This is a genomic window from Paenibacillus sp. BAC0078, from assembly GCF_054483875.1.
Genome location: NZ_JBTLRW010000002.1, coordinates 1 through 230,686 on the forward strand (window position 1 = coordinate 1; position 230,686 = coordinate 230,686).

184 protein-coding genes, 3 pseudogenes and 1 riboswitch (1 of these 188 cut by a window edge) are annotated in these 230,686 nt (G+C 50.4%); of the genes and pseudogenes, 135 read left to right on the forward strand and 52 right to left on the reverse strand.

Translation table 11 applies throughout. The annotated features are described in order from the left end of the window. Positions 1 to 398: 398 nt before the first annotated feature. Positions 399 to 767: a VWA domain-containing protein gene (locus tag ACX1DY_RS03555; RefSeq protein ID WP_458962833.1), complete on the forward strand. Its 369-nt coding sequence runs from the start codon at positions 399 to 401 to the stop codon at positions 765 to 767. Positions 768 to 810: 43 nt separating this feature from the next. On the opposite strand, the gene ACX1DY_RS03560 is transcribed toward ACX1DY_RS03555, so the two are convergent. The 4 genes from ACX1DY_RS03560 to ACX1DY_RS03575 all read right to left on the reverse strand — a co-directional run bounded on the left by ACX1DY_RS03560 (position 811) and on the right by ACX1DY_RS03575 (position 4,301). After that, a complete protein-coding gene (locus tag ACX1DY_RS03560) occupies positions 811 to 1,560 on the reverse strand; it encodes a MerR family transcriptional regulator (protein WP_458962834.1) in 750 nt (249 codons plus the stop codon). Between the two features lie 24 nt (positions 1,561 to 1,584). Then, on the reverse strand, positions 1,585 to 2,196 hold the full coding sequence (locus tag ACX1DY_RS03565) for a CPBP family intramembrane glutamic endopeptidase (protein WP_458962835.1): 612 nt from the start codon (positions 2,194 to 2,196) through the stop codon (positions 1,585 to 1,587). A gap of 123 nt (positions 2,197 to 2,319) precedes the next feature. Next, the gene (locus tag ACX1DY_RS03570; protein ID WP_458962836.1) at positions 2,320 to 3,333 is read right to left on the reverse strand and encodes a GtrA family protein; all 1,014 of its coding nucleotides are present in this window, start codon (positions 3,331 to 3,333) and stop codon (positions 2,320 to 2,322) included. Positions 3,334 to 3,341: 8 nt separating this feature from the next. Then, the gene (locus ACX1DY_RS03575) at positions 3,342 to 4,301 is read right to left on the reverse strand and encodes a phosphodiester glycosidase family protein (RefSeq protein WP_458962837.1); all 960 of its coding nucleotides are present in this window, start codon (positions 4,299 to 4,301) and stop codon (positions 3,342 to 3,344) included. 168 nt (positions 4,302 to 4,469) lie between these two features. Between ACX1DY_RS03575 and ACX1DY_RS03580 the strand changes: the two genes are divergently transcribed. From ACX1DY_RS03580 to ACX1DY_RS03615, 8 genes are all read left to right on the forward strand, one after another. After that, positions 4,470 to 5,198 (forward strand): response regulator transcription factor, encoded by a 729-nt coding sequence (locus ACX1DY_RS03580; RefSeq protein ID WP_458962838.1) that lies wholly within the window; start codon positions 4,470 to 4,472, stop codon positions 5,196 to 5,198. After that, positions 5,195 to 6,130, forward strand: coding sequence for a sensor histidine kinase (locus ACX1DY_RS03585; protein WP_458962839.1), 936 nt, complete (start codon positions 5,195 to 5,197; stop codon positions 6,128 to 6,130). Before ACX1DY_RS03580 ends, ACX1DY_RS03585 begins: the two co-directional genes overlap by 4 nt. Before the next feature lie 108 nt (positions 6,131 to 6,238). Then, complete coding sequence (locus ACX1DY_RS03590; RefSeq protein WP_458962840.1) at positions 6,239 to 7,156, forward strand: ABC transporter ATP-binding protein; 918 nt, start codon at positions 6,239 to 6,241, stop codon at positions 7,154 to 7,156. Next, the gene (locus ACX1DY_RS03595; protein ID WP_458962841.1) at positions 7,140 to 7,847 is read left to right on the forward strand and encodes an ABC transporter permease; all 708 of its coding nucleotides are present in this window, start codon (positions 7,140 to 7,142) and stop codon (positions 7,845 to 7,847) included. Before ACX1DY_RS03590 ends, ACX1DY_RS03595 begins: the two co-directional genes overlap by 17 nt. Positions 7,848 to 7,852: 5 nt before the next feature. Continuing rightward, positions 7,853 to 8,554, forward strand: a complete 702-nt coding sequence (locus ACX1DY_RS03600; RefSeq protein ID WP_458963409.1) for an ABC transporter permease — start codon at positions 7,853 to 7,855, stop codon at positions 8,552 to 8,554. A 6-nt stretch (positions 8,555 to 8,560) separates the two neighbouring features. After that, positions 8,561 to 9,262 carry an ABC transporter permease gene (locus ACX1DY_RS03605; RefSeq protein WP_458962842.1) on the forward strand — a complete coding sequence of 234 codons (702 nt, stop codon included), beginning with the start codon at positions 8,561 to 8,563 and terminating at the stop codon, positions 9,260 to 9,262. Between the two features lie 263 nt (positions 9,263 to 9,525). Further along, positions 9,526 to 11,223, forward strand: coding sequence for an ATP-binding protein (locus ACX1DY_RS03610; protein WP_458962843.1), 1,698 nt, complete (start codon positions 9,526 to 9,528; stop codon positions 11,221 to 11,223). 867 nt (positions 11,224 to 12,090) lie between these two features. After that, entirely contained in the window at positions 12,091 to 12,888 is a 798-nt protein-coding gene (locus tag ACX1DY_RS03615; protein WP_458962844.1) for a lipid II flippase Amj family protein, read from the forward strand. Positions 12,889 to 12,971: 83 nt separating this feature from the next. Here ACX1DY_RS03615 and ACX1DY_RS03620 read toward each other — a convergent pair whose 3' ends face one another. The 6 genes from ACX1DY_RS03620 to ACX1DY_RS03645 form a co-directional block, all read right to left on the reverse strand. Then, positions 12,972 to 13,817, reverse strand: coding sequence for a DegV family protein (locus ACX1DY_RS03620; RefSeq protein ID WP_458962845.1), 846 nt, complete (start codon positions 13,815 to 13,817; stop codon positions 12,972 to 12,974). 163 nt (positions 13,818 to 13,980) lie between these two features. Then, positions 13,981 to 14,841, reverse strand: coding sequence for an AraC family transcriptional regulator (locus ACX1DY_RS03625; protein ID WP_458962846.1), 861 nt, complete (start codon positions 14,839 to 14,841; stop codon positions 13,981 to 13,983). A gap of 131 nt (positions 14,842 to 14,972) precedes the next feature. Further along, complete coding sequence (locus ACX1DY_RS03630) at positions 14,973 to 16,661, reverse strand: glycoside hydrolase family 13 protein (protein WP_458962847.1); 1,689 nt, start codon at positions 16,659 to 16,661, stop codon at positions 14,973 to 14,975. Between the two features lie 278 nt (positions 16,662 to 16,939). After that, positions 16,940 to 19,258, reverse strand: coding sequence for a glycoside hydrolase family 65 protein (locus tag ACX1DY_RS03635; RefSeq protein WP_458962848.1), 2,319 nt, complete (start codon positions 19,256 to 19,258; stop codon positions 16,940 to 16,942). A 308-nt stretch (positions 19,259 to 19,566) separates the two neighbouring features. Continuing rightward, positions 19,567 to 20,229: a beta-phosphoglucomutase gene (gene pgmB / locus ACX1DY_RS03640; protein ID WP_458962849.1), complete on the reverse strand. Its 663-nt coding sequence runs from the start codon at positions 20,227 to 20,229 to the stop codon at positions 19,567 to 19,569. A gap of 110 nt (positions 20,230 to 20,339) precedes the next feature. After that, complete coding sequence (locus ACX1DY_RS03645; RefSeq protein ID WP_458962850.1) at positions 20,340 to 21,377, reverse strand: LacI family DNA-binding transcriptional regulator; 1,038 nt, start codon at positions 21,375 to 21,377, stop codon at positions 20,340 to 20,342. Positions 21,378 to 21,981: 604 nt separating this feature from the next. Here ACX1DY_RS03645 and ACX1DY_RS03650 point away from each other — a divergent pair. Continuing rightward, positions 21,982 to 29,628, forward strand: coding sequence for a pullulanase (locus tag ACX1DY_RS03650; protein WP_458962851.1), 7,647 nt, complete (start codon positions 21,982 to 21,984; stop codon positions 29,626 to 29,628). 496 nt (positions 29,629 to 30,124) lie between these two features. Here the strand turns inward: ACX1DY_RS03650 and ACX1DY_RS03655 are convergent, their stop codons facing one another. Beyond that, a complete protein-coding gene (locus tag ACX1DY_RS03655; protein WP_458962852.1) occupies positions 30,125 to 31,870 on the reverse strand; it encodes an alpha-glycosidase in 1,746 nt (581 codons plus the stop codon). Between the two features lie 766 nt (positions 31,871 to 32,636). Between ACX1DY_RS03655 and ACX1DY_RS03660 the strand changes: the two genes are divergently transcribed. The 7 genes from ACX1DY_RS03660 (at position 32,637) to ACX1DY_RS03690 (ending at position 42,189) form a co-directional block, all read left to right on the forward strand. Then, positions 32,637 to 33,980, forward strand: coding sequence for a sugar ABC transporter substrate-binding protein (locus tag ACX1DY_RS03660; protein WP_458962853.1), 1,344 nt, complete (start codon positions 32,637 to 32,639; stop codon positions 33,978 to 33,980). A gap of 110 nt (positions 33,981 to 34,090) precedes the next feature. Then, positions 34,091 to 35,404, forward strand: a complete 1,314-nt coding sequence (locus tag ACX1DY_RS03665; protein WP_458962854.1) for a carbohydrate ABC transporter permease — start codon at positions 34,091 to 34,093, stop codon at positions 35,402 to 35,404. Next, positions 35,401 to 36,249, forward strand: a complete 849-nt coding sequence (locus tag ACX1DY_RS03670) for a sugar ABC transporter permease (protein ID WP_458962855.1) — start codon at positions 35,401 to 35,403, stop codon at positions 36,247 to 36,249. The genes ACX1DY_RS03665 and ACX1DY_RS03670 overlap by 4 nt, the downstream gene beginning before the upstream one ends. A gap of 141 nt (positions 36,250 to 36,390) precedes the next feature. Next, complete coding sequence (locus tag ACX1DY_RS03675) at positions 36,391 to 38,454, forward strand: methyl-accepting chemotaxis protein (RefSeq protein ID WP_458962856.1); 2,064 nt, start codon at positions 36,391 to 36,393, stop codon at positions 38,452 to 38,454. A gap of 188 nt (positions 38,455 to 38,642) precedes the next feature. Further along, positions 38,643 to 39,584 (forward strand): helix-turn-helix transcriptional regulator, encoded by a 942-nt coding sequence (locus tag ACX1DY_RS03680; protein ID WP_458963410.1) that lies wholly within the window; start codon positions 38,643 to 38,645, stop codon positions 39,582 to 39,584. A 108-nt stretch (positions 39,585 to 39,692) separates the two neighbouring features. Next, a complete protein-coding gene (gene melA / locus ACX1DY_RS03685; protein ID WP_458962857.1) occupies positions 39,693 to 41,198 on the forward strand; it encodes an alpha-galactosidase in 1,506 nt (501 codons plus the stop codon). A 94-nt stretch (positions 41,199 to 41,292) separates the two neighbouring features. Then, on the forward strand, positions 41,293 to 42,189 hold the full coding sequence (locus ACX1DY_RS03690; protein ID WP_458962858.1) for a stalk domain-containing protein: 897 nt from the start codon (positions 41,293 to 41,295) through the stop codon (positions 42,187 to 42,189). Positions 42,190 to 42,255: 66 nt separating this feature from the next. Here the strand turns inward: ACX1DY_RS03690 and yhbH are convergent, their stop codons facing one another. The 5 genes from yhbH to ACX1DY_RS03715 all read right to left on the reverse strand — a co-directional run bounded on the left by yhbH (position 42,256) and on the right by ACX1DY_RS03715 (position 53,290). Next, the gene (yhbH, locus tag ACX1DY_RS03695) at positions 42,256 to 43,416 is read right to left on the reverse strand and encodes a sporulation protein YhbH (RefSeq protein ID WP_458963411.1); all 1,161 of its coding nucleotides are present in this window, start codon (positions 43,414 to 43,416) and stop codon (positions 42,256 to 42,258) included. Positions 43,417 to 43,523: 107 nt separating this feature from the next. Continuing rightward, a complete protein-coding gene (locus ACX1DY_RS03700) occupies positions 43,524 to 45,215 on the reverse strand; it encodes a hypothetical protein (protein ID WP_458962859.1) in 1,692 nt (563 codons plus the stop codon). Beyond that, on the reverse strand, positions 45,212 to 51,934 hold the full coding sequence (locus tag ACX1DY_RS03705) for a DUF7507 domain-containing protein (protein ID WP_458962860.1): 6,723 nt from the start codon (positions 51,932 to 51,934) through the stop codon (positions 45,212 to 45,214). The genes ACX1DY_RS03700 and ACX1DY_RS03705 overlap by 4 nt, the downstream gene beginning before the upstream one ends. Before the next feature lie 121 nt (positions 51,935 to 52,055). After that, a complete protein-coding gene (locus ACX1DY_RS03710; protein ID WP_458962861.1) occupies positions 52,056 to 52,709 on the reverse strand; it encodes a class I SAM-dependent methyltransferase in 654 nt (217 codons plus the stop codon). A 215-nt stretch (positions 52,710 to 52,924) separates the two neighbouring features. After that, positions 52,925 to 53,290 (reverse strand): hypothetical protein, encoded by a 366-nt coding sequence (locus tag ACX1DY_RS03715; protein ID WP_458962862.1) that lies wholly within the window; start codon positions 53,288 to 53,290, stop codon positions 52,925 to 52,927. 173 nt (positions 53,291 to 53,463) lie between these two features. Between ACX1DY_RS03715 and ACX1DY_RS03720 the strand changes: the two genes are divergently transcribed. After that, positions 53,464 to 53,841 (forward strand): DUF423 domain-containing protein, encoded by a 378-nt coding sequence (locus ACX1DY_RS03720; RefSeq protein ID WP_458962863.1) that lies wholly within the window; start codon positions 53,464 to 53,466, stop codon positions 53,839 to 53,841. 91 nt (positions 53,842 to 53,932) lie between these two features. Here ACX1DY_RS03720 and ACX1DY_RS03725 read toward each other — a convergent pair whose 3' ends face one another. Further along, on the reverse strand, positions 53,933 to 54,457 hold the full coding sequence (locus ACX1DY_RS03725; protein WP_458962864.1) for a hypothetical protein: 525 nt from the start codon (positions 54,455 to 54,457) through the stop codon (positions 53,933 to 53,935). A gap of 225 nt (positions 54,458 to 54,682) precedes the next feature. On the opposite strand from ACX1DY_RS03725, the gene ACX1DY_RS03730 reads away from it, so the two are divergent. The 10 genes from ACX1DY_RS03730 to ACX1DY_RS03775 all read left to right on the forward strand — a co-directional run bounded on the left by ACX1DY_RS03730 (position 54,683) and on the right by ACX1DY_RS03775 (position 65,926). Beyond that, positions 54,683 to 54,985, forward strand: coding sequence for a YunC family protein (locus tag ACX1DY_RS03730; RefSeq protein ID WP_458962865.1), 303 nt, complete (start codon positions 54,683 to 54,685; stop codon positions 54,983 to 54,985). Between the two features lie 216 nt (positions 54,986 to 55,201). Then, positions 55,202 to 55,663 carry a Dps family protein gene (locus tag ACX1DY_RS03735; RefSeq protein ID WP_458962866.1) on the forward strand — a complete coding sequence of 154 codons (462 nt, stop codon included), beginning with the start codon at positions 55,202 to 55,204 and terminating at the stop codon, positions 55,661 to 55,663. A 280-nt stretch (positions 55,664 to 55,943) separates the two neighbouring features. Next, positions 55,944 to 56,726: a Fe-S cluster assembly ATPase SufC gene (gene sufC / locus ACX1DY_RS03740; protein ID WP_458962867.1), complete on the forward strand. Its 783-nt coding sequence runs from the start codon at positions 55,944 to 55,946 to the stop codon at positions 56,724 to 56,726. 27 nt (positions 56,727 to 56,753) lie between these two features. Next, positions 56,754 to 58,055: a Fe-S cluster assembly protein SufD gene (gene sufD, locus ACX1DY_RS03745; RefSeq protein ID WP_458962868.1), complete on the forward strand. Its 1,302-nt coding sequence runs from the start codon at positions 56,754 to 56,756 to the stop codon at positions 58,053 to 58,055. Continuing rightward, positions 58,052 to 59,278 carry a cysteine desulfurase gene (locus ACX1DY_RS03750; RefSeq protein WP_458962869.1) on the forward strand — a complete coding sequence of 409 codons (1,227 nt, stop codon included), beginning with the start codon at positions 58,052 to 58,054 and terminating at the stop codon, positions 59,276 to 59,278. Before sufD ends, ACX1DY_RS03750 begins: the two co-directional genes overlap by 4 nt. Next, a complete protein-coding gene (gene sufU, locus ACX1DY_RS03755) occupies positions 59,265 to 59,705 on the forward strand; it encodes a Fe-S cluster assembly sulfur transfer protein SufU (protein ID WP_458962870.1) in 441 nt (146 codons plus the stop codon). The genes ACX1DY_RS03750 and sufU overlap by 14 nt, the downstream gene beginning before the upstream one ends. 18 nt (positions 59,706 to 59,723) lie before the next feature. After that, positions 59,724 to 61,121, forward strand: coding sequence for a Fe-S cluster assembly protein SufB (gene sufB / locus ACX1DY_RS03760; RefSeq protein WP_458962871.1), 1,398 nt, complete (start codon positions 59,724 to 59,726; stop codon positions 61,119 to 61,121). A gap of 366 nt (positions 61,122 to 61,487) precedes the next feature. Then, positions 61,488 to 61,865 (forward strand): VOC family protein, encoded by a 378-nt coding sequence (locus ACX1DY_RS03765; RefSeq protein WP_458962872.1) that lies wholly within the window; start codon positions 61,488 to 61,490, stop codon positions 61,863 to 61,865. A gap of 432 nt (positions 61,866 to 62,297) precedes the next feature. Further along, positions 62,298 to 64,067: an ABC transporter ATP-binding protein gene (locus ACX1DY_RS03770; protein ID WP_458962873.1), complete on the forward strand. Its 1,770-nt coding sequence runs from the start codon at positions 62,298 to 62,300 to the stop codon at positions 64,065 to 64,067. Continuing rightward, positions 64,064 to 65,926 carry an ABC transporter ATP-binding protein gene (locus tag ACX1DY_RS03775; protein WP_458962874.1) on the forward strand — a complete coding sequence of 621 codons (1,863 nt, stop codon included), beginning with the start codon at positions 64,064 to 64,066 and terminating at the stop codon, positions 65,924 to 65,926. Before ACX1DY_RS03770 ends, ACX1DY_RS03775 begins: the two co-directional genes overlap by 4 nt. A gap of 336 nt (positions 65,927 to 66,262) precedes the next feature. Here the strand turns inward: ACX1DY_RS03775 and ACX1DY_RS03780 are convergent, their stop codons facing one another. Continuing rightward, the gene (locus tag ACX1DY_RS03780) at positions 66,263 to 66,511 is read right to left on the reverse strand and encodes a DUF7667 family protein (protein WP_458962875.1); all 249 of its coding nucleotides are present in this window, start codon (positions 66,509 to 66,511) and stop codon (positions 66,263 to 66,265) included. A 335-nt stretch (positions 66,512 to 66,846) separates the two neighbouring features. Here ACX1DY_RS03780 and licT point away from each other — a divergent pair, with 335 nt between their 5' ends. From licT to ACX1DY_RS03795, 3 genes are all read left to right on the forward strand, one after another. Next, positions 66,847 to 67,692 carry a BglG family transcription antiterminator LicT gene (gene licT, locus ACX1DY_RS03785; RefSeq protein WP_458962876.1) on the forward strand — a complete coding sequence of 282 codons (846 nt, stop codon included), beginning with the start codon at positions 66,847 to 66,849 and terminating at the stop codon, positions 67,690 to 67,692. Positions 67,693 to 67,905: 213 nt separating this feature from the next. Further along, positions 67,906 to 69,762: a beta-glucoside-specific PTS transporter subunit IIABC gene (locus ACX1DY_RS03790; RefSeq protein ID WP_458962877.1), complete on the forward strand. Its 1,857-nt coding sequence runs from the start codon at positions 67,906 to 67,908 to the stop codon at positions 69,760 to 69,762. 45 nt (positions 69,763 to 69,807) lie between these two features. Beyond that, on the forward strand, positions 69,808 to 71,265 hold the full coding sequence (locus ACX1DY_RS03795) for a glycoside hydrolase family 1 protein (protein WP_458962878.1): 1,458 nt from the start codon (positions 69,808 to 69,810) through the stop codon (positions 71,263 to 71,265). A gap of 710 nt (positions 71,266 to 71,975) precedes the next feature. Here the strand turns inward: ACX1DY_RS03795 and ACX1DY_RS03800 are convergent. Further along, on the reverse strand, positions 71,976 to 73,016 hold the full coding sequence (locus ACX1DY_RS03800) for an HD-GYP domain-containing protein (RefSeq protein ID WP_458962879.1): 1,041 nt from the start codon (positions 73,014 to 73,016) through the stop codon (positions 71,976 to 71,978). Positions 73,017 to 73,104: 88 nt separating this feature from the next. Continuing rightward, positions 73,105 to 73,812 carry a molybdenum cofactor biosynthesis protein gene (locus ACX1DY_RS03805; protein ID WP_458962880.1) on the reverse strand — a complete coding sequence of 236 codons (708 nt, stop codon included), beginning with the start codon at positions 73,810 to 73,812 and terminating at the stop codon, positions 73,105 to 73,107. Between the two features lie 149 nt (positions 73,813 to 73,961). Between ACX1DY_RS03805 and ACX1DY_RS03810 the strand changes: the two genes are divergently transcribed. From ACX1DY_RS03810 to ACX1DY_RS03925, 24 genes and pseudogenes are all read left to right on the forward strand, one after another. Then, positions 73,962 to 75,401, forward strand: coding sequence for a bifunctional metallophosphatase/5'-nucleotidase (locus tag ACX1DY_RS03810; RefSeq protein ID WP_458962881.1), 1,440 nt, complete (start codon positions 73,962 to 73,964; stop codon positions 75,399 to 75,401). A 78-nt stretch (positions 75,402 to 75,479) separates the two neighbouring features. Further along, on the forward strand, positions 75,480 to 76,307 hold the full coding sequence (locus tag ACX1DY_RS03815) for an undecaprenyl-diphosphate phosphatase (RefSeq protein ID WP_458962882.1): 828 nt from the start codon (positions 75,480 to 75,482) through the stop codon (positions 76,305 to 76,307). A gap of 117 nt (positions 76,308 to 76,424) precedes the next feature. After that, a complete protein-coding gene (locus ACX1DY_RS03820) occupies positions 76,425 to 77,528 on the forward strand; it encodes an HD-GYP domain-containing protein (protein WP_458962883.1) in 1,104 nt (367 codons plus the stop codon). A 204-nt stretch (positions 77,529 to 77,732) separates the two neighbouring features. Next, positions 77,733 to 78,869, forward strand: a complete 1,137-nt coding sequence (gene yfkAB, locus ACX1DY_RS03825; protein WP_458962884.1) for a radical SAM/CxCxxxxC motif protein YfkAB — start codon at positions 77,733 to 77,735, stop codon at positions 78,867 to 78,869. 18 nt (positions 78,870 to 78,887) lie between these two features. Further along, positions 78,888 to 80,246 (forward strand): hemolysin family protein, encoded by a 1,359-nt coding sequence (locus ACX1DY_RS03830; RefSeq protein WP_458962885.1) that lies wholly within the window; start codon positions 78,888 to 78,890, stop codon positions 80,244 to 80,246. A 276-nt stretch (positions 80,247 to 80,522) separates the two neighbouring features. Then, positions 80,523 to 81,407, forward strand: a complete 885-nt coding sequence (locus ACX1DY_RS03835) for a carbohydrate ABC transporter permease (protein WP_458962886.1) — start codon at positions 80,523 to 80,525, stop codon at positions 81,405 to 81,407. A gap of 18 nt (positions 81,408 to 81,425) precedes the next feature. Next, entirely contained in the window at positions 81,426 to 82,259 is an 834-nt protein-coding gene (locus tag ACX1DY_RS03840) for a carbohydrate ABC transporter permease (RefSeq protein WP_458962887.1), read from the forward strand. A 6-nt stretch (positions 82,260 to 82,265) separates the two neighbouring features. Next, the gene (locus ACX1DY_RS03845) at positions 82,266 to 84,041 is read left to right on the forward strand and encodes a sensor histidine kinase (RefSeq protein ID WP_458962888.1); all 1,776 of its coding nucleotides are present in this window, start codon (positions 82,266 to 82,268) and stop codon (positions 84,039 to 84,041) included. After that, complete coding sequence (locus tag ACX1DY_RS03850; RefSeq protein WP_458962889.1) at positions 84,038 to 85,633, forward strand: response regulator; 1,596 nt, start codon at positions 84,038 to 84,040, stop codon at positions 85,631 to 85,633. The genes ACX1DY_RS03845 and ACX1DY_RS03850 overlap by 4 nt, the downstream gene beginning before the upstream one ends. Before the next feature lie 115 nt (positions 85,634 to 85,748). After that, a complete protein-coding gene (locus ACX1DY_RS03855; RefSeq protein ID WP_458962890.1) occupies positions 85,749 to 87,149 on the forward strand; it encodes an ABC transporter substrate-binding protein in 1,401 nt (466 codons plus the stop codon). Continuing rightward, positions 87,149 to 89,074 (forward strand): alginate lyase family protein, encoded by a 1,926-nt coding sequence (locus tag ACX1DY_RS03860; RefSeq protein ID WP_458962891.1) that lies wholly within the window; start codon positions 87,149 to 87,151, stop codon positions 89,072 to 89,074. The genes ACX1DY_RS03855 and ACX1DY_RS03860 overlap by 1 nt, the downstream gene beginning before the upstream one ends. A gap of 241 nt (positions 89,075 to 89,315) precedes the next feature. Continuing rightward, positions 89,316 to 89,531 carry a spore coat associated protein CotJA gene (locus ACX1DY_RS03865; RefSeq protein WP_458962892.1) on the forward strand — a complete coding sequence of 72 codons (216 nt, stop codon included), beginning with the start codon at positions 89,316 to 89,318 and terminating at the stop codon, positions 89,529 to 89,531. A gap of 3 nt (positions 89,532 to 89,534) precedes the next feature. Beyond that, positions 89,535 to 89,801 (forward strand): spore coat protein CotJB, encoded by a 267-nt coding sequence (locus tag ACX1DY_RS03870; protein ID WP_458962893.1) that lies wholly within the window; start codon positions 89,535 to 89,537, stop codon positions 89,799 to 89,801. Between the two features lie 57 nt (positions 89,802 to 89,858). Beyond that, positions 89,859 to 90,428, forward strand: coding sequence for a manganese catalase family protein (locus ACX1DY_RS03875; protein ID WP_458962894.1), 570 nt, complete (start codon positions 89,859 to 89,861; stop codon positions 90,426 to 90,428). Between the two features lie 225 nt (positions 90,429 to 90,653). Beyond that, positions 90,654 to 90,989 carry an ArsR/SmtB family transcription factor gene (locus ACX1DY_RS03880; RefSeq protein WP_458963412.1) on the forward strand — a complete coding sequence of 112 codons (336 nt, stop codon included), beginning with the start codon at positions 90,654 to 90,656 and terminating at the stop codon, positions 90,987 to 90,989. A 36-nt stretch (positions 90,990 to 91,025) separates the two neighbouring features. After that, positions 91,026 to 91,445 carry an arsenate reductase (thioredoxin) gene (gene arsC, locus ACX1DY_RS03885; RefSeq protein ID WP_458962895.1) on the forward strand — a complete coding sequence of 140 codons (420 nt, stop codon included), beginning with the start codon at positions 91,026 to 91,028 and terminating at the stop codon, positions 91,443 to 91,445. Positions 91,446 to 91,465: 20 nt separating this feature from the next. Continuing rightward, a pseudogene (locus tag ACX1DY_RS03890) lies at positions 91,466 to 91,630 on the forward strand (manganese catalase family protein); the annotation flags it as partial. 379 nt (positions 91,631 to 92,009) lie between these two features. Next, entirely contained in the window at positions 92,010 to 92,252 is a 243-nt protein-coding gene (locus ACX1DY_RS03895) for a hypothetical protein (protein ID WP_458962896.1), read from the forward strand. Positions 92,253 to 92,538: 286 nt separating this feature from the next. Next, the gene (locus ACX1DY_RS03900; protein ID WP_458962897.1) at positions 92,539 to 94,362 is read left to right on the forward strand and encodes a DUF1611 domain-containing protein; all 1,824 of its coding nucleotides are present in this window, start codon (positions 92,539 to 92,541) and stop codon (positions 94,360 to 94,362) included. Positions 94,363 to 94,377: 15 nt separating this feature from the next. Further along, positions 94,378 to 95,175 carry a hypothetical protein gene (locus ACX1DY_RS03905; protein WP_458962898.1) on the forward strand — a complete coding sequence of 266 codons (798 nt, stop codon included), beginning with the start codon at positions 94,378 to 94,380 and terminating at the stop codon, positions 95,173 to 95,175. A 49-nt stretch (positions 95,176 to 95,224) separates the two neighbouring features. Next, positions 95,225 to 97,027 (forward strand): ABC transporter ATP-binding protein, encoded by a 1,803-nt coding sequence (locus tag ACX1DY_RS03910; protein ID WP_458962899.1) that lies wholly within the window; start codon positions 95,225 to 95,227, stop codon positions 97,025 to 97,027. A 3-nt stretch (positions 97,028 to 97,030) separates the two neighbouring features. After that, positions 97,031 to 98,815: an ABC transporter ATP-binding protein gene (locus ACX1DY_RS03915; RefSeq protein WP_458962900.1), complete on the forward strand. Its 1,785-nt coding sequence runs from the start codon at positions 97,031 to 97,033 to the stop codon at positions 98,813 to 98,815. 42 nt (positions 98,816 to 98,857) lie between these two features. Further along, positions 98,858 to 99,937, forward strand: coding sequence for a hypothetical protein (locus ACX1DY_RS03920; protein ID WP_458962901.1), 1,080 nt, complete (start codon positions 98,858 to 98,860; stop codon positions 99,935 to 99,937). An 85-nt stretch (positions 99,938 to 100,022) separates the two neighbouring features. Continuing rightward, positions 100,023 to 100,838: a serine/threonine protein kinase gene (locus ACX1DY_RS03925; protein ID WP_458962902.1), complete on the forward strand. Its 816-nt coding sequence runs from the start codon at positions 100,023 to 100,025 to the stop codon at positions 100,836 to 100,838. Positions 100,839 to 100,914: 76 nt separating this feature from the next. Here ACX1DY_RS03925 and ACX1DY_RS03930 read toward each other — a convergent pair whose 3' ends face one another. Further along, entirely contained in the window at positions 100,915 to 101,127 is a 213-nt protein-coding gene (locus tag ACX1DY_RS03930; RefSeq protein WP_458962903.1) for a hypothetical protein, read from the reverse strand. A gap of 209 nt (positions 101,128 to 101,336) precedes the next feature. On the opposite strand from ACX1DY_RS03930, the gene ACX1DY_RS03935 reads away from it, so the two are divergent. Both ACX1DY_RS03935 and ACX1DY_RS03940 read left to right on the forward strand, forming a co-directional pair. Continuing rightward, positions 101,337 to 102,014 carry an Lrp/AsnC family transcriptional regulator gene (locus ACX1DY_RS03935; protein ID WP_458962904.1) on the forward strand — a complete coding sequence of 226 codons (678 nt, stop codon included), beginning with the start codon at positions 101,337 to 101,339 and terminating at the stop codon, positions 102,012 to 102,014. A 65-nt stretch (positions 102,015 to 102,079) separates the two neighbouring features. Beyond that, entirely contained in the window at positions 102,080 to 102,898 is an 819-nt protein-coding gene (locus tag ACX1DY_RS03940) for a patatin-like phospholipase family protein (protein ID WP_458962905.1), read from the forward strand. 118 nt (positions 102,899 to 103,016) lie between these two features. Here the strand turns inward: ACX1DY_RS03940 and ACX1DY_RS03945 are convergent, their stop codons facing one another. Then, a complete protein-coding gene (locus tag ACX1DY_RS03945; protein ID WP_458962906.1) occupies positions 103,017 to 104,273 on the reverse strand; it encodes a sugar efflux transporter in 1,257 nt (418 codons plus the stop codon). Beyond that, positions 104,258 to 105,598: a DUF6271 family protein gene (locus ACX1DY_RS03950; RefSeq protein WP_458962907.1), complete on the reverse strand. Its 1,341-nt coding sequence runs from the start codon at positions 105,596 to 105,598 to the stop codon at positions 104,258 to 104,260. The genes ACX1DY_RS03945 and ACX1DY_RS03950 overlap by 16 nt, the downstream gene beginning before the upstream one ends. 330 nt (positions 105,599 to 105,928) lie before the next feature. On the opposite strand from ACX1DY_RS03950, the gene ACX1DY_RS03955 reads away from it, so the two are divergent. Both ACX1DY_RS03955 and ptsP read left to right on the forward strand, forming a co-directional pair. Next, on the forward strand, positions 105,929 to 106,204 hold the full coding sequence (locus tag ACX1DY_RS03955; protein WP_458962908.1) for an HPr family phosphocarrier protein: 276 nt from the start codon (positions 105,929 to 105,931) through the stop codon (positions 106,202 to 106,204). Next, positions 106,197 to 107,903 (forward strand): phosphoenolpyruvate--protein phosphotransferase, encoded by a 1,707-nt coding sequence (gene ptsP, locus ACX1DY_RS03960; protein ID WP_458962909.1) that lies wholly within the window; start codon positions 106,197 to 106,199, stop codon positions 107,901 to 107,903. The genes ACX1DY_RS03955 and ptsP overlap by 8 nt, the downstream gene beginning before the upstream one ends. A 360-nt stretch (positions 107,904 to 108,263) precedes the next feature. Here the strand turns inward: ptsP and ACX1DY_RS03965 are convergent, their stop codons facing one another. Beyond that, on the reverse strand, positions 108,264 to 109,967 hold the full coding sequence (locus ACX1DY_RS03965) for an SGNH/GDSL hydrolase family protein (protein WP_458963413.1): 1,704 nt from the start codon (positions 109,965 to 109,967) through the stop codon (positions 108,264 to 108,266). A gap of 257 nt (positions 109,968 to 110,224) precedes the next feature. Between ACX1DY_RS03965 and ACX1DY_RS03970 the strand changes: the two genes are divergently transcribed. Next, on the forward strand, positions 110,225 to 113,155 hold the full coding sequence (locus ACX1DY_RS03970; protein ID WP_458962910.1) for a glycosyl hydrolase 115 family protein: 2,931 nt from the start codon (positions 110,225 to 110,227) through the stop codon (positions 113,153 to 113,155). A 52-nt stretch (positions 113,156 to 113,207) separates the two neighbouring features. Here the strand turns inward: ACX1DY_RS03970 and ACX1DY_RS03975 are convergent, their stop codons facing one another. After that, entirely contained in the window at positions 113,208 to 113,987 is a 780-nt protein-coding gene (locus ACX1DY_RS03975) for an AraC family transcriptional regulator (RefSeq protein WP_458963414.1), read from the reverse strand. A gap of 135 nt (positions 113,988 to 114,122) precedes the next feature. Between ACX1DY_RS03975 and ACX1DY_RS03980 the strand changes: the two genes are divergently transcribed. The 4 genes from ACX1DY_RS03980 (at position 114,123) to ACX1DY_RS03995 (ending at position 120,250) form a co-directional block, all read left to right on the forward strand. Further along, positions 114,123 to 117,239 (forward strand): hybrid sensor histidine kinase/response regulator, encoded by a 3,117-nt coding sequence (locus ACX1DY_RS03980; RefSeq protein WP_458962911.1) that lies wholly within the window; start codon positions 114,123 to 114,125, stop codon positions 117,237 to 117,239. Positions 117,240 to 117,266: 27 nt separating this feature from the next. After that, complete coding sequence (locus ACX1DY_RS03985; RefSeq protein ID WP_458962912.1) at positions 117,267 to 118,379, forward strand: response regulator; 1,113 nt, start codon at positions 117,267 to 117,269, stop codon at positions 118,377 to 118,379. A gap of 94 nt (positions 118,380 to 118,473) precedes the next feature. Next, positions 118,474 to 119,133, forward strand: coding sequence for a class I SAM-dependent methyltransferase (locus tag ACX1DY_RS03990; RefSeq protein ID WP_458962913.1), 660 nt, complete (start codon positions 118,474 to 118,476; stop codon positions 119,131 to 119,133). 121 nt (positions 119,134 to 119,254) lie between these two features. Then, on the forward strand, positions 119,255 to 120,250 hold the full coding sequence (locus tag ACX1DY_RS03995; RefSeq protein WP_458963415.1) for a CapA family protein: 996 nt from the start codon (positions 119,255 to 119,257) through the stop codon (positions 120,248 to 120,250). A 44-nt stretch (positions 120,251 to 120,294) separates the two neighbouring features. On the opposite strand, the gene ACX1DY_RS04000 is transcribed toward ACX1DY_RS03995, so the two are convergent. Then, on the reverse strand, positions 120,295 to 121,191 hold the full coding sequence (locus tag ACX1DY_RS04000; RefSeq protein ID WP_458962914.1) for an AraC family ligand binding domain-containing protein: 897 nt from the start codon (positions 121,189 to 121,191) through the stop codon (positions 120,295 to 120,297). A gap of 111 nt (positions 121,192 to 121,302) precedes the next feature. On the opposite strand from ACX1DY_RS04000, the gene galA reads away from it, so the two are divergent. The 7 genes from galA to ACX1DY_RS04035 all read left to right on the forward strand — a co-directional run bounded on the left by galA (position 121,303) and on the right by ACX1DY_RS04035 (position 133,337). Next, a complete protein-coding gene (galA, locus tag ACX1DY_RS04005; RefSeq protein WP_458962915.1) occupies positions 121,303 to 123,684 on the forward strand; it encodes a beta-galactosidase GalA in 2,382 nt (793 codons plus the stop codon). A gap of 140 nt (positions 123,685 to 123,824) precedes the next feature. After that, positions 123,825 to 125,549 (forward strand): sensor histidine kinase, encoded by a 1,725-nt coding sequence (locus tag ACX1DY_RS04010; protein ID WP_458962916.1) that lies wholly within the window; start codon positions 123,825 to 123,827, stop codon positions 125,547 to 125,549. 52 nt (positions 125,550 to 125,601) lie between these two features. Continuing rightward, the gene (locus ACX1DY_RS04015; protein WP_458962917.1) at positions 125,602 to 127,170 is read left to right on the forward strand and encodes a response regulator; all 1,569 of its coding nucleotides are present in this window, start codon (positions 125,602 to 125,604) and stop codon (positions 127,168 to 127,170) included. 185 nt (positions 127,171 to 127,355) lie between these two features. Beyond that, the gene (locus ACX1DY_RS04020) at positions 127,356 to 128,282 is read left to right on the forward strand and encodes an ABC transporter permease (protein ID WP_458962918.1); all 927 of its coding nucleotides are present in this window, start codon (positions 127,356 to 127,358) and stop codon (positions 128,280 to 128,282) included. A 17-nt stretch (positions 128,283 to 128,299) separates the two neighbouring features. After that, positions 128,300 to 129,229 (forward strand): carbohydrate ABC transporter permease, encoded by a 930-nt coding sequence (locus ACX1DY_RS04025; protein WP_458962919.1) that lies wholly within the window; start codon positions 128,300 to 128,302, stop codon positions 129,227 to 129,229. 66 nt (positions 129,230 to 129,295) lie between these two features. Next, entirely contained in the window at positions 129,296 to 130,879 is a 1,584-nt protein-coding gene (locus ACX1DY_RS04030) for a DUF3502 domain-containing protein (RefSeq protein WP_458962920.1), read from the forward strand. Positions 130,880 to 130,979: 100 nt separating this feature from the next. Then, positions 130,980 to 133,337: a beta-galactosidase gene (locus ACX1DY_RS04035; protein ID WP_458962921.1), complete on the forward strand. Its 2,358-nt coding sequence runs from the start codon at positions 130,980 to 130,982 to the stop codon at positions 133,335 to 133,337. 322 nt (positions 133,338 to 133,659) lie between these two features. Here the strand turns inward: ACX1DY_RS04035 and ACX1DY_RS04040 are convergent, their stop codons facing one another. Then, positions 133,660 to 134,496, reverse strand: coding sequence for a carbohydrate ABC transporter permease (locus tag ACX1DY_RS04040; protein ID WP_458962922.1), 837 nt, complete (start codon positions 134,494 to 134,496; stop codon positions 133,660 to 133,662). Then, positions 134,496 to 135,386: a carbohydrate ABC transporter permease gene (locus ACX1DY_RS04045; protein WP_458962923.1), complete on the reverse strand. Its 891-nt coding sequence runs from the start codon at positions 135,384 to 135,386 to the stop codon at positions 134,496 to 134,498. The genes ACX1DY_RS04040 and ACX1DY_RS04045 overlap by 1 nt, the downstream gene beginning before the upstream one ends. A gap of 230 nt (positions 135,387 to 135,616) precedes the next feature. Here ACX1DY_RS04045 and ACX1DY_RS04050 point away from each other — a divergent pair, with 230 nt between their 5' ends. From ACX1DY_RS04050 to ACX1DY_RS04095, 10 genes are all read left to right on the forward strand, one after another. Further along, the gene (locus ACX1DY_RS04050; protein ID WP_458962924.1) at positions 135,617 to 137,455 is read left to right on the forward strand and encodes a sensor histidine kinase; all 1,839 of its coding nucleotides are present in this window, start codon (positions 135,617 to 135,619) and stop codon (positions 137,453 to 137,455) included. Then, on the forward strand, positions 137,433 to 139,079 hold the full coding sequence (locus ACX1DY_RS04055; RefSeq protein ID WP_458962925.1) for a response regulator transcription factor: 1,647 nt from the start codon (positions 137,433 to 137,435) through the stop codon (positions 139,077 to 139,079). Before ACX1DY_RS04050 ends, ACX1DY_RS04055 begins: the two co-directional genes overlap by 23 nt. Positions 139,080 to 139,201: 122 nt before the next feature. Continuing rightward, positions 139,202 to 140,533, forward strand: coding sequence for a type 2 periplasmic-binding domain-containing protein (locus ACX1DY_RS04060; RefSeq protein WP_458962926.1), 1,332 nt, complete (start codon positions 139,202 to 139,204; stop codon positions 140,531 to 140,533). Positions 140,534 to 140,916: 383 nt separating this feature from the next. Next, positions 140,917 to 143,016 carry a glycoside hydrolase family 36 protein gene (locus ACX1DY_RS04065; protein WP_458962927.1) on the forward strand — a complete coding sequence of 700 codons (2,100 nt, stop codon included), beginning with the start codon at positions 140,917 to 140,919 and terminating at the stop codon, positions 143,014 to 143,016. Between the two features lie 237 nt (positions 143,017 to 143,253). After that, positions 143,254 to 144,618 carry an ABC transporter substrate-binding protein gene (locus ACX1DY_RS04070; RefSeq protein WP_458963416.1) on the forward strand — a complete coding sequence of 455 codons (1,365 nt, stop codon included), beginning with the start codon at positions 143,254 to 143,256 and terminating at the stop codon, positions 144,616 to 144,618. Between the two features lie 88 nt (positions 144,619 to 144,706). Beyond that, a complete protein-coding gene (locus ACX1DY_RS04075; RefSeq protein WP_458962928.1) occupies positions 144,707 to 145,588 on the forward strand; it encodes a carbohydrate ABC transporter permease in 882 nt (293 codons plus the stop codon). Then, positions 145,588 to 146,412: a carbohydrate ABC transporter permease gene (locus tag ACX1DY_RS04080; RefSeq protein WP_458962929.1), complete on the forward strand. Its 825-nt coding sequence runs from the start codon at positions 145,588 to 145,590 to the stop codon at positions 146,410 to 146,412. The genes ACX1DY_RS04075 and ACX1DY_RS04080 overlap by 1 nt, the downstream gene beginning before the upstream one ends. Before the next feature lie 74 nt (positions 146,413 to 146,486). Continuing rightward, positions 146,487 to 147,476, forward strand: coding sequence for a LacI family DNA-binding transcriptional regulator (locus tag ACX1DY_RS04085; protein WP_458962930.1), 990 nt, complete (start codon positions 146,487 to 146,489; stop codon positions 147,474 to 147,476). Positions 147,477 to 147,615: 139 nt separating this feature from the next. Continuing rightward, entirely contained in the window at positions 147,616 to 148,608 is a 993-nt protein-coding gene (locus ACX1DY_RS04090) for a LacI family DNA-binding transcriptional regulator (RefSeq protein ID WP_458963417.1), read from the forward strand. 36 nt (positions 148,609 to 148,644) lie between these two features. Next, positions 148,645 to 149,574, forward strand: coding sequence for an alpha/beta hydrolase (locus ACX1DY_RS04095; protein WP_458962931.1), 930 nt, complete (start codon positions 148,645 to 148,647; stop codon positions 149,572 to 149,574). Between the two features lie 591 nt (positions 149,575 to 150,165). Here the strand turns inward: ACX1DY_RS04095 and ACX1DY_RS04100 are convergent. Together ACX1DY_RS04100 and ACX1DY_RS04105 are read right to left on the reverse strand one after the other, a co-directional pair. Then, entirely contained in the window at positions 150,166 to 150,816 is a 651-nt protein-coding gene (locus ACX1DY_RS04100) for a hypothetical protein (RefSeq protein WP_458962932.1), read from the reverse strand. 138 nt (positions 150,817 to 150,954) lie between these two features. Further along, positions 150,955 to 151,374, reverse strand: a complete 420-nt coding sequence (locus tag ACX1DY_RS04105) for a MarR family winged helix-turn-helix transcriptional regulator (protein WP_458962933.1) — start codon at positions 151,372 to 151,374, stop codon at positions 150,955 to 150,957. A gap of 298 nt (positions 151,375 to 151,672) precedes the next feature. Between ACX1DY_RS04105 and ACX1DY_RS04110 the strand changes: the two genes are divergently transcribed. Then, positions 151,673 to 151,927, forward strand: coding sequence for an AbrB/MazE/SpoVT family DNA-binding domain-containing protein (locus tag ACX1DY_RS04110; RefSeq protein ID WP_019912087.1), 255 nt, complete (start codon positions 151,673 to 151,675; stop codon positions 151,925 to 151,927). 129 nt (positions 151,928 to 152,056) lie between these two features. Continuing rightward, positions 152,057 to 152,731, forward strand: coding sequence for an HAD family hydrolase (locus ACX1DY_RS04115; protein WP_458962934.1), 675 nt, complete (start codon positions 152,057 to 152,059; stop codon positions 152,729 to 152,731). 15 nt (positions 152,732 to 152,746) lie between these two features. Here the strand turns inward: ACX1DY_RS04115 and ACX1DY_RS04120 are convergent, their stop codons facing one another. The 4 genes from ACX1DY_RS04120 to ACX1DY_RS04135 all read right to left on the reverse strand — a co-directional run bounded on the left by ACX1DY_RS04120 (position 152,747) and on the right by ACX1DY_RS04135 (position 156,819). Then, positions 152,747 to 154,228 (reverse strand): oligosaccharide flippase family protein, encoded by a 1,482-nt coding sequence (locus ACX1DY_RS04120; RefSeq protein WP_458962935.1) that lies wholly within the window; start codon positions 154,226 to 154,228, stop codon positions 152,747 to 152,749. A gap of 477 nt (positions 154,229 to 154,705) precedes the next feature. Beyond that, entirely contained in the window at positions 154,706 to 155,839 is a 1,134-nt protein-coding gene (locus tag ACX1DY_RS04125; protein WP_458962936.1) for an amidase domain-containing protein, read from the reverse strand. Further along, positions 155,839 to 156,321, reverse strand: a complete 483-nt coding sequence (locus ACX1DY_RS04130) for a class F sortase (RefSeq protein ID WP_458962937.1) — start codon at positions 156,319 to 156,321, stop codon at positions 155,839 to 155,841. The genes ACX1DY_RS04125 and ACX1DY_RS04130 overlap by 1 nt, the downstream gene beginning before the upstream one ends. A gap of 216 nt (positions 156,322 to 156,537) precedes the next feature. Next, complete coding sequence (locus ACX1DY_RS04135; protein ID WP_458962938.1) at positions 156,538 to 156,819, reverse strand: hypothetical protein; 282 nt, start codon at positions 156,817 to 156,819, stop codon at positions 156,538 to 156,540. A 209-nt stretch (positions 156,820 to 157,028) separates the two neighbouring features. Here ACX1DY_RS04135 and ACX1DY_RS04140 point away from each other — a divergent pair, with 209 nt between their 5' ends. Further along, positions 157,029 to 158,057, forward strand: a complete 1,029-nt coding sequence (locus ACX1DY_RS04140) for a glycosyltransferase (protein ID WP_458962939.1) — start codon at positions 157,029 to 157,031, stop codon at positions 158,055 to 158,057. 49 nt (positions 158,058 to 158,106) lie between these two features. Here the strand turns inward: ACX1DY_RS04140 and ACX1DY_RS04145 are convergent, their stop codons facing one another. After that, positions 158,107 to 158,682, reverse strand: a complete 576-nt coding sequence (locus ACX1DY_RS04145) for an undecaprenyl-diphosphatase (protein ID WP_458962940.1) — start codon at positions 158,680 to 158,682, stop codon at positions 158,107 to 158,109. Between the two features lie 184 nt (positions 158,683 to 158,866). Here ACX1DY_RS04145 and ACX1DY_RS04150 point away from each other — a divergent pair, with 184 nt between their 5' ends. Both ACX1DY_RS04150 and ACX1DY_RS04155 read left to right on the forward strand, forming a co-directional pair. Further along, positions 158,867 to 159,565, forward strand: coding sequence for a response regulator transcription factor (locus ACX1DY_RS04150; protein ID WP_458962941.1), 699 nt, complete (start codon positions 158,867 to 158,869; stop codon positions 159,563 to 159,565). Beyond that, positions 159,562 to 160,935 carry a sensor histidine kinase gene (locus tag ACX1DY_RS04155; protein WP_458962942.1) on the forward strand — a complete coding sequence of 458 codons (1,374 nt, stop codon included), beginning with the start codon at positions 159,562 to 159,564 and terminating at the stop codon, positions 160,933 to 160,935. The genes ACX1DY_RS04150 and ACX1DY_RS04155 overlap by 4 nt, the downstream gene beginning before the upstream one ends. 62 nt (positions 160,936 to 160,997) lie before the next feature. On the opposite strand, the gene ACX1DY_RS04160 is transcribed toward ACX1DY_RS04155, so the two are convergent. Continuing rightward, positions 160,998 to 161,498, reverse strand: coding sequence for a C40 family peptidase (locus ACX1DY_RS04160; protein ID WP_458962943.1), 501 nt, complete (start codon positions 161,496 to 161,498; stop codon positions 160,998 to 161,000). A gap of 281 nt (positions 161,499 to 161,779) precedes the next feature. On the opposite strand from ACX1DY_RS04160, the gene ACX1DY_RS04165 reads away from it, so the two are divergent. From ACX1DY_RS04165 to bacA, 11 genes are all read left to right on the forward strand, one after another. After that, entirely contained in the window at positions 161,780 to 162,226 is a 447-nt protein-coding gene (locus tag ACX1DY_RS04165) for a divergent PAP2 family protein (RefSeq protein ID WP_458962944.1), read from the forward strand. Between the two features lie 20 nt (positions 162,227 to 162,246). Continuing rightward, on the forward strand, positions 162,247 to 162,861 hold the full coding sequence (locus ACX1DY_RS04170; protein WP_458962945.1) for a DedA family protein: 615 nt from the start codon (positions 162,247 to 162,249) through the stop codon (positions 162,859 to 162,861). Between the two features lie 86 nt (positions 162,862 to 162,947). After that, the gene (locus ACX1DY_RS04175) at positions 162,948 to 164,414 is read left to right on the forward strand and encodes a sensor histidine kinase (RefSeq protein WP_458962946.1); all 1,467 of its coding nucleotides are present in this window, start codon (positions 162,948 to 162,950) and stop codon (positions 164,412 to 164,414) included. Continuing rightward, a complete protein-coding gene (locus ACX1DY_RS04180; protein WP_458962947.1) occupies positions 164,411 to 165,100 on the forward strand; it encodes a response regulator transcription factor in 690 nt (229 codons plus the stop codon). Before ACX1DY_RS04175 ends, ACX1DY_RS04180 begins: the two co-directional genes overlap by 4 nt. Positions 165,101 to 165,278: 178 nt before the next feature. Continuing rightward, positions 165,279 to 166,034 carry an ABC transporter ATP-binding protein gene (locus ACX1DY_RS04185; RefSeq protein ID WP_458962948.1) on the forward strand — a complete coding sequence of 252 codons (756 nt, stop codon included), beginning with the start codon at positions 165,279 to 165,281 and terminating at the stop codon, positions 166,032 to 166,034. Next, on the forward strand, positions 166,009 to 166,758 hold the full coding sequence (locus ACX1DY_RS04190) for an ABC transporter permease subunit (protein WP_458962949.1): 750 nt from the start codon (positions 166,009 to 166,011) through the stop codon (positions 166,756 to 166,758). The genes ACX1DY_RS04185 and ACX1DY_RS04190 overlap by 26 nt, the downstream gene beginning before the upstream one ends. Positions 166,759 to 166,760: 2 nt before the next feature. Further along, the gene (locus ACX1DY_RS04195) at positions 166,761 to 167,516 is read left to right on the forward strand and encodes a COG4705 family protein (RefSeq protein ID WP_458962950.1); all 756 of its coding nucleotides are present in this window, start codon (positions 166,761 to 166,763) and stop codon (positions 167,514 to 167,516) included. A gap of 102 nt (positions 167,517 to 167,618) precedes the next feature. Then, positions 167,619 to 168,803, forward strand: coding sequence for an MGDG synthase family glycosyltransferase (locus ACX1DY_RS04200; RefSeq protein WP_458962951.1), 1,185 nt, complete (start codon positions 167,619 to 167,621; stop codon positions 168,801 to 168,803). Continuing rightward, positions 168,790 to 169,992 (forward strand): MFS transporter, encoded by a 1,203-nt coding sequence (locus ACX1DY_RS04205; RefSeq protein ID WP_458962952.1) that lies wholly within the window; start codon positions 168,790 to 168,792, stop codon positions 169,990 to 169,992. Before ACX1DY_RS04200 ends, ACX1DY_RS04205 begins: the two co-directional genes overlap by 14 nt. Before the next feature lie 107 nt (positions 169,993 to 170,099). Beyond that, a complete protein-coding gene (locus ACX1DY_RS04210; protein WP_458962953.1) occupies positions 170,100 to 171,038 on the forward strand; it encodes a hypothetical protein in 939 nt (312 codons plus the stop codon). Positions 171,039 to 171,145: 107 nt separating this feature from the next. Then, the gene (gene bacA / locus ACX1DY_RS04215) at positions 171,146 to 171,958 is read left to right on the forward strand and encodes an undecaprenyl-diphosphate phosphatase (RefSeq protein ID WP_458962954.1); all 813 of its coding nucleotides are present in this window, start codon (positions 171,146 to 171,148) and stop codon (positions 171,956 to 171,958) included. A gap of 21 nt (positions 171,959 to 171,979) precedes the next feature. Here the strand turns inward: bacA and ACX1DY_RS04220 are convergent, their stop codons facing one another. Further along, the gene (locus ACX1DY_RS04220; protein ID WP_458962955.1) at positions 171,980 to 172,837 is read right to left on the reverse strand and encodes an alkaline phosphatase family protein; all 858 of its coding nucleotides are present in this window, start codon (positions 172,835 to 172,837) and stop codon (positions 171,980 to 171,982) included. Between the two features lie 156 nt (positions 172,838 to 172,993). Here ACX1DY_RS04220 and ACX1DY_RS04225 point away from each other — a divergent pair, with 156 nt between their 5' ends. The 3 genes from ACX1DY_RS04225 to mprF are packed head-to-tail and all read left to right on the forward strand — an operon-like array spanning position 172,994 to position 177,166. After that, positions 172,994 to 173,713: an ABC transporter ATP-binding protein gene (locus tag ACX1DY_RS04225; RefSeq protein ID WP_458962956.1), complete on the forward strand. Its 720-nt coding sequence runs from the start codon at positions 172,994 to 172,996 to the stop codon at positions 173,711 to 173,713. Next, positions 173,710 to 174,471 (forward strand): ABC transporter permease, encoded by a 762-nt coding sequence (locus ACX1DY_RS04230; RefSeq protein WP_458962957.1) that lies wholly within the window; start codon positions 173,710 to 173,712, stop codon positions 174,469 to 174,471. The genes ACX1DY_RS04225 and ACX1DY_RS04230 overlap by 4 nt, the downstream gene beginning before the upstream one ends. A 46-nt stretch (positions 174,472 to 174,517) precedes the next feature. Continuing rightward, positions 174,518 to 177,166: a bifunctional lysylphosphatidylglycerol flippase/synthetase MprF gene (mprF, locus tag ACX1DY_RS04235; protein WP_458962958.1), complete on the forward strand. Its 2,649-nt coding sequence runs from the start codon at positions 174,518 to 174,520 to the stop codon at positions 177,164 to 177,166. A gap of 309 nt (positions 177,167 to 177,475) precedes the next feature. On the opposite strand, the gene ACX1DY_RS04240 is transcribed toward mprF, so the two are convergent. Genes ACX1DY_RS04240 through ACX1DY_RS04265 form a run of 6 tightly spaced genes read right to left on the reverse strand, consistent with a single transcriptional unit; the run spans position 177,476 to position 184,181 of the window. Further along, positions 177,476 to 178,606: a YheC/YheD family endospore coat-associated protein gene (locus ACX1DY_RS04240; RefSeq protein ID WP_458962959.1), complete on the reverse strand. Its 1,131-nt coding sequence runs from the start codon at positions 178,604 to 178,606 to the stop codon at positions 177,476 to 177,478. Further along, complete coding sequence (locus tag ACX1DY_RS04245; protein ID WP_458962960.1) at positions 178,588 to 179,109, reverse strand: GNAT family N-acetyltransferase; 522 nt, start codon at positions 179,107 to 179,109, stop codon at positions 178,588 to 178,590. Before ACX1DY_RS04245 ends, ACX1DY_RS04240 begins: the two co-directional genes overlap by 19 nt. Positions 179,110 to 179,140: 31 nt before the next feature. Beyond that, complete coding sequence (locus ACX1DY_RS04250; RefSeq protein ID WP_458962961.1) at positions 179,141 to 180,253, reverse strand: YheC/YheD family endospore coat-associated protein; 1,113 nt, start codon at positions 180,251 to 180,253, stop codon at positions 179,141 to 179,143. Continuing rightward, a complete protein-coding gene (locus ACX1DY_RS04255; RefSeq protein ID WP_458962962.1) occupies positions 180,250 to 181,623 on the reverse strand; it encodes a YheC/YheD family endospore coat-associated protein in 1,374 nt (457 codons plus the stop codon). The genes ACX1DY_RS04250 and ACX1DY_RS04255 overlap by 4 nt, the downstream gene beginning before the upstream one ends. 13 nt (positions 181,624 to 181,636) lie before the next feature. After that, the gene (locus tag ACX1DY_RS04260; RefSeq protein ID WP_458962963.1) at positions 181,637 to 182,803 is read right to left on the reverse strand and encodes a YheC/YheD family endospore coat-associated protein; all 1,167 of its coding nucleotides are present in this window, start codon (positions 182,801 to 182,803) and stop codon (positions 181,637 to 181,639) included. A gap of 10 nt (positions 182,804 to 182,813) precedes the next feature. Further along, positions 182,814 to 184,181 (reverse strand): YheC/YheD family endospore coat-associated protein, encoded by a 1,368-nt coding sequence (locus ACX1DY_RS04265; protein ID WP_458962964.1) that lies wholly within the window; start codon positions 184,179 to 184,181, stop codon positions 182,814 to 182,816. Positions 184,182 to 184,416: 235 nt separating this feature from the next. Here ACX1DY_RS04265 and ACX1DY_RS04270 point away from each other — a divergent pair, with 235 nt between their 5' ends. Next, positions 184,417 to 184,761, forward strand: a complete 345-nt coding sequence (locus ACX1DY_RS04270) for a YlbF family regulator (protein WP_458962965.1) — start codon at positions 184,417 to 184,419, stop codon at positions 184,759 to 184,761. A gap of 126 nt (positions 184,762 to 184,887) precedes the next feature. Here ACX1DY_RS04270 and ACX1DY_RS04275 read toward each other — a convergent pair whose 3' ends face one another. After that, entirely contained in the window at positions 184,888 to 185,463 is a 576-nt protein-coding gene (locus ACX1DY_RS04275; RefSeq protein WP_458962966.1) for a hypothetical protein, read from the reverse strand. 175 nt (positions 185,464 to 185,638) lie between these two features. On the opposite strand from ACX1DY_RS04275, the gene ACX1DY_RS04280 reads away from it, so the two are divergent. Both ACX1DY_RS04280 and ACX1DY_RS04285 read left to right on the forward strand, forming a co-directional pair. Further along, a complete protein-coding gene (locus tag ACX1DY_RS04280; protein ID WP_458962967.1) occupies positions 185,639 to 185,926 on the forward strand; it encodes a hypothetical protein in 288 nt (95 codons plus the stop codon). 153 nt (positions 185,927 to 186,079) lie between these two features. Continuing rightward, the gene (locus ACX1DY_RS04285; RefSeq protein ID WP_458962968.1) at positions 186,080 to 187,414 is read left to right on the forward strand and encodes a DRTGG domain-containing protein; all 1,335 of its coding nucleotides are present in this window, start codon (positions 186,080 to 186,082) and stop codon (positions 187,412 to 187,414) included. 257 nt (positions 187,415 to 187,671) lie between these two features. Here ACX1DY_RS04285 and ACX1DY_RS04290 read toward each other — a convergent pair whose 3' ends face one another. From ACX1DY_RS04290 to ACX1DY_RS04300, 3 genes are all read right to left on the reverse strand, one after another. Continuing rightward, the gene (locus ACX1DY_RS04290; protein WP_458962969.1) at positions 187,672 to 187,983 is read right to left on the reverse strand and encodes a YtpI family protein; all 312 of its coding nucleotides are present in this window, start codon (positions 187,981 to 187,983) and stop codon (positions 187,672 to 187,674) included. Between the two features lie 69 nt (positions 187,984 to 188,052). Beyond that, positions 188,053 to 188,556, reverse strand: a complete 504-nt coding sequence (locus ACX1DY_RS04295; protein WP_458962970.1) for a hypothetical protein — start codon at positions 188,554 to 188,556, stop codon at positions 188,053 to 188,055. Positions 188,557 to 188,563: 7 nt separating this feature from the next. Beyond that, the gene (locus tag ACX1DY_RS04300) at positions 188,564 to 188,887 is read right to left on the reverse strand and encodes a YtrH family sporulation protein (protein ID WP_019912042.1); all 324 of its coding nucleotides are present in this window, start codon (positions 188,885 to 188,887) and stop codon (positions 188,564 to 188,566) included. 144 nt (positions 188,888 to 189,031) lie between these two features. On the opposite strand from ACX1DY_RS04300, the gene ACX1DY_RS04305 reads away from it, so the two are divergent. The 7 genes from ACX1DY_RS04305 to tnpB all read left to right on the forward strand — a co-directional run bounded on the left by ACX1DY_RS04305 (position 189,032) and on the right by tnpB (position 198,740). After that, positions 189,032 to 192,685, forward strand: a complete 3,654-nt coding sequence (locus tag ACX1DY_RS04305) for a DNA polymerase III subunit alpha (RefSeq protein ID WP_458962971.1) — start codon at positions 189,032 to 189,034, stop codon at positions 192,683 to 192,685. A 74-nt stretch (positions 192,686 to 192,759) separates the two neighbouring features. After that, on the forward strand, positions 192,760 to 193,260 hold the full coding sequence (locus tag ACX1DY_RS04310; RefSeq protein WP_458962972.1) for a phosphatidylglycerophosphatase A family protein: 501 nt from the start codon (positions 192,760 to 192,762) through the stop codon (positions 193,258 to 193,260). Between the two features lie 145 nt (positions 193,261 to 193,405). Beyond that, on the forward strand, positions 193,406 to 193,594 hold the full coding sequence (locus ACX1DY_RS04315; protein ID WP_019912039.1) for a hypothetical protein: 189 nt from the start codon (positions 193,406 to 193,408) through the stop codon (positions 193,592 to 193,594). Positions 193,595 to 193,669: 75 nt separating this feature from the next. Further along, positions 193,670 to 194,563 (forward strand): acetyl-CoA carboxylase, carboxyltransferase subunit beta, encoded by an 894-nt coding sequence (gene accD / locus ACX1DY_RS04320; RefSeq protein ID WP_458962973.1) that lies wholly within the window; start codon positions 193,670 to 193,672, stop codon positions 194,561 to 194,563. A gap of 1 nt (position 194,564) precedes the next feature. Then, a complete protein-coding gene (locus tag ACX1DY_RS04325; protein ID WP_458962974.1) occupies positions 194,565 to 195,581 on the forward strand; it encodes an acetyl-CoA carboxylase carboxyltransferase subunit alpha in 1,017 nt (338 codons plus the stop codon). Between the two features lie 348 nt (positions 195,582 to 195,929). Further along, positions 195,930 to 197,354 (forward strand): pyruvate kinase, encoded by a 1,425-nt coding sequence (gene pyk, locus ACX1DY_RS04330; protein ID WP_458962975.1) that lies wholly within the window; start codon positions 195,930 to 195,932, stop codon positions 197,352 to 197,354. A 306-nt stretch (positions 197,355 to 197,660) separates the two neighbouring features. Further along, positions 197,661 to 198,740: an IS200/IS605 family element RNA-guided endonuclease TnpB gene (tnpB, locus tag ACX1DY_RS04335; protein WP_458962976.1), complete on the forward strand. Its 1,080-nt coding sequence runs from the start codon at positions 197,661 to 197,663 to the stop codon at positions 198,738 to 198,740. 152 nt (positions 198,741 to 198,892) lie between these two features. Here tnpB and ACX1DY_RS04340 read toward each other — a convergent pair whose 3' ends face one another. Then, entirely contained in the window at positions 198,893 to 199,636 is a 744-nt protein-coding gene (locus ACX1DY_RS04340; RefSeq protein ID WP_458962977.1) for a G1 family glutamic endopeptidase, read from the reverse strand. Positions 199,637 to 199,752: 116 nt separating this feature from the next. Between ACX1DY_RS04340 and ACX1DY_RS04345 the strand changes: the two genes are divergently transcribed. The 3 genes from ACX1DY_RS04345 to ACX1DY_RS04355 are packed head-to-tail and all read left to right on the forward strand — an operon-like array spanning position 199,753 to position 201,908. Next, positions 199,753 to 200,934: an MFS transporter gene (locus ACX1DY_RS04345; RefSeq protein WP_458962978.1), complete on the forward strand. Its 1,182-nt coding sequence runs from the start codon at positions 199,753 to 199,755 to the stop codon at positions 200,932 to 200,934. Positions 200,935 to 200,976: 42 nt separating this feature from the next. Continuing rightward, on the forward strand, positions 200,977 to 201,513 hold the full coding sequence (locus tag ACX1DY_RS04350; protein WP_458962979.1) for an acyl-CoA thioesterase: 537 nt from the start codon (positions 200,977 to 200,979) through the stop codon (positions 201,511 to 201,513). Then, complete coding sequence (locus ACX1DY_RS04355; RefSeq protein ID WP_458962980.1) at positions 201,510 to 201,908, forward strand: FxsA family protein; 399 nt, start codon at positions 201,510 to 201,512, stop codon at positions 201,906 to 201,908. The genes ACX1DY_RS04350 and ACX1DY_RS04355 overlap by 4 nt, the downstream gene beginning before the upstream one ends. Before the next feature lie 79 nt (positions 201,909 to 201,987). On the opposite strand, the gene ytvI is transcribed toward ACX1DY_RS04355, so the two are convergent. Continuing rightward, a complete protein-coding gene (gene ytvI / locus ACX1DY_RS04360) occupies positions 201,988 to 203,103 on the reverse strand; it encodes a sporulation integral membrane protein YtvI (protein WP_458962981.1) in 1,116 nt (371 codons plus the stop codon). 379 nt (positions 203,104 to 203,482) lie between these two features. Between ytvI and citZ the strand changes: the two genes are divergently transcribed. From citZ to ACX1DY_RS04420, 12 genes and pseudogenes are all read left to right on the forward strand, one after another. After that, positions 203,483 to 204,595, forward strand: coding sequence for a citrate synthase (gene citZ, locus ACX1DY_RS04365; protein ID WP_458962982.1), 1,113 nt, complete (start codon positions 203,483 to 203,485; stop codon positions 204,593 to 204,595). An 80-nt stretch (positions 204,596 to 204,675) separates the two neighbouring features. Further along, a complete protein-coding gene (gene icd, locus ACX1DY_RS04370) occupies positions 204,676 to 205,971 on the forward strand; it encodes an NADP-dependent isocitrate dehydrogenase (protein WP_458962983.1) in 1,296 nt (431 codons plus the stop codon). A 28-nt stretch (positions 205,972 to 205,999) separates the two neighbouring features. Next, complete coding sequence (gene mdh, locus ACX1DY_RS04375; protein WP_458962984.1) at positions 206,000 to 206,941, forward strand: malate dehydrogenase; 942 nt, start codon at positions 206,000 to 206,002, stop codon at positions 206,939 to 206,941. Between the two features lie 332 nt (positions 206,942 to 207,273). After that, positions 207,274 to 207,699: a hypothetical protein gene (locus ACX1DY_RS04380; protein WP_458962985.1), complete on the forward strand. Its 426-nt coding sequence runs from the start codon at positions 207,274 to 207,276 to the stop codon at positions 207,697 to 207,699. A 168-nt stretch (positions 207,700 to 207,867) separates the two neighbouring features. Next, complete coding sequence (locus ACX1DY_RS04385; protein WP_458963418.1) at positions 207,868 to 208,326, forward strand: S-layer homology domain-containing protein; 459 nt, start codon at positions 207,868 to 207,870, stop codon at positions 208,324 to 208,326. A gap of 96 nt (positions 208,327 to 208,422) precedes the next feature. Then, positions 208,423 to 209,511, forward strand: a pseudogene (locus ACX1DY_RS04390) (Gfo/Idh/MocA family protein). 37 nt (positions 209,512 to 209,548) lie between these two features. Continuing rightward, a complete protein-coding gene (locus ACX1DY_RS04395) occupies positions 209,549 to 210,553 on the forward strand; it encodes a Gfo/Idh/MocA family protein (RefSeq protein ID WP_458962986.1) in 1,005 nt (334 codons plus the stop codon). Positions 210,554 to 210,632: 79 nt separating this feature from the next. Continuing rightward, complete coding sequence (msrA, locus tag ACX1DY_RS04400) at positions 210,633 to 211,145, forward strand: peptide-methionine (S)-S-oxide reductase MsrA (RefSeq protein WP_060863098.1); 513 nt, start codon at positions 210,633 to 210,635, stop codon at positions 211,143 to 211,145. Between the two features lie 243 nt (positions 211,146 to 211,388). After that, complete coding sequence (locus ACX1DY_RS04405; RefSeq protein ID WP_458962987.1) at positions 211,389 to 212,747, forward strand: glycoside hydrolase family 64 protein; 1,359 nt, start codon at positions 211,389 to 211,391, stop codon at positions 212,745 to 212,747. A gap of 238 nt (positions 212,748 to 212,985) precedes the next feature. After that, positions 212,986 to 213,075: pseudogene (locus tag ACX1DY_RS04410) on the forward strand (type A chloramphenicol O-acetyltransferase); the annotation flags it as partial. Between the two features lie 144 nt (positions 213,076 to 213,219). Continuing rightward, complete coding sequence (locus ACX1DY_RS04415; protein ID WP_458962988.1) at positions 213,220 to 215,358, forward strand: S-layer homology domain-containing protein; 2,139 nt, start codon at positions 213,220 to 213,222, stop codon at positions 215,356 to 215,358. 68 nt (positions 215,359 to 215,426) lie between these two features. Then, the gene (locus ACX1DY_RS04420) at positions 215,427 to 218,357 is read left to right on the forward strand and encodes an insulinase family protein (RefSeq protein ID WP_458962989.1); all 2,931 of its coding nucleotides are present in this window, start codon (positions 215,427 to 215,429) and stop codon (positions 218,355 to 218,357) included. A gap of 30 nt (positions 218,358 to 218,387) precedes the next feature. Here the strand turns inward: ACX1DY_RS04420 and ACX1DY_RS04425 are convergent, their stop codons facing one another. Next, positions 218,388 to 219,581, reverse strand: coding sequence for a macrolide family glycosyltransferase (locus tag ACX1DY_RS04425; RefSeq protein WP_458962990.1), 1,194 nt, complete (start codon positions 219,579 to 219,581; stop codon positions 218,388 to 218,390). 180 nt (positions 219,582 to 219,761) lie between these two features. On the opposite strand from ACX1DY_RS04425, the gene ACX1DY_RS04430 reads away from it, so the two are divergent. Together ACX1DY_RS04430 and ACX1DY_RS04435 are read left to right on the forward strand one after the other, a co-directional pair. Then, on the forward strand, positions 219,762 to 220,349 hold the full coding sequence (locus ACX1DY_RS04430) for an acyl carrier protein (RefSeq protein WP_458962991.1): 588 nt from the start codon (positions 219,762 to 219,764) through the stop codon (positions 220,347 to 220,349). A 430-nt stretch (positions 220,350 to 220,779) separates the two neighbouring features. Continuing rightward, positions 220,780 to 221,199, forward strand: coding sequence for a hypothetical protein (locus ACX1DY_RS04435; protein ID WP_458962992.1), 420 nt, complete (start codon positions 220,780 to 220,782; stop codon positions 221,197 to 221,199). Positions 221,200 to 221,271: 72 nt separating this feature from the next. Here the strand turns inward: ACX1DY_RS04435 and ACX1DY_RS04440 are convergent, their stop codons facing one another. Then, positions 221,272 to 221,697 carry an NUDIX hydrolase gene (locus ACX1DY_RS04440; RefSeq protein WP_458962993.1) on the reverse strand — a complete coding sequence of 142 codons (426 nt, stop codon included), beginning with the start codon at positions 221,695 to 221,697 and terminating at the stop codon, positions 221,272 to 221,274. Positions 221,698 to 222,158: 461 nt separating this feature from the next. On the opposite strand from ACX1DY_RS04440, the gene ACX1DY_RS04445 reads away from it, so the two are divergent. The 6 genes from ACX1DY_RS04445 to ACX1DY_RS04470 all read left to right on the forward strand — a co-directional run bounded on the left by ACX1DY_RS04445 (position 222,159) and on the right by ACX1DY_RS04470 (position 226,187). Next, positions 222,159 to 223,025 carry an SDR family oxidoreductase gene (locus ACX1DY_RS04445; RefSeq protein ID WP_458962994.1) on the forward strand — a complete coding sequence of 289 codons (867 nt, stop codon included), beginning with the start codon at positions 222,159 to 222,161 and terminating at the stop codon, positions 223,023 to 223,025. Positions 223,026 to 223,182: 157 nt separating this feature from the next. Further along, a riboswitch (TPP riboswitch) is annotated at positions 223,183 to 223,285 on the forward strand. Between the two features lie 116 nt (positions 223,286 to 223,401). Next, on the forward strand, positions 223,402 to 224,061 hold the full coding sequence (locus tag ACX1DY_RS04450) for a thiamine phosphate synthase (protein WP_458962995.1): 660 nt from the start codon (positions 223,402 to 223,404) through the stop codon (positions 224,059 to 224,061). Then, positions 224,058 to 224,261, forward strand: coding sequence for a sulfur carrier protein ThiS (gene thiS / locus ACX1DY_RS04455; RefSeq protein WP_458962996.1), 204 nt, complete (start codon positions 224,058 to 224,060; stop codon positions 224,259 to 224,261). The genes ACX1DY_RS04450 and thiS overlap by 4 nt, the downstream gene beginning before the upstream one ends. A gap of 38 nt (positions 224,262 to 224,299) precedes the next feature. Then, entirely contained in the window at positions 224,300 to 225,100 is an 801-nt protein-coding gene (locus tag ACX1DY_RS04460; protein WP_458962997.1) for a thiazole synthase, read from the forward strand. Next, a complete protein-coding gene (locus tag ACX1DY_RS04465; RefSeq protein WP_458962998.1) occupies positions 225,087 to 225,536 on the forward strand; it encodes a hypothetical protein in 450 nt (149 codons plus the stop codon). The genes ACX1DY_RS04460 and ACX1DY_RS04465 overlap by 14 nt, the downstream gene beginning before the upstream one ends. Positions 225,537 to 225,605: 69 nt before the next feature. After that, a complete protein-coding gene (locus ACX1DY_RS04470) occupies positions 225,606 to 226,187 on the forward strand; it encodes a hypothetical protein (protein ID WP_458962999.1) in 582 nt (193 codons plus the stop codon). 372 nt (positions 226,188 to 226,559) lie between these two features. Here the strand turns inward: ACX1DY_RS04470 and yfbR are convergent, their stop codons facing one another. Further along, positions 226,560 to 227,195, reverse strand: coding sequence for a 5'-deoxynucleotidase (yfbR, locus tag ACX1DY_RS04475; protein WP_458963000.1), 636 nt, complete (start codon positions 227,193 to 227,195; stop codon positions 226,560 to 226,562). A gap of 104 nt (positions 227,196 to 227,299) precedes the next feature. Here yfbR and ACX1DY_RS04480 point away from each other — a divergent pair, with 104 nt between their 5' ends. Together ACX1DY_RS04480 and ACX1DY_RS04485 are read left to right on the forward strand one after the other, a co-directional pair. Beyond that, entirely contained in the window at positions 227,300 to 228,952 is a 1,653-nt protein-coding gene (locus ACX1DY_RS04480; protein WP_458963001.1) for a fumarate hydratase, read from the forward strand. Positions 228,953 to 229,341: 389 nt separating this feature from the next. After that, positions 229,342 to 230,686, forward strand: the 5' end (the start) of a protein-coding gene (locus ACX1DY_RS04485) for a carbohydrate binding domain-containing protein (RefSeq protein WP_458963002.1). The gene runs 1,637 nt beyond the window's last position; only the first 1,345 of its 2,982 coding nucleotides appear in the window; it begins with the start codon at positions 229,342 to 229,344; the stop codon falls past the right edge of the window.

Sequence of the window (230,686 nt, forward strand, 5' to 3'; positions counted from 1 at the left end):
GTAGGGAGGGTTTGCCCCGAACGGGATGCATACTGCATCGAACGCTTGTGGAGATCATGTAAGACCTTTCTACAAAAAGGCAGCGATCGTCGAAACAAGAAGCCCCCGCCTCTATAGGCGGTGGGAATATTCACAAGACTTCTAAAATGTTAATATAGGATTAGGAAAATTTTCCTATGGTAACAAGAACTCAGTCTTGATGGTCAGCAGGCTGAAGTATACGTAGTCCTGGACATCTCTGGTTCTATGCGGGATTATTTTGAGGATGGAATCGTGCAGGACATCATGACACGCGCAGGTGGCGCTGGGTCTTGGTTTTGACGCTAATAAGCAGATTGACGTGATTACTTTTGAAGTACCCATTCGAGAGCGACACTCATTACTCCAAAGCGATTAAAATGGTCAGTGATAAAGTAGATGACTCCACTAGATCAGGCATCTTTCGCAGAAAATCAGGAGGCCCTATGAAAAATCCTATTTACGTAGCCTTCTTTACAGATGGAGACAATCAGGACAAGGCTGCCACAACCAAGCTGATCACTGAACTTAGCGGACGTGGCATCTTCTTCCAATTCATCGGTATAGGGAATCAAGCATTTGATTATCTGAAAAAGCTGGATGATTTACAAAATCGCATTCTGGACAACGCAGGATTCTTTGCGGCACGCGATGTTGAAGGGCAAGACGACACCGTAATGTACCGTAAAATGATTAAAGAATTTGCTGCATGGATTCCGCAAGCCCGGGCAAAGGGATTCATCGTCTAGTACAGGTGAAGTGCAATTTGAGGGGAAACTCTTGAATCGCACTTCATTTTTCTGGTAGGTGCATCTCATTATTCATAACCTCAAATGCTTCTGCTAAAAAATCCATGGAATGCTTAGGAAGCAGCGACTCATAAGGTTTTACGTTTTTATACAGTTCTTCGTTCTTTACCCCGTCATTGAAAAACAGATGATTTAATGGAGCATCTGCAACTAATTCTTGCAACTGTTGCTGTACGATAGGATGATCTGGCTTAAGATCGTTTACGATGGCTCGATTAACAAGCAATAACAAATTGTATACTTGTCCATCCAAGTAAGTTTGCTTAGAGATGTCCTCCGGGAACACCTTCTCAATAATATCTTTAGAGACATACTTTTGGAGCAGCTTTTTTTGAGCCTCCTCAACACGCATGGAGTTCATAAGCAGCATAAGTATTTCTGTGTTTAATTCATTTAATTGATCTTGTTCAGTTAACAATTTTATTCGTTCAATTAATGCTAAAGAACAATCAATGGCTTCTCTCCTCTGTTTTAGTGATTGTTCTTGAACTCTAATTATTTCGTCAAAAGAATATTGCGGATTTTCCAGACAGACTTTAATTTCATTTAATGAAAGACCCAGACTTTGCAATAATTGGATTTCATGAAACCTTTTAAAATCCTCATTTACATATATATAATGATCATTTTCATTTTTTTGTGAGGGCACTAATATTCCAAGCTGCCGATAATGTCGTAACGTACGAACCGTTGTGTCCGCCAGCTGTGCAAATTTGCTCACCGTCAATCTCATCTAATTTCCCTCTCTTCCAAAAAATCATTTCTTGTATTTTCTAGCCAGAATAATTCCGATAGCAGTATTATAAATCGTATGGGCAAGTATTGGTGGAATTAACGACCCGGTATAATAAAAGAGTAATGCAAAAATCAAGCCATTTACAAACACACCTATAAGGATACCCGTGGCACTTTTATATTGGGGAACATGTATTACCCAAAATAGAAAGGTGCTTATTAGAATGACGAGCCAATCCACTATCAAAGAGTATCCAGTAAATAATCCTATTAGGACACCTCTAAAAAAGAATTCTTCAAAGACACCGCCGCCTATTGCAGCTACAGCTATACCACTTGGTCTGATCATTACTTTTTTAATAATATCTGATCCCTCGGTTTTAGGGAGTTCCGTTTTTGTTTTGGTGAATATTACTAGAACAATAGTAGTTATAAAAAAAGCAGAAACAAGACCAATGATTATTGCGGATAAAATACTAATTTCGTCTGGTATAAATAAGGAAGCTATAAATGGCAACATTTCTCCCCGCTTGAATAATCCAATAATAACCAATCCGATAAAAAGAAATGACGAGAGTGGCAGCGACGCTTTCAACAGTATTTTATACTGTTCCTTTGCATTGATTTCAGTCATAAATATAAACTCCTTTTATCTAACTTTTTTTTCATTGTAGATTGTGACGCAGCGTCCCCCGCAACAGCTTTTTCAAAACCAACTGGAAGTTGACGACTCTATGAAAATTCTAATCTCTGCACATCAATACACAAATCTCCGCTGCGCCCAGTAGCTGAACAGGAAGATCGAGACCTCGGTCAGCAGCTTGGCGGCGGCGAGCGGGATAATGAGCTTTTCATTGTAGAAATAGAGCAGCCCGTAATTGAACAGAAGTACCAGGATCACCAGCGCAAAATATTTGGGCAGCGACTGCTGGATCTTGGAGGTCTTGCCGCCGGTGAAGACGTATCTCCGGTTCATTGAATAGTTGAAGATGGAGCTGCATAATCTTGCGACTGCTACGGAGAGGAACAGGTTGCCGGTGAGGCTCTGGAACAGGAACAGCAGCACAAAGTCGAGCAGGGCCGACACTAGAGAAGAGGTGCTGAACATAAGAATCGGCAGATAAATCCGGAAAGAATCGGCCAGCGGCCGGAAATGAGACGATTTGTTATGGTCCAGATACACCGTATCAATGTATTCCTCTGTAATGGTATAGCCCTCTCTGTGGGCGGTCAGCAGCATGTTCATCTCATATTCGAAGCGATCGCCGGGAATCTGGCACAGCCAATCGAGCATGGAGAGGGGGAAGCCGCGCAGCCCGGTCTGCGTATCATAGATTTTCGTGCCTGTAGTGAGGGCGAAGACCGCCCGGGTGACGGAGTTCCCGAAACGGCTGCGCAGGGGGATAGTCCCGCTGAAACGGCGGCTGCCGAGCACAATCCCGGGGGAAGTCTGGTTCTGGAGCACCCCGACAATTCGTTTGATATCATGGGGCAGATGCTGCCCGTCGCTATCCGCACAGACCACAGGGCCAGATAATCCGGCCTCCTGGATATATCGGAACCCTGTTTTCAGGGCGACCCCTTTTCCGAGGTTAACGCTATGTGTCAGGACCGTACAGCCGAACGCCTCAGCCATCTCGAAAATTCTGCGGTAAGCCGGTCCGCTTCCATCATCTACGAGTACGATAGGTTCAAGCTTGTACCTATGCAGCTCTACAATCAAATCCAGCAGCCGCTCATCCGGTTCATAGGCAGGAATAAGTATAGTCATGTGTGTGGTCACTCCTTGATATAAAGTATGTCGCTGACGCCCCGCTCCTGGTTCTTGCCCTGCGGGTTATTCACGACCCGTCCCATGAAGTACATGGTGGAGGAACCGCCGCCGTCCAGATTGTAGGCTTCCGTGGCTCCAAGGTCTTTCATGAGATCTGCCAGCTCGGCAAGAGTCATTCCGCGGCTGTACCCTTCCTTGCGTCCGTCAACTACGACGAATACATAATGGTTCGGTGCAATCATGCCAATCGCGGTGCGGGGATTTGCATTTTGAATGGAGCGGTTGCCGAAATTGGTGTCAATCTGCACGTTGCTGAAATCACTGGTGATCTTGCCGTCCTGAATCAGAATCGGTCCGAAGGAGAGGGTATTGGTGACCCCTTGTGCCAGCAGCTCGGAGGAAGAAACTTCATCTTCGTTATAGGTCTGCATCGTTCCGTCATTGAACAGTGCCATCGCATCCCGCACGGGATCATCCCGGTACACGGTACCGTTTCGGATTATGACTCCATCGTCGCGGAAGCCGTAGTAATCGCCATTGATGGCAAAAATCGCATTGTTCCCGGAAGCAATCACCGACGTATCCTCCACAATATTCGTGCCGAAGCTGTTGTCGGCAAATGCGGAGCGCAGGCTGCTGGCGTTCTTCAGGACCACATCTGCGACAAAATAAGTGATCTGGTCTGATCCGGTCCCGGTCTGCACCTTGTTAATCCCGATCTGAATATCGTCGCTGCTGTAGTTCCAGTCATCTGAAGTCGCATTAACCTCGGCGGCTGTGACGGCTGAATCGCTTGAGCTGCCTGCTGCGGTTGTATCATCCGCTACGACGACTTCGACATGCTCGATCAGGTAGCGGTCCGCCAGACTATATATCACTGCACCGATACCGAGGAGGACCACGATAACTACAGTCCACAGCTTTTGTCTAAAGCTCAGTCTTTTTTTCTTGCCGTTCTTCATCATTGAAGCATCACCTCGTCATATAAGTTCTTAAGGAGCATGATACGCGGGATACCTTTAGTGAAACTGAAACAAGGAACGAATCATTGAACAAGCTTTTAATGCTGCACAGTCAAGATAAAGCTTGGTATACTTTAAAAAGTGCATTTTAGAGTCCAGGGAGGTTATTTCATGCCACAGCGTGTGCTGCTGATAGAAGATGATGAAGCGATAAGCGAGATGGTGCGTTCCTATTTGATAAAAGAGGGGTATGAGGTTGAGACGGCGTTTGACGGAGAGGCTGCGGAAAAGCTGTTTCGCCGCGGCGGCGCCTACGATCTAGTTCTGCTGGACCTGATGCTCCCGAAACGGAGCGGGACGGATGTGCTGCAGACGATACGGAGCGGGAGCCTGGTGCCTGTGCTGATTATGTCGGCCAAGGACAGTGATGTGGACAAGGCGCTGGGTCTCGGCTTTGGCGCGGATGATTATATAACGAAGCCGTTCTCGATGATCGAGCTGGCGGCACGGGTGAAGGCGGCGATCCGCCGGGCCGGATATGCCGCAGCGGGCAGCAGAGACCAGGAGGCGGCTTCCGCCCGGGAGACAGCCAACGTTATTTCGCTGCGCGGCCTTACAGTGGACCTCGATAATTTCTCGGTGCTCAAGAACGGGGAGGAGGTCAAGCTGACCGCGAAGGAATTCCATATCCTGCGGCTGTTCGCAGGCAGCCCCGGCCGTGTGTATACTAAAGCGCAGATTTACAGCATCGTCTGGGAAGACGAATATTACGGGGACGAGAATGTCATTAATGTACACATGCGCAGATTGCGCGAAAAAATTGAGGATGACCCCTCGAAGCCGGAGTACATCAAAACATTATGGGGCATCGGCTACAAGCTGGGGGATGTGCTGGAATGATCGCTATTTTCATTGCGGTGGTTGCTCTGCTCCTGCTTGTGATTCTGTGGCAATACATACGTTTGCGGGAGCACTCGCGCTCGCTCAATTATGTTCATAACAAGCTGGAGAGCATTATGGACCGGGGCTCGCATGAAAGGCTGCTACTATTCAATAGCGATCCCCATCTGCAGCAGCTGCTTACCGATCTGAACCGGCTGCTGGATTTTAACCACAAGGGAGCGGTGGAGCTGGCCCGGCTGGAAAAGTCGATGCGGAGCATGCTGGCGAATATCTCCCATGATCTCAAGACCCCCCTGACGGTGGTGCTCGGCTATATTGAAACGATTCTCCATGATGAGTCAATAACGGAGGAGGAGCGGGAACGCATTCTGTGGACGATTCACGGAAAGGCGGGAGAAGTGATCGGGCTGATGAACCGCTTCTTTGATCTGGCCAAGCTGGAGTCGGGGGATAAGGAAATCACGCTCTCACGGGTGGAGCTGGGTGAGGTCTGCCGGAGGAACATTTTGTCCTTTTACGATATTCTTAGCGCCAAGGGCAGCGAGGTGGAGATTGAGATCCCGGGTGAGGCGATGTACATCATGGGCAATGAGGAGGCGCTGGACCGGGTGCTGTCCAATCTGCTGTCCAACGCGATCAAGTACGGGGATGCCGGCAAGGTGCTTGGACTTAAGCTGTACAGCAATGGGGGACAAGTGTGCATAGAGGTGTGGGACCGGGGCAAGGGGATTACCGAAGGCCATCAGGACAAGGTTTTTGAGCGGCTCTATACCCTGGAGGATTCGCGCAACCGGGACTATCAGGGCAGCGGCCTGGGTCTGACCATCACCAAAAGACTGACCGAGCAGATGAACGGCAGCATCACCCTGACCAGCAAGCCGTATGTCAAAACGGCATTTACGCTGTCTTTTCGCAGGCTGACCTTCTAAACTTCACAGCTTAAGATTTTCGTAAGATTCAGGTAATAAAAAAGAAAATTCCGCTGTGTACAATAAGTACCAAGAAGACAAACGAAGAAGCCAAAGGGGATAACGGAAATGACCACTATACTGCGGACGCGGGATTTAACGAAAGTATATCAGGGTAAAGAAGCTGTGAAGAACGTGAATATGAATATCAGGCAGGGTGAAATTTACGGGTTCCTGGGACCGAACGGCGCGGGCAAAACGACGGTAATGAAAATGATCACCAATCTGGTAAAGCCGACAGCGGGCGAGATTGAATTTTTCGGCGAGAAAATGACGGATCAGTCCTACGAAATGCTGAAACGCATGGGCTGCATTATTGAATACCCGGTGTTCTATGACAAGCTGACAGCCAGAGAGAATCTGAAGCTGCACGGAGAGTATATGGGCTACTATGATACCAAGGCGATGGAAGAAGCGCTGGAGCTGGTGAAGCTGACAGGAGTGGACAAAAAAGCAGTCAAGCAGTTCTCCCTGGGGATGAAGCAGCGGCTGGGCATTGCCCGGGCGGTGATGACGAAGCCGGAGCTGCTCATTCTGGATGAGCCGATCAACGGGCTGGACCCGCTTGGGATTAAGGAGCTGCGCGAGGTGTTCCGCATGCTGAGCCGGGAATACGGAATGACGCTGCTGATATCCAGCCACATTCTGGGCGAGGTCGAGCAGATCGCCGACACGATTGGCGTCATCCGCGAAGGTATGCTCGTTGAGGAAGTGACGATGGATACGATCCGCAGCCAGAACACGCAATATATCGAGCTGATTAGCAGCGAGTGCAATAAGGTTGTCTATATCCTGGAGCATAAGCTGGGCTTATCCAACTTCAAAGTGCTGGACCCCCGCACGATCCGGATTTACGATGGGATTCAGCAGCTGGAATTGAACAAAGCGCTGGCGGAAGCGGATGTGGAACTGGAAAGTCTAAGCAAGAAGAATCACTCGCTGGAAGATCATTTTATGGAACTGATGGGGGGTGAAGGCATTGCTTAAGCTGATTCAACTGGAAATCCGTAAAAATAAGCTGGCAGGCATGCTCAAAGGCCTGGTGGTTGCCAATGTAGTGATTCTTGCCTTATTGCTGCTGATGACTTACGTTGACACGGGTGATGGAGGTGGTGAATTCAAGTCTTATGCAGAGATGTTCGAAGCCGTCTATGTCTTTGTCAAAGGGACCTTCCTGGTGTTTGCTTCGGTAATGCTGGGCAAGCTGGTGATTGAAGAGTATAAGAACAATACCATTACTTTACTCTTCATGTATCCTATCGCCCGCAAAAAGCTCATGGCTGCCAAAATCATCATCGTGTACGTGTTCACTTTTATCAGTATTTTGGTCTCGGATATTGTGCTTAACGCTGTCCTGATCGGTATTAATTCGTTCACCCATGCGATCCCGGGACAGCTGGACCTTACTGCGATTCTTTCAGAGATGGTCCGGATCGGCGCTGAAGCGGTTTATGCGGCAGGGGTTGGATTGATTCCTTTATACATCGGGATGCGCAAAAAATCCGTACCGGCGACCATCGTCACTGCAGTGCTGCTTGTCACTCTGATTTCCTCCGGCTTCGGCAATGGCAATTTCAGGCTGGGCGATCTGGTAGGAGTCTCGATCTCTCTGGGACTGCTTGGCGCAGGCATTGCCTACCTGTCGATCCGCAACATAGAGCATAAAGATATTGCATAATGGGGGTGAAGGCATTGCTTAAGCTGATTCAACTGGAAATCCGTAAAACCAAGCTGGCAGGCATGCTCAAAAGCTGGACCATTGTTAACCTTGCCATTCTTGCCTTTATGATCCTGGTTACTTTCATTGACCGTAGTGATGGCGGGGGAGAGTTCGACACCTATCTTGAAATGTTTGATGGGGTATATGTTTTTACCAAAGCCGCATTTATTATCTTCGCCTCTGTTCTGTTAGGCAAGCTGGTTATTGACGAGTACAAGAACAACACGATCACCGTTCTCTTTATGTATCCCATCCCGCGCAAGAAGCTGATGATCGCCAAAATTCTCATCGTGTTCGTGTTCACATTAATCAGTGTTCTCCTGTCGGATATCGTACTTAATGCTATTCTGGTAATTATTAATTCCTTCGTCCATGTTGTCCCTGGACAATTACAGATGTCAATGCTCCCTTCCCAGTTGATTCGGATAGGTACGGATGCGATCTACACGGCTGGAATTGCCTTGATTCCTTTGTACTTCGGGATGCGTAAAAAATCCGTGCCTGCTACGATTGTTTCCGCAGTGCTGGTCACAAGTCTGGTCAATTCCGGCTTCGGCGATTTCCGGCTGGGCAACCTGTTTGGGGTCTCCATCTTCCTCAGTCTGCTTGGCATAGGCATGGCCTATCTGGCGATTCACAACATTGAGCATAAGGATATTGCATAAGGGGGGGTGAAGATATTGCTCAAGCTGATTCAACTGGAAATCCGTAAAAATAAGCTGCTAGGCATGCACAAAGCTGTGGCTATTGTTATCCTTTGCATCCTTGCCATAGTGACCCTGGTTATATTCATTGACCGGTCTGAGAACGGGGGTGAATTCAACACCTTTCCAAAGATACTCGAACTGCTATATGTTAGTGTCAAAGCCTCATTTATAATTTTCGCCTCTGTTCTGCTAGGTAAGCTGATCATTGACGAGTACAAGAACAACACGATTACTGTTCTCTTCATGTATCCCATCCCGCGCAAGAAGCTGATGACTGCCAAAATTCTCATTGTGGTCTTGTTCACCATAATCAGCGTTCTCCTGTCGGATATTGTAATTGCCGCTGTTCTGGCAAGTATTAATTCCTTTGTCCATTTCGTCCCGGGACAATTACAGCTGTCGATGATTCCATCTCAGTTGGTTCGGATAGGTACGGATGCAATCTATGCGGCTGGAATCGCCTTGATTCCTTTGTATTTCGGGATGCGCAAAAAATCCGTGTCTGCTACGATTGTAGCCTCAGTGCTGGTTACAAGCCTTGTCTGCTCCGGCTCCGGTAATTTCCAGTTAGGCAATTTGCTTGGAGTTTCCATCTTTCTGAGTCTACTTGGCGTAAGCATTGTCTATCTGGCGATTCGCAATATTGAGACTGAAGATATCGCATAACCTGTAATGTAAATCTCCGCTTTGCTAACCCGGGCCTTCTGTGAGGATCAGGCAAGAATGCAGACAGCATGCTTGCCTTATTCCGCAGGAGCTTTTTTTCGTTCAAAACCGCATTATACCAATGTTTTTTGGCGACCAGCCGCATTTTTTTTGCTATAATAATTAATAGTTCATGAGATTCACAGACTTAAGATACATATGATATAGATTATGCTTGAGGCTTTGGATAGAGTGCAGGGCTGATGCAGTACAGGAGGTGGGCTATGCAAAAAGAATGGGCTTCCATTCTGGGCCGGGTGCTTTCTGAGGAAAGTGCTTACAAAGTGTTATTTGATCATCATCCCGACCTGATTATAGTTCTGGATCGGCAGGGGCGCTACGTGGACAGCAACCGTGCTTTTGGGTCTGCGCCTGATACTGACATCACGAAGAAGCTTACGAAGGACCCCTCGGCTAGAATCCGGCTGTGTATGCCTGGAGAGGAGCATTTTGCTGCTGCACTCGGGGGCATAACCTCCGGATTTGAACTGCAGCCGGAAGTGGGCGAAGACAGCAGCCCTGCTGCTATTACGTATGTGCCGGTAAAAGCTGCAGAAGGAATTGCCGGTGTATATGCTATCATCCGGTATGATGCGGGCCGCTTACTGCCAGTTCCGCTTCAGGATTGGTTTGTCAGACTGCTGACACTTGAAGATAGCGAAGAGACAATTATGGAATGTATGGATGCCGATGCAGCAGGATGGGAGCGGGAACGGGACAAAGCTGAAGCGCAGGAGCTGCAGAAAGCGGAGCTTGTGCTGGAAATGGCGGAAGACAGAAATCTCAGCCTGATTCTGAATTCTGTCTCAACCGGGATTTTCGGACTGGATACGGAGGGCCGGACGATCTTTATCAACCGCGAGGGGGCGGACATGCTCGGTTACACGCCTTCTGAGCTGGCAGGCATAAATCTCATTGATCAGATTCAGTATGTCCGTGCAGACGGATCAAGGTATATGAAGTTTGAATGCCCGATATGGCTAACCCTGAAAGACGGCGTTACCCGCATTAAACGAGAGGAGATTTTCTGGCGGAAGGATGGCACCAGCTTTTTTGTCAGCTACCGGATTGCCCCTCTTCTGGATAAAGGAATCATCTGCGGCGTGGTGGTCTCCTTCAGTGATGTTACGAATGAAAGGGAGATTCTTCAGGCCAAGGAAACAGCCGAGCAGGCGGCTCAGGCCAAGGCAGACTTCCTGGCAATGATGAGCCATGAGATCCGCACACCTATGAACGGAATGATCGGGATGGCGGATCTGCTGCTGGAGACCGAGCTTGAGGAGGAGCAGCGGACCTATGCCGAAATTCTGCGCAGCAGCAGCTACAACCTGCTCAAGATCCTGAATGACATTCTGGATTTCAGCAAAATGGAAGCCGGCAAAATGCAACTGGAATCGGAGAAGTTTGATCTGCGGGAGATGCTGGAGAACATCATTGATTTATTCACCCCCAAGGCGGAAGAGAAGAAGCTGGCCTTGCGGTGGTGGGCGGATACCAGCGTCCCGGCAATTGTAACCACCGATCCCAGCCGCTTGCGGCAGATCATTGTCAATCTTGTCGGCAATGCGCTGAAGTTCACGGAGCGGGGCAGTGTCACCCTGTCGGTGAAGAACATCCTGCTTCCGGCATCCCCGGAATATTTGCTGGAATTTTCGGTTCGTGATACAGGCGTGGGAATCGCTGACAGCAAGCTGAATCTGCTGTTCCAATCCTTCTCCCAGCTCCATCCGCTCATTAACCGCAAATACGGCGGCACGGGGCTGGGCCTTGCGATCTGCAAGCAGCTTGTTGAGCTGATGGGCGGAACGATTTTTGTGGAAAGCGAAGAGGGCCGGGGCTCCACCTTCCGCTTCATGCTGCCTTTTCTCAAGGAAGAGGAGGAGCAAGAGGAAGAGACCGGGGCGGAGATTACTTCGAATTGAACTGTAGACAGCAGCAAGATTCCTATGCCGGAGACTTGCTGTTTTTTTGTTGTTTAGGAAATTATGATTTCTCTTTCTTGTAGATAAGATGTGCATAAAGTTGGGGTAAGTAGATGTGAATTTAGCGAATTCACACAAATGAGTGGAAATCAGTCGGATTCGATCGACTTTTTCCAACTAGCGCTGGCGAAGAAGCAGGTAAGCAGTGCTATATAGATTGTACGTAGGATAACCATAGTGGATTTTTTGCATGACTGCACTTCTTGCAATAGAATACTTATTATTTTGCGTCGAATCGCCTTCTGCTGTATTTCGTGCAGTAGATTTTCGGATATAGAGTTAAAAACAGCTTTTCCAAGGGATTCTAATGTACAGAGTGCAGTAGATTGAATTTTTCGAAGGATTTATGGGTCATCTGCTGTAGAGAATGCAATAGAATGCGAGTTCTGAGCTAGCTACTTTTTTAAGTTCAAGTGATATAGTTGGAAAAAGGGAACTTATTTCTCCCCAAAATCAACCATTGTGAGTTTTAGGTGGAAAAAGGAAACTTAATTGGGTCATATTCCTTCGCAAGAACAAAATGAGCTGAATTAGTTAACCTTTTTCCACTTTACCTGCGGAGAATAGGGTACTTGAGCAAATTAGTGATCCTTTTTCCACTTGGAATTACCGAAGGACTCATAAAGGGTCCTCCAGGCAACGCTAACTGAAATCTAAAGCGGCTACGTTGTCCATGAAGGTCGGCGTAGCCGTTTTGTTCTGCTGCCGAAAACAGGAAATAAAAACAGAATAGCTTCTCTTTTTTTGGGATTTTTTTACCTTTATTATATTACTAATCTATCATCATGAATGTTATGAGGTGTTCAAATGTTAGTGCAAGTATTACTTGTATCTTTATTTACTTTTATCATTCACCTTTCCGAGACGCTTACATATTCACTTCGCTTGGCAGGTGTACGTTTAGGAAAATTAGCGGTTGCCATGTCCTTATCGGGGATTATACTGCTCATTTCAAGAACAGCTAACATGGTTCAGGGCCCACTTACGGGTAAAATCCTAGACTTCGCAAAACATAATGGAGATTATAATTTAATTGATCAGTTTAGGATTATAATCGGCTCCGCTACAGTAGGGACATTTACAGCATTATTACTGTTTCCATCCGCTGTGTTGCTTGCTTCCAGGATCATATCCCATTTGGAGGTGGCAGGGTCGTTGCCCCAAATGATCCGTTCTTCGGTTTCCCTTCAAAAGATAAATAATACACGATATCATTTGCGTTCGCCTAAGTTGTCAATGCTGTCGCAATTGAGGATCGGGGGCATACCCAAAAGGCTAGTGCTTCTTAATTGTCTGGTGACCGCAATTTATACAATCGGTGTGTTAGCCGCTCTACTTGCTTCTACATTAACACAAGAATACTCGATTTCCGCATCACAATCTTCTGGTTTGATCAATGGATTGGCGACTATTTTACTTACTATACTTATTGATCCACAAGTGGGCTTAATTACTGATAAAGTCCTTAGGGGAGAAAAAGAGGTTGCTGCACTTAATAAGGTTTTCGGGTTATTAATGATTTCGCGGCTATTTGGAACTATTCTTGCTCAGATACTACTAGTGCCAGCGGCTTATTGGATTACATGGATCGTATCGGTTCTATAGTTACGGATTGAACGAACATTGGGATGTGCATTAAAAAACGAACCCATCCCCCCGCAGTGCTGGGAGTACGGATTCGCAATCTGCTAGTGAATATACATGAGGCCTACTGTAGCGGGACCGCAGTGGCTTCCGATGACGCAGCCGGCATGAGCGATGGCAATCTCCTCGACAGCGGTTTGCTCGCGCAGTGCCTTCTCCAGAAACTTGGCATCCTCTTCCGCGAGGGTATGGACGACAATGAGCAGCTCCTTGTCCATATGGTCGGCATTGGCCAGGGCATGCTGCAGCATTTGCTCGACAGCCTTCTCCTTCTTGCCGCGAACTTTGCTGACCGGCACAATCGCACCGTCAACCAACCGCAATACAGGCCGGATCTTGAGCAGGCTGCCGATAAAGTTCGTCATACCGGAGCAGCGTCCGCCCATGTACAGGTAGTCGAGCGTGTCCACAACAAATTCCGTCTCCACCCGGTCACGGCACTGCTCAAGCATGGCGGCAATTTCCTTGGCACTTTGGCCTTTCTCTGCCGCACGGACAGCCTTCATCACCAGCAGGGCAATTCCGCAGCACAACGTTTTGGAGTCAACGACCTGCACGCGTCCTTCAGGGAACTCACCCGCAGCCAGCAGGGCATTCTGATATGTAGAGGAAAGGCCAGAGGAGAGGCTGATATAGACGATATCTCCTCCGCTGCTGATCACCGGCTCAAAAGCAGTGATGAAATCCGCTGGCGATGGTGCTGCCGTCTTCGGCAGAGCACCCTTTGCGGCTACCTGGCGGTACACTTCCTCTGGCGTAATGTCCACGCCATCCTTGTACGTAGCGTCTTCGAACACGACATAAAGCGGCACGATGCCGATATCATATGTTTCCTTCCAGCCTTGCGGCAAATCGGAAGTGCTGTCTGAAAAGATTTTTACGATAGACATGGGTTTCTCCTTCACCGATTCTCGGATGACAATATTCCGTTATATAAGTCCTATAATCTGTAATTATACCAAGCCTGCACGGATTCTCAAAACAAAAATAATATAAAACAAGACCAACCGCGCCTGCAGTTGATCTTGTGGACACATCTATTGTTCGCTAAGGTTACTTCTTCACTACCGGAATCCACACTTCGCAGACATAATCATCCGCACCCGGGTCACCAGGAGGATACAACTCGAACTCGGGACCGCCGGCATGCTCATAGCCTGTTGACGGGAACCATTCCTGGAAAATCCGCTGCCAGACCTTTTGAATCGCATGCGGCATCGGGCCAACGGAGGTGAATACAGCCCAGCTTGCTGCCGGAACGACTGCCGTCTCATAGCCCTGCGGGTCCGTCTCGAGCGTGCCTTCTACACCGATCCAGTAGGATAGCAGCTCCTTCTCCATGTTCATGCTCATACAAATGCCGAGCAAATCCTTATCGCCGCCAATCTCTACCAGCTTATCCGAAGTTCCATCGTCATTGCATTCGATCCAAAACTTAGGGATTCTGCGGAAATTCTCCCCGTCCCGGGTAGTAACCTCCATTGATTTGCCGATTACGGTAAAAGCTTCTTTCTCCACGATCTTGTATTCCATTTCCTGATCTCCCTTCAATGATAGATGGAAGGAAAGGCGGGGGAACGCTTTGAGCTGCACCCCGGGCTCACGCGCGGCGGAGGGGGTAAGCCCATGCGCCTTGCGGAATGCTTTGGCGAATGCCTCGGGGGAGTCATATCCGTATTTCAGCGCCACATCCAGCACCCTGATTTTCGAAATGGCCAGCTCTTGGGCCGCCAAGGTCAATCTGCGCTTACGGATATAGTCAGCTACCGTAACTCCGGTCAGCATGCCGAACATACGCTGGAAATGGTAAGGAGAGACATGAGCCACCTTGGCAACATCCTCGATGTGCAGCGGTTCCGTCATCTTGCTTTCCATATAATCCAGCGCATTTTTCATGCGGATCAGCCATTCCAAATTTGCCATCTCCCTTTGAATCCATACTATCATGCCAGTGAGGAGCAGTCCTGTTATTCTGTGCTCATTGAAGACAGGTTTCGGTGCATGCTCTTAACACTCCTATAGTATAGCTCAAGAGGAAAAGAGAGTCAGCCCCCGAGACGGCAGACTCTTGCTTCATAAGGGCGCAGCGTTCCCCGGTCCATCGCCGCCGGCTGTTCCGGATAATTCCCGATGATGGTTTCGGTCACGGCGTTCAGTTCTTCCAGCAGCTCCACCGTTTGCGGCACTTCGCTGAAATTAAGCAGCACCAGCCACTGCTCATTCTCCAGAGTCCGGGTATAAGCGTAAATGTTCTCATGCTCCGGCAGGAGCAGCTTGTATTCTCCGTACACCATAATGAGATGTTCTTTGCGCAGGCGGATCAGCTTCTGATAGTAATAAAAGACTGAATCCGGGTCGGCCAGCGCCTGCTCCACATTGATAGTCTCATAGCTCGGATTAAGCTTCAGCCACGGGGTTCCGCCCGTGAAGCCGGCATTCGGAGAGGCATCCCACTGCATCGGCGTGCGGGCATTGTCCCGGCCTTTGGTATGGATAGCCTGCAGAACGCTCTGATGATCCGCACCGCCTTCGGTTACCTTTTCCCGGTACATATTGTGAATTTCGATATCCTGATAGTCTTCCAGCGCAGGAAATTGCACGTTGATCATGCCGATTTCTTCGCCTTGGTAAATGTACGGCGTGCCTTTGAGCGTATGCAGCAGGGTGGCGAGCATTTTGGCGGAAATCACGCGGTATTCCTGGTCATTGCCGAACCGCGAGACCATCCGGGGCTGATCATGGTTGTTCAGGTACAGGCTGTTCCAGCCGCGGTCTGCCAGGCCAACCTGCCATTTATGCAAGATATCACGCAGCTTGGTCAGATTCCAAGGGGCGACATCCCATTTGCCGCCGGGACCTGCGTCGATATCCATATGCTCGAATTGGAAAACCATCTGCAGCTCATGCCGATCCTCATCCGTGTACAGAATGGCATCCTCTACACTAGCCCCCGGAGTTTCGCCGACCGTCATAATATCATATTTGGAGAGCACCTTGCGGTTCATCTCCTGCAGGTATTCATGGACGCGCGGGCCGTTCATAAAATACTCACCGCCGCTGGCCAGTTCCCCGGGAGCAAGCCCCTCTCTGTGTGCGGAAGGCAACCCTTCGACCTTGGAGATCATGTTGATTACGTCCATCCGCAGTCCGTCCACCCCTTTATCCAGCCAAAAGGCAATCATCTTGTAGAGCGCCTCGCGCAGCTTCGGGTTCTCCCAGTTGAGATCCGGCTGCTTGCGGGAGAACAGATGCAGGTAGTATTCCCCGGTGCTCTCATCCAGCTCCCAGGCCGGTCCGCTGAAGATAGAGCTCCAGTTGTTGGGGGCTTCACCGTTCGGACCGCCGGGACGCCAGATATAGTAATCGCGGTACGGATTATCCTTGGAGGAACGGGACTCTGCGAACCAGGCATGCTCATCCGAGGAATGGTTGATAACAAGGTCCATCATCAGCTTGATCCCGCGTGCATGCAGTCCTTCCAGCAGTTCCTCCCAGTCTTTCAAGGTGCCGAATTCATCCATAATATTCTCATAATCGCTGATATCATACCCGTTATCGTCGTTCGGCGATTTGTAGACCGGTGACAGCCAGACCACATCGACCCCCAGCTTCTGCAAATAGTCGAGGCGCGAGATGATCCCCTGCAGATCCCCGATTCCGTCTCCGTTGCTGTCCTGAAAGCTGCGCGGATAGATTTGATAGACTACGGCTTCTTTCCAAAAGGTTCTGTTCATATGAAACTAGCTCCTTTGAATGGGATTTTATTATAAGGTGGGTTAGAAAATAGAATCAGCAACTAGGTCGGCTCCAGGGAAAGTTTGGAGTTCCGGCCGCTGTTGTTCTCGGATTTCTATATTAAATGTTCAATATTGCGGATGAAATCCGAGAACAAAGGCGGACGCTAACGCTCCTACACTTCCAAATTTCCCCTCCGCCTTTCTTGCTGATTCAATTTTCCAGTGAAACTTATAAAAAATATCCCCGAAGCGGAACTTCGGGGAAACGGCAGCAATTACACTGCAACGGAAGAGCCTGCAGCAGTGATGCTGCTCAGCCCGTTCACAGTATACTCCTTGCCATGAATCGTGATGGACGCCGGGATATCGGTTTCGTTGACAACGGTAACCTGTGCATCGGTAACGTTGACCTGCAGCCGGGAGCCGCGGAACATGATCTTGAACGAATAAGAGGTCCAGTGTCCCGGGTTGGAAGGCTTCAGGATCAGCCGGTCTTCCAGCACGCGGAGCCCGCCGAAGCCGTGCACAATCGACATCCAGGTTCCGGCCATGCTTGTGGTATGGCAGCCGTCTTCCGTATCGTTGTTGTAATTGTCGAGATCGAGTCTCGAAGTACGCAGGTACATTTCATAAGCCTTGTCCTTGTAGCCCAGCTCGCAGGCAAGAATCGCATGAATACAAGGGGAGAGCGAGGACTCATGTACGGTAATCGGCTCGTAGAAGTCGAAGTTGCGTTTTTTGGTATCCAGATCATAGCGGTCGCCGAGGAAATATAATCCCTGCAGCACATCGGCCTGTTTGATGAAGCAGGAACGCAGGATGCGGTCCCAGGACCATTTTTGATTAAGCGGCAGGTTCTCCGGCTGCAGATCCTTGACCTGAATGAGCTCTTTGTCGAGGAAGCCGTCCTGCTGCAGGAAGATGCCGCGTTCTTCATCGGCCGGATAGTACATTTTGGCGATAATCTCATTCCACTGCGCCGTTTCGTTCTTCAGCAGTCCAAGCTTGTCAACAAGCTCCGCATAACGGGCGGACTCATTCTCCTGCAGATATGCCAAAGCTTCCAGCGTATATTCCATCGTCCAGGTGGCAATCCGGTTCGTATACCAGTTATTGTTGACGTTGTTCTCGTATTCGTTCGGACCGGTTACGCCCAGCATGACATATTTATCCTTGTGGGGCACATAGTGGACGCGCTCCTCCCAGAAGCGGGAGATTTCCACCAGCACCTCAAGGCCGTATTGGCCGAGATAGGCTTTGTCTCCGGTGTAGTTCACATAGTTGTAGATCGCATAAGCGATTGCGCCGTTACGGTGGATCTCTTCAAAAGTAATCTCCCACTCATTGTGGCACTCCTCGCCGTTCATCGTGACCATTGGATAGAGAGCGCCTTTCGAGAAGCCGAGCTTGCGGGCGTTTTCCTTGGCTTTTTCCAGATGCTTGTAGCGGTAGATCAGCAGATTGCGGGCAATCGTGGAGTCAGCGGTACTCAAGTAGAACGGCACGCAATACGCTTCAGTATCCCAGTAGGTGCTGCCGCCGTATTTTTCCCCGGTAAAACCCTTCGGTCCAATGTTCAGCCGGTCGTCTTCACCCGTATAAGTCTGATTCAACTGGAAAATATTGAAACGGATTGCCTGCTGTGCGGACACATCGCCTTCAATGATAATGTCGCTTTCCTTCCACTTATCCTTCCAAGCCTCGGCCTGTTCTGTCAAAAGCTCCACAAATCCGGCTTCGCGTGCGCTGTGCAGCAGGGTATGTGCGGCATCGACCAATTGCCCCAGACCATAATTGCGGGAGGTGACATTCGCGGCATATTTATAAATAACGACCTGATCACCGGCCTGTACTGTGAGCTTAGCCTTGCTGCCTACATATTTCTCCTGCTGGATGGCTTCGGCTTCGCCTGCGAATTTTTCACCGTTAACCAGAATGTCGAAGAGGTAGGCCGAGGTTACGTGAAAATCCAGCTTTTTCGTCTTCAGTGTAAGATGTCCGCCGTCCGGATTCGCTTGTTTCTCAACTTCGTTCCAGAATTTCTCGTCATAGTTGGAGTCTTTGTTTTTGATGTCGCCGTCGAGGTATGGGGTAACGGTTATTTCTCCGGCAAAGTTAACCGGGATAATCGAATAGCGGATTGCACCGATCTCGCGGCGGGCCATGCTGACCATACGGATGCTCTCAACCTTGACCTCTTTGCCTTCTACGGTTGTGGCTGTGAAGCTGCGGAAGAGCGTGCCGCCCTTCATGTTCAGCACTCTGCGGAATTCGCTAACGGTGCAAGCCGCCAAGTCGAGCGGAACGCCGTCGATGTCAATGTTGATGCCGATCCAGTTGGTGCTGTTCAGCACTTTGGCAAAATACTCGGGATAACCGTTTTTCCACCAGCCGACCCGTGTTTTGTCCGGGTAGTAGACACCGGCCATGTAGCTGCCTTGCAGGCTTGGGCCGCTGTACTTTTCTTCAAAGTTGGCACGGCCGCCCATATACCCGTTTCCGATGCTAAAGACGCTTTCGGAAATTTCCTGAGTCTGAGGATCAAAGGATTCTTCAATAATGGACCATTCGTCGATTTTTAAATATTGTTTCATGGTTACCGGCTCCTTTTAAATGGGGGATGAGGATATATAATGAATCAAAACAGTTGTATTAGAATTCCGGTGACAGCGGCGCCACTGCGCAGAATGTTTGGACTTCCGGCCGCTGTTATAATCAGATTTCTCTATTTGAGGCCGATTGCAGCGGAAGAAATCTGATTATAAAGGCGGATCATAACGCTCCTCCAGTTCCAAACTTCCGCTCCGTGGCTTCGTCACCAAAACTCTAATAACGTTTTTTAATTCATTTTATAAAGAGTAGGGCAGAAGGGACTCACATTACCTATAACTGTTAATGTTCGTCAAACTGCTGCAAATGATTCCCGCAGGGCTGCAACGCTGATCTGCTCAAGGGAAGGGACGACGAGATTCGCCTGGGCCAGCGTCTCTGGCGAACCGATGCCGACGCTGCTCATGCCGGCGCGGATAGCGGCTGTGATGCCTGCTTCTGCATCCTCGAAGACGACGCAGTGCGCGGGAGCAACTGAGAGGGCCTTGGCTCCAAGCAGGAAGACCTCAGGATCGGGCTTCGCGGCGCTGGTGTGTGTACCGTCAATGATGGCATCGAAATAGGGAGTCAGGCCGGTGTTGTTCAGGATGGTCATTGCGTTTTTGCTGGCGGAGCCGAGAGCAACCTTAATACCCTGGTTGCGGCATTCCTTAAGGAATGCCAGCGCACCCGGCAGAATCTCCGAGCTGTCCATCTTGGAGATGTATTCGACGTAGCGGTTGTTCTTCTGCTCGGCGAGCTGCGCTTTTTTCTCTTCATCCAGTACAAGTCCGCCGATTTCCAGCAGAATATTCAGCGAAGCGGCACGGCTGACGCCCTTGAGGCGTTCATTGTCCTGCTCGGTGAAGACAAAGCCGAGCTGCTCAGCCAGCTCTCTCCAGGCGATAAAATGATATTTGGCGGTGTCGACGAGCACACCGTCCAAGTCGAACAGGCAGGCTTTAATTTCTGACATGTTGAAACCTCCTAAAAAGTTTTATATGTAGCGCAAACGTTTGTACAAAGTTCGAAAAAATAAATGAAGCGTTGATAGCTTCATTTATTTTGCTCTGTGATCCTCTGTGATCATTTCTTCGCTGGAGAAAACATGGAAGACTCTCTTACGATTAAACGGTGGGGAATCACGAACCGGTTCGTATATCCGTCATGGTTATCCGGCTTCTGAATGCTCTGGATCAGCACCTGGGAGGCCGTATAGCCAAGATGATAAATTCCGATGTCGATACTGCTGATCGGCGGGCTGGACAATTCCGAGAGCGGAATGTTGTTAAAGCTGACAATCGCCAGATCATCAGGAACCTTGTATTTCAGTTCATTCAGTCCACGCAGTACGCCGAAAGAGACCATATCATCTACTGCGACCAGTGCTGTAGGGCGGTTCGGGAGATTCATGAAGAATGACATCGCCCGGTATCCGCTGTCCTGCAAAAATTCGCCTTCGACGATCCATTCTTCCCGCATCTCGAGTCCGCTGTCATGCATCGCCCTGCGGTAGCCTTCAAGCCGGTCGCGCGAAACGATGAGGTTCGGCGGCCCGCTGACAAAGCCAATACGTTCATGACCCATAGAAATCAAGTGGTTCGTAGCATCGAATGCAGCCATGATATTATCATTATCCACGGATAAAATATTCTCATAGCGGTCGCTTCGCCCGATCAGAACAAAAGGGTAGCCACCCGATTCCAGAAAATCAATTACCGCATCGTCTTTGCGTGAATACAGCAGAATAACGCCGTCAACACGGCGGCCCTTGAGCAGGCGGGACACGGCTTCAAGCTCTTCCTTTTCGTTTGCTCCGGAGCTGAGCAGCACATCATAGCCGGAACGGCTGGATTGTGTGACAATCCCACGGATCAATTCCATAAAAAACAAATTGGAGAACAGCTCTTCAGCCGGCTTCGGAAGAATGATGCAAATGCTGTTCGTAGTCTTCGAAACCAGACTCTTGGCCATCATATTCGGAGTGTAGCCCATTTCCTCCATAATCACTTTGACCTTACGGGAAGTTTCTAGGCTAATTCTTGGATGGCCTGACAACACCCGGGATACTGTGGAGGGAGAAACTCCCGCTTTCTTAGCCACGTCCTTGATGGTAACTGTCATAGAAACCTCCTAATGGAACCGTTTGCTTTACACAGTAATATTAATCGAAGTGTTCATAATTGTAAATAGTGAAAGTCTTTCGGAAGGCCAGCTTGCGGCAAGATGGAGCGGAAGCGGGGGTTCGGAGTAGCTATTCATCATGCTAACCCCAATAAACTGAATTTCAAAATCAACGCAGAAAGTATTGAAAATGTGCAAAAGTGTGCAATTATCTGCGCCTCATTTGTGCAACACTACATGAAATTCTGCTTCATATGTTTTGTAATTGAAAAGGTTATGGATCGTAAATTGCTAGTTGACAACAGCGGAAGTCCAGCATTAGTATGGTGAACATAATATAAAGCGCTTACAGTATATGGTTTTGAACAGGTGTCTTTTGCACTCCAAATAGATGGATTGCTGAATTGTGCCTGTTGATTATTTTTGCAAACGTTTGCGCATTGAATGGGAGTGTTGCACATGGCTTCATTCATTTTATTGACAGGAGGGGGCTGATCTTAACAGGCCTGAGAAGCCGCAAATAGCCGGAGAAGGCGATTCCTTGATCATCTGCTGCCTGATGCAGCTGCAAGGAAAAATCTATGTTTTGGAGGGATTGAAGCAAATGAGATTGGCATTATGGGGCAAAAAAATATTCGCCGTCAGCATGATCGTTATTCTGGTGTTATCCTCTTTTTCTTTTGGTCCGGTCCATGTGAATGCAGCGGCAACCAAGGCTGTGCTGGCAGGCAATCTTCAATCGGAGCTATCGACGGAAGCTGAGCCGACAGGGGACTGGAATCCTGCTGCCACTGTGACGCAAATGACCTATGTGGACAATGGATTGTACCAGTTTACAGGCAAATTGCCTGCAGGAGTCTATGAATACAAGGTTGCTCTTAACGGCACCTGGGATGAGAGCTACGGATACGGCAGCTATACCAATCCGGGCGGAACTGATAAAGACGGCAATATCCAGCTAACGCTCACAGCCGAAACTAATGTCACCTTTTACTATAACGACATCACCAAAAAAATCGCGGATTCTACGTATTACACACCGATTGCGGAGGGAAAGCTGCCGAGGCTGACCGGAACGCTGCAAACGGAGCTGGGAGATGCCAAGGATTCTTCTCCGGCTGATGCAGGGACCACTTTGTCAGATCCTGATTTGGATGGAATCTATGAGCGGACGGCCCAGCTTCCCAAAGGTGAATATACCTATCGGGTATTTGTTCCCGGAGATTCTTCAGACACGGATATGCTCTATCCCGATAAGGACTTGACCCTGAAGCTTCCTGCTGATCTGAAAGTGACTTTTAAGTATAGTGCAAAGGATCACGGGGTCAGCGCAGCTTTTACAGCTCCGTCCGATCCGGGAAAGGTTGTTCCCGTACCGCAGGACCATATGCGGATTCACTATAACCGGACTGCGGGTGACTACGCCGATCAGGGCTTGTGGCTGTGGGACGATGTGGCCTCACCTTCCGGGAGCTGGCCGACCGGCGCAGCCCCGTTTCCTGAAGGGCAAACTGATACTTATGGCGCTTATGTTGATGTTCCGCTGAAGGCCGGCGCCAAGAAAATCTCGTTCCTCGTTGTCAACCGCAGCACGCAGGACAAGGACGGGGGCGACAAGCTTTTTACGATCAATACACCGCAGACAAATGAAATATGGATCAAGCAGGGTTCGGATACCGTAACGCCTTATGAACCCGTAGTGCTTCCTGCGGATACTGTGCGTGTTCATTACATGAGAACGGACAGCAATCATAGCCAGTACGGCTTGTGGCTATGGGATGAGGTGGCTTCACTGCCGGTAACCTGGCCGGGAGATGCAGTTCCTTTTCAAGCTGAACATACCGACTCCTATGGTGCTTATGTAGACATTCCGCTCAAAGCGAACGCCAAGAAATTGGGCTTTGTCGTTGTGAATCGTGCGAGCGGCGACAAAGATGGAGGAGACAAAACATTCAGCCTGCTGGACCGCTATAATCAGCTCTGGATCAAGCAGGGGGATAATCAAGTATATGTGTCTCCTTTTGGCGAGCAGCCGGTCAGTCTGGCAGCGGCGGAAGTGCTGTCCACCAGCAAAATCCTGCTTACCTTCACATTGACGGACGGTCTGGACGCAGCAGGATTAAAGTCAGCGATTACTGTACAGGACAAGGAAGGTGCTCCAATTGCCGTTACTGCCGTGACCATTAAAAGCAAATCTGCGGTAGAAGTGGATACGGCGGCCTTCGAGCTGGATAAAGCTCCGCTGAATGTAACCTATTCGGGGAAAAGTGTATCCGCTTCCGCAGGCTGGAGAATGCTTGACGAAATGTACAATTACACGGGTGATGATCTGGGAGCCACCTATCATTCGGCGGCCAAGTCCGCGACTCTGAAGCTGTGGGCTCCAATGGCCAGCAGTGTGGTTGCAAATGTGTACAGCAAGACAGATGCAGCCAAGCAGGTAGGCCAGGTCAGCTTAACCCAAGGCGCTAAAGGGGTCTGGTCGGCAGAGCTGAAGCCGTCTGACCTGGACGCTCCGGGCGGAGCCGGGGATGTGCGCGGCTACTACTACCAATACGAGGTGACCAATAACGGAGTAAGCAAGCCGGTGCTTGATCCTTATGCCAAATCAATAGCTGTGTTCACTGTGGACACCACGGGTGCGGCGGGGCCGGATGGCGATACGGTCGGCAAAGCGGCTATTGTTGACTTGAGCGGGACGAATCCGCTGGATTTCCGGGCAGGGGATATTCCTGGCTACGAGAAGCGTGAGGATGCCGTCATTTATGAAGTCCACGTGCGGGATTTCACCTCCGATGTTTCGATTGAAAGCGAGCTGGGCGGCGAACGCTGGGGCTCGTATGCGGCTTTTGAGAAGAAGCTGGATTATATTAAATCCCTGGGTGTGACCCATATTCAGCTCATGCCGGTCATGGCCTGGTATTATGGGGACGAAACGAAGATGGGCAACAGGGAATCGGCCTATTCGACCCAGAACAATGAATACAACTGGGGTTATGATCCGCAGAGCTATTTCTCGCCGGATGGCGCCTATTCGCAGAAGCCTGCCGATCCCGAAGAACGGATCAAGGAGCTGAAGGGCCTTATTGATGCCGTGCATCAAGCGGGAATGGGGGTCATTCTCGATGTCGTGTACACCCATATGGCCAAAAAGGATTTCCTGAATGATATCGTGCCGAATTATTACGCCTTTCAGGATGCGAACGGCAATTTCATTGGCGGGTTCGGCAACAATCTGGCGACCAGCCATAAGATGGCCGAGAAGCTGATGGTGGATTCGGTCAAATACTGGTTCAACGAATATAAAATCGACGGCATGCGCTGGGACATGATGGGCGACGCGACAGCAGACGCTGTTCAAGCGGCCTATGATGCCGCAGAAGCCATCAACCCGAAGGCGCTGTTCATCGGAGAAGGCTGGAAAACCTTCGGCGGGGACGCCTCCGATCCGGCACTGGCCGGCAAAGGCGCAGATCAGGCATGGATGGATAAGACAGACAGCGTCGGCGTATTCTCCGATGAATTCCGCAATGAGCTGAAGTCCGGCTATGGCTCGGAAGGCGAGCCGAGATTCATTACGGGCGGTGCGCGTTCCATCGCTACGATCCTGAACAATATCAAGGGGCAGCCCTCCAACATTCCGGCGGATGATCCAGGTGATGTTGTGCCATACATCGAAGCCCACGACAATCTGACGCTGCATGATGTCATTGCGCAGTCCATCAAGAAGGACCCGAATATTGCAGAGAATGAGCTGGAAATTCAGAAGCGGATCAGGCTCGGCAATCTGCTGGAGCTGACGTCTCAAGGGACAGCTTTCCTGCAGGCAGGCCAGGAGTATGGGCGCACGAAGCAGTGGAAGGCAGCGGGGGTTCCTGAACAGAAGTATACAGAAATGAAGGATGAGAACGGGAAATCGTTTGGTTATTTTATACACGATTCCTACGATTCTTCGGATGCGGTCAACATGTTCGACTGGGCGAAAGCAACGGACAAAGACAAATATCCTGTGCAAAATACAACCAGAGCCTACACCTCGGGACTCATTAAGCTGAGACAATCGACCGATGCCTTCCGGCTTGGCGACAAAAGTCTGGTGGACTCGAATGTCAGCCTGATCACCGCACCGGAGATCAAGGCAACCGATCTGGTGATCGGCTACAAGAATAAAGCAACCGATGGAACCGGGCTTTATTATGTCTTTGTGAACGGGGACAATACTGCAAGAACTCTGACTCTTTCCGAGGATTTGACCGGAGGGCAGGTGCTTGTGGACAACGATGAAGCCGGGAATCAGGCGATTCCTGCGGCGAGCCGGAGCGGCTTCACATTAACCGCGGGTTCCATTACCCTTGAACCTTTGACCGCTGTGGTCATTCGCAAGGATGCCGCCGCTGCTGCCCTGACTTCCCTGTCAGCAGATAGTTCAGGCTATAAGCTGCAAATTGGCAGCACCCGTCAAGCGGCTGTAACGGCCAAATATGATGACGGCAGCTCCAGAACGGTGACGAATACGGCAGCCTATGTCTCGGATAAGCCGGAAATCGCTACAGTGACTAGCAAGGGTCTGATCAAAGGAATCAAGGCTGGAACGGCCACAATTACCGTTTCCTACGGCGGACTCTCGAGCAAAATCACTGTTGAAGTCACCAAGGATGCCGTAGACAACAAGCGTTATGTTCAGCTCACCTATGTCCGTGAAGATAAAGACTATAAGGATTGGAACCTCTGGGTGTGGAATACGGGAGTTAAGAACGATCAGATCGACTTCACTACCTTCAAGGATGGCAAGGCAAGCGTGCTGATTGAGGTGGCGCCGAATGCCACAAGTGTTGGTTTTGTGCTGCGCAAGGGAACGGACTGGAATACCGGGAAGCAGGATTATCCGGACGACCGGAACATTCCGCTGAGTGCTGGCGAAGCTTTTACCAAAGTGATTGTAACCAGTATGGTGAAGGAGCTTGACATCAAGCCGGCCATTAACGGCCCTGTGATGAAAGACGGAACTATTACCTTCCGGTATCGGGATGATGCCCTGTTCCGCAGTGATAATATGGCTGCAATCAGTGAAGCGAAGGTAAAAGTAAACGGCACGGCCTATCCAATGGAATATGATGCAGCCAAGGAGTGGTTCAGCTATCAACTGAAAAATGTGCAGGAAGGCACGTACAAGTACACTTTCCTGATTACTAAGGATGGCGTAACCGAAGAGCTGACGGACCCGAAAAACACGGTGAATGGCGAATCGGCAGCCGTCTATCACATTCCGCAAGTAACCATCGAGGCAGCGGTTCAGCCGAAAGCCGTCACCTCGAATGAAAATGCAGTGATTACAGTGAAGGCTTCTTCTTCGGAAGATGTGTCTTATGTGGACGGCTATATGGATCTGACTGCCCTTGGCGGACCAGGCGCAGTGAAGCTTGATACCACGCTGATGAAACAGACGATTGCTGTCAAGGACAGCGCCCAGGCGGGAATCAAGAATATCCCGATTACCCTGCTTGATCAATATGGGAATACGCATAAAGATACTGCCGCAGTTGAAGTGAAAGCTAGAACGTACACGGATGATAAGCTTGATTTTGACTGGGATGAGGCCCGAATCTACTTTGCGCTTACTGACCGGTTCAAGGATGGGGATGCTTCGAATAACGCCGATGTTGATAAAACACATCTGGAAGCCTACCACGGCGGAGACTTCCGGGGAATGATCGACAATCTGGATTATTTGCAGAAGCTGGGTATCAATACACTTTGGATTACGCCGATTGTGGACAATATTGATTTCAACAAGGGCATTGATTTCGGCGGCAAGCAGTATGCTTATCATGGCTATTGGGCCAAGGATTTCACACAGCTTGACGAGCATCTTGGCGATATGGCAACCTTCAAGGAGCTGATTGAGAAGGCCCATGACAAGGGCATCAAGATTATGGTGGATGTTGTGCTCAATCACGCCGGTTATGGCCTGAAGGCAGGAGACAATTATGCAGGCGTTACGGCTGAGGATAAGGCTCGCTTTGACGGCATGCTGCGCACGGACGGCACATCGGCGGACACTGATCCGGTCAAAGGCGAGTTAGCCGGATTGCCGGACTTTAAGACCGAGGACCCGGCGGTTCGTGAGAAGCTGATTAATTGGCAGACTGCTTGGCTGGATAATGCGCGGACGAAACGCGGCGATACGATTGATTATTTCCGTGTGGATACGGTTAAGCATGTGGAGGATACAACCTGGAAAGCCTTCAAAAATGCGCTGACCGCCATAGATCCAAAGTTCAAGCTGGTCGGTGAATTTTACGGCGGTACACTGGATAATGACGGCGGCAATCTGCAGTCCGGCCAGATGGACAGTCTGCTGGATTTCGGCTTCAAGAATGCTGCCAGGGATTTTGCAAATGGAAAAATCGGCGATGTGGATGCATACCTGCAGGACCGGGAAACGCAAATGGACAATACCAAAATGATGGCCCAGTTCCTGAGCAGCCATGATGAGAACGGCTTCCTGTCCAATTATGTGGACGGAGACAAGGGTAAGCTGAAGATCGCAGCCGCCCTGCAGATCACGGCCAAAGGCCAGCCGGTTATTTACTACGGGGAAGAGCTGGGTCGGTCTGGAGCGAATGCCGGAGATATGTCAAAAGGAGAGTTCAGCGAGAACCGCGGAGATATGCCGTGGGATCAGCTTACGGCGGAGCAGGGACTTCACGATCACTACCAGAAGCTGCTGAACATCCGTGCCAAGTACTCCAAGCTGTATTCCAAAGGTGTGCGCACAAAGCTGGCCGGTTCCGATGAGCTGGGCTATCTGGCTTTTGCGAAGCAATACGGAAACGAGAGCATTGTTACAGTCATTAACACGAAGACGGCGGCTGTATCTGCCAGCATTCCGGTTCCTTTTGCTGCACAGACAGTGGTTGCCGATGAGTACAGCGGCAAAATCTATACGGTATCGCAAGATCAAAAGATTACGGTTGAACTGCCGGGCAGGGATGCCGGAGGAACGGTTATTTTGGCGGCTGTGCCTAAGGTGACACCTACGCCAACGCCTACACCTACGGTGAAACCAACGCCAACGCCTACAGCTACACCAACGCCTGCGCCTGTTTCAACTTCGGCTGCTGCGCCAACGGCGACTCCTGCTGAGGGTGCACAGCTTGTGAGTGCGGACAGTCTGAAGAACGCTAAGGATGGTAAGGTGGAAGTGGAAATTGCAGCAGGCAAACAGGCGGTACTGCTCCCGCTTCAGGCTGCGCAATTGCTGGGAACCAATGATTTGCTGCTTAAAACGGCGGAGCTTTCTGTAACCCTGCCTGCCAAGGCGCTTAGCAAGGTGCAAGGGACAGTGACCGGAGGGGATGCGGACGGTGCTCATATTGAGCTGCGCATGATTCCGCTTCAAGGCAGTGCGGCAAGTCTTCTGCTTGAAGGATTGAACAAGGACAATACGGCGGTGGCGGCTGCCTCTAATGTGTATGAGCTTTCACTCAGCATTGTCCGCAAGGACGGCAGTGTTATTCCGATAACCTCGTTTGCAGAGCCGGTCACACTTGCCTTCAAGCTGAAGGGAAGTCCGGACAAGGCAGTGCTTGGCGTCTACTACCTGGGCGATAACGGCAAATTGGAGTATGTGGGAGGTAGCCTGCAAGGAGATGTACTTACAGCTCAAGTTGCGCATTTTAGCAAGTATGCAGCGCTTGAGGTCAACAAATCCTTTAAGGATGTTCCCGCAGCCTATTGGGCGGCTCCGGCGATCAAATCGCTCAGTGCGAAGCAGATCGTGACCGGGGTTACCGTTTCCGAGTTCAAGCCGAAGAACAACGTCACCCGTGCGGAATTTACCGCGTTGCTTGTGCGCGCACTCGGGTTGAAGGCGGAAGGGCAGGCCGCATTTACTGATGTCAAGCCGGACGCATGGTACTCTTCCTATGTGGCGGCAGCGGTCAGCCAGGGCATTGCTGCCGGACGCAGCAAGGACCTGTTCGCCCCGGATGCTGTGATCAGCCGCGAGGAAATGGCTGTCATGGTCATCCGTGCGCTGGAGGTCAAACAGGGCAAGAAGCTTGACCTGGCGAATGGCAGCGTGCGGTTCGGGGATGCCTCCAACATCAGTAGTTGGGCGGCTTCTTATGTGAGTGCCGCAGCGGAGCTGGGACTGCTGCAGGGCAGAACGGACAACCAATTTGCCCCTAAAGCATGGATGACCCGGGCCGAAAGCGCCCAGGTGATTTACAAGCTGCTCGGCAAATAGGCATGGCTCAGCGAACTTGCTGGCTTCTCGGCAGTACGCATTAGCTATCGAATAACACAAACGGCACTCTTCTTCGCGAAGAGTGCCGTTTGTGCTGTATGACGAAATATAAGTGCTTGCAGAAGCGATTGCTGTGCTCGATGCCCGTAGAACACAGTATGGTTGACAGGGAGCTGACGCTAAGTGGAAAAAGTAAAACTAATTGGCTGAAAATCTAGCCGCAACGGACTTTTAGTGGAATTCGTACACCAAATTTAAGCCGTTTCACCATATCCGGCCGATTTCGGCCGAATTAGTGATACTTTTTCCCACTAAGCGCCCTCCAAAAGCCGGATATTTTGAATTAGTTGTCCTTTTTCCTACTAAGGGCCCTCCATGAGCCAGATGAGTTCGATTAGTGGTACTTATTCCACGAAGGATCCCTCACATGCCGGATACTTGGATTAATGCCGGTACTGTCGCCACATGAGCTGCCGTACCCTTAGTTCTCCTATCCCTACACCAGCGCTTTAAGCACCGCATATCCGTAAGCAGGCAGCTTGAGCGACAGCTTGCCGCGCTCGGCGCGCAGCGGATCGCCGGTGAACAGGTTCTCCCAATTGCGGTCCTCCACGTCGATGCGGAAGGTCTGGGCGGTTTCTTCTGTGTTGACCAGCACCACAATAATGTCATCGCCCAGTCGGCGCTCATAGGCCAGCTTGCTGCCCTGCGGTCCTGCTTCCAGGAAGGTGAAGGCGCCGGTGCGGAGCGCAGGATGATTGCCGCGGATCTCGATCAGCTTGCGGTAGTAGCTGAACAGTTCGCGGTCCTGCTTCTCGGGATTCCACTCCATGCATTTGCGGCAGCCCGGATCGCCTTCGCCGTCCATGCCGATCTCATCCCCGTAATAAATACAAGGCGTGCCCATGAAGGTGAACTGGAACAAGGCAGCGAGCTTCATCTTGTTCTTGTCCCCTTCGGCTACGGTTAACAGCCGAGGAGTGTCATGGCTGTCTAGCAGGTTGAAGGCAACCTCGCTGGCCTGCAGCGGATAACGTGACAACTGCTTGCCGATCGCGTTGGCGAAGCCTTCGGCATCAAGCACGCCGTAGACGAAGAAATCGAGCACAGCATCGGTGAATGGGTAGTTCATCACCGCGTCGAATTTATCGCCTTCCAGCCAAGGGGCCGATTCATGCCAGATTTCACCCAGGATATAGGCCTCGGGATTCGCACGTTTTACAACTTTGCGGAAATCGCGCCAGAATTCATGGTCCACCTCGTTCGCCACATCCAGCCGCCAGCCGTCAATGCCCACCTCGGTGATCCAATACTCGGCCACCTTAAGCAAATACTCCTTCACCTTCGGATTCTCAGTATTCAGCTTCGGCATCAGCGGCTCGAAGGCAAAAGCATCGTAGGTTGGGATGCTGTCCACCACCTGCAGCGGAAACTCGCGGATATGGAACCAGTCCTTGTACTCAGAAGCTTCGCCCTTCTCCAGTACATCCACAAACGGGGCAAAGGTGCGGCCCGAATGGTTGAATACAGCGTCCAGCAGCACGCGGATGCCGCGTTCGTGGCAGGCGGCGACCAGCTTTTTCAGCGTCTGTACGTCACCAAAATGCGGATCAACCGTCATGTAGTCTTCCGTATCATATTTGTGGTTGGTTGTGGCGGTGAAGATCGGCGTGAAATAGATGCCGGTAATGCCAAGCTCGCTTAAATGATCCAGGTGGTCCATGACCCCTTGCAGGTCGCCGCCGAAGAAGTTCACCGGTGTAGGCGTTTCGCCCCAAGGCTGTACATTTGCCGGATTCAGACTAGCATCGCCATTTGCGAACCGTTCAGGGAAAATTTGATAAAAAACAGCGTCCTTCACCCAGGCTGGAGGAGTAAATACGTCCCCGCGGTTTATGTACGGAAATTCAAACAGCCGGTTCGGATTCGCCGGGCGCTCTGTCTGGAAATCACTTTCGGTCATCCAGATCCGTTCATGCCCTTTTTGCAGCAGAAAACCATATTTCAGCCGCCGATACAGAGGCACCGACGAGCATTCCCAATAATCGAACATCGCGTCAGAGGTGAACAGCGTCATCGGGATCAGCTCTTTCGTGGCATCCCAGGCATATTTATCGCCGGCCCAGGCGAAGACCTCGGTCAAATCCCCTTTTTTGGCGCGCAGGCGCAGATGAATCGTATCGTGATCATAGGCATAAGACCAGTTCAAACGCGGGCGGTGGTAGACAGCTTCCAGTAACATAGATGATTCCTCCTAAAAGTTTTGTTAGCGACGCTTCCTGGTATTACATCGAGCAAAACTCGCTTCGGAAGCATTCACTTAGTTTTGTGTGAGCATAAGCAACCTGAACAACATCAAGCAAAACTGGCTTCGGAGGCCTTGCAGGGCGAATCCCTGAGCTGGAACAGCAGGCTCGTTCTGTGTCCATAACAAATAGGCACAACCGCCGCCGGGTAGCTTGTCCGAGGTTGTACCTTTTTTTGAAGTAACATTGCCTTTTAGTTGTTTGTTAATGAAGCAGGCAGGCCGCTTATAATGTTTTGGATTATAGCACGGAATAATTTGGCGTTCAATACTTTAGTTCAAACAATTGCACAAAATGTCGTATGACGGAAAACCGGTTTTCTCTTGAAAGAAAACAGTGAAATGTTATGAAAATCAATCTTTTATGAAATAAAAAATACTAATAAATGGAAATATGGAGATAAATCGCTGTAAATCAAAGAAAGTAAGAGTTTTCCTGCGAAATAGGGAGATATTGGGTTAATAATTCGGAAAAATAACGGATTTTTAGCGAATACACTATGTGCAAACGTTTTTACAATCCGTTTTACTGTTGTATTATGAATTTAGTAATGAAGCGCTTTCCAGAACTTGTTGAAGCGTATACAGGAAGGGTCATTCAGAAAAACATACATTTTTTTTGACTCTGCTGAAATCGTTTGCGCAACTGCTGGAACAGCCGCAGCAACAAAGCGAGATACAATAATTAGGAGGGGTTTATGCAATGAATTTAAAAAAGCTCATGGTTCTCACCGCAGCGTTCTCCATGGTAGCATCCATTACGGCGTGCAGCTCCGGCAACAACAACGGAGGAAATACTGCGGCAACAAACGCGCCAAAGGATAATGCGGCAGCCACAGATAACTCGGCAGCAACAAACGCACCAGCGGGTAATGCTACAGCAGCCGCTGAAATCAAACCGGAAGATGGCGCTTCCCTGCTCGTATGGGAGAGTAAAGAGGAAAGACCTTTTGCTGAAGAAATCGCGAAGCAATTCACAGCCAAATATAATGTTCCAGTGAAAATCGAAGAGGTTGCACCGCCGGATCAGGTGGGCAAGCTGACTCAGGATGGTCCTTCCGGCCTGGCAGCGGACGTAGTCCTGATTCCGCATGACAATCTCGGTAAAGCTGTAAGTGCGAGCTTGCTGCTGCCAAATGATATCTTCGCTGAACAGACCAAAGCTGACAACACAGCAGCTTCCATTGTGGGATCCTCCTTCGGCGGCGAACTGTATGGCTACCCAAGAGCGGCAGAAACCTATGCGCTCTATTACAACAAATCCTTGGTTAAAGAAGCTCCAAAAACCTTCGATGACGTTCTTGCCTTCAGCAAAACGTTCACGGACAAAGCCAAGAACAAATACGGAATTATGTGGGAAGTCGGCAACATGTACTTTGGTTATCCCTTCATTGCCACTACGGGCGGTTACCTGTTCGGCAAAGACGGCACTGACAAAGACGACATTGGCCTGAACAACGAAGGTGCCATTGAAGGTCTGAAAACTTACGTCAAATTGAAGGAAGCACTGCCAATCAAGAGTGGAGATATCAGCGCCGACATTAAACGCAGCTTGTTCAGCTCCGGCGATGTTGCTATGGATATGACCGGTCCTTGGGAGCTTGCAGCCTATAAAGAAGCGCTCGGCGACAAACTGGGTGTTGCTCCGGTTCCTACGATCGACGGCAAAACCGCTATCACTTTCTCAGGTATCAAAATTTTCGGTGTAAATGCCTACTCGCAATATCCGAATGCAGCTAAACTGTATGCTCACTTTGCTTCGACCAAAGAAGCGCAGCTTCTGCTCAATAAATTGATCGGCTCGATTCCTACCAACAATGAAGCGCTGAAGGACCCGCAGATTACAGGCGATCCGTATATCTCCGCTTTTGCAGAGCAGGCCAAGAACTCCCAGCCAATGCCGTCCATTCCTGAAATGGGCAACGTATGGAGCCCTGTAAATGCGGCGCTTCCGGAAATTTGGGATAACAATGCTGATCCTAAAGCGGCTATGGACAAAGCTGTACAGCAGATCAAAGACCTCAATAACGGTGCAACTGCTAAATAACAGCCATCTTCAAACAGCAAACCACTAGCACACAGTGGAGTCAACTCGCCCGCCGCCTCTAGCGGCGGGCGGTTGCCTGAATTCCACGCGGAGAGGAGAACGGAAGGGAAATGCAGCGACACCGCAATAGAGCCGCAATACTGTCGACTATTTTCATGGGATTGGGACAAATATATAACCGCCAATTCATCAAGGGACTTATTTTTATTGCCGTAGAGGCAATGGCTTTGGTCTATTTCATTGCTAATTTGGGAAGGGCTTTTTGGGGCGTTACTACACTCGGGGACACTCCAAGCCATTTGGAAAAGGTAAAGGGAATCGCCAAAATGGTTCCCGGGGACCATTCCATCGTTATTTTGATTGAAAGCTTGATTACCCTGCTGTTCTTCGTGTTATTCCTGATTGCCTGGTATATGAATATTAGGGATGCTTATAAGACCGGAGAAGAACGCGAATCCGGTCGTCCATCGAATACATTCAAACAATCTGTGCGCTACGTTTTGGATTACAAATTTGCCCAGAGCTTTTTGCTTCTGCCGGGGCTGGGCATTCTGTTCTTTACTATCATGCCGATTATTTTTATGATCATGCTGGCTTTTACAAACTACGCCGCACCGGATCATATACCGCCGGCGAAGCTGGTAGATTGGGTCGGTTTTGAAACCTTCCGCAACCTGCTTGTCCTGAAATCCTGGAGCCATACCTTCTACGGGGTACTGACCTGGACGATTATCTGGGCGGTTCTGTCGACCGTAACGACTTACTTTGGCGGGATGCTCGTTGCTCTACTGATCAACCAGAAAGGCATCCGCTTCAAGGGTCTGTGGAGACTGATTCTGATTGTGCCGTATGCCATTCCGCAGATGATTTCCCTGCTGATGATGCGCAATCTGTTCAACGGCCAGTTTGGTCCGATCAACCAGTATCTGGGCTACTTCGGACTGGGCGGTCTGCCGTGGCTGACCGATCCGTTCTGGGCCAAGGTAACGGTTATTGTCGTTAATATGTGGGTAGGGATTCCTGTCTCCATGCTGCTGATTATGGGTGTGCTGACTACAATCCCGCGTGATATGTACGAGGCGGCCGAAGTGGATGGGGCTACCAATTATCAGAAGTTCCGGATTATTACGCTGCCGATGATACTTTTCTCCACTGCGCCTACGCTGATTATGCAATTTGCCGGCAATATCAACAACTTTAATGCGATCTACCTGCTGACGGGAGGTAATCCGGTCAACGGGAATTATCAGTACGCCGGCTCAACGGACTTGCTGGTAACGTGGCTATACAAGCTGACGCTGGATCAGAACAAAAATAATATGGCTTCCGCGATAGGTATCATTCTCTTCATCATTGTAGCCGGGTTCTCCCTGTACAATTACCGCCGGACCAAATCATTCCAAGAGGAGGACATGATTCAATGATGATCGGACGCAAGTTTGCGAACTTTATTCGCTTAAGTCTCAGTTATATCGTTCTGGTTGCTCTGGCGATTGCTGCGATCTATCCGGCACTCTGGATATTTTTGGCATCCTTCCGGCCGGGTAAATCCTTGTACAGCAAAACGCTCATCCCTGAGCATTTCACTCTCGCCCACTACAAAGAGCTGTTTACTTCGCCAATCTATATGTTCGGAACATGGTATGGAAATACGCTCAAGATTGCAGTGTTCTCCATGCTGATCGGGGTAGTGCTGACGCTGCTGACCAGCTATGCCTTATCCAGATTCCGCTTCAAAAGCCGGAAAACAACGATGTCGACCCTGCTCATTCTCGGGATGTTCCCGGGGTTTATGAGCATGATCGCAATCTATCTGCTGCTAAAAGAGTTCCACCTGCTGGATACGCATCTGGCGCTGATTATCGTCTATGCGGCAGGAGCGCCGCTCGGCGGTACGCTGATTGCTAAAGGGTTTCTCGATACAATTCCGCGTTCACTGGATGAAGCGGCGCGTATTGACGGGGCAAGCAATTTCGGGATTTTTGCCCGGATTATTCTTCCGCTCTCCCGTCCGATGATCACCTATATGGCACTGACCCAATTTGTCGGCCCTTGGGTGGATTTCATCTTTGCCAAGCTGATTCTGCGGACGAAGGAGAATTGGACGGTCGCTGTAGGGATGTGGGATATGGTCAATACGATGCAGAACTCCAATTTCACGCTGTTCTCAGCGGGGGCCGTACTGATTTCTGTGCCGATTATGATTCTGTTTGGCTTCCTGCAGCGGCTGCTCGTTGATGGCTTAACCGCGGGCGCCAGCAAAGGATAATTCCGTTCCTGCATCAATGAAAAACAGGGTACAGCCTTTATGTGGTCTACTAAGGGCTGTACCTTTCTATTTCTGGCTGAAACGGTATCGTCTCTTTAAAGGACGGCTAAGCCGTTTCAGCTTAGGTGAGGAGAGAGTGCAATGAAACGGCCGCTACATATAAGCTTTAGATCGGTAGGCGTCAAATTGTTCGTCATTTTATTCTGTACCACCGTACTGCTGTCCTCCGTCCTGGGCCTGACCTCGTATTCTGTCGCCAAAGGAATTATCACAGATAAGGTTGCGGCGGCGTCTTCCCAGTCGATTGTACAGGCGGCGGACAAGCTGGATTTCCTCTTTGCAGAATATGAAGCACTCTCAAGGCAGTTCGCTGTAGATTCTGCATTAAAAGCGGACATGGAAACGGTAAACGGTCCAGGAACCGGGACAGTAGCAAAGGTGGAAGCTGAAGACCGGATTCGGCGCAAACTCGACTCGGTCAAGGGCTCCGATGAGCGCCTGCTCGGCATCCGGCTGGTCTCGCGTAGCCTGGTGGATGCCGAGTCATACAAATCGACAGGCATCAGCGCCGTCCGCAGCGATGAGGGAATCCTCGCGAGAGTGAAGCAGATTGATGCAGCCAAGGGAAAGCCCGTCTGGTTTCCGGTGCGGGCCAAAGGCTTCTTCGATGTGTATAACCAATCCTCACTGACGATGGGCCGGCTGCTGCGGAATATCGAGCATCCCGAAGCGGAGTATTATATGCTGATTGAGATCAGAGGCAAGGCGCTCACAGATGTCCTGTCCAATCTGCATATCGGGCAATCCGGTGAAATCCGTATCCTCGATCCGGCGGGAAGTATTGTATATGGCCCAGACAATGCCCATCTCGGAGAAGCTTCGTACATAAAGCCTGCAGAAGAAAAGTCCGCAGCAGAGCGGAAGCTGTCCTTTACCGCCGGGAACGAGCAGGGGACGCCGCAGCTTGTAGTCTATCAGCCACTTGCTACGGCGAAATGGACCCTGATGGGGTATGCTCCGGTCAGCGATTTCACCAAATCTGCGGACAGGCTGCTGTACATTACATTGCTGGTGGTGCTGGCGGCGGTTGTGATTGCTCTCTTGATCGGCTACATTCTGGTGCGTCTGATCGGCCGTCCGCTCGGCAAGCTCGTTCGGCTAATGGAAGAAGGCGAGCAGGGCAACCTTCAAGTGCGTACGAATTTCAAGGGGCAGGATGAGATTGGACGGCTCGGCCACAGCTTCAACAAAATGATGGAGCAGATTTCCCGGCTGGCCGGCCAGAGCAGCCGCTCGGCGTCAGAGGTTCTGGTCACTTCGGCGCAATTGGTAAGCGCGTCCGGCACGATTTCTGCCCATGCCAGAGAAGTGGCGGCGGCAACCGGCGAGATTGCCGGGGGAGCGGCCAGCCTGGCGGCAGAGGCCGAGAGCAGCAACCGCAGCGTAGAAATGATGAGCCTCCAGATTGGCGAAGTGGCGGAGATCAATACAGTGATGAACACCTCGGCAGAACAGGTGATTGCCGTCAGCGACCAGGGGGCTGAAATGATGAAGACACTGGTTGCCCAGAGCGAATCCACGGTGAAGATGATGGATTTGATCCAGGAGAATTCGGTAAGGCTCAGAGAAAGCACCCAACTGATCCGCAGCATTCTCGCGCCGATGATCGCCGTCAATAAGCAGACGAATATTCTGGCCCTTAATGCTTCGATAGAAGCGGTCAGAGCCGGGGCTGCCGGGAGAGGTTTTATTGTTATCGCCGACGAAATCCGCGGGCTGGCGAATGAGTCCAATGAGTCCATTGCCTCGGTATCGCGGATTACGGAAGAGATCAGCAGCCATATCGAAAAAACGGTTCAGGCCGTAGGCGAGACAGCTCCGCTGTTCCGTGAACAGATTTCCTCTGTCCGGGAATCTTCTATTATATTTGAGAACGTCCGGGCGGAAATGGAGCATTTCATCGGCTATCTGAAGCAGTCGCTGGCTTCCATTACGGAGCTGACGGAGTGCCAGCAGCTTCTCGGGGAATCCATGTCCAGTGTCCAGGCAGTTGTGCAGCAGACGAGCGCTTCCACGCAGGAAGTGGCCTCGATGTCCTCGCAGCAGTTCATTGTGAGCGAGGAACTGGTGGCCTTGTCCGGCAAGCTGGAGGCGCTGGCCGAGGAGCTGAAGCAGTCGATGGTTTCTTTTCATGGGGAAACATAGGTGAAATATAGGTAAACTTGCCCCTGTACTGCCGTGCATCTACGACAGGGCGGGGGTTTTTTGGCGTGGCTGCTTCTTCGTTTCTATGGCCGCTGCTTGTTCCGGAAAGGTTCAAGGGATACACTTGTCGTATACAAAATGAACATGAATATCTTGCTGACAGAGAGGAGGGGACTTCCTTGCCGGAAATGAACGGAAGCCTGTTTCAGCAGGCTTTGCTGGACGGAGAGTATGGTCCGCATTTTTTTGCTTACTATTATAAGCAGTGGAATCAATATACGATGGCCTACCATCAGCACAACTCAACGGAGATTATGTACCTGATCTCAGGGAGCTGTGTGGTCGATGTACGGCAGGGTGCGGATGCGGAGGAGCGCTTCCGCCTGAAGCGGGGAGAACTGATTATGCTTGATGCCAATGTTCCGCACCGGCTGATTGTGGAGGAGGGGGCATCCTGCCGGATGCTGAATGTCGAATTCGGCTTCACGGCATACACGGGCGCGGCCCCCTCCATCGGCAGACTCGCTAGCGAGGAAGCGGACCTTGAAGCGCTGCTGCGGGAACCCTTCTCCAGTCTGGTGTTATCGGACTCGGAAGAGGTGTTTCATGTGCTGAAGTCGCTGGTGCTGGAGCTGGACCGGCATGGCATAGACGGAGACGGACAAGGTGGCGGACATGGCGGAATGATGATCCCGCTGCTGTTCTCCGAGCTGCTGCTGCGCCTTTCCAGGCTGCGGCGCGAACAACTGCAGGCAAGCCAGCAGCCGTCTCAGCTCTATGTGCGGCGGGCGATTGAGTTCCTGCACCAGAACTATGACCGCGGCATTCAGGTCAAGGAGGTTGCTGCCGAGGTGAACCTCCACCCCGGCTATCTGCACCGGATCTTCCGGGCGCATACCGGGCGGACGCTGACCGATTATTTGAATATGCTGCGGATGGAGAAGGCCCGGATGCTGCTTGGACAAAGCGAGATTCCCGTGGCGGAAATCGCCGATTATGTCGGCATCAGCAGCCGGCAGTATTTTCACCTCCTGTTCAAGAAGTATGCCCGCTGCACTCCGGTGGAGTACCGGAATTCGCTGGAGCGCTTTTCTTGGACAGATAATCAGCCGGAACCTGAAGAAAGGTGAGGATTGTTGACAGCTTGCCGCTGAATTGGTCATGATATTGGCTACGCTTACTTCAGCCTCCTTGCTACAATGGACAGGAACAATTCATTCATTGGGAGGCTGAGGACAATGTCTTTTAAAGTAGCTTTTATCGGGGCGGGCAGTATTGGATTTACCAGGGGTTTGCTGCGCGATCTCTTGACTGTACCGGAATTCAAGGAAATCGAAGTCTCGTTCATGGATATTAATTCCCATAACCTGCAGATGGTCACCGAGCTGTGCCAGCGTGATATCAAAGAGAATGGCCTGAAGATTGAGATTCAGCCGACAACGGACCGCAGAGCAGCACTTAAGGATGCCAAGTACGTATTTTGTACTATTCGTATGGGCGGGCTGGAGGCGTTTGCGACCGATGTGGACATTCCGCTGAAGTATGGTGTGGACCAGTGTGTAGGTGATACCTTATGCGCTGGCGGCATCATGTACGGGCAGCGCGGGATTGCGGAGATGATGGAGATTTGCCGGGATATCCGCGAGGTAGCTGCGCCGGATGTCCTGCTGCTCAATTACTCGAATCCGATGGCGATGCTGACCTGGGCCTGCAACAAGTACGGCGGAGTGCGGACGATTGGCTTATGCCACGGGGTACAACATGGGCATCAGCAGATTGCCGAGGTCTACGGGCTGGAGAAATCCAAGGTGGATATTATTTGTGCCGGGATCAATCACCAGACCTGGTATATTTCCGCGAAGCATAACGGCAAGGATCTGACGGCCGGCCTGCTTGAAGCCTTCGAGAAGCACCCGGAATTCAGCCGGACAGAAAAGGTGCGGATTGATATGCTGCGCCGTTTCGGCTATTACAGCACTGAGTCGAACGGCCATCTCAGCGAGTATGTGCCGTGGTACCGCAAGCGCAGCAGCGAGATTATGGACTGGATTGACCTGGGATGCTGGATCAATGGCGAAACAGGCGGCTACTTGCGGATCTGCACGGAGGGCCGCAACTGGTTCGAGACGGATTTTCCCAATTGGATGAAGGACCCTGCGCTGGAATATACATCTGAGAACCGGGGAGAGGAGCATGGCTCCTACATTATTGAAGGTCTGGAGACAGGCCGGCTGTACAGAGGGCATTTCAATGTAGTCAACAACGGGGTTATCTCCAACCTGCCGGATGATGCCGTCATTGAAGCACCGGGTTATGTCGATCATAACGGCATCTCGATGCCGCTCGTTGGTGAGCTGCCGCTTGGCCCCGCCGCCGTGTGCAATGTCAGCATCTCGGTTCAGCGTCTGGCTGTTGAGGCTGCGGTGCATGGTGATGACAAGCTGCTGCGTCAGGCCTTTATGATGGACCCGCTCGTCGGCGCAGTCTGCAATCCGAAGGAAATCTGGCAGATGGTCGATGAGATGCTAGTAGCCGGAGAGCAGTGGCTACCGCAATATGGCGCAGCGATTGCTGAAGCCAAGACGCGTCTTGCTTCCGGTAACCTTGTGCCGACACAGGCTGGTAATGCCGGGGCAGCGCGGCTGAAGGTGAAGACAGTGGACGAGATGATGCTGGACCGCGAAGCGGCTAATAAGAACGCCGGTGAATCCGACAAGGGCAAGGACCGCGAGAAGGCTAATTAGGACTTCAAAGGAATTACATGGAAGTAGCCGATAAATTAGAAAGGGTGATTTTAATTATAATGGGGGTATAAGGTATTTGATGAAGAAATTAAATATGAATAAGATTGCAGTGTTCTTTCTGACCTTCGTTCTGACAGTTATGTCTTTGGGTCCTGCAGCAGCCTCCGCAGCGGCATCAAACGTGAAGCCGATCCGTGTCTTCGTCCAGAGTGAGGAAATCCATCCGAAGGCTGCTCCTATCGTGCAAGGGGGCAGAGTGTACATCGAGTTCCGCAGTGTTGTGCTGGCTTTAGGATTCAAGTTCAACTACGATGCAGCCAAAAAGGTGATCACAGCAGATTCGGGGGATACTTCCTACAAGATTGATCTTAATTCGGGGAAGACCTTTCTTAACGGCCGTGAATTTACCTACAGTAAAGATGCTCCAATGATACTGGGTTCCGGAGCCAATGTACTGGTTATGAATCATTTGTTCAATGCTACCTCCAATATCAGAATGAATTATGATGCCGTTCATAAAAATATTGATGTCTACCAGATCGAAGCAGAGTCTCCCGATTATCTCTCCCTTGCCAATAAGGGAGCGGCCGTTCCGGATGCCGACAAGGCAGCCATCTATACATTGCTTGATAAATATATACAAGCAATGAACGATGAGGATGCAGTGGCGCTGATGGCGGTGGATCGCTCTCCTGAAGCACATTATACCAATCGGAATCTGAGCAAAGATCAGGTCAAGCAGCTGCTGGAATACAATTTTCTCAAACACGAGCTGGAGTATGCCAAGAAGCAGGCGACCGTTGTCTCATATGGACCGAATAAGGCCACAGTCTATTTTGTTTATACTGTCAGTGACAAGGATGATAAAGGTTCAATGATAGAACTATTTTATTATCTTAAATCGGTTGTCAAGGCCTCCGATGGCAAATGGTATCTGGATAACAAGGGGGATACTGTGCTGCATGGTGAGCTTTTATTAAGTGACGAATAACTGTCATATTGTTCAAAAGGATATTGACAGCAAAAGACCTCCACCTTTCCGGGTAGAGGTCTTTTCTTACTGAACGGTGTGCTTTTTGCCAAAAAAGGTCTTCAGCGCCTGATAGACCTCCTTCTTATCCTTGATCACATAATGCATGAACTGCTCCTGCTTTAGGTGGCGGTAGGCGGACATTAAGGTGCTGCTGCGGTTGTATTGATTGACTTCGCCGTAGCCGAACATATTGCTCCGCTTCAGCAGCTCGCCGATCAGCTTCACACAGCGCTCATTGTCCGAGGTAAGATTGTCGCCATCGGAGAAATGGAACGGATAAATGTTGTATTTGGATGGCGGGTAACGGCTGTCGATAATCTCCAGCGCCTTCTGGTAGGCGGAGGAGCAGATGGTTCCCCCGCTCTCGCCGCGGGTGAAGAAATCATGCTCGCTGACCTCCTTCGCCTCCGTATGGTGAGCCAGGAACACAATCTCCACCTTCTCGTATTGGCGGCGCAGAAAGCGGGTCATCCAGAAGAAGAAGCTGCGGGCGCAATATTTTTCAAAAGTGCCCATAGAGCCTGAGGTGTCCATCATCGCAATAATGACCGCATTGGAATGGGGTACGGTGATATCATCCCAGGTTTTGTAGCGCAGATCGTCCGGGCTAATGTGGTGGATGCCGGGATTGCCGTTGCTGGCGTTCCGCCGAAGGTTCTCAAGCAGGGTCCGCTTCTTGTCGATGTTGGACATCATGCCTTTCTTGCGGATATCGTTGAAGACGATGGACTTGACCTCGATTTCTTCTTGTGTTCTGGGGACCAGATGCGGCAGCTCCATATCCTCGAACAAAATATCCTCCAGATCCTCCAGATCCACCTCCGCTTCTATTGTATCCTGGCCCGGCTGATCGCCGGCTTTGTCGCCTTTGCCCGGCTGGGCAGACTGGGAATCACGGCCGAGCACGTCTCCGACCTGGCTGTCGCCGTCCCCTTGGCCAACATGCTTTTGCTTACGGAAGTTGTAGATAATCCGGTACTCATCCAGACTGCGGATCGGCACCTTAACGATTTGCTTGCCGTCAGACATAATAATGTTCTCTTCGGTTACGAGGTCGGGCAGATTATCCTTAATGGCGTCTCTGACTTTCTGCTGGTGACGCTCCTGATCCTGATGGCCTTTGCGGTGAAGGGACCAGTCTTCTTTGGATACGACAAATGCATAATGATCTGATGATTGCGGCAGGATGACCACCTCCCAAGGAATATAAATCGGTACAGGCACAAGCGGCAACTGAAGCGGCAGGTTGTAACTAAAGTATATTCATGGGGATGGGGGATATGTGAACTGACTTATTCACTGATTTCCTCAATGATGAGTTTATAGCTGTTCGAACGGACCTCGCCGGAGTATCTGCGCCCGTCGATGGTGTAGAGATATAACGCGGTTGAGAAACCCTGGAGGACAAGGCCCATAAAGGCCGGATTGATCCTGACGGAGTAGCTGAGCTTAACGGTTTGGCCTGGCTGCATTTCCCCAAGGAGCATTGCACCGCTATATGAAGTGTCAGGTGCAGGTACCGTGCTGATCGTAATGATGTCAGGCTCTAGGGTGCATCTTTGCGGAAGGAGCTGAATTATAGTTACGTCGGCGGGATAATTTCCGCTGTTGGCAACAACGATGCTGAACCTGACGATGTCGCCGTGCTCGATGATTGAAGGCTCGCCCGTCATTTCAACAGAAATGACCGGGGAGAGCAGTAGAGTGGTTGCAGTATTGGAGCGCGCAGTCTCTCTTACATTCCGTCCGTCGGGAAGGGTGAATGTATATTGCACGTTTCCCTGATTTTGAATGGCTGGGGTCTGGGCGATGTCTATAGCGGCAGGGATGGCGACCAGAACATTCACTATGGCCGTAGAGCCGGCTGTTAAAGCACCGAGCTGAATCCCTTCTCCGGGACGGATGTCCTTCCGGGGGGTTCCATTCACATTAACGCTGTCCCAGACAAATAGCGTGCCTGCTGGAATGACATCGGTGAGTACTGCTGTTACGGCCAAATTCCCGCTGTTTCGGATGGTGAACTCATAGCGAAGATTATCGCCTGGAGCTGCACTGTACAGATCGACCTTTAGACTAACGGAAATGCCTGATTGAACAACGGATATTACGACACTATTGCTCTTACTTGTTTCCGTAGAGCTTTCGGCTCCATAGGTGACAAGTGCATGGGTGGCCAGCGCCGGGTCCAATGTGGAAGGCAGCGATGCAATCCGCACGCGGAAGGAAATGTCGGCAGCCGCACCTGCTTTCAAGGCTCCAAGCTGTATTCCCTGCTCAGGATCTGCGTCCGGCAAATAAATGCCGCCAGCGATGACGCTGCCATGGATAAAGACGGCTCCGTCTGGTACTGGAATGTCTGCGAGAATGCCGTAGAGATGGCGGGTTCCCTCATTCCTCAACTGGAGCGTATAGGTTACAGCATCGCCAACAAAAGTAGTAAGCGTGCTTGCCGACAGCAGCAAAGAGAGCTGATATGGGATCAGGGAGACCCGTACATTGTTGGAGGAAATCTCGCCCTGCCCCTCCCTCCCTTCGGGAGTGGCAAATGAATAAGTTGCTCTGGCCTCGTTGCTTAGCTCCAGAGAAGGAGGCAATGAGATGACGATAACCTGAAAGACAATACGAACTTCGGTCTGGGGAAATATAGTTCCCAGCGGAATGCCGAAAGACGGCGATGCCCCGGGCAGGGGCACTCCGTCTCTCAGTACGCTGTTGGAAATAAAGGCTACTCCGGCTGGAAGGACATCTGTGAGGGTAGCCAGTGCAGCCGCATTGCCGTCATTTCTGGTGACGAGGGTGTAAATCAGCGTCTCCCCCAGGGAGACGCTTGATTTATCCGCGCTTTTTAACAAGGAAAGAACAGGGCCAACAACCGGAGTATTGACGGTGTTGGAATAAGATATTGCATCCGTACCCGCAGCCGAGTTGAACAGGACAATGGATTGATTGCTGACTACAGGCTGGAGATATGGGTCTGTGCTCATGACGCAACTACCTTTACCTTGAAGGTTACTGTTGAGAAAGCGCCAGCCGCGATCGTACCGATAACAATGCCTGAGCCCGGGTTCGCATCAGGACGGGCAACTGTATCTACTGTCACACTTCCTGCGACAAACTGGCTGCCGGCCGGAATAGGGTCAACCAGCACTACATTGCTGACGGACTCAATTCCGCTATTGGTAACCACAATGGTATACGTTATGACATCTCCGACTACCGCATCAATAGCAGAAGAGCTCTTGACCGCCGTTACGTCTGGAGAGGATACCGGAATAACCAGAACGTTCGAAAGCGAGGAGCCTGAGAGCAGACGGCCGTCCGGCGGAGTGAAGGTAAAGCTGGAAGAAGCCTGATTGACAAGCTGTTGTGCTGGAGGTAAAGAAGCTACGGTAACCTGAAGACTGATGGATACAGTTACGGTTGCTCCTGGAGCGACCGCGCCAATATTGATTCCGCTTGTCGGGTCGGCTCCCGGCAGGGCTGAACCGTTCACGATTATACTGTTCGGAACAAACACAGCACCTGCTGGTATGGGATCTGTAATCGTGACATTTGCCGCCAGATTACCGGTGTTGGTGACATTCAGGAAGTAAGTGACTGTATCTCCGACAGTTGCGTTGGCAGTATTTGCGCTTTTCACAATGTTAATGAACGGCTGATATACCGGGGTAATGAATGTATTGGAGTAAGAGACCCCTGAGAAAGCGCCGGAGGTGAAGTTTACAGAAGCCTGGTTGCTCAGCGTGGTCGAAGCAGGCAGCGCATTAACCAGAATCTTGAATTGGACAACCAACGAATCGCCCGGTGCAATTGTACCCAGAGCAATACCGTTAGCTGGATTGGCTGCGGGAAGCGGAGTGCTGCCAACAACCACGCTGCCTGCGACAAAGGAGGCTCCTCCCGGAATAGGGTCACTGAGTACGACGTTATTAATGGCCTCTATGCCGTTGTTGGAAACGGTAAGTCTGTAAGTGATGGTATCCCCGATAACGGCATCGGTTGCCGTTGAGCTTTTAACCACCTGGACATTTGGCGAGGATACGGGGATCTGATTGATATTGGAAACAACGGATTGATTAAAAGGACGGTTATCTGGAAGGACATACGAGTAGGAAATCGTAGCTTGGTTGCTTAACTGCTGACTAACCGGCAGTGTAACGATCACGACTGAGAAAACTACAGTCAGACTTGCCCCGGCTGGGATGGAGCCAAGTGCGATTCCGGTAGCGGGATTGGCGCCAGGGGAGGGAAAACTATTAATCTGCACACTGTTTGGAATCAGGGTAGTCCCCGCCGGAATGGTATCGGTTAAAGTTGCTGTAGCTGCATAATTGCCGGTATTGCTGACATTCACAGTATAGGTAATCGTATCTCCGACTGTTGCATTTACGGAGCTTGAGCTTTTGACTGCACTAACAACCGGCTGATAGACCGGTGTTGTTACTGTATTGGAGAAGGCAACACTTGAAAGTGCGCCTGAGGTGAAGCTGGCTGAGGACTGATTGCTTAGCAGCCCGTTTGCAGGAAGCGAGGTTACCGTCACGCTGAAAGCTACCGTTACTGAAGTGCCCGTCGCAATGCTGCCTATGGCGACTCCGGTTGCCGGAGAGGCGCTTGGGCGTGTAATGCCATCCACCTTCACGCTACCGGGAATAAATGCCGTGCCAGCAGGCAGCGCATCTGTAAATACAACGTTGTTGACGGCAGAAATACCGTTATTGGTCAAAGCTACAGAATAAATGATTGTGTCATTCAGAGTGGTTGCTGTTGTTTCAGTGGATTTGAGGACCGCGAGATTAGGATTTGAGACAGGGATCGTAACCGTGTTGGAAATAACCGAACCGCCGAGTGTCCGCCCGTCCGGCAAAGTGAAGCTGTAAGCCACGGTTCCTTTGTTGACGAGCAGCTGCGGTGAAGGCAGCGAGGTGATGACTACGGAGAAAGCAACCGCTACGGTTGCCCCCGGAGCAATAGATCCTGCTGCGATACCGGATGAAGGATCGGCCTGGGGGAGCGGCAGCCCGTTAATCAGCACACTGTTGACCACGAATGTGGTGCCGGCCGGAATGTCATCAGTTACCGTCAAACTAGCTGGATAGTTGCCGGTGTTGCGGACGGTCAGTGTGTACGTTACGGTGTCGCCGACAGTGGCATTCGCTGTACTGGCGCTTTTGGCCGCTGTGATCACAGGCTGGAGATAAGGAATGCTGACTGGATTTGAGAAGGTTGAGCCTGAAAAGGCAACGCCGGATGTATACGTAATGGTAGCCTGATTGTTGATTGAAGCGGTGGCAGGAGCAGAGGTGACCTTTACTTTGTAGATGACTGTGGCATCAGCACCGCCTGCCAGCGTTCCAATGGATACCCCGGTAGCCGGGTTGGCGCTTGGGAAAGAAGTATCGTTCACTGTTACACTGCCAGTTACAAAGGTTGTTCCGGATGGAGTCGGATCACTGAGCAGCACGCTGTTCACAGGCTCCAGGCCCGCATTGGTGATGCTTACGGAATAGGTAATCGTATCCCCTAGAGCCGCCGCTGTAGATAGGGTGCTCTTCACTACGGTAACATTGGGTGCAGAGACCGTTATCGTTACAGTATTCGATACTGCCGTGCCGGACAGCAGACGCCCGTCGGGCGGAGTGAAGGTGTAGGTAGCGGCAGCTTGGTTAACAAGCTGCTGCGGAGAAGGAAGTGAGACAATAATGACGGTGAAGCTAACAGTTACGCTGGCCCCGGGAGCGACGGTGCCTACCTCGATGCCGGTATCCGGTGCAGTTCCCGGGTGTGGGAAACCGCCGACGAGTACACTGTTGGGATCAAAAACAGTGCCTGCCGGGATGTTGTCCGTCACCATGACATCCGCAGCCAGGTTCCCGGTATTGCTGACTACAATCATGTAGACAACAGTATCGCCAACCGATTTGTTGAGATTGTCAGAGCTTTTCACCAAGGATATTTGCGGCTGGGTTACCGGTGTGGTTGTGATGTTGGAAGATGATGAGCCCGAGAAGACACCGGAGGTAAAGCTGACAGTTGACTGGTTGTTAATCTGTGAAGGAATCGGCATGGTTATTCTCACCTCGAATGTTACGGCAACTGAGGCCCCTGGGCCCATATTGCCGATTGGAATGCCGGCAGACGGAACTGATAGCGGCTGGGGGATGCCGCCCACAATTACGGTTCCGGGAATGAAAGCTGCATTCTCAGGCAGAGGATCACTGAGAATGACGTGGCTGACAGCAGCAATGCTGTTGCTCGTGAGCACGGAGGTGAATGTAAGAATGTCGCCGGGAACGGCGTCGATTGCATTCACGCTTTTTACGATGCTGACATTGGGAGCGGAGACAGGGACAGCCAGCACGTTCGATACAGCATTTCCTCCGAGCTGACGGCCGTCCGGCAACGTGTAGCTATAAGCGGCAGCGGCTGTATTCAGAAGCTGCTGGACGGGAGGCAGCCCTGTAACGGTGACAAGAAAAGAAACGGCAGCACTGCCGCCAGGTGCGAGCGGACCGACCGGAATACCGGTTAGAGGGCTGTACCCCGGCAGCGGCGTGCCGCCGATGCTCACACTGTTGGTTTCAAAAGCTGCCTGTGGTGGCAGGGTGTCAGTGAGATTCAAGGTGGCGGCGATATTGCCAGTGTTGCTGACAAGGATCGTGTAGGATAAAGAACTGCCTACAGAGGCCTGTGCGGCATTTGCGCTTTTGACCAGACTGATTACCGGTGTGAAGATCGGGGTAGTCACTGTGTTCGACAAAGCTGTTCCATTGAAAGCTCCTGCTGAAAAAGAAGCGCTGGCCCTGTTATTGAGCACGGCCGGACTCGGTAAGAAAGCGGCGTTCACTTGGAAAACAACAGTAACTGTGGCTCCTTGCGCGATGGTTCCAAGTGCGATACCTGCGCCCGGATTGGCAGAGGAGACAGTGGACCCGTTCACGGTTACACTTCCGGCTACGAATACCCCTCCTGCAGGAATGGGATCGGACAGAACTACATTGCCCACAGCTACACCGCTGGGATTCGAGACCACTGCTGTATAGGTAATATTTTCTCCAACAGCGATGTCTGCCAGATTGGCACTTTTGAGAATTGTGATTCCCGGAGCAGATACCGGAAGGCTGACCGAATTGGACAGACTGCTTCCTGAGAAGGAACGGCCGCTAGGCAATTGGTAAGTGTAGCTGCTGCTGGCCTGATTGTTCAAAACAGCAGGAGAGGGCAGCGACTGAACAGCGGCCAGGAAAGTGACAGGAACTGTTGCTCCGGGAGCCACAGCCCCCAGCGATATTCCGCTTAATGGAGAATCTGCAGGACGAACTACGCCATTTACCGTTACGCTCCCAGCCACAAAAGATGAGCCAGCCGGAATGTTGTCACTCAGCAGGACGGTGGCGGCCAGATTTCCCGAATTTTGCACTTGCAGTGTGTACAGTACATTTGCTCCTACAGTAGCGCTGGCTGTATTTGCACTCTTCACAATGCCAATTACCGGTTGATATACAGGTGTAGCAGTGGTATTGGATTGTGTTATTGCAGTAAAGGCTCCTGAACTGTAAGAGGCTGATGAGCGGTTGCTGAGCTGTGCCGGTGAGGGGACGGAAGTCACAGTTACCTGAAAAATGACCGTTACACTGGTTTCAGCCGCAATAGTCCCTACAGAGATTCCTGTGCCTGGATCGGCAGTGGCCCGCGGTGACCCGCCAACTGTGACGCTTCCTGGCAGAAAGGTGCTCCCGGCGGGAATGGGATCGGACAATATAACATTCGTCACTGGGGCAATTCCGTTATTGCTGATGACTGAGGTATAGAGCAAAGTATCGCCTACGGCAACGTCGGGCAGACTTGCGCTTTTGACTACGGCTACGTTCGGCAGCGTCACAGGAATTGTAAGAGTGCCCGAGACGGCAGATCCTGCTATCGTACGGCCATCCGGGACCAGAAAAGTATATGCTGCAGTTGCCTGATCGACGAGCTGAGGCGGTGAAGGCAGACTGCCCACCAGCACGCGGAATTGGACTGTAGAGCTTCCTCCTGCGGCAATCGTTCCTATAGCTATGCCTGTGGCCGGATTGCCGGCTACCGGAGTTCCATTGACCGTAAAGCTGCCGGCAACATAGGAGCTTCCGCCCGGAATGTTATCCGTTATCGTGGTGGCAGCGGCGATGTTGCCGGTATTGGCAATTTGCAGCGTATAGGTAATTTGATCGCCGACGGTTGCGTTGGTGGTGTTTGCGCTTTTGACAATCCCGAGAATAGGTGAATAGACAGGCAAAGATTTCGTATTGGAGGGGATGACCCCGGTCACAATGGTCCCGCCCGCTACACTTTGAAACGAAAATGCAACGCCCGCTGTATTAGCGACAATCTGCGTACCGGGCAATGAGGTGACCTTGGCTTGATATGTAACAGTCATTGATGTGCCAAAAGCTAAAGTTCCTAAGGGAATGCCTGCAGTTACATCGTATGAAGATTTGACTACACCGGCTACGACGACGCTGCCGGCTACAAAGGTTAAGCCTGACGGCAAGACATCTGACAGGACGGCGCTGGTTGCGCTGGCAGTGCCCGTATTGCTGGTGATTACCGTATAAGTCACGGTATCGCCGACGATTGTTCCGGTTACATTGGAGTTTTTGGTTAAGGTAATTTTGGGAGCATTGATATCAATCTGAAGCGCATTTCCATTGACGACGTAAGCATCGCCCGATGTGGTTAAAGTCAACAGCGCTGAAGACTGGTTGTTCACAAGCCTTGCTGAAACATCGACATTGGTGATATCCCAGCCTTGACGTCCGCCAGTGATGTTGGTGCCGGGGCTGCCGTTGGTCTGGTTGCGTGTTCCAAAGGTCCCGGTGGTGTTCAGCGCTCCGGCGTCATTATTGATTTGTGAAGCGAAAAAATTGGTGGAAAAATTGTTGGGACCCGACAGTGCCGCCTGCGTGGCAGAGGTAGGTCCAAAAAGCGCCTGGTCTCCTGAACGGTTGGCATCGCCTTCCTGGGCGCTGAACAGAATACGTCCGCCCAATACGCCGGATACCGGAGTAGCGAAGCCGGTGATCGTGGTGACAACCGGATCAGAGCTGGCCTGCACCAGCACAGCACCTGCCCGCAACGACATGTTACGGAAGGGTAGAGACGGATTCTGATAGATTACCCCGAGCGTCCAGCCGGCATGGTTGGCGGTGGAATCGCCGCTGATGACAATGGTGCCGACTACGCCTCCGGTCGTATACGTCCCTGCTCCGCCTGCCTGAATAATGCTGGTTACGTTGGCTGAACGGACATAAGCGGAAGCTCCGTTTCCGAGGTCTACCGTATTGCTGGTAGCCGCATCCGGTGTGATGCTGAAGCTGGTTCCCGCAGGATTGATAAAAGTTACAGGATTATTGATCGCCGAAGTGAGATTAACCGAACCGTTGATATAAGAACCGCCCCAGATCAGTTCAGCATAGAGCACTGTGCTTCCTGAGGGAATTGTCAGGATGGCCGCAGAGCTGTTGCTTTGATACAGGCTTGTGGTGCCGGCGGGGTACGTCCCGTATACGGATGCTGTGTTGACTGTCGTGAACCCCCCGATACTGTCCAGTGTGCCCGGAACACCGGCTGTGTCAGAGCGGCTCAGCCCCAGCGTATTGCCTGTGAACGTGATGGCTCCGGTAGCATTGATCGTAGCCCGAACGACAAGAGGAATGATTTTCACCTCCTTGCACAGAAGCTGTGTATATCACGTAAAAAAACAGACCGCCTTATGCATCGGGACGGTGTAGATTTCTGTACTATATTAGCCTATGTTCAGTTCGGCCGGAAATGTTTGACCATGGTTAGTTTATCCGGGGGAAATTGTGTCTGCTCTGCGGCTGATGTCTCCGCTCCAGAATTACCCGGGGCTCGGGGTAACGGCTTCTGCTCATGGCTTCAAGCTCCTCAAGGGTGATCTTGCTCTTGACTACAGCCAAATGGTACATAATCTCGTGAACCACATTGGCTTGAAGGGTCTTTAGAACCTCCAGCTCCTCGGCCTCGTACAGCGTATCGTCAAAAGGATATTGATAGAACAGCTCCATCCGCAGCAGCCGGAAATCAAAGGGCGGCGCGGGCACCGGATAATCGGCAATTTCCGGGGAGCAGAGCCCGAAGGAGGGCTGGGAAAAGCAGCTTGTGAAGTACCGGGGAGTATATTCGTCAAACTTCTGTTTGAACAGAGGATTGGAGGCATGAGGGAAACTGTGGGCATAGGGGGCCAGAATACAAACGACAGCCTTATGGCTGCTGATCCGGTGGATCTCCGCCATTACCGCAAACAAATCGGTTACATACGGCAGCACACGGCTGGCCATGACAAATTCGGCAGTATTGTCCGGCAGCGGAATTCCTTCATTGATATCGCAGACGATGTCCACTCCAGGGCAGTCCGTGCGGTCAATTCCCAGATATCCTGACTCTTTGGCTGACCCGCAGCCGATATCTATTTTCAAAGGGAACCACTCCTTCAAGGGATGTTGTAAACTATGGACTCTCCACCATTGTATTAATGCCAGGGCTCTATGCTTCGGGCAGGTGCCTATCCGCCAGGTAAATGGGAATCAGAGCAGCGATATTAGGAAAATATAAAGGACCGCTTCCGAATGTTACCGGAAACGGTCCTTGTGCTGCACCAGCAATGATGTCCGCGGGGTTATAGTGTTATGCGTTATGCGGAGCCTGCATTTACCAGAACGGTTGCAATCATCAGCATGAACAGCAGGAGGATGACACCATTAATAATAGTGCCGATGATTGCGAATACCTTGCGGCGGCTGCGCAGGCTGAGTCCAATAATGCCGATGACGCCCCCGATTACGTTGACCGCTGCAAGGATAAGCACGGACAATCCAAGGTACATAATCGTCTTTGCGGAATCGGAGACGAACTGGTTGTTCTCATTCAGAATTGAAGAAGCCTGAACGCCTACGGATACAAAGGTGATAATGTAACCGATAATTGTAACCAGGGCAATCACGAATGAAGCAATGCCGGGTCCCGAATGTTTGAGATCATATTTGTTTGGTTCTTCCATTGGCGGCACTCCCTAATAGATTGGATGAATAATTTTACATTATCCACTTTTCCATAAGACAGAGGCAAATGCAAGCGTTTGTTTGCAAAAAGTTCCATAGCGCTCTGCGCTGGAAATAAGCGGTGCCCATAAGTTAAGATAAGGGAAGTCCAATACTAAGGAGCTGTATATCCATGCAACGAAGATTTATAGCCTGGGGAGCCCTGCTGGCCATGCTGTCTGTGGCGATAGGCGCGTTCGGAGCGCATATGCTCAAGCCGGTGATTAGTGAGGATTATCTTCAGGTGTACGAGACCGGCGTGCACTATCATATGATTCATGCGCTAGGCCTGATTCTTATTGGCCTCGTTGCCGGACAATGGGGCGAGAGTTCCCGGCTGCTCTGGGCGGGGCGGCTGCTTGCTCTGGGGATCATTTTGTTCTCCGGCAGTCTGTATGTATTGAGTATCACGGGTATTAAGGTGCTCGGAGCGATCACCCCCCTTGGCGGTGTGTGCTTTATTGCCGGCTGGCTTTGCCTGGCCTTCGAAGCCTTTTCCCGTAAAAATTGAAGACTGGCATGTTGCTAAATAAGAACAAGCACCTCCCAAGGAAAAAGGTCCTGGGCAGGTGCTTGTCTGCTTGTGTATTCTAGCTGTCATTTTACAGAAATTCATCAATTTCATTGAGCTTAAAGGTGTACACGTGCTTCTCGTCCACATGGTAGACGCTTATTGAATTGGCCGCTTCATCGAAGTTCAGGATCCGGCAGGGCATGGATACCTGCTTGCCTTGGCGGTTCGTCCGGAGCCGGACCAGTTGATTGTTCTGGATGTATTGTCTGATTTTTCCGTACACATCCGCAGGGGATTCTCCTGGGGTGCCTGTAGGGGGGCTTTTGGGTGCAGGCAGTTCTGTCTGCTTGTCCGCCTGCTTCACTGGCAATTTAAGTGGAATTTGAGCTGCAGGAGCCGACTCATGATTCAGAGCAAGCTTTGCAGAACGGAGAAGGGTGTCAATCGTTCTTCCGAGCTCAAGTCCTGAGTTAATGTTGAAATCGGTAATTTTGTCGCTGCTGTTCAACATTTCAAGAAGATATTGCAGTGCAAGCGGGTTAGTACGGGCATTAATCAAGATGTCGACGTTAAATAAATAATTGCCGTCCGTGTGTTGTAGTTTCTTGTCCATAGATCCCCCAGCTTTGTCGTTAGACACAATTCAAAACAAATTATTAAAGTATATAAACTATACCATTAATTAACCAATAAGCATATACCTCAACGCTTGAAAAAAGGGACTTTGGGCCCTTCATTTTATTTGGGAAAAAGGCCCATCCTTCACACCCTGACCGGGGCTGAAGCATACAAATAAATCGTGCAGGGAGCGGAATGAGAAAATAGGAGGTACTGCAAAATGGTTACAATTGAGCCTGTTACTGTAGGCGATCATACATTCGTTGGCGTCGAAGTAAAACTTCCCAAAACAACGCTGCTGTCTATCAGCACAAGCCGGGGCTATATCATGTGCGGGGCGCTTGATGTGGGCCTGCTTAATCAGAAGCTTAGCGACCGGCAGATTATTGCCGCCCGTGCGGTTGGTGTACGCACCTTGCCAGAGCTGCTTGCCGCCCCGCTGGAGTCTGTTACCTATGAAGCGGAGAAGCTTGGGATTGTACCGGGAATGACCGGGGCTGAGGCCCTGCTCCTCATGGTGTAGGGAGAGGTCTTGCGTTTGTTCAGATGAAAGTAAAAAGGGGCCATTCATGGCCTCTTTTTAGCATAAGGAATTCTGTCTTGGATCATCCTATGTAAATAGCGCCTGCATAAGGACATTTGTTTCGTCTTGTATGCAAAAGGGTAATTTCAATATAGACAACTGCTGCCGAACCATGACTAGCAGCCGGCTAAATTATGGATAAGGAAGGGATCATTTATGTCTAAAACAACTAAAAAAGCTAGTGCCACTTCGCTGGAACAAGTCCTTAACCGTGAGGTTGCAAATTTGAATGTGCTGTACGTTAAGCTTCATAATTTTCACTGGTATGTGAAAGGGGAGCAATTTTTCACCCTGCATGTGAAATTTGAAGAGCTGTATGATGATATTACACTCAAAATGGACGAGGTGGCTGAACGCCTGCTGAGCATCAAAGGCAGTCCGGCGGCTACCCTGAAAGAATATTTGGAGCTCGCCTCCATTCAGGAAGCTACCGGTAAAGAGGACGCCCGCGGGATGGTCCAGTCGCTGATCGAAGACTTCGCTACCATAGCTGAAGAGCTTACAGAAGGCATTGAACTGGCAGAGCAGGCCAGCGATCACCCAACGGCCGATCTGTTCATCAAAATCCGCAGCGATCTGGAGAAAAGCCAGTGGATGCTGCGTACATTCCTCGGCTGATGGTCCTTTAGCGACAGTAGTAAATGCGAATAGCAGATGAGCCTCCCGCGCGGAGGCTTTATTTTTGTTTGGCCTCTGAAATAGACAGGGAAATGAAAAGAGATGTTTGTAAAAAAATATTCTTTGTAATAAAATTAGTGAGAATCATTGATAATCATTATGATTCAATTTATAATTATTTTAATGTGATATAAAATCTAATTGTGCTGGCAATCAGGGATTTCCTGTTACAATACGACTTTCTGATTTCGCAAATTGATGAGTGGAGGGAATATTAATTATGGCAGCAGAATTTGTCATTGAAGGACTGAAGGCGTCGATTGAAGGAAAGGAAATTTTGAAGGGGATTAACCTTCAGATGAAAGGCGGCGAAATTCACGCCATCATGGGACCGAATGGTACTGGTAAAAGTACACTGGCTTCGGCTCTGATGGGCCACCCGAAGTACGAGGTTACGGAAGGTACTGCCGTGCTGGAAGGCGAAGACCTGCTGGAAATGGCGGTGGATGAACGGGCACGCGCCGGTTTGTTCCTGGCTATGCAGTATCCGAGTGAAATCAGCGGCGTTACGAACTCCGACTTCCTTCGCAGCGCGATTAATGCCCGCCGTGAAGAGGGAAATGAAATTTCCTTGATCCGCTTCATCCGCCTGATGGAAGCCAAGATGAAGGAACTGGATATGAACCCTGAGTTCCTGCACCGCTATTTGAATGAAGGCTTCTCCGGCGGTGAGAAGAAACGCAACGAAATTCTCCAAATGATGATGCTGGACCCCAAAATCGTCATCCTCGACGAAATTGACTCCGGCCTTGATATCGACGCGCTCAAGATTGTCGCCGAAGGCGTCAACTCCATGCGCAGTCCGGAACGCGGCTTCCTGGTAATTACACACTACCAGCGTCTGCTTAACTACATCAAGCCTGATTTCGTTCATGTGATGATGCAGGGCCGGATCGTGAAATCCGGTGGCCCTGAGCTCGCAGAGCGCCTGGAAGCAGAAGGCTATGAATGGGTGAAGGAAGAGCTTGGCATTGAAGACGAGACGGTAGGACAAGAAGCTTAAGAGACGCCAGGAAGGAGGAAATCACTTATGACGACGCAAACCATTCTTCCGGTGGATGCAAAGCTGCTCAGTGAGTTGTCTCTGAGTAGCGGTGAGCCGGAATGGCTGAAGATCAGCCGTTTGAAGGCACTGGAGCTGGCCGCAGGGCTTGCACTGCCGAAACTGGAAAAGACGCGGATTGACCGCTGGAATGTAAACAACTATGGAAGCTACAAGGCAGGCCAAGCCATTACGGCTCTTAGCGAAGCACCAGCTTCCATTGCCGGCTTGATTAAGGGCCAGGAAGAGGGCAGCCTGATTATTCAGCGCAACTCGGGTGCTGCCTATGTCCGGCTCGCGCCTGAGCTTGCTGCACAAGGCGTTATTTTTACCGATTTGCAGACTGCCGCTAAAGAGCATGGCGATTTGGTGCAGCGTTATCTGCACACTGCTGTATTGCCTGACGAGCATTCCATTGCTGCGCTGCATGCGGCACTCTGGAACGGCGGAGTATTCCTCTATGTTCCGAAGAATGTTGTTATTGAGACTCCGCTGCAGGCGGTTCTGCTCACCGATGATGCCGAAGCCGCTTTTGTACCGCATATTCTGATTGTAGCCGAAGCAAACAGCTCAGTTACTTATGTCGACAACTATGTGTCGGACAAAACCGAAGCCGGACTGCATAACGGTGCAGTCGAAGTATTCGTGGGTTCGGGAGCCAAAGTCCGTTATGCAACAGTGCACCAGCTTGGCGAGGACACAACAGACGTAACTTACCGGCGTGCCGTTGTTGATAATGATGGAACCATTGAATGGATTGTCGGCGAGATGAACTACGGCGATACTGCCAGCGACACCAAGTCGGTGCTGAAAGGCAACGGAGCAAGCTCCGATGCCAAAGTGATCGCTGTGGGATCAGGCTCGCAGAAGCTCAGCTATACTACACAGGCCCAGCATTTCGGCAAAAGCACGCCAAGTGATATGATCACCCGTGCGGTTATGCGGGATTCGGCGACTTCCATTATTAACGGAATTACGAAGATCGAGAAAGGCGCAACCCGGGCCGACGGCCAGCAGACGGAAAAGGTTCTGATGCTGAGTCCAAAAGCGCGCGGCGACGCCAATCCGATTCTACTTATTGACGAAGATGATGTAACAGCAGGCCATGCCGCTTCCGTAGGACAGGTCAATTTCGAGCAGGTGTACTACCTGATGTCCCGCGGAATTTCACGGCATGATGCAGAAACTCTGATCATATACGGCTTCCTGGCTCCTGTTGTGTCGCAAATTCCACTGGAGGGACTGCGCAATCAGCTCCAATCTCTTGTGGAAAGGAAGTTAGGCCAATGATTAACAGTGCCATCCGGGAGCAATTCCCTATACTGAACCAGAATATCAACGGGCATCCTTTGGTGTATCTGGATAGCGCAGCGACCTCGCAGAAGCCGCGTTCGGTTATTGAGGCAGTCAAATCCTATTATGAATGGGATAACGCTAACGTGCACCGTGGTGTTCATACTCTGGGCAGCCGGGCAACCGACGCTTATGAAGGAGCCCGCGAGAAGCTGGCCAAATTCCTTCATGCCCGCAGCACAAAGGAGATTATTTTCACGCGGGGTACTACGACGGCTTTGAATCTTGTGGCCGCTTCCTACGGCCCGGCCCATGTGGGTGAAGGCGACGAGATCGTAATTACCCAGATGGAGCATCACAGCAACTTCATTCCTTGGCAGCAGCTTGCGAAGAAGACAGGGGCGACCCTGAAATTCATCCCGCTGCAGCAGGATGGAACCATTACGCTTGAGGACGCAGAGCAGACAATTACGGATAAGACCAAGATCGTTGCCATCGCATATGTCTCCAATGTTATGGGTGTTACCCACCCTGTAAAAGAGCTGGCTGCTATCGCTCACCGCCACGGTGCTGTGATCGTCGTTGACGGGGCGCAGAGCACACCGCATATGAAGGTGGATGTTCAGGATCTGGATTGCGACTTCTACGCATTGTCCGGCCACAAGATGCTTGCGCCTACCGGCATTGGCGCCTTGTACGGCAAGAAGGCTTTGCTTGAAGCGATGGAGCCGGTTGAGTTCGGCGGCGAAATGATTGATGATGTCGGTCTGTATGAATCCACCTGGAAAGAGCTTCCCTGGAAATTCGAAGGCGGCACACCGATTATTGCCGGTGCTGTGGGCCTCGGCGCAGCGATTGATTTCCTGCAGGAGATCGGTATGGACGAAATCCACCGCCATGAGATGAAGCTTGCCGCATATGCGGAGGAGCGTCTCTCGGAGGTTGATGGTCTTACGATTTATGGCCCGCGCAGCCGTCAGGTCGGCGTGGTCACCTTCAATCTTGGGGATGTCCACCCGCATGATGTGGCTACTGTGCTGGATGCGGAGGGCATCGCTGTCCGTGCCGGACACCACTGCTGCCAGCCGCTGATGCGCTGGCTGCAGGTCAGCTCAACAGCCCGGGCCAGCTTCTACCTGTACAATTCCGAACAGGATGTAGATGCGCTGGTCCAAGCTTTAATCAAGGCAAAGGAGTATTTCGCCTATGAACTTGGATGACTTGTATAGACGTGTAATTATGGATCATTATAAAAATCCCCGGAATCGCGGTTCATTTACAGATGACGCGCTGAAAATCGAGCTGAACAACCCTACCTGCGGCGACCGCATTACGCTTCAGCTTAAGGTGGAGGACGGTATCGTCAAGGACGCCCGTTACAGCGGCGAAGGCTGTTCGATCAGCATGTCGTCGGCGTCCATGATGACGGAGGCGGTCAAAGGCCAGACCATCCAGCATGCGCTTGAGCTGGCTGACCGTTTCTCCTCCCTGATGAAGGGCGAAACAGTGGATTTTGAAGAATATGAAGATATCGAAGCCCTTTCCGGTGTTAATAAATTTCCGGCGCGGATCAAATGTGCGACACTCGCATGGAACGCGCTGCGCAAAGGCATAGATGTGGAAGAGGAACACCACCAAGAACATTAAAACAAGGAGGCTGACACCATGGCTAAGAAAGCGCCTGATATGGAGGAATACCAGTTCGGATTCCGTGACGAGCACAAGTCGATATTTCAGTCTGGTAAAGGACTTACGGCCGAAATTGTGAAGGAAATTTCCGCAATCAAAAATGAACCGGAATGGATGCTCAATTTCCGCCTGAAATCTCTGGAGCAATTCCGCAAGATGCCTATGCCTACGTGGGGAGGCAACCTGGACGATCTGGATTTCGACGATATCCAATATTATGTCCGCCCTTCCGAGAAGCAGGGCAAGACTTGGGAGGAAGTGCCTTCCGAGATCAAGGAAACCTTCGACAAGCTGGGGATTCCGGAAGCGGAGCAGAAGTTCCTCGCTGGTGTCTCGGCACAGTATGAATCTGAGGTTGTCTATCACAGCATGCAGAAGACGCTGGAGGATCAAGGCGTAATTTTCACCGATACAGATACTGCGCTGCGTGAGCATCCAGAGCTGTTCAAAAAATATTTTGGCACGATTATTCCTCCGGCAGATAACAAGTTTGCTGCGCTCAACAGTGCAGTCTGGTCGGGCGGCAGCTTCATTTATGTGCCCAAGGGCGTGAAGTGCGAGGTGCCTTTGCAGGCTTACTTCCGCATCAACTCCGAGAATATGGGCCAGTTCGAGCGTACGCTGATCCTGGCTGACGAAGACAGCTTCGTGCATTATGTAGAAGGCTGTACGGCTCCAATCTACAGCACGAACTCGCTGCACAGTGCAGTTGTTGAGATTCTGTGCATGAAGAACGCCCGCGTTCGTTATACTACCATTCAGAACTGGGCGCCGAACATCTACAATCTCGTAACCAAACGTGCGGTAGCCGAAGAAAATGCCACTATGGAATGGGTGGACGGCAACATCGGCTCCAAGCTGACAATGAAATATCCTGCCGTTGTGCTTAAGGGACGCGGAGCCAAAGGTTCGGTGCTGTCCATTGCCGTAGCCGGCAAAGACCAGCATCAGGATGCCGGTGCAAAGATGATCCATCTGGCACCGGACACGACATCCACCATCGTCTCCAAGTCGATCAGCAAGCACGGCGGCAAAGTAACTTACCGCGGTCTTGCCTCCTTCGGCCGTCAGGCAGAGGGTGCGAAGTCGAACATCAAATGCGATACGCTCATTTTGGATAATCAATCCACCTCGGATACGATTCCTTACAATGAGATCATGAACGACAACATCGTGCTTGAGCATGAAGCGACTGTCTCCAAGGTCTCCGAAGAACAGCTCTTCTATCTGATGAGCCGTGGTCTCACGGAAGCCGACGCAACGCAAATGATCATTATGGGCTTCATCGAGCCATTCACCAAAGAGCTGCCGATGGAATACGCGGTGGAGATGAACCGCCTCATCAAGTTCGAGATGGAAGGCTCTATCGGTTAACATTTGAAAAACATTGTAGCAACAAGGATTTGGAATTGAGGTAAAGAGACATCGTGCCGATTTTGTGCCGATTCAAATTTACCTCGTAGTGTAGAAGGCGAACTTTTTGAGTTCGTCTTCTTCTATTTTTTGGACCATCTTCGGATTAATAAAGGAAAAGGGGGCAAATAATATGGGAAACCCAAATACGGCTTCTCGATGAAACGCTAACGTTGAGTGATGAGCCATATATACAGTCACCTAAAATATTTAAAGGGGAGTCAGAATTCAATATTCCTTGACAGGAATATACCTGATTGGGTATATTATAATCGGCAGTTCGGATCTGACCCGATAAATTAATCCATATAAGGAGTGTATAAATTAATGATTAATAAAATTGGCCAAGTTATGTTGTATGTGAATAACCAAGAGGAATCCAGAGATTTCTGGACAGAAAAGCTAGGGTTCGAGGTCATTTCGGATGAAACCAATGGTCCGATGAGATTTATCGAGGTTGCTCCTAAAGGTGCAGCAACCAGCATTGTTCTTCATAATAAAGAGTTCGTTGCCAAAATGAATCCTGAAATGAATCTGGGAACACCTTCTTTAATGTACTTTACGGAGAATCTCGATCAGTTATATCGTGATTTGACGAGCAAAAATGTCACAGTTGGAGAAATTGTAGAGCTTCCCTCTGGCAGAGTGTTTAACTTCGCAGATACTGAAAATAATTACTTTGCTGTAATGGAGAAAAAACAATAAATCGGAATACCAACGAATATAGCGGGCTGTTCCATCGGCAGATAATATAATCTGCGGACGGAGCAGTCCGTTTTCTTTTGATAGACAAAAAAAGAATAACTATACAGAAAATACATAAAAAGTGCATCCTCTGCGAACACGAACATACCCAGAATCTTGGAGAATCTTAATTGAGCAGTATTTCTGAGGAAATGGAAGCAATTAAAGCTGCAGCCGTCCTTTTACCGCTGATTAAGCCTGCTTTTTTCGGAAAAAACCGGAAAAATGGTGATTTCTCCCCTTTGCTGCATTAAAACAGGTTTGATAAACTGCATAAAGTCCCTAAAATGGAAGCGCTAAAAAGATATGCTTACGAAGCGAGCTTTACTTCGTAAAGCTAAGTTTATGCTTACGAAGTGAGCTTTACTTCGTAAAGCTTTAAGGAGGAGAGATATGGACGTTCTCAGGCAACTGCGGGGCTTTTATCGGGAGAAGCTGCATTATTTGATTCTTTCGATTGTCTGCTTGGCTGCCGCAACTGCAGTGGGGCTTATAACCCCAAATTTGTTAAGGCGTTTGATTGATGATGTTATTGTTCCCCTGAAGTTTTCTGAGGTGCCCGTACTCGCTCTCAGTGTACTGGCAGTAGTTTTTGTTAAGGCGTGCCTGCAGTTTGCCCATGGTTTTTACGGAGGGAGACTGGGGAATTTCCTCGCCTACCGGCTGCGCAACGCCTGTTATGAGAAGCTGCAATTTCTGTCCTTCCGTTATTATGACACAGCGAAGACAGGTGACCTGATGTCCCGGCTGACCGGGGATCTTGAGGCAATCCGGCTGTTTATCGGCTTCGGATTCGCCCAATTGCTGAATGTATTTTTTATGGTGCTGTTTGGCTCTATTATGATGTTCACGATCAATTGGCAGCTTACGCTGGTCACTTTGATCACTATGCCGTTTCTGGCTGCGGTCGCCTTCCGGTTTGAATCGAAGATTCACCCGGCCTTTCAGGAGATGCGGCTTGCGCTCAGCTCTCTTACAACGGCCGTTCAGGAGAATGTTACCGGTGTGCGGACCGTCAAATCTTTTGCCAGAGAAGGTTTCGAGGTAGAGAAGTTCTCCCACCGGAATGAACGCTATAAGGACAATCAGATTTTTGCCGCTGAATTGTGGAGCAAGTTTTTTCCCGCCATGGAGTTTTTGGCCTCAGTGAGTGTAGCGATATTGCTGGGGGTTGGCGGAACGCTGGTCATCAAGGATTATATGTCGCTTGGTGAGCTTGTAGCCTTTTTCAGCTTAATTTGGTATATTATCGGCCCTGTATGGGGTCTTGGCTTCCATATCAATAACTATACGCAATCCAAGGCTTCGGGAGAACGTGTACTAGAAGTGCTTAATCAGCAGATTGATGTGAAGGATAAGGACAACGCCCGCGAGCTTGTGCCTGCGGAAGTGAAGGGCGAGGTAGCTTTTAACCATGTGACCTTTGCTTACGGAAACAAAATGCCAGCCGTCAAGGATATCCATTTCGAGGCGAAGCCCGGGGCTGTAATCGGATTCCTTGGGGGAACCGGGTCCGGCAAATCAACGGTGATTCAACTGATGATGCGGGCTTATGACGTGAATGAAGGCAGCATTACGCTTGATGGCGTGGACATTCGTGAGTACCAGGTACGCAGCTTACGGTCGCAGATTGCCACAGTGTTCCAGGAAACTTTTCTGTTCTCCTCCTCAATCCGCAATAATATTGCTTATGGTCTTAAGAACGTCAGCATGGAGGAGATTATCCGTGCCGCCGAGCTTGCGAAGGCGCATGATTTCATCATGGAGATGCCTGAAGGCTATGATACGGTAGTCGGTGAACGGGGGATGGGACTGTCCGGCGGGCAAAAGCAGCGGATTGCAATTGCCAGAGCCCTGCTCAAAAATCCGCGTATCCTTATCCTCGATGATGCAACCAGCGCCGTTGATATGGAGACGGAGCATGAGATTCAGGCAGGCTTCCAGGAGGTTATGCGCGGACGGACCACCCTGATTATCGCACACCGGATTTCCTCCTTGCGGCATGCCGATCAGATTATTGTAATGAATGAAGGGAAAATGGTTCAGCAAGGTACGCACCATGAGCTGATTAAGGTTCCCGGTCCTTACCAGGATGTCTACCGGATTCAATACGCCGATTTTTTGGCCAGGGACAACGGAAGAGGGGCGGGTGATCCGGCATGAAGCTCGAAGTAAACCAAGGGAAAAATGCAACAATAAAGCCAGGCGCAGAAGCAGAGGCACAGACCCTGGAAGAACGGTTCGTGTACAAGGACGATGATGTTATCGACAAGGCTTTTGACTGGAAGCAGTTCACGAGGCTGTTCAGTTATATGAAGCCCTATGCCAAGCAGATGCTGCCTTTGGTATCGGCGCTAATGATTCTTGGCACGATTACGAAGCTGACAGTCCCTTACTTGACGAGTATGGCTATTGATAAAGCGATTGCCCCCAAGGACGGTCATCCCAGCCTGTCGCTGCTGTACACATTAACGGTCACTGTAATTGTACTGTATCTGATTCAGTGGATCGCCGGGGTCTACCGGATCAAATATACGAATGTGATTGGACAACGGGTGATTTATGACCTGCGTTCAGACCTGTTCCGGCATATTCAAAAGCTGTCGTTCAACTTTTTTGACAAACGCCCGGCGGGATCTGTACTGGTGCGGGTGACCAATGATATCAACTCCTTGCAGGACCTTTTCACCAACGGGGTTGTCAATCTGATGATCGACAGCGTGCAGCTAATCGGCATTATGGTAATCTTGCTGCTCATTAACTGGAAGCTGGGGCTTGCGGTGATGATTACCGTACCGATTATGTTCTTCGTATCCACCAAGCTGCGCCAGAAGATTCGGATTGCCTGGCAGGATGTGCGGATGAAGAACTCGCGGATCAATTCCCATCTGAACGAATCCATTCAGGGGATCAGAGTGACTCAGGCCTACACCCAGGAACAGGAAAATATGAATTATTTCGATGCCATGAACAAGGATAACCGTAAATCGTGGAACAGGGCTTCGGCAATGAACCAGGCATTTGGTCCGATTATCGAAATTACCGGCGGCTTCGGAACGATGATTCTGTTCTGGTTCGGGGCTTACCTGATTCAGTCGGGGGAGCTTACGGTCGGTTTTCTGGTTGCGTTCAGCACCTATGTCAGCAACTTCTGGGACCCGATCAACCGTCTGGGCCAGATGTACAACCAGCTGCTGGTGGCGATGGCTTCCTCTGAGCGGATATTTGAATACCTGGATGAGCAGCCTACTGTGCAAGACAAGGCGGATGCGGCCTCGCTGCCGAAGATTGAGGGTGACATCAGGTTCGATAAGGTAGTCTTTGAATATGAAAAAGGCCGTGCGGCGCTCAAAGGCATTGACCTCGACGTCAAAGCCGGCCAATCTATCGCGCTTGTCGGGCACACCGGCTCAGGCAAAAGCACGATCATTAACCTGATCAGCCGGTTCTACGATGTTAAGAGCGGCAGCATCACCATTGACGGCAGGGATGTCCGTGATGTTACCCTGCAAAGCCTGCGGGAGCAGATCGGTATCGTGCTCCAGGATACCTTTATTTTCTCGGGAACGATCCGTGATAATATCCGATTCGGGCGGCTGGATGCTACGGATCAGGAAGTCGAGGATGCCGCGAGGGCAGTAGACGCCCATGATTTCATCAGCAAGCTGCCTGGCGGATATGAGACTGAGGTAGAGGAGCGCGGAAGCGCGCTCTCTATGGGGCAGCGTCAACTGCTGTCCTTCGCCCGGGCGCTGCTGGCTAATCCCCGCATCCTGATCCTGGATGAAGCCACCGCAAGCATTGATACGGAGACAGAGGTCAAGATTCAGGAGGCGCTGAAGATTCTGCTTCAGGGCCGGACGTCCTTCATTGTAGCCCATCGGCTGTCTACAATCCGTCATGCGGACAAGATTGTGGTTCTCGACCACGGAGAGATCAAGGAAGAAGGGACCCACGCCGAGCTTACGGCGCATGAGGGGATTTATAACGGCTTGATAGAAGCGCAGTTCCGCTTCTTGTAAGCAGAAACAGCCCTTTCCGGCACATGTGCGGTGAGGGCTGTTTTATTTTTCAGCCTATAGTGCGTATGCGTCAGAGCAGCTAATTGTATTTGCTGCAATTAAAGTGGCGCTTAAAACCATATTTTTGGTGATAATTGTATTTGGTACACTTAAAAATGGCGGACGGCCCCTTTTTTAGTGAAATGAGTATATTTAAATGTACAAAGTACAACTAACACTGGGATAGCGGGGAAATATTACTTTTTAGTTGTATGAAATGCAGTTAACGATCAACAGGGGGGCTCAGCACAAGCTCATTTCCGGCGATAAAGGGGATTGGAAAAAGAGGCGATGGACTTACTTACTCCGTTTGCCCGCTTTTCCGGTCATCCGCACTTCGAACATCTGCGCGCTGATTTCATGCTGCCACTGAGTGTCTTCAGTGTGTGCCGCGAGATGAGCTTCATTGTTCAGCCGCGCCATTTCCCAGCAATACCTCGCATTGGCCTGCAGACAGTGCTGTTGCTCGGTTTCTTCATCTGCCGTAAGCACCCGCTTACGGCTTATCATATACAGCTCCGCCAGCCGCTCGTGAATGGCAAGCATATTTTACCTCCTTAAAATTTTGCGGGTCTTGGCATCCTTGAACAGCATCAAGCAAAATTCGCTTCGAAAGCATCCGCTTAGTTTTGCATGTTACTAGCCTAACCACGGCACAAGCGCTCCAAACCCGGGCGAATTGCAGAACTTAAGAATTTTCCAAAAATAAATAATAAAAAAATATTGAAATCGCTTTTATTTATGCTACAATAGCAGTAATACAGGATTGTGACCGGTAATGCGGGCAATGCCTAAGCTGATACGAGTATCATTTTGTTAAATGATATTGGGATCAACTTAGGCTTTTTTTGTACAAACTATGTGATGGGGGGTGACTACAGATGATTATTGAAAAGGTGCTCAACAACAACGTGCTGTTAACGAAAAACCAGAAGGGCAAGGAAGTTATCGTAATGGGCAGAGGCATTTCCTTCAATAAGGTGGCGGGGGATTATGTTGATCCGGCGAAGGTGGACAAAATTTTTCTGCTGAACGAAAACGAATTTACGGCGCGGCTAACGGAGCTGTTGAATGATATTCCTGTGGCTCATCTGGAATTGGCCAATGAAATCGTAACGTATGCGAACGGGGTTCTGGGCAAGGAGCTTAACGATAATCTGTACCTGACCCTTACGGATCATATTCATTTTGCTGTCCAGCGTTATGAGAAAGGGATCACACTCAAAAATGCGATGCTGTTCGAGATCAAACGTTTCTATAAGAAGGAATTTTCGATTGGGATGGACGCACTGAAGATTATTGAGAAGGCTACCGGGCTTGCGCTTGGCGAGGATGAGGCTGGATTTATCGCCTTGCATTTGGTGAACGCGAGGATGGACGGGAATGAAATGAAGTCCACCATCAAAATGACGGAAATTGTCCAGAATATTCTGAACATTGTTACCTACCATTACAAGGTGGTGCTGGACGAAAGCTCGCTTAACTATTCGCGGTTTCTGACGCATTTGCAGTATTTTTCCATGCGGGTGCTTAAGAAGGAGACGAGTAACAGCGGGGAGGATTTTCTGTACAATCAAGTGAAGCTGACCTACGTCAAAGCGTTTGAATGCGCGAACAAAATCAATGATTACATCGAAAAAACCTATGGACAGAGCTTGAGCAAAGACGAGTATGTCTACCTCACCATTCATATCCATCGTGTGACTGAACGCAACAGCTTGGAGTAGAATTTAGAGCAGAATAAAATGATCATCTGACAGGGTGTTACTGGTAATGCAGGCAAAACCTGAACTGATGGCAAAATGGGCGCGTGCTGACGTTTCCTTTTTGCTGTGAGTTCAGGTTTTTCTTGTTTGCGGTGGATATGAGGATAACTGCTGGCACATCCTAATCCTAACGCAACGTCCACAATTATTACGATCCAAGAAGGAGCAAACCATATGAGCAACAAAGACTTGTCCAAACAGATTATTACGCTCGTTGGCGGTGAATCCAATGTCAATTCTGTGTTTCACTGCGCAACCCGCTTGAGATTCAAGCTTAAGGATTCCGGTAAAGCGGATAAAGCCGCGCTGGAAAAAACTCCGGGAGTTATTACAGTTGTCGAGAGCAGCGGCCAGTTCCAGGTCGTCATCGGCAACAATGTCGGTCAGGTCTACGATCAGATTATGAAGGAAACCTCCTTGCAGGATGCGGACAGAAACGGCAAAGATGACGAATCCGAGAGCACAGGTGTACTGGGCAAAGCGGTTGACATCATCTCCAGTATCTTTTCCCCTATTCTTGGGGCATTGGCCGGAGCAGGGGTTCTCAAAGGGCTGCTGGCATTGATCCTGTCCTTGAAGTGGATCAGCAACACCAGCGGTACCTACCTGATTCTGAATGCGGCGTCCGATAGTGTGTTTTACTTCCTTCCTGTGTTTCTGGCGATTACGGCGGCACGCAAGTTCAAGGCTAATCAATTTGTATCGGTTGCCATCGCTGGAGCGCTGATTTACCCGGCGGTGATCGCTGCGGTCGGCGCTCCAGACAAGCTGGGCTTTTTGGGAATACCGATTGTGCTGATCAACTATTCCTCCAGCGTCATTCCGATCATTTTGGCGGTGTGGGTGCAGTCTTATATTGAAAAATGGTTCCGTTCCATCATCCATGAATCGGTCCGTAATATCCTGGTACCGATGTTCGCATTACTGATTGTTATTCCGCTTACCTTCCTGGCTTTTGGCCCTGTGGGCTCGCTGATCAGTGAAGGACTCGCTTCCGGTTACACCTGGCTGTACAATCTCAGTCCGCTCGTTGCAGGCGCTATCGCCGGCGCATTCTGGCAGGTGTTCGTTATCTTTGGCGTACACTGGGGTTTTGTTCCGATTATGCTCAGCAATATTGCAACACTCGGCTATGACACCATGCTGCCGATTCTGGCCGCCGCTGTTCTCTCGCAAGCTGGTGCGGTATTCGGCGTGTTCCTAAAGTCAAAGAACTCCCAGCTAAAAGCATTAGCCGGTTCTTCTACACTGTCCGCTGTATTCGGGATCACGGAACCAACCATTTACGGTGTAACGCTGAAGTTCAAGAAGCCGTTCATCTACGCTTGTATTTCCGGGGCGGTTGGCGGTGCAATTATCGCTACTGGAGGCTCCAGAGCTATTGCCTTCGCGTTGCCGGGGCTGCTTGCTCTGCCGACCTATTTCGGTACCGGGTTCGCTTGGACGGCTATCGGAATCGTGGTGGCTTTTGTATTAGCGATGATCCTGGTGTTTGTGCTTGGATTTGACGACCCGGAAGAAGAGGCTGCACAGAAGCCGTCCGAACCGGTTGTGAAGCAGGAAGGCACACGGATTGACAAAGAATTGATTGTTAGCCCGTTATCCGGGAAGCTGCTGCCGCTGGACAGCACACCGGATGAAGCTTTTGCCTCGGGGGCGATGGGAAAAGGGATCGTGATTGAACCGTCTTCCGGTGTGCTGACCTCTCCGGTAAATGGAGTAGTGACAACCGTATTTCCGACAGGGCATGCCATTGGCATCACTTCCGAGGGTGGAGCGGAGCTGCTGATACATGTGGGCGTCAACACGGTGAAGCTGAAGGGCCAGCATTTTAATAAAAAAGTAAAAGAAGGAGAACGAGTGGAGCAGGGACAGCTTCTGCTGGAGTTTGATGTGGAGGCGATCCGCGCGGCCGGGTTCGTCACAGCAACACCGGTTATTGTCACCAACTCCGCCGGCTATCTGGATGTGCTCATGAACACGGGTACGGAAGTCAAGAACGGCGAGACTTTATTTACATTAATCAATTAGACATTACTTGCTGTATCAGCAGAACCCGAGGAGAGGAGTATCATTATGACCACAGTACAAAAAGGATTTCCAGATAACTTCCTATGGGGCGGAGCCACGGCTGCGAACCAATTGGAAGGCGCATTCGATGCCGATGGCAAAGGCTTGTCCAGTGCGGATATGGTAGCTTATGTACCCAAGGCGCAGCGGAGCAATGACCATGCCATTGAAATTACTTCAGAGCGGATCGAGCAAATTCTGTCCGGAGAGTTCACCGCCCGGTTTCCGAAACGCGAAGGGGTGGATTTCTATCACCGCTATAAGGAGGATATCGCCTTATTTGCCGAGATGGGCTTCAAGGTCTTCCGCCTGTCGATCAACTGGGCGCGTATCTTCCCGAACGGTGATGATGCGGAGCCGAATGAAGCGGGCTTGCAGTTCTATGACAATGTATTTGATGAGCTGCATAAATACGGCATCGAGCCGCTGGTTACCCTGGCCCACTACGAGACACCGCTCGGTCTGACGCAGAAATACAACGGCTGGGCCAGCCGCGAAGTGATCTCATGTTTTACCCGCTATGCCGAGACGGTGTTCCGTCGCTACAAAGATAAAGTGAAGTACTGGATTACCTTTAATGAAATCAATATGATGACACTCAGTCCTTTCACTGGGGGCGGCGTGGTCATTGACCGTGTGGAGAACAAGCTGCAGACGATCTATCAGGCGCTTCATCATCAATTCGTAGCAAGCGCGCTTGCAACCAAGCTGGTGCATGAGATTATCCCGGGATCGCAAATGGGCTGTATGCTGGCCCGGATGGAGAGCTATGCCAATACCTGCAACCCTGAGGATGTTCGGCTGGGCCAGCATGAGAACCAGATGAATCTCTTTTTCACGGATGTGCATTCACGCGGAGAATATCCTAAGTACATGGACCGCTTTTTCGCCGAAAACAATGTCGTTCTCCACAAAGAGCCGGGTGACGATGAGATTCTGAAGCTGCACACTGTTGATTATGTGGCATTCAGCTACTATATGACGCTTACCGTATCGAATAGCCCTGAAGGAGAGCGTGCGCAAGGCAACCTGTTCGGCGGCGTGAAGAACCCGTATCTGAAGGCTTCGGAATGGGGCTGGCAGATTGATCCGATCGGGCTGCGGATTATGCTGAATACGATGTATGACCGCTATCAGAAGCCTTTGTTCATCGTGGAAAATGGCCTCGGCGCTTATGACAAGGTGGAAGCCGACGGCTCGATCCATGACAGCTACCGGATTGACTATCTCAGACAGCATATCGCCCAGATGAAGGAAGCGGTTCTGGACGGTGTAGAGCTGATCGGCTACACAAGCTGGGGACCGATTGACCTGGTGAGCATGTCTACCTCCGAGATGTCGAAGCGTTACGGATTCATCTATGTGGACCTGGACGACGACGGCAACGGAACGCTGAACCGTTCGAAGAAGGATTCTTTCCACTGGTACAAAAAAGTCATCGCCAGCAACGGCGAGGAGCTGTGAGACTAGTCTGTAGTTTTGGGCTGCTGTGCTCAGACTTAGACGTGGCAGGCCCTTGCAATTGCAGCTATGTAGGCTGAACTTGAAATTAGCATCGTTCATGTCAGCCTACTCACAGGGCGTTGTTGAATGGTTGCACTTTCTACAGCAGAAATGCTTATTCTTCTGCGGTAAGTTGCAATCTGCTGTATTTCATGCAGTAGATTTCTGTATTTTTTGATCAAAAGCACGTTTCCGCTGAATTCTGCTGCACAGAGTGCAATAGGTTGCGTTTTCCTGCGGATTTAGGCGGCATCTGATGTACGAAGTGCAATTGAATGCGTCTGGACCTGTAGGTGGCACAGCAACGTTGCACGAAAAGAACAGGAGGTTCCCAAGCCGTCTCCGGCGAGGGAACCTCCTGTTTGGCGTGCTGTCTTCATGGTTAGTGTTGCTGTTGGCGATTTGATCACTTGCTTTGGTAATTCGCCCTTAAGCAGGCGGTCCCGCAAACGCTCAGCCCCGTGGAGGAACTCCCGGGGCCAACTGCGCAGTAAAGCTTTGAAGCTCCCGCCCTTTGCGAAGCAAAGCAGGGAGCTTCAAGGCGGGCCAGCACGCCCAGCCTTTCTTCCGTCCGCCACAGTTGCAGATTTCCGCCAAGCTTCCAGGTGTCCAGAGGGTGGAACCCTTGGGGCCCTCCCTTGGCTAAGGGAGGGTTTGGGAGGGATCGAAAATCACTCCATATAAATCTCCAAAATCGTAACTTTACGCTCTTTGGCGAGGTCAAGGAATTTGCCTCCGGTCTGCACAAGCGGACGGAAGACGTCAAGCGGATTGTTCATGATAATGACGCCCATGTCTCCAGTGCTCAGCAGCACATGCTTACCGATAAAGCCCGGCATCAAGTGCTGGATGAAGGCTTGCACCGGCTTACCGTTCAGCTTGCCGAAGCTGAGGGTATTGATCTCGTGCAGCACAGAGATCAGCTCCTGCTTTGACTGATAGATCCGGTGGGAGGTCATTGCGCTGTAAATGTCCGCTACAGCAGCAATCTGGGCATACGGGTGAATATCATCTTTGGTAAGGTGATGGGGATACCCGGAACCATCTTCACGTTCATGATGCTGAAGCGCGACCAGGGCGGTATAGGGGTCATCCATAGAGTTGCGGATAATTTCATAGCCGTAGATCGTATGTAGTTTGACTTCCTCGAATTCCGCCGGAGTCAGCTTGCCCGGCTTGCTCAGAATGTCAGGAGAAATCCGGCATTTGCCGATATCTATTAAATATCCGGCCCGGCCGATCTCGTAGCATTCCTTCTTGGAATATCCAAGCCATGATGCTATGTAGTAAGAGAGCATGCCCACTTGCAGGGAATGGTTATAGGTGTAATTGTCTTCCCTATCAAGCAGCAGAAGTAACGAAACCACATCCTTGTGTTTGTCGAAGGATTGAAGCGAAGGCTGGAGAATATCATCCACAACCGACTGGTTGAAGCTTCCTTTGGTTAACGCTTCCATATATACCGATTCAAAGCCTTCGATCATGGTATCGAAACTGCCGGAAGCTTCCCGGATGATGGAAGATCTGCTGGATAGAGCAGGCTCCTCCTGGACAGCTTCGATATCAACATAATCCACTCCATGCTGCATGAGCTTGGCAATCTCTTCGTATTGGAGCAGTGATCCTTTGGGTAATACATGCAGCCCTGTGGAGCTAAAGGTATCCATTCGCAGATAATTACCCGGTTTAAGATCTGAAACGTGTACTCTCAATGAATATGCCACCTTATCTTAACGATTTTTTCCAGCATAGCAACAAAATCGGAAATATTCAATGATTAAAAATGTTAAGCGGCATGTTCTAAGAAAGGCGGAATTCTTTCGCTTTGGGATCAGCGCCAAGCCACTGCTCACCGGACTCGCTGATGTCCTTTTTCCATACGGGTACTGAGGCTTTCAGCTTCTCGATGGCATATCGGCTGGCCTCATAGCAGATGTCGCGGTGCGCGGCGGATACGGCTATTATGACGCTTGCTTCCTTCAAGCCTACAAGCCCGGTACGGTGGGCAATCGCACAGCGGGCATTCCACCGCTCTTTGGCCTCTCTGCCGATCTCCTGCAGCTTGGCTAGCGCCATTGGGACGTAAGCTTCATAATGCAGCGCTGTCGTGCGCTGGGTGCCGGTCATCTCTCTTGTCGTGCCCACGAAGAGGAGTGTCGCCCCGTGATTGGCATCCAGCACTTTATCCAGAAGGGATTCTCCGTTCAAGGGCTGATCCGTAATACAGAACAGTCCGTCCGGAGTTTCTTCACTTACAGGTTCTCCACCGGATACGGGAGGAATAAGCGCAACCTCGGCAGCTTCGGAGATGACGGAGTCATCCGGCGCATACTCATGGTCGATAGCTACTAATGATACATTAATCTGCGGCGCCGCGTCCGGGTAGGATTCGCAGAGCAGTTCCTTCAATCTTCCGGCAGTCAGCGGGTTCTCAGGGGAGTGAAAAGCCAGCGAGGAGGAGCCGAAAGCATCGGCCAGACCGGCGAACAGACGGATTGTTACATGCATGCTTGATTCACCTCGGAATATGCTTAGTTAATAGACTCAATAATGATTCCAATATACCATATTGGGCCTGAAAATGTTATGCTAGGCACTGTAAGATTACAAGCCTGCCGCTCATAGAAACGGATTTTCAGGTGGGAGGGGACTAGCTCATGGAGCCTGCTGCACAAAAAATCACCATACTTCATACCAATGATATACACAGCCACTTTGAAATGATGAGTCCCATTGCCGCAGAAATGGCCAAGCTGAAGACCGCAGCCGGAGCAGGGCCTGTGCTGCTGATGGATATAGGCGATCATATGGACCGGGCCGCCGTGGAGACCGAAGGCACGATGGGACAGGCAAATATTGATATGATCAACCTGACCGGATATGATGCCGTCACCATCGGCAATAATGAAGGGCTGACCTTCTCCCATGAGATTCTATCGGCACTATATTCGGGCATTCAGTGCCCGGTAGTATGCTGCAACATCCTGGAGAGCTCCACGGGAGAACCTCCCGTCTGGATGAAACGCCACGCTATACTCGACAGGGACGGCATCAGGATTGGCGTTACGGGAGCTACAGCGGCGTTTACTGCCTTTTACGCGTTGCTCGGCTGGGAGACGCTGGACCCGGAAGCTGCGCTTCGTGAGCAATGCGAGCTTCTGGCTCCGCAGGTGGATCTGCTGATTGTGCTTTCCCATCTAGGGCTTCCGGCGGATCGGCAGCTCGCAGAGCGGCTGGAGGGGGTACACGCCATTCTGGGCGGACATACGCATCATATGCTGGAGACGCCGGAGATGATTAACGGAACTGCTGTTTGCGGCGCGGGCAAATTCGGGCGTTATGTCGGAGTCCTGAGATTTGAGCGGGCCGGTGCAGGCGAAGCCTTCAGGCTGGCTGAAGGTGAGTGCCTCGCAGTTGATCCCGGGCTTAGCGAACAGATTATTGCACCTGCAGCAGCGCTGCATTTGGTTCATGGGCGTGAAGTTCTTCAAGAGACCGTTGCAATGACGGGCCGTGAGCTTGCGCTTGATACGGCTGGGGAGTCCCCCTTTGGCAATCTGCTGGCCCAGGCCGTCCGGCAGTTCACAGGCACAAGGCTGTCGCTGGTCAACAGCGGGCAACTGCTTGGACCTCTGCCGGAAGGCAACATTACTTCAGGCATGCTTCATGCACTGTGTCCGTCGCCGGTCAACGCTTGCATTCTCAATCTGAGGGGCAAGGATATCCGCACGGCACTCATGCAGAGCCTGACTGAAGAATTCTACGACAAGGCTATATTCTGCTATGGATTCCGGGGGAAGCTGCTCGGCAGCCTTGCTGTGGATGGATTAAAAATCCTGTACGATCCAGGGGCCATGCCGTATGATAACGATATTGCCATTTTTGTGGGTGGGGAACCGCTGGATGATAATGCTGTTTATCAAGTCGGGACGTTGGACATGTTCACTTTTCGGGCTGGGTATGAGAGTATTGCTAATGGAAGTGAAGCTGTTTTTTTGCTGCCTAACTTTCTGCGGGATCTGCTGCGGATGGAGCTGCAGCGGCCGGGGAGTCTTGATGAATGTATGGCTGTCCGCTGGGAGAGCAGGGTTACCTAATGGTTTTGGTCACACTTTATATGCAATGCAGAGCAATAGCTGCACCAGGTTTCATTTTCTCAAGATCAGGAGGATAAAATGGATACAATTACAGCAATTATACTAGCAATCGTAGAAGGCATAACTGAATTTATCCCGGTATCATCCACGGGACACATGATTTTAACGACCAAGCTTTTGGGATTTGATGAGCAGTCGCCGATCATGAAGACCTATGAAATTGTCATCCAGCTCGGGGCAATCCTCGCTATTGCTCTGGTGTACCGCCAGCGGGTGCTTAATTTGCTGGGTATCGGCCGCAGCCGCACCGCTAGAGGCGGTGTAATGCCTGCCAATAGACTGAATCTGATCCATGTGATTCTCGGGATTGTGCCGGCGCTTGCGGTAGCTTTTTTCGCCCGTGATTTCATTAAGAGTCTCTTCGGAGCGACTACCGTACTCTGGGCGCTTGTCGCCGGCGGGATTCTGATGATCATTGCGGAGTGGGTGAACAAACGCAAAATTCGTATCACTGCGCATGAGCTTGATGATTTATCTTACGGGCAGGCGCTTGCCATCGGCATCTATCAGATCATTTCCGTGCTGTGGCCAGGGTTCTCCCGTTCCGGCTCCACGATTTCAGGGGGGATGCTGAGCGGGGTCAGCTATAAGGCTTCGGCGGACTTTTCGTTCCTGATTGCGATTCCGATCATGTGTGCGGCTTCAGGGTATGAGCTGCTTGATTCCTTTCAATATTTTACAAAAGATACGATTTGGGATTTCGCCATTGGCTTCGTGATTTCGTTTGTTGTCGCCTATCTTGTCGTGGTGGCGTTCATGAAGCTGATCCAAAAGATCAGACCGACCCATTTCGCGATTTACCGTTTTATCCTGGCCGCTGTGTTCTGGCTGTTCATTATGCGTTAATAATATCTTCCCCTTAGCTCTTGACTGAACGCTCATGGTAACGGTATATACACAGAGTAACACCCGGGGATCAATAGCAGAATAGCATTTTACCGTTAAAGGCAGGAGTGAGCCAAGTTGCGTCTAGTATCCGTGAACCGGCTTCAGGCGGGTATGAAGCTGGGTAAAAAAATATATAATGATGAAGGTCTGGTTCTGCTCGCAGATGGAGTGGAGCTTACTGATGCCCTGATTAAGCGGCTGGCTAACATCGGCATCGGTTATATCTATATAGAGGATTCCATCACGGAGGATGTCGTTATTGCCGGTATGCTGCAGGATGAGACGCGCAATCAGGCGCTGAAGGTCATCAGGAATGAGTTCCAGCAGATGTCCGGCGCTTCCGGCATTACCAAGGGCTTCTATCATCTGGACAAGAAATTCTCCAAGGTGATGAACTCCATTCTGGATGATTTGGCTACCCAGGAAGATCCGATGATCATGCTGATGGACATGCACACGGCGGACAACTATCTGTATGCTCACTCTCTGAATGTTTGCCTGTATACACTGGTGCTTGGAATAGCCTACGGGTACAGCAGAGAGGAGCTTCAGGTTATCGGCCTGGGGTCGCTGCTGCATGACATCGGCAAAACGCAGATTCCCCTCAAAATCATCCAAAAGCCCGGCATGCTCAGCGATGAGGAATTCCGCCATATGCAGGCCCATACCGAAATCGGCTACCGGATTCTCAAGGAGGAGCCGAATATTCCTCTGCTTGCGGCGCATTGCGCCTTGCAGCATCACGAACGCATCGACGGCTCGGGCTATCCGCGCGGGCTGACCGGTCCGCAAATCCATGAGTATGCCAAATGGCTGGGAGTAGCGGATTCGTATGATGCCATGACATCGAACCGGGTCTACAAAAAAGCCATGCTTCCGCATCAGGCGGTAGAAGCGCTTTATGTAGGTTCAGGAACGCTGTATGAGCAGAAGCAGCTTGAGCTGTTCAGAGACCGTGTAGCGATCTATCCGCTCGGTCTGAGTGTAAAGCTCAGCACGGGGGAGAGCGGCGTGGTGGTCAAGATTGATCCCTCTACGCCCCACAGGCCGGTTGTGCGTGTGCTGAATGGTCCTGAGGGAGAGCCTGTTGTTCCCTTTGAGCGTGACCTTGGCAGTGTGCTTTCAGTAGTGATTGTGGATGTGAATGATGAGGATGGGGCTGTGGTACAATCCACCTGATTCACCGTCAGGCAGCGAGGAAAGAAAACGGGGAACCGCATGGCTGCGGAAGCACCGTTTTCAGCCCCGCTTTTTTTTGCGTTAAAATCAGAGGCTGAAATGGGGTTTTTTGCCCAATCGTGGTATGATATAGGGTAAGTTACCGTTCTTTTTACATTATTTTGGGTTAATACTAAGGAATATGCATCGAAGGAGCATCAGGAAATGAGTCTATTAGAACCATCATCAACAACAATGAAGGAGCTGTCGCCGAGCTTTGATCCTTGGGACCCGATCACATCACTTCGCAAGCATGGACGGCATGTGCTGACCAGTGTGGAGATGACGGTTACCAATCTGTGTAATATGCGCTGCGAGCACTGCGCGGTTGGCGACAGCCTGACGGCTAGAGAAGGAGAAATGCTGCCGCTTAAGCAGATGCTGGACCGTCTGGAGGAGGTAGAACATCTGCAAACGATCAGCATAACGGGCGGTGAGCCGATGTTCCGCGCCTCCACAGTGGAGAATATCATTGTGCCGCTGCTGAAATATGCCCGGGAGCGCGGAGTGAGATCGCAGATCAACTCCAATCTCACCATGCCTTATGCGCGTTACGAACAATTGCTTCCGTATCTGGATGTCATGCATATCTCTTTCAATTATGTGAATGGGGATGACTTCCATGAGGTCGGTTTTGCGAACAGCGGCCATCCGGTCTCCAAAGAAGCCGCGTACCGGCTCTATGATACTATGCTTGACAATTCCCGGCGACTCAGCAGCGACGGCATGCTGATTTCCGCGGAGACCATGATCAATTACCGGACGCATAAAAAGCTACCGGAAATCCATAAGCTCATTGGCGATATGGGGGCAAGACGCCATGAGGTGCACCCGATGTATGCTTCCAGCTTTGCTTCCTCGCTTCCGGTGCTGTCACTGAAGGAAATGAGGGAGGCGATTTATTCCCTGCTTGAGGAGCGTGATCCTGAAATGTGGATGCTGTTCGGCACACTTCCATTCTTCGCCTGCAGCTTTTTGGAGGAAGACCAGAAGCTTCTGCGCAGACTGCGCGGCGAGAAGAACGTCACTCTGCGCAATGATCCGGACGGAAGAAACCGGGTGAATGTCAATCTGTTCACAGGCGATGTGTTTGTGACGGATTTTGCCGATATCTCCGCCTTCGGCAACATTGGCAGCGCCAAGCTGGATGATATCTTTGCCGAATGGCAGATGAAGCATCCGCTGAATCAGAAGGTGAATTGCCACTGTGATGAAGCCAGCTGCTGCGGACCGAATCTTCTCGTCGCCGATATGTATTATCCAAAGGTCGATTTCAAATCCAGAAAAGCGATCACTTTGTAGAAATGGGGCGTTGTTATTGTGCATACGGAATTTGAAGTAGGGAGATTGCTGCTCAATCTTTTGCTGGTTCTGGTGCTCGTATTAATGAACGGCATTTTTGTTGCAGCGGAATTCTCGCTTGTGAAGGTGAGGCAGTCGCGCCTGACGCAGCTCGTCTCCGAAGGCAACAAGATGGCCGGATATGCGCTGAAGGTCAACAAGAAGCTGGATGCGTATCTGTCAGCTACCCAGTTCGGGATTACGCTCGCCTCGCTGGGGCTCGGATGGGTCGGGGAACCGGCCATCTCCGAGCTGCTGGTAGAACCGCTGATGTCCCAGCTTGGTGTTACCGATCACACGCTGATTTCCACCGTATCCGTAGTTGTAGGTTTTTCGATCATAACTTTCTTACATATTGTGCTGGGCGAGCTTGCGCCAAAGTCCCTGGCCATTCAAAAAACTGAAGGCTCCGCGCTGCTGCTGTCTGCGCCGCTGATGTTCTTCTATAATCTGTTCCTGCCTTTTATCTGGGTGCTGAATGCATCGGCCAATGCATTGCTGCGGATGGTGGGTGTAGAGCCGGCAAGTGAAGCCGAGGCCGCCCACTCGGAAGAAGAAATCCGTATCCTTATGAACCAGAGCGCCAAAAGCGGGGTCATTGATAAGGATGAGATGAAGCTGATGGACAACATCTTTGAATTCTCCGATCTGCTGGCCCGCGAAGTGATGCTTCCGCGTACAGATATGGATGTGTTATACAGCAATCTTTCACTGGAAGAGAATATGCGGATTATTACAGAGACGAAGCATTCCCGCTATCCGGTGGCTTTTGAGGATAAGGACCGGATTATCGGCTTCATTCATATTACGGATCTGCTGTTCGCGCCGCCGGAGCAGCAGAATGACTTGGCCTCGCTGGTCCGTCCGATCCTGAATGTGCCAGAATCCATAGAGATCAGCCATGCGCTGCGGATCATGCAGAAGAATAAAGCGCAGCTTACATTAGTTGTGGATGAATACGGCGGAACCGCAGGTCTCCTGACCGCAGAGGAAATCCTTGAGGAAATTGTCGGCGATCTGCACGATGAGTTCGAGGATGAACGTCCGAGCGTGGAACGCAATGGCGAATACATCTCTGTAGAAGGCCGCATGCTGATTGAGGATGTGAATGATCTGACCGGCGTAGTCATTGAAGATGAAGAAGTCGATTCTATCGGCGGCTGGCTGTTCAAGGAGCTGGAAGGCAATCCGTCTAAAGGCAAGCGGGTAGTGCTGGACAATGTTGTATTTGAAGTAGAAGAAGCTACCCGCCTGCGGATCACAAGAATCAAAATCCACCGGGAACCGCCTCCAGAGCCTGTAGAGGAAGAGTCTGCGGGGGATCAGGACAGCGAATAACGCGAACGGCTGAGTGAAGCCGGTTCGCCGGACATAGAATTTCCTATAGCCCCACCTTGCGCAAGAGCTGAATGCATTTGCGCGGGTGGGGCTTTTTTGCTGAAAATCACCTGATGTTAGGTTTCGTGACATATTTTACAAAACCCTCAATTTTAAAAGCGCTTACTCCAAAAATCAAAGTAATATTATCCTACATCATAAAGTTGATACGCCTATCTCGCCACCTTTTCTCTCTCTTATATACTTTTCTCAAGTGAAAAAGAGGGGGTTTGAAGGATGAGCAAAAGGACAGCGTATATGTTTATTTTTCCAAGCTTGTTACTGACGTTGGTGTTAGGCGTCTATCCACTTCTCTGGGCTCTCCGATATATGTTCTACAACTATCAAGGGTATGGGGAGCCTGTGTTTATCGGCCTTAACAACTTCTCCCGTCTGATGCGGGATGATGAATTCTGGAATTCGGTGCTGAACACGGGGATTTATGCGGTGGGAAAACTGGTGATCACGATTCCGCTGTCGCTGATCTTCGCATTTATTCTGAACCGGAAGATCAGAGGGCGCACGCTGCTCCGGGGGATTTACTATCTGCCTACAGTTTTCAGCGCATCGGTAATGTCCATTGTATTCTTCATTATCTTTAATTCGTACAACGGCGTGCTGAACCAGTTCCTGATGAAATATCACCTGGTGAGCGAGCCGGTGAGCTGGCTGGGGCCTAAGTATGCGATGCTGACCACAATCATGATTGCCATCTGGGGAGCTGTTGGGAACTATATGCTGCTCTTCCTCGCTGGACTGCAGGGCATACCGGAGGATCTGTATGAAGCTGCATCCATAGACGGGGCGACCGAAGCCAGAAAGCTGTGGAGCATTACGATTCCGCTGCTGGGACCGGTTATGCAGATGATCATTATGCTCGCGATTACGATTTCCCTGAAGGGCTACGAGAGCATTATGGTCTTGACCCAAGGGGGGCCTTATAACAAGACTGAGGTTATGTATCTGTATCTGTTCAAGCTGCTGTTCCCGATTTCGCCGGAAGTGCAGACGCAGCAGCAATTGGGCTACGGCAGTGCGGTCGGTTTTGTAACAGCGCTTATTGTAGGCGTGGTAACGATGATCTACTTCTATTTTTCCAAAAAGATGAGCAATATATATTAAGCCGGGGAGGATTAATCTATGGTACAGAAATTGCTGGGAAAAACCATTCTGTGGATTTTCCTTCTTGTCAGTGCCGCCATCACCTTGTTTCCCATTATTGTCGTGATCTTTGGCTCGCTGAAGACGAATCTGGAGCTGACAACAGGCGCGAAGATTCTGCCAACCACCTGGGAGTTTGGAAACTACGCCACAGCCTGGAAGACCGCGAACTTCTCACGGTTTACCTGGAACAGCATGTTCGTCAGCACAATGACAACTATAGGCTCGCTGCTCGTGTCGGCAATGGCGGCGTATGCCGTGGACCGCGCTTCTTTTCCGGGGAAAAAAATATTTACCGGCCTTTTGGCGAGCACGCTGTTCATCTCAATTGGTGCGGTGGTGCTGCGTCCGCAATTTGATTTAATGATTCTGATAGGCTTGCAAAAATCGCTCTGGGGCGTCATTCTTATTCTAATAAGTGCCCATGCGGCTACTTATTTTATGATGATCGGCTTTCTGAAGAATATCCCGCGTGAACTGGATGAGGCGGCATGGATTGACGGCTGCAGGCCTTCGGCAGTGTTTTGGAGAATTATACTGCCTTTGCTTCGCCCGGCGCTGGCGGTTGCGGGTCTCAGCGTGTTCCAGAATTCATGGAATGAATATATATTGCCGCTGGTGTTCACACTGAGCAATCCGGCGCTGCAGACACTGCCTGTAGGGCTGGCGAACCTGAGATACGGCATCGGCGCGGCCTCCGAATCCCAACTGATGCTTGCAGGCGCCTGCATCTCCATTCTGCCGCTTCTGGCCGTCTATCTTTTTGCCAACAAATCATTCATGCAGGTTACACTCGGTGCCGTAAAAGGATGATGAAGGATGAAGTGGAGCTTCTACAAGCTGTCGCTCAAGAACCGCATACAGATCCTGTACATTCTGCTAACTTTTCTGTGCATCAGCGCGACCGGATTATTCTCGTATAATTTTGCCGCGCGTGTTATCCAGGAGAATTCGCTGAAGCTGAAGCAGACGATGCTGAACAAATCGGTACAGGCTCTGGATGAAAGCATGCGGCATATGATTGTTTCGCCTTATTCAATGATGATGAGTGAAAGCTACAGCAAGGTTATGTCCGATGTGCGGAGCGGCAGCTTCGAGCACTTTTACCAGAATCTCTCCCTGCTTCAGACGCCCTTCGCACAGCTGAGGCAGGTGGAGCCGGCCGTGGAATCCGCACTGCTTGTTACACCTGTCGGGGAATTCTATGCGACGAAGGATACGGTTCTCAGCAGGGGGAGATTTAATTTGCTGTATCAGCAGGAGCTGAAGGACGAATCCTGGAATGTGCATTGGGTGCCCGGGCACGAGGATACGTTGTTTCAGGGGAAGAAGCGTGTGATCTCCCTTATTCTGCGCCCGCTGCGCAATACGCTCAATAACTATAATCTGCCCGGTGTGTTCCTGATGGTAAATTATAAAGAAGACTATATCCGCAATGTGATTGAGCAGAATTTGATCGATGATCAGATTAGGCTTTTTTTGCTAAAAAGAGATGGTTCACCTGTAATTGGGGCGTCCTTCCCCGCGCTTAACGAATTCACGGATGCGGCCTTTCTGGAGAATATCGGCGATAAGGAGCAGGGGGCCTTCACCTATGCGAACAGTGAGGACGAGCAATTGATCAACTTCTCCGCGCTTAGCACGAATAAGGATTGGGTGCTGGTGAGTGTCCAGACGAAGGGGAATCTGCTGGGACCTATGCGGCAAATCCGCTGGCTGATCCTCATTATTATGATTGTGTGTATGGCCGTGGCGCTGATGTTCTCCAGATTCTTGTCGAAGCTGCTCTTGAAACCGCTCCACAAGCTGTACAATCTGATGCTTCGGGTCGAGAATAATGATCTGGAGGTGCGGTTCGAGAGCAGATATGAGGACGAGGTGGGAGTAATCGGGCATCGCTTCAACCGGATGCTGGCGCAGATCGAGAATCTGATCGAGGAGATCAAGATTTCGGAGGAGGAGAAGCTGAAGTTCGAGATTAAGGCGCTTCAGGCACAGATCAATCCGCATTTTCTGTATAATACGCTTAATACTATTCTGTGGAAAAGCGAGAGCGGACGGAGTGAGCAGGTTGGCGAAATGATTGTCTCGCTGTCCATGCTGTTCCGGCTTGGGCTGAACAATGGGCATGATATGACAACACTCCAGCAAGAGCTGGATCATGTGGAGCAGTATATGCTGCTGCAGCAGCAGTGTTATGATAATCTGTTCACTTATTCTCTTCATGTACCGGATGACCCCGGGCTGCTTCAGGCCCCTATTCTGAAAATTCTGCTGCAGCCGCTGGTCGAGAATTCGATTCTGCACGGCTTCAAGGACATGGACGAGCCGGGACATATCATCATCGAAGCGCTGCGCATCGGGGATAGTCTTGAGCTGCAGGTTAAGGATAACGGCCACGGCTTCGACGCAGGCAAGCTGAATCTGCAGGCGAAGCAGCGGTTCGAAGGACACTCCAGCTATGCCTTGTATAACATTTACAGCAGATTGCAGCTAAATTACGGTGACCTTGCTTCGCTCCGCTTTGCGAGCGTTCCCCATGTGGAGACTATGGTTGCAATTACGATTCCACTACCCAAGGAGGGGTTATCATGAGTGTTCTGACTATGTGTGTGATGGATGATATCCAAATGGTTGTGAGCGGTGTAGCTTATCAGATCCCCTGGGCAGAGCATGGGATTGAAGTTATAGGAACGGCAGGAGACGGCGAGAAGGGGCTCAGAATGATCAGGGAGCTTCGGCCCGATATCGTCCTTACCGACATTTGCATGCCCAAATTGGGAGGCTGCGACATGATCCGCGAGATCGTGAGGGAGGAGCTGCCCACCAAGGTGATCTTTATGAGCGGCTTCAATAATTTTGAATATGCGCAGGAAGCGGTGCGTCTTGGCGCCACCGATTATTTGCTTAAGCCCTTTACGCGTAATCAGGTGGTGCAGAGTGTGCTGAAGGTCCGCAAATCCATAGAGCTGGAGCGGGAGAAGGCGGACAAGCTGCTTCGTCTGGAGCAGGAGGTGCTGAGAAGCAAGCATCATCTCCGCGATGAGTATCTGCGTGGTCTGCTGCACCAGGGTGCTGGCGTAAATTCGTATGAACAATGGCGTGAGCATGGCTTAAGCGAACTGCTGCCTTCCTACCAGGTGCTGGTGCTGGAAGCGGAAGCTTCTCCGAACAAGCCGGGCTGGAAAGAAGCTGACAGGAAACAGATGGAGAGTCTGTTCACAGCGAACGCGCCGTCGATTCTGCTTCAGGAGAACGGGCATCGCCTGGTAGCGCTGGTGCGGAGCACGGCTGACAGTGACGGGGAGCGGCTGCTTAAGCAGTGCGAGGCTTCCTTGAAAAGCATAGGCCTGTACCCTTTCTCTGTGGGGATTAGTCTGGTCAAGAATGAGCCTACCGGTATGCAAGCGGCATACATGGAAGCGCAAAAAGCGCTGGAGTACAGCTTCTACAGCACTGGCGCAAGTAGGCACAGCTACGCCAATCTCGATTTGGAGTGCCCTGTGCCGCGCTACTCCCCCGAGCAGGAGCGGGATCTGCTGTACGCACTCCGCAGCGGCAGCAAGGAGCAGATGCGCGAGCGGCTGGATGAAATTTTCCTGACGTGGGTTCTGCAGGCCGGATCGCCGGACCCGGCGGCAATCATCCAGTTGTTCCAGACCTTGATCTCAGCGGTATACAGAACGATACTAGGGCTGATCAAAGAGGAGCAGCATGCGGAGCTGGAAGCGAAGCTCTCGCAAGTGCAGAGCCAGCAGCGGCAGAATTACTCCGGCTGGATGCAGGCATTGGCGGATTTCTGCGAGTTCTCTTGCGAATTGATGCTGAGCCGGCAGCTTAAGGATCATTCACAGCTCATTAGTCAAGTGAAGCTGTATATTGACCAGCATTTGAATACGAATCTGACGGTAAATAGCTGCGCCAAGGCGGTGCATATCAGCCCAAGCTATCTGGCGAACCTGTTCAAGAAGGAGACGTCAATGACGCTTGCCAGCTATATCGCCAATGTGCGGATCGAGAAGGCGAAGGAATGGCTGATGGAGGGTATTCAGGTGCAGCTCATCTCCGCGCAGCTCGGCTATGAGGACCGTCCCTATTTTAGTGAAATGTTCAAAAAGCACTGCGGAGTTACGCCTTCAACCTTCCGCCAGCAGTATTTTGAGCAGATGAACCTGAAGAAAAGATGAATTCCCCACTCTACCGCAGTTGAAATACCATACTCACATGTCATATAACACCTTGTATCCTATTAGCAAGGGATAGCCGGCAGGCATCTCAAACTAATAACCCGGGGGAATGAAAATGCAAAAGAAATGGTTCGCAGTAGCAGGAAATGCCTTTCTTACATTAGCCTTGGTTGCCTGTTCATCGACGAATAGTGCAAATAAGAGTGAAGATTCCGCAGGCGCATCCGCAGGCCCGTCCGATTCATCAAAGACGAAGGTCGTCTACTGGACGCCTGACCGTCATGACGCAGAATTCATGCAAGCGAAGGTGGATGAGTTCAACAAGACGAATAAAGATAATATTGAAGTTGAAATGAGTGTTATGGGGGATAACTACCCGCAGGCTGTCGATATTGCTTTTGCCAGCAAGCAGGCCCCTGATGTGCTGCAAATTGATGATTTTCAGACCTATGTCAAGAAAGGTTATCTGACTCCGATTAATGATTATATGAGCGACGAGATGAAGAAGACCTTTGAATCGACCTTGATTGACCATAAGAATGAAATCGACGGAAAGATATATACACTGCCTAATACCGGACAGACCTGGCGGCTGATTTACAACAAGGATCTGTTCAAGGAAGCCGGTATTGCGAATCCGCCGACAACGCTGGACGAGCTGGTGGCCGATGCGAAGAAGATTACAGAAATGGGCAAGAGCAAGGGCATCTACGGTTTTGCAAGCCCCTTCAAAGGCTCCAGCGGCTTCTTCCGGCCAGCTAATACTATTGCGCCTGCAAGCACAACTGTAGGTGTGGACGGCTTCAATTATGTTACAGGTGAATATGATTTCAGTATGTATAAGGGTGCGGCCCTTGCGCTGCGTCAGATGATGGAGGACGGCAGCATGCTTCCGGGTGTGGAAAGCCTTGACATTGACCCGCTGCGTGCGCAATTCGCCCAGGGCAAAATCGGCATGTACTTCAATCACTCCGGCGAGCCTGGGGTCTACAAGGAGCAGTTCCCGACAGAGATCGACTGGGCAGCAGCACAGCCGCCAACGGAAGACGGCACGATTAAGGGCGCTGTACAAATCGTCGGCGGGTCGTACATCGGCATCAGCAATGACTCTGCCAATAAGGATGCAGCCTGGAAATTCATGGAGTACGTCTACAGCCTGGATCTTCAGACCGCATACTACGAGAACGGTTATGGCGTATCCCTGATCCCGGCAGTTCTGGAAAAAGGCAAGAAACCGGAAATCAAAGGCATTGAAGGCTTCCTTCCTAAGAAATACGACGCTCTCTACCCTGCAAATCCTACGGTAGCTACAGAGAGCCAGGTGGAAGGCTCCAAATGGGCGGAGGAATTCTCGAAATTCGTTCTTGCCGGCGGAGATGTGGACAAGGTGATCACGGATTTGAACACGCGCTACAACGACGCACTCAAGAAAGCCCGTGAGTCCGGCTTGACGACCATCCAGGCAGACCCAAGCTTCAGCTCAGTCAATCTGCAAGGGAAGCTGTCGAAAGAATAATGAGCACTTATTATCTAACCCATAAAGAGCTGGAGCAGGCTGCCCGGCTATACCGCGAGGAATATCCGGCGCTTGCTGACGCCTCACTGCTCATTGCAGACCGGGCCTGCGGCAATGAGCTGATGATCCCCTACACCAATGATCTTACCACCTGGATATATATGGGGGATGAAATTGACTGGCTGTATAATCCTTCGAATGATCCTGAGTTCATCTGGGGCATCAACCGGCATTGGCATATGCTAGACCTGGGCAAAGCCTATCTGCTCACGAAGGACGAGAAATACGTCCGCACCTATATCCGGCATTTCCGTGGTTGGTGCGCCCAGAATCCGCCTCCGGTGCTCCCTTATGAGGAGGCGGTGTACTTCCAGCAGCCCGGACCGTGGCGGCTGCTGGAAACTGGCCTTCGGGTGCAGTCGTGGATTTCAGCTTATGCCTACATGGAAGCAAGTGAGCTGCTTGACGTTGCCTTCACCTCAGAGCTGCATGCTGCTCTTGAGCAGCATGCTGATTATTTGACCCGCTATCTGGGCGGGACAGAGATCAATCATGCCATCATGCACATGCAGGGCTTGTCCATGATCGCTGAGTTCCATGATCTTCATGAACGGGCACCTTATTGGCGCCAGCTCGCCGTAGAACGTCTGGAGCTGTGCCAGCATTATCAGATTGGCCCGGAAGGGGTACAATCGGAGCTGACCACCCACTATCATGATGCCAGCATCGAAATGTTCGGCACCCCTTATCTGCTGGGGAAGCTTGCCGGACATCCCTTTCCTGAAACATATGGCCGTCAACTGCGGCGGATGGCGTCCTTCTCGCTGGCGATGATCCGCCCGGATCAACGCTCCACAGCGATTGGCGACTCGGACTGGGTCAGCAACGGAAGGGAGCGGGTGGCTTTTCTCGGAGCGATTCTGGAGGATGGGGAGCTAATCGCCCAGGGGGCCGTCAGCTCCGAGTTTCTGTGGCTGTTCGGCGCTGAGCAATACAGACGGGCTGCCGAATTGCAGAAGTCAGTAGAGGTGCAAGCGGTCAGCCAGGCTTTTCCGCAGACCGGATATTACATGCTGAGGGACAATAACCAGTATCTCTTCTTCGATGCGGCGCCGATGGGAGGCGCACATGGCCACGCGGACGCGCTGAATCTGGAATGGTACTGGAAGCGGCAGCTTATCTTCCTTGATCCCGGGAGATACACCTATGAAGAAGGCGAATGGAGACATTATTTCAAAAGCACCGCCGCGCATAATACAATTCTTGTGGACGGGCTGGATCAGACACCGTATGTGTCTACGCAGCAATGGGGTTTGCCCTTGGCAGAATGCCGGACCCACCGCCGGGACAGCACAGCGGACTACGAGTTCATCGACGCTTCGCATAATGGCTATATGCGGCTGGAGCAGCCGGTGATGCACCGCCGGTGGCTGCTGCTGGGCAAAGTTGTGCCGCTGCTGTTGATTATAGACTGGCTGGACGGCGAGGGAAGTCATGAGGTGCAGCAGCGATTCCAGCTTCATCCCGGGGCGGTAATCTGCAGCGTTGCTAATGTAACGCCACATTCGGCGGCAACTATATATTATCCGGAAAGCCTGGTGGGTCTGCGGATGTACTGGACAGCCAGCGAAGGGCATGACCCGCTGCCGGAGGGGCCGCAGATCGAATCCGAGCGGAGCTGGGTATCGGAGATCTACGGCTCCAAGCAAGAGAGCACAGCGATTTCCGCCAAACTGGCGACTGAAGGAAGCTCAGGAATTGCTACGGTTGTTCTTCCGCAGGATATGAACCTCGCGGCTGATGAAGAGGGCTGGCTGATGGAGGGCTTTGAGCTGACGGATCAGGCAGTGAACCTTTCGTTAAGCTGCGGGAGCCGCAGATTGGATATCAGGGTGGATGGAGAACAGATTCTCTGGAATATGTAGCAAGACTAAGACAAAGCTGGATCGAAGCCCAAAAAAGAGATAAATTGATGGAGTGGAGCGTCCCAAGGCCGTATAGGTTCTTGGGGCGTTTTTTTGCTCTGGAGAAGAGTATGCTTGCTGCTGCGGTTTGCGGGGAGATGGGCTTCCATTGGTCTACGGACTGGGCGCAGATCATAGACTTAGTTACAGAGTACTGTGTTCATTCCGTTATGAATCTACAATGATACAAGGAGGAAAAAACATGAATCCTGAGGAACGTGTATGGATACCGTTCAGGGGACCGTTCGACCCATGCCCGCCGGTGCCGTGTAAAACTTTTGTTGTGCCGCCAAATCAGTTCATTAATTTTCAGCCGCCCAATCTGCCGCAGTTTACGTTGCCCGAAGCCTTGAGAGCGGGGACGCTCTGGCCTGCGCTGTTTAGCCCGTATGAATCGAAGAGCAAAGGAGGCAAGTAGTCTATGGAAGCAAAAGCTTGCGAGCCCCGTTACTATGAGATGCTGGAGCAACTGCAAACCCTCGACTTTGCCCTGGTGGAGCTGAACCTGTATTTGAATACTCATCCTGAGGATCTAAAGGCCATAGAGCAGTTCAACCAACTCACGCAAGAGCGCACCCGGCTGGCGAACCAGTTCCAGGAGCTGTATGGTCCACTGCAGAACTTCGGCCGCGCTTACTCCAAATGCCCCTGGGAATGGAACCAGACTCCGTGGCCTTGGCAGGTGTAGACTGCTGAGCTATACATGGAGAGTATGCTGACAAACTTTTAGAAGGGGTGTGCCCGAATGTGGATATATGAGAAAAAGCTGCAATATCCGGTACGTGTCAGCAAATGCGACGTGCGGATGGCGCGCTATCTAATGGAGCAGTACGGCGGCGCGGACGGAGAACTGGCCGCAGCACTGCGCTATATGAACCAGCGGTACGCAATACCAGATAAAGTAATAGGAGTGTTAACGGATATTTCGACAGAGGAATTTGCTCATTTGGAAATGATTGCTACAATGATATATAAATTAACAAAAGACGCCTCGATCAGCGAACTCGAAGCCGCCGGACTCGGCCCGAACTATGCGACGCGGGATCATGCTCTTTTCTACAATAATGCAGCCGGCGTGCCGTTTACTACGACTTATATCGCGGCCAAAGGCGATCCGCTCGCTGACCTGTACGAGGACATTGCCGCCGAAGAAAAGGCCCGGGCTACATACCAGTGGCTGATCGACATGACGGATGACGTGGATCTGCAGGATAGTCTCAAGTTCCTGCGGGAGCGGGAAATTATTCATGCACTGCGGTTTAAGGAGTCGGTACAGATTATTATTGAGGATAGGGATCAGAAGAAGGTGTTCTGAGAGAAAGCAATACGAAGCAATTATATAGCTTGAAGAGAGCCGCAGAATCAATAAATCTGCGGCTCTTTATTCGGTCTTCACCAACCTGCCGGGTGACTGTTGTGACATCTGTACCTAATGTGTCAGCGATCTTGAGGGTTGTCATTCCTAAGCGCCTGCTTTAGTATATAAGTATGTACTTATGTATCTGGGGATGGAGGGACTGGCATGGACGAAACCGATGTTATAGAAGATATGACCGAATTCGCTGATGACCTAAAGCTGTTAGGGGATAGAACACGTCTTTTGATGCTGTCTCTACTAAAGGAACGGGAATGGTGCGTGTGTGAATTTGTTGAGATTTTTGACATCTCACAGCCTGCAATCAGCCAGCATCTGCGGAGATTAAGAAGCAAAGGAATCGTCAAGGAGCAGAAGAAAGGGCAATGGGTCCATTATTCTCTTAACGTTGAGGACAAGCCCCATATCCAGGCCATACTTCAGTTTACGCCGGATACTCCCACGATTCTGGCAATGCTCAATAAAACGCCGGTGACGGTATGCTGCGAAGTATTGCATTAATCCAAGAGTCTTTAATATAAAGGGGATTATGAAAACATGGACAAGAAAACACTATACTTTCTGTGCACAGGTAACTCTTGCCGTAGCCAGATGGCGGAAGGCTGGGCGAAGAAATATCTAAACGATAACTGGAATGTATACAGTGCTGGTATCGAAGCTCATGGCCTGAATCCAAAAGCAGTGCAAGCGATGGCTGAAGTTGATATTGATATCTCAGGACAAACGTCAGATATTATTGACCCGGAGCTTTTGAATAATGCGGACTTAGTTGTGACATTGTGTGGAGATGCTGCGGACAAATGCCCGGTTACACCACCGAAGGTTCAGCGGGAACATTGGGGCTTCGACGATCCGGCCAAAGCGCAGGGTACAGAAGAAGAGAAATGGGCAGTATTCCAGAGGGTACGGGATCAAGTAGGCGAACGGATCAAGCAATTTGCAGAAACTGGGGAATAAAAAAATTATATTGTGGCTTAGAGCAGGCCCAGGCTACATACCAGTGGCTGATCGACATGACAGATGATGTGGATCTGCATGATAGCCTGAAGTTCCTGCGGGAGCGGGAGATAATTCATACGCTACGGTTTAAGGAGTCGGTGCAGATTATTATTGAGGATAGGGAACAGAAGAAGGTGTTCTGAAGGAAAGTGACACGAAACAATTATATAGCTTGATGGAAAAAGAGAGCCGCAGAATTAACAAATCTGCGGTTCTTTATTTGTCGAATGAACATTGTTACATCTGTGCCCAATGGTATTCTCCTACTCTTATTACTCCGGAAGCAGACTGGAATGGGTGAGGGTGATAAGTAGTTGGATAGAATGATGCATGAATCACCAAAAGAGCTCCTATATGTACCTGTTAGTGTTTTATTAGTATCAGTTTATATATCACCTAAAATAATACTATTAAAACTAATTTATTCATATAGTTTCCAAATAATTGTATTGATAAGATATATACAAGAAACGCTCTAATTAGAAAATAATATATTTTAATGAAAATTAAGAGTTATAGGGGGTGGCTAATATTAGAGAGAGGATAATCAGTTGCCTAAACAATATAGGCTGCATTATTAACGAAGATGAAGAAAATTTCACCATCGAAATTGAAGATTCAATAATGCTGATATCTTTCATAGTTGAACTAGAGGTCAATTTTGAAATTGAAATACCTGATGAGCTTCTAACTTCTGGAAGATTTGAGAATTGCAATGATGTAATGGAAATGCTACGGCAACTTGTTGAACAAGTAGATGTTTAATATTGATCGTATAATACACCGAAATAATCATAGTATTTTTTGCGGAAAATCATGGATCTATTAATAATTTTTTGTGAAAGGAGGGAGTGGTTTGAAGCAGAAACTAAAAAAACCTGGAATGAAAAATGTTTGCTCTATAAATCAAGTGTTTGCGTTTGACGAAGGTATCAGTGACAAAGGCATCAGTGGATTTAACTTCTAATTGATTTTTTTTTGAAATAAAAAATAAAATGGTTCATGGAATATTTCGGTGTATTATACGATCAACTTTTAAAGGGGATTTAGAATGAAGAATAAGGTAGTTATCATCGACAGTGGAGTTGATATTACTCATCCTAATTTTCGGAATGTTAATATTACAGCCGGTTTCAACTTTTGCAATGAATCAATGCGAGGAAGTATTGATGATAGATTAGGCCATGGCACAGCAGTTACTAGCATCATACATTCAATTAATAGTAAAGCTGATCTACACATACTAAAAATTTTTGACTACGAGCTAGTAGCTAATGAAGAAGTTTTGTTAGAAGCACTTAAGTATATTTTAAATAAGGATTACAAGGCATCAATTATACATATGAGCTTGGGTGTTAGTTATTTTAATGAAGAATTGTTTGATGTCTGCTACAAGTTACATCTGAATGGAAATGTTATCATATCAGCTTTCGATAACTCTGGAGGTATATCTTACCCCGCCGCCTTTGATTTTGTAATAGGGGTGGAAGCTGCTCAATACTGTGTAAGAGCGAGTGATTTTTTTCTGCCTAAGGATGAAGTGGTTGATGTGTACTCTAAAGGAGGAATACACAGAGTAGCTTGGATAGATAAAAAGACTTCAATTAGACAGGGGAACAGTATATCAGCAGCTTATGTCACAGGTTATCTTTCTCTATACCTAAGGGAGAAATGTGAAATAAGTCAAAGCAAGTCTCTTGCATATTTGCAGCAAGTGACGACACTTCCTTCTTTTGAAGGATACGATGAAGAAGTTCAAAGTGGGGCAATTGAATGTAGTGAATATCAAACCATCAAAAAAGCTGCAGTGTTTCCATATAATAAAGAAATTACAAATCTAATTCACTTTTCTGATCTTTTGCCATTTCAAATAGAGCAAGTGTGTAGTAGCAAATATATAGGAGATTTAGGTAGGAAAATAAAAAGCCTGGATGGGAAGTATGAGTATATTATAGATAATATTGATAATATCCGTTTTGAAAATATAGATACGTTAATTATTGGACACTTGACTGACTTGGAAAACATATCCGGTAAAAAAATAAAAGAAAAATTGCTGAATGACTGTTTATTACACAAAATAAATGTATTTTCATTAGATTCAATTGGTCTAAATAATTTTTATGGGAATTTTAAGCGAGAGGGAATTTCTCTTGGAACTCCAACGGCTTTGGTTAGTAGGAAAAATAAAAATGTTTTGAAAAAAAAGCATGGTAAATTGCATAAAATCAATACACCAATTTTAGGTGTTTTTGGAACTTCAAGTAAGCAAGGGAAATTCACACTACAATTATTTCTTAGAAGTTTATTTTTAAAGAATGGCTATAAAGTTTCCCAACTGTCAACTGAACCGACAGGAATTTTATATGGTATGGATGAAACAATTCCTTTTGGTTTTAATAGTGAGAATCAACTCAATCAATATGAATTTATAAATTTAGTTAATGAATCCTTGAGTAAAATGGACAAGAAAAATCCAGATCTGATTATTGCAGGCTCTCAGTCTGCTACTGTGGCTCGATCTTTCAATCATTTAGGTAATCTTGCGGTAAAACAATTAGATTTTTTAATGGGTTTGCTTCCAGATGGAGTTGTTCTCTGTATCAATCCGAACGATGAACTAGATTATATTAAGAGAACGATTCAGACAATAGAAAACGTAGTACCGACAAAGGTAATTTGCTTAGTGGTTTACCCATTCTTTTACAAGAACGGGTGGAATCACTTCAAGGGAACGCCAAATGAATTGGAATCAGAAGATCTACTTAAAGTTAAGAAATATTATTGTAGCAATTTGAAAATTCCTGTCTTTTCATCGAAGGAGATTAGTGAAATTTCGAGTATTTATGAGTTGATTGTAGAATATTTTACTTAGGCAGGTGGAAGGTCCTTGAGTGATTATTATACGTTAAACTTAAGAGACGATATTTTCTTTGAAACGCCTATCTTTCCAGAAATATATTGGGTGCCGATTAGTGCGCTTGGGAAGACGAGATATACTAAACAGGATATGGAAACTAAATTTTGTAATAAAGATCCTGAAGAAATTGGGGATCTGATTAGTAATCCATATGAACTCATTCAATATATTCAGACTAATTGTTTTACAGAAAATCTTCAAGAACATGTATACAAAATGGTTGGTAACGATGAATGGGAAATTCATGAAACTGGATACAAGGCGCTTAGAGATAACAGTGGGTCTTGCGCATCTTTGGCTTCGATCTTTTATACTATTCTTTCAAATTATTATTCTAATATAGGTAATTTGTGTATTATATCTAATTCTGGTGGGGGCCATGTTATTAACTATATTTACATAAATGAAAATTATTATTTTATAGATTTGTACGCACAGTTAGGTTGCTATGCCCCATTTATCCCGGTTGAGACAGGTGAGAAAAAAGATTTTGTTAGAACAACGTATATTACCGGTGGCTGCTTAAAAACAAGCTCACTTGATTACTTTATTAACTATTTTGATAAGTATACCAAGTTAAGGAAGAAGGAGTTTTTGTACTACACTTATGAGATGCCAGTATGCCCTCCTGCTTCCATAACAGTAGAAAATGACTCTTTAAATTTATTGCTGCCATACGATCAAAATATAAAGATCGTAAACAAGAATGAATTATCTAAAATAAAGGTTTCATTTGTGGAATTTACAGATCCATATGATTCATTGTAATCATTGCTCAATTCGTGAAGATACGTTCAGATAAGGAGAACTTGCCATAATGAGAACAAAATCCGTAACCACTATTTGGCCTAGCATTTGTTACGTTCTCTCCACATCTTGGACTTACAGTAAACGTTCCATTATTTATTATTCTACAGTTATGTTGCTTACTGCTTTGCAGCCCTTCCTTTTAATTCTGTTTCCTAAATTTATTATAGATGAATTGACAGGACAGCAAAGACCTCAGCAGTTTATCTTCTTAATTTCACTGATGTTTATATTATTTACTATCATTGGCTATTTTACTGGCTACCTACAAAACTTAGGTTTAACCCACTTGATGAAAGTCGTTTTTAAACAGATACACGCTCACACTGCACAAAACATGAATGTAGATTTCAAAAAAACGGAGGATCCTTCATATCTTAATCAGATGGAGCAGGCAAAACGTTCTCTACAAAGTGTGCAAAACGGATTTCAGGGACTCTTTCATACACTATTTGCATGTTTGGCAGGATTTCTTTCTTTTACCGGTTATATAGCTGTAATTGGGAGATTAAATATAAGCGTTATTATTTTTATTATTGTTAGCACCGGGTGTTCTTATGGGTTCTCCCTTCGCGCCAAGCGCCATGAGTATGAACATGAACAAAAACTTTCAGAATTGGAGCGGAAGAGAAAGTATTATTCGGATATTATGCAAGACTTTGCTTTTGGTAAGGAGATTCGGATTAATTCTTTTTCCAATACATTGGTTTCCCTGTATAGTACAACTGTTAAAAATAGACTGAAAATACAGTCTGCTATCAGCAAATCTTATCTTCAGAGCGAATCCTTGGATATCTTGATCCGTTTGGTCCGTGAGGGATTTGTATATAGTTATTTAGCTTATAGTTATATTCGCCAGAGTATAACCATAGGTGATTTTGTTATGTACACTACTGCTGTCACTGGGTTTTCAAGCGTTCTTCAGGGAGTTATGAAAGATTTAGCCCATCTGCGTACACAGAATTTATACATAGAGGAACTACGCAATTTTTTAGAAGTACAGCAAGATGAGCAACATGAGGAAGCCACGCTTCCACTCCCAAAAGGCCCCTATACAATAGAATTTAAAGAGGTCTCCTTTGCCTACCCGGGCAGTAGCCAACCAGTGTTTAATAAATTATCCTTCATCATACCTCCTCATCAGCGACTTGCTATCGTGGGTCACAACGGCGCAGGGAAGACAACATTTATCAAGTTGATATGTAGGTTGTACGAACCCGATAGTGGAGAGATTACGTTGAATGGAATCAATATCAAGCGTTTCGCTAAAAAGGAATACTGGAAGTTATGGTCTACGGTATTTCAAGAAATTCGTGTTCTTGCCTTCTCACTGGCAGAGAATATTTCTTTGAAAGAACCAAGGGAGTCAGATTTTTTGAGAATTAATGACAGTCTTGAAAAAGCGGGACTGAGCCATAAGGTTGCCTCACTGAAATCTGGCATTCTCACTCCCATGCAAAAGTTTTTGGATGATGAGGGTGTTGAGTTCTCTGGGGGAGAAAATCAAAGAATGATGTTGGCAAGGGCACTTTATAAGAACGGAGAATTGATTGTACTGGATGAGCCTACTGCAGCCGTTGATGCCCTAGCCGAATTCAGTCTGTATACAAGATTTAATGAAATGATTGGAGACAAAACAGCATTATATATTTCCCATCGGTTATCCAGTACACGGTTCTGTGACCAGATACTGTATATGGAACAAGGGAAAATTGCCGAAGTGGGTACTCATAATGAGTTGATAGAACGAAATGGAAAGTACAATCAAATGTATCATATTCAAGCACAATATTATAAGGGGAGTGAAACTTAACCTATGAATCCATTCCCTGCTTTGAAGAAGGAGTGGAGTGTGACCATTTACTTTTGGAAACTGGTACATTCCATGTCAAAATCGTATATCCCTTTGATGTTTTTAACATCTTTATGTAGCTCGTTACTCCCTTTTTTAAACATCATCGTTCCAAAATATATGATTAATGAATTGACGGGAGCCGGTCGTGAAGCCCAAATTATCCTCTGGATTGGTATACTGGTTGCTGGCAATGCTGCTTTTGGATTCATTCAGAGTTACCTCAATCAAAAGATTGAACTGTCCAACTTGTTGATTTTGGATGGGTTAGAGCTTCACATTGGAAAGCATATTATGAATCTGGATTATGAGAGTTTAGAGAATTCCAAGGTATTGGATCTTAAAGAACAGGCGCTTGCCCCGATTCGGCAGCAGGATGTCATACGTAAAATGTTGGATAGCATGAAATCTTTACTTCAAACAACGTTGTCTCTTTTGGGACTAACAGCCTTAATCTCTACGTTAAACATTGGAATCATCGTGTTGATTATTGCGATGATTATACTTAATACGTTTGTCTTTAAAAAATCACAAAAGGCCCAGTTCGATTTTCATAAACTGTTAGCACCTCTAAACCGTAAATTTGGATATTATTCCAAGTTATCCGTTGATTTTTCAATGGCTAAAGATGTGCGCTTGTTTGAGATGGCTCCTTATTTGTTAAATAAAGTGGATGCATACCATAAGGAGAGTGTTCATGGATTTGGAGGACTATACGAAATGGTAGGTAGATATAAGGGATTAGCAAGTATTAATCTTCAATTGCAAATGGTCATTATCTACGCCTATATGGTTGTGAAAGTAGCTACGGGGAAAATCCAAATTGGTGATTTTGTTATGTATATTTCCGCAGCTAATAGTTTTTCTTCACAATTGTCTATGGCGATGAGTTCCTATGTTGAGTTTCGGCAAATGTGTAAATATATTGAGGTATTCAGACAATTCGAGAGTCTTAAAGCTACGATGAGAAACGGGAAGATGGATATTGGGAAACTAGCGGGTGTAGAGATTGAGTTTCGCAATGTGTTTTTTAAATACTCCGGGAACGAACATTATTCTCTAAAAAATGTGTCGTTGACGATAAAAAACGGTGAAAAATTAGCCGTAGTAGGTCAAAATGGGGCGGGTAAAACGACTTTTATTAAACTGCTCTGCCGTTTGTATGAACCGGATCAAGGTGAAATTCTGCTTAATGGAAGACCAATTCAAACATATCAATATGATGAATACATGAAAACCTTAAGCGTTGTCTTTCAGGATTACAAGTTATTTTCATTTTCTATAAAAGAGAATTTAAATTTGAAGGATACAGGGACATCAGAAAAAGAAATGGATGAAATGCTAAAGCAAGTAGGATTAGAAGAAAAAATGAAAGGGTTGGAAAAAGGACTCAACACACAGGTATTTAAAATATTTGATGAAGAAGGAACTGATTTTTCCGGGGGGGAAAGTCAGAAAATAGCTATCGCCAGAGCCTTACTAAAAAAGTCTCCTATACTTATTCTGGACGAGCCTACGGCTGCATTGGACCCTTTTGCAGAATTTGAAATGTACAGCAACTTTAATTTCCTGACGGCACATCACACTGTTATTTATATTTCTCATCGCTTATCTGCTTGTAAGTTCTGTGATAAAATCGCTGTGTTTAACAATGGAGAATTAGTGGAGTATGGACCTCATCATCAACTGTTGCTGGATCAAAGGGAGTACAGTTCTATGTGGAAAGCCCAAGCTCAATATTATCAATAGCTTTTACGTCAGATAATCTACTAAAAAGTAGGAGGCCATACAATGACAAAATCTATTTTGCCTGTTAATCTCAATGTAGACATGAATATCAACTGTTTTGATTATTATAAATTGAGCATGATTTTATCCGATGAAGCATTAATACCCTGGTTTATTGAACGTTTTATTGGATTACAGGTAGATGAGCATTTTGAATGTAGTTATTATGAATTAGGTTCGTCCAGTCCAACTGAGTACGAATTTGTCTTTGATGAAGTTTTATCAACTACGAGAATTATCCTTGAAGAAAATACAATTTTGGACACTACAATCAAAGCTCTTAAAGATAATAAATATGTATTATTAACACTTAATCAAAAGTTTTTCAAAAAGTATCATAACGAAAGAAAAATAGACTCTGTACATGGAACTTTGTTTGTTGGTTATGATGAAAAAACTGAACTATTATATTTTTTGGAGAATGTAAATAACAAATGGGGTTTGGGAAGTTTAAAATTTTCTGACCTTGAGCAATCGTTTCACACTGCTATAGAAATAATATCAAAAGATAAACATGTGGATTCATGGTTACTTTTTCTGTCTAGGGTAGGCGAACCTGCTTCCACTTTTGAAATTAAAAATAATTACAATAGACAGTTACGGTTAAATATTTTATATGATACCTTTATTCATTATTTGAATGGTGTTGAGAGTATATCTCGTGATTCAAGTTACTATCGTTGGAATGGAATAGCCATCTATAAAGCTTATTACCAAAACCTTACGGATATTCTTGTCAGTAATGATATTCAGGAATATTTCAAGCCATTTAGGATACTTAATATTGAAAAGGGCATGAGAAGGATACTAGAAAACAAACGAGGGCTTATATATCGGGTTAACTACTTAGTAGAATCACTGCTTATAGAATTTGATGAGATGTTTTTAAAAGATTTAAGAGACCTTTACGATTTATTGGAAACTGGAGTTGCATTATATTCAAAGTTTTTTCGAAAACAAGATAAGAAAATAATTGAAAGAGCTAATGTTTATCTAAAAAAAGCTGAGGAGTTAGAGTATAATATCCTTTCGCAATTATCAAAAAGCATTTTAAATTATATGAAGTTAAATTTAGGACATTAAGCACATAGTTACTAGCCTCCTTCCGCTGTTGAATTTCGACATAGCATCCTATACGCTTATGGAGAACGGAGGGGGAGAAAAAGCAATGGCATTTGAAAGGTGGCGCAGGTTCCTGCGGGCCTGGCAGGATTATCCGCTCCCGGAAGGAGCGCGAATCGGCGAACGGTATAAGGTAGAATCCCTGCTCGGGGAAGGGAGCTACGGGCTTACTTACCGGTGCTGCGACTCTAGGGATGGAGCTCTTCTAGCCGTCAAGCAGTCCAGACCTAGCAAGAAGGCGGTAGGCCGGGCTATGCTTGGCAAGGAATGTAATATCTTACGGTCAATGAATCATCCCAACATTCCAACGTGCCGCGATTATTTTGAGTACAAGGGCTCTAACTGGCTGGTAACCGATTATATTGAGGGAAAGACGCTGGAGGATTTGATCTTTGACGAGCACATTGTCTACGGTGAGCGGGAGTGCCTGGCCACGACCTTGAGACTGATGGAACTGGTAGCCCATGTCCATTCGTGCGGATATGTTCACCTTGATCTGCGGATTCCTAATGTGATCCTCCGGAATGAAGACTTGTACTTAATTGATTTCGGCTTGGCGAGGCGGATCGGGGAGGCGGAAACGGTGCTTGAGCGGCGGAAGCCGAAGGCTGAGGAGATACCGGAACGGATGCCGCCTGTTATCGCTTCGGATTTGTATGACATTGGACAATTAATGCTGTTCATGCTGTATTCAAGTTACCGGCCTGAGCCGGAAAAAGCGGAGCGGAGCTGGCGGGAAGAGCTCAATTTGTCGCCTGAAATGCTGCAAATCCTCTCTCGGCTTTTAGGAGAGCAGGAGCCCTATTCAGATACGGCTTTTTTTGTCCATGAGGCTGAGGTTTTATATGAGCGTTTGCGGTGATTTCTGCATAAAAAGGGCGTCTTCAGCCAAAGGCTGAAGGACGCCTTTTACTTCGTGCAGGGTGACCAAGCAAGGATCAGCTTGAGCTGCCGTAGCGATTTTTATAATATTTATGTCCGTTTCCCCCGTGGCGGGAGTCCGAAGACGAGTAGCGCTTGTATCCGTGGCTGCTGCTGGAATGTCTGCTATATACAGGCCTCCCTTTATGGCTGCTTGAATATCTGTGATGCCCTTCATGGCGGGAGTGCTCTACGGAGTGAAGTACTTTGCCGAGAATTTTTTTGAACATCCTGTTTCCTCCTTAGTTAGATTAAGCCGTATTAGCACGGCCTTATTCTTTAATTACCCTTTAGTACGCTATCCATACCTGCGGGTTTCGTGATTTCAGCGGCAGTGTAAGCCCAATTTACCAACCACAGCTTCGGAGCGAGTTGACGGGCGGAAATGCTAATGATAATATATACACAAAAAACCCAAAAACTCTTGAGGTGAACATCAATGGCGCTTACGAAGCGAAGGCTGCAATTGTTGGGACAACTGGTGGAGCTGTATCAGCACACCCGCTTGCCTATTCATTATGAGACATTGGCCCGTTCATTGGGAGTCAGCAAATGGACTGCCTATGACATGCTGAAGGAAATCGAAAAGCTCGGCTTTGTAACACGGAGCTATGAAGTGAATTCCAAGGAAACCGGCCGTTCGCAGGTAGTGTTCTCGCCCACGGTCAAGGCGTCCGAGCTGTTCAAGCAGAACCGGAACGATTCCTTTAATCCGGCGGACTGGGAGCAGACGGTGGCCCATATCCACAAGCTGCTGCAGAGCGTAAAGAGCGGCAGTGTGAACGATCTGATCCGAAGAATGATGAACGAAATCCCTTCCAAGGCATCCAGCATTGAGTTTTGCGGCTATATTCTTGGCCTGCTGCTTGTTTATGTGAAGAAGCTTGGCGGTAAAACTGAAACGTTGATCCGCCTGGTGGTAAGCAAAACACCGAGCAGCGAGAATAGAACCCTGATGTTTGTGGGGACGGTTCTCGGCACTATCATTCAAACGATCAATGACGAGCTTGGCAACGAGTTCACAGAGCTGGTATCCGAATTTCTGCGTATCATGGACCAGTTGTCCAATCAGGAGCAACGATTGTTGTCAAATATGCTGCACGAAGCTTTAGCTTGAGAGAGCTTTTGCTTTTCGTTAGTTTTTGGGTCTTTTGTGTTTAATGAGTGGGAGTGGAGTGGATTATGGGGAAAACAGGACTTGTTCTGGGCGGCGGAGCCGTCAGGGGACTGGCGCATATCGGTGTGTTGAAGGCTATTGAGCGGCATGGAATCCGGATAGACCGCATTGTGGGCACAAGTATGGGCGGGGCTATCGGGGGCTTGTACGCAGCAGGTGTCTCCGCTGGAGATATTGAGCAATTGCTGCTCAGTACACCCAAATACCGGCTGCTCGATGTTGGTATTCGCCACCGCGGCTTGCTTGCCGGCAATGCAGTTCATAATACGATCAACGAATTGCTGCGCAGGCATGGCAAATACGGCTTGCCGATCGAACAATTTCCAATTGAGTTCAGAGCCATCGCGGTTGATCTGATGACAGGAAAGCAGGTGGTGCTGGATCAAGGGGATCTCGGCACTGTCCTCAGAGCCACCACCGCGTTTCCGGGAGTTTTTGCGCCGCTGATGGAGGGAGAACAAATGCTGGTAGACGGTGGGGTATTGAACAATTTGCCAGTGGAGGAAGCGCTGGCCAGGGATACTTGCTTTGTTATTGCCGTGGATGTGGCGAGAGAACATGAGAACAAGCCGCCGCGCAATATGGTCGAAGTGGTGTACCGCTCATACAGCCTGATGACGGCGGAACGTAAGCATGCCAGTCTGAGGCTGGCAGACTTTGTGATCCGGCCCGACGTTGGAACTTTCGCAGCTTTTGACTTTACCAAATCACAGGAATGCATCAAGGCGGGAGAGGAAGCTGCGGAACAAAGCATTGAAGAGCTTGAGCGGCAAATCCGTATAGCAAAAGAAAACCATCTGATTAGAGGAGCGGAGAGAGGCTAAAGGCAGTAGTATACCGGGTTCTTGGGTTTCTTGGGATTAAAAGTTGAATGTAATCTGGGGGTATTGGCAACGAACGTGAACCAGCAGCCACTCACGAGGCTGCTGGCTTTTCAAGAGGTTAGTTATTGGGTAACGTTTCCGCTTTCTTCATAGGAGCTTTCATATTACTTAGGAAGCCTGTGCTGTTAATCAGCGCAAGTCCAAGGCCGGCCAAGGCGGCACAGGCGATAAAGATCGCCCTGTTCCCCATCCACTCCCCAATACTTCCTGCCATTAAACCGCCGAGCATAAGTCCGATGGTTGTAGCATTGGAATACAGCGTTGTCGCGGTTCCAGGGGATTCAGGGATCAGCTCCTGGCAATAGTTAAGCCCGACGCCAAGTATAATGGATACGAAGGCAGCATTCAGAATTTGGCAGGCTGCCAGCGTCCAGGCTGAATCTACGCTTGCCGACAGAACAAAATAAAGAATGCCAAACACGCCTGCTGTTTTCATGATCAACGAATTGCCGTACCGGTTAGCCAATAGGCCGAATCCAAGCATAAACGGGATTTGCAGCAGAGCGTTCAGTCCAACCAGCCAGCCGACGGTTTGATCTGCAGCGTGAAGATTAGCCGTGGTAAGCAAAGGCAAGGCGATTCCTGACATAGCATTACTGGTCTCGAAAATCATGAAGGCCGAGATGGAGATCCACAGCAGCCAGCGTCCCGTTTGATAATTACTCTTTGTCCGTGCCGAAGCGCGGTCGATATCAGTTGCGGCAGGGCGATTATAGCTGGCAAGATACACAAATGCAATTATCGCTATTACAGCATAAAGACCCGCAACAAATAGGAATAACGGGCTATAATCCCGCTTCCTGATCAACAACGGGGCAAGCAGGGGGCCTACTACCCACGACAAGGAAAATAAAGTTCTTTGCAGAGATATTGCGATGGAAGCATCCTTGTTCACCGTTGTGGCTGCATCCCTTACATAGGCGAAGATTTGCGGGAAAACAGAGGTCGCCAGGGCAATGAATGTAATGGATACGATCAGCAGTACGTAATAGTTCTCAAGTATAGCAAAAAGAGAATAGCCAATAATAGCTGCTGCCGATGCTGCCAGTATTATGGTTTTTCGGCTAAGCCGTCTGTCAGATAACCTGCCGATCCAACTGGACACCCCCACCTCGAACATAGACGAGACGGTCAAAAATATTCCCAGCCTCCATGAGCTCATTCCAATTTCCTGCATTCCGAACAAGGGCATGAATGTCATAGTCAATGAGAACCCGACTCCCATAAGAAAAGTGCATGCCAAGGCAGGCAAGTATGCCGGGATGCTCCTCGCTTCCGCCGAATAGTCCAGTATTTTATTCAATACACTTTGCATCTGGATTCGCTTCCCATCCGCTCAGAAAGAAGGATTAACTCTCTCCAGATCTTTTGCAGCTTAATGCTTCTTCTATAATCATCATCCAGCTCATCAATCAGACGGCTTGCACCGCGTTCCAGCTCTTCAGCAACCAAGCGATATTCAGCCAGGCCAGAGGGCAGGAGGATTTTATGTGCGAGGTCGTGAACCAAACCTAATCTTGTTGTTCTGTCTAGGCTCATCAGGCATTCGGATAGCAAATTCACTAGTGCGGAGGGTCCGGTATCCCGGAGAAGGTGAAAACCGTTCGCTTCAGGCGGGGCCAGCCGATGCAAATAGCTGTTGCGGAATTCCGTTATGAACAAATTGTAATCGGCCAGCTTTGCGATGCCTCTCCAATAGTTCAATGTCCCATCCTGCTGCTTGCGGCTGTAATCATGGGCATGAATAATCCGCTTGGTATGATAGACTGCGGGTACTTTTAACAGGGCGCCGAGTATAAAAGTGTGGTAATCGAATCCGATACAGCGGGAGCCGATAAAATTGGGAATCCACTTAAAAATCTCCATCATCGCTATATTTCCGCATTCAGGATAATTGGGGACAATCTCAGGGATATCCGGAAGCTGCTCGCAGGTTATCAGTAACGGGCGTGTACGGAAGAGCAGTTCGTTTTCACTGTATTTTGCGTCAATATAAGCCGGAATCCGGGCGTCGGGAATGCTTAAGAGGGTCAGAAATTCATTTAACGTTTGTGTGTTACGCTGCTGAAGCAGCTCAAGATTCACGTTCCAATCCCCGGTATAATCGCTGCCTGCGATCCAGATTTCTTCGGTTAACAATTCATCGGTAAGGCGCTCGCAGGTATCCGCCATATGAAGCACCTCGGATACTTTTTTACCGATAAACTGATTCTCCCCCCAGACCGGATACAAGCTCTCATCGCCCAGTGGAGTATAGCAATCCGAATCTCTGCGATGAATGACCTTGCGTCCATACCTGGCAGCAGCGAGATAAAGCATATTAAAAACCTTGCCATAATCGACTTCCTCCGGGTGAGGATAGAGCAATCGGATTAATTCAGCAATATCCCATTGCCCATGCTCAGCCAGTTCTCGAATCCACTCTAATTGGTCATTGATATCATGGTGAATGATGCGAATCGGGGTAGTTTTCTGAAGCGCTTCAAGGTCTCTTTTGTTTCTCTCCACCACCTGAGAGGGGCCATTATCAAGAATAATTAACTCTTCCGGATCAATTCCCCGTTTCCGCATGGATGTCATTTCAATGATTACAGATTGGACGGCAGGCAATACCAGGCGATTGGTTGGGATGGCAAACATTAAATGGATCATCTCCTATAAAATAGATAGGTTAGAAACAGGAAGATTATAGCATATATGAAAAAAATACGGAATTGATAGTTTGCCCTGTTAATCCCCCCACTTGATTTGCTAAATCCCAAGAGTTATGTTATAAAATATAAGTGAATATTTTCGGGTTGTTACTGTTAAATCAGGCAAAACCACTACCTTTATTCTTGGGTATGGTTTTGCCTTTTTTGCATTATAACAGTGCCGGAAATGGCTGCACGGAATAGGGAATACTCAGGCTTCCTGCGGCAGAAATTTTATATTATCCCATACCGAACAGAAAGAGAGTGAGAGATTATTATGCAAAAAACTTTCAGAATTATCGACGAAGACGGAATTCATGCACGTCCAGCGACAGCGCTGGTTAATACAGCCACCAAATTCAAGGACACTGAGGCTTTTGCAGAAGCCAAGGGGAAGAAGGTTACTCTGAAGTCCATTCTCGGCGTATTGTCTTTGGGACTGGAAACAGGCGATACTCTGACCCTGATTACTGCAGGCGGCCAGGAAGCCGAAGCGCTTGGCGCACTTGAGGATGTAATGATTAAGGAAGGGCTGGGAGAGCTCCATGAGTAAGATTTCAGGAATCGCGGCTTCCGCAGGCATTGCCGTAGCCCGCGCGTTCATCCTGAAGCATCCGGATTATACTATCACGAAGACCTCCGTGAGTGATGTGGAAGCTGAGGTTGCCAAGCTGGAGCGTGCTCTGGAGACCTCCAAAGGCGAGCTTAAGCTGATTAAAGAACGCACGCTGGCAGAATTGGGCGAGAAGAAGGCGGAGATTTTTGAATCCCATCTGCTGATTCTGGAAGATCCCGAGCTGATCAGTCCGGTGATGGATAAAATCCGTGAGGAAGCGGTAAATGCGGATTATGCCTTGCAGGAGGTCGCCAATCAGTTCATCGCAATGTTCGAGAACATGAAAAACACCTATCTGCAGGAACGCGCCGCCGACATGCGTGATGTGACCAAACGATTGCTGAACCACCTGCTGGGGATTGCTTACGTAAGTCCGGCGGAGATCAGTGAAGAGGTCATTGTGATTGCCGAGGATTTGACTCCATCGGATACGGCGCAGCTCAACCGCAAATATGTAAAGGGCTTCACGACCAACATTGGCGGACGCACCTCGCATTCGGCGATCATGGCCCGTTCCCTGGAAATTCCGGCGGTAGTCGGCACCAAAAATGTGATGTCTGAGGTGAAAGCCGGAGATCTTGTAATTGTAGACGGACTGAGTGGAGACGTTCTCATAAATCCGGGTGAAGCTGAGGTTGCCGAATACACCCGTAAACAGGAGGCTTACAATCTGCAGATCGCTGAATGGCGGAAGCTGCGCGAGGAGCCTACGGTATCCGCTGACGGCAAGCATGTCGAGCTCGCGGCGAATATCGGTACGCCGAATGATGTTACAGGCGTCATCGAGAACGGCGGGGAAGGCGTAGGCCTCTACCGTACCGAGTTCCTTTATATGGGCCGCGATAAGCTGCCGTCTGAGGAAATCCAATATAACGCCTACCGTACAGTGCTTGAGAACATGAACGGCAAACCGGTAGTCGTTCGTACCCTGGATATCGGCGGCGACAAGGAGCTGCCTTATCTGGAGCTTCCGAAGGAAATGAATCCATTTCTCGGCTTCCGTGCCATTCGTCTTTGCCTGGACCGCCAGGATATCTTCCGTACACAGCTTCGCGCCTTGCTGAGAGCCAGTGTTCATGGTGATCTTCGCATTATGTTCCCGATGATTGCCACTCTTGGTGAATTCCGTGCAGCCCGCGATTTGCTGCTGGAAGAGAAGGCGAAGCTGCGTGAAGAAGGCAAGGAGGTATCGGATCAGATTCAGCTCGGGATCATGGTAGAGATTCCTTCTACTGCCGTGCTGGCAGACCAATTTGCGAAGGAAGTTGATTTCTTCAGTATTGGCACGAACGATCTGATTCAATATACGATGGCTGCCGACCGTATGAATGAGCAGGTATCATACTTGTACCAGCCATACAATCCGGCAATCCTGCGTCTAATTAAAAACGTAATTGACGCAGCACACGCAGAGGGCAAGTGGGCCGGAATGTGCGGCGAGATGGCCGGTGACGCCACCGCGATTCCGCTGCTGCTGGGCCTTGGCCTCGACGAATTCAGCATGAGCGCAACCTCCATTCTGCCGGCGCGCAGCCAGATTTCCAAGCTGTCCGCTGCCGATATGAAAGAGCTTGCTGCCAAAGCACTGCAGCTGGGCACTGCTGAGGAAGTAGCTGCGCTGGTGCAAGCGATCTAGTAGTCATTGGGCTGTCATTTTTTTCGTTTGAACTCACTTTTTCCAAATTACTTATATAAGCTGAACTTAAAAATATAAAAGGTAGAAGTGCGGAGGGGAAGTTTGGAACTGGAGGAGCGAATGCGACCGCCTAAGAGCTTTCCGTAGGAAAGCTGGCATCGTAAGCATAAGCTGTCTGCGGATTTCCACCGCGAACAGCGGTATAATTCAAGAAATCTGCAGACGGGCAGCGGCCGGAAGTCCAAACATTCCCCGCAGTTACGTCCAAACCTAATATGAAAAAATCTAAAGTTCAGCTTATATAGCCGACACTCTTCTACGAGGATGCCGGCTTTTTTTGCGCTTCCGCAGAATCGTTAACTAAGCGTTATAGCCAAAACCCAGAATCGTAAAGCATTTGTCCTGATCCTCAGCCGCCATTTTAATTTCTATTACATGCTTCTGACTATGCTTATGCTGGTACAGAATGACCGGGTTGCAGTGTGTCCAGTTGTTCACATGCGGATCAGCGGTGAGCACAAGCTTGCCGTCCACGAAAATATCCGCCTTTCCGAACTCTGGGCTGCCTGAATCCTTGTATACGAGGATGAGGTTTTTGCTTGTTATCGTCAGCTTGAAGCTGATCTGGCCGGACGAAGCTGTATGCAGCCAATTATGTGGAAATTCCGCAGTCCCGAAGGGGTTGGCATCCATTTCAACCATCTGCAATTCCGTATCGGTCTCCGAGAAGCCGCCTGCCTCAATGCTGGCAGTGTCAATTAGACTCTTTCGATCCAGCAAACGGGTGCCGGCAAAATCACTCCCAAGAATTGGCGGTTGATCTAGCGTGATATCTTCGTCGTCCGTTGGCGAATTATAGGTTTCGGAGAACAAGTGGGCGAGACTATCGGCCATTACCTGATGGCCGTCATTTGTCGGATGATAGATATCATAGAAAAATTGCCGTTTCGAGATGATGTTGCCCTCAGATTTGCTCAGCCGGAACTGCTCAGTTACCGCGTCCTTTACGCTGACCATAGGGAGATTGTAGTGTCTGCCTACGGGAGAGAGGCGGTCCTGCAGATTCCAGTCATTCACAAATACGCTGAACAGGAGAATAACGGCCGGGCGGTTCTCGGCGGCAAGGATTTTCAGGATGAGGCTTTCAAAGCAATTGCCCTTCGTTTCATCGCCCTCGTCGTTGACCGCGAATTCCACCACCACGATGTCCGGCGTCACAGCACCGTCCCTGAGAACATCTCTTTCATAGCGGATGACCCCAAGCTCCGACGGCGTTCCGCCTACTCCGGCCTTCACAAAATGAATGTTCTCTCCGCCGTCCTTGCCGAACAGCTCCTTGAATCTTAAATAGGACTGATAGGCATAACATTCGGTATGTATCGGCTTGGCTCCCGCGCCCTGGGTGATGGAACCGCCGATATAGGCGATGGTGACGTCCTCGCCTTTTGCCGCCTTTTCCAGAGAGGCTTTCAGCCTTTTATTATTGCCTGAATGCAGCAAAGACTTCGCGATCATATCCCGGTATTCCTTCGAACCAAACGGGACCGGAGGTTCCACTGTCAGTTCAGGCACAGTGTAGCCGTCATTCAGATAGAAAATAATACTCGCCGTTGCCAGCTCGCCTTCGCGGCTGAACTCAAAGGCAAATTTGCCGGGAGCTTCATCATCCTCGGACCATGCGACATCCTCCAGCTTGAGGATGATTTCGGTTCCATCGCCAGGGCATGGAAGCAGCAGCCGGGTTCCCGTTTCATATTTACTCGTTCTACCCCAGTTCTGGAGAAGAAAAGAGACCTCTGACGCGCTATTCGCCGTCTTCACCGACACCCCGATACTGTGAACCAATCTGCGGAATCCGCTCCAGCTGGAGAGAAGAGCCAGCATCTGCTCATCCGTGACTCCGCCGATATATCTGGCCTTATCTATCAGATAGTTGCCTTCCAGATAGATTTCCTGTGAAGGCCTGCCCTCGGCCCGGGCTGTGGCCTCAATCGCTGTTTCGAACAGCACGAAAAATCCGCTTCTTCTCTCCGCCGGGTCCTTGGGTGCTTTGGGACCTTCCATGTTACCGGTGGCAATGAAGCTGTTATTGTGTTCCACTTCGACCATCCTCGCTTTCTGACGATTGTGAATGCGTTCTCAACTTTTTTATTATAGTCATGGTTCAGGTACAGCTCAACGAGCAAAATGGATTTCCTTTAATTATTACAAAAAGTTTCTAGTTTTCACATGGTGATTGAAATCGCTTTACTTATATAATGTGCCTAAGAATAAATGCACCTAAATATTTGAAATAAAGGATGCCAAGGAGAGAGATTTCAATGACAACGAATCGCGCTGTGGAAGCCGGAGGAGCAGAAGGATCAGACAGCTTGGCGGAGCAGCCTGAGTACCCGGCAGTCAAGGATTTGACGCTGGTGAAGCAGGGGAAGGCAGCCAAGCTGTACCTGGACCCCAAGGGGGAGGATTATGACGGATTGCGCCGGGTAGCGGGGTCGTTCGCTGCGGATGTGCAACTGGTAACCGGGGCTCTGCCTGAACTTTTCACACACATTGAAGCGCTGGATGGAACGGTGATCATCGCCGGGTCCATTGGCAGCAATGAGATTATTGATTCATTAATCGCGGAGGGCGTTTTGGATGTATCCTCCATACAAGGCAAGAGGGAATGCTACCGTATCCAGTTGATTGGGCGTCCGATTGCAGGGGTGGATCAGGCGCTTGTTATAGCGGGCAGTGATAAGCGGGGGACGATCTACGGCATCTATTCGATTTCCGAAATGATCGGAGTCAGTCCATGGGTATATTGGGGAGATGTTACCCCGGAGAAGAAGCCGCTCCTGACCCTTTCCGCAAGCCAGCTCAACATTACCTCCAAAGAACCATCTGTAAAATATAGAGGGATCTTCCTGAACGACGATTGGCCGTCCTTAGGCTCTTGGGTGACCCAGGCGTTCGGCGATTTCAACGAAGAGTTCTACGACAAGGTGTTTGAGCTGATCCTGAGACTGAAGGGGAACTATTTATGGCCAGCCATGTGGAGCGCCGAGTTCAGCCTGAACGGTAAAAGCAGCCCGATTGCCAATGCCCGGCATGCAGAGGAATACGGCATTATCATGGGAACCTCCCATCATGAGCCTTTGTTCCGGGCCGGCAGCGAATGGCAGAAGGTATACCAGCAGTACGGAAGCAGCAATTTGTGGGATTTTGCCCGGAACAAACAAGCCATCACCGCCTTTTGGGAAGACGGAATCAAGCGCAACAAGGACTTTCACAACCTGATTACACTAGGCATGCGTGGGGAGGAAGATTCTGCGCTGGAAGGCTCCCACCGGGAAAATATTGAGCTGCTGAAGGACATCATCCTGACGCAGAAAGAGCTGCTTAAGAAGTACAATCTGGATCAGGCGCCACAAATCTTAGCCGTCTATAAGGAGGTCGAGAAATATTGGTACGGCACAGCCGAGGTGGAGGGGCTCAAGGACTGGGACGTCCTGGATGATGTTACGATTCTGCTGGCAGACGACAACTTCGGCAATCTCCGCAAAATTCCGGCGGGTCGTGAGCAGCAGCGCAGCGCGGGCTGGGGGATGTACTACCATTTTGACTATCACGGCGGCCCCCATTCCTATGAATGGGTGAATACCATTCCACTTGAGAAGATTTGGGAGCAAATGTCCATGGCGTTCGATTACGGTATCCGCGATGTGTGGATCGTCAATGTCGGAGACCTGAAGCCGATGGAATTGCCGATAGCTTACTTTCTGGATTTGGCATATGATTTTGATGCATGGGGAACCGAAGCCATCAACCGGACTGCGGAATATACTAAGCGGTGGGTGAAGCAGCAGTTTGGACCAAGCCTGGAAGCTGAGACGATAGAAGGAATCGCACAATTATTATCGGATTACACCCGGATGAACGGCCGGCGCAAACCGGAAATTATCAGCCCCGCCACCTTCAGCCCGGTCCATGACCATGAGGCGCAGAGAGTCCTGCAGCAAGCGCTCGAAATCGAAAATGCGGCCGATAAATTCTATACGTTGATCCCGGAATCACATAAGGATGCCTACTTCCAGCTCGTCTATTACCCTGCTGTAGCTTCGGCAAATGTGGTCAAAATGCACATCTATGCGGGACTGAGCAGCCTTTACGCCAAACGCGGCAGTGTACTTGCGAACACCTATGCCAAGCTGGAAAACGAAGCCATCGAGCGTGACAAGGAACTGGAACGGGTCTATAACACCGGAATTTCGGGAGGCAAATGGCAGGGTATGATGAGCTCTCCCCACGTAGGGTATGTCAACTGGGATGCGAAAGGGTGGAAATATCCGCAGGCAAGCACAATAATCCCGGCCAAGTGCCCTCAGATGATTATTGCTGTGGAGGGAACGGAGCAAGCGTATGTGTCGGGTACGGCCAGTCTTCCGGTGTTTACCAATCTGCAGCAAGAGACGTATGACATTACGATCAGCAATGGCGGAGCAGCGGGATTTGAGTACCAGGTGGAGTGCAGCGCGGACTGGATCAGGCTCGAAAATACCAAGGGATGGCTTGATACAGGAGAGACAATTCAGGTTACTGTAGATTGGGAAAAAACAGCAGGGACTTCGTCAGGTGAAATTACCTTCTCCGGCGCTGGCGAAACCGTGAAGGTGACGGCAGCCGTGGAGTGGACCGACATTCAGAATGTGCCGCCGATGACATTTATTGAAGCCCATGATGTAGTGTCGATGGAGGCGGAGCATGCGTTATGCCGCGTATCCAAATCCGGGGTCGAGTGGAAAATTATCGGCAACTATGGACGTTCGTTATCTTCGGTCAAAATGTATCCGCACGATGCCTCTTTTGGACAACCGGAGCATGCGCCATATCTGGAGTACCGGATTCTTGTGCATCGGGACGGGGATTACAGCTTGACCGCTTATATTGCGCCAACAAATCATCTGTCGCCGGTCAGCGGCTTGAAGTATGCAGCAGGCTTTGACAGTGAAACGCCGGTGATTGTTGACGCCCTGCCGGCGGATTATGAGGGCGGCAATCATGACAATGAACCGTGGTGCCGCGCAGTTATGGACAATATTCATACCGTGACCACCCGGCATCCTTTGGCAAAAGGCATGCATACCCTCCGCTTTTACGGCCTCGATGCCGGACTTGTTCTGCAAAAGCTTGTGCTGTCCGCACTTCCGCTCCCCTATTCCTACCTGGGGCCACAGGAGAGCTTCTATACCGGACAGCCCGTGCGTTAAGGTCTTAGTCTAGCCGGGGATCGGGAGTCCAGGCTTGCTCCCATACCCTCCGTTATTTCAAGGCGGATGACGGAGGGTACCCTTTTATATGCTTGAAGACATTGCTGAAATAGGCAACATCATGATAACCGCAGTGCTCCGCTACCTCCGTAACATTGAACCCCCCTGCCGAGAGAATCATCTCGGCGTTGTTCACCCGCACCCTGTTCATGAATTCCTTGCAGGTTGATCCGGTGTTCTGCTTGAACAGCTTGCCCAGGTATACGGGATTCAGGCCGACCAAATCGGCCAGGCTGCCAATCGTGACGTCCTCCGAATAGTGGTCCATGATATAGGTCATCGCTTTATGGACCCGCGGATCAAGGAGAGGTGCCTCCTGATGGTGGGCAATGCTGAGCAGACGATACACAATCAGTTGGAATATGGCCCGGGCTTTCATCCTGTAGAAGGGCTGCTTGCCCATCCAGACATGTGAGAATTCTCTGATGTCCTCCACAATCTCTTTTGTCATCCAGTTCTTGGTTACTGTTGCAAAAGGGAGCTGCACGTGATTGTCCGTCCCCTCCCAGAAGAAATTAAAGGCGAAGGAATGCATCGGTGCTTCTTTGGAGGTTACGGCTTCCCGGACGCTGCCGGAAGGAACATAGAGCATGTCGCCGGCCGTGGCCGTGAACTTCTCCCCGTTAATAGAGTAGGTCGATTCTCCTTCGACGATGAACGTAAGATCATGGAAATCAATCCTGCTGCTGACAATCTGCCAGTCCGGAAATGATCTGCGGTCAACGAAGAGGCAAATATTCGGTACAAGATTCTCATATTTACCAATATGCATCAACTTACCTTCCTCCTTCCAATAAATCATAGCATCCCGGATTCGAATGATAAATAGACGGGCGGATTTTGCGAGATTTTTGTGAGCGCTCTGCGGTAAAATAGATAGAGCTATACATAGTGAGAGGGGCCTCGCATGTTGAGAATTGTGAATGTCCGCAGAATTGCGGGGATATGTTCGTTTTTTATCTTTACCTTTTCACTGTTATTGATGCTCTATTCCCAAACCGCTACAAGCCGCAATCTTCCGCAGGCGCAGCAGGGCGTGCTGGACCTGACCTCCTGGGATTTGGAGGAGCAAGGCCGGGTCAATCTGGATGGAGAATGGGAATTCTATGAAAATAAGCTGCTGAGTCCGGCAGATTTTCAGCAAGGAAGCCATCCAAAGGCCGCCTATTTATCCGTCCCTGGCACCTGGAAAGGCAAAAGTGAAGACGGCGGGATGCACCGTAAGGGCTACGGAACCTATCGTCTCCAGGTGAAATTGAAGCAGGCGGATGAGGTGCTCGGCCTGAAAATAAAAAGCATCCGCATGTCCCAGAAGCTGTTCATCAACGGCAGGCAGGCAGGAGAGAGCGGGCTGCCAGCGGAGGACGGCGGCTCCTTTAAGCCGGGGAACACGCCGTATACTGTGTTTTTTCATGCCAATTCCAGGACGGTTGACATTGTGCTTCAAGTGTCCAACTTCAACTTTGTCACCGGAGGGATTGTGAACCCGATTCCTTTTGGCACACAAGAGGATATTACCCGGGTGAACACCATCCAGCTTGGCGTCGATATCGGAATCATTCTGGTCTTGAGTATGTTCGGCGCATACCATTTCAGCTTCTTTTTTGTGGGGCGCAGGGAGAAGGAGTATCTGCTTAGCGGTTTGTATCTGCTGCTGCTTGCCTTACAAAACTCTCTATATGGAGATAAAATATTTCAGCGGCTGCTTCCGGGTTTTCCGTTCGAATTTGCTTACAAGTTGCTGGAGATCAGCCAGTTCCTCGGCGGGTCCGTTATTATTGTGTTCTTCTGTACTGTGGAGCCCGGTCTGATGTCGCCCAAGCGGCTTAGACTGATCCTCTCGCCATTTGTTCTGTATCTCATTGCGGTTCTGATTCTGCCGTATTCTGTACATATCAGTGTGAAATATTTTTTCATGCTGTATCTCGCAGTCGTCGTGGTCGGCATCATCATGAGAATGGTGTATTTATATTTCCGCAGGCAGAGCCATGCGGCGGACCGGGCAGAGCTGCTGCTGTTTATTGGCGGGGCTATCGCGCTGATGATCTCCCTCGTGGACGGAAGCCTGTATTCGGAAAATATTGTGCAGAGCGATTTGGTGGGAAGGTTCGGAATCATTGCTTTTATTATTCTGATCAATACTTTGCTCGCCGTAAGGTTCTCCAATGCCTATGACAAAACAGAGGTTCTGTCCCGGCAACTGCTGGTCTCGAACCAGCTTAAGGATGAGTTCCTGATGAACACCTCGCATGAGATCAAAACGCCGCTGCACGGCATTATGAACATGACTTCATTTTTGCTGGAGGACGGGGAAGAGAATCTGCAGGACAGTCAAAAGCAGAATCTCTGGCTGATCAAGGACACGTCAACGAAGCTGTCGATGCTGATCCAGGATTTGATCGATGTCAGCCGCCTGAAGCATGGGGAGCTGCGCCTGCAGAGAACGGTGGTTGATCTGAGGGTGGCCTCGCAAATCGTCTTTGACGTGCTGCAATTCGAGCTTGCGGGCAAGGAAGTTCATCTGGATAACAGGGTTGAACCGGATATTTGGGTTCTGGCCGATGACAGCCGGCTGCGGCAGGTGATGTATAATCTGGTACACAATGCTATCAAGCATACGGATAGAGGGTCGATTGTCATTGCTGCAAGGACGCTCGGCAACCAGGTCTCGATTACGGTTGAGGACACCGGAACAGGGATACCTGAGGATAAGTATAATGCGATATTTGAATATTTTGAGCAGGTGGATCAGCCGCTGCCGCAGGACGGATATACGGGGATGGGGGTCGGTCTGTACATCAGCAGAAAGCTGGTGGAACGGATGGGCGGAGAAATTCGTGTGGACTGGTCGGAGCTCGGCAAGGGGACGCGGATGATTTTTACACTGCCGTATGTGGAGCAGATCCCGGGTTACCGCGAAACGGCTGCCGCCGGAGCGATGGAAAAGCATGCTTCATATGAGCGTACTTCGCTAGATATAATTGACCGTAGCGGGTATACGATTCTTATTGTCGATGATGAAGCGTCGAACATTCATATACTGCTCAACCTTCTTGGCCGGCATCATTATAATGTGATCACTGCGTTCTCGGCCAAAGAAGCAGTGGTCAAAATGCAGCAGCATCCGAATGTGGATCTGGTCATTCTGGACGTGATGATGCCCGGAACCTCCGGTATTGAGCTTTGCCGGACGCTGCGCAGACATTACTCCATTCTTGACCTGCCGATTCTGTTCGCCACCGTCAAGGACTCGCCGGCGGATATTGCCCTTGGCTTCCGGGCTGGTGCGAATGATTATGTGACCAAGCCTTTTGACGGTGAAACCCTGATCGCCCGGATCCAGACCCTGATTGCCATGAAGACTTCGATACGGGATGCTATACGCCATGAGCAGGCTTTTCACCAGGCCCAGATCAAGCCGCATTTTCTGTATAACGCTATGAGCAGCATCATTTCATTCTGTTATACCGATGGGGAGAAGGCAGCCTATCTGCTGTCCATGCTCAGCCAGTATATCCGTTTTATTCTCGATATGGACCGCTCTACACTGGTTGTTCCTCTGCACCGTGAGCTGGAGCTGATTCAGGCCTATGTGGAGATTGAGCAGGCCCGGTTCGGGGAACGTTTCGATTTTGTGTGCCAGGTGGACGAGGGGCTGGGTTCTGTTGAAATTCCTTCACTGTGCATCCAGCCTTTTGTGGAGAATGCAATCCGGCACGGGCTGTTTGAGAAAGAGGGGCAAGGCTTGGTATCGCTCAAGATTCAAGCGGGTGAAGGTTATATGAAGGTTACGATTGAAGATGATGGCGTGGGCATCCCTAATGACCTGCTGTATCAATTAACCGGAAACGGCCAGCTTGGCGGGAGCATCGGCATTCATAATATCCGCAAGCGGCTGGAGGCCATCTCCGGGGCCAGCTTGACGATTCACTCCGAGCCGGGAGGCGGGACCAAGGTGATGATGTATCTGCCAGCTAACCGCAGTACTGCGGGTGGGGGCGGCGAGAAGGGTCTCTACCGGTAATTGCTTAGGAGAAAGGACGGAGATACGATGTTTCGAGCCGTTATCGTTGAAGACGAGCAGCCGATTCTTGATCTAATGAAGGTGCTCATTGGGCGTAATCCGGATTACGCGATTATCGGAGCCTTCACTAGTCCGCTGGAGGCGCTCGCCAGCCTGCCGGAGCTGAAGCCGGATGTGATCTTCATTGACGTGGAAATGCCGAAGATGAATGGGCTTGAGCTGGCGGGCAGGGTTCACAAGCTCATGGAGTCCACGGAAATCGTATTCACTACAGCCTACAAAAATTATGCGCTGGAAGCCTTCGAGGTGTCCGCACTCGATTATATTCTCAAGCCTGTGACGATGGGTGCGATCAAAAGGGTTACGGAACGTCTGCTCAAGCGGCTGGGAACAGCCGTCCCCCATGAACAGAAGGCTGCGGGTCCAACGATCTGCTGCTTCGGCGGATTTGACGTCCGCAATTCAGCGGGCCAGCCGGTTCACTTCCGGACACGCCGGGCAGAGGAGCTGTTTGCTTATTTCCTGTGCCACCCGGGGCGGTATATCAGCAAATGGAAGCTGACGGATTTGCTGTGGCCGGACATGCAGGATGAGCGGGGATCGTCGAATTTACATAATACACTCTACCTGCTGAAAAAAGTGCTGAAGGAAAATGATTTTGGCATGAGCATTCAGAAGGTGAACGACGGGTACGTGCTGGAGGCCGGAAGCAAGGAATATGATGTGCTGATCTTTCAGCGTCTGCAGAATCTGTCTGCTGAAGGGAGAATAGAAGCGGATCAGGCGGAACAGCTCATTTCCCTGTATCGGGGACCGTTGTTCGAGGGCAAACCCTATTTATGGAAAATATCTCTGGAAGAGGCGTATTTCAAGCAGTATACGGCACTGATTCGCTGGCTGGTTGCCAGAGATCTGGCCTCCCGGAACTCTAGTAAAGCGGAAGAGCGGCTGGATGCGTACCTGGCGCACTATCCGCTGCAGGAGGACATGCTTCAGCTCTTATTCGACATTTACAGCAAGCACGGGAAGAAGGAGAAAATCATCAGACTCTATGAAAACTTCGAAGCGGCATACCGTAAGGAGCTTGGACTGGAGCCCTCCGGGGAGCTGAAAAACAGGGTTGCAGCTTATTTAGGTTAAGCGTATCCCGGCGGCAGATGTAAGGTTATGGCATGAAACGGGGATTCCTGAATATACTCTCACTACCGAATTACCTCTAAAAGGAGTCCTGGCCATGCCCACACATCCGTATGTTTCCCGTTTCTTTGTGTATGACGATGCCCGCCGCGAGCAGCTGATTTATGAACTGCCGGAATCCTGGTGGAGCCGCCCTTATGAATACGAATGGTGTACAAATTTCATTTCGCCGCATGATGCAGTGCTTGATGCTGCGAGCGGTATTGCAGAGCCGCTCAAGTTCTATCTCGCAGGCCGCAGTGCGGAGGTTCACGCCTGTGACATTGATGCGCGGATTCTATCGTGGGATGCGATTATGCAGGAAATTGCTGATGAGATCGGCGAAGAAGCGGTGCAGCTTGCTCAGGCCAGCCGGACGCCCAGGCTCCATCTGGCCCAGACCGACCTTACGGCGCTTCCGTATGCGGATGAGAGCTTTGATACGATCTTTTGCATCTCCGTCCTGGAGCATTTATCACTGGAGGATTCTGTACGAGCCATTCAGGAGTTCCACCGCACGTTGAACGGAGAGGGGCTGCTTGTGCTGACCTTTGAATATCCGACCGTTAATCTGCAGCGGATGAACGATTTACTGCTGCAGGCCGGATTTCAGTATTGGGGCGAGACGGATTTCATGCTTCCGGCAGATGCCGTGCGTTCCGGGGAATCAGGCGGGCTGAGCTGTTTCCGGGCGGTGCTCAAGAAGGAGCAGGCCTAATCTCTGAATCTACCATTTATTTGGATTTTCTCTCTCTATTGTAGTAGAATAGTTGCAGATTTTACAAATAGAGAGGGGTCACAACATTTTGCGCAGATTTGCATTCATTTCGATCCTGTTCATTCTGTTGCTTCCGTCACAGGCTGTGTTCAGCGAGGGAGCTTCAACTAAAGAGAACATCACCCTTGCTTTTGCCGGTGACATTCTGCTGGATGGATTTGTCGGCGATCAGATCGAAAGATACGGCGTCAACTTTCCTTTTGTTAAGGTAGCGCCCGTTCTGAAGCAAGCGGATATTGCCTTTGCCAACCTGGAGACACCGGTATCTGTAAGAGGGAAGGCGGCGGAGAAAACCTTTGCCTTTCGCTCCAAGCCGGCGGCGCTTGCGGGACTGAACTACGCGGGGATTGATGGCGTAACTTTGGCCAATAATCATATTCTGGATTTCGGACAGAACGCCATGCTGGATACGCTCATTCATCTCGACAAATACAAGATTGGGCATACCGGAGCAGGCAAGGACAGCGATGAAGCGTTCAAGCCTTATACCCGGACGGTCAAAGGTAAAAAAATCGCCGTGCTCGGCACGAGCCGCGTGCTCTCAAGTCCTTCCTGGTATGCCGGTAAAAGCCACCCCGGCGCTGCCTCCGCCTATACGCCGGAGCCGCTGCTGGGCGCAATTAAGAAATCGGCGAAGGAGAACGACTACACCATTGTGTACATCCACTGGAATACGGAGTTTAAGGACTACCCCGAGAAATATGCCCGGACACTGGCAAAGCAGATGATCGACAGCGGGGCGGATATGATTCTCGGTGCGCACAGCCATTGTCTGATGGGGATTGAATACTACAAGCACAAGCCAATCTATTATTCGCTGGGCAACTTTGTATTCAACCGTTCCACGCGCGGCGGCGACAAAACGCTGCATTCGATGCTGGTCCAATTTAACATCGCCAATGACGGTGTGACCAGCAGGGTTACTCCGGTCAAGATTATCGGCGGACAGCCTAATTTTATGGGCGATGCCTACAATAAAGACACCATCAAGCGGCTGAATCAGCTCTCGTTCAATGCGAGAATTGCTGCGAATGGAGAGGTAAGCGAGAAGCTTTGAGATGAACTGAAGATGCATTGCACGAGCCCGGGCGATTAGCTGTTCTAATCGCCCGGGCTTTTGTCTATGGAAGGAAAGGGGCTACTGCGGCTGCCGTTGGCGGATTTCCACATCTCCTCCCGGTAGGCCCCCGGCGCTGTTCCATAAGCCTTCTTGAAGGCGCGGATAAAATAATTGGGCTCCAGCCCCAGGCGGCCGGCGATTTCCTTGATGGGCATATCGGGATGCGTCTCCATCCACTTTACAGCCTGATTCAGCCGCAGGCCCTGCAAATACGCATGTGGAGTAATCCCGTAGGCTTCGCGGAAAATCCGCATGAAATGCTGAACCGAATAGCCCACAACATGGGCAATATTGGACATCTGCAGGGTTTCGGTGAAATGCTCCTGCATGTAGCCGGCGGCCCGGCGCAGCGCTTCTTCCGCAGGGCGGCTTCCCGGAAGAGAGACAGGGACGGAGGGAAGCTCTGCCAGCTCCGAGAGCAGCAGGAAAAAGGAATAGAGCTGGCTGGAAATGTGCGAGGCCCGGGATGACTCCGCCTGGTCCGCAAGCTCCCAGAGCAGCTTCAGAGGAGCAAGCAGCGTCCGCGTATCGTTCAGAGGGATCGCTGTGCTGAACGGCAAACCGCAGCCGCGGATGAGCTCTTCGGCAATTCTGCCCTTGAACCCGATGTAGCCAACCATCCACGGGGCTCCAGACAGTGGAAAGTACTCATGCGGCTGACCGGTGGGCAGAATTAGTGCTTGTCCGGCTTCCAGGGTCAGTGTTTTTCCATCCTTGAACCGGACACGGCCTTTGCCCTCGAAAGCAATGAAGCACTGCGGCACTAGATAACCGGATGGCCGGGAGATGGGATGCTGTGCATGGCAGCCGATATTGTACAGAGCCAGCGGCAATCTCGGGTTCTGATCATCAGAGGACAGGCGAAACGGAAGTAGCATGGAGAATCCCTCTCATTCAAATTGTGCTATATCGTACTAGCATTGTGCTAACCATCTATTGATAATCTAATCTACTATATGAATATAGTCCAGTAAGGAGGAGGTAGCAAGGTGAGCTTGGAAGCAGGGAGAAGCAAAAGCTTGTTTGATGAGAATTGGAGCTTTCACAAAGGAGATATTCATATTCCACTTGCCGTCAAGGCGGGCATGACAGGCGGTATTACCGACTTTGTTTCCCATCAGGAGGGTGAATGGCTGGATATTGCTTTTAACGATAAAGGGATGGGTCATCGGCAATTGGAATGGCAGAACGTGAGCCTGCCGCATGACTGGTGTGTGGAGCAGCAATATGTTCAGGATGAGTCGCTGGGTTCAAGAGACGGCAGCCACGGATATTTGGCGGGGGGAGTCGGCTTTTACCGCAAAACCTTCGCGCTTCCGGCAGAGGGAGCCGGTCGCAAGTGGACGGTCCGCTTCGACGGTATGTCGGGTCTAAGCACGGTGTGGGTCAATGGACATTTGATTGGTGAGCATAGGGGTGGATATATCGGATTCGCCTATGATTTGTCGGATGTGCTTCGTTATGGAGAGGAAGGCCAGAATGTCATTCTTGTTAAGGTGGATGCAACAGAATGTGAGGGCTGGTGGTATGAGGGCTGCGGCATATACCGCCATGTCTGGCTGGAACAGACGGACCGTTTGCATGTAGCCGAGTATGGAACGTACATTACGACACCGGAGGTCGCGCAGCAGCAGGCTGTGGTGCATGTTAACACCCGCATCTGCAATGAATATGCCGAGGAACGGTCAGTCTCGCTGCATACAGAGATTTACGATCCTGCCGGAAAGCGGGTCTGCGGCGAAGCGGTGCAAGCGGATGTGGACTGGTATGGCGAGACGGAGCTGGAGCAGATCTTTAAGGTGGAGCAGCCGGCGCTTTGGTCTCCAGACACGCCTTGCTTATATAAGGCGGTATCTATTGTGAGAAATGGCGGGGTCGAGGTCGACCGTTATGAGACGGTGTTCGGGATCCGCAGCATCCGCTTTGATACGGAGGAGGGCTTTTTCCTGAACGGGGAGCCTCATCTCATTAAAGGAACCTGCAACCATCAGGATTTCGCCGGAGTGGGGGTTGCGCTTCCGGACAGTCTGATTGAATACAAGCTGAGGCTGTTGAAGGAAATGGGGTCAAACGCATACCGCAGTGCGCACCATCCTCCGACCCCCGAGCTGCTGGATATCTGCGACCGGATCGGAATGCTGGTGATGGACGAGAACCGCAAGCTTGACAGTAGCCAGAGTGGACTGTCCCAACTGAAGCGGATGCTCTACCGGGACCGCAATCATCCTTCTGTGATCATCTGGAACCTGGAGAATGAGGAGGTGCTCGAAGGAACTATAACGGGCATGCGCCTTCTGAAGACTCTGGCGGAAACGGCAAGAAGAATAGACCCGACGCGGCCGACCTCCGCTGCCATGAATCATGGCTGGAACGAGAATGGCTACAATGATGTTGTTGACATTACAGGCTACAATTATGGACACCGGGACCATCTCGATATCCGTGACCATGAGCGGTATCCGGGACGTGCGATCATCGGCAGCGAATGTGCCAGCTATACCGCAACCCGGGGAATTTACGAGGATGATCCGGTGCGGGGCTACTGCTCCGAATATGGCACGAACATTCCTTCATGGGGCTGCAGTCCGCAGCAGGCCTGGACGGATATGGTGAACAACCGTTTTCTCACCGGGGTTTTCATGTGGACCGGGTTCGATTACCGGGGCGAGCCGACGCCTTATCTGTGGCCGTGTGTGAACTCCCATTTCGGGCTGATGGACACCTGCGGGTTCCCGAAAGACAGCTATTACTACATGCAGGCAGTCTGGAAGGATGAGCCGATGGTTCACTTGCTCCCCCATTGGAACTGGCCGGGATCAGAAGGCAAGCCGGTGGAGGTGCGGGTATTCTCCAATACCGACACTGTAGAGCTGTTCCTGAATGGTACAAGTCTGGGTGAACAGCAGGTGAACCGGACCGGGTATTTGTCGTGGAAGGTTATGTATGAGCCGGGGGAATTAAAAGCAATAGGGAAACGCGGCGGCCAGCCGGTTGCCGAGAAAGCGGTCGTTACAGCAGGACAGCCCTATCAAATCCGTTTGGTCCCGGACCGCTTGGCGGGAAAAGCGGACGGGGCGGACACCATTCCGGTTCGCGTGGCTATTCTGGACAAGCAGGGCAATGTTGTTCCGACGGCCGACAACGAGATCCGGTTTGAAGTGGAGGGGGCAGGGCATCTGCTTGGCGTAGGCAATGGCAATCCCAGCAGTCATGAGCCGGATAAGGCTGCGGTACGGCGGGCTTTTAACGGCTGGTGCCTGGCCCTGATTCAGTCTTCTTCAGAGGCGGGAGCTATTACGGTGCGAGCCGTCTCTACGGGACTTGCGGCTGCGGAAGCTGATCTGCATACAACCTCCGGAGACTCCATTTAATTGAAAATAATCTGAGCGCCGGAAGAAATTCCGGCGCTTGTTGGCGTTCTTCCATTCATCTTCTTGCCGCAGCCTATTTATTTCTGGGTGGGGGAACGATAATATAGACATACCGAATTCATACAGAGGATGTTTCGCTAATGATGCCTAAGCTCAAGAAATACATGCCTTTCACCTACAAAATGATGATTCCCTATCTCCTGCTTGTTCTGCTGACCGACGTGGTCATCGGATACATCTCCTACTCCATGCTCACCGATTCCCGGACGGAGATGGCGGAGTCGAACATAAGAACAGGGATGGAGCAGGCAAGGACCAATATCCGCTATCAGATGGATGAGATTCAGAGAATGTCGGACAACCTGTTCGGGAGCCAGCCCTTTCAACGCGCACTTGAACTTAAGGGGACGCCGTTTGAAATTTATCTGGCTATGCTCGATGAGATTGTTCCTCAGATCACTGCGCCGCTGCAGCTGTTCGGGAACAAGATCCGCTTCATGCTCTATACACCGAACAGCAAGCTCAACATTGTATCCGGGGACAATCTGAATGAGCCGATTATTGACAGCGATTATTATATCCTGCCGCTTCAGGACATCGCCGGAAGCGATTGGTACCGATCCCTCAAGGATTCGAAACGGGATAATCTGTGGCTGCAGATTGATACAGACCAGAAGCTGGATAACATTTCGCATGTCCGCAGGCTGGTCAACTTCAGCGATTACAAAACCGTGATCGGCTATGTGCGCATCACCGTATCTCTGGAGGATCTGTTCGGCGGTTTCGACACCTTCCCTCTGGAGGAGGGGATTACCCTCCGGCTTGTGGACGAGTCCACGGGCGGCATCCTGTTCCAGCGCGGCAAGGCTAATTATGATGATGGAAGCGAGAATTTTCTCAGTCTGCATGAGCAGATTCCCGGCAGCAGCTTTGTTATCGAATCTTTGGTGCCGAGTTCATATCTGACGAAGGATGCCGGCAGGCTGCGACGGGTGATTGTTGCGGTATGCGCGCTCAGCTTCCTGGTGATGACGGTTATCGGATATGCGGTTGCCCGTCTTTCCGGGCGCAAGATGAGCCGAATCGTGGGGCTGGTGCGTGCTTTTCAGGAAGGGAACTTCCAGAAGCGCATCCGCTTCTCCGGCAATGACGAATTTGTGCAGATCGCGGATTCCTTCAATGTCATGGCCACCAATATTCAGGAGCTGATCAACAGCGTCTATGTGCAGGGTATCCAGAAGAAGCAGGCCGAGCTGGAAGCCCTGCAGGCGCAGATTAATCCGCATTTCCTGTATAATACTCTTTCAACCATAAGCAGCCTGGCGAACCTCGGAGAAATCGGCAAGGTCACGGAAATGGTGCAGGGACTCTCGCGTTTTTACCGCCTGACGCTGAACCAGGGCAATGTGTACATTGAACTGGAAAAAGAGCTGGAGCAGGTTGCCACGTATCTTGAAATCCAGCAGGTCAAATATGCGGATGCCTTCTCCGTCTATGTGGATGTGGACGAGGAGATTCTGCAGATGCGGGTGATCAAGCTGGTGCTGCAGCCGTTCGTGGAGAATGTGTTCAAGCATGCATGGTTTGGAGAGACGATTGCGATCCGCTTGACCGGCAGACGGGTCGGCGACAATATTGAGCTGAAGGTCATCGACAACGGAATCGGCATGCGTCCCGAAACGCTCGACCGGATGATGAAGGGGTCAAGTCAGGCCGGAGGCTACGGGGTGAAAAATGTGGACGAGCGGATCAAGCTCAGATACGGGGACGCATATGGCGTCACTATTGCAAGTATTTTTGGAGGCGGCACAACCGTTCGGCTTCTAATGCCCGCCGGGCTTATGGATAACGAGGAGCTCTTATGAAAAGAGTCCCGCAAGCAACATCTTGCATAATTACAGGAGGAAAGTTTCTATTATGAGCATCAATGTATTGCTGGTTGACGATGAAGCGATAGATCTGGAGTGGCTGCGGCGCAGAGTGCTTGCCAGCGGACTTAATATTACGGTAGTGGGTACCGCGAGCAGCGGCTTCAATGCGCTTAAGATCATGGAAGAGGAACGGATTGATATTATTTTGTCGGACATACGGATGCCTATCATGACTGGAACCGAATTCGCGCGCCGGGCGAAGGTGCTGAGTCCGAAGACCAAGATTGTGTTCATCAGCGGCCATGAGGATTTCAGCTATGCCAAAGAAGCGATTGAGATCAATGCCTCCGGCTATTTGCTTAAGCCTGTGCAGGATAAAGATTTGTACGAAATGCTGGGTTCATTATGCGCCAAAATGGAGCAGGAACGGGAGCAGGACCGCTCCTTCAGCGAAGCCCTGTCCCTTGTGAACAAGGAGCTGCTGCTGCGCTGGCTAGATGAGTCTTCTCCCGATCCCGCAGAGCCGCATCTGCGCAGCATCCTGACTCCGCTGCTGCAGAAGGGCGCTGCGGCGGCAATTGTGGAGATTGACGATTTGGAATGGAAGCTGCGTGATCTGTCCGAGGAGGAGGCCCGGAGCATCACGCGGCAAATTGCCGAGCTCATCAAAGCCTTTGCCGAAGACGCGAAGCTGGGTACCTTGATCGCCGTTCACCATACCCGCTTTGTTATTCTGGCGACACTAGTGCAGGAGAGCTTCCTGCCTTTGCTGGAGGAGCTTATCCGCAAGGTGGCGGCGGCGTCTCCCTGCACGGTAACCGTCGGTGTCGGACGTTACGCAACGAAAGAAGATGAGCTGCATGAATCCTACCAGCAGGCGCAGGCTGCGCTGAGTGCCAAATGGCTGCTGGGCAAGAACCGTCTGATCCGCGATACGACAGAATCGTCGCCAAGAGGAACGCCCGGGGCGCAGATTGAAAAGACGGTGGACCTTCTGCTGGAGGCGATTATCCAATATGATCTGGTGGCGATAGATGATCATCTGATGGCGCTGTTCACGAAAGATCTGCCGGCAGGCAAAAAGGATGTTTACGAGCTGATTATCCGTATTACCTCGAAGCTTCACGCCGATCTGCAGCAGCAGAACGAGAATCTGTATGAGCTGCTGCAATGGGAATCGCATCAGCCGGATATCCTGTTCCAATTCGAGACAATTCACGATATCCTGTCCTGGATGCGGCGCAGATTCTTCGAGCTGTCGGAGCTGCTGTACGTGAAGCGCCAACGGCAGAAGCGCAAGCTGATTGATGAAATTATGCGTTACGTAGAAGAGAATCTGGAGAAGAAGATCACCTTGAAAGAGGTTGCCGCCCACTTCGACTTTACACCGAATTATTTAGGATATCTGTTCAAGGAAGAATACGGGGTGCCGTTCAGCGAATACCTCAATGAGCGCAAGACCAGCCGTGTATCTGAGCTGCTGAGCGACCCGACGCTCAAAATCTATGAAATTGCCGAGCGCATGGGCTACAAGAATATCATTTATTTCAACCGGCAGTTCAAGCAGACGACAGGCATGACGCCGGGGGAATTCCGCAAGAAGAACAAAATATAGCGTTCCGATCGTTGCCCCTGCTGCTTGTCATTTGGCCGAGGCAACTTTTGTGAGAACGGCAACCTATATGTTTTCACCGATCGTTGAAAAAGTATTAGTTTTAGTTGATAGGCTTAATCCCCGCCACTTAAACGGTTCTTTATAATAAAGCCATAGAGAAACAGTGAGAGGGAAGGGGATTCGAGATGAAACAGAAACAACATGGATTCTGGGACGATGTCAAGAAGTATAGATCGCTGCTCTTGATGCTAGTTCCTGCGGTATTGTTTTTCCTGTTGTTCGCTTACGTGCCTATGGCGGGTATTGTGCTGGCATTTAAGCAATTTAATTACACAGGCGGCGTTTTCGGCAGCCCATGGAATGGACTGGACAACTTCAAATTTTTCTTTGATTCCGGCGACGCCTGGCGCGTAACGCGGAACACGGCACTTTACAATATAGCTTTTATCGTTGTAAACAACGTGCTTCAGATCTTTGCAGCGATCCTGCTGTTCGAGGTTGCGGGCAAATGGTTCCGGAAGCTGACACAGACGATATTGTTCCTGCCTTACTTCATTTCCTGGGTTGTGGTTGGAGCTATCGCCTATAACCTGTTCAACTTCGATGTAGGTACAATCAACGTATTGCTGAAGGGACTCGGCATGCAGCCGGTCGACATTTACAACACAGCCGCTTACTGGCCGGTTATCCTCGTCGTTGTATCCGCCTGGAAGACGCTGGGCTACGGAACGATCATGTATCTGGCGGCTATCACCAGTATTGATACCGAGATGTATGAGGCGGCTGAAATTGACGGGGCGAATATTTTCCAGCGTATTCTGAAGATTACAGTTCCGAACCTGCTCCCTACAGTCATCATTCTGGTTCTGCTGGCGATCGGCAATATCTTCCGTGGAGATTTCGGGATGTTCTACAACATGGTCGGCAACAACGGGCTGCTGTTCTCATCCACCGACGTCATCGACACCTTCGTATTCCGCTCGCTGACGACTTCAAATGAAATTGGAATGTCCGCTGCGGCTGGCTTCTATCAATCGCTGCTTGGTTTTGCAACGATTATGCTTGCCAACTACGCAGTGCGCAAATACGATAAGGATCGTGCTCTATTCTAGGAAAAGGAGGTAACGCCATGAGTTCAACTACTGCAAATATCCAAACTACGGAGGTACGCCGCGGGCGCGGCAATAAAGACCGGCTGCTGCTGTCAATCATCGGATACACGACACTTTCGGTGCTCGCCATATTCTGTATCTTTCCTTTCATTCTGGTGGTGTCCTCCTCTCTGAGTGAGGAGAGCACAATTATTGAGAAAGGATTCCAGTTAATCCCTTCGAAGTTTTCGACGGAAGCCTACAGCTTGCTGTTCAAATATCCGGCTGAAATGCTCAGAGCTTACGGTGTGACAATCAGCGTTACGGTAATCGGTACTGTGCTCGGCCTGTTCCTAACTTCCATGACAGCATACGTGCTGTCCCGGAGAGATTTCAAATGGCGTGGACGTTTCTCATTCTTCTTCTTCTTCACTACATTGTTCAGCGGCGGCCTTGTGCCTTGGTATCTGATGATCGTCAACTACCTGCATCTCAAAGACACGCTGGTAGTGCTGATTCTGCCTATGATGCTCAATGTCTTCTACATTATCGTTATGAAGTCGTTCATGAGCAGCATCCCGGATGCGATTACGGAATCCGCCAAGATTGACGGAGCGGGCGACTTCCGCATCTTCCTGCAGCTAATTGTTCCGCTGTCCAAGCCTGCACTGGCGACCATCGGGCTGTTCATCGCTCTTGCCTACTGGAATGACTGGTACAACGCACTGCTGTTTGTTTCCAAGTCCGAATTAATGCCGCTGCAATATTATCTCTACAAAATGCTTGGCAATATGGACGGCATGCGTAAGGCAATGATGGCCTCGGGTGCGGTAGTGAACTCTGATCTGCCTACCGAAAGCTTGAAGATGGCGATGACCATCGTGGCTACAGGACCTATCCTGCTTGCTTATCCCTTCATTCAAAAGTATTTTGTACAAGGCTTAACCATCGGTGCAGTTAAAGGATGATCTCAGGGCAACCTGGTTATCAATAGAAATGTAAACCAACTATTCGATTAGGGGGAAACATCGGTCATGACTAACAAAAAGAAGAAACTAACAGCTACGCTGGCGACAGTATTGATGCTTGGCACAGTTCTAAGTGCATGCGGAGGCGGCAACAACAACAACACAGCTGCGGAAGCCACAAACGCAGGAGCAACCGCTACGGAGGGAGCAGCCACGAATTCCGGCGCTCCTGATACCTCCAAGGAAGTCAAACTCAAAATGCTGCTGATTGGCGGCCAGCCTGGCGACTACGATAAGGTATTCGGCGAGCTGAACAAAAAGCTGAAAGAAAAAATCAATGCTACTGTGGATGCAGAATTCCTCGATTGGTCTGACTGGACACAGAAGTATCCACTGAAATTTGCCGCCAATGAGGATTTCGACCTTGTGTACACTGCGAACTGGGCTTTCTATAACGATCAGGCGCTCAAAGGCGGATTCCTGGAGCTGACAGATGACATGCTGTCCAAGTACATGCCGAAAACCTGGGAAGCTATGCCTAAGGTTTCCTGGGAGCAAGCAAAAGTGGATGGCAAGCTCTACATGGTTCCGAACAACAATGTTGAGGTTACCGATAAAGTAGTGCTCTACCGTGAAGACCTGCGCAAGAAATACAATCTGCCGGAAATCAACAGTCCTGAAACCTATGCCAATTACTTGAAAACGGTTGCCAAGAACGAAAAAGGCATTACCGCTTACGGTGCCAAGCCTGCCGATGGCTGGAAATGGCATGAGCTTGACCAGACTTTGCTTGAACAGAACAACAACTTCAACCTGGTAGATCCGAACCTGACGCCGTTGGCCTACAAGCTGGACGATGCATCCGGTAAAATATTTGACATCTATGACACTCCTGAATTCAAGCAATTGCTTACCTACTACAAAGATCTTGCCGACAACGGCGCATGGTCCAAAAACGTAGTCAGCAACAAAAACGATGTATGGCAGGATATCAAAGCAGGCAAAGTCTCCTCTTATGCTCATAACCTTGGAACAGTGGCAGCTAACCTTGCTGAAATGCGCCGCGACAAACCGGATGTAGAACTGGCGATTGCCGACCTTACTCCGGACAAGAAGAAAATCGCTGCCATTTCAACCCAGAACGGTATGGCGGTCCATGCCACTTCCAAGAATGCAGAGCGTTCTTTGATGCTGATTGATCTTCTGCAAAATGACAAGGAAATTCATGATTTGACGATGTACGGCATTGCCGGAAGCAACTACAATCCTGATGGCGATACCAAGTTCACTGCAGGCCCTGCGGCTGCCAATTACACCGGCTTCTCGAACTGGGGCTGGAACTCTTCGCTGAACCGTCAAGATGCTTCGTATCCTGTAGAAGCTGACAATATGTTCAAGAGCTGGCAGTCCAGCATCTACCACTTCCCGCTGGAAACCTTTGTCTTCGACTCCACTAAAGTGAAGAACGAAGTAGCGAACATCGGCAACGTAATGCTGCGTTATGCTATTCCGCTCGAATACGGTTTGATTGATGATATCGACAAAGGTCAAGCCGACCTGATTCAGCAGTTGAAATCCGCTGGCATTGACAAGGTTCAAGCTGAAATGCAGACCCAAATCGACGCCTTCCTCGCTGCTCAAAAAAAATAGCGAATTGAAAGTGAAGCTTATGTAACGGCTTCCGGGCTGCTCCAAGGCATAGCTTTGGGGCAGCCCATTTTTGTTATTCAGAAGAAAAGGAGCTCTGAACATGGAATATAAAATATTGGCCGGGATTTCCCCGAAAGAAATTTATCCATCGACGCTGCGGCTGGGTGGAAGCAATCCGCAGGGCGAGCAAATCAGCTTTACCAATTATTACATGGAGCTGAACGGGAAGCCTTATTTTGCCGTTTGCGGCGAGTTCCATTATTCCCGTTATCCACGGGCCGATTGGGAGACAGAAATCCGTAAAATGAAGATTTCCGGGATTAATATAGTAGCTACCTATATTTTCTGGAACCATCATGAGGAGCTCGAAGGAGCCTTCGAATGGCAGGACAACCGGAATCTGCGGGAATTCATCCGGCTCTGTGCGCGTAACGGGCTGTATGTGATCCTTCGTGTTGGCCCGTTCTGCCACGGGGAGGTCCGCAACGGAGGTTTGCCGGATTGGCTATTCGGACGCGCGTTTGATGTCCGCTCCAATGATGAAGATTACCTGCGCTATGTCCGCCGGCTGTTCCATGAGATCGGGGCTCAGTCCGCAGGGCTGATGTTCAAGGACGGCGGGCCTGTGATCGGCATCCAGCTTGAGAATGAGTTCAATGCCGCTGCTGCCCTGTGGGAGCTGACCGCGAAGCAAGGCGATGAATATCTGAGCGGAGGAATCGGAGGCGAAGCCGGATCTGAGCATATGCGTTTTCTGAAGCAGTATGCAATTGAGGCGGGAATGGATGCACCGGTCTATACCAGCACAGGCTGGGGCGATGCGCCGTTTCTGGAAGATGAGGTGCTTCCGCTGTATGGCGGTTATGCCTATACCCCCTGGAGCATCAGCAAGCAGAATCCTGACCAGAAGCCGACCGGGGAGTATGTATTCATGAATTATCATGACGAGCAGGCGGAGACCGGGGAGTACAATCCGCCGTACCGCAGAACGAAATATCCTTTTGCCTGCTGTGAGATGGGCGGGGGCATGCAGACCTGGTATCTTTCGCGTTTCCAGGTGGAGCCGGAGAGCGTAATGGCGATGAGTCTGATGAAAATTGCCGGAGGCTGCAACTTTGTCGGCTACTACATGTTTCACGGAGGAACGAATCCGGTAGGGAAGACAGGTTATCTGAATGAGAGCACCACACCGCGAATCACCTATGATTTTCAGGCTCCCATCGGTGAATTCGGACAGATCCGGGACTCCAATCATCTGCTGCGTCCGCTGCATTATTTTCTCCGCCAGTTTGCAGAGCGCCTGATGCCTATGGCAACAGTGCTTCCGCAAAATGCGATATCTATTACCCCTGAAGACTCGCATACGCTGCGGTACGCGGTCCGTACAGACGGAAAGGCCGGGTTCCTGTTCGTCAATAACTATCAGGATCATGTGGAGATGGACACGCATGAGGATGTCCGGTTTGAGGTGGAGCTGGCTGAGGAGACGCTTAGCTTCCCAAGAAAAAGTTCGCTTACTGTGCGGAGGAACGCTTCGTTCATCTTCCCGTTCAACTTCACGCTGGATGGGCTGAACCTCCGCTATGCTACGGCCCAGCCGGTAACTGTGGTGGAGTCTGCCGAAGCAGCCACTTATTTCTTCTCCATGCCGGAGGGTGTGGATGGGGAGTTTCTGCTCGATGGGCAGGGAATCACCGGCCTGACAGTCGATCGCGGAGCCGTGGAGCAGGAAGCGGACGGCAGCTGCTCCGTCCTGATCCCCCATGACGGCTCTGCGATGATCCGTATTACTCGGGCCGGGGCCAGAGAGCTTCGCATTTACGTCATGAATGCAAAGGAAGCTTCAACCCTGTGGGAGATGAAGGACGGCCAGTCCACAAGAATTATGTTCTCGGAAATCCCTCTGGTCCAGACGGCGGAAGGTATCGAGTTCTTCAGCACCGGCCAGAGCAGCTTCTCCTTCCGAGAGTACGCGGCAGTTCCGGGGGCCGTGTCTGAATGGAAGACGGCACAAGCAGCCTGCTCCATAGCGCAGCGGAGAGAGGAGTGGTTCTTGAGCTATGATCTGGAGGTTCCTGTGAAGGAGATCGGGCTTGAGACCCGGCAAATCCATGAGCATAAGCTGGCTCTGCACATCGCTTCAGATGCGCTGGCGGGTGTGGAAGATGTGCTTCTCAGCATCGACTATACAGGCAATGTAGGTTACGCCTTCGCTGAAGGCCAATTATTTCATGACCATTTCTACAACGGGCTCCCTTGGGAAATCGGTTTGTCCCGGTTCCGGGATACGATTCAAAGCGGGGAAATCATCCTGGAGACCACGCCGCTGCGCAAAGGGGTGATGACTGTCGTCGCAGGTGCCGCTATGGCGGCCGAGCAACAGTTCACCGGCGAAGCAACGGCGGCTTTCAACAGCGTTACGGCTGTTCCGGTCTACCGGGTGGCGTTGACAGGGTAGGCAATTCGGAGACGGAAATCCAATGTAGGGTTTGCCGGCAGCGCAAGCTTGTAGAGATTTGCAGGTAGTGAAGTGGAATTAGTACACTTAAATGTGCTCAAAACCCTTTCCACAACAGTATTAGTGGGAATTAGTAAACTTAATTGATTCGATTTCACCTATAATGGTGCGAATCGGCCAGATTAGGTGTACTTTTTCCCACAAGCGCTTACTGGAGAGTAGATGGGACGGGTTTAAGTTCACTTTTTCCACTAAAATATTAAAACGGCTGCGCTGTCCAGTTAAGGACGGCGCAGCCGTTTCCATTTGTCTACATATAAGATTAACCCTTCACCGCTCCGGCGACAACGCCCTTCACGATGTACTTTTGCAGGAAGATGAACACGATGATGGAAGGCAGTACAGCCATAACCATTGCGGTCATTGCATATTGCCAGTCGGAGGTATACTGCCCAACGAACGTGTAAGCAGCCAGTGTCAGAGTTTTCGTATCCGGCGAGCCGTTAACCATCAGCAGCGGGAGCAGGAAGTCATTCCAGATCCACATCACGTCGATGATGACGATGGTCGTCGTTACCGATTTGAGCAGCGGGAAGATGACGCTGAAGAACAGCCGGAAGCTGGAAGCCCCGTCAATCGTGGCGCTTTCATCAATTTCTGCCGGAATCCCCTTAACAAAGCCATGATAGATGAATACGGCCAGCGGAGCGCCGAAGCCCCAATACAGCAGTCCCAGTCCCCAGGTGCTCTCAGAGAGATTCAGGTTTTTGGCAGTCTGCAGTACGGTCAGCATGATGGATTGGAAAGGAATCAGCATCGGCATAATGCACAGGAAGTAAATGACACCGCTCAGTCTGGATTTTGTCCGTGCCAGCTTATAGGCCGCAATGGAGGAAATGAACACGATGCCGAGTAGGCCAAGACCGGTAATGACAAAGTTGTTCAGGAACAATCTCGGATAGTTGATGAACTTCCATACATAAGAGTAATTGCTGAGCGCCAGATGCTTCGGCAGGGCGATTACGTCGGTCATGACCTCGCTGAAGCTTTTTAACGAGTTGATAATGGTCAGGAAAAGCGGATACAGAAACACAAGGGAGAGGAGCACCAGAACAACTTCCAGGATGATCCGGCCTGCTTTGCTGTTGTTTGTTTTCATTATGCCTCAACCTCTCTCCGTTTGAAGACTGTAAGCTGGATCACTGTCACGACCAGGACGGCCAGGAACAGAATCAGCGCTTTCGCTGTACCATATCCGTACAGATTGTTCTGGAAGGTATCCCGGTAAATATCATAAGCGATACTGTAGGTAGTTCCGCCCGGACCACCGCCGGTCAGCGACAGAATGACGTCGAACACCTTGATGGAGTTGGTCAGCGCCATAAAGACCGAGATGGTGATGGACGGAGCAAGCAGCGGCAGCGTGATGCTGAAGAATCTCCGCACAGGTCCGGCGCCGTCAACGGTGGCCGCTTCCTTGAGATCGTCCGGCACGGACTGCAGGCCCGCAATATAGATCACCAGATAGAAGCCGATGGACTGCCAGATCGAAACCCCTAATATGGAGATAAAAGCAAGCCCCGGTGTCCCCAGCCAGCTTAAGCCGAAGACTGACCAGCCTGTGCTGGCGCCCAGCGAGTTGAAGCCCTGCATGAAGATGAATTTCCAGATGAAGCCGACGATCACAAGACTGAGGATATAAGGGATAAAGAAGGCCGCTCTCAGCCAGGAGGTGGACTTCAGCTTCATATCGAGCAGTACAGCCAGCAGAATCGCCAGCACATTAACAATCACAATGTAGAGCAGCGCGTATTTGATTGTGAACCACGCCGAATTGGCGAAGTTGCTGTCCCCTGTAAAAATCTGCTGGAAATTATCCAGGCCGACAAATTTGGGATGCTTGGAGATCCCGTTCCACTTTGTCATGGAGTAGCGGATGGTCATCACAAACGGAATGTAGAACGCAATCGCGATACAGATCAGAACGGGGAGTGTGAACAGCCCGAAGTCCAGTTTTTCGCGCCATTTTCTGCCGAGTGTTTTTAACATGGTTGCACCTCTTCTTTGTTTATAGGGTGGTGGGAGTATTGTGCTTGCTTGCCACACATAACCATTCCGGTTAGTCTATATTGTGTATTATAGAGCAGACCCCTATACTCAAAAATGGATTTAAGAGTACACTTAGGGGTAAAAAGGTGAACTGAACCTTGTCCCTCAAAGTTCATGCGAGAAGGAGGTAGGGCGTCATCAAAACAACTCTGTACAAGCTGTTCGAGCCTTTGCTGGAGCGGATTTCACGCCGTCTGGCGAATAAGCTCATACTCCTGTTCACGATCATTATCATCCTGGTCGTAACCTCGCTCACGTTCATTTCCTATGGAATGCTGCGTAAGGAGTCGGTGAACAACAGCATCTCCAGCACGAGCAACAACCTGCTTCTGGTTGGCCGCAATCTGGAGAGCTACCTGGACGGCATCGAGCAATTGTCCCTGCCGCAAATTTCCTATGATGAGTTCACCTATGCGCTCCTGCATGAGTCGGAGGATTACGCGTCCAAAATGTATGTGGAGGATTATTTGAAGAATCTCTATTTTTCCCGCAAAGATCTGGAGGCCATCTACCTGTATGTAATCAAAGAGCATAAATACTATTATGTCACCAAGGAGAACTATAACATTACCGTGCGGGAGGCCGAGCATCCGTCCATCGAGAACCTTTCGTGGTACAAGCGTGCGCTGGCAAGCCCCTTTAACCGTTCGTACCAGTCTTTTGTCAAAGACAGATCGGAGCTGGAAAAAAGTGCGGACTATCCCGTGAATTCAGATAAAAGCTTCATGGGCTATCACCGGCTGCTGCGTTCGATTGTCTCCCGGGAGCCGCAGGCGGTCCTGTCGCTGTATTTCAATTCCAGTGTGACGGATGAGATTATGAAGGATATTCCGTTCAGCACGGGGGAGCATCTGATGTATGTCAGCCCGGATAACGAGCCGTTTGTGGTGGATAACCGGGAATTTTATCAGAACAGTGAGGCTGCGGGGCTGCTTAAGCTGCTTACGCCGGCCCTCGACGGGCGTGTGACGTGGTCCTACAACAAGGAGAAATACCTGGTGATCTATGACATCAGCAAAAAAGAAGGCTGGAAGCTCATCAAGCCGATTCCGTATAAGCAAATCTATGAAGCGGCGACGACTACACGCATGTTAAGCTATTCGATTGGCCTGCTGTTCCTGATTGTGTCCGTTATCCTGGTCAGCTTCACCTCCAACAAAATCACCAGCCCGCTGAAGCATCTGTCCCTGCAGATGAAACGCTTCAGCACCGGCAGCTTCGATGCCGAAGCTGTAGTGGAGGGGAATGACGAGATTGCGTATCTGTCCCGCCACTTCAACAAGATGGTGGAGCGGACAAACGAGCTGATCAACGAACGCTATAAAATGAAAATTGTCGAGAAAAACGCCGTTCTCAAGGCGCTGGAGGCCGAGATCAATCCGCATTTTCTGTACAATGCGCTGCAGGCGATTTCCACTAAGGCGCTCAAGAACAACAATGATGATATCGTCGAAATGGTCGATAATCTGGCCCTCACCCTGAGGTATTGCATCAGCGGAAAAGATGTGGTGCAGGCCAGTGAGGAGCTGAAGCATATTGAACGTTATCTGGCGCTGCAGAAGGCCCGCTTCGGGAACCGCATGCAGGTGGCCTATGACTGGAATGACAGCCTGCTTGCGCTGAGAATTCCCAAGCTGTCGATTCAGACCCTGGTGGAGAACTGCATCAAGCATGCGCTGGAGAAGGTGTCCAGTACGGTCACCATTCGGATCGAGGCCCATATTACGCCCACTCACAGCGTAATCTCCGTGCTGGATGACGGGCCGGGCATCAGCGCAGAGCGGCTTGAGCAGGTGCTCAGCTCGCTGCAGATCCAGTGGGAAGACCGCGAAGGGGACCCACAAGAGAAGGACGACAGCATCGGTCTTAAAAATTTGAACACACGCCTAAAGCTCTTATATGGAGAAGAAGCTGGACTTACGATTGCCAGCGATGAGCAGGGCACACGAATGGATATGCGGTTACCGCGGGGAGGGCTGGGACAACATGTACAAAGTACTGATTATTGATGATGAAGAGCCGCTGCGCGAGGCGATTAATATTCTTGGGGATTGGAAGGGCCTGGGTGTTGAGCAGGTGCTGGAGGCGACGGACGGCAAGATGGGGCTGGAGCTCCTGCGGCAGCACAAGATTGACCTGGCGCTGGTGGATATGAAGATGCCGGAGCTCAGCGGAAGCCAGCTCCTGCAAATCGCCGAACGCGAATTCCCCAATCTGCTGCTGATTGTGATCAGCGGCTACAACGATTTCGAATATACCCGGCAGGCCATCCGCTCCAAGGTGGTGGATTACCTGCTGAAGCCGGTGAACCGGAATGATCTTAACGCCGCATTGCGCAAGGCAGTCGATGTGCTGGAAGCCAAACGCAAGAAGGAGAGCGAGTTCATCAGCCGCAACATTACCTTGAACATGTCTCTTCCGAAGCTGAAGGAGAAGATGTATCTCTCCATCATTGAGCGCAGCTTCAAGAACCAGTCCAATGAAGCCTTTCTGCCGCTGATTGGTGCGGACACGCCGGGCAATCATTTTACCGTAGGCGTGCTGCGGATGCTGAATCTGGAGCAGGTACGCCATGACCGGTTCCATGAGGACCGGGATCTACTGCATTTTGCCGTAACCAATGTCATCAACGAGAACAGCGACGGCCATTTCGAGGCCTTCAGCTTCGCCAGCCCCAGAAGTGAACGGGAGTTCATCGCAATTTTCACCTTGAAGGGGAGCTACGGGGAAGAGGCGGCGTTCCTCTCACTGCATCATATGAAGAAGGCAGTCTCTACATTGAAGGAGCTGTTCGGCATAGTGTGTGCGGGAGGCATTGGGCAGTCCTACAGCGACGTGATGGAGATTGCCCAGTCCTATGAGCATGCCAAAGCCGCGCTGGATGAAATTGATCTGCTGAATCTGAAGGAGAATATAGTCGCAAGCATTGGATCTGCGAAGCCTGCAGCTAAGGACAGCCCTTCCCTGACGGGACGGATGCCGATGATTCTGAATGCCCTGGAGAGCGGAAACGTCAACCACGCGAAGAGCATTCTCAGCGAATTCACGCGGAAGTGGAAGGCCGCGGAGTATTTCAGCCTGGGTGAAGCCGACCGGCGGATTCAGGAATTCATCATTTTGCTGGGGGATATCGCCACTCAGCTTGAGGCGGTTCCAGAGCGGCTGCGCAGCGGCAAAAGCAAGGGGCTTCGCGGGCTTGGCATCAGCAGTGATTTTGCCACGTTCGGAGAGTTCGAGGGTGTGCTGAGCCGCATTCTGGATGTATACGCCGGAGAAATCAGCAGATCGCTGGCCGGAGACCGCAGCGGTGTGCTGGAAAATATTAAAGCGTACATTGATAACCACTATTTCGAGAATATTAAAATATCGCTGTTCACGGATAAATATTTCCTGAGCAGAGAATACTTGATGAAGCTGTTCAAGGGGCAGTACGGGTATGGGATTCATGAGTATGTGCAGAAGGTCAGAATGGACAAGGCCAAGGATTTGCTGTCCGACCCTGCGCTCAAGATTCAGGATATTTCCGAGATGCTGGGCTATAAGGACAAGAACTATTTCAGCAAGGCGTTCCGCAACTACTATGAGTGTTCACCTTCTGAATTTCGGCTGCTGCACTCGGAGGGAGAAAAGTGAAACGGTTACATGAGCACACTTTTTTACCCTCATAAGATCACTTATGTACATTCTCATCCTTTTTCTTTTTATTTAAAATAACACCAAGACCACAAGAAACATGAGGAAAAGGGGGCAACATCATGAAGGGTAAAAGATTTATAGCACTATCCGCAAGTCTGCTGCTTACTGGCGGACTACTGGCTGGCTGCGGTGGCAACAACACCAATAATGCCGCTAACAACGCAGGGGGAACAAATGCAGCGGCGAATACAGCTACAGATACTTCCAAACCTGTCACGATTAATATGTTCACTGCATCTCCAGAGTACACCGATGCCTTCAACGCTTATATTGCCGAATACAAAAAAGTGAAGCCGAATGTAACCATCAATCTGGAAATTATGCAGGCGGACTACAATACGGTGCTCAAATCTAAAATTGCCGCAGGCAGCACACCTGACGTATTCCAGACTACTGCCGGCGGAGATATCGACACCTTTGCCGAATACAGTGCAGATCTGACGAATGAACCGCTGGCAGCAGCAATGACTGATGCGGTCCGCTCCAATATGACCTCCTCGGACGGCAAGGTGCTCGGACTTCCGGTCAAGGGCAACCTGTTCGTCCTGATGTATAACAAAAAGCTGCTGACCGATGCAGGAATCACTGAGGTTCCAAAGACAACCGCACAAATGGATGATGCCATTACCAAGCTGGAAGCCAAGGGCATCACCCCATTCGCCAACGCTTATAAAGAGTGGTGGGTCTGGAAGCACATCTTCCAGCACTTCGTGGATGCGGCTGCTACGGATGCCGGAATTGACGCCAAGACGCTGGTAGGCAACTTTATCGCCGGCAAAACCACGTTCAAGGATCATCCGGTGCTGTACAACAACTTCTTCAACTTCATTGACACTACTGTAAAACACGGAACAGACAAGCCTCTGGAACGCGACAGCAATGCTGAAGTCAGCGACTTTGCCTTGGGCAAAGCAGCATTTATGACCGGTAAAGGCGCATGGGATGAGGAAGCGATCAAGAAAATCACCCCTGACTTTGACCTTGGCATCGCCGGTTATCCTGTCAGCGACAAACCAGAGCAATCCCAGATCATCACCGGTGCGGACCAGGCGCTGCGGATCAATAAGGATTCCCCTGTAGCTAGGGAAACGATTGATTTCTTCAACTGGCTGTACACTTCCGACTACGGCAAGAGCTGGTTCTCCACAGTGGCTAAGGTCATCCCGCCAATCAAGGATGCTCCGATGCCTGACCTGCAAATGCCTAAGGAAATGAACGAAATCCTCAAAACCGAAAAATCCGGCGATCTGTCGGTTAACTATTCGCTGGATACATTCCACCAGAAATTCGGTGAATTGATGCAGGCTTATATCGGCGGCAGCAAAACCAAAGATCAAGCCATCGACGAAATTCAAAAAGCCTGGATTCAATTCGGATCGGCCGGGCAATAAAGCTTAATCAATTATTTTGGGACGGCCTTGAAGGTAAGATTCATTACCGGGGGGCCGTCCTTTCTATGTAACAATGATTTTAAAGCAGATGGCAAGTGAATTGTCGTAGCTGCGGGGAATGTTTGGATTTCCGGCCGCTGTTGTCTGCAGATTTCTTGATTGTTACCGCTCTTCGCGGTGGAAATCCGCAGACAGCCTATGCTTACGATGCTAGCTTTCCTACGGAAAGCTCTTAGGCGGACGCTATCGCTCCTCCAATTCCAAACTTCCCCTCCGCTACTTACTCACTTGTACAACGGCTATAAAAATCTTCAGTTACGAATACAAAGGAAGACCTTATAATCAGGGGAGACACCAACATTTGTCAGGAGGCCGAATTATTTATGGACAGCAAGCTCATCGAGATTGCCGAGAACGGACTTTATCTTACGATTGAAATTACGGAAGAGCAGGATGTGCGGCTCCTGCATTTTGGCGCAGCGCCTTTGGAGGCTGGCTTGATTGCGGACAAGCATAAGCCGGGGTTCCGGCTGCTGGAGCTGCAGCTCTCGGGAGAGGACCGGGATGAATATCACGGCCGCACGCACCGGGCGTCGTATCCGGGGCTGCGGATGGTGTACGGCGGCCATCATGACAGTGTGAATACGTTTGGCCGCAAGCTTGAGATCACGCTGGTTGATCCGGTGACCGGAATCCAAGCAGTGCAGCATCTGCAGTTCTATAACGGCGTGCAGACGGTACGCTGCTGGACGGTGCTGAAGAATGAAGGGACTGCTGAAGCAGCCGTAGAATACCTTTCAACATTTGCGCTTACAGGTGTGGACAAAGAGGGCAGCGGCGACCGCAATGATAAAATCGAGGTTACGCTTGCCCACAGCGGCTGGCAGAGCGAGCTGCAGTGGCGGACCTACCGGCTGCCGGAGCTGGGGATGTCACATCTGGCCGACCGCGGCTCGAAGCGCATCGCTGCCAGCAACACAGGCTCCTGGTCGGCGGCAGAGCTGCTGCCGATGGCAATTCTGCACAACAAGGAGAGCGGGAGCAGCCTGTTCTGGCAGATTGAGCATAATGGCTCGTGGCACTGGGAGCTGACCGACCAGTACGATCAGCTTACGCTGCTGGTCAGCGGCCCGACCGAGCATGACAACCACTGGTGGCTGAAGCTCGCTCCGGGAGGGGAGTTCATCTCCGTCCCGGTCGCCGTCGGAGCTGTCCAGGGGGGCATCCAGGGTGCGGCGGAGCAGCTTACCGCCTACCGCCGGATTATCCGCCGTCCGAATGAGGATAACGAGCTGCTGCGGATCATTTTTAATGACTATATGAATTGTCTGTGGGGAAGTCCGACAACCGAGAAGCTCCTGCCCTTGATTGATGCCGCCGCCGATGTCGGGTGCGAATATTTCTGCATCGACGCGGGCTGGTATGCGCCCGGAGAGTGGTGGGATGGAGTGGGCCAGTGGGAGCCTTCCATTGAGCGGTTCCCGGAAGGGATCAAGGTTGTGCTGGATTACATCCGCAGCAAAGGGCTGATTCCCGGCCTGTGGCTGGAAATGGAGGTTATGGGAATCAACAGTCCGAAGCTGGCCGAGACGGACGATAGCTGGTTCTTCATGCGCCATGGCAAACGGGTCAAGGACCGCAGCCGCTACCAGCTCGATTACCGGAATCCGAAGGTGATTCAGCATGCTGACAGCGTAATTGCAAGACTGGTGGAGGAGTATGGGGTCGGCTACATCAAGATGGACTACAATATCAATGCCGGTATCGGTACAGAGACGGACGCAGACAGCTTCGGCGATGGGCTGCTGCAGCATAACCGTGCTTATCTGGCCTGGCTGGACAGCATTTTTGCCCGTTATCCGAAGCTGGTCATTGAGAATTGCTCCAGCGGCGGTATGCGTATGGACTATGCCATGCTCAGCCGGCACAGCATCCAGTCCACCAGTGACCAGGAGGACTATGTGCAGTACGCGGCGATTGCCGCAGGTTCGCCGATGGCCCTCACACCGGAGCAATCTGCGGTGTGGTCCTATCCGCTGCGCGAGGGTGATGATGAAGAGGTCATCTTCAACATGGTCAACGCGCTGCTGCTTCGTGTACACCAGAGCGGCCATCTGGCGGAGCTTGAGCCCCGGCGGCGGGAGCTGGTGAAGGAAGCGCTGGATTATTACAAATCCATCCGAGCCCACATCCCGCAAGCGACGCCATTCTGGCCGCTGGGCTTGCCGGACAGCGAAGGCCAGTGGGTCAGCTTTGGCCTGCGCCACGGCGATACGCGCTACCTCGCGGTCTGGCGGATTGCCGGAGAGGAAGCTGAGGTGAAGCTGCCCATCGCTGAGCTTAAGGGGCAGGAGGCGGCTGTAAAGTGCACCTATCCGCAGCAGCACCATTCGGAATGGGGCTGGGACAAGACGGAAGGAATACTAACCGTATCTCTTCCATCGGGGAGAACAGCCAGATTATTTGAAGTTCATTCTTCTTAAGGCCGGTCCGGCTGTAAGAGCCGGGTCAGCAATAGCAATCACCCTTCGTGAACGGGCATCAGCCCCCGTAACGAAGGGTGATTTTGTATATAGCAAACCTCCATTGGAACAGGTCAGCAATCACTAAATTTTTAATATGATAATCCATTGACATAAACATGTTAACCGGTTAATATAAAGGTGCATCGCAAATGAATGCGCATTCAAAACAGAATGTAAGGGGAGAGTGAATTGAAAATGAGAAAGGGAGCAAGTTTCACAATCTGTTTGGCTTTGGTGCTGGGTTTGTTGGCCGGATGTTCCAAGAGCAATTCTACAAACAACTCTGCGGCAGCAACCGGGGAGCCGGCAAAGGGAGAAACGCAGACAGAGCAGACTGCCAAGGACGTCAAGCTTACGTTCTTCAATACTTCTGCGGAAGCCAATACGGTGTTCGAGGAGCTATTTAAGACTTATCATGAGCTTAATCCGAATGTGACCATTGAACTCATTCCGACGCCAATTGGAGGAGCACAGCTTGAAAAGTTCCAATCACTGCTGGCCTCGGGAAATCCCGCTACTATTGCCAACCTCGATCCGGGAACCATTCTGCAATATAAGGACAAGTTCCTCGATTTGGAGCCGGATAAGGCCAAATATGAAGGGCTGACCAAACCGGGGGCTGTTGAGGGCGCGTTGCTCGACGGCAAGTTCCTCGGTATTCCTTGGACAGCTCAAGGATACGGCTTGTTGTACAACAAACGGGTGGTAGAAGAAGCCATTGGGGGAACCTTTGATCCCGCAACGGTAAAAACCCGTGACGATTTGGAAGCGCTTTTTAAGAAGATCGAAGCCGCAGGCAAAGCGCCTGTGATGATTCACGGAGCGGACTGGTCTTTAGGGGCTCATTATCTGGGCCTGACCTATTCTTTGCAATCGCAAAAGGTAGATGACAATCGCAAATTTGTAGAAGAACTGAAGAATGGGAAAGTCAATCTTACAGACAATCCGCAATTTACCGGCCTGATGGACACCTTTGATTTGCTGAAGAAGTACAATGCCCGCAAAAGCGATCCGCTTGTAGCAGATTACAATAAAGACAGCGCAGATTTTGCCAAAGGTGCTTCTGCATTCTACTTCATGGGAGACTGGACTTGGTCGGTAATCGGCACACTTGAAGGCCGCGATAAAGATTTCGGTATCATTCCAGTGCCGATCAGCAATAATCCGAGCGATTTTGGCAACTCTCAAGTGGCTTACAGCGAACCGAAGCTTTTCGCGATTGACAATTCGGGATCAACACCTGAGCAGCAGGAAGCAGCAAAAGCGTTTATCGAATGGACGTTAACAAGCCAGCAGGGCCAGGACGCAATCATTACCAAGATGGGACTGTCCATGCCTTACAAAGATCTCAAAGCAAAAGGCAGCAACGTGATTTCAGATGCCGTAAGCAGCTATGTAGATCAAGGGAAGACTGTTAACATCGGTGTAATCAACTACTTGCCGCAGGATTATTGGGCTAAGACCGGTGCCTCCATGCAGAAGTACCTGGTAGGAAAGATTGACCGTCAAGGACTTGCGCAAGAGGTTCAGGATTACTGGAAAACATATGCCGGAAAATAGACATTCGTTTACTTTATTGTTTTGAAATGAACAGATGGGTTGAGATGCAGCCTCAGCCCATCTTTTCTTCAAGAAAGGGGGAAGCATTATGAAGAATAAGTTATCGTTAAAGAACGTAGGAACATTCCTGGTATTCGGCGGTCCCTCCGTATTCGCGTTTGCCGCTGTTGTTGTTATTCCGTTCGTCGTCGGCTTATATTTGACCTTTACGAATTGGGATGTTCGAACTGCCGACAGCAGCTTCATCGGTTTTGCAAACTACTCAGAGGTGTTTCACGATAAAATCTTCCTGGGCCAATTATGGTTTACCCTGAAATTTGTATTTTTCACCGTGCTTATCGCGAATTTATTTGCCTTTTTCATCGCCTTGGCGCTAACCAGAGGAGGAAGAGGGGAGCAATGGCTCCGCACAGGCTTCTTCACCCCCAATCTGGTCGGCGGTATCGTCCTCGGATATTTATGGCAAACATTGTTCTCGCAGGTGCTGCCTTACTTAGGCAATAAATACGGGTGGGAGATGTTCTCCACTTCCTGGCTGACAGATACGCAGACTGCGTTCTGGGCGCTCATCATTGCGACGGCCTGGCAATTGGTCGGTTATCTAATGATCATATATATTGCCGGATTTACGGGTGTTCCCACTGACGTTCTGGAAGCAGCCAGCATTGACGGGGCCAGCCGTTCCTCGGTTATCCGTAAAATCATCCTTCCGCTTACGGTTCCGGCCATCGTAATCTGTATCTTCATTTCGCTGTCCCGTTCATTCCTGACTTATGACATCAACCTTTCCTTAACCAAAGGCGGACCCTTCAATTCGACCGAACTCGCCACTTACCATATAGTTCAAAAGGCCTTCCTGTCCAATCAATATGGCATCGGTCAGGCGGAAGCCGTCGTCTTGTTCGCTGTCGTAGCGATCATAGCGCTAACTCAATCCTATCTGCTCAAGAAATTGGAGGTGGAATCCTAATGAATGCTCAGCGGCTCAGCTCTCGGGTAAAATCGGTGTGTTTGTATCTGTTGTTGCTTGCATTTCTGACTCCCTTCCTGTTGATTGTAATGAACTCCTTCAAAACAACACAGCAATTCTTTGAAAACCCTATGGCGCTTCCTACAACGATTAATTTTGACAACTATGTAAGTGCATTTAAGGACATGGACTTTTTGCAGGGATTCATGAACTCGCTCATCATCACCGTCGTTGCTGTATTCATTATTATTATTTTTTCGGCGATGACAGGATATCTGTTTGTACGTTATAAATGGAAGCTGAATGCCTTCCTGTTCTTCCTCATGCTGGCCTCGATGGCGCTTCCGTTCCAAGTGCTTATGATTCCGCTGGTTATGTTATACGGGAATATGGATCTGCTGAACAATAAAATGACCTTGCTGTTTATGTATTTGGGATTCGGGGTTCCCTTTGGCGTATTTACGTTTCACGGATTCATCAAAGGAATTCCATTTGAGCTGGAGGAATCTGCGTTTATCGAAGGCAGCTCAAGGCTGAGAACGTTTTTTAGTGTCGTGTTGCCTTTGTTAAAGCCGGTTTTTGTAACGCTGCTTGTTCTGGATGTGCTCTGGATATGGAATGACTATTTGCTGCCGAGCCTCGTGCTGCTGTCGTCCGACCAGAAAACGTTGCCGCTGTCAACCTATGCCTTCTTTTCTTCCTATTCCGTTGACTACGCGCCTTTAATGGCCGGGCTCATTATGACGATCATTCCTGTGCTTGTCATTTATCTATTCTTACAGAAACAAATCATAAAAGGTATTACAGAAGGAGCTTTAAAATAAGGGTAATCCACGTTTTCTTGCTGAAATTAATCCAGTTTTAATTTATAATTGGATAAAAAAGCTAGGTGGTCTTTATGCCGAGAATTAAAGACGTCGCAAAACAGGCCGGTCTCTCTGTGAATACGGTTTCTCGTGTACTCAACAATCGGGGTTATATCAGCCAGGAGACTAGGGAAAAAGTGTATCAGGTTATGAAAGAGCTGAATTATCAGCCAAACGAAATGGCCCGGGCCTTATTCAAAAAGAAATCAAATATGATCGGACTGATTATACCTACGGTTGCGCATCCTTTTTTTGCCGAGCTAACCTATTACCTTGAGTATTTCGCGGATCAAAAGGGCTATAAGCTGCTGCTGTGCAACTCTAACCGCAATATCTCCAAGGAAAGCGATTATATTGACATGCTGAAGAAAAATCAGGTGGATGCAATCATCATGGGCAGTGCTGCGCTGGACGTTCAGCATTATCTTCACTTGAAGCTTCCGATTGTCTCCTTTGACCGGGTTTTATCGGAGGATGTTCCTGTCGTTACCTCAGACAATTTTGAAGGCGGCAAACTCGCCACAAAATTATTAATTGATAAAGGCTGCCGCAAACCGGTTTTTATCTATCGTGGAATAGACGGTCCTTATCACCAGGCTATGTTGGCTAGCGAGAGAGGGCTGGGATATGATGCAGAGCTGAAGAACGCAGGAATAGAACCCCTGCACTTTCAATTAGAAGAAGAAGGAATGGATGACAGCGAGAATGACTGTGCCATTGTCCGTTTTTTACAAGAGCATCCAGAAATAGACGGTGTATTCGCCAGTAGCGATGTGATTGCTGCCAAGGTCATTCATGCTTGTCAACAACTTAAGAAAGACATCCCTTCAGAGATCAGAATCGTCGGGTACGATGACGTTCAGCTCGCATCCCTGATTACGCCGCATCTTAGCACGGTCAGACAACCGGTTCGGGAAATGAGCGAATATATGATTCAGTTAGTTGTTAAGCAAATCGAGGGTGAAGAAATTCACATGCAGAGCACGTTTCCGGTTTCTCTTATTGAGCGGGGTACGACATAAGACAAGAGCAGTAGCGGTCTCTCTGCCAGAGGGAGAAACTTCACAGGGTCAGCGCAGAAGAGGCCGGATTCTTCCTGTGAGGCTGTGCCTCTTCTCTTTTATATTAACCGGTTAACATAGTGGATTTAGAGAACTTATTCTGGAAAGGAGGTTATGGATGGGTGTAACGATTAAAGATATTGCAGAGAAAGTGGGAGTATCGGTCACGACAATTTCCCGTGTTCTCAACAACCGGGGATACTTAAGCGAGAGCTTGAAGAAAAGAGTAAGTGAAGCCATGGAGGAGATGAATTACCAGCCGAATGAGCTGGCGCGGTCTTTGCTGCGCAAAAAATCCAATGTCATAGGTCTTATCATTCCTGATATTTCTCATCCGTTCTTTGGAGAAGTAACCAAGTACATTGAATCCTACGCCTACGATCAGGGGTATAAGCTGATGCTGTGCAATTCCTTGCTCCACAAGAAAAAAGAGAAGGAGTATATCGATTTGCTGAGAGCCAGTCAGGTTGATGGAATTATAATGGGCAGCCATACGATGAGAGTGGCGGATTATATGTCAATCAACCTTCCACTAGTAACTTTGGACCGGCAAATTTCAAAATCAATTCCTTTTATTTCCTCTAATAATTATCATGGAGGAGTATTGGCGACCAAGCTGCTATTAAAGAGAAATTGTAAAAAGATAGCATATATTAGCGGAAATTTACGGCTTAACCTGCTGGCCAAGCAGAGGCATGACGCTTTTCTGGAACAAGTGAGCGGAAAAGACGTTGAGTTCATCGTTAAACAAACGGATCTGAACGGCTTTAAATACAAGGAGTACGAGGAACTGGTCTGCCGCTTATTTCAGGAAAATCCCGATATTGACGGTGTATTTGCCAGCAGCGATATGCTGGCCTTGCAAGTGTTGAAGAATTGCAGAAAGATTGGCAAAGCCGTTCCCGATGAAGTAAAGGTGATAGGGTATGATGGAATTTCTTTTGGCAACGTGGATGATTTAACTACCATTAAGCAGCCAATCAAGAAAATGGGAGAACTGGCAGTCACGTACCTGCTTCAGCAGATCGCGGGCGAACAGGTACCGCTTGAGACCATTCTTCCGGTCAGATTGCTCGAGAAGGGAACGACTTGAGCGTTCGGAATACGAAACATAATGGAGGAATTATAGATGGATTTTATGAACAGAGTAGCCCCGGAATTAAAAGAAGGGATATCGCAATTGCCGCCGCTCCATTTGCCCGGAGATCTGGCTTCGGCCCGGCAGTTTGTTCAACCGCCTGCTGAAAAGTCGGAGTTCGTTCGAATTACGGAACGCACTCTGCCGGTAGCCGATTCGAATCAGATATCGGTCAGAATCTATGAACCGGCTCAGCGGGATGGAACCGCGCTGCCAGCGCTGCTCTGGACTCACGGCGGCGGTTATGTACTTGGTTACCCAAGCGGAGATGATGCGTTATGCGAAAGCTTTGTAGAGGCAGCGGGCTGTATCATTGTATCGCCTGATTATCGGCTTGCGCCTGAGTATCCGTTTCCGGCAGCCATTGAGGATAGCTATGCAGCATTGTGCTGGCTGGCTGAACCGGGCAATGGGCTTAATGTAGATTTGTCCCGGCTCGCAGTTGGCGGGGCGAGCGCTGGAGGAGGACTGGCCGCAGCTCTGGCGCTGATGGCCCGGGATAAGGGCGGTCCTTCACTCTGCTTCCAGATGCCGCTGTATCCGATGATCGACGAGCGGAATGTTACGCCTTCCAGCCATGAAATTACCGATCCGGCGGTCTGGAACCGGGCCAACAATCTGGCCGCGTGGGAGATGTATCTTGGAGGACCTGCCGGCGACAATGTATCTCCTTACGCAGCGCCCAGCCGCTCAAATAATTTGACCGGTCTGCCTCCCGCCTATACGTGTATTGGACAGCTTGATCCATTTCGGGATGAGACGATTGAATATGTCGCCAGATTGGCACAGGCCGGTGTCGATGTGGAATTTCATCTGTATCCCGGCGGCTATCATGGCTTTGAACACGTTGTTCCGGACGCTGAGGTTAGCAGGCGCGCCAGAACGGATTATGTCAACGCATTGGCAAGAGCCTTTAGCTGATTCGATTCCGCAATACATGCGAGGTGTAATGAAGACCCTTCGTGAGCGGGAAGAAATTCGACCAATTCACGGAGGGTTTTTTAGCTATATCAGTTGAACCATAGATTTTCATATTGGGGTCTGGTCGTAACTACGGTGAATGTTTGGACTTCCGGCCGCTGTTGTCTCCAAATTTCTTGATTTATACCGCTCTTAGCGGATGAAATCCGGAGACAAAGGCGGTCGCTACCGCTCCTCCAGTTCCAAACTTCCCCTCCGTCACTTCGGCCCTTTTTATTTTTTCTTCAAGTTCAACTGATTTAGCTTTGTATGAACTTCAGGCATATCCGCAACAAGCGTCTTGTGTAATAAAATGATATCCAAAGTACTAAGGCTAGACCTAGACCAAATGGAATGCTGAACATAACCGGCAAGGAGTAACCGGGGGATATCCTCATTCCTATGCCGCTCACCCCCAAGGTTCGCAGCACGCCTGCAATCGGAGCAATAACAGCACAAATTGCACTCCCCGCTAACCAAGTACCGAGAATCGGCACGAAAAATAAGATGACACAGCTTTTTGCGATGAATTTTAGTATATAAGGCCTTGAATTAGAGTAATGTCTCATACCATCCTCCGGTATCATTGATCTGGACGATTTTGTCGACTCGTGATTTGGAATCAACTGTAAGTGATCTGCTATAACGGACTTCTTGAATAATGCATCCGGGTCCAATGATGATATCCTCCCCGCTGACGATGCTGGCTGTCGTCCGATACAACGTAACTGCCGCGCCTTCAATGGTCTCACAGCTTAATCTCCGAAATGGTCTCATCAAAATATTAATCAACCTGGAAGAAGGTGATATGGTAATTTTCTCTCCAGCCGTCATGTGTTTAATCCTGCATCTTGAACCCAGGCGAATATGAATTGTTCTGGCGCAGGACAAGCTGTTGATCCGCACACTGCCGTCCGCTTGAAAGTCTTCTGCGGCCGCTTCTTGTGTTACGGATAAGTATCCTGATGAATTAACCCTTGTTGTCTGAAGGGCCTCAGTACGAAGACTTCCGAGGAGGGCTACTTCATTCACTTGGCAGGAATGTCTGATGGAGCATTCACCTTTTATTTTCAGCTTCTCTGCTTTCAAATCACCTTCAACATGCAAATGTCCAACAACGTTCACCAGAGAAGCCTCCATATTTCCCCGCCGCACCAGAGAACCGCGTACTTTTACCGGAGGTGCTTGGGCTGGATTGAGCATTGTAGGTTCACCCCATTTTCATTTATTTTAGTAACTAAAATATATATTAATCGAAATATATAATCAATATAATAAATTTGAATAGCACACAAAAACACTGCACCTCATGCGGAGAGTGCAGTGCGTTCTATAGAATAATTATTTTACAATGTCGCCCATCAGGTCATTGATCTTCTGCAGCGTGTTGGATATTTTGTCGAGATCAGCCGCCTCAAATGTATCGAATAGGGAGCGGATACGCTGTGTTCCTTGCTCTGTGAGAGCGATTTTGACCACTCTGCGGTCTTCCTTCGTCCGAATTCTTTCGACAAATCGCTGGTCCTCCAGCTTATCGCACATGAACGAAGCGGCTCCAGGCGTAATCATGAATCTTTCAGCAATATCTGTTATATTCAAGCTCCCTGTGAGCTGAAGCTGAAACATTAACATGATCTGGTTCTGGGATAGCGATTCCCGCTTAGATATCAGGTCTACGAAAGCCTGTGATTTCTGCTGCACAATGGCCATATTATCCATGACTCTATAAATGGCTTGTTCTTTCTCTGCTTCTGCGCTCATGGAAACACTCCAATTTAGTATAGTGATTAAAATATATAGAAGGTATAACTTTACTGTCAAGTGGAGAGGTCTATAGAATGACTGCCAAATCAGGCCTAAATTCAGTTTTTGTCGAATGTGCTCAAAATTTTGTCGAATTTTTTGTCGATTAATATCAAAAGATGTAGAAATAAAATTGACAGGAAAGAAATAGCACCTTACAATGCAAATATAAAGTAATCATTTCAACTTTTTAGAAGCATTAAAAGCTTTTAACACCAATGATTATATAAGTGATATTTCAAGGGAGGATGCAAAGATGAAAGCAACAGGTATTGTAAGAAAAGTAGATGAACTGGGACGTATCGTGATTCCGATTGAACTTCGCAGAACGATGGGAATTGACATAAAAGACCCACTTGAAATTTTTGTCGATGGCGAAAAGATCATTCTCAGAAAATATGAGCCTACCTGCATTTTCTCCGGAAGTGCGGAAAATCTGATCAACTTCAAAGGCAAAATGGTCAGCAAAGATGTGCTTGACGAATTGATCGCGAGCTTCGACCGCATATAATCTGATTACCCAACATCCCAAGGCTTATAACAGCGGGGACCGGAACAGCGCCGTAATGGTGCTTGCTTCCGGTCCCTTTTGTCCTATATCATAGGCCTATGCATACATAATGAAAGGGATGGGTCGTTCATGAAACTGAAGAAGCCGGAAGCGATAATCTTTGATATGGATGGAACGCTATTTCAGACGGAGAGCCTGCTATTGCCTGCTTATCATAAAATGTTTGATGCGCTGCGCGAGGAGGGGCTGTACCACGGACCAACTCCGCCTGAAGAGCTGATTCTGAGCAGCCTGGGCATGCTGCTGGCGGATATCTGGAAGAGAGTGATGCCGGATGTCGATGAAGCCGTTCACCGCCGTGCCGATGAGCTGCTGCTGAAGCTGGAGATCGAAGGACTGGAAGCCGGAGGCACATTACTATATCCAAAGGTAACCGAGACTCTTGCGGCGCTGCATGAGCGTGGTGTGAAGCTGTTCGTAGCCAGCAATGGACTGAAGGACTACATTGACAGCATTGTTGTGGTGCATGAGCTGAAGGGGCTGTTCGATGGCCTCTACAGCGCAGGCGGACAAGGCACTGCAACCAAAACCGAGCTGCTGCACATTCTGCTGGACGATAACGGCATCAAGGATGCCTGGATGGTCGGCGACCGCTCATCTGATGTGGAGGCCGGCAAAGGCAACGGGCAAACGGTCATCGGCTGCGCCTATGCGGGTTTCGGACGGCAGGATGAGCTGAAAGGCTCTGACGTAATTATTTCCGCCTTCGATGAACTGATCGCCCTGTACGACAGCGCAGAATAAGGCCTCTGCTTGAAGCTATAGCATCTTTCGTATGGAACGAAAATACATGTACACCCCTGAGATCGTAAAATATAAGAAGCTCATAGACAGAAAATGCCATAAGCTTAAGATTTCCGCGGAGTGGTGGAACAATCGTGTCAGTGCCGATAGAGTGACGAATACAAAGGCAAGATCGTACAGCAGCGGGAGCAGGATTTGCTTCAGGCCTGCCTCACTGTGGTGCAGTACTCTGAAATTCCAGCAGGCAGCAACCACCTCTAGCATGAGTATTCCGGCAGCAGCCCCCTTGTAGCTGAACCCCGGTAGCGCAACTAGAAAATACTGGATAATGATAGCGCAAATGATTCCTGATAAAAGCCCGAAAAATGGATTTTTGCGAATATCCTGTGCCCATAAAATGCTGGTTGAGATTTCCCGAAAGCCAACGATAAGCGGAATGAACGCCAGATAACGGATTACCTGGTTAACGTGTGCGGTATTAAAGATAAAGAAGGACAGTTCATCCGCATATACGAATAAAAACAATCCGCACACCAGTCCCCATAACCAGCAGGCATAAAGCGCCAGGCTTGAAAGGCTGGCCACTCTTTTCTGATTTCCCTGCTGCCAGGCGGCGGCAATATGCATGGATACGGTATGGCTGAGGGCTCCGGTCAGAAGCGTGGGGGAATACACGATAATGACCGCCATTCCGTAGATTACTCCGTATATTGCAGTCGCTTCGGAGGTGCTGTGTCCCGCTGCCAGCAGCCGGTTTGGAATAAGAAGAGCATCAATGAATTCCGAAGCCGGGATAAGCATACGTGTGGCTGAAATAACAAGTGAGGTTTTGATGAACCATATCAGGGGCAGAGGCCGGTGATAAGGCTCGATAAAGGTGATCTTCTTGTTGTTCAGAGAAATATAAACGGTCAGCAGGGTGAACGAGATTACAGCCCCAATCAGAGTGCCATATAGTCCATAGCCTACTGCCCGCTCAATTCCAAGCCACCCCAGTTGCCAGATAATGAGCAGCATGAACAAAAATCTGGATGCCTGCTCGGCAATCTCCGACCATGCAATAATTCCGATTTGCTTCATTCCTTGCAGATATCCTCTTGCCAGGCTTAGCAGCGGAACAGCAAATATGGAAGGGGCCAGACTGCGGACCGCGTATTCCAGGGACGGATTGCCAAGCAAACCGGAGATCACAGATGAATTGCTGTAAATCACCAGACTGATTATTCCTCCTGAAAGTATCATGCATAGCGAGATGGTCTTCAGGAATTTCCAGCCTTGTGAGGGCGTTTTTGCGGTTGCAATGGCAAGTGTCGTGGGTATGCCGCCTGTAAGCATAAGCACGAAGCCATAGAATGAATAAGCAATTTGGTAAAGTCCGATTCCCTCTGCGCCAACCAATCGGGTCAGGACCACACGGCCGGCCAGTCCAATCAATTTTACTAGCAGCATGGCGCCGGCCCTGATTGCGGACTGCTTTAAAAGCCGGGGTATTCTCATATTTCCTCCAGCACAACAGCATAGGTTTATATATCTACTGTATTACGATAAACCTGTGTTATGCTGACAAGCATCAATTTACAGTATATAGCCGAGAAAGCCCAACGTCTTCAGGCATGGGATGAATCGGCTTAGGACAAGGGCTGTCTTTGGACAGCTTAATTGTCCTACATGGTTTGATCTGATATAATCAAAACAGGTGTTCGCTCTTTTGAAAACAGCATAGATATGCGGTTGCTCGGACATAAAGAAGACTTTCCGAGCGTAAAATCTATGAAGTCCGTCATGCCAAAGACGTTAAAACATCTGACCACCCACCTGTGATTGATGGTAACAGTCAATCAGCCTGGATAGCTATAGGCTCTGATCCAGGACGAGCTAATGAGCTAGCTCTTGACTTAGCAGTCTGCACAAAACAGAAATGGCTTGCGTGCGTTAACTAGCTAGGAATCCCACGGCTTTAGCCGTGTTGGAGGCTCAATAATCCCTGATGTGAAACAACTGATACTTGGTGTTCCAGTCCCAGCCCAAATCAAAGGGCACACGGTAGCGGTCTGCTGTGTGGGAATTGACCAGAGGATAGCCGTGATCATCGAAGCCGACAACGACGGAGAAATGGTCCGTATCGTTATGGTGCAGAATATAACCGATAAGATCACCAGGCTGAAGCTCTGAAACCGCACCCTCCGGGTGTTTTTGCGAAGGAGTTACGATATGCTTGTAATCGCCCTTGGCAATAAGCTTGCCATAGCCGGACCTGGTAAGGAAATTACTGAAGGCATCTGTCTGCACCCAGGTTTGTGTACCGCCCGAATTGGCAAAATACCGCCACCCGCCCGCAATCGGTAAACCTCCGCCTTCCTCCTGATCGCCGATGACCTGTGAGGCAAAATTGGTGCAGTCGCCGCCTTTACCTGTGTAATCCAAATACTTTTTGTTATAGTGATGCTTATTTCCCGCACCCCATGCGGCACCGGCATATTTATGGGCATATTGCACGGCACGCTTGCGCTTATATTTTTTACCATCAACCGGTTCGGCGTTTGCTTTGGGTGATGAAGCTGTTCTCTCCGGTCCATCCGCAATTTTACGGGGGTCCTCATCCAGCGGATCAAGATACCATTCCCGTGCAATCTTCCACGTGCCGCCATCTTTCTTTAATGTGAGAAAATGCCTCGTTCCAACACCGAAAACCTGTTCCGGCGTCATCACTTTATTGATGTATACATATCCTACTTTATGTGATTGAACCAGGGAAATTTTGACCATATCGCCAATGATGCTCTGACGGATGATACGAATGCCGGACTCTGAGCTTGTCAGTTTAATGGTTCTTTTTGCTGCCCAGCTATTTACATACTCGGCCCGTAAACGCTCATGCTCCAGCGCCATTTGGCTTAATTTTTCCGGAATATAATACTTGTTAATGACCTCCGACTGAGGGTGGAGCAACACCTCCGCCCTGTCCTTGAAAATTTGGTTCAGCGTTGATTCAATTTCATGCTTATCTGAATCTGCTGCCGCCCTTGGGAGCGGAGAATACATAGCTGCTGCTAATATTATTACAATGGCTGCTGCACGCAGACACCTGTTTTTTCTGAACTGCTTCATCATTTATCACCTATCTTCGCAAAGATGACTAACCTGTGTTCATGTTCCTTTTTCTTTCTGCTGTACCTTCCCGTACAGGTGATAAGATTCAGGCGGTATTCCTCAGTCTTGCCGAATATCCGCTCCACCGGCGCTTGTGCCGGAGCAAAGACCTCTGCCGACTCGACAGTGTAGGCCAGCTTGTGGTTTTTCTTGTCGGAGACAATAATCCGGTCTCCCGGCTTCAGCCTCTTCAATTTATAGAACACCGCCGGACCTGTGTAGCTGTCCACATGCCCGTCGATAATAACGTTTCCCTTTTCCCCGGCTAAAATTCCCGGATACAGAATACCTGCCACATCGGTGTCCTTGGGCACATCCATTTGGCCATTAGCCAGAATAGTAACAGGCTTGATTGCTGCCTTCACTGAGATAGAAGGAATCTCCATCCGGTCCGGCAAAAATTTCACTGGAAGAATCTCGGTCTTTTCGAGTTTCGACATTTTGGGCTTTTCCGTCGGCGCCGCCGAGGGCGGTAAGGACGGCAATGATGGTGAGGATTCGGGAACCAAATCTCCCAGCTGTTCCTTGTTGCCGGATGGGGATTCGAAGCAGCCGGCAAGACTGAGACAAATGAACATCAAAAAAAATACGGATACCCCTTTTTTCATGTGTAGAAAAGAAAGAGGGAGAAGTGAGATTCGCCCTCTTTCATCCTCCTATTCCATTTGCTCGCTGGCACCGCCGAAGCCGGATTTTGGCATTTTGGTTGCTTTGGCTTTAATGCTCTTAGCTTTCATGCTTTTTGCCTTGAGTGATTTGGCATGCGTGTGCATTTTCTTAGCATGCTCTTTGTGCACTTTTGCTTTGTGGACGCTTTCGGCATGTAATTTCTTCTCATGCTTTTGCTCATGTTTTGTTTCAACAGGAGCAGCTTGTACCACAGAAGCGGCGCTCATCATCAAACATACCGACAAGATCGCTACAGACAACTTTTTCATTAAATAAATTCCTCCTCGAAGAGTTTTTCCCCGAAATTAATATTGCCTAAAATCCGATTTTTAGTTAGTCAAATAATGCCACCAGTCAAAATCCCCGGCATTCCTGGATGTCATTCCGGGCGCCCGGTCAAGATTTGTTTTCTTGCATAGCTTAATGTATCCCTGAATCCGCAGGATAAAAACGAAGAGCTGAAGGGAGCCCGGTTGTAATGGAAAAGTCCGTTAAGCTTCCGAAAAATAAAAAATTAACAATTATACAAGTAATTTCAAATTATCCACAAGCCCAGCCCCTACCTTCCGTTAAGGGAGGAACTGAGAAAATTGTTTATGAGCTGACGGAGGAACTGGTCAGACGGGGACATGAGGTCTATCTATTTGCAGCTTCGGGTAGCCGGAGCAAAGCAAAGCTTATTACTTATCCTAAGGGGCTTAGGCACGGAGGCCTCGCAAGATTTGTGCTGAGTAAAATCCCTGAGCGGACGGATATTATCCATGACCATTCGTTCCGTTCCGCGCTTGGCACAGTTTATCCCAGGATTCCTACGGTGTGCACAGTCCACATCCCGGTCAAGCGGCGTGTTAAGTATCCAGTATACGTAAGTAAGCGTGCCCGCCGGATATTGGGGAACAACAAAGGCTTATATGTTTATAATGGGATAAATCCGGGTGAATATGAATTTAGTACAGATAAACATAAATACATGTTGTTTTTAGGCAGGATTATTCGCAACAAGGGGGTTCTGCAGGCCATACAAGTTGCAGAAAAGACGGGGAAGAAGCTGATTATCGCCGGCCCTGTGAAAAACTCCAGGTTTTTTCGCACTGAAGTTATGCCCCGCATCCGGAAAAATCCGAATATCCATTATGCTGGAGCTGTTGGCGGAAAAGTAAAGCAACAGTTAATCAAACATGCGGAATGTGTGCTGTTCACGTCATTATGGGAAGAACCCTTCGGTCTTGTAATGGTTGAAAGCATGGCTTGCGGCACTCCGGTGCTGGCATTCAGAAAAGGTGCAGTACCGGAGGTATTATCCGGATTCCCTTATCTGATCTGCAATTCTGTGAGTGAGATGGCGATTAAGGCAAGGCAGAAGAAATATCCAGCCCCGCACCTCTTAAGAGCGTATGTTCATACACGGTTCACCAATAAGAAGATGACAGACAGTTATTTAAGGATATATCACGAAATTCTTAAGAGGGAATCCGGTAATAAAAATATCCATCCAGTATACGATTAACAAACGGCATGCTCCGATTCAGGGGCCATGCCGTTTGTTTTTTTGCTGTTTATTTATGGGATAATTTAGGCAGCGTGGATATGACTTTGTTGTAGATTCCGATTAACAGGGTTACAACGGGATTCAAGCGGGAGCGCATTGTATAAACCAAAAAGCTGATTAGAGCGGCGAGTACGGCTGATCCTGCAATATCTCCGGGGTAATGTACTCCGACATACACACGGGCAAATCCGGTTATGCATGCCATTGCCAAGGCTAGTAGTCCCCATTTCCGGTCTGCAAACAAGAGGCTGAACGCAAGGGAAAAGGCGAGCGTGGAATGATCGCTTGGAAAAGAAGCATCTGCACTGTGTGGAATCAGCTGGTGCACAACATGGAGTACAAATGGACGAGGCTGATTGACTTCAGGAGATATCCATAAAGCTGCTATTGCCAGAGCGACCGCTGCGGACAGAAGAGCATAGAATGCGTACTGCTGATATTTCTCCTTATGGGTGAACCATAAAATGGCGATCATAGCAATCATCACCCATACAATATCCTGTGCACAAAACTCCATTAAATCATCAATGAAATCCCATTTACCGGCAAAATTATTGACAATTTGAAATAACTGATAGTTCATTAAGGTTCTCATCCTTACTGTTTTTATTTTGAATTATAATCTGCAATTATTAATGATCTCTTAAATTAATCTTAAGAATGAATATGGAAACAGCTGATGAATAAGAAATTACACTGGACAGGATACTACTCCCAAGCGGGTGGTTCCTGTCCATTTTTCAGGTTAAACAAAGGAGGTAGTGAATGTGGAGCAGTCCATCCTGGTTATAGACGATGAAGCAAAAATCTCCCGGCTTCTGGAACTGGAGCTGACCCATGAGGGGTATCATGTGGAAATTGCCGAAACCGGCAAGGAGGGATTAGAGAAAGCACTCAGTCAAGAATGGGAGCTCATTATTCTTGATATCATGCTTCCTGAACTTAACGGAGTGGAAGTCTTAAGAAGATTAAGGAAAGTGGATGCTTTTACTCCTGTGATTTTGGTAACTGCCCGCAATACCACTTCTGAAAAAGTAGCCGGGTTAGATCAGGGGGCTAATGATTACATTACGAAGCCATTTGAAATTGAGGAGCTGCTGGCCAGAATCAGAGCCAATATCAGACTTCGCGGGAGCCTCCCTTCTCCAGTGAAGCCCCCATCCCTTATTCAAATTGAAAATTTAATCATTGACAAAAACACGAGAGATGTGATCCGTGAAGGGCAGAAGATTGAGCTTACCCTCAAGGAGTTCGATCTATTGGTTTATTTGACAGAGAACAAAAACCATGTACTGAGCCGTGAGCAGATTATTAATCATGTTTGGGGTTTTGATTTTGTCGGAGATACCAATGTAGTCGATGTCTATATCCTTTATGTTAGAAAAAAGATTGATTCCGGGTTCAAAAACAAGCTGATCAAAACCATCCGCGGGGTCGGTTATTGCATCAAGGAGGGGGAGGAGTGAAGCTTGGAACCAAAATCACTTTACTGACAACTCTTTTGCTTATTGGCATTTTATTGTGTGTAGATGTCGCAGTGTATTCATTATTTATTAATAATGCCGCCCAAAATGCGGGTGAAATGCTGCTGGGCAAATGGGAGCCTATTGTGGAACAAGCGATATTCTTGAATGAGAAAGCTCAGAATTCATTGCTTAACGATTCATTAACAGAAGATACCGTGATTCGGATAACTGTAGCCGGTTCAACTGCCATACGCAATATCTCGAATGGTGCTGATTATAATCTGGATGGGGTGCCGCTTAACTATAGCTCTACTAAAGGCATCAAGCTTCTACAGAAAGAGGGCAAACGGATACTTGTGGTCTGTATTCCTGTGGTCACCCCTGATGGTAGCTTGACCAGGTTTGAAATCGCAGAGAAACTGGAGGATTTGGAGACTAATATTCGTATTCTGGTTACAACACTGACATTCACCACCTTCGGAGCAGTGCTTCTGGGTATGCTGGGTGGAAGCTTGCTTTCCCGCACGGTCGTGAAGCCCATTTCAAGCAGCATACGGACGATGAAAGAGATCGAACGCAGTCTGACCTTTAAGAAGATTCCCATTAAAGGGCAAAGTGCTGATGAACTTTTTGAAATGACAGAAACGTTTAACCGGATGATGGACAGGCTGGAGGAGAGCTTCTGGAGCCAGCAGCAGTTTGTGTCCGATGCCTCCCATGAGCTCAATACAACACTAATGATCATAGAAGGGTACTCGAATATGCTTAGACGCTGGGGTACTCATGATGAAAAGGTGCAGGAGGAAGCGGTAAGCTCCATTTATGAGGAAACTAAACGCATGAGAGTGATGACACAACAGTTGCTCAATCTGGCTTCCTCCCAGCAAGGCGGACAATTAACGCTCGAAGCTGTGGAGCTAATACAAACCTGTAAGCAAGTGATTGCCCACTTCAGGCAGTTAAGCACGAGGAAAATCATCCTGCATGTAAAGGAAAAGGAGATTGTTATCCAAGCGGATCACAGTAAAATAAAGCAGCTATTGATAATTTTGCTGGACAACGCCTTGAAATACAGCACAGCCCCGGTAGAAATATATATATCTAAACAAGCTGAGTACGTTCAATTCATCGTTAAGGATTATGGAATTGGAATCCCCTTGGGAGAGGTAAAGCATGTATTTGAACGGTTTTACCGTACCGACAGCTCGCGTCACAGAAAAACAGGAGGAACAGGCCTGGGCTTGCCCATTGCCAAGTCGATTGTGGAGGAGCATCACGGATGGATTCAAATTGAGAGCAATGAGGGTACTGGAACCGAGGTTATTGTGAAGCTTCCGGCAGTTCGTCCATCCAGAATGCTTGAACCTTAGGTATAGCTCCAGATAGACAAACAAGCCGTCTCTGTATGTAAACAGAGACGGCTTGTCCTCCCTTAAGGCAAGACTCTGCGCGCTGTTGCGTAGTGGGAGTTCCACCAGCCGGTATTCAGAGAAGTGACCGTGACACCACCTTTTCCGAATGTGTGCAGCAATTTTCCATCGCCCATATAAATGGCGACATGATGAATAGGGGAATAGAAGAATACAAGGTCTCCCGGCTGAAGCTGATCCCTCGGTACGAATGTGCCGACAGTGGACTGCTGTCTGGAAGAGCGCGGAAGAGATATTCCACTCTGTTTAAATACAAACTGTGTAAAAGAGGAGCAGTCGAAAACATCAGTTCTTCCGGACTTAGCTCCGAATTGATAAGGAACCCCTTGATATTTCAGGCCTGTCGAGATGATTTGATCCGCAATAGATGTAGATGTAGCTGTAGCTGCATAAGCCATATTTGTGTTATCCAAAAAACCTGTCCCGGCTGAAAGCAAGGCTATCCCTAAGCTGACTCCAATACCAAACTTGCGGAAACGTCTTTTTTTGTAAGCTGTATTCATATGTTGCCTCCCAGTGTTTTGTTAGGGTGATCACCTGAATAAACTCTATCACACATAAATTCAACAACATTTACCAAGTGCTGATGGATAGCTGAATACGTCTGCTTTTTTTGCCTTTTATTAGAGTACGATGAGAATTTTCTCATCTGCTTCTTATTGACAGGGAATAAGGATCAGGATGAATAAATTAAGAAACGCTTAAGAAACGCTTCACGACCAGTTTATACTTGAGGATTACATTTAACAGACGGACCGAGTTGATTACAGGAGGTTTAACGACGTTGCCTAATATCTACAATTTCCCCCTTGTATCCGCCCTGATCTCAATGATCTTAGCCCAGGGGATCAAGGTGCCCCTGAATTTTTTTCACACCGGAAGCTGGAACCCGTCACTGGCTTTCAGTACGGGAGGAATGCCAAGCTCCCATTCGGCGGCGGCAGCTTCGCTTGCTGCGTCTGTAGGAATTTTAAATGGTTTTGATTCTTCTTTGTTTGCCATTGCTGCGGTTGTATGCACAATTACAATGTACGATGCCGCCGGGATTCGCCGTCATGCAGGGATGCATGCTGCTCTATTAAATCGTATAACCTCTAATTTTTCGCAGATTACGAATGGTGAGAAACCGGCGGCGCCACTTAAGGAGCTTCTTGGACATCGGCCTCTTGAAGTGTTGGCCGGAATGGTACTAGGTATCGCAATCAGCTTTATATTGAATAATATCGTCTAAATGAAACGGAGTGAAAGCTAATGCATCAATTGTTGGCCTGGATATCAGAGACCGCTCTGAGTCTGGTAAATACATTAGGGATCTGGGGAATTTGGATCGGAATGATTCTGGAGAGCGCCTGCATCCCTATTCCCAGCGAGGTAATTATGCTCAGCGGAGGTTTTCTGGTTGCCCAGGGATCACTTTCATTTGTGGAGGTTGTTGTTGCCGGGGTTGTCGGGAACCTCATCGGTTCAATGATTGCCTATTATGTTGGCAGAGCAGGCGGCAGGCGGCTTCTGGATAAATACGGAAAATACATCCTGCTGAATGCGCATCATATGGAGCAGGCGGAGCGCTGGTTTGCGCGTTTTGGAGAAGGGACCGTATTCTTCACACGGATGCTGCCTTTTATACGGACGTTTATCTCCTTACCGGCAGGGATTGCCGGGATGAAGGGCTGGAAGTTTATAGTGTTCACCTCGCTTGGCTGTATCCCCTGGAACATGGCTCTTGTCTATCTGGGATACCGGCTGGGAGGAAACTGGAGTATTGTGGAGCAGTATCTGCGCCCAATCAGCTATGCGGTTTGCGGAGTGGTGGTGCTACTGCTCGGCTGGTGGCTATTGCGCAGAAAAAAAGAACGGGCCGCTTAGATCGCCCTAACTACTCCGGCATGACTTTCGGATGCCGGGTGAAATGTCGTATGATAGGAACTAAAAAGGCAGGGTGATTACCGGATATGTCCATTCGCTTGAAATTTCTCCTGTCCTACGCGGCAATGCTGGTGGTACCGCTGTTTTTGCTTTTTCTGACAGCCATGCTGCTGACCATTGTCTATCACGGGGATGTGCAAACCCTGAAAAGCACGTATGAGAATAGATTTGAAGGCATGGAAGAGAGCGATACCCGCAATCTCATCAAGCATACCTTCATGCAAAATTCAAATTTGCTGACAGATACCTCTTTTCTGGATGAATTATCGGCAGATATGCTCAAGAAGAATACTTCTATATTTATCCGCTCCGGGAGCAAGACGCTGTACGCTTCAGCGGATCTCCTGCAGAAACAAGGGTTAACCGGGGAATTGCCGGACTTTAAGGAAGCCGGATCTTATAACGAACCTTTTCGGCTGAAATATAACAATGACTGGTATCAAATCGCCCAATTTGATTTGTTATCCAAGCAGGCCGAGCCGGTCAGCATTTTTCTGGTGAGCACCATTGATCCTTTGGTTCACTTTGTGAGAACTTTTTTCCCGATTCTGTTTCTGAGCACCGTAGTCGTCCTCCTGCTGACCCATACGCTGCTGACGACCTATATGTCAAGAAAGATTATCCGTCCCTTGCTGGAGCTGCGCAGAGCGGCCCGGCGGGTGAGCGAAGGGGACCTCGATTTCAAGGTAGAGATTGGCGGCAAGGATGAGCTGGGGCAGCTAGGGATGGCTTTTGAGGAGATGAGGTCCAGACTTCAGCAGTCGCTTGTTGTGCAGCAGCAATATGAAACGAACCGCAAAGAGCTGATTACGAATATTTCCCATGATCTAAAGACACCGATTACGGCCATTAAAGGTTATGTTGATGGGATACTCGAAGGCGTGGCGGATTCACCGGAAAAAAATGAAAAATACATGCGTACGATTGCCGCCAAGGCTGGTGAAATGGACCATTTGATTGATGAGCTGTTCCTGTACTCGAAGCTGGACATGCAGAAGCTGCCCTTTTCCTTTGAGTCTGTATTTATCCTGCCTTACCTGAACGACTGGGCTGAGGAGCTGAAGGTGGAGCTGGAAAAACGCGAGGTGGAGCTGCACATTGCCATGAATGGCGGGGAAGCAGCAAGGGTGTCGGTAGACCGCGATTCGTTCAAACGTGTGCTTGGCAACATCATTCAGAACAGTCTGAAGTATATGGATAAGCCCGAGAAAAGAATCACGGTTCAGACCTGGGTAGAGGGAAATCGCTTTACTCTGGCTATTGGTGATAATGGACCGGGGATTCCGCCGGAAGCGGCCGGGCATATCTTTGAACGCTTTTACCGGGCCGAGCAGTCCAGAAATACCAATACCGGCGGCAGCGGCCTGGGCCTTGCCATCGCCAAGCAGATCCTTACGGAGCATGGGGGAGCGATTTATGCGGACAGCCGGGAAGGCGAGGGCACGGTGATCCGCATTGTTTTACCGATTGAAGAAGGAGGCGCAGGACAGTGAAGCGAACGATACTGATAGTAGAAGATGAGCCTTCGATTGCCGAGCTCCAGCGTGATTATCTGGAGATGAACGGATATGAGACTGAAATCGCCGTAAATGGAGAGCAAGGCCTGGAACTGGGTCTGAGCGGAAAATACGAATTAATTGTACTGGATGTCATGCTGCCCAAGCTGAACGGCTTCGAGGTGTGCAAAAAAATCCGCGATGAGCTGGATATTCCCATTCTTATGGTCACCGCCAGACGGGAGGATATTGATGTTGTGCGCGGTCTTGGCCTTGGCGCAGATGATTATATAACCAAGCCCTTCAAGCCTGCGGAGCTGGTGGCCAGAGTCAAAGCCCATTTATCCCGTTATGACCGCCTGAAAGGCCGCGGATCATCCACGAGTGAACTGGAAATCAGGGAGCTCAGGCTGAATCCGGACTCCCGCCGCGCTTTTGTCAGGGATGAGGAGGTTTCGCTGACCACCAAGGAGTTTGACCTGCTCTATTTTCTGGCTCAACATCCCAATCATGTCTTCAGCAAGGATCAGCTCTTTGAGCGGTTATGGGGCGTTGACTCCTTGGGGGATACCCAGACGGTTACCGTGCATATCCGCAAGCTCCGCGAGAAGATTGAAGAGGATTCTGCAAGTCCGCTATACATTGAGACGCTTTGGGGCGCCGGCTACCGGTTCCGCTCCTAATACTGTAACCAGTCAAGCCAGAGCTTACCTTCGGGATGATGCTTTGGCTTTTTTCGTGTGTGCTGGAGTTAAGAATTATTTAAGGGTCTGTTCACAGGCACTTTAGATTTATCCTTTACGCTGATTGTGCGGGAATATTTACGGAATAGGGCTTAAGTTGCGCCAAGGGGGATAAGTTATGGAAAGTATAGCCAAGCTAACAGGGGTAAGCAAAGAGTTCCGGAACGGCAGGGGGATCAGCGGTGTGGATCTGGAGCTGCACAAGGGAGATATTTACGGATTGCTTGGACCGAACGGTGCCGGTAAAACCACGCTTCTCAAAATGCTGACCGGTCTGATCTCTCCGGGCTTTGGGAGCATTTCGTTGTTCGGACAAGATTTGGAGCAATCCTTCTCAGCGAATATGCGGAAGGTAGGCTGCATGATCGAATCGGCTGATTTCTACGATTATGTCACAGCGGGACAATATTTGAAGCTGAATGCGAGCTTTTTTCCAGAGCTTTCACCGCAGCGTATTGATGAAGTGCTTGAGGCCGTGGGGCTTGCCGCTTTTGCCAAGGACAAAATCAGGCACTTCTCCACCGGAATGAAGCAAAAGCTGGCAATGGCCTCGTCTATCCTGCACCACCCGGAATTCGTGATCTGGGATGAGCCGACGAACGGGCTGGATATCGAAGGTGTGGTTCATTTCCGGGCCCTGGTTAAGCAATTATCCGCTGAGCAAGGGATCACCTTCCTGATTTCCAGCCACATGATTCATGAACTGGAGCAGCTCTGCAACAGGGTGGGAATTCTGCATCAAGGCGTGCTGGTTCGTGAAGGCGATGTGCATGAACTGCTTACGGACAATACTTCTCTTGAGCAGTACTACATTTCCGTGCTGGAAAAGAGAAAGGAGCTGATAGATAATGGACGGCCTGACAGCAGGACTTAGAAACGAATTGCAGCTCATGATCTACCGCAAAAAAACGATTTTCTTTCTTCTGGTATCCGTCATTATTCCAATACTGCTGATTGGGCTGTTCCATTCTCTGCAGCCGGTTCTGGGGCTTGTGGCAGTCAGTCCTTCCTATCCCGCTCAAATGCTGGAGATCTATACCCTGTTCGTGATTCCTCTGTTCATGATCGTGGAGATTGCCGATTTGTTTCCGCAGGAAATATCATCACGCACATTGAAGCTGGCGCTGCTGCGGCCAATCACAAGGCTCGGGGCATACACCGCCAAATTTCTTGCCCTCGGCATCGCCATCGGCGCCCTGCTGCTGCTCCTAGGAACGGTAAGCACTCTGTGCAACCTGCTGTTCGGGACTCCCGGTACGGGTGGCCTTAATCTCTTCAGTATGCTGAAAGCCTACGCAGCAGCGTTTCTGTCCATGTGCTCTCTCGCAGCATTGTTTGTGTTTACAGCTCAATTTTTTCGCAGCGCCGGCGGATTTCTGGTCTTTTCCATTCTGTTATACACCGGAGGCAAAACCGTTCCTTACTTCTTAAACGGCTTCTCCTATTTTTCGATCACCTCGTATACAGACTGGTATTCATTATGGTTAAGCCATACCGTTTCCACAGGCAGACTCGCCAACACTTCATTATTTCTGCTGGCCGGGCTGCTGATGTTTGTAACGCTGGGTTATATTCTATTCGAACGCAAGGAGGTATAGCTATGAACGAACGCCAACTATGGAACAAGGTACCGCAGGTTACGATTTTTTTCTGGATCATTAAAATTATGGCTACTACGGTGGGGGAAACAGCAGCAGATTTTCTGAATTTCAATCTCAATTGGGGCTTGACCCTCACAACTCTGGTGATGACCGGTCTGCTGCTAATCTCTCTGTTCTTTCAGATGTCCGCCACGAAATACGTGCCCTCAATATATTGGCTGGCCGTCGTGCTGATCAGTGTGGTAGGAACACTTATTACTGACAACCTTGTGGACAATCTCGGAGTTCCGCTGGAAACGACAACAATATTCTTTTCATTGGCGCTGGCGGTGACTTTTGTGGCTTGGTTTGCCAGCGAGAAGACGCTCTCGATTCACTCCATTACCACCAAAAAGCGGGAGGCCTTTTACTGGCTGGCCATTCTCTTTACTTTTGCGCTGGGGACCGCAGCCGGAGACCTTGTCGCTGAAAGTCTGAACCTCGGTTACTGGGTCTCGGCACTTATTTTTGCCGCACTCATTGGCGTTGTAACGCTGGCGCACTTCCGCTTCAAGCTGAATGCTGTCATAGCTTTCTGGATAGCTTATATATTGACCCGTCCAATGGGGGCATCGCTGGGTGATTATCTGTCGCAGCCCCGCAGCGAAGGCGGACTTGAGCTGGGTACGACCGGAACCAGCATTATCTTTGTCGTAATCATTGTGGGTCTGGTTCTATACTTGACGAAAACAAGGAAAGACCAGCTTTCACTGTAAAAATTTGTTCCCAGAGTTAATACTCCATTAAGAATCCCTTCACTATCCTTTTACGATTAAGGGTTAGAGTTAAAGAAGGCCAAGAGAAAAAAGGAGCTTTCTATGAACTGGAATCCTGTAGTGCTTATTGTGACCTCCAAATTTGGAGATGGTCATGTCAAAGTGGCGGAAGCTATCGAACATTCTTTTAAAGTTAGAGGAATGGACCGGGTGTATACCGTAGACCTGTTCGCTGAAGTTAATCCCCGGCTCAATGAGCTTTCGCGGAGATTCTATTTGAACAGCACCTTTCCTGCTCAAGAGCTCTATGGGCTGCTATATGAAATAACGAGCAGCATGAAGCCGGGACGCGCGATGGGCAAGCTGCTCCACTCCCTGGGGAAACGGAAGGTGCGGCAATTGCTTGAAGGACTACGTCCGGATGTCATTATCCACACCTTTCCGTATCTAGCCGCTGCCCAGCTTGCGGAAGAAACGGACAGCCAGGTTCCGGTATTTACCGTCATGACGGATTACGTCCTGCATGGGAGATGGATGCATCCGCATACCACGAAGTATTTTGTTGCATCCGAGCGGCTGAAGACGGCCTTGCTTGCAGCGGGAGCCGCAGAGGATACGCTCGTTGTCAGCGGTATTCCGGTGCGCCATCCGTTTGAACAAGTTCAGGACCGTGAAGAGCTTCTCGCGAAGCATGGGCTGGATGGCACCCGGCGGTATCTTCTGCTGGCGGCAGGCGCATATGGCGTGCTGTCGAATATCAGCGGTCTGATCCACAGCGTGCTGGCTCAATCCGGCTTCGATGTCATTGTCGTATGCGGGAATAACCATAAGCTCAGAGCAGCTACTGAGAGCATATTCAAGGCTAACGACCGGGTCCATGTTCTGGGCTACACCGACAGGATGCATGAGCTGATGCATATCTCCTCATGCCTGCTGACCAAGGCCGGCGGCATCACGCTGACGGAGGCGCTTTCCCAGCTCCTTCCGGTCATCGTCTATCGTCCGCTCCCCGGTCAGGAGGCAGGCAATGCAGCGGCGCTGGCAAGTGAGCAGATTATTGATGTGGCACTCGATGAAGAACAATTAATCTCACAGCTTCATCAACTTGAAGATCCGGAGTATAGAGAACAAAGAAAACAATTTATGAGAGAATTTGCACGTAAAGCTTCTGCGGAGCGGATTGTCACCGAAGCTTTGGAGGTTATCGAGCAGCGGCAGCCGTTCGCTGAGCAGGCGGCGCAGCAACTCCTTGAAGGGCAGGTGCAGACCATTCATGGGTATCTCTAAAGCAAGGGCAGGACAGATGACGTCTTTTACCTTGCTGGCTGTCATTCTTTTTTTCATAGAGTGGGTTAGAGGGGCTGTTCTGGTCGCTTATTTGCCGGCTTACTCGCTAATGGGCTGGGGACTATCCGCATCCGTTGTCGGAATCGCGATATCCGTTCATTACTTGACCGACAGCCTCATTAAAGGGCTGGTTGGTTATCTGCTGGACAGATTTCCGGGAAGGCTAGTGCTGCATGGCGGATTTCTGCTGGGCTTCATCGGTCTCCTGCTTATGGTAACAACTCACAGCGCGTGGATTCTTATTGGCGCCTCCGCTTGTCTCGGGGCAGGGCTGTCTCCGATCTGGATTATTTGCATGAGCCAGGTCAAGGAAGATAACCGGGCGCAGCGGATGGGAACCCTGTATGTCTATTGGATGGCGGGTCTCGGCCTCGGTCCGGTAACGATGAATCTAATCATCGGCCGGAGCCTGCCGCTGGCGCTTTGGATGATTGTCTTATTCCTTACCGCAGGCTGGGTCATTGCCGCTTTTGTACATCTGGAAAAGACAACTGTAACGCGGATACACGCCTCCTTGGGAGAGCAGTTCGGCGCATTGTGGGCTAAAGTGAAAAAGGGCGGCTTTCTGCTCCCCGGCATGCTGCTGCAGACCACTGCAGGCGGGATGCTTGTGCCCTTCTTAACCAGCTACGCTGTGAAATATTTGGGCCTTTCTCATTCCCAATTGTCCATTGTGCTGTTAACGGGCGGGGCAGGCGTTGTTCTGCTGCTGGTTCCTATGGGCAAATGGTTCGATCATGCAGGCGGAAGATGGTTTTTGGTATTAGGCTTCGGTATTTTTTCAGTAGCCTTGTTCGGCTTGACCGGAGTCAGCTCCTTCGGCGGAGCTATAGGGCTATCGCTGCTGCTTGGATGCGCCTATGCGGCTCTGCTGCCTTCCTGGAATGCTCTAATGGCCCGCTATATCCCTGAAGATGCGGCGGGGATAAGCTGGGGGCTGCTGTTCTCCATAGAAGGGTTAGGCGTGGTTGTGGGTCCATTAATCGGCAGTTGGCTGGCAAGCGTCGGGAATGAATTGCTGCCTTTTCGGGTCAGCGCCATTCTGTTCGGGGTCATCAGTGTCGTCTATCTGCTGTCGCCCGCACGTTTATTTGCCCGTAGGGAGAAGCTGGCTGAAATTAATCCGTAATCCGCTATAATTTAAGATTTATTTAATAGTCTCTTCACTGCGAATTTAGGATTATCGCTTAGGCTTTACTTGCAAGATAAATTCAGCAGTGGAAGGAAGGTTAAGGAATGAAGAAAAAGTGGCTGTTGACCGGAAGCGCGGTTGGGATTAGCGGTGCTATTATGTTAGCCACCGGACTTACGGCATTTGCAGGAACCTCGGGCTATGAGGATTACAAGGCTGCGCTTAAGAATACCGCACAGAATCTCACAAGTGTTACGGTTCAGGCGGATGCTGATCTTAAGGATAATGGTTCTCTGCTTAGCGAGGCCCAGAGCAGCTTGAAGGTAAGCCGGCACAATGAAGCCGTGAGCGGAACCGTCAAGCTCAGCGGGAAAGCAGGCGCACAGACCATCAGCCTTTACAGTCAGCCTAACCGGCAAGTCTGGAAGAGCGATGCTTCGGATGTTTATTATGTGAAGCAGGACAAGGCAGAGAAGGATGACCGGGAGGCCGGGAAGGAGATCAAGGACGAGAAGTGGTTCAGCTCTCAGGAAGAGACGGTCATTGATGCATTGATCGGAAATTTGAAGAATGAGATCACCTCCACTACGGGCAGCAATGGTTCCAAGGATATTTCGCTTCAGCTGGACAGCGCACAAATCCCGGCTGTGGTGCAGGCCCTCGCACCGGTTGCTTTCAAGCATCTGGCGGATCATTCCAAGTGGGAGCATTCCACAGTGAACGGCAATGCAGCGAACCAAGGTGATCCTGAGGAGCTGTTCCGGCAAAATCTGCTTAGCGCCAAGGATATTGCTCTGACTGATGGCGTGCAGATTCAAAACATCAGCTTGCATGCGGTGGTTAGTCCAGCCAATGAAATTCAGCGCCAGCAATTTGCCATCACATTTACCGGACAGGATGCCAAGGGAGCTTCCCATACATTAACTGCAAGCCTGGATGTCCAGTTGTCTGCTATTAACGGTACAACTCCTGATTCCATTGACTTAAGCGGCAAACATGTGCAGCAGGTAAAGGACGATCATGAGGGCAGACACCACGAATAAGCCCGGTTAAGCAGGCTAAACAAAACGCGGATAAGAGCAGTATGTTCTTATCCGCGCTTCTATGGATAGCCCCATCAATAATTACAGCAGAGAGGAGCCAGCTATACATGCATGATTACATCATTGCTATCATTCAAGGCATTGTCGAGGGAATCACAGAATTCCTGCCGGTATCCTCCACAGGCCATCTCATATTAAGTGGAGAGCTCCTTGGATTCACAGGAGAAAAAGCGGATACCTTCGAAATCATCATTCAGCTTGGAGCCATTCTTGCCGTGGCGGTCATTTACTGGCGGCGGATTCTTGGCTTGCTGGGTGTAGTAAAAGTGGATTCCGAGAACGGAAATACGAAGCAGAAATTGAACCTGATCCATGTCATCCTGGCCTGCTTGCCTGCTATGGTGCTGGGACTCGTCCTGCATTCCTTCATCAAAACGTATTTGTTCTCTCCCTATACAGTTCTCGCAGGACTTGTACTGGGAGGCTTGTTCATGCTGCTTGGTCAATACAAACGCACTGCAATACAGGCAGAGAATATTGATCAGCTATCCTACAAGCAAGCGATAACCATCGGTTTGTTCCAGTGCTTGTCCTTGTGGCCGGGCTTCTCCCGTTCGGGAGCGACGATTGCCGGGGGCCTGCTGGCAGGTGCGGGCTACAAAGCGGCAACCAATTTCTCCTTCCTCATTGCCATTCCGATGATGGTTGCCGCAAGCGGTTATGAGCTGCTAAAAAGCTACCATACCTTAACGGCAGCCGATGCCGGATTTTTTATCACCGGATTTGTTGTCGCCTTTGTCGTTGCCCTGCTCGCCGTGATTACCTTCCTGAAGCTGCTTGAACGGCTGAAGCTTGCACCATTTGCTTACTACCGGTTTGTGCTTGCTGCGGTATTCCTGATCTATCTGATCAGCAAATAATTCGAGGCTTGTTCTGCATTCTTACCTTATTTTGATGGGCTGGGCAGCTTTGCTTTTTCCAAGGGTGTTCAGTCCATACATATCTTCAAGGGTGCGGAGCAATGAGTAATGATTTGTTTTTACAGTATAAAAGCCTTTCTTGACGTCAGCGCCAACTATAAAGGTTGGTATTTTGTTGTGCTCGCTCATATCGTCTTCATCCCAGGTAACAATAAGAAGGCTATTGTGGTTAGCGGCCCAGGCGGCATAGGCAGACAGATGACTCTTGAGCCACTGATCCGCTGTCTTAATGCTGCCGTCATGCATATCATTATTTAGATTCGGTATGACAAAAGAAACGGTCGGAAGCTGATTGAAATCCTTGGGGAAGCTGGTTAACGGCATGTTGATGCTGGACGGCAGATTGGAGAAATTAACCCAGGGGTTATGTTTTTTTGCATATTTTGTTCTCAGGTCATAAGGACCGGTATATCCCACCATGGGCAGACCCTCAGAATAGCCGCCAAAGGTATACCCGTGACCAATAAGCTCAGAAGCCAAATTTGCGTGGTTCGTCCGGGGATGGGACAAGTCGTCTGTTACGCCCTGATTGGAGCCGGAGAACAGCTCAATATAATTTGGCTGGCTTGGATGTGTGATGGCATAGTGATTGGTGAGGCTCAATCCTTGTTTGGCTAAGCTGTTCATATATGGAGCTGAGGGGTTGTTCAGAATTTTGTGTGAGGAATGATTTTCTTCGACGACAATGACAATATGATCATACGCGGATTTTGAAGCCGGAGCAGGCTGAGCAGCAGTTGCTGAGCCGGGATGAACGAGGGAACTCGCTCCCAAAGTGCATAAAGCTATTGAAGCCATGATCAATTTCGATTTAAACATATTTCCTCCTCTTTTCTGGGCAGCTTGCTGGAATACTCTTCATATTAAACCGAACATATTAAAATTTTCTTAACTAGCCGAATGCATATGCTGGCCTGAATGCTTATAATATAGAGTGCTGATTATAGAGAGATTTTATGAGAGGGGAGAGGCACAGTGAGTGCTGTATTTGAAATACATAATCTGGCCAAATTTCATTGGGAGGCTGGGGCGCAGGGGAGGGACAGGTATTTGTTCTCGCATATCGCTGCTGAGATCACCAAGCCGGAACGGGTTGCGCTTATCGGCGCTTCAGGACAGGGCAAAAGCACGCTGCTGCGGATATTGGCCTTGCTGGATATACCGGACGAAGGGGATTTGCTGCTGAACGGCACCTCCTATAAAAACTCGAATTCGCGTGAATGGAGAATGGCTGTTGCCTATGTAGCCCAACAAGCGGTAATGCTGCCCGGCAGCATCGAGGATAATTTGCGTACGGTCAGCAGGCTGCATGGACAGCCCTATGATGCTGCACTTGGTGCGCAGCTTATGGAACAGCTCGGACTTGAGCACCTGGACCTTGCCAAAAAAGCGGAGGATTGCTCCGGCGGAGAGAAACAGCGCATCTCATTGATCCGCACGCTGCTGCTTCGGCCTAGCATTCTTTTGCTGGATGAGGCCACAGCCTCACTGGATGTTGACAGCACAAGGAAGGTCGAAGCACTGTTGCTGAACCGGCATAAGGAAGAAGGGACAACCCTGATTTGGGTTACCCATGATCTGGAGCAGGCCCATAGAATCAGCAATCGGACATGGGTTATGGACAAAGGCGGATTGCAGGAATACAGCAGCGCTGCTTTCTTTGATCAGCCCGTAGAAGGAGCCGTGTATCCATGACATTAACCGCATTAAGCTTTACGCTTCTGTTTGTTATGGGAACCATGCTGGTCTCCATCTGGCAAAAGCTCGGCCTGGAAAAAGACATTGCTGTTGGAACCATCCGGTCAGCAGTTCAGCTCCTGGCGGTTGGTTATGTGCTGCAGTTTATTTTCCAGGCGGAGCATATTATTTTTGTCATCTTGATTATAGTCTTTATGATCGGTGTCGCCTCATGGAATGCAGCCAAGCGGGGAAAAGGATTGCCCGGACTGGTCTGGAGAATTGCCGTGGCGATCTCAGCGATGGAGCTTCTGATGATGGGGATATTGCTCGGGCTGCATATTATCAAAGCCACCCCGCAGTATATCATTCCAATCAGCGGAATGACCATCGGCAGCGCAATGGTTGTCTCCGGGCTGTTCATCAACCATCTCAAGCATGAAATGCAGCAGAACAAGGGAGAAATCGAAACCCTGCTGTCGCTTGGAGCCACGGCTCAGCAGGCCATGCAGAAGGTCAGGGCAAGAGCTGTGAAATTCAGTATGATCCCTACGATTGACGGCATGAAAACTGTAGGGCTTGTGCAGCTCCCCGGTATGATGACCGGGATGATTATTGCCGGAGCCGATCCGGTAATAGCCGTTCGTTACCAGATTCTAATTGTATTCTCCTTCACCGCCTCCGCCGCAGTTACGAGTATGCTGCTGAGCGTGCTCATTTACCGGCTGTTCTTCACCGCCGATCTGCGGCTTAAGCTGCCGGGAGCTGTGGATTAAGCACTATGCAAATGGGAACCATAGGTGGAGAAAGCGAGGCGCGCCTATGAAAAGGTTCCGGGAAATTCTTCGACGATTGCAAATTGTACAGCTTTTCTCCGCTCTTTACCGCTATAAGCTGGTTCAGATCATTATTCCTGCAGCGGTGATTCTGTTCATTTACTGGGAAGGGCAGAAGGAATTTCGAAGAATTGACTGGGCTGGCACTCTTCACATTCTTCACCATATGAAGCCGGCGACTGTGCTTCTGCTGTTTGGATTTGCGCTGATCGCAGTTGCGGCGGTTGGTCTATACGATTTTGTTCTCCGGCGTCATTTCCAAATTCCGCTCAGTCCCTGGGAGACCTTCCGCTATGCATGGATCGCTAATACCTCCAATAGTGTCATCGGCTTCTCCGGGATTGCCGGGGCCGCTTTGCGGACATTCCTATACCGGAAGCGGAAAATTCCTGCGCAGACCATTACTGCATCCATTGCTTTCCTCTCCACAATTACAATAACCGGCCTTTCTGTACTCTCATGGGCCGGTATTTTCGGCATACTGCCTATGCAGCCTGTCCTTAAGTCCCATCCCTGGACGATCTATGCGGTATGGGCAGCCGCCTTGTATTTGCCTGGATATTTGATATTGCAGCGTACGTCGTTTTACGCAAAGTGGCTGAACCGGAATCTGCCACGGATGGATGCAGCTACCATCGCAGCCTCTGTCGGCGCTTCCCTTTTGGAGTGGGCCTTTGCGGGAATCTCCTTCTGGCTCATCGGCTCCTGCTTTCTTCCCGCACTTTCTCTTGCACAGGCACTTGGCATCTATACACTCTCAGCGATTACCGGCCTGCTCAGTATGGCTCCTGGCGGTATTGGCGGCTTCGATTTAACCGCTCTGCTGGGCCTCCAACAATTGGGTTACCCATCCGACAAGACGGCAGCCGTCCTTGTTCTATTCCGGTTGCTGTACTACCTTTTCCCCTGGGGGATCGGTCTTGTTCTAGCTGCATTTGATTTTGCCAGGGGGCGTGAAGATGAGGACGGGCGGGACAATGCGGGCTACGAGAGCGTGTTGAACAACTGGCAAAAGATATGGCAATTCCCAACCCGGCTCGGAGTTGTCGGGGAGATCGGGGCCTGGTCGCTGGGCAAGCTTGTATTTGCAAGCGGCATCGTGCTTTTACTCTCTGCAGCTACACCCGGCCTGCTCAATCGGCTGCAATTTGCCGAGGAGCTGCTGTCGGCTCCACTGATGAGGTTGTCCCATCAATTAAGCGTAATCATTGGCCTATTGCTGCTCGTACTTTCCTGGGGAATTTCGCATCGGGTAAAGCGGGCGTACCGGCTGACTCTTTTCTTTCTCTGTGCCGGTGCTCTGTTCACATTTACCAAGGCGTTTGATTTTGAGGAAGCGATCTTCCTGCTCATCGTGGCATTGCTGCTGTGGATATCACGAAACCGATTTTTCAGAGTCGCTACACCCGTTGACCCGGGAAAAGCGGCCCTTTGGGGGCTTGTAACACTTCTGGCTGCCTATGTCTACGATTTGATTGCTACAGGAATTCCTCCTGCGATCCTAAAGCATTGGCCTTCGAATGCGAAGCTAATGTGGCTTATTAATCCGCAACAGCATGCTGCGGCTGCAATTGCAGGTCTGGTATTGGCCTGGCTGCTGATCACACTTTTTTTTATTCTCAGGCCAAACCGGTTAGCCAATAAAGGGGCTTCTGCTGCAGAACTAGCCAGATTGCACAGATTCCTTGAGCACGAACAAGGCAACCTGCTGACCCACGTACTATTTTCCGGCGATAAAAGCTTTTTTTGGGCATGCAACGATCAGGTGTTGATCCCCTATGCTATTGTCCGCAGGGAATTCGTCGTTCTTGGTGATCCCATTGGCAAAGAGAATTTGGTCAGCGAAGCCATTCAGGAAAGTCAGCGCTTTGCAGACCTTTATGATTTGACGGTTGTGTTCTATCAGGTTTCTCCGCAGTACCTTCCAATTTATCATGAGAATGGCTACCGTTTCTTTAAGTTGGGCGAAGAGGCTTTGGTTTCTTTGGAGCACTTTACCCTTAGCGGCAAACCAAACGCAAATCTGCGCAGTGTTACTAACCGGTTCGAACGTGAAGGCTTCCGCTTTGAGGTGGTGCAGCCTCCCCATCCAGATGATTTAATGAAACAGCTGTATGAAATTTCGCAAAAGTGGCTGGATGGGAAAAAGGAAAAGGGATTCTCGCTCGGCTGGTTCGATGAGGACTACCTGCAGCAATCCACGCTCAGTTTATTGTCTAGTCCGGGTGGTGAGATCATTGCGTTTGCCTCTTTGGCACCCGGCTATGATAATGGCAATACACTGTCAGTGGATCTCATGCGCCATCTTCCGGTTACGCCTAATGGAACAATGGATCATTTATTCGTCAGCCTACTAAAATGGGCAAAGGAGCAGGGGTATGCATACTTTAATTTAGGCATGGCCCCGCTATCAAGCGTAGGGCAGACTCAGTCTGCCATCCGGGAAGAGAAGCTTGCCCATTTAGTTTTTAAGCATGGGGGCCATTGGTATGGATTCCTGGGCCTTAGAAAATACAAAGAAAAGTTCTCACCGGTCTGGGAGCCCCGCTATCTCGCGTACCCCTCTTCGGTTTCGCTGCCGGTCCTTCTGCTGGAGCTGGTAAGGCTTATTTCCCGCCGGCCGAGAAAAGAATGATTGGACTGGAAAATGAACATGATAAAAATAAGAGGAAAAAGACCCGCTACTTCGCACGAAATCCTCATTATCCACGAGTTAAGGGGAAATCTTCCCTGTATACTTGTTCAATCTGCCACTTAAAGAGCCACCGGCTAAATATAGGGGAAGGTTTTCCCTCTATTTTCCTAAAGCGCTTGTTCCTGCTCATAATAGAGGGTGATTTTCCCGCTATTTTGATTTCACTTCTAATTGTCAGTCTGGCAAAACCTAAAAGCTGCCTCCGGTATAATATCGGCGGCAGCCTATTTAGGTTCTTAGAGTATTCTTCTATTCCTCAACGGTCTTATCCGAACTCGGCGTGTTCTTGTTCTTATACACCCACATCGCATATTCCAGCGGGCGCTGGAGCGCTTTGCGGTAGGTGGCGCTGTCGCCCGAGCGGGCGAAGACCTCGCGGGCCGGCTTGGGGTTGACCTCCAGCACGTATATTTTGCCCTCGCGGTTAATGGCAAGGTCCAGCGCCAGCTCGCAGAGAACACCGAAGCTCTCTTCCAGGAAGGCGGCTGCATCTATCCCCAGCTTCTCTGCGGTTTTCATGGTTTTGTCAGCCTTCTCCTGACTGCCGAGCCACATCTTCAGCAGCTTCTCCGCACGGATGGCGTGACCGCCGCCATGGAGGTTGGAGGTCACGCTGCGGGCGGCGCCGACTCTGCCGGCGATGCCGGTCAGCTCCCAGGCGCCCTGGCCGTTCTTTTGCACGAGCATGCGGTAGTCATGGTAACGTCCGCTGGGCAGGCGCAGCGGAATGCCCTGCTGCACCAGGAAGCGTCCGGCAAGGCACCACTGGCGCACGATGGAGTCCAGACGGGAGAGCGACACCTTGCGGGGGGCGATGATCTGCCGGTTCTGGCGGCGGCCCTGGATATCGAAGAGGTTCTTGCCATTCTGCTGCCGTTCAATCCGCAGGATGCCGCGTCCGCCGGTGCCGTTAATCGGCTTGACATAGACGACCGGACTGAGTTTCAGCATCCGGTGCAGATCGGCCGAGGATTGATAGAGCAGGGTTTCCGGCAGATGCTGCCGGAAACGGCTGCGCTGCGAGAAGGTCTGGTGAATCGTCCATTTATTGCGCAGCGGCCGGTTGAGAAAGGTCAGGTGGTTATAACGCGCGCGGAAGCGCAGCAGCTGCTGGAACCGCTGGCTGCGCTGAATCCGGCAGCGGTCATAGATCATATTCGGGAAGGAACGCCATTTGCGGGACCAGCTTCCGCTTTTGGGATCGAAGACAAGCGCATGGATCTGCTCTTTGCTGGTATGCACATCGGCAGGGGTGAAGACAAAAACATCCAGGCCCATTCGGCTGCCTTCAATAATCATCCGCCGGTATACGGCCTTTTCTTCGAGCTGCTTGGCTTCATTTAAATACAACGTGAGGATGCCTAAGACGGGCTCTGGCACAGGAGTTCACCTTCTTGTGGAAGATTTGCCTTATGGCTGCCGGATGGCAGCGGTGAACGGAACAGCAGGGTAGGCTTTCCGGTTGGGCCTGTTGTCAGCGCCACTGCAGCAAGCCCGCTATTGAAGCACATCTTCAGGCTGGCGGCGTTATCGCTGGCTACGGCGCACTCCAGGCGGCCGAGCCGTTTGAGCTGCCCGGTTAACAGTGCTGTCCCGGTATGTCTGTTCCGGTATAAGGGATGGACAGCGACAAGGCAGGCTTCCTTGCCGTAGCCGGACACAAAGCTGACGCCAGCGAGCTGGCGTCCGTTCTGGCCGCGCAAAGTGGCGACCAGCAGGGATACGCCGGGCAAAGCGAGCTGCTCCGGCGTCAAACGGGCCAGCACCCTGCATCCGCGAAGCGTGATCCGCTGCTCCCCGTATTCCCTCAAGAACTCCAGCAGACCGGCCAGCCTGGATTTCCACCGTCCCGGGTCACTGTCATAGATGGAGGATATCTGCATGGTGTGTCACTTCCTTTACAGGTTTCTGTCGCTACTTGCTTTGGCGGGAGAGATGCTGGCTAAATTGAAAGATCCGTTCCAGCGACAGCTGGCGGATCGCCGGCTCATCGAACTTCATCGGGCGTGAGTTGGCCTCGAAAAACCACAGTCCGCCTTCCTCATCCACGCCTAGATCCATCGACATCTCTCCGAGCATTGTTTCGGAGGCCCGTTCAATCTGCCGGGCAATCAGCAGCGCGGTCGTGGGGACATTCTTCAGAATCGCTATCGTCCGCTCCTCCCCGAAGGTTGCTTCCAGCATATTCGCGGGCTCCTCGATACTGCCGCCGCGCGGTACATGGGTGGTGATGCTTCGGACTCCGGCCAGCCTCGCGCCGATGCCGGTCACCGCCCAGGCACCTCTGCCATTCTTCTGCAGCAGCGCGCGCAGATCAAAGGGGCGCCCGTGGTATGTGGCGAGTCCGATGGCCTGCTGCACAATATAGCGGGAGGTCCCTTTCTCCTTGCTGATTCGCGCCCAGAGACGGTCAATGGAGGCTGCTTTGTAAGTCACATTTTTTTTGCCGCTCTGAATCTGCAGCCGGTAGGGCATTAGAGTGTCCGAACGGTATTTAAGCCGCATGATTCCTTTACCGGCTTTGCCGCTCTCCGGCTTGAGGTAGAGGCTGTCGTGATTTTTCAGCATGGCAATCAGTGTATTCGCGCTGCGCAGCCGTCTCGTTTTGGGCACATGCTTCGAGGTAGCGCGCGATTCCTTCAGCCATTCGAATAGATGCCATTTATTGAAAAAATTTGGATTATAAAGATGGATATCCGGATGCATCAGGCACTCGGATATTTTGCGGGCGACAAGCGCCTTCTCCTCATCGTCGCGATTCGGGATCCGGTTGTAAATGACCTGCGGCAACGGCATAGGAATGCTGTACCAAAGCTTGCCGCTTGCGGAAGGAACATAGCCGTTCACAACTTTATCCTCCAGCTTCAGATCGCGGACAGTGACGACATACACAAGATAACCCATGTCTTTACCGGTGCGGATGATGTCGCGGAAATTTCTCCGGTTCCCGCGAAATTGCCGCAGTCTGTCGCTGGTGGTCAGGATGGCGATAACAGGTTTGCCGGGGTCCGGGATACGGATGCTCACAGTTCATCCCTCCTGCGGAATTTGCTGAGGTACAGACAATGCTCCAGAATGTGTTCAACGGAAGCTTTGCCTTCAGCACGCAGTGAAGGATGGCGGAAGATTGAGCGTCCCGGCTTGGCGTTAGCCTCGAACATCCAGATATCCTCATCCTGGTCAATGCCAAGATCAAAGCCGATTTCACCGAGCAGATGCCGGTGCTGGATTTCCAGAGATTCAGCCAGTCTTACGGCTGTAGTCTTGGCCCGCTGGAGCACTTCGTCCGCCCTGGTTCCGAAGACGCGGCCCAAGGCCTGCTGCGGGGTGAGCAGTGCTCCGCCGTTCTTAAGATGCGTGGTGACACTGCCCCGGCCGGCTTTTTTGGCACCGATCCCGACCACTACCCATTGGTTGCTGCCGTTCTTGTGCATGTGAAAGCGGAAGTCAATCGGGCAGCTGTCAATTTCAATGAGGCGGATGCCCTGCTGCACCACATAGTTCTGCAGGTGTTGGCCATGCCGGCCGCGTAGCATCCTCATCAGGCTGTCAAAGCTGGCAAAGCGCAGCAGCACATTTTTGCCGCTCCGCCGGTAACGGGCAAAGTAGCCCTTCTTCGGCAGATAGGTCAGACGGTATATTCCGTGTCCCAGACTGCCGGCTGAAGGTTTGTAATACACGAAATGATGCCGGTCGAGCATGTCGCGCATCTGCTCCGCACTCGGGTTGCTGTGCGTTTCAGGCACGTAGCGGCCCGCTGTGCTGTCATTCTCCAATAACTGGTAAACATCTGATTTATTGAAAAAGCTCCAGTTGAAGTATGGAATTCTCTTACGCGCGAACCTCTCGCGGAGTTGGTTGATGTACGGCGAGGTCTCGGCTTTGCGGCTGGGCAGCCGGTTATAGACGACATCCGGCAGAGGGACCTGCTTGCGCTCGAATTTGCCGCTTGCGTTCAGAAAATAGCCGTTCACCCGCTCCTGCTGCCAGTCTATGTCACGCGGTGTGAAGGCGAAGATGTAGCATTTGTTGCTCCCTTCGTGCAGCAGCTGCTTGATGAAGCCGGTCCGGGGGCCAAAAGGCTGTGACGAGGAGGCGGGGCCGTCAGACAACACACCGACAAGCGGCCCAAGCTGAACCTCATCATTCTGCAGATTACGGAGAAAGATGCCGCCTGATTTCGGGATTTTAATTGCGCTCTTTACGCCCGAGGCGAGGAACAGATGCTTCCCGGCGCGTTTGATCGGCTTGATCGTTGCCGGTACCGCATCCTTGCCGAGCCGCAGGCGGATGTTTTTCTTGCCGGACAGTTTCAGGCTTTTCATCAGTTCACCCGAAACATAGACTACTCTTTGGGGCTGCTTGGTGAAATGCACATTGCAAAAAGTGAGACCCATTTATGAATCCTCCTTAGGAACCATTGATATCATTCTCCCGTTTGTAACGGAGCGGTCCGCCGGCAAATCTCTGATTTGCCGCTGACGCAAGAAGCAGATGACGCGCATAGCGCAGCGGGTTCTCGGCGGCGAGCTTAGCAGCCCGGCGGTCGCCCGTCAGCCGGAATACCGTGCGCCCTGGCTTGGAATTGGCTTCAAGCAGATAGATTCTGCCACCGGCATCAAGGCCAAAATCCAGGCCAAGCTCCCCCAGTCTGCCGCAGGCTTCTTCCAGCAGGGGAGGCAGCAGCGCTGCGGCTGCGGCAAGTTCTTGGAGCAACTCATTTCCGTAATTTCCATATTCATCTGTCAGGAAGGGCAGGGGAGACACTGCAGTTCCGCCGCCATGCAGATTCGAGGTGAGCGAGCCGCGGTTTCCGAGACGTACGGCCATACCGGTAAGCATCCAGGCCCCGCGGCCGTTTTTTTGCATGAGCACGCGCACATCGAACGGCTGTCCAAGGCTGCTGGTCAGGTGCAGGTAAGGCTGTATAATATAGCGGCGTGAGCCGATGAAATCATGGACCCAGCCCAGACCTTCACCCAGCGTGCCGAATACATGCTGAAAAAATACGTTTGCTCCGTCCCTTCCGCGTACACGCATTCCCCCGCCACTCTTGTGCGGCAAGCGTACGGCGTGCAGGGTGTGTTTGCCATGCGAGCCGGCTTTGGGCTTCAGGAAAACGCCTTGCTCTCTTTCCGCAAGCATTATGGCGAGCTCCCGGGTCCCCTTGTAGAGCCTGGTCTCAGGCAGCATGGCAGCAGCTTTGCGGCTTTGCCGCAAAATTTCATATACGCGCCATTTATCGGGCAGTCCGCGCGACCAGGGAAGGGAGCTTGAAAGAGCGGCAAGGGCCGTGGCAGCAGCTCTTTTGTCCTTCGGACTTGAATACAAGCAGCGGTTATAGAGCACGTCGGGAGGAGAAGCCAGCGTAGGCTCCCATTGCCCCTCATTCCAGGTATAGCCGCTTATGGATCGCCCGTCCCTGGATACGCCATCCGGGTGAAACACGAGGACCTTGAGATCATACAGCGGGGCCGCCCGGCATAAATGAGTGCAGAACTCCGGCTCCGAGATAGGGGGATTTCCTTGGCGGCGGCCTGTCATGATGCCTAGGAACCCCATTGCTGTTTCCGTCATGATGTCCTCCTTATAACCCGGCCAGATAGCGGCAATATAAAATCATTTGTTTGACGGAAGGTCTGATCTTCTGATCGTTCAGCGGTGTGTTGTCATTCTTGGATGGCTTGGAATTAACCTCCAGCAGCCATATTCTTCCCGATTGATCGAGGGCGAGATCAATTCCAAGCTCTCCGAAATGCGCGGGAATATAGGTTTCGACGCCTCTGGCAATAGCCAGCGCTGCCCGGGGAAGCTGAAGCTGTGTGCTCTCCTTCAGGCCGGCGGGCAGATTGCTTTTGGAGATGGCCTCCCGTACTGTGCTGAGTGTCCCGCCGCGGGCCAGATTCGAAACAAAGTGGTTGCTTCCGGCGGTACGGGCGACAATGGAGGTAACCCCCCATTTGCCGGTGCCGTTCTTCTGCACAAGCGCCCGGAAATCAACCGGACGCCGTCCCAGCTCCATCAAGGGCAGGCCCTGTTGGATCTGGTAGCGGGTGGTTTTCATCTTGGGGGCGATGGTTTGGAACAGCTTTGCCAGAGTGGGAAAGCTGATCTTGCGTGTGCCCAGCGGTGTGGTGGACAGCAGCCGGTAGCCGCCGCCTTCTTCCCTGGAAATGCGCAGAATGCCTTTGCCGAGACTGCCGCGAACAGGCTTGAGAAATACACTGGAATGGCTGTTGCACATCTTCTTCAGGGTGGCGAAGCCTTTCAGGGTATGGGATTCCGGCAAATACCGCTGCAGGGCGGTATCTTGGGCAAGCGCTTCAAAAACCTCTGTCTTGTCAAGGAACTTTTCATTGAAAAAATGTGTGCCATAGCGGGATTTTACATCCGCCAGAAAATGCTGTACGCTAGGTTTGTTCTCAACCTTTCGTGATGTAAGCCGATTGTTGATCACATCGGCTACAGGAAGAGTCAGCTTTCGCCAGCCCTCGTCGTATACCCAGCCCTGGACGGAAGAGCTGCGCGATTCCAGTGCTTCCGGGGTGAAGAAATATACATAGGCGCCCTGTGCATGGCAGGCATTGGTCAGCTCCCGGCAGAACATAGTGATCGGACCGAACAGCCTGTCGGGATTATCCGGATGGTCGCGGCTTACCAGCACTCCAATTAACGGCCCGAGCCGCAGAATGCGGCTTCCCGAGGTGTAGGACACATTAAGCGTAAGCCGTTGTCTGAGTCCAAGCCGCCGCGCCAGTGCCTCACTTATGCGCAGGCTGTCGGCTTTGGGAACCGGAATGACTGTGACCTCCTGCCGGAAAGAGCCGAAGGTGAGCTGGAGTGTCCCGTTTGCCGGAATTTTGAGCCTCTTCATTGATTTGTCGCCAAGCATTACAGTGTTTTCCTGCAGGATGCCCGAGTGGACCGTTTGGACCGGGATCTTGAACTTAGACATCTTGGATCTCCTTCCGGTAGGCAGCATGATGCCGGCAATATGAAGCTTAAGGATTACATATCATTCATCATATGGAGACATCTGACCCTTGGTGATTGACCTATTCTTGAAAAAGCCGTGCCGGGCGGATTAAATCCCTCGTTTGGAAAGAACAAAAGCAGATGCTTCCGAAGTGAATTATGTTCGAAGTGAACCCGGAGAAGTAAATGCTCACAAAATTTTAGGAGGAATAATAATGAACGTAATTGACAAAGCGCATGAATTGGCGCGGGCTATTAAGGACAGCAGCGAGGTAACGGACATCAGAAATGCGATGAAGGTGATTGAGGCGGACCCGGAAAGCAAGCGGATGCTGGATAACTTCCGCCAGAATCAGATTGAGCTGCAGCAGCGGATGATGAACGGAGAAATGCCGCCGCAGGAGGAAATGGAGAAGATGGAGAAGCTGTTCGAGGTGCTGAACCTGAACCTAGGCATCCGCCGTCTGTTCGATGCGGAACGCCGTCTCAGCGTGGTTATTGAGGATGTGAACAAAATTATTACCGATAGCTTATCGGAGATGTATGGCGGCGCACAATAGGCTTCGCCGTCGGTACAGCTGGTACAAGCCGTACGCAAGCAACAGGAGGGTGTCCCTCAGCCATTTGGCTGCTGGAGCACCCTCCTGCTAATGTCAGAGCTGATTCAGATTACGGGCGTCGTCGCCCTAATCCTGCTTGCCCTCCACAGCGCAGAGCAGAATTCCGGCGGCCAGACCGAGGCGGCGGTCGAGCTCCCCTTTGCGGTCCTCGGAGAAGTCGGCGATGATTTTGGTGACGAAGGGATTGAAGTTCTGGCGGAAGGCGGGAATGGTGGTGTTCCCAAGCTCAACATTATATTTCTGCGGAATCAGCGTGATGAGCCGCCGCAGGAGCGCCATCGCTGTACTGTTTTCCTTAATCAATCCGATTTCGGTATCCTTGCTGTCCAGAAGAATCCATTCATCCTTCACGATGGATTTGAGCCCTTTGCGGCGCAGCGAGCCGAGATGCTCACCGGTCTCTGAATCATGCACGTCATACGTAGCGCTGAAATCAATCACATTCCGGGCCTTGATGCGTAGCAGCTCTTTTGTCATGCTCTCATCGGTATAAAGGGCGATATCCTCCTTCAGCTTGAACGCTTTCATCTGCGAATACATCACAAGCTCCTCCGAGCTATTGTAGATATGCAGCTTGGCTCCCATGATAGAGAACACCTTTTTACGGATAATGTACTCTGAGTAATTAAATGCGTTATTCAAATAGAATCCCTCCCTGAAATGCCTACATCATCTCATATCGCAGCCGTTCGTGCTATGCCAAAGCCTGCACTCTCCATATTTTTTCCCGGCTTATCTCATAATTCCGGCAGCCTGTTCATAGAGTAGAGATATAGATTCAATTGAACAACCCTTTAGAAAGAAGGAGCTGTCATCCATGAAAAAAAGAAACAAATTCAAGCATGCCGCCTACATGCTGGCGGCGCTGGTCATGCTTCTCTACGCTTTGCCGCAGCTGTCTTTTCAGAGCGGACCAAGCTGGGCACTGGGCTTCGGTGTGGTCTGGTGCATTTTTGCCTTTCTGGTCATCGCTTCGCACCTGCATTTCATCATTGGAGTGGATGAAGAGAAGCAGAAGCGGCTTGAAGCAGTCCGCAAGCATAAGCTGGAGCAGTGGCAGGGCAAGTGGAATGAAGAACCGGCGAGAGTATCGCAAAAATCTTGAGCCTCTCTTAATAATATGATAGGCTCCCTGGTAAAACCGCCCACGGCGCGCCCCCTGCTCGTCACAATGCTCGGCCAATCTGTTGTGCTTCTGCGTCCCCACCGTGTATAATGGGTACAGAGTAGTACAGATCGGAGCATGGGGGTGTAACAGTTGGAAGGTCAAGGGGATAATATCACAAAACATGAACAACTGCTGCAGCACATCGAAAGCCTGAAGGTAGGGACCAAGATATCCGTCCGCAAGCTGGCGAAGGAAATGGGTGTCAGTGAAGGCACGGCTTACCGTGCGGTGAAGGAGGCGGAGAATCTCGGCATCGTCATTACGAAGGAGCGGATCGGCACAGTCCGGGTGGAGAAGAAACCGCGCAACATTTCCGACCAGCTCACCTTTGGTGATGTAGTCGACATCGTAGAGGGACATGTGCTTGGCGGAGTGAACGGGCTGAACAAGCATCTTCATAAATATGTGATCGGCGCGATGAAGGTTGATGCCATGGTCCGTTATATCGATGCGGACAGCCTGCTGATTGTGGGGAACCGCGATGATGCGCATTCGCTTGCGCTGGAGCAAGGCGCGGGGGTGCTCGTAACCGGGGGCTTTGGGACAAGCCGTGAGGTTAAAGCGCTGGCCGACGAGCTGGATTTGCCCGTAATTTCCTCCCGGCATGATACATTTACCGTAGCTTCGATGATTAACCGGGCGATTTTTGACCGGCTGATCAAGAAGAAAATCATGCTGGTTGAAGATATTGTAGACAGCAAGCCCCGCCTCAATACGCTGAAAATAACCAGCACGGTCGGTGAGCTGCGGCAGCTCTCGCTGGACAGCGGCGAGCAGCGCTTCCCGGTTACCGATGAGTGGAACCGGGTCATTGGCATCGTGGGCCGCCGTGATGTGGAGGAGCTTGCCGAAGGGCAGAGCATCGAGAAGGCCATGGTCCGCAGCCCGATCACCGCGGCACTGCAGACCTCGCTGGCCTCGGCGGCGCAGATCATGATGTGGGAGGGCATCGACTTCCTGCCGATTGTCGACCGCAACCGCAAGCTGGTCGGCTCGCTCACCCGCAGGGAGGTGCTGCAGAGCCTGCGCGATGTCAGCAACCAGCCGCAGCTCGGAGAAACATTCGACCATCTGATCTGGAACGGCTTTGCCGATGAGCGGGATGAGGAAGGCAGACTTTTTTTCCACGGCTTCATTACGCCGCAGATGGCGACGGATCTCGGGACCATTTCCGAAGGCGTACTGTCAACACTGATGACCCTCTCCGCTTTCAGGGCGGCCAAGGATATTACAGGCAACGATTATGTGCTTGACAATATGTCCACCTATTTTATCCGGCCGGTGCAGATTGAGCATTCGGTCATTGTGATGCCGAAGCTGCTGGAAATCAGCCGCCGTACCTGCAAGCTGGAGATAGAAATCAGCCACTTGGATACCTTGGTAGCTAAGGCTGTACTCATGCTGCAGTCGATTGACCATAACTGACGGCGCAGCACATGAACACACAAAGAAGACTATTCCAGGCTGGCTGTCAGCCGGGATAGTCTTTTTTACAATACAATGCCGTAGATTACAAATATACAATACAGCCGTTATCCTCTAATTTGTGCAGCCAATTTGGAACGTTCAGCCCGTGATTCCACCTCAAATCCAAGCGTTCAGATTATTGTGGGACAAATTGAGCTTCACTGCATTTCCTCCTCTTATTGGTTAGCCGGATAAATCCACCTCCATTCCATCCGTTATGCTTGGCTATTGTTCCTCCGGTTCCGGCTGTAAAATCCATAGCTGCGCAGCCCGGAGAAGATGTTGAACGCCCCGATCAGCAGAAAAAGTGCCTCGACAATGATATTGCTTGTGGAGCCGCGGAACATAAACATGCAGATTAGAGAGAGCGATACAAGCATGCCGCCGAGCATGATGTTCATGATAGAGCGTTTTATGCCTTTTTCCAGAGGGTCCTGCGCTCTGCGGGAAGAGAAGCTGTAGACGGCGGCACCAATCATAAAAACCATCATCAGGACAAACAGCAAATACTTGATCAGCAGAATCATGGACAGGCAGCTCCTTTTAGCCAAATGTAAAAAAGCCGTTATCTGTAAGCTATTGTACCACGATTGTCCTTAGCTGCGTTTGTAGGGGCTGATTTCGACCCAAATTTGCAGCACGCCCTCCATGACGAGCATGGTGCGGATTCGGACCGAATATTCCTTCTCGCGCACGGTATAGATTTTGCCGTCCAGCAGCAGCCGGGCCAGCTTGCCATCACTGTCAATGTCGAACATGCTGCGCCCGCGCATAGGCTCCAGGTCGCTGCTCATGCGGCTGATGATTTCCTTCACGGTTACGGGGTCGAGCTCGGCTGCGCCCTCCTTCACCTTGCTGTCCTCCGTGCGGAGCCTGATTTCCCGGATGACGGTAGAGGTGTTGTTGTATTTCTTGAGCGTCTGGATGTCCTTACGGTATTGCTCGATCTGCATGCGCATGTCCAGATTGTTCTGCCACAGCACATTGTAGCCCATATGAAAAATAGCATTGTACATGATGCTGCCCACGACCATCCCTAATACGAATACTGCAGAAATTTGTGAAAATCGGCGGTAATACCGGAACGGTGGAACCCTCATGGCCTGCTCACCCCTTGCCGCACACCCATTTGACCAGCTCGCTGCCCATATGAGCGCCCAGGAAGGCGAAGACCAGGTAGAGGACCTGCTTGATGGCGGGGGAGAGGTTACCGCCCAGCATATTGCTCTCAATGACCCGCATCGGGTCGATGGTTCCGCCGACGGCGGCGGCAAGCGCCCAGATTTTGATCCGGTCGGCCACATCCAGCATGGTTTGTGTCGGCGGCTGCAGCGAGACTACGGCCCCCATGCCGCCCAGCATCGCCCCACCCAGCACAATCCCGAAGGCGATAAAGAAATCGAGAACGGCTTTGCTCAAAAAAACGTTCATTACAAGGCCCCTTTCCGAACAAGGCCGCTCTTGACGCAGCCTGTCCTTGTGCTCTTTCTTCATTCTATGGGCGGCTCCCCCTCTAATATGATAAAATAGTTACATCTTATGCTTTGATTTTGGAACCTGAAGGGATGTGGGGATATGAGCCCTTTCGTGCATTTGCATGTGCACAGCGAATACAGTTTACTGGACGGGGCGGCGCGCATTACGGACCTGGTGCGCCGGGCCGGCGAATACGGCATGACGTCGCTTGCGCTTACGGATCATGGAGTGATGTACGGAGCCATCCCCTTCTATAAAGCGTGCAAGGCCAGCGGCATCAAGCCGATCATCGGCTGTGAAGCCTATTTGACGGCAGGCTCCCGCCGGGAGCGGGGCAGCCGCAAGGATCAGCCCATCTACCATCTGATTCTGCTCGCGAAGAATGAGACCGGATACAAAAACCTGATGCGGCTGGTGTCCATCGGCCATCTGGAGGGACAGCACTACAAGCCGCGCATTGATATGGAAGCCTTGGCCGCGCATGCGGAGGGCATCATCTGCCTCAGCGCCTGTCTCGGCGGCGAGGTGCCGCAGCATCTGCTGCACGGACGGGAAGAAGAGGCGCGCAGGGCGGCGCTGCGGTATAAGGCGATTTTTGGCGAGGACTTCTACCTGGAGCTGCAGGATCACGGAATTCCTGAGCAAAAGCGGGTCAACCCGCAGCTGATCGCGCTCGCCGCCGAATGCGGCATCCCGCTGGTGGTTACGAACGATGTCCATTATCTCGCCAAGGAGGATGCCGAAGTTCAAGACGTGCTGATCTGCATCGGGACCGGCAAGACAGTGGATGATGATGAGCGCCTGAAGATCGGAACGGAGCAGCTGTTCCTCAAGAGCGGAGAGCAAATGGCCGCATTGTTCCCGCATGTGCCTGAGGCGATTAGTAATACAGCGGTGATTGCTGAGAAGTGCAATCTGGAGCTAACCTTCGGCGAGCATATCCTGCCGGCGTATTCTCCGCTGCCGGAGGGAAAGGATGCCGCGACCTACCTCCGCGAGCTGTGCTGGAGCGGGCTGGAAGCCCGCTATGCGGACACGCCGCGCTGGTCCTCCCAGGAAGAGAGGGATGCCGCCGGGGCGAGGCTGGCCTATGAGCTAGGCGTTATTGAGAACATGGGGTTCAGCGATTATTTTCTGATCGTCTGGGATTTTATCGCCTTCTGCCATCGGCAGGGGATTGTTACCGGCCCGGGAAGAGGCTCCTCTGCCGGCAGCTTAACCGCCTATTGTCTGCGGATTACCGATGTGGACCCGCTGAAGTACAATCTGCTCTTTGAGCGGTTCCTCAACCCCGAGCGCATCACGATGCCGGATATCGACATCGACTTCAGCGATGAGCGGCGCGATGAGGTTATCGCTTATGTGGTGGATAAATACGGCAAGGAGCATGTGGCGCAGATTATCACCTTCGGAACGATGGCGGCGAGAGCGGCTGTGCGGGACGTAGGGCGTGTGTTGAATCTGCCCTATAACGAGGTGGACAAGGCAGCGAAGCTGATTCCGGGGTACCTCGGTATCAGCATCACCCGGGCGCTGGAGGATAGCCCGGATCTGAAGGCACTGTATGAAGGCAATCCGAAGATCAGGGACCTGCTTGACATGGCTAAGAAGGTAGAGGGCATGCCCCGCCATGCATCGACCCATGCAGCAGGAGTCGTGATCTCCAAGGGGCCGCTGACCGATAACGTGCCGCTGCAGGCCGGCAACGAGAGTACGGCGCTGACCCAGTATTCGATGGAGCATCTGGAGAGCATCGGGCTGCTGAAGATGGATTTTCTCGGGCTGCGCACCCTGTCGATTATTGAGCGCTGCATGAACTGGATCAGGGAAATGACCGGCAGCGTGCCTGATTTCCGCAGCATTCCCGACCATGATCCGCTGACGTACGAGATGCTGGGAGCAGGTGAAACGACCGGCGTCTTCCAGCTGGAGTCGGCGGGGGTGCGGCGGGTACTGAAGGATATGAAGCCAACGGGCTTCGAGGATATCGTCTCGGTGGTCGCGCTGTACCGTCCCGGCCCAATGGAGTTTATTCCTAAATATATTGCAGGCAAGCATGGGGAGATTGAAGTGGAGTACCCGCATGCCGATCTGAAGCAGATTCTGGATGATACCTACGGCATTATCGTCTATCAGGAGCAGATCATGCAGATTGCCTCGCGGATGGCCGGCTTCTCGCTCGGTGAAGCGGATCTGCTGCGCCGTGCGGTCTCCAAGAAGAAGCGGGAGACGCTGGACAAGGAGCGCGGCCACTTTGTGCAGGGCAGTCTTCAGATGGGCTATACGGAGACGGATGCCAATGCCGTCTATGATATGATCGTGCGCTTCGCGAACTACGGCTTCCCGCGTGCCCACGCAGCAGCCTATGGCGTGCTGGCCTTCCAGACGGCCTACCTCAAGGCCCATTATCCCGTGCAGTTCATGGCGGCGATGCTGACCGCTGTGATGGGCGTCCACCGCAAGGTGGCGGAATATGTGCTGGAATGCCGGCGCAGCGGCATCGGCGTATTGCCGCCGGATGTCAACGAGAGCGGCGTGCTGTTCACTCCCGTTCCGGGCGAAGGCACAGGGCATATCCGCTTTGGACTGGCGGCGGTTAAGAATGTCGGCACACTTGCTGTGGAGAACATCATGGAGGTGCGCAAGGAGCGTCCGTTCGACAGCCTGCTTGACTTCTGCCGCCGTGTGGATCTGCGCGTCTGCAACAAGCGCGTCATAGAGTCTCTGCTGCAGGCCGGGGCTTTCGACCGCCTGCCTGGACACCGGGCGCAGCTGCTCGCGATGCTGGATGAGACGGTAGAAGCTGCAACGAAGTGGCGCAAGGAACGCGACGAGCTGCAGATTCAGCTCTTCGACGATTTGATAGAAACGCCGAACTGGGAGATCCGCTACCCGGATATCCCGAATTTCACGGTCACCCAGCAGTTAGAGCTGGAGCGCGAGCTGCTCGGGCTATACCTCTCCGGGCATCCGCTCGACGATGCTGCGGAGCTGCTGGAGGAGCCGGGGATGCAGCGGCTGATGGATCTGGGCGAAGCGGCGGATGAGAGCCAGGCCGTGACAGCGGGCATGGTCGTGTCCGTCAAGGAAATCACCACGAAGGCCGGCAAGGCGATGGCCTTCGTGGAATGGGAAGACCAGATCGAGCGCTGCGAGGTCGTGCTCTTCCCAGAGGTGTGGAAACGCAGCCGCGCCCTGATCGTGAAGGGCGCGCTGCTGGCCCTGCGCGCCAAGGTGCAGCAGGAGGACGAGGGCTTCAAGCTGCTGGCCGAAGAGGTCGCGCCGCTTGGCGCGGACACGCTCCGCGGCCTGCTGCAGCGCCGCAGCGCAGCTGCCGCCCGGGCCGCAGGCGCGGGCCGGGCGGCCACAGCCGGAGCGCCCGGCGGGGCTCCGGCAGCGCGGACAGGCGCCGGCAGCCCCGGCGCCTCCCGCAGCGGCGCAGCCGGCGGAGCTGCTGCGCCTGCCACTGCGCCTGCGCCCGCGGCGTCCACGTCCGCCGCGTCTGTGCCATCCGCAGCGCAGAGCGGCCAGCGTGTCTTTATCAAGATCACGCAGACCGCTGAGAACCCGGCGCTGCTGTCGCGCCTTCAGGCGCTGCTGCAGCGCCATCCCGGTCCGGCAGCTACTCTGCTGTTCTACGAGCGCGACCAGCGGCTGCTGGCGCTCAGCGACGGCTACCGGATCAAGCCCTCGGAGGAGCTGATCGCGGCTATCGAGACAATGATGGGAGCCGGAACGGTAAGAATAAAATAAGAACATTTCCGCCCCTTTCCGCATACATTAGGAAACCACAGGGCATTGTCCCGTGCGGAAAGGGGAATATTACCATGTCATATCAAATGGCAGCGGAGCTGCTGGAGCGCAGGGGAGTGTCGCTGACGTCCATTGCTGAGATCGTATATATTTTGCAATCGGCCTATTATGCCGAATTAACGAAGGACGAATGTCTGGAAAGTGTCAAATCGGTCCTCGGCAAAAGAGAGGTCCAGTACACGCTCATGACTGGCGTCGCACTCGATGAATTAGCGGAGAAGAAGCTTCTTCCCCAGCCGCTGCAGGCGGTGATGGAGGCGGATGAATCGCTGTATGGCGCGGACGAGACCCTGGCGCTCGGCATCACGGGGGTATACGGAATGATCGGGCTGACGGGCTTCGGTTATCTCGACAAAATAAAGCTTGGAATCATCGGCGAGCTGAATGCGGATAAGGGAGGCATTCACGTGTTTTTGGATGATCTTGTTGCCGGAATCGCAGCGGCGGCATCGGCCAGAATTGCCCACGGGCATGAGGGAGCCAAGGTATATCCTTATAGCGCCGATACGGAATAACCGCCTGGCCTGGAATCGCTGAATGCAGCCTCCTGCCCCTGTTCCTTCACTCCGCTCCTGTTGCGGGAAAAAAGAAAACTGTGTTATCATGATTCCATTATACGGGATACGGCTGGGAATTAAGATTAGGGAGGCTTTGCAAGGCATGTGGACGGTAATTTATATAGCTCCAACCGCCAAAGTGGCGGATATGATTCAGAGCAAGCTTACGGAAGAAGGCTTTCTGATAAAATGCCGTCCGGTCAATATGTCCAAGCAGCAGTTTGAGATTCTGGTTCCTTCGGGTGAGCTTGAGGAAGTGCAGGAAGTCCTTAATCTGATTCTGCATCCCTGAATATACATCAAGTGAGCAGTTATGACAGCGGCAAGCTGCTGAATGCGCAAATAAACGGCTGAAGAGGTGCGATCCTTGTTCAAAGATTTATTTCAGAAAAAACGGAAGTACGCGACTATTCCTTCAGAACGTCTGGAGCGGAGCGGCGGAGCGGCGGAAGGCGAACGCCCCAAACGGGAGATTCCCGAGGGCTTAATGAGCAAATGCAGCAAATGCGGAACGATCCAGTACAGCAAGGAGCTGGAGAAGAACCTGAAGGTATGCCCTTCCTGCGGCTACCATATGCGTCTGAACGCTTCGGAGCGGATCGCAATGACGCTGGACCCGGAAGGGTTTGTTGAGTTTGACAGCGAAATGGCATCCGTAGACCCGTTGCAGTTTCCCGGCTATGCATCTAAGCTGGAGCAGCAGCAGTCCAAAACCGGACAGGTTGATGCTGTAATTACGGGACAAGGCACCATTGGCGGACATCCCGTCATTGTGGCTGTGATGAATTTTGAATTTTTTACCGGCAGTATGGGTTCGGTTGTGGGCGAGAAGATTACCCGCGCGGTTGAAGAAGCCACCGAGAAGCGACTCCCGCTGCTGATCTTTTCGACTTCGGGCGGAGCCCGGATGCAGGAGAGCATTCTGAGCCTGATGCAGATGGCCAAGACAAGTGCGGCGCTCGCCCGGTTTGGCGAGGTGGGCGGACTGTATATCTCGGTGATTACCGATCCGACCACGGGCGGTGTATCCGCGAGCTTTGCCAGTCTTGGTGATATTATCATTGCCGAGCCGGGAGCCGTATTTGGTTTTGCCGGCCGGATTGTCATTGAGCAGACGATCCGCCAGAAGCTTCCTGAGGATTTCCAGACCGCTGAATTTAATCTTCAGCACGGACAGCTTGATCTCGTGGTGCACCGCAAGGAAATGCGCGCCACATTGACCAAGCTGCTGGACCTGCATGACGTGAAAGGGGGATTTTAGGTTGGCGGGAGAGTTGCCTTTTGAAATGCCTCTACTGGAAATGCGCAAGAAAATTGCTGAGCTGAAGCAGTTCGGCGAAGAGAAGGGGATTGATTTCAGCGATGAGGTCGCCCGGCTTGAGGAACGCTACCGCGTGCTAGAGGATGAGATTTATTCCAATATATCGCCTTCGCAGAAGATGCATCTGGCACGGCATCACAGCCGTCCTACCTCGCTTGATCTGATGGGGCTGATTTTTACTGATTATATTGAGCTGCATGGCGACCGTCTGTTCGGTGATGATCTTGCTGTAGTTGGCGGTATCGCCAAGCTGAACGGAGTTCCCGTAACAGTAATCGGCCAGCAGCGCGGCAAGGATACGAAGGACAATATTGCGCGTTTCTTCGGCAGCGCGCATCCTGAAGGGTTCCGCAAATCGCTTCGTTTGATGAAGCAGGCCGAGAAGTTCGGCCGTCCGGTCATTACCTTTATCGACACCAAGGGGGCTTACCCCGGCAATACGGCAGAGGAAAGAGGCCAGTCCGAGGCAATTGCCAGAAACCTGTATGAGATGTCCCAGCTTGCTGTCCCTGTGATCTCTATTGTGATCGGTGAAGGCGGCAGCGGCGGAGCGCTGGCTTTGGCTGTAGGCAACCGTGTACTCATGCTGGAGCATGCGATTTATTCGGTAATCTCCCCGAACGGAGCGGCGTCTATCCTTTGGAAGGATGCCTCTAAGGCGGAGCAGGCCGCAGAAGCCATGAAGATTACGGCAGCCGACCTGCTGGATATGGAAGTTATTGAGGAGATTGTGCCTGAGCCGAGAGGCGGCGCCCACCGTGATTACGAGGCAACGGCGGCGGCAATCAAGGATGCCGTATGGCGTCATTTGCAGGAGCTGTCGGCTATGGACTGTGCTGAACTCAAAGAGGACCGTTATTTGAAATTCCGCAAAATCGGTAAGTTTGCCGAAGGCGGAACAGAGTTCGTTGCCGCAGAAGAAGGAGAAGAGGAAGAAGAAGTGCAGAGCGTGGAGTAGGCCCTGTATTTTACCGGATGCAGGCTTTGTTCGTTTGCACTTTCACACATAAATTCGCTTTTTTAGTCCATAGATGAAACTGGAAGCAGATTACTTTTATTGGCGTGAAAATAATCCCGTGCAATTTGCGGGGTTATTTTATTTTGTGCGCTTTCTTTGAAAATTCGACGTTAATTTACAATGAAAACATGCTTCAACATTGATTTTGTTTCCAAGTTGCAGTAATATTCATAAGGGCGAAGTTAAAGGTTCATGTGATAAAGTTCCTATGCAAATGACAAGCCTTATAGTAGATTTTGTAGTTGGAAAAAGTGAGACAGAGAGAACGAAAAAACGGAGGAAAACCTAATGCGGAAAAGTAAAATTGTATGTACGATTGGTCCTGCAAGCGAATCGTTGGAGAACATCAAAAAATTGATTTTGGCCGGTATGAATGTAGCCCGTCTGAACTTCTCCCACGGCGATTTTGAAGAGCACGGCAGCCGGATCAGAACGATCCGTCAGGCTTCCCAGGAGCTTGGTAAGACTGTTGCTATCCTGCTCGACACCAAAGGACCAGAAATTCGCACAGGCAAGCTGGAAGTAGAACCGATTGAACTGGTTCAGGATGAGTACCTGACATTGACTACGGAAGAAATCCTTGGCAACCAAAACCGTATCTCTGTCACGTACAGCGACCTTCCTAACGATGTTCAAGTAGGATCGACTATCCTCATCGACGATGGTCTTATCGGACTTACCGTTGTTGACATTCAAGGCACAGAAATCAAGACCCGCATTGTTAACGGTGGTACAATCAAGAGCAAAAAAGGCGTTAACGTACCAGGAGTTGCCATCTCCTTGCCGGGCATTACGGAAAAAGACACCAACGATATCATTTTTGGGATCGAACAGGACATCGATTTTATCGCCGCTTCCTTCGTTCGCAAAGCCAGCGACGTTCAGGAAATCCGTGCACTGCTTGAGAAGCACAATGCTTCCCACATCCAAATCATTTCCAAAATCGAAAACCAGCAAGGTGTTGACAACCTTGATGAAATTCTGGCAGCTTCCGACGGCCTGATGGTTGCCCGCGGCGACCTTGGCGTGGAAATCCCTGCTGAAGATGTGCCTTTGGCTCAAAAGCTGATGATTCAAAAATGCAACATCGCCGGCAAACCGGTTATCACAGCTACACAAATGCTGGATTCCATGCAGCGCAACCCGCGTCCTACCCGCGCTGAAGCGAGTGACGTAGCGAACGCTATCTTTGACGGAACAGATGCAATCATGCTGTCCGGTGAAACTGCTGCCGGGAAATATCCGGTAGAATCCGTTCTCACCATGTCCCGCATTGCTGAGAAAGCTGAATCTGCTCTGAACCACCGTGAAATCTTCATGAAGCAGCAGATTGCTCAAGAAACAACAGTAACTGAAGCGATTAGCCAATCCGTAGCGATTTCCGCTCTGGATCTGAATGCTAAAGCTATCATTTCTTCAACTGTAACAGGACACACAGCACGTGTGGTTTCCAAATACCGTCCTAAATCGCCGATCATCGCGGTGACGACTCAAGAAAGAACAATGCGTCAACTGGCTCTCGTATGGGGCGTAACTCCGGTTCACGGTCTTGAAGCCACTTCAACAGACGAACTGCTGGAAACTGCTGTTAAAGGCGGTAAAGCATCCGGTCTGGTTAATGCAGGTGATCTTGTTGTCATTACAGCAGGTATCCCGCTCGGACGCTCCGGCTCCACTAACCTGGTAAAAGTAGACACTATTCCTGCGGGCTAATCTTGGGAAAAATGCTCTTTGCCATATTTGACTGAATTCAAAAAAGCAATGGTGCAAGATGCCATTGCTTTTTTAAATGTTAAGCTGCTCTGTCAATTCTTATGCCAGCCCCATAATCATCTTCTGTGGCGATGCGTCAGTCGGCACCCGGATGGTTTTGCGGGCTGTTTTAACCATCAGAATTTCCCTATTTCTAAAATGGTGGGATGAATGGCAACGGTCTTTCTTATCGAAATTCAGCATCCTTACATACGAACGTTCGTGCTATAATGAACTCGTAAATTCCTGGAAAGGAGTTGCGTGGCATTGTCAGTACTTAAAGCGTATAAATACCGGATCTATCCCACCCATGAGCAACAACGATATCTAGCAAAGGTGTTCGGATGTGTCCGTTTTATCTACAACAAAATGCTTGCGGATAAGATCGAACACTATAAACAAACGGAGAAAATGCTCCATAATACACCTGCTAGGTACAAAAAAGCATTCCCGTGGCTGAAAGAGGTGGACAGCCTTGCATTAGCAAACGTTCAGCTCAACCTTGAGAAAGCCTATAAGAATTTTTTTCGAGATAAGAGCATGGGCTCCCCTAAATTCAAAAGCAAGAAGACGAACAATAATAGCTTCAAAACGAACAATCAAAACGGAACGATAGTCATTAAAGATGGAACGATAAAAATTCCGAAGCTAAAGACAAGAATTCGTATCAAGGTACATCGTCCATTTACGGGGCGAATCAAATCCTGCACGATATCCAAGACACCATCAGGAAAATACTTTGCATCCGTATTGGTAGAAACAGAGATAGCCCCTTTGCCAGAAACAGAAAACAAGATTGGCGTTGATCTAGGATTGAAAGACTTTGCGGTGACTTCGGGTGGTGAAGTGATCGCCAATCCGAAACATCTACGTAAATCTGAACAACGACTAGCCAAGCTGCAAAAGGACTTATCGCGAAAGAAGAAAGGGAGCCATAACCGAGCTAAAGCAAGATTGAAGGTTGCCAAGCTTCATGAAAAAATAGCCAATCAGCGTAAAGACTTCTTGCACAAAACGTCAACTCAAATGATACGCGATAACCAAGTGATCGTGATGGAAGACTTACGTGTAAAGAACATGATGCAGAATCACAAATTAGCTAAAGCCATTTCTGAAGTATCGTGGAGCATGTTTCGAGCGATGCTCGAATATAAAGCAAAGTGGTACGGAAGAACAGTGATGATTGCGCCAAAAAACTATGCAAGCAGCCAATTATGTTCCTGCTGTGGATACAAAAATGCAGAAGTGAAAAACCTTGCTGTCCGTGAATGGACATGTCCGGAATGTAGTTCACAACACGACAGAGATAGGAATGCGGCTGTAAATCTTCTGAAATTAGCAATGTAAATTGCACTGATCGGGATAGGAACTATCCTCTAAGCTTGGATTAACTTGGAGCAGCAGCTCTATTGACCAAGAAGCACCCACCTTTTATGTGGTGTGTAGTTCACATTTCAGAATTGTTATATATTGAATTGAGAGTTTTGGGAACAGTACAATTAGGACCGGACAAAAATAGGGCTTCTGGAGTGAACCAGAGGTTTTCCTTTACGATAGACTCGTTTGACATTAAAAGCATCACCGTTTGCACTGGGACTGGAAGGCACGGCTACCGTAATCTTGTTCTGGACCATGATTCCGCTGTCGGCAGGCGTCAGCCTTGGGCTTTTGCCGTTCACACTGCAGCGGAAGAATCTGGTGGCAGTCATTTTGCTAAGTGCTCCGATCTTGCCTCCCACCTGGGGAGCTTCCATAATCCATTCTGCGGAGGATTGCGGTCCGGTGTAACGCTGGAATGTGCGGAAGGTCCATTGCTTGCTGAGATTGCGGAGGGTGATGAGCCATTTGCCGCTGCTCTCCTTGGTGATGGAAGCCCGCATATGGTCCCCTGGCGAGACAGGCAGCGGGATTACCGTTTCCGCAGCAGGGAGGATTTCCCACCAGGCGTAATAGTGGACTACCCCGTTAATGGATTCATGGCCGGTTCCCGTCTGGATCAGATTGCTGTTCTTGAAGCCGTCGATGCCAATCCAGGCTGAGGAATAAGCAGTTTTGGAAGTGGCTTTGATAAAAGGGACAATCCAATCGCCGGATATTTGTCTGAAGGCGCCCTTTTTGCCGGAGATGGCATATCCGCTCCAGTTGCTGGAGACCCAGCCAAAACCGGTGCTTTGAGCTTTGTTCTTATGGGCTTTAGCCGTGACACAGGGCCGGGTGCGCTTAGAAAGATCAGTTTTGCTCACAGATCCACCGCCTTTACGATATAAGGATTTATAGTTTGCTGCTCTATTAAATGCGGCAGATGGATTTGAAGTATGGGTATTCCGTTAAAAAGGAATAGAGAGGACCTATCGCACAAATGAAAAAAATGCTTAATCTGCGCGGATTTTATCTTTTTTTGGGACTCGCCGGCGGCTCGTTTGGCTCGTATCTTACGCTTCTTTTGAAGCATAATGGACTGGACAGCAGCCAAATTGGTATGCTGATGGCGACGGGCACACTGATTGCGATCTGTATTCAGCCTCTTTGGGGAGTCATTTCCGACCGTTATAATCAGACCCGGCTTGTACTTATTCTGAGTGTGGCAGTGCCGGCGGTGCTGGCAACATTGTACCAATCGGAATATTTCATCGTATTGCTGGTGGTCTACACGGTGGCAACCATCTTCTCATCTACACAAGCTCCTATAGCCGATTCTTACGCCATTGCAGCGGCGAATCAGGCTGGGGCCACTTATGGCAGCATCCGGATGATGATGAGCATAGGAGCGGCCGTAGGCGCCTTTGTGGGGTCGCAGTATGTATCGCATTTTTCCGTGTCCACGATCTGGCTGCCGTATCTGCTACTCAATGGCGTTGCTGTCATTCTTGCGCTCACCCTGCCTAAGGAGGCGGAAGAGAACCGCATGATGAGCCAGTCGTTCTCCAACGGGATCAAAAAGCTGCTGGGCAACAAAATCTTTTTGGCCTTTCTCGGCGGAAGCTTTTTGGTGAACCAGACGATGACGGCTTTTGGCACATACTTTGTACTGGCCTTTCAATCTGTCGGGGGTTCAACAAGCTATGCCGGAATTGCGCTCTTCATCGCTTCCGTAACTAACGTTCCCTCCATGCTGTATGCCTCCAAGATCATCAGAAAGCTGGGCAGGGAGCGCACACTGCTGCTGGGGGCGCTGATCTATGTGCTGCGGTGGGGAATTCAGGTAGCCTTTCCGAGTCCCGTGGTGATGGTTGCTGTGCAGGTGCTGCACGGCTTGTCCTTTGGGCTCTTTTATATCGCTGCGGTCGAATATGTGTCCCAGATTACGTTACCGGAGATGCAGGCTACAGGCCAAAGCGTGTTCAATATTGTGTTCTCCGGCTTTGCGGGGATTCTGGGGAATCTGCTGAACGGAATTTTGCTGGAACAAGGCGGTGTGGGACTGATGAATCTGTCCTGCATGCTTAGCTCATCTGTGGGAGCGCTTTTGCTTTTCTATGTAGCCCGAAGCACGCGGGGCAGCATCCCGCTGCCCGTAGCTTCGAAGGGGACCGGGGCTTAAGTAGTACCGGAGGGCTTTTAATACAGAAAGGGGCATTTACAGATGGAATCACGTAATCCGGTATTGACCAGCCGCTGGCATGGCACTGCCTTTCGTGTACGATATCAGGAAACCGACCAAATGGGTGTGGTGTATCATGCCAATTATTTGAGCTGGTTTGAGACTGGACGCACCGAGATGTTCCGTGAGCTGGGTTTTGCCTACCGAACGCTTGAGAGCATGGGGGTGCTTCTGCCTGTCACGTCCGCAGATTTGCAATTTAAAAGTCCGGCGCGCTATGATGATCTTATCGCCGTATATGCGCGGCTTACGACCTTCTCGGCGTTGAGGGTGGTATACGAATATGAAATCCGGAGGCTGGCAGAGCCGGAAGCGGGCAAGAGTTCAGCTGCTGCTGCGCTTGCGGAGCTTTCTATAGCGACGGGCCTTGAGCAGTTGCCCGGAGAGCTGCTCGTTACCGGCTCAACGAGTCATGTGTGGCTAAATATGGACTGGAGGCCTGTTAGGCTGGACCGGGTGCTGCCGGAATTGTTTTACGCCATAACGATGGCGCTAAGGAAAGAAGGAGGAGCAGAATGATAAGAAGCAAATGGCTGTGGGCTGCATTATTTATTATCCCAGCCGTGGAATTATTCGGGTTTATTTATGTGGCAGGTTTTCTGGGAGCGCCCAAAACGCTGCTGCTCATGCTGGCTTCCTCCGTGATCGGCTTCTTAATGATGAGGTTCGAAGGCAAGAAGGTGCTGCTGGACAGCAAGACGCAGATGCAGGAAGGCCGGGTTCCGGGACGGACCATGCTGGACGGCCTGTGCATATTTTTTGGCGGCCTGCTGCTGATTCTTCCAGGATTCGTGACGGATATCGTCGGCTTTACTCTGGTGTTTCCGCTGACCCGGCCGCTGTACCGGGTTTTTCTGTTGAAGTGGATTGAGAAAAAAATGAAAAACGGCACCTTCACCTTTTACCGCAGATAAGGTGAAAGTGCCGCCGGGCGTTCTACTGCAGATGATGCAGCAGAACGCCTATTTTGCATTGCTTGACAGATGCCGAAAGCTAATGCAGTCTGCCGCTGACGATGTAGCTGCGCAGCGCGCGGAAGACGCCGGCCCGGTTGAAGGCGTCGAGGACGACCAGTATCACCGGACCGAGGAGAAGGCCAAGCATGCCGAATAGCTGCATGCCTGCGTACATGCCGATCAGCATGGCGAGCGGATCAAGGCCAATGCTGCTGGCAAGCACCTTCGGTTCGAGCACCTGGCGGGTGATCAGGATCACGGCATAGAGCACTGACAGCCCGATGCCAAGCGCCAGATTGCCGGTCATGTAGGAGTACACCGCCCAAGGGAGCAGCACAATGCCTACGCCGAGATAAGGGAACAGATCGACCATGCCGATGGTCAGTCCGATGGCGAAGGCGGAATCCACACCCAGCAGCAGCAGGCCGATGATGACAATAACGGCTGTAATGGATATGAGCACGAGCTGCGCCCGCAGGTAGCCGAACAGCGCTTTGCGCAGACCTTCCCAAATATCGGCCACCGGCCTCCGCATAGGCGCGGGCACAAGCGAATTCAGCTTTGCGTTATGCCGCTCCCAGCCGGTGCTGAGAAAAAAAGCGGATAAAACTACGACGACAAGAATAGTGCCTATGCTTGGCAGGGCGGAGACCAGCTTCAGGATCATGTTGAAGAATCCGGTGATGAGCTGTGTCACGGCCTGGCCCACCGTTTCCGTAGTCCGGCTGATATTGCTGTCAATAGTGGCGTGATAATTCGGGTTGTCGTGGTAGAACTGGTTAATTTGGTTAATTATATTTTGAATGCTGGCATTGCGGCTGACGGACAACAGCAGCTCCCGCCACTTATCGGTGTGAAGATCAAAGGTCTGGAGCAGCACGATCAGCTCCTTGACAAGCCTTGTAATCAGCGCGGTTAGCACAAGCAGGGTGCCCCCGATATAGAACAGCAGCGACAAGGATACGGCCAGCCAGTGCGGAAGCTTGAAGCCTCTGAGGATCAGCACCAGCGGATGGATCAGGTAGGCGAGCAGATAGGCGAGCAGCAGCGGGTAGACCAGCGGCAGCAGCACATATACCGCAAGCAGCAGCGACGCGGCGGCGAGGACGACCCACAGGCCGCGCAGCACTCTTTTTAATACCAATGAGTCCATCAATTTATCCCCTCCAGGTAAGGCTGCCAGCGCCCCGAAAAACGGCTCGTCTTATATATATTCATAGCTTGGATATAAAGACTAACAGATGTTGAACGCCGCTCCATATAACCTGAAAGCGCAATCATGAATCAGAATAGCCAGAAGTTTTTTTCTATCTCTCCGATAAAATCATTTAATGCGGTGTAAAGCTTCCACGTTGTTCACATAACCGTCAAAATCCGGTATGATTATGAAAGGTTCAAAGCTAAAATTTCGTTGCATTCTCTGTAGGAGCTCATTTCGATTATTTTTAGAAAGTTATGATACCTTAAAATGTAAATGTTTTCATGAGCTTAAAACGGCTTTTATACTCTTGTTGGCAAAGGAGAGATATACCATGACAGCTACTAAAGGACTGGAAGGCATCGTTGCCGCTACCTCCTCGATCAGTTCGATTGTGGACGGCGTACTCACTTACCGTGGTTACGATATTGATGATCTTGCGGCAAATGCCACCTTCGAAGAGACCGCATATCTGCTGTGGTTCGGCAATCTTCCGACGACTCCCGAGCTGCACGCGCTGCAGCGCGATCTTAGCGCATTTGCCAAGATCCCGGAGCAGGTAATTGCGCAAATGAAGCTGTATCCCAAAGAAGCCAACACGATGGCGGCGCTGCGTACGGCTGTATCCAGCCTTGCTCTGTACGACGAGGCGGCAGACGACATGAGCCGTGAAGCGAATGAAATCAAGGCTGTGAAGCTGCAGGCGCAGATTCCGACGGTGGTCGCAGCACTGTCCCGGATTCGCAAGGGTCTGGAGCCTGTTGCGCCAAGAGATGGTGTCTCGCTTGCCGAGAATTTCCTGTATATGCTGTGGGGCAAACAACCGGATATCATATCCATCAAAGCGCTGGACGCCGCGCTTGTGCTCCATGCTGATCATGAGCTGAACGCTTCCACATTTGCCGGCCGGGTAACTGTAGCCACGCTCTCCGATATTTATTCCGGAGTAACTTCGGCCATCGGCGCGCTTAAGGGACCGCTGCATGGCGGGGCGAATGAGGCCGTGATGAAGATGCTGGAGGAGATCGGCAGTCTGGATAACGTGGAGCCGTATATCCGGGGCAAGCTGGAACGCCGTGAGAAGGTGATGGGCTTCGGACACCGTGTCTACAAGAACGGCGATCCGCGCGCCAAGCATCTTATGAAGATGTCCTACGAGCTGGGAATGATGAAGAATGACACGACGCTGTACGACATGTCGGTCAAGATCGAGGAGCTGATCACAGGGCAGAAGGGACTTAAGCCTAATGTGGATTTTTATTCGGCTTCGGTTTACACGCAGCTTGGCATTGACCGGGAGCTTTTTACGCCGATTTTTGCAATCAGCCGCACTTCGGGATGGACCGCACATATTCTGGAGCAATATGTAGACAACCGCATTATCCGTCCGCGTGCAGAATACACAGGTTTGTCCGAACAAAAGTACATTCCGGTTGACGAGAGATAAAGCGGCCCTTGCGGCCGCTATACCCCTTTAGTAGAATGAAATATAAACCAAACTCAAAACTATTAGGAGGATATCAATAAATGTTGAAACTGGAAAAATACGATCTGCCGACAGAAGGCGAACAAATTACAATCGAAGACGGCAAGCTGCTCGTTCCGGATCATCCGATCATCCCGTTCATTGAGGGTGACGGTACAGGCCGCGACATTTGGAAAGCCTCCAAACGGGTGCTGGATGCTGCAGTAGCCAAGGCTTACGGCGGTGCGAAGCAGATTGCCTGGTACGAAGTATTTGCCGGTGAAAAAGCCTTCAATACATATGGTGAATGGCTGCCGAATGATACGCTGGAGGCGATCCGTGAATATATTGTGGCGATCAAGGGACCGCTGACTACGCCAATCGGCGGAGGCATCCGCTCCTTGAACGTAGCGCTGCGCCAGGAGCTGGATCTGTATGTGTGCCTGCGTCCGGTCCGCTATTTCGACGGCGTTCCTTCGCCGGTGAAGCATCCTGAGCTGGTGGACATGGTTATTTTCCGTGAGAATACGGAGGATATTTATGCCGGCATCGAATATAAGGAAGGCTCTGCCGAAGTGAAGAAAGTGATCGAATTCCTGCAGCAAGAGCTGGGCGTGAACAAAATCCGCTTCCCGGAAACATCCGGTATCGGCATCAAGCCGGTATCCTCGGAAGGCTCCAAGCGTCTGGTTCGCTCTGCGGTTGAATATGCCATTAAGCACGGACGCAAGAGCGTAACGCTGGTTCATAAAGGCAACATCATGAAATTCACAGAAGGCGCGTTTAAGAACTGGGGTTATGAAGTAGCTGAGCAAGAGTTCGGCGAGCATGTCTTCACCTGGAACCAATATGATGCCATCAAGGAACGTGACGGTGAAGCTGCGGCGAATGCGGCTCAGAAGGAAGCGGAAGCGGCCGGCAAAATTATCATCAAGGATGCGATTGCGGACATCGCCCTGCAGCAGGTGCTGACCCGTCCAACCGATTTCGATGTGATTGCTACGCTGAATCTGAACGGCGACTATTTGTCCGACGCGCTAGCTGCGCAAATTGGCGGCATCGGCATCGCTCCGGGAGCGAATATCAACTATGTTACCGGGCACGCTATTTTTGAAGCTACTCATGGTACTGCTCCGAAATATGCCGACAAGGACGTAGTGAATCCGGGTTCGGTGATCCTGTCCGGGGTAATGCTGCTGGAGCATCTGGGCTGGCAGGAAGCGGCTGACCTGATCTATAAAGGCATGAGCACAGCGATCAACAACAAGACGGTTACTTATGATTTTGCCCGCCAAATGGAAGGCGCGACGGAGCTAAAATGCTCGGCGTTTGCCGACGAAATCATCAAGCATCTGTAAGCCGATCAATCTTTCAGGAGGATGACGAGTGGCCATCAAACGCAATAAAATTACTGTCGTGGGCGCCGGTGCTACCGGTGCTACCACGGCGCTTATGATTGCACAGAAGGAGCTCGGCGACGTGGTGCTGCTGGATATTCCCCAGCTTGAGAATCCGACCAAAGGCAAGGCGCTGGACATGCTGGAGGCCGGTCCTGTGCTGAGGTTCAGCAGCCAGATTACGGGAACCTCAAGCTATGAGGATGCGGCGGATTCCGATGTTGTGATTGTCACGGCGGGCGTTGCCCGCAAGCCGGGCATGAGCCGCGATGATCTCGTAAATACGAATGCCTCCATCGTGAAATCAGTCTGTGAGAATGTGAAGCGGGTCGCTCCCGAATCCATTGTCATCATTCTGAGCAACCCGGTAGATGCTATGACTTATGTGGCCTACAAGACGCTGGGCTTTCCTAAGAACCGCGTCATTGGCCAATCCGGCGTGCTGGATACCGCGCGTTATTGTACCTTCATCGCACAGGAGCTTAACGTGTCTGTGGAGGATGTGCGCGGCTTTGTGCTGGGCGGCCACGGGGATGACATGGTTCCGCTGGTCCGTTATTCCAGTGTCAGCGGCATTCCGATTGAGACGCTGATTCCTGCACAGCGGATTGCCGAGATTCTACAGCGCACGCGTGTCGGCGGCGGTGAAATCGTCAGCCTGCTCGGCAACGGCAGCGCCTATTATGCGCCTGCGGCTTCGCTGGTGCAGATGGCAGAAGCGATACTGAAGGACAAGAAACGGATTATTCCTGTGATCGCCCTGCTTGAAGGGGAATACGGCTATGATAGTCTGTTCATGGGAGTTCCGGCGCTGCTGGGTGCGGATGGCATCGGGAAGATTTATGAGCTGGAGCTGACGCCGGAAGAGAAAGCGGCCCTGGATAAGTCTGCCGATTCAATACGTGCGATTACTGCAGTAGTTACAATCTAAGTTCTGGCTATATAAGTTGAACTTTAGATTTTCATATTAGGTACTGGTCGTAACTGCGGTGAATGTTTGGACTTCCGGCCGCTGTTGTCTGCAGATTTCTTGATTTGTACCGCTGTTCGCGGTGGAAATCCGCAGACAAAGGCGGACGCATACGCTCCTACAGTTCCAAACTTCCCCTCCGCACTCCTACCTTTTTATGATTTTTTTAAGTTCAGCTTATATAGAAGCCCTCATTTGCTATTAAGAAATGAGGGCTTTCTTTTCATCTGCTATGTGGTTGGGTATAATAATAATGTAACTTATATCACAGCGAAAAGTGAGGAGAGTATAGTATGGATCGGATTTTCTTTTTCTTACATATGATCGGGACACTGGCACTTGGTTTCTATCTGGTTCTGCCGTTTATTCTGAGCAGCACGGCAAAGCTGTCCGCTCCGGCCAAGGAGGGAACACTGAGTGCAATTGGCGGCTTTAACCGCTTCGCTCAATACGGGCTGGTTGTTCAACTGCTGACTGGCGGTTATATGATCTCGAAGGGGGATTATACCGTAGCCTGGATGGTTGTCGTGGTAGTGCTGCTTCTCGCGATGTTCGCCCTGGGCGGGATTATGGGCAAGCCGCTGCGCCTGGCCGCAGCCGGAATGCGGGAGAACCGTGATGTTACTGCCCACACTGCAAAGCTGCGCACCATGAGCCTGCTGCTGATGGTCGTGCTGATTGTGATGATGTTTTTTATGGTGTACAGACATATTATTTAAGCTAAAGTGTTCAAATGAAATGGCTCTGGCTGCTGCCGGGGCTGTTTTTGTGTTGAAAACATGAAGACATATTCGCAACGATTCCCAATTAATTCTTAATCATATACACTAGAATTGTTTGGAGAAAAATTCAGTACTCGATGCACTTTAGGGGGAATGATTGTGGGAATGAAATTCAGAGGGGTCATGGCCGTGGGATTGGGCCTGAGTCTTGCATTCGGTACACTTGGGAATGTCTCGGCAGCGTATGACGGAAACAGCACGGATTATGAAGGGCACTGGGCCCAGAAGCAGATTGAACGCTGGTTGCAGCATGGATGGCTGAAAGGATTTGAAGACGGCTCGGTAAGGCCAGATCAGGAAATTACGAGAGCGGAATTTATCACGTTTGCTAACCGGATATGGGACATCAGGACGAGCAAACCAGCCACTTTCAGTGATCTGCCGAAGACGGACTGGGCGTATGCTGAGTTCTCCAAAGCAATGTCAGCAGGTTATATTAAAGGCTATGAAGGCAAGATTCGTCCGAATGATCTAATTACACGCCAGGAAGCAGCGGTGATTATCAGCAGGCTGAATCTATATGAGGATGGCTCGCCCGACCGGGGTCGAGTGGTTTGTCGTTGAGCAGGATGTCTGCCGCCACGATCCGTTCGAGAGCCTGAAGATCAGCCTGGACTATCTGCACACACTGCTATAACTGAAGACGGGGGAGGAAGAAGGATGAGCCGCAAAGACGGAATGAATTATGCGCCCAAGCATGAGGCCAAACCGGTGGTTGGGCCGGGTGAATTCGTAATCGCAGCCATCGCGTTGGACCATGGTCACATCTATGGCATGTGCAACGGGCTGGTGGAAGCCGGTGCGCAACTGAAATGGGTATATGATCCTGACCCCGAAAAGGTCAAAGCCTTTATTGCCGCCTATCCGGGGGTCCGGGTGGCCAGATCCGCTGAAGAAGTCCTTGAAGACCCGGAGGTCCGCCTGGTGGCGGCAGCGGCGGTGCCTTCCGAGCGGGGGCCGCTGGGCCTGCGTGTAATGGCCCACGGGAAGGATTATTTTACGGATAAAGCTCCGTTTACCGCGATGGAGCAGCTTGAAGCGGCACGGTTGCAGTCAGAGAAGACCAAACGCAAATATATGTGCTACTTCAGCGAACGGCTGCATGTGGAAAGTGCGGTCTACGCCGGGCAGTTGATCCGTCAGGGCGCTATCGGCCGGGTGCTGCAACTGATCGGGATGGGACCGCACCGTCTAAATGCGCCCAGCCGTCCTGAATGATTCTTCCAGCGCGAGAAGTATGGCGGCATCCTCTGTGATATCGGCAGCCACCAGATTGAGCAGTTCCTCTACTATGGGAACTGCCGCGATGCTAAAGTGCTGCACAGCAAGGTTGCCAACTACAATAACGCGGCTTACCCGGAGCTGGAGGATTTCGGCGATGCGACCTTGGTAGGCGACAATGGGACGACCCAATATTTCCGCGTGGACTGGTTTACCCCGGCGGGGCTGGGCACATGGGGAGATGGCCGGACCATTATCATGGGAACCGAAGGGTACATGGAGCTGCGCAAATACAGCGATATTGCCCGGTCGAACACACCGGATCATGTATTTTGGGTGGATGGGGAAGGCGAGCATTATGAGCAGGTGGACGGGAAGGTAGGTTTTCCTTTCTTTGGAGAACTGATTCTGGACTGCTTGGAGCGAACAGAGCTGGCGATGACCCAGGCCCATGTGTTCAAAGCTGCGGAGCTGTGTCTTACGGCGCAATCCCAGGCGCTGAACCTCACCCCGGATATACTCAGATAGCCGGTCAGAAGACAGATCAAAGCGGAAGGTGAATTGGATGAGCGCAATAGGAGCAGCCATCATCGGGTGCGGGGCAATTGCTCCCTTGCACGCCAAGGCGATTCAATCCATGGAAGGCGCCCGGCTGATGGCCGTTGCCGACACAGATGCTGTAAAGGCAGCCGAAGCAGCCAAAAATTACGGCTGTGAGGCGTTAACAGACTACAAGCAGCTTCTGGGGAGAACGGATATCGGCATTGTCCACCTATGCACGCCGCATCATCTGCATGCACCGATGGCAGCGGAGTTTCTTGAGGCAGGCCATCATGTTCTAACAGAGAAGCCCGTCGCACTGGATGTTCCCTCTGCCCGGCGTATCCAGGAAGTGGTAGCGGCCAGCCAGGGACAGCTGGGCATTGTCTTTCAAAACCGTTACAATAACCCTTCCATCCGGATCAAAGAGACCATTGATTCCGGGATTCTGGGCCGGCTCATCTGCATGAAGGGGATTGTAACCTGGTACCGGAGCGAAGACTATTATACGGAGAGCGGCTGGCGGGGCAAATGGGCTACCGAAGGCGGCGGAGTGCTGATTAATCAGACAATCCATACCCTTGATCTGCTGCAATGGTTCGGGGGCGAGATTGCTTCCGTCACCGGAAGTGTGACCACCGATGTGCTGAATGAAGTCATCGAAGTGGAGGATACGGCACATGCCTGCATTATTTTCAAGAATAATGTCCGGGGACTTTTTTATGGTACGAATGCGTATTGCGTGAATTCTCCGGTAGAAATGGAGTTTGTCTTTGAGCAAGGCACGCTCCTTCTGCGCCGGGACTGCCTGTTTCTCTGGAAAGACGGCCATGAAAAACTGCTGACTGAGCCCGCATCCACGGCGGTTGAAGGCAAATCCTACTGGGGAACCAGCCATCAGCGGTTAATTCTGGACTTCTACAAGCACGTCAGAGAAGGGCGGAAATTCTGGATTGACGCGGGCGAGGGGATCAAGGCGCTGGAGGTTATTGCCGGCATTTATTCATCTGCAGTGAATCCCTCAAATTGACTTTAGTCACATTTAGCCTTATCTTCATAACATACGTTACTAGTATGGCAGATGATAGGCAGGGAGAGGGATACAGGTTATGGAACAGGCAATGTTTGCCGGAGGCTGCTTCTGGTGCATGGTGACACCTTTTGAGGAGCTGCCCGGAATTCATGGGATTGTCTCCGGCTACGCCGGGGGAACGGTAGAGAACCCGACCTATGAGCAGGTCAAAACCGGAACGACAGGTCATTATGAGGTAGTGCAGATCACTTATGATCCGGCCGTGTTCCCATACTCCAGGCTGCTGGAGCTGTTCTGGCCGCAAATCGATCCGACGGATGACGGCGGACAGTTTCAGGATAGAGGCGCCCAATACCGTACAGCGGTATTCTACTATAATGAGGAGCAGCGCCTGGCCGCCTTGGCCTCCCGCGAACAGGTTGCGGCCAGCGGGAGATTTGAGGGTCCGGTGGTGACGGAAATTCTGCCGGCGCCGCGCTTTTACCGGGCGGAAGAATATCATCAGGACTATCACAAAAAGAATCCGAAGCACTATAAAGAGGACCGCGAGCAATCCGGACGCGACACCTTTATTGCGAAGCATTGGTAAAAGTAAAAGTACGATATAAAAGCCTTAAGACTCCTGAGCTCTGGAGAATTAAGGCTTTTTTCTTTTTTTGCAGCAAAAGTTGCGGTAATCCTCTTTATCAAATCGTTTCACCCAAAATGTGGGGACAAAAACCGAAATTCTGATCCTACTAAAAGGGCAGCAGGAATACTATAATCATAGTTGAAAACGCATACATTTATGGTGCGTGATTGAACCTAAACCATTTAATGGAGGTAGATTGCGATGAGAAAAAGATGGCTAATGTCTGTGCTCGCGCTCCTGCTGCTGATCTCCTGTTTCCCGCTGTTCGGCTCCAAGGCTGAGGCCGCCGATTACACGCAAGGTGTCGATTTGTCGGGTACCACGGCAACAATCTGGTTCAAATCCACCGTGAACACAAGTTGGGTGGATGCGCATTACAAGGTGAACAATGGCACACAGCTGAATCTCCGCATGGCGTTCAACAGCAGCAAAGCCCGTTATGAACAAGCGGTGACGGGGGTTGCCAGCGGCACGGCCCTCACCTATTTCTTCACCTACAATAATGGAACGCCTGCGTATGACACGGGCTGGTTCACTTACAATGCAGGGCCTACACCGACCACACCGCCTTCGAATCCTTCCGGTTCGATCTATTCTGTTCCAGCCTCATCCATTCCTGTTGCGCCAAACGGCTCCATCTCCGTAAAAGTAATGAATGGGACCGGCGGGGCATATCCCGACAGCCAGATCTATTGGGGGGTTCTGGGGATTAATCCGGCCAACAAACAATGGAGTTATCTGGATCTGAACGGGAATCTTGTACCGATCTCCACGGCTCTGAACGACGCTTCCGGACATCTGACCAAAAATGGCGTGAATTATGCGAACATTTACCACAAGGTCAGCGAAGCTTCCTGGGTCAACCTGCCCAAAATCACCTCTGGACGAATGTTCCTCAGTGTAGGCACACCACTGTACATCAAGACTTATAACGATGGCTTCGCCGGACCGAACGTCGATAATCCGACCGATCCAAACCGCAATATCTACTTTGATTTTGTGGAATTTACAGTCGATGACGCCGGTTACCACGGTAATACTACCCGCGTTGACGGCTTCGGCTTCCCGATTCAGCACCGGCTGGTGAACATGTCGGGGTCTTTTGACCAAACGGTAGGCGAATTTGAATCGGAAACCCGTGCCGGATTATTTACAAAATATCAGAACGAAGTGCCGTCTGCCTTCAAATCGTTAGCTACGGATCAGGCACCCTACCGGATTCTGGCACCGATACATGGATCTTTTGCTGCTGGCGGAGCCAATGCCAACTATTTCGCCGGTTATTCCAGCTACAACACCCAGGATATTCTCCGCTGCGACGGAGCGCTGACCGATGCCGCAACGGCTGCTGCGATCAACCGCCATGTCTATACAACGAGCAACTGGAATAATGTCGCCAACTATTACAAAGCTGCTCCGGCCAACTATTATGCGAAGTTCTGGCATGACCATAGCATTAACGGGCTGGCCTACGGCTTCCCGTATGATGATGTCAACGGTCAAGCTGCCTACCTGGAGGTAGGCGATCCCAAAGGACTGATTATCCGTGTCGCCTGGTAAAAAGCGTATTCCGCGCTCACCGGCTTAGCATTTATTGATGAATTATACGATGGTTCTTCAGGCGAAATTCAAGCGTTCTTCTGCAGAAGTTCAGCTGTCAGCAGTATCCGCTGGCAGCTGGTTCTTGTTTTTAGGTATATTGAAAAGGTTATAGTATAACTCACAATATAAATATCAGTGTGCTTATGGAGAATTTAAAGAAAAAAACTATAAGTTATACCCAGCGTTAGCTGAATTCTTTCATCATGCGGTCAGTGATGGTTATCATGCCAGTGTTTTCATAAACGCTCTGCAAAGACTAGCCGAAGAAAGTGAAATGTGGCTCTGAGTATAGTATAAAGAACCAGCAAAGCAGCGACTTTCCCTTTACCCGGAGAGCCGCTGCTTTTCGTATTTAAACGGAGGAACAAAATTCCATTGTGCGGCGTCTATACTAGCGAGGTTATTATTAATTGACACTGGAGGAACGAAGATGGTACGAAAGCGATTAGGACATATCCTTACAAAAAGCACGCTTGTGGCATTATGCCTGTTACTTGTGCTGCTGAATGGTACAGTTATGGCTGAGCCGGCAGCGGGCAAGAAGACGACCGCCGTATTCACGGCGGACCTGCAGCGCGCCCTGGAAGGAGTACAGGGCATACTGCTGTCCCGGCAGCCCTTCCCGGATGAGGCTGCTCCGGGCTTCGCCAAGAATGGGGCCAGTCTGCCCAAGGGATATCTGGAGCAGACCGCAGACAAGATTCTGGAGCAGCGGGGCAAGTTCGCGAAGGTGACGGACCTGACCCGTATCGCCCTGGCATACAGCGCTGCAGGCGGCAGCATCAACAATATTGCCGGCATCGATCTGTATCCTTTCCTCATGAACCATTCCGGGATCGATACGGAAGGTGCTGCTGCGGTAGCCGCCGCGTATGTGACATCGAACAATTCTTATTCCGAATCGTTGGAGCGGACCAACCGTTATCCCGATATGCTCTTCAATCAGCTGCTGAAGATGCAGCTGGCGGATGGCAGCTGGCCCTTGGCCGGACAGACGCAGGGAGATCCGTCAGCTACAGCTTGGGTACTCACGGCACTAGCCCCGCAGCTCGGTTCGGAGCAGACGGCGGAACCGGTGCAGTCTGCCTTGCTGTGGCTGAAAGGCAAACAGCAGCCGGATGGCGGTTTCGACGGGAAAACGACGACCACGGCGCAGGTAGTGGTTGCTCTATCCTCACTTGGCATGGATGCAGCAGATTTTGCTGCTGAAGGCGGCACTTCCGTTCTGGACCATCTGCTGTCCCGGATGCTTCCAGATGGAGGATTTGCGCAGACCGCAGGCGGTGGAGCCGACATTCAGGCTGCTGCGCAGGCGTATCTGGCGTTGACCTCATATAAGCTGCTGTCCAAGCAGGCGGGTCAGCTGTACAGCGGACTGCACCAAGCTGATAAAGGCCAGGCTGCCATTTATATCGAAGGGCCGGGAAGCACCCTTGCTGCGGGTTATGTCTCCAGCGGGGACGCTCTGAAGGCGGCAACGGCATTTTTGCAGAAAAAAGGGCTGTCTTATAAGCTGAATACAGATTCGGCCCGGCCGGCCTTCACGGCTATCGAGGGTATTCAGAACGGACGTTACAACGGCAAGGGAGAATGGAGACTGGCTGTATTCAACGGCAGTTCATGGTTATATGCGCATAAGAGCATGGGCAGGCTGACGCTAGGCGACAGAGATCAGCTGCTGGTCTACTATGCGGATCATATGGAGCTTGTTGATGGAATACAGAGCGAATGGAAACTCAAAAATGGCCAGAAGATGAACGGTTTTCCGGCAGCCAATACCCCGTTTGACCTGTACATCAAAAAAGCGGACGGCGAGCTTGGCGGCCTCTCGGCCTGGGGGGTCACTGTGACGCTTCAAGGGATTAGCAAGACAGCCGACAGCGCGGGAAAAGTGTCCTTTACCGGTATGAAGCCCGGCGTTTATCCTGTGGAAATTACGAAATACCGCAAGGATGCGGCTCCGGGCATCGTGAAAAGAACGGTTGCGCTGCATATTGCCGCCCCGGAGCTGGACACTTTTACCGACGCTAAGCAAGTCGCGGTCTGGGCGCGTTCAGATATGGCTGCGGCTCTGAGCAATGGCTACATTCAAGGTGTCAGTGCAAGCGGGAACGTGCTGGCTCCTAAGCAGAAGCTGACCCGGGCCGAATTCCTGACCCTGCTTCTGCGTCTGCTGCGTGAGTTTCCTGAGGACAAGGCGGTATCCGGCTTCCCGGATGTTAAGCCGGGCAAATGGTACAGCGGCACTGTCGCCAAGGCTGTGGAACTGGGCATTGTAAGCCGTTCCTCCGGCAAGTTCGAACCGGACCGCGGCATTACGCGTGAAGAAGCGGCAGTAATGGTGGCCAAGGCCGCGCGCCTATCCACCTACGGAAGTGCCGGCCGCGTGAAGTTTGGTGACACATCGACTTTGTCGCAGGACAGCCGCCTGGCGATTCAGGCGGTGAACGAACATGAGATTATGACCGGAGACGGCGGCAGCTTTCATCCCAAGCAGGTGCTGGTCCGTGAACAGGCCGCGGCAATCCTGGTCAGAGTGCAGAAATTGATACAGGAAGTTCTCTACTGATGGTACAGGTAACCCGGAATATGATAAGCTCATGAAGTCGGGTACAGCCCTAAATAGGAGGGAACACTATGAGCAGCTTAAAAACAGGCCAGATCTATTCCGGATTTCAAGTTGTACATGAGGAATATATCCGGGAAATTGAATCCACCGTATTCACGATGGAGCATCAGCCAAGCGGCGCGAGGCTGCTTTTTGTACAGAATCAAGATAACAACAAAGTGTTCAGCATAAGTTTCCGGACTCCGCCCGGTGACAGTACGGGAGTCTTTCATATTCTAGAGCATTCGGTGTTGTGCGGTTCGGATAAATATCCGGTAAAGGAGCCGTTTGTAGAGCTGCTTAAAGGCTCGATGAAGACGTTTCTGAACGCATTTACGTTTGCCGACAAGACCATGTATCCGGTGGCAAGCCGGAATCACCAGGATTTCTCCAACCTGATGGAGGTTTATCTGGACAGTGTGTTTAAGCCGAATATCTACAGGCAGCAGGAGATTTTTGAACAGGAGGGCTGGCATTACGATTTGCACCATGCGGAGGATGAGCTGATCTACAAAGGCGTGGTATACAACGAGATGAAAGGCTCCTATTCCTCACCGGTTACGGTATTGATTGACCTGATCAAAAAGTCGCTGTACCCGGACACGGTTTACCGGTATTCCTCGGGCGGAGATCCGCAGGATATTCCCGCATTGACCTATGAGCAGTTCCTTGCTGCGCACAGCCAATATTACCACCCGTCCAACAGCTATTTTTATCTGTATGGAGACGTTAATATCGAAGAGCGGCTGGAGTTCATCCACCAGGAATATCTAAAATCGTACAACCGCGATGATTTCGATACAGCCATTCCTCTTCAGCAGCCGACCGGAATGACGGAGCTTACGGCGGAATACCCCATTCTGGAAACCGAAACCGCTGCTGACAAGACCTATCTGAGCATGAACTATGTGATCGGAACAGCCTTGGACCGGGAACTGAATCTTGCCTTTGCTATTTTGAAAAACATGTTGATGGACAGCAACGCGGCTCCGCTAAAAAGGGCGCTGCTCGAAAGCGGTCTGGGCAAAGACGTCTTTGCTTTTTATTCCGACAGCATGATCCAGCCGCTGCTGGGGATTACATTAACCCATTCCAATCCTTCTGCTAAGGATGCTTTTCTGGACCTGATCCGAACTACATTAAGCCGCCTTGCTGCGGACGGGCTGGATGAGAAGCTGGTGCTGGCTGCGGTCAACAGTAAAGAATTTGAACTGCGTGAAGCAGACTTTATCCAATACCCGAAAGGGCTGACCTATAATATTGAGGTTATGAAGTCCTGGCTGTACGATGGCTCACCAGCAACCCATTTGGAGTATGAAGCCGTGTTTGCTTCCATCCGGGAACAATGTGCAGACCGTTATTTTGAGCGGCTGATTGAAACCTATTTGCTGAACAGTGACCACTGCAGTGTAGTAATACTCCAACCATCTGCTGCCCTGGCAGCCGAAAAGGAAACGTCCATCCGCCGGCAGCTTGCCGAATATAAGGCATCCCTGTCCCCGGAACAGCTTTGGCAGCTTGTTCAGCGTACACAGAATCTGCTGGACCGGCAGAGCCGTCCGGATGCGGCCGAGGATTTGCGCAAGCTCCCGAAGCTGTCTCTTCAGGACATTAACCGCAGCGTTCCTCCTCAAGTTCCTACACAGGAGTACATGCTGGAAGGGATAAAGTTGATTCACCATGAGATTCCCACGAACAAAATTGCCTATATTAAGCTATATTGGGACACGGGAGTTCTTGCGGCGGAACAGATTCCTTATCTCGTGCTGCTGGCGAGAGCGCTCGGCCAATTGGAGACCGCCGCTTATAGTATTGAAGAACTCACGGGTGAAATCGGGATCAAAACCGGGGGGATTCGTTTTCAGAATGAGGTGTTTGGAGCGAATAAAAATTCGCATTCAGGCTATCAGCCCAAATTCAGCGCACGCATAAAAGTAATGGAAGGCAGCATCAGCGAATCGCTGACGCTGCTTCATGAGCTGCTCTACGGCAGCAATCTGGATAACTTCACCAAGCTGCAGGAAATCGTCCGCCGGGAAGCTTCGCATATGGAATCGGTCCTGAACCAGAAAGGCAATGAAATCGCAGCCAGCCGTCTGCTGTCCTACTTCTCCGATACGGGAGCATACGAAGAACAGCTCGGCGGAGTGGCTTATTACCGTTTTATCCGGGAACTTGCAGACGGAATAGATCTTCAGGCCGAACAGCTCTCAGACACCCTAAAGGGGATCTGTGCAGCCTTGTTCAATAAGCGGAATTTAACGCTTTCTGTGACTGGAACCTCAGATATCTATGCAGAGTTTGCTGCACATTTGGCCCAACTGGACATCCAGGACCGGCAGGTGGAGCCACAACCTAAGCTTAAGGCGCAGAATCACGCCGGTAACGAAGGATTCATGTCCGCAAGCCAGGTGCAGTATGTGGTTAAGGGGTATGACTTCACCAAGCTTGGTTATGTCTATTCTGGCAAGATGCAGGTTCTCAAAAAAATCCTCAGCCTCACATACCTCTGGAACACGGTGCGGGTAAAAGGCGGGGCTTATGGCGGGAACCTGCTCCTGCGCAGAGATGGGGTGCTTTTGTTCACATCCTACCGGGACCCGAATCTGCAGGAGACGCTGGAGGTCTACGATCAGGCCTACCGTTTTGCTGAAAGCTTTGAAGCGGATGAGGAGGAGATGACCCAGGCGATCATCGGCACCCTGGCGATGTTTGAACAGCCGCTCAGTCCCAGCGCACTCCGGCGGCGGGCGGACCGGCATTATTTTGAACAGATTACCGTAGAAGAGCTGCAGCAGGAGCGGAATGAAATCTTCTCGGCAACAACGGAAGATATCAGGCACTATGCCGGACTGCTGAAGACGGTGACGGAACAGAATTTTTTCAGTGTGGTCGGCAATGACTCCAAGATGAAATCGGCACAAGCCATATTTGGCAGTCTGGAGGAACTGGTGAAATAACCGGTGAAAAAAGGGTTTATACGCCTACGACTATCGCCCCAAGAAGCCGAAAATCTCATCAACAGCCTGGCGATATCCACCAGAACATTGTAAGGATGCCTTCATATTGTCAACTGCTTTTTTGTATGACGGGTGGTTCAGCACTTGCTCTGCCGCTTCACGCAGCCCATTTGCAGTCAAGCTTTGCATTTGCAAGGCAATACCTGCTCCGATGCTGGCGATTCGCCCGGCAACTATCGGCTGATCCGCACTCTGGGGGATTACGACTAGCGGAACCCCGTAATAGAGAGCTTCATGGGTACTGTTCATTCCACCATGTGTAATAAATAATGAGATGTGCTTCAGTAATTCAGTTTGCGGAACATAATTTTGTACAATGAAGTTTTCAGGAATTTCCCCTAAATCAGAAATTGGGGTTTTATTCCCGACTGACATGACAATAGTGTAATCTGTGTTCCCGAATGCCTCAAAACAAAGCTTGTAGAAATCCATGGCCTGGTTAAAAACAGTGCCCAGTGAAATGTAAATAGGTTTTTTTCCCTTGATTGCAGTAAAGTCGAAGTTTGCTTGTGTTAGTCTTGAAGAGAGGGAGGGACCTACAAATTTATAAGTTTGATCGAATGCGTCACCATCAGGCTGAAATTCCCTGGTTGTATAAACAATTGTAAGGGGTGCAGGATTACATAAAACTTCGTAAGGAGAATGAATCTCCACCTTATATTTTTCCTTCAGCATTGCCGTCAGGCTGTGATATCTATCGTATATAGGCTTAGCTATTTCTGCAGGGATTTTCATAGAGGGCTGTTCCAGCATTTTATCAAAGGATGCTTGGGTCTGCGCAAAGGAAGTACAGGAGTTAATTGCAGGAAGCTCAAGAATCTGCGCAAGCATACGTCCACAGCCAAACATGGAATCATGGATGATGTAATCAAAATGCTCGCCAGCAATCTGTTCCAGAACACTTGGTATGACTATATCTGCCGTAAGCAAAAGACCGTTAATTCTTTCGGGCAGATAATTTCTTCCGCCTGACATGAAGGCTTTAATGATTTTTTGATCGTCAATTGTCCGTACTGAAGCTCCTGTCTTCTCTATACGCTCACGGTAAGCTTCAATACAAAAGTATACTACCTCTTCGCCACGCGAAATAAGCTCCTGCACCACACCAATAGTCGGGTTGATATGTCCTTCTGATCCGCCATTAATAAATAACACACGTACCATTTCTACCACTCCTTTGGGTATATTTTTCTCTAAATTGTGTAAGAGCAGGGTGCTATGTTCCGTACGATAACCATAAAAAACAGTGGATTTACGCTCGTAATCCGAACATAAAATCCACTGTATATAATAGCATAAATAATGGAAAATATAATCTATTTTTTCAGCTGGTGCAGGATCTTGATGAGGGTTTCCCGTTTTACCGGAACACATGGTTACGTAGGGCAGGGGAATTGGCAGCAATGGGAGGCAGCAAACATTCTGGAAGGTTACGACTATGTGGAATCATGGCGGATGCTGGTGGAAGGTGAAATTCAAGTTGTAGATGTGCCAAGCGATCATTTCTCTATTTTGGAAGAACCCTCTATTCATATAGTTAAGGAGCATGTACAGCAGATCATCGCTTTACGTGAGGAGAATGAAAAGGATTCAACCCGGGAACTGGTTGCGGACTCGAAGGGACTTTATTCATCGGCTAGTGTGCCTACGGACAATGAATTTACTTTGAATGAGCCCGTAAGAGATGGTGGTAGTGATCTAGATCTAATTATCCTGGCACTTCGGGAGATTGTATCTGAGAAAATCAAGCTCCCTGCCGATGAAATTATGCCCGACGAGGACTTATCTGCTTATGGTGTCGATTCAATTCTTTCTACTTTTATCATGGAAAGGGTCCAGAATCAATATGGCGAAGAGATTTCATTAAACGCGATTATTGAGCATAAAAGTTTACGTGAATTGGCAATACATATTCATGAAACAGCAGTATAGAGCCTGGTAACTCAAATAATTCATCGGCTGAAGTTACTTGTATGGTTAGATTTGAGCGAATAGGGTACTTAACAGCGGTCATTGGCTCAGGAGCTTTTTGACTGCTGTTTTGTTTCCCTAACCAGCTATTTTTCTCATGAATTTTTTGGACAACAGAATAATCCAAAGCCCTGCCAATATAATTGAGATAAATAATGCGAAATAATTTCCTGACTGCATAAATTTTGCCATCCAGAACGAGGGTAAAACCAAGAGAATATATTGAACTTTTCCGATTATAAAATATGGAGCGAACGCTCCCAAACTAAAGAGACTTGTCAGTTTCCCAACCGCCATACCTTCAACTTTATTGGTGGATAAGACGACAATAAGCAGGCGACGATAACGCCCTGAATTTGGCCTCCGGTTTGTGGCTGAAGGCACAACCGCTGTGAAGGCAGTAACAGTGCAGTCCGGCGTCAAACTGGAAGAGAATGGGGCTTCAGGTGTGGGATTCACTGACGTGGAAGTGGCCGAGGACCTCCCTGATGGTGCTGCGGTAGAGCTGAATGGTATCTTTGAGAATGTGAATGTTGAAGCTAAATCATTTGAGCTGCAATTGCAAAAAGGCTCTATAAGCAAACTTGGTGTAGCTGCTGGCGCGGCAGGCCTCAAGGTGAAGCTGAGTGCAGGAACTACTGTAGTCCAGTTGGTTCTGAATGCGGCTGCGAGTATTACGGGAGCTGGGCTAGTGCAGGCGGTGACAGTGAATGATGGTGCCAAAGGCTCCTCTTTCACCGAGAAACCGGCCACAGTTGACGGAAGCCAGAAGGACTCCATTTCAATTGGGGGACCGATCGGATTGCCGTGAGTGCGATTTTAGCTCCAGGTGAAGAAGACCACTTTCATCAGGAAAGCGGTCTTCTTCCGATACAGATGTTTCTCACAGCAGCTCCTCCAGTGCAAACACATTGCTTTTCTCAAATTCCGCCAGAATGCCGGGCGGCAGCAAGGTCTGAACTTCAAGCTTGGTGCACCATTTATAAGCTGTATGTTCTTCCGAGAGCAGCACTGTATCGTCATCTGATTTGCACAGATAGGTGATGATGATAAGCTGTCTGCCCGGATCGCTCAGAAAGGAGGATACATATAAAAGTGCTCCCACTTCTACGGTAAGTCCGGTCTCCTCCCTGATCTCCCGCACCAGCGCGGTCTCCAGGCCTTCTCCGAATTCAATTTTCCCTCCCGGGCATTCCCAGCTCCCCGCTCCTACAGAATCCTCCGCAGCGCGCTGTACAAGCAGAATTTTGCCTTTATGTACAATGACTCCTTTGACGGCAACGACGATGCTCTTTGAATTTCTGCTCATAACTGTGCCTGCCTCCTTAACCTAACCTCGTTGTTCCGTCCAAATCTCCTTGCCTGACAAACACAATGTTCTCTAAATTATATCTGGTGTCTTCACGAAAAACGACTGTATGTGGTAAAGATAATTCAGCTATATAAGCTGAACTAAAGAACTACCAAAAGGCAGAAGTGGCGGAGGGGAAGTTTGGAACTGTAGGAGCGGTAGCGTTCGCCTAAGAGCTTTCCGCAGGAAAGCTGGCTTCGGAAGCATAGGCTATGTTTGGATTTCTACTGTGAATAACAGTTTAAATCAAGAAATCCAAACATAACAGCGGCCGAAAGTCCAAACATTCCCCGCAGTCACGGTTAAAGCCGACTTGATAAATCTAATACAGCACACCAGACGCATAATCCAAGCCCCATAAGCCATCCTAAAACGATGATGCTACTTCCATAGTTGCACAGCGAAAGGAGACAAGGATCATGCCAAACAATCAAGCCACACAAACCTTACCCCCGCAGGAGCAGAAGCAACAGCCCGGGATTGAGAGCCAGATGAAGCCACTGCCGGAATTCGAGACGTCAGCCTATAAGGCGGCAGGCAAGCTGCTGGGCAAGGCGGCGCTTATTACGGGGGGTGACAGCGGCATTGGGCGCGCGGTGGCTGTTCATTTTGCCAAGGAAGGTGCGGATGTCGTTGTTTCTTATCTGAGTGAGCATTCGGATGCCGAGGAGACCAAACGCCAGGTGGAGCAGGAAGGCCGCAAATGTATTTTGATAGCCGGTGATATCGGTGTGGAAGCCTTCTGCCAGGATCTGATTAAAAAGACGGTGGACGGACTGGGCAAGCTGGACATCCTGATCAACAATGCCGCCGAGCAGCATCCGCAGGACAAGATTGAGAATATCACTTCCGAGCAGCTTGAGCGCACGTTCCGCACAAATATTTTTTCAATGTTCTACTTGACCAAGGCGGCAATGCCCCATCTGAAAAAAGGCTCCACGATCATCAATACGACCTCCATCACGGCCTATCGGGGCAGCCCGCAGCTGCTGGACTATTCGTCCACCAAAGGCGCAATTCTCAGCTTCACCCGGTCGCTGTCGATGAATCTGGCGGAGCAGGGTATTCGTGTCAACGCTGTCGCGCCGGGTCCAGTCTGGACTCCGCTTATCCCTTCATCCTTTGATGCTAAGAAGGTCAGCGAGTTCGGCGGCACACAGCCGATGAAACGTCCCGGCCAACCGGAGGAGCTGGCTCCCGCCTATGTCTATCTCGCTTCTGAGGATTCATCCTATGTAAGCGGACAGGTTATACATGTTAACGGCGGCGAGATTATAAACGGCTAATTAGAGCATTGCTGCTCTATAATTCAGGTGTAAGAGCGTACCTCTGCGGTTCGCTCTTTTTGCTGCGTATGCTAAAGCGGTGAAATTCTCATATCATTTGTATAGCTTTTTCGAGGAAAACTATGTTAATATGAACCACGTCAGCAACTGAATATGAATTTGCCACTAGGGGTGCCGCAAGGCTGAGACGAACCTGACCGTTCGGACCCTTTGAACCTGATCTGGTTTATACCAGCGTAGGAAAGTGATGACGAATGACTGCAGCAGGGCTTATTCTTCAGCCCGTATTCCTGTATATATTTCCGACTGCCTCCTATTGCTGGGGGCGGTTTTTTTGTGTTTGGTGTTGCAACAACAATGAATGAAGGTGAACCGCTTGACTGAAATTCATTTGATTTCGGACGGGAAGCTTGGACCGGAGCGGTTTATTGCACTTGCTGCTTCTGTGCATCCACTCATGGATTATATCCATCTCCGGGAAAAGCATTTGTCCGCCCGGGAACTGCTGAGCCTAACGGAGCAACTGATCAGGGCGGGAATCTCTGCGGCCAAGCTGATCATTAATGACCGTCTTGATGTTGCCCTTGCGGCCGGCGCGGGCGGTGTTCAGCTTGCCTGGCACAGTTTGCCGCCTGCTGCTGCCCGCGCCGCTGCTCCAGGCCTTCGGCTGGGGAGGTCGGTGCATTCGGCGGAGGAGGCCGCAGAAGCCGGACGGCAGGGGGCAGATTACTGCCTGTTCGGGCATGTGTTTGCCACAGCTTGCAAGCATGGGCAGCAAGAGCGTGGCCTTGATCTGCTGAGAGCAGCCGTGCGGACCAGCAGCATTCCGCTGATTGCCATCGGCGGGATTGAGCCGGGCAACGCTGGCCGGATTGTCCGGCAGGGCGCTGCAGGGATTGCCGTAATGTCCGGCATTTGTAGCAGCGCAGATCCTGTGGCTGCCGCCAAGGCTTACAGAGCGGCGGTTCAGAATATCTCCGGCGCGGCGGCTGTGAATATCGCTGAATCTTTTGGCGGAGGAGGTGAAAAGGCGTGAAGCTGACCATTAATGGGACAGCCGGGGTGTATGCAGAGGAATGCCGGACCGTGGCTGACCTGCTGTGCCTCCCTGAGTGGAACGGAAGGCTTGTAATTGTGGAGCTGAACGGTGAGATTGTCACCAAAGACAATTACGGGGAGACGCTGCTCAGCGAAGGCGACCGGATAGAGCTGGTGCATTTTGTAGGCGGGGGCTGAGCTGTTGTGAACAAAAATATTGATCAGGAGGCGGGTTCATGTTAGATCCATTGATTATTGGCGGCATTTCACTATCCAGCCGTTTGTTTATTGGTACGGGAAAATACAGCCGGAACACTCTGATTCCCGAGGTCATCGCACGTTCAGGCTCACAGGTGATTACGGTCGCTTTGCGCCGGGTTGATCCGGAGAGCAAAGATAATATTGTCAGCCATATTCCTAGCCATATGACGCTGTTGCCCAATACCTCAGGGGCAAGGACTGCTGAAGAGGCAGTGCGCATTGCAAGACTGGCAAGAGCGGCCGGCCTTGGCAATTGGATCAAGATTGAGGTCATTAACGATCAGAAGTATCTGCTGCCGGATAACCTGGAGACGATTCGGGCTACGGAAATTCTGGCCGCTGACGGCTTCGTAGTGCTTCCGTATATGAGCCCGGATCTGTCAGCAGCCATTCAGATGAGGAAGGCGGGAGCCGCCGCCATCATGCCGCTTGGCTCCCCGATAGGCTCGAACCGCGGCTTGAAGACGAAGGAGCTGCTGCGGATTCTGATTGCCGAGGTGGAGCTTCCCATTATTGTGGACGCGGGAATCGGCAAGCCGTCCGAAGCAGCAGAGGCGATGGAGCTTGGCGCAGCGGCTGTGCTGCTTAACACGGCTATCGCTACTTCCCGTGATCCGCTGCTGATGGCCGAAGCGTTCCGCGATGCGGTAACCGCAGGCCGCAAGGCCTACTTGGCCGGACTCGGGCCGGTGGAGGAGACTGCCGTAGCGTCTTCGCCCTTGACGGGTTTTCTGCAGTGCCTTACGGAAATGGGGCAGGAACATGAGCTTTTATGAGACGCTGACCCGTCTGGAGCAGCTTCCTTACGAGGCTTTATGGAAAGCATATCAGGTGGAGGATGTGAGGCGGGCAATCCGCAAGGAGCATCTGGAAGAGCGGGATCTTCAAGCCCTGCTGTCCCCGGCTGCGGAGGCTTGTCTGGAGGAGATGGCCCAGCGTGCGCAGCAGCTGACCCGTTCGCATTTTGGACATGTCATGCAGATGTTCACACCGATGTATCTCGCCGACTTCTGTGTGAATCACTGCACTTATTGCAGCTTTAGCTCCATATATGATTTTTCGCGAAAAAGATTGACGGCGGAGCAGGTGGGGCAAGAGGGACGGGCGATTTCCGCCACAGGTCTCCGGCACATCCTGCTGCTTACTGGGGAATCCCGCAGGGAAAGTCCGGCCTCCTACGTGAAGGAATGCGTGGAAATCCTCCGCAAATAGTTCTCTTCCATCAGCATCGAGGTGAACCCGCTGTCCACGGAGGAGTATAAGGAGCTTAGGGAGGCTGGAGTGGACGGCTTGACGCTGTATCAGGAGGTCTATCATCAGGAGACGTACCGCAAGCTGCATGTCAAGGGTCCCAAGCGGGTCTACCGCAACCGTCTGGATGCGCCTGAACGGGGCTGCCAGGCCGGGTTCCGCTCGGTGAACATCGGTGCTCTCCTCGGGATGTATGACTGGCGGCAGGAAGCCTTCATGACCGCGATGCATGCGCGTTATCTGCAGAACAAATACCCTGAATGCGAAATTGGCCTCTCCGCTCCGCGGTTCCGCCCGTATTTGGGCGAGTTCAACCCGGACAGTGATGTAACCGACCGGGCGCTGGTGCAGATAATTTTGGCTTACCGCCTGTTTCTGCCGCGTGCCGGCCTTACCTTATCCACCCGGGAGCCGGCTGCCCTGCGTGATCATCTGATTCATTTGGGAATCACCAAAATGTCGGCGGGAGTCTCTACAGAGGTAGGAGGCCATACCCAGGAAGGCGGTACTCCGCAGTTCGAAATCTCGGATGAACGGAGTGTGCCGGCAATTGTGGACATGCTGGAGGCAAATGGCCTGCAGCCGGTATTTAAGGATTGGGATTTTTACTAGAGCTTGGTAATTATAAAGGACGCTTAATTGGAAAAAGTAGACCTAAAAAGGGCGTTCTCAGTTTCCTCATACCGCAAGTGGGAAAAAGGAAACCTAATCCGGCTGTATGTGCCTCCAGTCCCTGATTTTAGCCGAAATAGTTGGAGGAAATCCCACTAAACCCTGCTGTGAAGCAGAAAGCTGTGAATTAGTTCTACTAATTCCACCTAACTTTTTCAGCTCGGATGAACGCATGCTGAACCCTGTTTGAACCAGGGTTGAACCCCCTGATAAACCCTGGCTACGGTCAAGGAGATATTCCTATGGTGCGTCCACTCACGAAAATTGAGGGCAGTGTTCCCGCTTCATTCGCAGGTCCGCTACCCTGTACTGCTATTCGCCATTTTCCACGGATTCGTTCCCACCCATTCCGGCGGACAGCTCATCCAGGGACATTTCAAAGCCCGGAGCCATATGGGTCAGGAAGTACTCCATCTCCGGCATTGCCAGCGCGCGCAGCTTCGCGGCGGTCTGCTCCTTGGCGGCGGCGAATTCACGGTTGCCTGCGGCGACCTCCCAGACGCATTTCAGATAGGCGTCCAGGTGATCCGCCGCTTTGACATAACGCAGCAGCCCGGCATCCCCGGAGCCGGGAGGGCTGATCTGCGGCTGCAGGAGCGACGTGTAGACGGCCGCAAGCTCCGGCGGTATCATCGCCGCCAGCCGTTCGGCGGCGATCCGCTCCATCTCGCGGAAGCTGGACAGCAGACGCGGGTTGTTATGCTTCACCGGCGTGGCGATGTCGCCGGTAAAGACCTCGGTGGCGTCGTGAAACAGCGCCATTACGGCGGCCCGGTCGGCGTTCAGCGACCGGGCGAAGTGAACGTTGCCGATGGAGCAGAGCATATGCGCCAGCAGGGCCACATGGAACGAGTGCTGCGCGACATTTTCGGGAGCGGTGCTGCGCATGAGGCTCCAGCGCTGAATATACTGCAGCCGGTACAGATAGGCGGAAAAATGGTAATTCAATTTTAAAGTAACCCCTTTCATACGTGGCTTAATATGTTATGATAATAACTAATTGTAACAGAGTTTGGACAACCGCGAACGTATGGAGAGGAGCTGGACTAAGGATGCAGCATTTTGAAGACAGCGTGTATAATCTGATCGTAGAGACCTCCACGAATCTGCCGGGCGATGTACGCCGGGCGGTAGCGAAAGGTCGCGCTATGGAGGACCGGGCGACCCGGTCTGGCTTGGCGCTCACCACCATTGCGCAGAATATCGGCATGGCTGAACTCCAAGTCTCGCCGATCTGTCAGGATACAGGGATGCCGACCTTCATCATTCATACGCCGGTGGGCATCAATCAGCTTGAGATGAAGAAGGACATTCATAACGCCATTATCCGGGCCACGAAGAACGGCAAGCTGCGCCCCAACTCTGTAGATTCGCTTACCGGCGAGAATAGCGGAGACAACCTTGGCGCGGGTACACCGGTGATTCATTTCGAGCAGTGGGAAGAAGAAGATGTGGATGTCCGGCTCATTCTGAAGGGCGGCGGCTGTGAGAATAAAAATATCCAGTACAGCCTTCCGGCAGATCTGGAGGGGCTAGGCAAAGCGGGCCGCGATCTTGATGGAATCCGCAAATGCATTCTTCATGCTGTATACCAGGCACAGGGTCAGGGCTGCAGCGCGGGCTTCATCGGAGTTGGTATTGGCGGTGACCGGACAACCGGCTATGAGCTGGCGAAGAAACAGTTGTTCCGCAAGGTAGAAGATATCAACCCCAACCAAGACCTCGGCAAGCTTGAAGAATATATTATGGAGAATGCCAACAAGCTGGGCATCGGCACGATGGGCTTCGGCGGTGAAGTTACGCTGCTGGGCTGCAAGATCGGTGTGATGAACCGGCTTCCGGCCAGCTTTTTCGTCTCGGTTGCTTATAATTGCTGGGCGTTCCGCCGCCAGGGGGTACTCGTTGATCCGGCGACCGGCAACATCAAGGAATGGCTGTATGAGAGCGGCACGGGAATATCTGTTGAGGCTGATGACAGCTCCGTACCGGCTGCTATACCTGAACCGGTGGCGGTTACTGTGGGTGACGGAGCCTCTGGGGACGTTCCCGGGAATGCCACGATCCCTGCAGCGGAAACGACTGGAGGAACTGAATCCAAGCCCGGGGAAGGGACGGCTGAACAGTCCCGTGAGATCCGCCTGACTACACCGGTTAGTGAGGAAGACATCCGCAGCCTGCGGGTAGGCGATGTTGTAATACTCTCCGGGGAGATGCACACCGGACGCGATGCGCTGCATAAGTATCTGATGGATCACGAATCGCCGGTTGATCTGAATGGGGCGGTGATTTACCACTGCGGGCCAGTGATGCTGAAGGATGACGAGGGTTGGCATGTGAAGGCTGCGGGCCCAACCACAAGCATCCGCGAGGAGCCTTACCAAGGCGATATCATGCGTAAATTCGGCATTCGTGCGGTCATTGGCAAGGGTGGAATGGGTCCCAAGACGCTGAAGGCGCTGCAGGAGCATGGGGGTGTCTATCTCAATGCGATTGGCGGAGCAGCGCAATATTACGCCGAATGCATCAAGCAGGTGGATGGCGTTGATTTCATTGAATTCGGAATCCCGGAGGCGATGTGGCATTTACAGGTGGACGGCTTCGCCGCCATCGTTACTATGGACGCGCACGGCAACAGCCTGCATGCCGACGTAGAGAAGGATTCTGCCGCCAAGCTGGCCCAGTTCCGGGAACCGGTATTCAAATAAGGCAAGCCATATGTATGCAGGAAGTCTTCCTCCGGATTTAATGGGGGAAGGCTTTTTTTTAATATAAGAAAGTATAAGTTTCACGCTATACTTTATCCTTATATTTCTCGCTGAAACGGATACCGTCCTTCTAAGGACGGGGTAGCCGTTTCTCCTTGGTGCAAATTCATTAAAATTATGGCCTAAACCGGGCTTCCATTTCTAGCAAAATCCTTAATCTATCAACGATATTTTTAAGCTTGACAACGCATACATAAGCATGTTAATTTTTAGAAGGAAACCGGTTTCCCATCCTGTAGCATGGTCTTGCAACAGTTGTCTTGCAAGTGAGGGAAGTGTATTCACAGGCAGTAAAGTTCTAATGTGCTCATATGAGAGGGAGATGAGGAATGAAACGCAAATTTTGGCTTGTTCCGGTTCTAATCATGTCTATGGTTCTTTCTATCACGACGAATTTGTTTGTGCTGCCGCCCGCGAAGGCCGAAGCGGCCAGCATCGGGACCGTTACTGAGAACGACACGATTTATCAGATCATGGTTGACCGTTTTAATGATGGGGATTCCTCAAACAACGCCACCGGAGCCGCCATTCGTTATGGTGAGAACTCCGAGGAAGATTTCCGTTATATGAAGGGCGGGGACTGGCAGGGAGTTATCGACAAGCTGCCCTACATTCACAACATGGGATACACCGCTATTTGGATCTCTCCGGTTGCAGAGCCGCAGATGACTAACCGCGACAACAACGGTACAGGGAAAAACACGGCCTACCACGGCTATAACGTAAAAAATCCTAACGCTGCGAATCCCTATTTTGGAACCAAAGAGAAGCTTAAGGAACTGGTGGACTCCGCGCATGCGCTCGGAATTAAGGTCATTATTGACGTAGTTCCGAACCATGTGGGAGACTACATGCTGGGTACGCAGGCTTATTATGATATACCGTCTTTGCAGCCGGCAGCGCCTTTCAATAACCCGGCCTGGTATCACCATAATGGAGATATCAACTGGTCGCTGGCAGACGGAAGATATGATCAATGGGCCCAGGATTATTTAGAGAATCACGATCTTGGCGGGCTGGATGATATCGACTTTGACGTTCCTGCTGCGAAGCAGGCCATATTCAATTCTATTAAAGGCTGGTTTGACTACACGGGAGCGGACGGCGCCCGCGTTGATGCTGCCAAGCTGATCAAGCCGACGGATATCGGCGAATTACAGAATCTGCTCGGAGTCAACACGTTCGGCGAGAATTTTGACGGAAATGCGGAATTCGTCTCCCGCTGGGTAGGCAACAACAAGGAATGGGGCATGCTCGATTTCCCGATGTTCTTCTCGGTGCTGAACAGCTTCGCTTACGGGCAGTCTTTTGACTCCAATATCAAAAGCACACTAGCCCAAGATTCCTATTACAACGGAAATGCGAACCATATGGTTACGTTTATCGACAATCATGACCGTAACCGGTTCCTGACGGAAGCCGGAGGCAGCGTTGAGAAGCTGCAGAACGCGCTGTCCTTCATCTTCACCGTACGCGGAACGCCGGTGGTCTTCCAGGGCACGGAACAGAATAAAGGCAATGGCAACGGCCAGATTATGACAGGCGGAATCGCCGATACCTGGAACCGCTGGTCGATGGTGAAGCGGGATGCGAACGGCAATGTTCTGCAGAACTATTTTAATGAGAACACGAACACCTACAAGCATATTGCCAAGCTGAATGAAATCCGCAAAA

Excerpts from the sequence above, each read along its gene's own strand:
- ACX1DY_RS04175 (WP_458962946.1), top strand. The coding sequence starts at position 162,948 with ATGTCCATTCGCTTGAAATTTCTCCTGTCCTACGCGGCAATGCTGGTG.
- ACX1DY_RS03980 (WP_458962911.1), top strand. The coding sequence starts at position 114,123 with ATGTTGAGAATTGTGAATGTCCGCAGAATTGCGGGGATATGTTCGTTT.
- ACX1DY_RS03715 (WP_458962862.1), bottom strand. The coding sequence starts at position 53,290 with ATGGAAGAACCAAACAAATATGATCTCAAACATTCGGGACCCGGCATT.
- ACX1DY_RS03560 (WP_458962834.1), bottom strand. The coding sequence starts at position 1,560 with ATGAGATTGACGGTGAGCAAATTTGCACAGCTGGCGGACACAACGGTT.
- ACX1DY_RS03855 (WP_458962890.1), top strand. The coding sequence starts at position 85,749 with ATGCAAAAGAAATGGTTCGCAGTAGCAGGAAATGCCTTTCTTACATTA.
- ACX1DY_RS03865 (WP_458962892.1), top strand. The coding sequence starts at position 89,316 with ATGAATCCTGAGGAACGTGTATGGATACCGTTCAGGGGACCGTTCGAC.
- ACX1DY_RS04205 (WP_458962952.1), top strand. The coding sequence starts at position 168,790 with ATGGGTATCTCTAAAGCAAGGGCAGGACAGATGACGTCTTTTACCTTG.
- ACX1DY_RS03965 (WP_458963413.1), bottom strand. The coding sequence starts at position 109,967 with ATGGAAGGTCCCAAAGCACCCAAGGACCCGGCGGAGAGAAGAAGCGGA.
- ACX1DY_RS03735 (WP_458962866.1), top strand. The coding sequence starts at position 55,202 with ATGTCTAAAACAACTAAAAAAGCTAGTGCCACTTCGCTGGAACAAGTC.
- ACX1DY_RS04195 (WP_458962950.1), top strand. The coding sequence starts at position 166,761 with ATGAACGAACGCCAACTATGGAACAAGGTACCGCAGGTTACGATTTTT.
- ACX1DY_RS03770 (WP_458962873.1), top strand. The coding sequence starts at position 62,298 with ATGGACGTTCTCAGGCAACTGCGGGGCTTTTATCGGGAGAAGCTGCAT.
- ACX1DY_RS04260 (WP_458962963.1), bottom strand. The coding sequence starts at position 182,803 with ATGACGGAAACAGCAATGGGGTTCCTAGGCATCATGACAGGCCGCCGC.
- ACX1DY_RS03630 (WP_458962847.1), bottom strand. The coding sequence starts at position 16,661 with ATGAACAGAACCTTTTGGAAAGAAGCCGTAGTCTATCAAATCTATCCG.
- ACX1DY_RS04185 (WP_458962948.1), top strand. The coding sequence starts at position 165,279 with ATGGAAAGTATAGCCAAGCTAACAGGGGTAAGCAAAGAGTTCCGGAAC.
- ACX1DY_RS04395 (WP_458962986.1), top strand. The coding sequence starts at position 209,549 with ATGAGCGCAATAGGAGCAGCCATCATCGGGTGCGGGGCAATTGCTCCC.
- ACX1DY_RS04045 (WP_458962923.1), bottom strand. The coding sequence starts at position 135,386 with ATGTTAAAAACACTCGGCAGAAAATGGCGCGAAAAACTGGACTTCGGG.
- ACX1DY_RS03950 (WP_458962907.1), bottom strand. The coding sequence starts at position 105,598 with ATGTTTGCCATCCCAACCAATCGCCTGGTATTGCCTGCCGTCCAATCT.
- ACX1DY_RS04350 (WP_458962979.1), top strand. The coding sequence starts at position 200,977 with ATGGAATCACGTAATCCGGTATTGACCAGCCGCTGGCATGGCACTGCC.
- ACX1DY_RS04480 (WP_458963001.1), top strand. The coding sequence starts at position 227,300 with ATGCAGCATTTTGAAGACAGCGTGTATAATCTGATCGTAGAGACCTCC.
- ACX1DY_RS03915 (WP_458962900.1), top strand. The coding sequence starts at position 97,031 with ATGAATCCATTCCCTGCTTTGAAGAAGGAGTGGAGTGTGACCATTTAC.
- ACX1DY_RS03795 (WP_458962878.1), top strand. The coding sequence starts at position 69,808 with ATGACCACAGTACAAAAAGGATTTCCAGATAACTTCCTATGGGGCGGA.
- melA (WP_458962857.1), top strand. The coding sequence starts at position 39,693 with ATGTCTTTTAAAGTAGCTTTTATCGGGGCGGGCAGTATTGGATTTACC.
- ACX1DY_RS04265 (WP_458962964.1), bottom strand. The coding sequence starts at position 184,181 with ATGTCTAAGTTCAAGATCCCGGTCCAAACGGTCCACTCGGGCATCCTG.
- icd (WP_458962983.1), top strand. The coding sequence starts at position 204,676 with ATGTTGAAACTGGAAAAATACGATCTGCCGACAGAAGGCGAACAAATT.
- ACX1DY_RS03990 (WP_458962913.1), top strand. The coding sequence starts at position 118,474 with ATGCCCACACATCCGTATGTTTCCCGTTTCTTTGTGTATGACGATGCC.
- ACX1DY_RS03615 (WP_458962844.1), top strand. The coding sequence starts at position 12,091 with ATGTTAGTGCAAGTATTACTTGTATCTTTATTTACTTTTATCATTCAC.
- ACX1DY_RS04025 (WP_458962919.1), top strand. The coding sequence starts at position 128,300 with ATGAGTTCAACTACTGCAAATATCCAAACTACGGAGGTACGCCGCGGG.
- ACX1DY_RS03810 (WP_458962881.1), top strand. The coding sequence starts at position 73,962 with ATGGAGCCTGCTGCACAAAAAATCACCATACTTCATACCAATGATATA.
- msrA (WP_060863098.1), top strand. The coding sequence starts at position 210,633 with ATGGAACAGGCAATGTTTGCCGGAGGCTGCTTCTGGTGCATGGTGACA.
- ACX1DY_RS03680 (WP_458963410.1), top strand. The coding sequence starts at position 38,643 with ATGAACGGAAGCCTGTTTCAGCAGGCTTTGCTGGACGGAGAGTATGGT.
- ACX1DY_RS03730 (WP_458962865.1), top strand. The coding sequence starts at position 54,683 with ATGGTTACAATTGAGCCTGTTACTGTAGGCGATCATACATTCGTTGGC.
- ACX1DY_RS03585 (WP_458962839.1), top strand. The coding sequence starts at position 5,195 with ATGATCGCTATTTTCATTGCGGTGGTTGCTCTGCTCCTGCTTGTGATT.
- ACX1DY_RS03650 (WP_458962851.1), top strand. The coding sequence starts at position 21,982 with ATGAGATTGGCATTATGGGGCAAAAAAATATTCGCCGTCAGCATGATC.
- ACX1DY_RS03690 (WP_458962858.1), top strand. The coding sequence starts at position 41,293 with ATGAATAAGATTGCAGTGTTCTTTCTGACCTTCGTTCTGACAGTTATG.
- ACX1DY_RS04145 (WP_458962940.1), bottom strand. The coding sequence starts at position 158,682 with ATGAACTATCAGTTATTTCAAATTGTCAATAATTTTGCCGGTAAATGG.
- licT (WP_458962876.1), top strand. The coding sequence starts at position 66,847 with ATGATTATTGAAAAGGTGCTCAACAACAACGTGCTGTTAACGAAAAAC.
- ACX1DY_RS03910 (WP_458962899.1), top strand. The coding sequence starts at position 95,225 with ATGAGAACAAAATCCGTAACCACTATTTGGCCTAGCATTTGTTACGTT.
- ACX1DY_RS03655 (WP_458962852.1), bottom strand. The coding sequence starts at position 31,870 with ATGTTACTGGAAGCTGTCTACCACCGCCCGCGTTTGAACTGGTCTTAT.
- ACX1DY_RS04070 (WP_458963416.1), top strand. The coding sequence starts at position 143,254 with ATGAGAAAGGGAGCAAGTTTCACAATCTGTTTGGCTTTGGTGCTGGGT.
- ACX1DY_RS03675 (WP_458962856.1), top strand. The coding sequence starts at position 36,391 with ATGAAACGGCCGCTACATATAAGCTTTAGATCGGTAGGCGTCAAATTG.
- ACX1DY_RS03555 (WP_458962833.1), top strand. The coding sequence starts at position 399 with ATGGTCAGTGATAAAGTAGATGACTCCACTAGATCAGGCATCTTTCGC.
- ACX1DY_RS03945 (WP_458962906.1), bottom strand. The coding sequence starts at position 104,273 with ATGCAAAGTGTATTGAATAAAATACTGGACTATTCGGCGGAAGCGAGG.
- ACX1DY_RS04255 (WP_458962962.1), bottom strand. The coding sequence starts at position 181,623 with ATGGGTCTCACTTTTTGCAATGTGCATTTCACCAAGCAGCCCCAAAGA.
- ACX1DY_RS03725 (WP_458962864.1), bottom strand. The coding sequence starts at position 54,457 with ATGGACAAGAAACTACAACACACGGACGGCAATTATTTATTTAACGTC.
- ACX1DY_RS04170 (WP_458962945.1), top strand. The coding sequence starts at position 162,247 with ATGCATCAATTGTTGGCCTGGATATCAGAGACCGCTCTGAGTCTGGTA.
- ACX1DY_RS04295 (WP_458962970.1), bottom strand. The coding sequence starts at position 188,556 with ATGAGGGTTCCACCGTTCCGGTATTACCGCCGATTTTCACAAATTTCT.
- ACX1DY_RS04080 (WP_458962929.1), top strand. The coding sequence starts at position 145,588 with ATGAATGCTCAGCGGCTCAGCTCTCGGGTAAAATCGGTGTGTTTGTAT.
- pgmB (WP_458962849.1), bottom strand. The coding sequence starts at position 20,229 with ATGTCAGAAATTAAAGCCTGCCTGTTCGACTTGGACGGTGTGCTCGTC.
- ACX1DY_RS04420 (WP_458962989.1), top strand. The coding sequence starts at position 215,427 with ATGAGCAGCTTAAAAACAGGCCAGATCTATTCCGGATTTCAAGTTGTA.
- ACX1DY_RS04010 (WP_458962916.1), top strand. The coding sequence starts at position 123,825 with ATGATGCCTAAGCTCAAGAAATACATGCCTTTCACCTACAAAATGATG.
- ACX1DY_RS04230 (WP_458962957.1), top strand. The coding sequence starts at position 173,710 with ATGACATTAACCGCATTAAGCTTTACGCTTCTGTTTGTTATGGGAACC.
- ACX1DY_RS03845 (WP_458962888.1), top strand. The coding sequence starts at position 82,266 with ATGAAGTGGAGCTTCTACAAGCTGTCGCTCAAGAACCGCATACAGATC.
- yfkAB (WP_458962884.1), top strand. The coding sequence starts at position 77,733 with ATGAGTCTATTAGAACCATCATCAACAACAATGAAGGAGCTGTCGCCG.
- ACX1DY_RS03920 (WP_458962901.1), top strand. The coding sequence starts at position 98,858 with ATGACAAAATCTATTTTGCCTGTTAATCTCAATGTAGACATGAATATC.
- ACX1DY_RS03940 (WP_458962905.1), top strand. The coding sequence starts at position 102,080 with ATGGGGAAAACAGGACTTGTTCTGGGCGGCGGAGCCGTCAGGGGACTG.
- ACX1DY_RS03975 (WP_458963414.1), bottom strand. The coding sequence starts at position 113,987 with ATGCATATTGGTAAATATGAGAATCTTGTACCGAATATTTGCCTCTTC.
- ACX1DY_RS03985 (WP_458962912.1), top strand. The coding sequence starts at position 117,267 with ATGTTTCGAGCCGTTATCGTTGAAGACGAGCAGCCGATTCTTGATCTA.
- ACX1DY_RS04355 (WP_458962980.1), top strand. The coding sequence starts at position 201,510 with ATGATAAGAAGCAAATGGCTGTGGGCTGCATTATTTATTATCCCAGCC.
- ACX1DY_RS03700 (WP_458962859.1), bottom strand. The coding sequence starts at position 45,215 with ATGAGCACAGACCCATATCTCCAGCCTGTAGTCAGCAATCAATCCATT.
- ACX1DY_RS04305 (WP_458962971.1), top strand. The coding sequence starts at position 189,032 with ATGAGCCCTTTCGTGCATTTGCATGTGCACAGCGAATACAGTTTACTG.
- ACX1DY_RS03635 (WP_458962848.1), bottom strand. The coding sequence starts at position 19,258 with ATGAAACAATATTTAAAAATCGACGAATGGTCCATTATTGAAGAATCC.
- ACX1DY_RS04000 (WP_458962914.1), bottom strand. The coding sequence starts at position 121,191 with ATGCTACTTCCGTTTCGCCTGTCCTCTGATGATCAGAACCCGAGATTG.
- ACX1DY_RS04460 (WP_458962997.1), top strand. The coding sequence starts at position 224,300 with ATGTTAGATCCATTGATTATTGGCGGCATTTCACTATCCAGCCGTTTG.
- ACX1DY_RS03720 (WP_458962863.1), top strand. The coding sequence starts at position 53,464 with ATGCAACGAAGATTTATAGCCTGGGGAGCCCTGCTGGCCATGCTGTCT.
- ACX1DY_RS04210 (WP_458962953.1), top strand. The coding sequence starts at position 170,100 with ATGAAGAAAAAGTGGCTGTTGACCGGAAGCGCGGTTGGGATTAGCGGT.
- ytvI (WP_458962981.1), bottom strand. The coding sequence starts at position 203,103 with ATGGACTCATTGGTATTAAAAAGAGTGCTGCGCGGCCTGTGGGTCGTC.
- sufD (WP_458962868.1), top strand. The coding sequence starts at position 56,754 with ATGACGACGCAAACCATTCTTCCGGTGGATGCAAAGCTGCTCAGTGAG.
- ACX1DY_RS03840 (WP_458962887.1), top strand. The coding sequence starts at position 81,426 with ATGGTACAGAAATTGCTGGGAAAAACCATTCTGTGGATTTTCCTTCTT.
- ACX1DY_RS04065 (WP_458962927.1), top strand. The coding sequence starts at position 140,917 with ATGGACAGCAAGCTCATCGAGATTGCCGAGAACGGACTTTATCTTACG.
- ACX1DY_RS04190 (WP_458962949.1), top strand. The coding sequence starts at position 166,009 with ATGGACGGCCTGACAGCAGGACTTAGAAACGAATTGCAGCTCATGATC.
- ACX1DY_RS03765 (WP_458962872.1), top strand. The coding sequence starts at position 61,488 with ATGATTAATAAAATTGGCCAAGTTATGTTGTATGTGAATAACCAAGAG.
- ACX1DY_RS03660 (WP_458962853.1), top strand. The coding sequence starts at position 32,637 with ATGAATTTAAAAAAGCTCATGGTTCTCACCGCAGCGTTCTCCATGGTA.
- ACX1DY_RS03575 (WP_458962837.1), bottom strand. The coding sequence starts at position 4,301 with ATGATGAAGAACGGCAAGAAAAAAAGACTGAGCTTTAGACAAAAGCTG.
- ACX1DY_RS04200 (WP_458962951.1), top strand. The coding sequence starts at position 167,619 with ATGAACTGGAATCCTGTAGTGCTTATTGTGACCTCCAAATTTGGAGAT.
- ACX1DY_RS03970 (WP_458962910.1), top strand. The coding sequence starts at position 110,225 with ATGACAACGAATCGCGCTGTGGAAGCCGGAGGAGCAGAAGGATCAGAC.
- sufB (WP_458962871.1), top strand. The coding sequence starts at position 59,724 with ATGGCTAAGAAAGCGCCTGATATGGAGGAATACCAGTTCGGATTCCGT.
- ACX1DY_RS04015 (WP_458962917.1), top strand. The coding sequence starts at position 125,602 with ATGAGCATCAATGTATTGCTGGTTGACGATGAAGCGATAGATCTGGAG.
- ACX1DY_RS03670 (WP_458962855.1), top strand. The coding sequence starts at position 35,401 with ATGATGATCGGACGCAAGTTTGCGAACTTTATTCGCTTAAGTCTCAGT.
- mprF (WP_458962958.1), top strand. The coding sequence starts at position 174,518 with ATGAAAAGGTTCCGGGAAATTCTTCGACGATTGCAAATTGTACAGCTT.
- ACX1DY_RS04315 (WP_019912039.1), top strand. The coding sequence starts at position 193,406 with ATGTGGACGGTAATTTATATAGCTCCAACCGCCAAAGTGGCGGATATG.
- ACX1DY_RS04035 (WP_458962921.1), top strand. The coding sequence starts at position 130,980 with ATGGAATATAAAATATTGGCCGGGATTTCCCCGAAAGAAATTTATCCA.
- ACX1DY_RS04300 (WP_019912042.1), bottom strand. The coding sequence starts at position 188,887 with ATGAACGTTTTTTTGAGCAAAGCCGTTCTCGATTTCTTTATCGCCTTC.
- ACX1DY_RS03935 (WP_458962904.1), top strand. The coding sequence starts at position 101,337 with ATGGCGCTTACGAAGCGAAGGCTGCAATTGTTGGGACAACTGGTGGAG.
- ACX1DY_RS04135 (WP_458962938.1), bottom strand. The coding sequence starts at position 156,819 with ATGAAAAAGTTGTCTGTAGCGATCTTGTCGGTATGTTTGATGATGAGC.
- ACX1DY_RS04120 (WP_458962935.1), bottom strand. The coding sequence starts at position 154,228 with ATGAGAATACCCCGGCTTTTAAAGCAGTCCGCAATCAGGGCCGGCGCC.
- ACX1DY_RS03805 (WP_458962880.1), bottom strand. The coding sequence starts at position 73,812 with ATGCATGTAACAATCCGTCTGTTCGCCGGTCTGGCCGATGCTTTCGGC.
- ACX1DY_RS04290 (WP_458962969.1), bottom strand. The coding sequence starts at position 187,983 with ATGATTCTGCTGATCAAGTATTTGCTGTTTGTCCTGATGATGGTTTTT.
- ACX1DY_RS03835 (WP_458962886.1), top strand. The coding sequence starts at position 80,523 with ATGAGCAAAAGGACAGCGTATATGTTTATTTTTCCAAGCTTGTTACTG.
- ptsP (WP_458962909.1), top strand. The coding sequence starts at position 106,197 with ATGAGTAAGATTTCAGGAATCGCGGCTTCCGCAGGCATTGCCGTAGCC.
- ACX1DY_RS04220 (WP_458962955.1), bottom strand. The coding sequence starts at position 172,837 with ATGTTTAAATCGAAATTGATCATGGCTTCAATAGCTTTATGCACTTTG.
- pyk (WP_458962975.1), top strand. The coding sequence starts at position 195,930 with ATGCGGAAAAGTAAAATTGTATGTACGATTGGTCCTGCAAGCGAATCG.
- ACX1DY_RS04445 (WP_458962994.1), top strand. The coding sequence starts at position 222,159 with ATGCCAAACAATCAAGCCACACAAACCTTACCCCCGCAGGAGCAGAAG.
- ACX1DY_RS04130 (WP_458962937.1), bottom strand. The coding sequence starts at position 156,321 with ATGTCGAAACTCGAAAAGACCGAGATTCTTCCAGTGAAATTTTTGCCG.
- ACX1DY_RS04040 (WP_458962922.1), bottom strand. The coding sequence starts at position 134,496 with ATGAAAACAAACAACAGCAAAGCAGGCCGGATCATCCTGGAAGTTGTT.
- ACX1DY_RS04060 (WP_458962926.1), top strand. The coding sequence starts at position 139,202 with ATGAAGGGTAAAAGATTTATAGCACTATCCGCAAGTCTGCTGCTTACT.
- ACX1DY_RS04310 (WP_458962972.1), top strand. The coding sequence starts at position 192,760 with ATGTCATATCAAATGGCAGCGGAGCTGCTGGAGCGCAGGGGAGTGTCG.
- ACX1DY_RS04020 (WP_458962918.1), top strand. The coding sequence starts at position 127,356 with ATGAAACAGAAACAACATGGATTCTGGGACGATGTCAAGAAGTATAGA.
- ACX1DY_RS04085 (WP_458962930.1), top strand. The coding sequence starts at position 146,487 with ATGCCGAGAATTAAAGACGTCGCAAAACAGGCCGGTCTCTCTGTGAAT.
- ACX1DY_RS04425 (WP_458962990.1), bottom strand. The coding sequence starts at position 219,581 with ATGGTACGTGTGTTATTTATTAATGGCGGATCAGAAGGACATATCAAC.
- ACX1DY_RS03955 (WP_458962908.1), top strand. The coding sequence starts at position 105,929 with ATGCAAAAAACTTTCAGAATTATCGACGAAGACGGAATTCATGCACGT.
- ACX1DY_RS04125 (WP_458962936.1), bottom strand. The coding sequence starts at position 155,839 with ATGAAGCAGTTCAGAAAAAACAGGTGTCTGCGTGCAGCAGCCATTGTA.
- citZ (WP_458962982.1), top strand. The coding sequence starts at position 203,483 with ATGACAGCTACTAAAGGACTGGAAGGCATCGTTGCCGCTACCTCCTCG.
- arsC (WP_458962895.1), top strand. The coding sequence starts at position 91,026 with ATGGACAAGAAAACACTATACTTTCTGTGCACAGGTAACTCTTGCCGT.
- ACX1DY_RS03775 (WP_458962874.1), top strand. The coding sequence starts at position 64,064 with ATGAAGCTCGAAGTAAACCAAGGGAAAAATGCAACAATAAAGCCAGGC.
- ACX1DY_RS03860 (WP_458962891.1), top strand. The coding sequence starts at position 87,149 with ATGAGCACTTATTATCTAACCCATAAAGAGCTGGAGCAGGCTGCCCGG.
- ACX1DY_RS03750 (WP_458962869.1), top strand. The coding sequence starts at position 58,052 with ATGATTAACAGTGCCATCCGGGAGCAATTCCCTATACTGAACCAGAAT.
- ACX1DY_RS04270 (WP_458962965.1), top strand. The coding sequence starts at position 184,417 with ATGAACGTAATTGACAAAGCGCATGAATTGGCGCGGGCTATTAAGGAC.
- ACX1DY_RS03790 (WP_458962877.1), top strand. The coding sequence starts at position 67,906 with ATGAGCAACAAAGACTTGTCCAAACAGATTATTACGCTCGTTGGCGGT.
- ACX1DY_RS03815 (WP_458962882.1), top strand. The coding sequence starts at position 75,480 with ATGGATACAATTACAGCAATTATACTAGCAATCGTAGAAGGCATAACT.
- ACX1DY_RS04105 (WP_458962933.1), bottom strand. The coding sequence starts at position 151,374 with ATGAGCGCAGAAGCAGAGAAAGAACAAGCCATTTATAGAGTCATGGAT.
- ACX1DY_RS03610 (WP_458962843.1), top strand. The coding sequence starts at position 9,526 with ATGCAAAAAGAATGGGCTTCCATTCTGGGCCGGGTGCTTTCTGAGGAA.
- ACX1DY_RS04345 (WP_458962978.1), top strand. The coding sequence starts at position 199,753 with ATGAAAAAAATGCTTAATCTGCGCGGATTTTATCTTTTTTTGGGACTC.
- ACX1DY_RS04380 (WP_458962985.1), top strand. The coding sequence starts at position 207,274 with ATGGATCGGATTTTCTTTTTCTTACATATGATCGGGACACTGGCACTT.
- sufU (WP_458962870.1), top strand. The coding sequence starts at position 59,265 with ATGAACTTGGATGACTTGTATAGACGTGTAATTATGGATCATTATAAA.
- ACX1DY_RS04095 (WP_458962931.1), top strand. The coding sequence starts at position 148,645 with ATGGATTTTATGAACAGAGTAGCCCCGGAATTAAAAGAAGGGATATCG.
- ACX1DY_RS04075 (WP_458962928.1), top strand. The coding sequence starts at position 144,707 with ATGAAGAATAAGTTATCGTTAAAGAACGTAGGAACATTCCTGGTATTC.
- ACX1DY_RS04110 (WP_019912087.1), top strand. The coding sequence starts at position 151,673 with ATGAAAGCAACAGGTATTGTAAGAAAAGTAGATGAACTGGGACGTATC.
- ACX1DY_RS04430 (WP_458962991.1), top strand. The coding sequence starts at position 219,762 with ATGAGGGTTTCCCGTTTTACCGGAACACATGGTTACGTAGGGCAGGGG.
- ACX1DY_RS03780 (WP_458962875.1), bottom strand. The coding sequence starts at position 66,511 with ATGCTTGCCATTCACGAGCGGCTGGCGGAGCTGTATATGATAAGCCGT.
- ACX1DY_RS03620 (WP_458962845.1), bottom strand. The coding sequence starts at position 13,817 with ATGTCTATCGTAAAAATCTTTTCAGACAGCACTTCCGATTTGCCGCAA.
- bacA (WP_458962954.1), top strand. The coding sequence starts at position 171,146 with ATGCATGATTACATCATTGCTATCATTCAAGGCATTGTCGAGGGAATC.
- ACX1DY_RS03565 (WP_458962835.1), bottom strand. The coding sequence starts at position 2,196 with ATGACTGAAATCAATGCAAAGGAACAGTATAAAATACTGTTGAAAGCG.
- ACX1DY_RS04465 (WP_458962998.1), top strand. The coding sequence starts at position 225,087 with ATGAGCTTTTATGAGACGCTGACCCGTCTGGAGCAGCTTCCTTACGAG.
- sufC (WP_458962867.1), top strand. The coding sequence starts at position 55,944 with ATGGCAGCAGAATTTGTCATTGAAGGACTGAAGGCGTCGATTGAAGGA.
- ACX1DY_RS03665 (WP_458962854.1), top strand. The coding sequence starts at position 34,091 with ATGCAGCGACACCGCAATAGAGCCGCAATACTGTCGACTATTTTCATG.
- ACX1DY_RS04415 (WP_458962988.1), top strand. The coding sequence starts at position 213,220 with ATGGTACGAAAGCGATTAGGACATATCCTTACAAAAAGCACGCTTGTG.
- ACX1DY_RS03900 (WP_458962897.1), top strand. The coding sequence starts at position 92,539 with ATGAAGAATAAGGTAGTTATCATCGACAGTGGAGTTGATATTACTCAT.
- ACX1DY_RS04385 (WP_458963418.1), top strand. The coding sequence starts at position 207,868 with ATGAAATTCAGAGGGGTCATGGCCGTGGGATTGGGCCTGAGTCTTGCA.
- ACX1DY_RS03645 (WP_458962850.1), bottom strand. The coding sequence starts at position 21,377 with ATGACAGTTACCATCAAGGACGTGGCTAAGAAAGCGGGAGTTTCTCCC.
- ACX1DY_RS04245 (WP_458962960.1), bottom strand. The coding sequence starts at position 179,109 with ATGCAGATATCCTCCATCTATGACAGTGACCCGGGACGGTGGAAATCC.
- ACX1DY_RS03590 (WP_458962840.1), top strand. The coding sequence starts at position 6,239 with ATGACCACTATACTGCGGACGCGGGATTTAACGAAAGTATATCAGGGT.
- ACX1DY_RS04160 (WP_458962943.1), bottom strand. The coding sequence starts at position 161,498 with ATGAATACAGCTTACAAAAAAAGACGTTTCCGCAAGTTTGGTATTGGA.
- ACX1DY_RS04280 (WP_458962967.1), top strand. The coding sequence starts at position 185,639 with ATGAAAAAAAGAAACAAATTCAAGCATGCCGCCTACATGCTGGCGGCG.
- ACX1DY_RS03580 (WP_458962838.1), top strand. The coding sequence starts at position 4,470 with ATGCCACAGCGTGTGCTGCTGATAGAAGATGATGAAGCGATAAGCGAG.
- ACX1DY_RS04115 (WP_458962934.1), top strand. The coding sequence starts at position 152,057 with ATGAAACTGAAGAAGCCGGAAGCGATAATCTTTGATATGGATGGAACG.
- ACX1DY_RS04405 (WP_458962987.1), top strand. The coding sequence starts at position 211,389 with ATGAGAAAAAGATGGCTAATGTCTGTGCTCGCGCTCCTGCTGCTGATC.
- ACX1DY_RS03930 (WP_458962903.1), bottom strand. The coding sequence starts at position 101,127 with ATGTTCAAAAAAATTCTCGGCAAAGTACTTCACTCCGTAGAGCACTCC.
- ACX1DY_RS04440 (WP_458962993.1), bottom strand. The coding sequence starts at position 221,697 with ATGAGCAGAAATTCAAAGAGCATCGTCGTTGCCGTCAAAGGAGTCATT.
- ACX1DY_RS04055 (WP_458962925.1), top strand. The coding sequence starts at position 137,433 with ATGTACAAAGTACTGATTATTGATGATGAAGAGCCGCTGCGCGAGGCG.
- ACX1DY_RS03570 (WP_458962836.1), bottom strand. The coding sequence starts at position 3,333 with ATGACTATACTTATTCCTGCCTATGAACCGGATGAGCGGCTGCTGGAT.
- ACX1DY_RS04140 (WP_458962939.1), top strand. The coding sequence starts at position 157,029 with ATGGAAAAGTCCGTTAAGCTTCCGAAAAATAAAAAATTAACAATTATA.
- ACX1DY_RS03925 (WP_458962902.1), top strand. The coding sequence starts at position 100,023 with ATGGCATTTGAAAGGTGGCGCAGGTTCCTGCGGGCCTGGCAGGATTAT.
- ACX1DY_RS03875 (WP_458962894.1), top strand. The coding sequence starts at position 89,859 with ATGTGGATATATGAGAAAAAGCTGCAATATCCGGTACGTGTCAGCAAA.
- ACX1DY_RS04030 (WP_458962920.1), top strand. The coding sequence starts at position 129,296 with ATGACTAACAAAAAGAAGAAACTAACAGCTACGCTGGCGACAGTATTG.
- ACX1DY_RS04100 (WP_458962932.1), bottom strand. The coding sequence starts at position 150,816 with ATGCTCAATCCAGCCCAAGCACCTCCGGTAAAAGTACGCGGTTCTCTG.
- ACX1DY_RS03850 (WP_458962889.1), top strand. The coding sequence starts at position 84,038 with ATGAGTGTTCTGACTATGTGTGTGATGGATGATATCCAAATGGTTGTG.
- ACX1DY_RS03870 (WP_458962893.1), top strand. The coding sequence starts at position 89,535 with ATGGAAGCAAAAGCTTGCGAGCCCCGTTACTATGAGATGCTGGAGCAA.